Origin of the sequence: Amycolatopsis pretoriensis (assembly GCF_900107925.1) — a bacterium.
In the GTDB taxonomy this organism is placed as follows: domain Bacteria; phylum Actinomycetota; class Actinomycetes; order Mycobacteriales; family Pseudonocardiaceae; genus Amycolatopsis; species Amycolatopsis pretoriensis.
The window spans coordinates 1244023-1455388 of sequence record NZ_FNUJ01000001.1 but is presented as its reverse complement, the minus strand read 5'-3'; the positions used below and the strand labels follow the sequence as shown (position 1 = coordinate 1455388).

At 72.1% G+C, this 211366-nt stretch carries 213 protein-coding genes and 1 riboswitch; of the genes, 130 read left to right on the top strand and 83 right to left on the bottom strand.

What is annotated here, in order from left to right:
* Positions 1-595 precede the first annotated feature (595 nt).
* Both srmL and BLV96_RS50505 read left to right on the top strand, forming a co-directional pair.
* Positions 596-1366: a PheS-related mystery ligase SrmL gene (srmL, locus tag BLV96_RS49700; RefSeq protein ID WP_244180068.1), complete on the top strand. Its 771-nt coding sequence runs from the start codon at positions 596-598 to the stop codon at positions 1364-1366.
* Between the two features lie 7 nt (positions 1367-1373).
* Entirely contained in the window at positions 1374-1763 is a 390-nt protein-coding gene (locus tag BLV96_RS50505; RefSeq protein ID WP_244180067.1) for a hypothetical protein, read from the top strand.
* On the opposite strand, the gene BLV96_RS06860 is transcribed toward BLV96_RS50505, so the two are convergent.
* Positions 1695-2264 (bottom strand): TetR/AcrR family transcriptional regulator, encoded by a 570-nt coding sequence (locus BLV96_RS06860; RefSeq protein ID WP_086675379.1) that lies wholly within the window; start codon positions 2262-2264, stop codon positions 1695-1697. The genes BLV96_RS50505 and BLV96_RS06860 overlap by 69 nt on opposite strands.
* 48 nt (positions 2265-2312) lie before the next feature.
* Between BLV96_RS06860 and BLV96_RS06855 the strand changes: the two genes are divergently transcribed.
* The 6 genes from BLV96_RS06855 to BLV96_RS06830 all read left to right on the top strand — a co-directional run bounded on the left by BLV96_RS06855 (position 2313) and on the right by BLV96_RS06830 (position 7716).
* The gene (locus BLV96_RS06855) at positions 2313-3266 is read left to right on the top strand and encodes a zinc-dependent alcohol dehydrogenase family protein (RefSeq protein ID WP_086675380.1); all 954 of its coding nucleotides are present in this window, start codon (positions 2313-2315) and stop codon (positions 3264-3266) included.
* A 16-nt stretch (positions 3267-3282) separates the two neighbouring features.
* On the top strand, positions 3283-3993 hold the full coding sequence (locus BLV96_RS06850) for an MBL fold metallo-hydrolase (RefSeq protein WP_086675381.1): 711 nt from the start codon (positions 3283-3285) through the stop codon (positions 3991-3993).
* 124 nt (positions 3994-4117) lie between these two features.
* Positions 4118-4933 carry an ABC transporter permease gene (locus BLV96_RS06845; RefSeq protein WP_086675382.1) on the top strand — a complete coding sequence of 272 codons (816 nt, stop codon included), beginning with the start codon at positions 4118-4120 and terminating at the stop codon, positions 4931-4933.
* Entirely contained in the window at positions 4918-5619 is a 702-nt protein-coding gene (locus BLV96_RS06840) for an ABC transporter ATP-binding protein (protein ID WP_086675383.1), read from the top strand. Before BLV96_RS06845 ends, BLV96_RS06840 begins: the two co-directional genes overlap by 16 nt.
* A complete protein-coding gene (locus BLV96_RS06835; RefSeq protein WP_086675384.1) occupies positions 5606-6616 on the top strand; it encodes an ABC transporter substrate-binding protein in 1011 nt (336 codons plus the stop codon). The genes BLV96_RS06840 and BLV96_RS06835 overlap by 14 nt, the downstream gene beginning before the upstream one ends.
* Positions 6613-7716: an LLM class flavin-dependent oxidoreductase gene (locus BLV96_RS06830; protein WP_086675385.1), complete on the top strand. Its 1104-nt coding sequence runs from the start codon at positions 6613-6615 to the stop codon at positions 7714-7716. The genes BLV96_RS06835 and BLV96_RS06830 overlap by 4 nt, the downstream gene beginning before the upstream one ends.
* Here the strand turns inward: BLV96_RS06830 and BLV96_RS06825 are convergent.
* From BLV96_RS06825 to BLV96_RS06805, 5 genes are all read right to left on the bottom strand, one after another.
* Entirely contained in the window at positions 7713-8309 is a 597-nt protein-coding gene (locus BLV96_RS06825; protein ID WP_086675386.1) for a class F sortase, read from the bottom strand. The two genes, BLV96_RS06830 and BLV96_RS06825, sit on opposite strands and share 4 nt — an antisense overlap.
* Complete coding sequence (locus BLV96_RS06820; protein WP_086675387.1) at positions 8299-9144, bottom strand: DUF4397 domain-containing protein; 846 nt, start codon at positions 9142-9144, stop codon at positions 8299-8301. The genes BLV96_RS06825 and BLV96_RS06820 overlap by 11 nt, the downstream gene beginning before the upstream one ends.
* A 19-nt stretch (positions 9145-9163) precedes the next feature.
* Positions 9164-10972 (bottom strand): glycosyl transferase, encoded by a 1809-nt coding sequence (locus BLV96_RS06815; RefSeq protein ID WP_086675388.1) that lies wholly within the window; start codon positions 10970-10972, stop codon positions 9164-9166.
* A 95-nt stretch (positions 10973-11067) separates the two neighbouring features.
* Positions 11068-11853 carry an IclR family transcriptional regulator gene (locus BLV96_RS06810; protein WP_086675389.1) on the bottom strand — a complete coding sequence of 262 codons (786 nt, stop codon included), beginning with the start codon at positions 11851-11853 and terminating at the stop codon, positions 11068-11070.
* 58 nt (positions 11854-11911) lie between these two features.
* The gene (locus BLV96_RS06805) at positions 11912-12502 is read right to left on the bottom strand and encodes a TetR/AcrR family transcriptional regulator (RefSeq protein ID WP_086675390.1); all 591 of its coding nucleotides are present in this window, start codon (positions 12500-12502) and stop codon (positions 11912-11914) included.
* Between the two features lie 85 nt (positions 12503-12587).
* On the opposite strand from BLV96_RS06805, the gene BLV96_RS06800 reads away from it, so the two are divergent.
* The 4 genes from BLV96_RS06800 to BLV96_RS06785 all read left to right on the top strand — a co-directional run bounded on the left by BLV96_RS06800 (position 12588) and on the right by BLV96_RS06785 (position 17661).
* Positions 12588-13520: an oxygenase MpaB family protein gene (locus BLV96_RS06800; protein WP_086675391.1), complete on the top strand. Its 933-nt coding sequence runs from the start codon at positions 12588-12590 to the stop codon at positions 13518-13520.
* Between the two features lie 10 nt (positions 13521-13530).
* Complete coding sequence (locus BLV96_RS06795; protein ID WP_086675392.1) at positions 13531-14556, top strand: LLM class F420-dependent oxidoreductase; 1026 nt, start codon at positions 13531-13533, stop codon at positions 14554-14556.
* Positions 14557-14942: 386 nt separating this feature from the next.
* Positions 14943-16256 carry an MFS transporter gene (locus BLV96_RS06790; protein ID WP_086675393.1) on the top strand — a complete coding sequence of 438 codons (1314 nt, stop codon included), beginning with the start codon at positions 14943-14945 and terminating at the stop codon, positions 16254-16256.
* Positions 16243-17661 carry a pyridoxal phosphate-dependent decarboxylase family protein gene (locus BLV96_RS06785; protein ID WP_086675394.1) on the top strand — a complete coding sequence of 473 codons (1419 nt, stop codon included), beginning with the start codon at positions 16243-16245 and terminating at the stop codon, positions 17659-17661. The genes BLV96_RS06790 and BLV96_RS06785 overlap by 14 nt, the downstream gene beginning before the upstream one ends.
* Position 17662: 1 nt before the next feature.
* Here BLV96_RS06785 and BLV96_RS06780 read toward each other — a convergent pair whose 3' ends face one another.
* The 8 genes from BLV96_RS06780 to mrf form a co-directional block, all read right to left on the bottom strand.
* Complete coding sequence (locus BLV96_RS06780) at positions 17663-17935, bottom strand: DUF6295 family protein (protein ID WP_086675395.1); 273 nt, start codon at positions 17933-17935, stop codon at positions 17663-17665.
* 14 nt (positions 17936-17949) lie between these two features.
* Positions 17950-18690 (bottom strand): dienelactone hydrolase family protein, encoded by a 741-nt coding sequence (locus BLV96_RS06775; protein ID WP_086675396.1) that lies wholly within the window; start codon positions 18688-18690, stop codon positions 17950-17952.
* The gene (locus BLV96_RS06770) at positions 18687-20357 is read right to left on the bottom strand and encodes an MFS transporter (protein ID WP_091388835.1); all 1671 of its coding nucleotides are present in this window, start codon (positions 20355-20357) and stop codon (positions 18687-18689) included. Before BLV96_RS06770 ends, BLV96_RS06775 begins: the two co-directional genes overlap by 4 nt.
* Complete coding sequence (locus tag BLV96_RS06765) at positions 20354-20788, bottom strand: MarR family winged helix-turn-helix transcriptional regulator (RefSeq protein WP_167379540.1); 435 nt, start codon at positions 20786-20788, stop codon at positions 20354-20356. The genes BLV96_RS06770 and BLV96_RS06765 overlap by 4 nt, the downstream gene beginning before the upstream one ends.
* A 63-nt stretch (positions 20789-20851) precedes the next feature.
* The gene (locus BLV96_RS06760) at positions 20852-21901 is read right to left on the bottom strand and encodes a GTP-binding protein (protein ID WP_086678641.1); all 1050 of its coding nucleotides are present in this window, start codon (positions 21899-21901) and stop codon (positions 20852-20854) included.
* On the bottom strand, positions 21898-22047 hold the full coding sequence (gene rpmF / locus BLV96_RS06755; RefSeq protein ID WP_086678642.1) for a 50S ribosomal protein L32: 150 nt from the start codon (positions 22045-22047) through the stop codon (positions 21898-21900). The genes BLV96_RS06760 and rpmF overlap by 4 nt, the downstream gene beginning before the upstream one ends.
* Positions 22047-22301, bottom strand: coding sequence for a type B 50S ribosomal protein L31 (locus BLV96_RS06750; protein ID WP_086678643.1), 255 nt, complete (start codon positions 22299-22301; stop codon positions 22047-22049). The genes rpmF and BLV96_RS06750 overlap by 1 nt, the downstream gene beginning before the upstream one ends.
* A complete protein-coding gene (mrf, locus tag BLV96_RS06745; RefSeq protein ID WP_086678644.1) occupies positions 22298-23542 on the bottom strand; it encodes a ribosome hibernation factor-recruiting GTPase MRF in 1245 nt (414 codons plus the stop codon). Before mrf ends, BLV96_RS06750 begins: the two co-directional genes overlap by 4 nt.
* Before the next feature lie 78 nt (positions 23543-23620).
* Between mrf and rpmB the strand changes: the two genes are divergently transcribed.
* From rpmB to cobA, 5 genes are all read left to right on the top strand, one after another.
* Positions 23621-23857 (top strand): 50S ribosomal protein L28, encoded by a 237-nt coding sequence (gene rpmB / locus BLV96_RS06740; protein ID WP_086678645.1) that lies wholly within the window; start codon positions 23621-23623, stop codon positions 23855-23857.
* Entirely contained in the window at positions 23857-24024 is a 168-nt protein-coding gene (rpmG, locus tag BLV96_RS06735) for a 50S ribosomal protein L33 (protein WP_086678646.1), read from the top strand. Before rpmB ends, rpmG begins: the two co-directional genes overlap by 1 nt.
* Positions 24024-24329 (top strand): 30S ribosomal protein S14, encoded by a 306-nt coding sequence (gene rpsN, locus BLV96_RS06730; RefSeq protein ID WP_086678647.1) that lies wholly within the window; start codon positions 24024-24026, stop codon positions 24327-24329. The genes rpmG and rpsN overlap by 1 nt, the downstream gene beginning before the upstream one ends.
* The gene (gene rpsR / locus BLV96_RS06725) at positions 24326-24580 is read left to right on the top strand and encodes a 30S ribosomal protein S18 (protein ID WP_086678648.1); all 255 of its coding nucleotides are present in this window, start codon (positions 24326-24328) and stop codon (positions 24578-24580) included. Before rpsN ends, rpsR begins: the two co-directional genes overlap by 4 nt.
* A 140-nt stretch (positions 24581-24720) precedes the next feature.
* On the top strand, positions 24721-25947 hold the full coding sequence (cobA, locus tag BLV96_RS06720; RefSeq protein WP_086678649.1) for a uroporphyrinogen-III C-methyltransferase: 1227 nt from the start codon (positions 24721-24723) through the stop codon (positions 25945-25947).
* Between the two features lie 108 nt (positions 25948-26055).
* Here the strand turns inward: cobA and BLV96_RS06715 are convergent, their stop codons facing one another.
* On the bottom strand, positions 26056-26934 hold the full coding sequence (locus BLV96_RS06715; RefSeq protein ID WP_086678650.1) for an alpha/beta fold hydrolase: 879 nt from the start codon (positions 26932-26934) through the stop codon (positions 26056-26058).
* 135 nt (positions 26935-27069) lie between these two features.
* Between BLV96_RS06715 and BLV96_RS06710 the strand changes: the two genes are divergently transcribed.
* Both BLV96_RS06710 and BLV96_RS06705 read left to right on the top strand, forming a co-directional pair.
* The gene (locus tag BLV96_RS06710; RefSeq protein ID WP_086678651.1) at positions 27070-27912 is read left to right on the top strand and encodes a crotonase/enoyl-CoA hydratase family protein; all 843 of its coding nucleotides are present in this window, start codon (positions 27070-27072) and stop codon (positions 27910-27912) included.
* 34 nt (positions 27913-27946) lie between these two features.
* Positions 27947-29650, top strand: a complete 1704-nt coding sequence (locus BLV96_RS06705; RefSeq protein WP_086678652.1) for an AMP-binding protein — start codon at positions 27947-27949, stop codon at positions 29648-29650.
* 106 nt (positions 29651-29756) lie between these two features.
* On the opposite strand, the gene BLV96_RS06700 is transcribed toward BLV96_RS06705, so the two are convergent.
* Entirely contained in the window at positions 29757-30161 is a 405-nt protein-coding gene (locus BLV96_RS06700) for a hypothetical protein (RefSeq protein ID WP_086679385.1), read from the bottom strand.
* 34 nt (positions 30162-30195) lie between these two features.
* Positions 30196-30705, bottom strand: a complete 510-nt coding sequence (locus BLV96_RS06695; RefSeq protein WP_086679384.1) for a hypothetical protein — start codon at positions 30703-30705, stop codon at positions 30196-30198.
* Between the two features lie 315 nt (positions 30706-31020).
* On the opposite strand from BLV96_RS06695, the gene BLV96_RS06690 reads away from it, so the two are divergent.
* The 8 genes from BLV96_RS06690 to trxA all read left to right on the top strand — a co-directional run bounded on the left by BLV96_RS06690 (position 31021) and on the right by trxA (position 35213).
* On the top strand, positions 31021-31251 hold the full coding sequence (locus tag BLV96_RS06690) for a hypothetical protein (protein WP_086679387.1): 231 nt from the start codon (positions 31021-31023) through the stop codon (positions 31249-31251).
* A 13-nt stretch (positions 31252-31264) separates the two neighbouring features.
* Positions 31265-31921 (top strand): cardiolipin synthase ClsA, encoded by a 657-nt coding sequence (gene clsA / locus BLV96_RS06685; RefSeq protein ID WP_086679383.1) that lies wholly within the window; start codon positions 31265-31267, stop codon positions 31919-31921.
* Between the two features lie 99 nt (positions 31922-32020).
* Entirely contained in the window at positions 32021-32407 is a 387-nt protein-coding gene (gene gcvH / locus BLV96_RS06680; RefSeq protein WP_086679382.1) for a glycine cleavage system protein GcvH, read from the top strand.
* A 115-nt stretch (positions 32408-32522) separates the two neighbouring features.
* Positions 32523-32993: a glycogen accumulation regulator GarA gene (gene garA / locus BLV96_RS06675; RefSeq protein ID WP_086679381.1), complete on the top strand. Its 471-nt coding sequence runs from the start codon at positions 32523-32525 to the stop codon at positions 32991-32993.
* Positions 32990-33736 carry a transcriptional regulator FtsR gene (gene ftsR / locus BLV96_RS06670; protein ID WP_208608144.1) on the top strand — a complete coding sequence of 249 codons (747 nt, stop codon included), beginning with the start codon at positions 32990-32992 and terminating at the stop codon, positions 33734-33736. The genes garA and ftsR overlap by 4 nt, the downstream gene beginning before the upstream one ends.
* Positions 33737-33955: 219 nt before the next feature.
* The gene (locus BLV96_RS06665) at positions 33956-34429 is read left to right on the top strand and encodes a bifunctional nuclease family protein (protein WP_009078856.1); all 474 of its coding nucleotides are present in this window, start codon (positions 33956-33958) and stop codon (positions 34427-34429) included.
* 41 nt (positions 34430-34470) lie between these two features.
* A complete protein-coding gene (locus BLV96_RS06660) occupies positions 34471-34866 on the top strand; it encodes a MerR family transcriptional regulator (RefSeq protein ID WP_086679380.1) in 396 nt (131 codons plus the stop codon).
* Between the two features lie 11 nt (positions 34867-34877).
* Complete coding sequence (gene trxA / locus BLV96_RS06655) at positions 34878-35213, top strand: thioredoxin (RefSeq protein ID WP_086679379.1); 336 nt, start codon at positions 34878-34880, stop codon at positions 35211-35213.
* On the opposite strand, the gene BLV96_RS06650 is transcribed toward trxA, so the two are convergent.
* On the bottom strand, positions 35194-35826 hold the full coding sequence (locus BLV96_RS06650) for a TetR/AcrR family transcriptional regulator (protein WP_086679378.1): 633 nt from the start codon (positions 35824-35826) through the stop codon (positions 35194-35196). The two genes, trxA and BLV96_RS06650, sit on opposite strands and share 20 nt — an antisense overlap.
* A 279-nt stretch (positions 35827-36105) precedes the next feature.
* Between BLV96_RS06650 and BLV96_RS06645 the strand changes: the two genes are divergently transcribed.
* The 4 genes from BLV96_RS06645 (at position 36106) to BLV96_RS06630 (ending at position 43144) form a co-directional block, all read left to right on the top strand.
* Positions 36106-36684, top strand: coding sequence for a MerR family transcriptional regulator (locus BLV96_RS06645; protein ID WP_086679377.1), 579 nt, complete (start codon positions 36106-36108; stop codon positions 36682-36684).
* Positions 36685-36726: 42 nt separating this feature from the next.
* Positions 36727-36825: riboswitch (glycine riboswitch) on the top strand.
* Positions 36826-36994: 169 nt separating this feature from the next.
* A complete protein-coding gene (gene gcvP, locus BLV96_RS06640) occupies positions 36995-39871 on the top strand; it encodes an aminomethyl-transferring glycine dehydrogenase (RefSeq protein WP_091388832.1) in 2877 nt (958 codons plus the stop codon).
* 154 nt (positions 39872-40025) lie between these two features.
* Complete coding sequence (locus tag BLV96_RS06635; protein WP_167379538.1) at positions 40026-40973, top strand: NAD-dependent epimerase/dehydratase family protein; 948 nt, start codon at positions 40026-40028, stop codon at positions 40971-40973.
* On the top strand, positions 40970-43144 hold the full coding sequence (locus tag BLV96_RS06630) for a glycosyltransferase family 2 protein (protein ID WP_086673988.1): 2175 nt from the start codon (positions 40970-40972) through the stop codon (positions 43142-43144). The genes BLV96_RS06635 and BLV96_RS06630 overlap by 4 nt, the downstream gene beginning before the upstream one ends.
* On the opposite strand, the gene BLV96_RS06625 is transcribed toward BLV96_RS06630, so the two are convergent.
* Entirely contained in the window at positions 43074-43571 is a 498-nt protein-coding gene (locus tag BLV96_RS06625) for a GtrA family protein (RefSeq protein WP_086673986.1), read from the bottom strand. The two genes, BLV96_RS06630 and BLV96_RS06625, sit on opposite strands and share 71 nt — an antisense overlap.
* A 138-nt stretch (positions 43572-43709) precedes the next feature.
* Between BLV96_RS06625 and BLV96_RS06620 the strand changes: the two genes are divergently transcribed.
* The gene (locus BLV96_RS06620; RefSeq protein WP_086673984.1) at positions 43710-44864 is read left to right on the top strand and encodes an NAD-dependent epimerase/dehydratase family protein; all 1155 of its coding nucleotides are present in this window, start codon (positions 43710-43712) and stop codon (positions 44862-44864) included.
* Positions 44865-44916: 52 nt separating this feature from the next.
* Here the strand turns inward: BLV96_RS06620 and BLV96_RS06615 are convergent, their stop codons facing one another.
* Positions 44917-45279, bottom strand: coding sequence for a nuclear transport factor 2 family protein (locus BLV96_RS06615; RefSeq protein WP_086673982.1), 363 nt, complete (start codon positions 45277-45279; stop codon positions 44917-44919).
* Between the two features lie 140 nt (positions 45280-45419).
* Between BLV96_RS06615 and BLV96_RS06610 the strand changes: the two genes are divergently transcribed.
* Genes BLV96_RS06610 through BLV96_RS06600 form a run of 3 tightly spaced genes read left to right on the top strand, consistent with a single transcriptional unit; the run spans position 45420 to position 47397 of the window.
* Complete coding sequence (locus tag BLV96_RS06610; protein WP_143050919.1) at positions 45420-45734, top strand: hypothetical protein; 315 nt, start codon at positions 45420-45422, stop codon at positions 45732-45734.
* 36 nt (positions 45735-45770) lie between these two features.
* Positions 45771-46580, top strand: coding sequence for a helix-turn-helix domain-containing protein (locus BLV96_RS06605; RefSeq protein ID WP_208608143.1), 810 nt, complete (start codon positions 45771-45773; stop codon positions 46578-46580).
* A 43-nt stretch (positions 46581-46623) separates the two neighbouring features.
* Positions 46624-47397: an aldo/keto reductase gene (locus BLV96_RS06600; protein ID WP_086673976.1), complete on the top strand. Its 774-nt coding sequence runs from the start codon at positions 46624-46626 to the stop codon at positions 47395-47397.
* Here BLV96_RS06600 and BLV96_RS49695 read toward each other — a convergent pair.
* The 6 genes from BLV96_RS49695 to BLV96_RS06570 all read right to left on the bottom strand — a co-directional run bounded on the left by BLV96_RS49695 (position 47394) and on the right by BLV96_RS06570 (position 53856).
* Complete coding sequence (locus BLV96_RS49695; protein ID WP_167379537.1) at positions 47394-48986, bottom strand: hypothetical protein; 1593 nt, start codon at positions 48984-48986, stop codon at positions 47394-47396. The two genes, BLV96_RS06600 and BLV96_RS49695, sit on opposite strands and share 4 nt — an antisense overlap.
* Before the next feature lie 115 nt (positions 48987-49101).
* Positions 49102-49983: a 3-methyladenine DNA glycosylase gene (locus tag BLV96_RS06590; protein ID WP_086673974.1), complete on the bottom strand. Its 882-nt coding sequence runs from the start codon at positions 49981-49983 to the stop codon at positions 49102-49104.
* Complete coding sequence (locus tag BLV96_RS06585; RefSeq protein ID WP_086673971.1) at positions 49980-51023, bottom strand: hemolysin family protein; 1044 nt, start codon at positions 51021-51023, stop codon at positions 49980-49982. Before BLV96_RS06585 ends, BLV96_RS06590 begins: the two co-directional genes overlap by 4 nt.
* Positions 51020-52357, bottom strand: a complete 1338-nt coding sequence (locus BLV96_RS06580; protein ID WP_086673970.1) for a hemolysin family protein — start codon at positions 52355-52357, stop codon at positions 51020-51022. The genes BLV96_RS06585 and BLV96_RS06580 overlap by 4 nt, the downstream gene beginning before the upstream one ends.
* A 333-nt stretch (positions 52358-52690) precedes the next feature.
* Positions 52691-53251 carry a TIGR03086 family metal-binding protein gene (locus tag BLV96_RS06575; protein ID WP_086673990.1) on the bottom strand — a complete coding sequence of 187 codons (561 nt, stop codon included), beginning with the start codon at positions 53249-53251 and terminating at the stop codon, positions 52691-52693.
* Between the two features lie 23 nt (positions 53252-53274).
* Positions 53275-53856: a TetR/AcrR family transcriptional regulator gene (locus tag BLV96_RS06570; RefSeq protein WP_086673969.1), complete on the bottom strand. Its 582-nt coding sequence runs from the start codon at positions 53854-53856 to the stop codon at positions 53275-53277.
* A gap of 186 nt (positions 53857-54042) precedes the next feature.
* On the opposite strand from BLV96_RS06570, the gene BLV96_RS06565 reads away from it, so the two are divergent.
* The 5 genes from BLV96_RS06565 (at position 54043) to pip (ending at position 58222) form a co-directional block, all read left to right on the top strand.
* The gene (locus tag BLV96_RS06565) at positions 54043-54444 is read left to right on the top strand and encodes a hypothetical protein (protein ID WP_086673967.1); all 402 of its coding nucleotides are present in this window, start codon (positions 54043-54045) and stop codon (positions 54442-54444) included.
* Positions 54441-55070 carry a DUF3558 domain-containing protein gene (locus tag BLV96_RS06560; RefSeq protein WP_086673965.1) on the top strand — a complete coding sequence of 210 codons (630 nt, stop codon included), beginning with the start codon at positions 54441-54443 and terminating at the stop codon, positions 55068-55070. The genes BLV96_RS06565 and BLV96_RS06560 overlap by 4 nt, the downstream gene beginning before the upstream one ends.
* Positions 55071-55073: 3 nt before the next feature.
* The gene (locus BLV96_RS06555; protein ID WP_086673963.1) at positions 55074-56438 is read left to right on the top strand and encodes a WXG100 family type VII secretion target; all 1365 of its coding nucleotides are present in this window, start codon (positions 55074-55076) and stop codon (positions 56436-56438) included.
* Between the two features lie 35 nt (positions 56439-56473).
* Entirely contained in the window at positions 56474-57202 is a 729-nt protein-coding gene (locus tag BLV96_RS06550) for an ESX secretion-associated protein EspG (protein WP_086673961.1), read from the top strand.
* A 78-nt stretch (positions 57203-57280) separates the two neighbouring features.
* Positions 57281-58222 carry a prolyl aminopeptidase gene (pip, locus tag BLV96_RS06545; RefSeq protein WP_086673959.1) on the top strand — a complete coding sequence of 314 codons (942 nt, stop codon included), beginning with the start codon at positions 57281-57283 and terminating at the stop codon, positions 58220-58222.
* A gap of 48 nt (positions 58223-58270) precedes the next feature.
* Here pip and BLV96_RS06540 read toward each other — a convergent pair whose 3' ends face one another.
* Positions 58271-59470, bottom strand: a complete 1200-nt coding sequence (locus tag BLV96_RS06540; RefSeq protein WP_086673957.1) for a Glu/Leu/Phe/Val dehydrogenase dimerization domain-containing protein — start codon at positions 59468-59470, stop codon at positions 58271-58273.
* A 122-nt stretch (positions 59471-59592) separates the two neighbouring features.
* Between BLV96_RS06540 and BLV96_RS06535 the strand changes: the two genes are divergently transcribed.
* The 7 genes from BLV96_RS06535 to BLV96_RS06505 all read left to right on the top strand — a co-directional run bounded on the left by BLV96_RS06535 (position 59593) and on the right by BLV96_RS06505 (position 67248).
* Entirely contained in the window at positions 59593-60519 is a 927-nt protein-coding gene (locus BLV96_RS06535) for a LysR family transcriptional regulator (RefSeq protein WP_086673955.1), read from the top strand.
* Between the two features lie 120 nt (positions 60520-60639).
* The gene (locus tag BLV96_RS06530; protein WP_086673954.1) at positions 60640-61902 is read left to right on the top strand and encodes a glutamate-cysteine ligase family protein; all 1263 of its coding nucleotides are present in this window, start codon (positions 60640-60642) and stop codon (positions 61900-61902) included.
* Complete coding sequence (gene egtB, locus BLV96_RS06525) at positions 61899-63236, top strand: ergothioneine biosynthesis protein EgtB (RefSeq protein ID WP_086673952.1); 1338 nt, start codon at positions 61899-61901, stop codon at positions 63234-63236. Before BLV96_RS06530 ends, egtB begins: the two co-directional genes overlap by 4 nt.
* A 4-nt stretch (positions 63237-63240) precedes the next feature.
* Entirely contained in the window at positions 63241-64059 is an 819-nt protein-coding gene (gene egtC, locus BLV96_RS06520; RefSeq protein WP_086673949.1) for an ergothioneine biosynthesis protein EgtC, read from the top strand.
* Entirely contained in the window at positions 64056-65033 is a 978-nt protein-coding gene (gene egtD / locus BLV96_RS06515; protein ID WP_086673947.1) for an L-histidine N(alpha)-methyltransferase, read from the top strand. The genes egtC and egtD overlap by 4 nt, the downstream gene beginning before the upstream one ends.
* Before the next feature lie 46 nt (positions 65034-65079).
* Positions 65080-65502, top strand: coding sequence for a nitroreductase family deazaflavin-dependent oxidoreductase (locus BLV96_RS06510; RefSeq protein WP_086673945.1), 423 nt, complete (start codon positions 65080-65082; stop codon positions 65500-65502).
* Positions 65503-65643: 141 nt separating this feature from the next.
* Entirely contained in the window at positions 65644-67248 is a 1605-nt protein-coding gene (locus BLV96_RS06505; RefSeq protein WP_086673943.1) for an alpha/beta hydrolase, read from the top strand.
* Positions 67249-67293: 45 nt separating this feature from the next.
* Here BLV96_RS06505 and BLV96_RS06500 read toward each other — a convergent pair whose 3' ends face one another.
* Complete coding sequence (locus BLV96_RS06500; protein WP_244180066.1) at positions 67294-67431, bottom strand: TetR/AcrR family transcriptional regulator; 138 nt, start codon at positions 67429-67431, stop codon at positions 67294-67296.
* Between the two features lie 121 nt (positions 67432-67552).
* Here BLV96_RS06500 and BLV96_RS06495 point away from each other — a divergent pair, with 121 nt between their 5' ends.
* The 3 genes from BLV96_RS06495 to BLV96_RS51520 all read left to right on the top strand — a co-directional run bounded on the left by BLV96_RS06495 (position 67553) and on the right by BLV96_RS51520 (position 68444).
* The gene (locus tag BLV96_RS06495) at positions 67553-67762 is read left to right on the top strand and encodes an alpha/beta fold hydrolase (RefSeq protein WP_244180065.1); all 210 of its coding nucleotides are present in this window, start codon (positions 67553-67555) and stop codon (positions 67760-67762) included.
* 200 nt (positions 67763-67962) lie between these two features.
* Positions 67963-68343 (top strand): MgtC/SapB family protein, encoded by a 381-nt coding sequence (locus BLV96_RS06490; RefSeq protein ID WP_244180064.1) that lies wholly within the window; start codon positions 67963-67965, stop codon positions 68341-68343.
* Positions 68262-68444, top strand: coding sequence for a hypothetical protein (locus BLV96_RS51520; protein WP_425266166.1), 183 nt, complete (start codon positions 68262-68264; stop codon positions 68442-68444). Before BLV96_RS06490 ends, BLV96_RS51520 begins: the two co-directional genes overlap by 82 nt.
* On the opposite strand, the gene BLV96_RS06485 is transcribed toward BLV96_RS51520, so the two are convergent.
* Together BLV96_RS06485 and BLV96_RS06480 are read right to left on the bottom strand one after the other, a co-directional pair.
* Entirely contained in the window at positions 68441-69244 is an 804-nt protein-coding gene (locus tag BLV96_RS06485; protein WP_086673941.1) for an alpha/beta fold hydrolase, read from the bottom strand. The genes BLV96_RS51520 and BLV96_RS06485 overlap by 4 nt on opposite strands.
* Positions 69245-69315: 71 nt before the next feature.
* Entirely contained in the window at positions 69316-72129 is a 2814-nt protein-coding gene (locus BLV96_RS06480; RefSeq protein ID WP_086673939.1) for an aconitate hydratase, read from the bottom strand.
* 349 nt (positions 72130-72478) lie between these two features.
* Here BLV96_RS06480 and BLV96_RS06475 point away from each other — a divergent pair, with 349 nt between their 5' ends.
* Both BLV96_RS06475 and BLV96_RS06470 read left to right on the top strand, forming a co-directional pair.
* Positions 72479-73789 carry an NlpC/P60 family protein gene (locus tag BLV96_RS06475; protein WP_086673937.1) on the top strand — a complete coding sequence of 437 codons (1311 nt, stop codon included), beginning with the start codon at positions 72479-72481 and terminating at the stop codon, positions 73787-73789.
* A gap of 43 nt (positions 73790-73832) precedes the next feature.
* Positions 73833-74549: an SAM-dependent methyltransferase gene (locus BLV96_RS06470; RefSeq protein WP_086673935.1), complete on the top strand. Its 717-nt coding sequence runs from the start codon at positions 73833-73835 to the stop codon at positions 74547-74549.
* Here BLV96_RS06470 and BLV96_RS50260 read toward each other — a convergent pair.
* Complete coding sequence (locus BLV96_RS50260) at positions 74501-74728, bottom strand: hypothetical protein (protein WP_086673933.1); 228 nt, start codon at positions 74726-74728, stop codon at positions 74501-74503. The two genes, BLV96_RS06470 and BLV96_RS50260, sit on opposite strands and share 49 nt — an antisense overlap.
* Before the next feature lie 27 nt (positions 74729-74755).
* On the opposite strand from BLV96_RS50260, the gene mobA reads away from it, so the two are divergent.
* The 4 genes from mobA to BLV96_RS06445 all read left to right on the top strand — a co-directional run bounded on the left by mobA (position 74756) and on the right by BLV96_RS06445 (position 78461).
* The gene (mobA, locus tag BLV96_RS06460) at positions 74756-75301 is read left to right on the top strand and encodes a molybdenum cofactor guanylyltransferase (RefSeq protein ID WP_086673931.1); all 546 of its coding nucleotides are present in this window, start codon (positions 74756-74758) and stop codon (positions 75299-75301) included.
* 160 nt (positions 75302-75461) lie between these two features.
* Positions 75462-76532, top strand: coding sequence for an AAA family ATPase (locus BLV96_RS06455; protein WP_086673929.1), 1071 nt, complete (start codon positions 75462-75464; stop codon positions 76530-76532).
* 7 nt (positions 76533-76539) lie between these two features.
* Entirely contained in the window at positions 76540-77484 is a 945-nt protein-coding gene (locus BLV96_RS06450; protein ID WP_086673927.1) for a DUF58 domain-containing protein, read from the top strand.
* On the top strand, positions 77481-78461 hold the full coding sequence (locus BLV96_RS06445; RefSeq protein WP_086673925.1) for a VWA domain-containing protein: 981 nt from the start codon (positions 77481-77483) through the stop codon (positions 78459-78461). The genes BLV96_RS06450 and BLV96_RS06445 overlap by 4 nt, the downstream gene beginning before the upstream one ends.
* A gap of 322 nt (positions 78462-78783) precedes the next feature.
* On the opposite strand, the gene BLV96_RS06440 is transcribed toward BLV96_RS06445, so the two are convergent.
* From BLV96_RS06440 to BLV96_RS06410, 7 genes are read right to left on the bottom strand one after another with little or no spacing between them, the layout of a single operon-like run.
* On the bottom strand, positions 78784-79293 hold the full coding sequence (locus BLV96_RS06440) for a hypothetical protein (RefSeq protein WP_086673923.1): 510 nt from the start codon (positions 79291-79293) through the stop codon (positions 78784-78786).
* Positions 79294-79316: 23 nt separating this feature from the next.
* Positions 79317-79778, bottom strand: coding sequence for a tRNA (cytidine(34)-2'-O)-methyltransferase (locus tag BLV96_RS06435; protein WP_086673921.1), 462 nt, complete (start codon positions 79776-79778; stop codon positions 79317-79319).
* Between the two features lie 4 nt (positions 79779-79782).
* Complete coding sequence (locus BLV96_RS06430) at positions 79783-80205, bottom strand: acyl-CoA thioesterase (protein WP_086673919.1); 423 nt, start codon at positions 80203-80205, stop codon at positions 79783-79785.
* Positions 80206-80221: 16 nt separating this feature from the next.
* On the bottom strand, positions 80222-81166 hold the full coding sequence (locus tag BLV96_RS06425; RefSeq protein WP_086673917.1) for a TAXI family TRAP transporter solute-binding subunit: 945 nt from the start codon (positions 81164-81166) through the stop codon (positions 80222-80224).
* Complete coding sequence (locus BLV96_RS06420) at positions 81163-82551, bottom strand: sensor histidine kinase (RefSeq protein WP_086673915.1); 1389 nt, start codon at positions 82549-82551, stop codon at positions 81163-81165. Before BLV96_RS06420 ends, BLV96_RS06425 begins: the two co-directional genes overlap by 4 nt.
* Before the next feature lie 4 nt (positions 82552-82555).
* Positions 82556-83224 carry a response regulator transcription factor gene (locus BLV96_RS06415; protein WP_086673913.1) on the bottom strand — a complete coding sequence of 223 codons (669 nt, stop codon included), beginning with the start codon at positions 83222-83224 and terminating at the stop codon, positions 82556-82558.
* A gap of 7 nt (positions 83225-83231) precedes the next feature.
* Positions 83232-84542, bottom strand: a complete 1311-nt coding sequence (locus BLV96_RS06410) for an MFS transporter (RefSeq protein ID WP_086673911.1) — start codon at positions 84540-84542, stop codon at positions 83232-83234.
* A 184-nt stretch (positions 84543-84726) separates the two neighbouring features.
* On the opposite strand from BLV96_RS06410, the gene fabG reads away from it, so the two are divergent.
* Both fabG and fabI read left to right on the top strand, forming a co-directional pair.
* Entirely contained in the window at positions 84727-85431 is a 705-nt protein-coding gene (fabG, locus tag BLV96_RS06405) for a beta-ketoacyl-ACP reductase (RefSeq protein WP_086673910.1), read from the top strand.
* A gap of 35 nt (positions 85432-85466) precedes the next feature.
* Positions 85467-86234: an enoyl-ACP reductase FabI gene (gene fabI, locus BLV96_RS06400; protein ID WP_086673908.1), complete on the top strand. Its 768-nt coding sequence runs from the start codon at positions 85467-85469 to the stop codon at positions 86232-86234.
* A 3-nt stretch (positions 86235-86237) separates the two neighbouring features.
* Here fabI and BLV96_RS06395 read toward each other — a convergent pair whose 3' ends face one another.
* On the bottom strand, positions 86238-87398 hold the full coding sequence (locus tag BLV96_RS06395) for a Cmx/CmrA family chloramphenicol efflux MFS transporter (RefSeq protein ID WP_086673906.1): 1161 nt from the start codon (positions 87396-87398) through the stop codon (positions 86238-86240).
* A gap of 70 nt (positions 87399-87468) precedes the next feature.
* Positions 87469-88050, bottom strand: coding sequence for a TetR/AcrR family transcriptional regulator (locus BLV96_RS06390; RefSeq protein WP_086673904.1), 582 nt, complete (start codon positions 88048-88050; stop codon positions 87469-87471).
* 87 nt (positions 88051-88137) lie between these two features.
* On the opposite strand from BLV96_RS06390, the gene BLV96_RS06385 reads away from it, so the two are divergent.
* Entirely contained in the window at positions 88138-89181 is a 1044-nt protein-coding gene (locus BLV96_RS06385) for a ferrochelatase (RefSeq protein WP_086673902.1), read from the top strand.
* A 116-nt stretch (positions 89182-89297) separates the two neighbouring features.
* On the opposite strand, the gene BLV96_RS06380 is transcribed toward BLV96_RS06385, so the two are convergent.
* Together BLV96_RS06380 and BLV96_RS06375 are read right to left on the bottom strand one after the other, a co-directional pair.
* Positions 89298-90182, bottom strand: coding sequence for a transposase family protein (locus BLV96_RS06380; protein ID WP_091388829.1), 885 nt, complete (start codon positions 90180-90182; stop codon positions 89298-89300).
* A gap of 148 nt (positions 90183-90330) precedes the next feature.
* Complete coding sequence (locus BLV96_RS06375; RefSeq protein ID WP_086681095.1) at positions 90331-91128, bottom strand: hypothetical protein; 798 nt, start codon at positions 91126-91128, stop codon at positions 90331-90333.
* A 100-nt stretch (positions 91129-91228) separates the two neighbouring features.
* Between BLV96_RS06375 and BLV96_RS06370 the strand changes: the two genes are divergently transcribed.
* Entirely contained in the window at positions 91229-92626 is a 1398-nt protein-coding gene (locus tag BLV96_RS06370; protein WP_086681097.1) for an ATP-binding protein, read from the top strand.
* Positions 92623-94587: a vWA domain-containing protein gene (locus tag BLV96_RS06365; protein ID WP_086681099.1), complete on the top strand. Its 1965-nt coding sequence runs from the start codon at positions 92623-92625 to the stop codon at positions 94585-94587. Before BLV96_RS06370 ends, BLV96_RS06365 begins: the two co-directional genes overlap by 4 nt.
* Before the next feature lie 157 nt (positions 94588-94744).
* Here the strand turns inward: BLV96_RS06365 and BLV96_RS06360 are convergent, their stop codons facing one another.
* Entirely contained in the window at positions 94745-96079 is a 1335-nt protein-coding gene (locus tag BLV96_RS06360; RefSeq protein WP_086681101.1) for a hypothetical protein, read from the bottom strand.
* A gap of 130 nt (positions 96080-96209) precedes the next feature.
* Between BLV96_RS06360 and BLV96_RS06355 the strand changes: the two genes are divergently transcribed.
* Positions 96210-96968 (top strand): MerR family transcriptional regulator, encoded by a 759-nt coding sequence (locus BLV96_RS06355; RefSeq protein WP_086681103.1) that lies wholly within the window; start codon positions 96210-96212, stop codon positions 96966-96968.
* A gap of 71 nt (positions 96969-97039) precedes the next feature.
* Positions 97040-98278 carry a cysteine--1-D-myo-inosityl 2-amino-2-deoxy-alpha-D-glucopyranoside ligase gene (gene mshC, locus BLV96_RS06350; protein ID WP_086681105.1) on the top strand — a complete coding sequence of 413 codons (1239 nt, stop codon included), beginning with the start codon at positions 97040-97042 and terminating at the stop codon, positions 98276-98278.
* 56 nt (positions 98279-98334) lie between these two features.
* Here the strand turns inward: mshC and BLV96_RS06345 are convergent, their stop codons facing one another.
* Positions 98335-99966, bottom strand: coding sequence for an ABC-F family ATP-binding cassette domain-containing protein (locus BLV96_RS06345; protein WP_086681107.1), 1632 nt, complete (start codon positions 99964-99966; stop codon positions 98335-98337).
* Positions 99967-100124: 158 nt separating this feature from the next.
* Positions 100125-100601 carry a MarR family transcriptional regulator gene (locus BLV96_RS06340; protein ID WP_086681109.1) on the bottom strand — a complete coding sequence of 159 codons (477 nt, stop codon included), beginning with the start codon at positions 100599-100601 and terminating at the stop codon, positions 100125-100127.
* A 147-nt stretch (positions 100602-100748) separates the two neighbouring features.
* On the opposite strand from BLV96_RS06340, the gene BLV96_RS06335 reads away from it, so the two are divergent.
* Genes BLV96_RS06335 through BLV96_RS06325 form a run of 3 tightly spaced genes read left to right on the top strand, consistent with a single transcriptional unit; the run spans position 100749 to position 103404 of the window.
* On the top strand, positions 100749-101336 hold the full coding sequence (locus BLV96_RS06335) for an ArsR/SmtB family transcription factor (protein WP_086681111.1): 588 nt from the start codon (positions 100749-100751) through the stop codon (positions 101334-101336).
* Complete coding sequence (locus BLV96_RS06330; protein ID WP_086681113.1) at positions 101333-102607, top strand: MFS transporter; 1275 nt, start codon at positions 101333-101335, stop codon at positions 102605-102607. The genes BLV96_RS06335 and BLV96_RS06330 overlap by 4 nt, the downstream gene beginning before the upstream one ends.
* The gene (locus tag BLV96_RS06325; protein WP_086681115.1) at positions 102571-103404 is read left to right on the top strand and encodes a metallophosphoesterase family protein; all 834 of its coding nucleotides are present in this window, start codon (positions 102571-102573) and stop codon (positions 103402-103404) included. The genes BLV96_RS06330 and BLV96_RS06325 overlap by 37 nt, the downstream gene beginning before the upstream one ends.
* 11 nt (positions 103405-103415) lie before the next feature.
* Here the strand turns inward: BLV96_RS06325 and BLV96_RS06320 are convergent, their stop codons facing one another.
* Positions 103416-103961, bottom strand: a complete 546-nt coding sequence (locus BLV96_RS06320; protein WP_086681117.1) for a CGNR zinc finger domain-containing protein — start codon at positions 103959-103961, stop codon at positions 103416-103418.
* Positions 103962-103999: 38 nt separating this feature from the next.
* On the opposite strand from BLV96_RS06320, the gene BLV96_RS06315 reads away from it, so the two are divergent.
* Positions 104000-104902: a phosphotriesterase family protein gene (locus BLV96_RS06315; RefSeq protein WP_244180063.1), complete on the top strand. Its 903-nt coding sequence runs from the start codon at positions 104000-104002 to the stop codon at positions 104900-104902.
* 3 nt (positions 104903-104905) lie between these two features.
* Here BLV96_RS06315 and BLV96_RS06310 read toward each other — a convergent pair whose 3' ends face one another.
* Entirely contained in the window at positions 104906-105811 is a 906-nt protein-coding gene (locus tag BLV96_RS06310) for a PAC2 family protein (protein ID WP_086681120.1), read from the bottom strand.
* 38 nt (positions 105812-105849) lie between these two features.
* Between BLV96_RS06310 and metH the strand changes: the two genes are divergently transcribed.
* From metH to hisG, 6 genes are all read left to right on the top strand, one after another.
* A complete protein-coding gene (gene metH, locus BLV96_RS06305) occupies positions 105850-109404 on the top strand; it encodes a methionine synthase (RefSeq protein WP_086681122.1) in 3555 nt (1184 codons plus the stop codon).
* Between the two features lie 13 nt (positions 109405-109417).
* Positions 109418-110080, top strand: a complete 663-nt coding sequence (locus BLV96_RS06300) for an HAD family hydrolase (RefSeq protein ID WP_086681124.1) — start codon at positions 109418-109420, stop codon at positions 110078-110080.
* A 57-nt stretch (positions 110081-110137) separates the two neighbouring features.
* Positions 110138-111601 carry a DNA-3-methyladenine glycosylase 2 family protein gene (locus tag BLV96_RS06295; protein WP_086681184.1) on the top strand — a complete coding sequence of 488 codons (1464 nt, stop codon included), beginning with the start codon at positions 110138-110140 and terminating at the stop codon, positions 111599-111601.
* 8 nt (positions 111602-111609) lie between these two features.
* Entirely contained in the window at positions 111610-112116 is a 507-nt protein-coding gene (locus tag BLV96_RS06290) for a methylated-DNA--[protein]-cysteine S-methyltransferase (RefSeq protein WP_086681126.1), read from the top strand.
* Between the two features lie 66 nt (positions 112117-112182).
* The gene (locus BLV96_RS06285) at positions 112183-112446 is read left to right on the top strand and encodes a phosphoribosyl-ATP diphosphatase (RefSeq protein ID WP_086681128.1); all 264 of its coding nucleotides are present in this window, start codon (positions 112183-112185) and stop codon (positions 112444-112446) included.
* A gap of 33 nt (positions 112447-112479) precedes the next feature.
* The gene (hisG, locus tag BLV96_RS06280) at positions 112480-113325 is read left to right on the top strand and encodes an ATP phosphoribosyltransferase (protein WP_086681130.1); all 846 of its coding nucleotides are present in this window, start codon (positions 112480-112482) and stop codon (positions 113323-113325) included.
* Between the two features lie 40 nt (positions 113326-113365).
* Here the strand turns inward: hisG and BLV96_RS06275 are convergent, their stop codons facing one another.
* The 3 genes from BLV96_RS06275 to BLV96_RS06265 form a co-directional block, all read right to left on the bottom strand.
* A complete protein-coding gene (locus BLV96_RS06275) occupies positions 113366-114304 on the bottom strand; it encodes a ParA family protein (RefSeq protein WP_086681132.1) in 939 nt (312 codons plus the stop codon).
* A 64-nt stretch (positions 114305-114368) separates the two neighbouring features.
* A complete protein-coding gene (locus tag BLV96_RS06270) occupies positions 114369-115160 on the bottom strand; it encodes a thioesterase family protein (RefSeq protein WP_086681134.1) in 792 nt (263 codons plus the stop codon).
* Positions 115160-116062, bottom strand: a complete 903-nt coding sequence (locus BLV96_RS06265) for a RecB family exonuclease (RefSeq protein WP_086681136.1) — start codon at positions 116060-116062, stop codon at positions 115160-115162. Before BLV96_RS06265 ends, BLV96_RS06270 begins: the two co-directional genes overlap by 1 nt.
* Before the next feature lie 372 nt (positions 116063-116434).
* Between BLV96_RS06265 and BLV96_RS06260 the strand changes: the two genes are divergently transcribed.
* Complete coding sequence (locus tag BLV96_RS06260; protein WP_086681138.1) at positions 116435-117586, top strand: site-2 protease family protein; 1152 nt, start codon at positions 116435-116437, stop codon at positions 117584-117586.
* 62 nt (positions 117587-117648) lie between these two features.
* Entirely contained in the window at positions 117649-118479 is an 831-nt protein-coding gene (locus tag BLV96_RS06255; RefSeq protein WP_086681186.1) for a tRNA (adenine-N1)-methyltransferase, read from the top strand.
* Positions 118480-118552: 73 nt separating this feature from the next.
* On the opposite strand, the gene BLV96_RS06250 is transcribed toward BLV96_RS06255, so the two are convergent.
* The gene (locus BLV96_RS06250; protein WP_086681141.1) at positions 118553-118999 is read right to left on the bottom strand and encodes a hypothetical protein; all 447 of its coding nucleotides are present in this window, start codon (positions 118997-118999) and stop codon (positions 118553-118555) included.
* A gap of 13 nt (positions 119000-119012) precedes the next feature.
* Complete coding sequence (locus BLV96_RS06245) at positions 119013-119879, bottom strand: hypothetical protein (protein WP_086681145.1); 867 nt, start codon at positions 119877-119879, stop codon at positions 119013-119015.
* 364 nt (positions 119880-120243) lie between these two features.
* Here BLV96_RS06245 and arc point away from each other — a divergent pair, with 364 nt between their 5' ends.
* Positions 120244-122046: a proteasome ATPase gene (gene arc / locus BLV96_RS06240; protein WP_086681147.1), complete on the top strand. Its 1803-nt coding sequence runs from the start codon at positions 120244-120246 to the stop codon at positions 122044-122046.
* A gap of 51 nt (positions 122047-122097) precedes the next feature.
* Here arc and BLV96_RS06235 read toward each other — a convergent pair whose 3' ends face one another.
* Entirely contained in the window at positions 122098-123021 is a 924-nt protein-coding gene (locus BLV96_RS06235; protein WP_086681149.1) for a DMT family transporter, read from the bottom strand.
* A gap of 98 nt (positions 123022-123119) precedes the next feature.
* Between BLV96_RS06235 and BLV96_RS06230 the strand changes: the two genes are divergently transcribed.
* The gene (locus BLV96_RS06230) at positions 123120-123959 is read left to right on the top strand and encodes a DUF3626 domain-containing protein (protein WP_086681151.1); all 840 of its coding nucleotides are present in this window, start codon (positions 123120-123122) and stop codon (positions 123957-123959) included.
* Here the strand turns inward: BLV96_RS06230 and BLV96_RS06225 are convergent.
* Entirely contained in the window at positions 123942-124820 is an 879-nt protein-coding gene (locus BLV96_RS06225; protein ID WP_086681153.1) for a TIGR03620 family F420-dependent LLM class oxidoreductase, read from the bottom strand. The genes BLV96_RS06230 and BLV96_RS06225 overlap by 18 nt on opposite strands.
* Before the next feature lie 100 nt (positions 124821-124920).
* On the opposite strand from BLV96_RS06225, the gene BLV96_RS06220 reads away from it, so the two are divergent.
* The 3 genes from BLV96_RS06220 to BLV96_RS06210 all read left to right on the top strand — a co-directional run bounded on the left by BLV96_RS06220 (position 124921) and on the right by BLV96_RS06210 (position 126862).
* Positions 124921-125259 (top strand): hypothetical protein, encoded by a 339-nt coding sequence (locus tag BLV96_RS06220; RefSeq protein ID WP_086681155.1) that lies wholly within the window; start codon positions 124921-124923, stop codon positions 125257-125259.
* Positions 125256-126197, top strand: a complete 942-nt coding sequence (locus BLV96_RS06215; RefSeq protein ID WP_244180062.1) for an aldo/keto reductase — start codon at positions 125256-125258, stop codon at positions 126195-126197. Before BLV96_RS06220 ends, BLV96_RS06215 begins: the two co-directional genes overlap by 4 nt.
* A 68-nt stretch (positions 126198-126265) precedes the next feature.
* Positions 126266-126862: a hypothetical protein gene (locus BLV96_RS06210; RefSeq protein WP_086681160.1), complete on the top strand. Its 597-nt coding sequence runs from the start codon at positions 126266-126268 to the stop codon at positions 126860-126862.
* Here BLV96_RS06210 and BLV96_RS06205 read toward each other — a convergent pair.
* Entirely contained in the window at positions 126853-127371 is a 519-nt protein-coding gene (locus BLV96_RS06205) for an NUDIX domain-containing protein (RefSeq protein WP_086681161.1), read from the bottom strand. The two genes, BLV96_RS06210 and BLV96_RS06205, sit on opposite strands and share 10 nt — an antisense overlap.
* Positions 127372-127413: 42 nt before the next feature.
* On the opposite strand from BLV96_RS06205, the gene dop reads away from it, so the two are divergent.
* The 4 genes from dop (at position 127414) to prcA (ending at position 131016) form a co-directional block, all read left to right on the top strand.
* Positions 127414-128916 (top strand): depupylase/deamidase Dop, encoded by a 1503-nt coding sequence (dop, locus tag BLV96_RS06200; protein WP_086681163.1) that lies wholly within the window; start codon positions 127414-127416, stop codon positions 128914-128916.
* An 86-nt stretch (positions 128917-129002) separates the two neighbouring features.
* Positions 129003-129197: a ubiquitin-like protein Pup gene (locus tag BLV96_RS06195; RefSeq protein WP_013226725.1), complete on the top strand. Its 195-nt coding sequence runs from the start codon at positions 129003-129005 to the stop codon at positions 129195-129197.
* Positions 129198-129315: 118 nt separating this feature from the next.
* The gene (gene prcB / locus BLV96_RS06190; protein WP_086681164.1) at positions 129316-130170 is read left to right on the top strand and encodes a proteasome subunit beta; all 855 of its coding nucleotides are present in this window, start codon (positions 129316-129318) and stop codon (positions 130168-130170) included.
* A 54-nt stretch (positions 130171-130224) separates the two neighbouring features.
* Positions 130225-131016: a proteasome subunit alpha gene (prcA, locus tag BLV96_RS06185; RefSeq protein WP_086681166.1), complete on the top strand. Its 792-nt coding sequence runs from the start codon at positions 130225-130227 to the stop codon at positions 131014-131016.
* Between the two features lie 353 nt (positions 131017-131369).
* Here prcA and BLV96_RS06180 read toward each other — a convergent pair whose 3' ends face one another.
* Positions 131370-132572, bottom strand: coding sequence for an alpha/beta hydrolase (locus tag BLV96_RS06180; protein ID WP_086681168.1), 1203 nt, complete (start codon positions 132570-132572; stop codon positions 131370-131372).
* Positions 132573-132675: 103 nt separating this feature from the next.
* Positions 132676-134100: a bifunctional phosphatase PAP2/diacylglycerol kinase family protein gene (locus tag BLV96_RS06175; protein WP_425266169.1), complete on the bottom strand. Its 1425-nt coding sequence runs from the start codon at positions 134098-134100 to the stop codon at positions 132676-132678.
* 199 nt (positions 134101-134299) lie between these two features.
* Here BLV96_RS06175 and pafA point away from each other — a divergent pair, with 199 nt between their 5' ends.
* Together pafA and BLV96_RS06165 are read left to right on the top strand one after the other, a co-directional pair.
* The gene (gene pafA, locus BLV96_RS06170; protein WP_086681172.1) at positions 134300-135658 is read left to right on the top strand and encodes a Pup--protein ligase; all 1359 of its coding nucleotides are present in this window, start codon (positions 134300-134302) and stop codon (positions 135656-135658) included.
* A 121-nt stretch (positions 135659-135779) separates the two neighbouring features.
* Complete coding sequence (locus BLV96_RS06165; protein ID WP_086681174.1) at positions 135780-136802, top strand: WD40/YVTN/BNR-like repeat-containing protein; 1023 nt, start codon at positions 135780-135782, stop codon at positions 136800-136802.
* Here BLV96_RS06165 and BLV96_RS06160 read toward each other — a convergent pair.
* Positions 136799-137497 carry an SDR family oxidoreductase gene (locus BLV96_RS06160; protein WP_086681176.1) on the bottom strand — a complete coding sequence of 233 codons (699 nt, stop codon included), beginning with the start codon at positions 137495-137497 and terminating at the stop codon, positions 136799-136801. The genes BLV96_RS06165 and BLV96_RS06160 overlap by 4 nt on opposite strands.
* 9 nt (positions 137498-137506) lie before the next feature.
* Positions 137507-138415, bottom strand: coding sequence for an NADP-dependent oxidoreductase (locus BLV96_RS06155; RefSeq protein ID WP_086681178.1), 909 nt, complete (start codon positions 138413-138415; stop codon positions 137507-137509).
* 108 nt (positions 138416-138523) lie between these two features.
* Here BLV96_RS06155 and BLV96_RS06150 point away from each other — a divergent pair, with 108 nt between their 5' ends.
* From BLV96_RS06150 to BLV96_RS06120, 7 genes are all read left to right on the top strand, one after another.
* A complete protein-coding gene (locus BLV96_RS06150; protein WP_086681179.1) occupies positions 138524-138955 on the top strand; it encodes a winged helix-turn-helix transcriptional regulator in 432 nt (143 codons plus the stop codon).
* Positions 138956-138965: 10 nt separating this feature from the next.
* Positions 138966-139949: a helix-turn-helix transcriptional regulator gene (locus BLV96_RS06145; protein ID WP_086681181.1), complete on the top strand. Its 984-nt coding sequence runs from the start codon at positions 138966-138968 to the stop codon at positions 139947-139949.
* On the top strand, positions 139946-140926 hold the full coding sequence (locus tag BLV96_RS06140; RefSeq protein WP_086681182.1) for a helix-turn-helix transcriptional regulator: 981 nt from the start codon (positions 139946-139948) through the stop codon (positions 140924-140926). The genes BLV96_RS06145 and BLV96_RS06140 overlap by 4 nt, the downstream gene beginning before the upstream one ends.
* 10 nt (positions 140927-140936) lie before the next feature.
* Entirely contained in the window at positions 140937-141149 is a 213-nt protein-coding gene (locus tag BLV96_RS06135) for a bacteriophage holin (protein WP_091388872.1), read from the top strand.
* A 31-nt stretch (positions 141150-141180) separates the two neighbouring features.
* Complete coding sequence (gene tatA, locus BLV96_RS06130; protein WP_091388826.1) at positions 141181-141510, top strand: Sec-independent protein translocase subunit TatA; 330 nt, start codon at positions 141181-141183, stop codon at positions 141508-141510.
* An 84-nt stretch (positions 141511-141594) separates the two neighbouring features.
* Complete coding sequence (tatC, locus tag BLV96_RS06125) at positions 141595-142569, top strand: twin-arginine translocase subunit TatC (protein ID WP_086683446.1); 975 nt, start codon at positions 141595-141597, stop codon at positions 142567-142569.
* On the top strand, positions 142569-143450 hold the full coding sequence (locus BLV96_RS06120; protein ID WP_086683443.1) for a diacylglycerol/lipid kinase family protein: 882 nt from the start codon (positions 142569-142571) through the stop codon (positions 143448-143450). Before tatC ends, BLV96_RS06120 begins: the two co-directional genes overlap by 1 nt.
* Here BLV96_RS06120 and BLV96_RS06115 read toward each other — a convergent pair.
* Positions 143447-144022 carry a hypothetical protein gene (locus BLV96_RS06115; RefSeq protein WP_086683440.1) on the bottom strand — a complete coding sequence of 192 codons (576 nt, stop codon included), beginning with the start codon at positions 144020-144022 and terminating at the stop codon, positions 143447-143449. The two genes, BLV96_RS06120 and BLV96_RS06115, sit on opposite strands and share 4 nt — an antisense overlap.
* Positions 144023-144170: 148 nt before the next feature.
* On the opposite strand from BLV96_RS06115, the gene BLV96_RS06110 reads away from it, so the two are divergent.
* The 4 genes from BLV96_RS06110 to BLV96_RS06095 all read left to right on the top strand — a co-directional run bounded on the left by BLV96_RS06110 (position 144171) and on the right by BLV96_RS06095 (position 150447).
* A complete protein-coding gene (locus tag BLV96_RS06110; protein ID WP_425266165.1) occupies positions 144171-146969 on the top strand; it encodes a DEAD/DEAH box helicase in 2799 nt (932 codons plus the stop codon).
* A 160-nt stretch (positions 146970-147129) separates the two neighbouring features.
* Complete coding sequence (locus BLV96_RS06105) at positions 147130-147900, top strand: DUF4333 domain-containing protein (RefSeq protein ID WP_086683434.1); 771 nt, start codon at positions 147130-147132, stop codon at positions 147898-147900.
* 73 nt (positions 147901-147973) lie between these two features.
* Complete coding sequence (locus BLV96_RS06100; RefSeq protein WP_086683429.1) at positions 147974-149176, top strand: GNAT family N-acetyltransferase; 1203 nt, start codon at positions 147974-147976, stop codon at positions 149174-149176.
* A 53-nt stretch (positions 149177-149229) separates the two neighbouring features.
* Positions 149230-150447: a GNAT family N-acetyltransferase gene (locus BLV96_RS06095; protein WP_091388869.1), complete on the top strand. Its 1218-nt coding sequence runs from the start codon at positions 149230-149232 to the stop codon at positions 150445-150447.
* Here the strand turns inward: BLV96_RS06095 and BLV96_RS06090 are convergent.
* Complete coding sequence (locus BLV96_RS06090) at positions 150444-151391, bottom strand: 5'-3' exonuclease (protein WP_086682465.1); 948 nt, start codon at positions 151389-151391, stop codon at positions 150444-150446. The genes BLV96_RS06095 and BLV96_RS06090 overlap by 4 nt on opposite strands.
* A gap of 224 nt (positions 151392-151615) precedes the next feature.
* Between BLV96_RS06090 and BLV96_RS06085 the strand changes: the two genes are divergently transcribed.
* Genes BLV96_RS06085 through BLV96_RS06070 form a run of 4 tightly spaced genes read left to right on the top strand, consistent with a single transcriptional unit; the run spans position 151616 to position 153767 of the window.
* Entirely contained in the window at positions 151616-152758 is a 1143-nt protein-coding gene (locus tag BLV96_RS06085) for a M24 family metallopeptidase (RefSeq protein WP_086682459.1), read from the top strand.
* The gene (locus BLV96_RS06080) at positions 152755-153210 is read left to right on the top strand and encodes an Lrp/AsnC family transcriptional regulator (RefSeq protein ID WP_003092399.1); all 456 of its coding nucleotides are present in this window, start codon (positions 152755-152757) and stop codon (positions 153208-153210) included. The genes BLV96_RS06085 and BLV96_RS06080 overlap by 4 nt, the downstream gene beginning before the upstream one ends.
* A 46-nt stretch (positions 153211-153256) precedes the next feature.
* A complete protein-coding gene (locus BLV96_RS06075) occupies positions 153257-153481 on the top strand; it encodes a hypothetical protein (RefSeq protein WP_086682456.1) in 225 nt (74 codons plus the stop codon).
* On the top strand, positions 153468-153767 hold the full coding sequence (locus BLV96_RS06070; RefSeq protein WP_086682453.1) for a hypothetical protein: 300 nt from the start codon (positions 153468-153470) through the stop codon (positions 153765-153767). The genes BLV96_RS06075 and BLV96_RS06070 overlap by 14 nt, the downstream gene beginning before the upstream one ends.
* A gap of 92 nt (positions 153768-153859) precedes the next feature.
* Here the strand turns inward: BLV96_RS06070 and BLV96_RS06065 are convergent, their stop codons facing one another.
* A complete protein-coding gene (locus tag BLV96_RS06065) occupies positions 153860-154939 on the bottom strand; it encodes a GDSL-type esterase/lipase family protein (RefSeq protein ID WP_208608142.1) in 1080 nt (359 codons plus the stop codon).
* A gap of 223 nt (positions 154940-155162) precedes the next feature.
* Entirely contained in the window at positions 155163-156065 is a 903-nt protein-coding gene (locus BLV96_RS06060; protein WP_086682447.1) for a LysR family transcriptional regulator, read from the bottom strand.
* A 99-nt stretch (positions 156066-156164) separates the two neighbouring features.
* Between BLV96_RS06060 and BLV96_RS06055 the strand changes: the two genes are divergently transcribed.
* Entirely contained in the window at positions 156165-157004 is an 840-nt protein-coding gene (locus tag BLV96_RS06055) for an oxidoreductase (protein ID WP_086682444.1), read from the top strand.
* On the opposite strand, the gene BLV96_RS06050 is transcribed toward BLV96_RS06055, so the two are convergent.
* From BLV96_RS06050 to BLV96_RS06035, 4 genes are all read right to left on the bottom strand, one after another.
* Positions 157001-157336, bottom strand: a complete 336-nt coding sequence (locus BLV96_RS06050; protein ID WP_086682441.1) for a VOC family protein — start codon at positions 157334-157336, stop codon at positions 157001-157003. The two genes, BLV96_RS06055 and BLV96_RS06050, sit on opposite strands and share 4 nt — an antisense overlap.
* Before the next feature lie 85 nt (positions 157337-157421).
* Complete coding sequence (locus BLV96_RS06045) at positions 157422-158090, bottom strand: ABC transporter ATP-binding protein (protein WP_086682437.1); 669 nt, start codon at positions 158088-158090, stop codon at positions 157422-157424.
* Positions 158087-158779: an ABC transporter ATP-binding protein gene (locus tag BLV96_RS06040; RefSeq protein ID WP_086682434.1), complete on the bottom strand. Its 693-nt coding sequence runs from the start codon at positions 158777-158779 to the stop codon at positions 158087-158089. The genes BLV96_RS06045 and BLV96_RS06040 overlap by 4 nt, the downstream gene beginning before the upstream one ends.
* Positions 158772-161348, bottom strand: a complete 2577-nt coding sequence (locus BLV96_RS06035) for an FtsX-like permease family protein (RefSeq protein ID WP_244180060.1) — start codon at positions 161346-161348, stop codon at positions 158772-158774. The genes BLV96_RS06040 and BLV96_RS06035 overlap by 8 nt, the downstream gene beginning before the upstream one ends.
* Before the next feature lie 292 nt (positions 161349-161640).
* Between BLV96_RS06035 and BLV96_RS06030 the strand changes: the two genes are divergently transcribed.
* Together BLV96_RS06030 and BLV96_RS06025 are read left to right on the top strand one after the other, a co-directional pair.
* Positions 161641-163356: a glycosyl hydrolase family 18 protein gene (locus BLV96_RS06030; protein WP_091388823.1), complete on the top strand. Its 1716-nt coding sequence runs from the start codon at positions 161641-161643 to the stop codon at positions 163354-163356.
* A 102-nt stretch (positions 163357-163458) separates the two neighbouring features.
* Entirely contained in the window at positions 163459-163992 is a 534-nt protein-coding gene (locus tag BLV96_RS06025) for a carboxymuconolactone decarboxylase family protein (RefSeq protein ID WP_086682550.1), read from the top strand.
* Here the strand turns inward: BLV96_RS06025 and BLV96_RS06020 are convergent.
* The 5 genes from BLV96_RS06020 to BLV96_RS06000 form a co-directional block, all read right to left on the bottom strand.
* On the bottom strand, positions 163989-164927 hold the full coding sequence (locus BLV96_RS06020) for a quinone oxidoreductase family protein (protein ID WP_244180059.1): 939 nt from the start codon (positions 164925-164927) through the stop codon (positions 163989-163991). The genes BLV96_RS06025 and BLV96_RS06020 overlap by 4 nt on opposite strands.
* Before the next feature lie 4 nt (positions 164928-164931).
* The gene (locus tag BLV96_RS06015) at positions 164932-165792 is read right to left on the bottom strand and encodes a dioxygenase family protein (RefSeq protein ID WP_086682553.1); all 861 of its coding nucleotides are present in this window, start codon (positions 165790-165792) and stop codon (positions 164932-164934) included.
* Positions 165793-165803: 11 nt separating this feature from the next.
* Positions 165804-166595 (bottom strand): citryl-CoA lyase, encoded by a 792-nt coding sequence (locus BLV96_RS06010; RefSeq protein ID WP_086682556.1) that lies wholly within the window; start codon positions 166593-166595, stop codon positions 165804-165806.
* The gene (locus tag BLV96_RS06005; RefSeq protein WP_086682560.1) at positions 166592-167749 is read right to left on the bottom strand and encodes a CaiB/BaiF CoA transferase family protein; all 1158 of its coding nucleotides are present in this window, start codon (positions 167747-167749) and stop codon (positions 166592-166594) included. Before BLV96_RS06005 ends, BLV96_RS06010 begins: the two co-directional genes overlap by 4 nt.
* A gap of 68 nt (positions 167750-167817) precedes the next feature.
* Complete coding sequence (locus BLV96_RS06000) at positions 167818-168627, bottom strand: IclR family transcriptional regulator domain-containing protein (protein ID WP_086682563.1); 810 nt, start codon at positions 168625-168627, stop codon at positions 167818-167820.
* A 131-nt stretch (positions 168628-168758) separates the two neighbouring features.
* On the opposite strand from BLV96_RS06000, the gene BLV96_RS05995 reads away from it, so the two are divergent.
* Positions 168759-170174, top strand: coding sequence for an amidohydrolase family protein (locus tag BLV96_RS05995; protein WP_086682579.1), 1416 nt, complete (start codon positions 168759-168761; stop codon positions 170172-170174).
* Here BLV96_RS05995 and BLV96_RS49025 read toward each other — a convergent pair.
* Positions 170144-170569 carry a hypothetical protein gene (locus BLV96_RS49025; RefSeq protein ID WP_143050918.1) on the bottom strand — a complete coding sequence of 142 codons (426 nt, stop codon included), beginning with the start codon at positions 170567-170569 and terminating at the stop codon, positions 170144-170146. The two genes, BLV96_RS05995 and BLV96_RS49025, sit on opposite strands and share 31 nt — an antisense overlap.
* 39 nt (positions 170570-170608) lie before the next feature.
* Here BLV96_RS49025 and BLV96_RS05990 point away from each other — a divergent pair, with 39 nt between their 5' ends.
* The 5 genes from BLV96_RS05990 to BLV96_RS05970 all read left to right on the top strand — a co-directional run bounded on the left by BLV96_RS05990 (position 170609) and on the right by BLV96_RS05970 (position 175470).
* Positions 170609-171100, top strand: coding sequence for a hypothetical protein (locus tag BLV96_RS05990; RefSeq protein ID WP_086682616.1), 492 nt, complete (start codon positions 170609-170611; stop codon positions 171098-171100).
* Between the two features lie 63 nt (positions 171101-171163).
* Entirely contained in the window at positions 171164-171862 is a 699-nt protein-coding gene (locus tag BLV96_RS05985) for a hypothetical protein (protein ID WP_244180058.1), read from the top strand.
* A gap of 113 nt (positions 171863-171975) precedes the next feature.
* Complete coding sequence (locus BLV96_RS05980; RefSeq protein WP_086682582.1) at positions 171976-172632, top strand: Pvc16 family protein; 657 nt, start codon at positions 171976-171978, stop codon at positions 172630-172632.
* On the top strand, positions 172629-174605 hold the full coding sequence (locus BLV96_RS05975; RefSeq protein WP_086682585.1) for an ATP-binding protein: 1977 nt from the start codon (positions 172629-172631) through the stop codon (positions 174603-174605). Before BLV96_RS05980 ends, BLV96_RS05975 begins: the two co-directional genes overlap by 4 nt.
* A 103-nt stretch (positions 174606-174708) precedes the next feature.
* Positions 174709-175470, top strand: coding sequence for an eCIS core domain-containing protein (locus BLV96_RS05970; protein WP_086682588.1), 762 nt, complete (start codon positions 174709-174711; stop codon positions 175468-175470).
* Between the two features lie 26 nt (positions 175471-175496).
* On the opposite strand, the gene BLV96_RS05965 is transcribed toward BLV96_RS05970, so the two are convergent.
* A complete protein-coding gene (locus tag BLV96_RS05965; protein ID WP_086682591.1) occupies positions 175497-176006 on the bottom strand; it encodes a hypothetical protein in 510 nt (169 codons plus the stop codon).
* Complete coding sequence (locus tag BLV96_RS05960; protein ID WP_086682595.1) at positions 176006-179104, bottom strand: toxin C-terminal domain-containing protein; 3099 nt, start codon at positions 179102-179104, stop codon at positions 176006-176008. The genes BLV96_RS05965 and BLV96_RS05960 overlap by 1 nt, the downstream gene beginning before the upstream one ends.
* A gap of 190 nt (positions 179105-179294) precedes the next feature.
* Here BLV96_RS05960 and BLV96_RS05955 point away from each other — a divergent pair, with 190 nt between their 5' ends.
* The 14 genes from BLV96_RS05955 to BLV96_RS05885 all read left to right on the top strand — a co-directional run bounded on the left by BLV96_RS05955 (position 179295) and on the right by BLV96_RS05885 (position 197409).
* Positions 179295-180848 carry a phage tail sheath family protein gene (locus tag BLV96_RS05955; RefSeq protein WP_086682598.1) on the top strand — a complete coding sequence of 518 codons (1554 nt, stop codon included), beginning with the start codon at positions 179295-179297 and terminating at the stop codon, positions 180846-180848.
* 18 nt (positions 180849-180866) lie between these two features.
* Positions 180867-181310: a phage tail protein gene (locus tag BLV96_RS05950; protein WP_086682601.1), complete on the top strand. Its 444-nt coding sequence runs from the start codon at positions 180867-180869 to the stop codon at positions 181308-181310.
* A 4-nt stretch (positions 181311-181314) separates the two neighbouring features.
* The gene (locus BLV96_RS05945; protein ID WP_086682604.1) at positions 181315-181755 is read left to right on the top strand and encodes a hypothetical protein; all 441 of its coding nucleotides are present in this window, start codon (positions 181315-181317) and stop codon (positions 181753-181755) included.
* Positions 181752-181910 (top strand): DUF6760 family protein, encoded by a 159-nt coding sequence (locus BLV96_RS05940; protein WP_086682608.1) that lies wholly within the window; start codon positions 181752-181754, stop codon positions 181908-181910. The genes BLV96_RS05945 and BLV96_RS05940 overlap by 4 nt, the downstream gene beginning before the upstream one ends.
* Positions 181911-184722: 2812 nt before the next feature.
* Complete coding sequence (locus tag BLV96_RS05930) at positions 184723-185169, top strand: phage tail protein (protein WP_086680386.1); 447 nt, start codon at positions 184723-184725, stop codon at positions 185167-185169.
* A 5-nt stretch (positions 185170-185174) separates the two neighbouring features.
* Positions 185175-185936, top strand: a complete 762-nt coding sequence (locus BLV96_RS05925; protein WP_086680384.1) for a CIS tube protein — start codon at positions 185175-185177, stop codon at positions 185934-185936.
* Entirely contained in the window at positions 185929-187752 is a 1824-nt protein-coding gene (locus BLV96_RS05920; RefSeq protein ID WP_086680382.1) for a VgrG-related protein, read from the top strand. Before BLV96_RS05925 ends, BLV96_RS05920 begins: the two co-directional genes overlap by 8 nt.
* Before the next feature lie 12 nt (positions 187753-187764).
* Complete coding sequence (locus BLV96_RS05915) at positions 187765-188046, top strand: PAAR domain-containing protein (protein ID WP_086680380.1); 282 nt, start codon at positions 187765-187767, stop codon at positions 188044-188046.
* 1 nt (position 188047) lies between these two features.
* Positions 188048-188458: a GPW/gp25 family protein gene (locus BLV96_RS05910; RefSeq protein ID WP_086680378.1), complete on the top strand. Its 411-nt coding sequence runs from the start codon at positions 188048-188050 to the stop codon at positions 188456-188458.
* Entirely contained in the window at positions 188458-190419 is a 1962-nt protein-coding gene (locus BLV96_RS05905) for a putative baseplate assembly protein (protein ID WP_086680376.1), read from the top strand. The genes BLV96_RS05910 and BLV96_RS05905 overlap by 1 nt, the downstream gene beginning before the upstream one ends.
* The gene (locus tag BLV96_RS05900; RefSeq protein WP_086680374.1) at positions 190416-190955 is read left to right on the top strand and encodes a phage tail protein; all 540 of its coding nucleotides are present in this window, start codon (positions 190416-190418) and stop codon (positions 190953-190955) included. The genes BLV96_RS05905 and BLV96_RS05900 overlap by 4 nt, the downstream gene beginning before the upstream one ends.
* Positions 190956-190958: 3 nt before the next feature.
* Positions 190959-191936, top strand: a complete 978-nt coding sequence (locus BLV96_RS05895) for a zinc ribbon domain-containing protein (RefSeq protein WP_086680372.1) — start codon at positions 190959-190961, stop codon at positions 191934-191936.
* A 31-nt stretch (positions 191937-191967) separates the two neighbouring features.
* Positions 191968-195981, top strand: a complete 4014-nt coding sequence (locus BLV96_RS05890) for a DUF11 domain-containing protein (RefSeq protein ID WP_086680370.1) — start codon at positions 191968-191970, stop codon at positions 195979-195981.
* Positions 195982-196086: 105 nt separating this feature from the next.
* Positions 196087-197409: a COG1470 family protein gene (locus BLV96_RS05885; RefSeq protein WP_086670686.1), complete on the top strand. Its 1323-nt coding sequence runs from the start codon at positions 196087-196089 to the stop codon at positions 197407-197409.
* A gap of 6 nt (positions 197410-197415) precedes the next feature.
* On the opposite strand, the gene BLV96_RS05880 is transcribed toward BLV96_RS05885, so the two are convergent.
* From BLV96_RS05880 to BLV96_RS05860, 5 genes are all read right to left on the bottom strand, one after another.
* Positions 197416-198042 carry a response regulator transcription factor gene (locus tag BLV96_RS05880; RefSeq protein ID WP_086670684.1) on the bottom strand — a complete coding sequence of 209 codons (627 nt, stop codon included), beginning with the start codon at positions 198040-198042 and terminating at the stop codon, positions 197416-197418.
* A 100-nt stretch (positions 198043-198142) separates the two neighbouring features.
* Positions 198143-198793, bottom strand: a complete 651-nt coding sequence (locus BLV96_RS05875) for a response regulator (RefSeq protein WP_086670682.1) — start codon at positions 198791-198793, stop codon at positions 198143-198145.
* Positions 198794-198797: 4 nt separating this feature from the next.
* Positions 198798-199472 (bottom strand): sensor histidine kinase, encoded by a 675-nt coding sequence (locus BLV96_RS05870; protein WP_086670693.1) that lies wholly within the window; start codon positions 199470-199472, stop codon positions 198798-198800.
* 300 nt (positions 199473-199772) lie between these two features.
* Complete coding sequence (locus tag BLV96_RS05865; protein WP_244180057.1) at positions 199773-201431, bottom strand: ArnT family glycosyltransferase; 1659 nt, start codon at positions 201429-201431, stop codon at positions 199773-199775.
* Between the two features lie 81 nt (positions 201432-201512).
* Positions 201513-202901 carry a KamA family radical SAM protein gene (locus BLV96_RS05860; RefSeq protein ID WP_208608141.1) on the bottom strand — a complete coding sequence of 463 codons (1389 nt, stop codon included), beginning with the start codon at positions 202899-202901 and terminating at the stop codon, positions 201513-201515.
* Between the two features lie 131 nt (positions 202902-203032).
* On the opposite strand from BLV96_RS05860, the gene BLV96_RS05855 reads away from it, so the two are divergent.
* The 4 genes from BLV96_RS05855 to BLV96_RS05840 are packed head-to-tail and all read left to right on the top strand — an operon-like array spanning position 203033 to position 207889.
* Entirely contained in the window at positions 203033-204628 is a 1596-nt protein-coding gene (locus BLV96_RS05855; protein ID WP_086670678.1) for an amidohydrolase, read from the top strand.
* A gap of 10 nt (positions 204629-204638) precedes the next feature.
* Positions 204639-206249: an apolipoprotein N-acyltransferase gene (gene lnt, locus BLV96_RS05850; RefSeq protein WP_086670676.1), complete on the top strand. Its 1611-nt coding sequence runs from the start codon at positions 204639-204641 to the stop codon at positions 206247-206249.
* Positions 206250-206275: 26 nt separating this feature from the next.
* The gene (locus tag BLV96_RS05845; RefSeq protein WP_086670674.1) at positions 206276-207043 is read left to right on the top strand and encodes a polyprenol monophosphomannose synthase; all 768 of its coding nucleotides are present in this window, start codon (positions 206276-206278) and stop codon (positions 207041-207043) included.
* A 60-nt stretch (positions 207044-207103) separates the two neighbouring features.
* Positions 207104-207889 carry a PIG-L deacetylase family protein gene (locus tag BLV96_RS05840; RefSeq protein WP_086670690.1) on the top strand — a complete coding sequence of 262 codons (786 nt, stop codon included), beginning with the start codon at positions 207104-207106 and terminating at the stop codon, positions 207887-207889.
* Here BLV96_RS05840 and BLV96_RS05835 read toward each other — a convergent pair.
* Complete coding sequence (locus tag BLV96_RS05835; protein ID WP_086670672.1) at positions 207831-208571, bottom strand: DeoR/GlpR family DNA-binding transcription regulator; 741 nt, start codon at positions 208569-208571, stop codon at positions 207831-207833. The genes BLV96_RS05840 and BLV96_RS05835 overlap by 59 nt on opposite strands.
* A gap of 48 nt (positions 208572-208619) precedes the next feature.
* On the opposite strand from BLV96_RS05835, the gene BLV96_RS05830 reads away from it, so the two are divergent.
* On the top strand, positions 208620-209228 hold the full coding sequence (locus BLV96_RS05830; RefSeq protein ID WP_208608140.1) for an NUDIX domain-containing protein: 609 nt from the start codon (positions 208620-208622) through the stop codon (positions 209226-209228).
* Positions 209229-209285: 57 nt separating this feature from the next.
* A complete protein-coding gene (locus BLV96_RS05825; RefSeq protein ID WP_086670667.1) occupies positions 209286-209849 on the top strand; it encodes a dihydrofolate reductase family protein in 564 nt (187 codons plus the stop codon).
* On the opposite strand, the gene BLV96_RS05820 is transcribed toward BLV96_RS05825, so the two are convergent.
* Positions 209850-210788: an RNA polymerase subunit sigma-70 gene (locus BLV96_RS05820; protein ID WP_086670665.1), complete on the bottom strand. Its 939-nt coding sequence runs from the start codon at positions 210786-210788 to the stop codon at positions 209850-209852.
* A 162-nt stretch (positions 210789-210950) separates the two neighbouring features.
* A complete protein-coding gene (locus BLV96_RS05815) occupies positions 210951-211298 on the bottom strand; it encodes an RNA polymerase-binding protein RbpA (protein ID WP_003081521.1) in 348 nt (115 codons plus the stop codon).
* Positions 211299-211366 lie beyond the last annotated feature (68 nt).

Here is a 211366-nt window from a genome sequence, read left to right as displayed (position 1 = left end):
AGCCGAGCCGAGCCGGTCCGAGCCGAGCCGAGCCGGTCCGAGCCGGTCCGAGCCGGTCCGAGCCGAGCCGAGCCGAGCCGAGCCGAGCCGGTCCGAGCCGGTCCGAGCCGGTCCGAGCCGAGCCGGTCCGAGCCGGTCCGAGCCGAGCCGGTCCGAGCCGGTCCGAGCCGAGCCGGTCCGAGCCGGGTTCCGCCGACGCAGCCCACGCCGGCACGACACGGCCCGATCTGCCGGGCTCAGCCCAGTGCGGCTGGACCCAGCTCGGCCGCAGCCGAGCGGCGCTGGCTGCGGCCAGCGGCCCGTAGCCGTCCTCAAGCCGTCGGCGGGCGGGATGGTCGTGCCCGCCACCGGCACGGGCCGGCGCCGTGCGCCGGCGAGAAATTCGCGTGACTTGCGCCATTACCCTGGACTCGTGGCCATCGTTGCGGAGAACCGCCGATTTACCGGCCCCCTGGCCCTTCACGGGCGCCAGCGGGGTTCCGATGCCACGTCCGCCGTCGGCGGTGACTGAACAGCACCGTGGTGACCTCGCCGGGTGTCCGGGCCAGGGGGAGCGCTTTCGCTCACCTGTCCCGCCCGCCCAGGAGGTTCCGTCATGCCCACACCACTCACGCCCGCCCAGCTCACCCGCGACCTCGCCGTCCGAGACCTGACCGATCCCGCCGCCGGGCCGCACGCCATCCAGCTCGTCGTCGAGCGGGCCGTCTCCGCGGTTGCCCGCACCGGCACCGACGTCCGACGATGGCCCGGCGATCGGATCGTCACCATCGCCGACAACTACGACCACCTCGGCTACCACCCCGACGACATCACCCGCGACGCGCGCTACACCCGCTACGTCGACGCCCACCACGTCCTGCGCAGCCACTCCAGCGCCATGATCCCCGCGGCACTCCGCGCGCTCGAAGCCCGCCCCGCCGATGATGTCCTGCTCGTCTGCCCCGGCGTCGTCTACCGGCGCGACTCCATCGACCGTTTGCACAGCGGCACCCCGCACCAGCTCGACCTCTGGCGGATCACCCGCGGGACCACCGACAAGGCCGATCTCGAGCACCTCGTCGAAAACCTTGTCGGAACCCTCCTGCCGGGCCGCCCATGGCGCCTCGAACCGCGACGGCATCCGTACACAGTGGACGGTGGCCAGCTCGACGTCCACACCGGAACCGAGTGGGTCGAGGTCGCCGAGTGCGGGCTCGCCCACCCGGACGTCCTCGCGCGGGCCGGGCTCGGGGACGGCTGGTCCGGCCTCGCCCTCGGCATGGGCCTCGACCGGATGCTCATGCTGCTCAAGGGCATCCCCGACATCCGCCTGCTGCGCTCGGCCGATCCGGCCGTGGCCGCGCAGCTGGGCGATCTCGCGCCGTAACCGTCCGGTGTCCGCGCTGCCGCCCGTGCGCCGCGACCTCTCGATCGCCGTTGCCGCCGAGGACCGGGCCGAGGACCTCGGCGACCGCGTCCGCACCGCCCTCGGCGAGGACGCCGACCTCGTCGAGTCGGTCGAAATCCGGCACGAGACGCCGTGCGCGCAGCTCCCGCAGCAGGCCCTGGCCCGCCTGGGCGCGGAGAGACACCAGAAGAACCTCCTGGTCCGCTTGGTGCTCAGGCCCCTCGACCGGACGCTGTCCGACGCCGAAGCGAACGTCCTGCGAGACCGCGCGTACGCCGCTCTGCACCAGGGCACCGAACACCAGTGGTCAGGCTCGCAACCCCCGCAACGCAAGCGCGGCGAAGCGCCGGGAAGCCGCGACTCGGGCTTCCGGTGACGCGGCGCGGATCCCGCTGTTGGCCATCAGCACCAGGACCAGGTCGTCGAGGACGACGTCGGACCGCACCTGACCGGCTTCCTGAGCCCGGCGGATCAACGCGGCGATCGAGCGCAACGCGCGTTCGCGATCCGCCGCGAAGTCGATCGCGTGCGGGAACGCCGACGTGAACGCCGCGGTGAAACCGCGGTCGCGCGCGTGCAATTCGAAAAGATTCTCGACCATCGAGGCGAAGCCGTGCCACGGGTCGGGGTCGGCGAGCCCCTCGTCGACGATGGCGTAGCACGCCCGCATCTGGTCGGTGAACACTGCCGTGACCAGCAGTTCCTTGGTCGGGAACCGGCGGTACAGCGTCGCCGGCCCGACCCCGGCGCGGCGGGCGATCTCGCGCATCGGCACGTCCAGGCCGTCGGCCGCGAACACCTCGCGTGCCGCCTCGAGGATTCGTGCGCGGTTGTCGCGGGCGTCGGAACGCAGCTTCTGAGGCAAAAGATCGGCCACGCTCTCAGTTTAGCGAAGTGGACGCCGGCGTCCACTACCGTCGGGCGCATGAAAGCAATTGCGGTGCAAGCCTTCGGCGACCCGGAAGGCCTCGCGGTCATCGACCTCCCGGACCCGAAACCCGCCGAAGGGCAGGTCCTGATCGCCACCGAAGCGATCGGCGTGGGCGGGGTCGACGCGGTGATTCGCAGCGGCGCGCTCGCCGCGTACGGCTTCACAGCCGGCCACGTCCTCGGCGGCGAGATCGCGGGCACGGTGACGGCGGCCGGCGACGGCGTCGACCCGGCCTGGCTCGGCCGGCGGGTGTGGGCCTTCACCGGCACCGGCGGCGGGTACGCCGAGCAGGCGGTCGCCCCGGCGGAGACGCTCGTGCCGCTGCCGGAGACCCTGTCGCCCGTCGATGCGGTGACGCTCGGCAGCTCCGGTGTCGTGGCCCACTTCGGCCTCCGCCACGCCCGCTTCGCCCCGGGCGAGTCGGTGCTGATCCGCGGCGCGGCGGGTGGGATCGGGATCATGGCCGTCCAGCTCGCGGGCAAAGCCGGCGCGATCGCGGTCACGACGTCGTCGCCGGAGCGCGGGCAGCGGCTGCGCGAACTCGGCGCGACGCACGTGCTGAACCGCGCCGCCGACGGCCCGGACACCTACGACGTGATCATCGACGTCATCGCGGGCCCCGAGCTACCCGGGTTCTTCACCAAGCTGAAGCCGAACGGCCGCCTGGTGGCGGTCGGCGCCGTCGCCGGCGACCCACCGGCGGACTTCGGCAAGGAACTGTTCGCGGCGTTCCGCAAGTCGATGTCGTTCGCGACGTTCAGCGCCGACACGGTGCCCCAGGAAGACCGGCGAGCGGCGATCGCGGACATCTTCACCGCCGCGACCCGCGGTGAGCTGACGTCAGTGGTGCACGAGGTGCTGCCCCTGGAAGACGCGGTGGCCGCGCACCGGAAGCTGCAGGCCGGCGAGGTGTTCGGCAGGATCGTGCTGACCCCGCCGGAAAGCTGACCCGTAGGGTGGGGCCATGGCAGATCGGCTCTACTTCCGGCAGCTGCTCGCCGGGCGGGACTTCGCCGTCGGTGATCCCGTTGCGACGCAGATGGTGAACTTCGCCTACCTCATCGGCGACCGGGACACGCGGGACGCGGTGATCGTCGACCCCGCCTACGCCGTGCAGGATCTGCTCTCGGTTCTCGACGCCGATGGCATGCGGCTGACCGGTGTGCTCGCCACCCACCACCACCCCGACCACGTCGGCGGCGAGATGCTCGGCTTCGACCTGCCCGGGATCGCCGAGCTCCTCGCCCTGCAGCCCGTGCCGATCCACGTCAACGGCGCCGAGGCCGAGTGGGTCCGCCGCGTGACCGGGGTCGAGGACACCGACCTGCGCGCCCACGACCACGACGACGTCCTCGAAGTCGGGTCCGTGCCCATCCGGATGCTGCACACCCCCGGGCACACGCCCGGCAGCCAGTGCTTCCTCGTCGAGGACAAGCTCGTCTCCGGCGACACGCTCTTCCTCGAAGGCTGCGGCCGCACCGACTTCCCCGGTGGCGACGCCGAGGAGATCTACCGCAGCCTGCAGGCCCTCGCCGGGCTGCCCGGCGATCCCGTCGTCTACCCCGGCCACCAGTACTCGGCCGAGCCGTCGGCCGCGCTGTCGGACGTCAAGCGCACCAACTTCGTCTACCGGCCGCGGTCGCTCGACGAATGGAAGGTCATGTTCGGCGGCTGAGCAAGGGCGTTCCACGGGCTGAAACCCCGCGATTTCACGGACTGGGCACCGATTGACTTCGCCCGCCCGGGGCTCGATGGTCGGGACCACGCAATCCCGACCCCCCCGTCCCCGGGAGAAATCCGTGTCGATTTCCACCACGGGCGTGCTTCCGCGCGTCCGGAAACGCGCCGTCGGGCCGCCTCGCAAGAAGTGGCGGCCCGACCTGCGGCGCTGGATCAGCCCGGTGGTGCTCGTCGCCGCCTGGCAGATCGCCAGTGCCACCGGCGTCCTGCCGCCCGACAAGCTCAGTTCACCGTGGACGGTCGTGCAGGCCGGCGTCGAATCCGCGCGCAGCGGCGAACTCGGCGACGCCTTCGCCGTGTCGCTCGGGCGCGTCGGCGCCGGGTTCGCGATCGGCGCCGTCGCCGGGGTCGTGCTGGGCATCGTGGCCGGGCTGTCCCGCTGGGGCGAGGTGCTGGTCGACCCGCCCGTCCAGATGCTGCGCACGTTGCCGTTCCTCGGCCTGATCCCGCTGTTCATCCTGTGGTTCGGCATCGGCGAGGAAACCAAGATCGTGCTCGTCGCGCTCGGCGTGGCCTTCCCGCTCTACCTCAACGTCCACTCGGGAATCCGCGGCGCCGACCCGAACCTCGTCGAAGCGTCGCGCGCGCTCGGGTTCAGCCGCGCGGAACGCCTTGCGCACGTGGTCATCCCGGGCGCGCTGCCGCAGGCGCTGGTCGGGCTCCGGCAGTCGCTCGGCATCGCCTGGCTGGCGCTGATCGTCGGCGAGACGGTCAACGCCGACGCCGGCGTCGGCTACCTCATCAACAACGCGCGCGAGTTCCTGCGCACCGACGTCGTGGTCGTCGGGCTCGTCCTGTACGCCCTGCTCGGCCTGGTCACCGACGCGCTGGTCCGGCTGCTGGAACGGAAGGTGCTGCGGTGGCGAACCCGGTAGCCGAGGTCCGGAACCTCACGAAGAAGTTCGGCGAGCGGACCATCCTCAATAGACTCGATCTCACAGTCGAACGCGGTGAGTTCGTCGCGCTGCTGGGCCGCAGCGGCTCCGGCAAGTCGACGCTGCTGCGGGTGCTCGCGGGCCTCGACGACGACGTGACCGGCCAGGCGACCGTGGCCGGGACCGTCTCGGTCGCTTTCCAGCAGCCACGGTTGCTGCCGTGGCGGAAGGTCTGGCGCAACGTCGTCCTCGGCCTGCGCCAGGACGGCGTCTCGAAGTCCCGCAACCGCGCGCTGGCCGAGAAGGCCCTGGCCGAGGTCCAGCTGGCCGAGCACGCCGACGACTGGCCGCTGACGTTGTCCGGCGGCGAGGCTCAGCGGGTGTCGCTCGCTCGTGCCCTGGTTCGCGAACCCGGCCTGCTGCTGCTCGACGAGCCGTTCGGCGCCCTCGACGCGCTGACGCGGATCGCGATGCACGGCCTCGTCGTGGACCTGTGGCGCCGGCACCGGCCGGGCGTGCTGCTGGTGACCCACGACGTCGACGAGGCCCTGCGGCTCGCCGGCCGGGTCCTGGTGCTCGACGGCGGCCGGATCGTGGCCGAGCACCGGCCACGCGAAACCGACCACGACGACCTCCGCCGGCGCGTGCTGGCGGACTTGGGAGTGACCGAAGATGCGGTGGCGTAAGGGAATCGCGGTCGTCGCGGCGGCACTGACGCTGGCCGGCTGCGGCTCGGCGACCGGCGCCGACCAGGCGGCCGTGCCCGGGCCGGTGAGCGCGGCCGACCTGGCGAAGGTGACGTTGAAGGTCGGCGACCAGAAGGGCGGCGTGAAGTCGCTGCTCACCGCGGCCGGTCAGCTCGACGGCACGCCGTACAAGATCGAATGGTCGACGTTCACCTCCGGGCCGCCGCTGCTCGAAGCCGCGTCGGCCGGCGCGATCGACACCGGCCGGGTCGGCAACACCCCGCCGATCTTCGCGGCCGCGGCGAAGGCGAAGATCAAGGTCATCAGCGTCTCGCGCAGCAACGTCGAGCGGGAGGCCCTCCTCGTCCCGCCCGACTCGACGCTGCCGGACGTCGCCGCGCTGAAGGGCAAGACGATCGGCGTCGCCAAGGGCACGTCGGCTCACGGTCAGCTGCTGAACACGCTGCACAGGAACGGATTGTCCACAAAGGACGTAAAGCTGAGTTTCCTGCAGCCGTCGGAGGCCTACGCCGCGTTCACCCAGCACACGATCGACGCCTGGGCGATCTGGGATCCCTACACCGCGCAGGCCCAGCTCGAAGCGCACGCCCGTGTGCTGGCCGACGGCCGGGGCGCCTCGAACGGCCTGGGCTTCCTCACCGCGGGCACCGCCGCGCTGGCCGATCCCGGCAAGAACGCGGCGCTGCGCGACTTCGCGGTAAGGGTGGTCAAAGCGCAGAAATGGGCCGACACGCACCGCGCCGAATGGGCGGCGGCGTGGGCGAAGGAGACCGGGCTGAAGCTCGAAGTCGCGCAGAAGACCGTCGACGCCGGCCGCGACCTGCCGATCGCGCTGGACGACTCCGTGATCGCCTCCGAACAGCAGCTCGCGGACGCCTTCACCGAAGAGAAGACTCTGCCGGGCAAGGTGGACTTCGCCGCGTTCGCCGACCGGCGGTTCGCCCCCGAACTCGACCTGGCGAGGAGCAACGGATGAGCGTCACGCTGCACTGGTTCCTGCCCACCAGCGGCGACGGCCGCACGATCGTGGAACGCTTCCACGCCAACCGGTCCCAGGGCCCGTCCGCCCAGCGGCAACCCGACCTGGACTACCTGGCCCAGGTCGCGCGCGCCGCCGAACGGCAGGGTTTCGAAGGCGTCCTGACGCCGACCGGAACGTGGTGCGAGGACGCGTGGCTCACCACGGCCGCGCTGATCCGCGAGACGACCCGGCTGAAGTTCCTGGTCGCGTTCCGCCCCGGCGTCCTCTCCCCGACGCTGGCCGCGCAGATGGCCGGCACCTTCCAGCGGCTGTCGGAAGGGCGAGTACTGCTCAACATCGTCACCGGCGGGGACGCGGTCGAGCAGCGGCGCTTCGGCGACTGGCACGACCACGACGCCCGGTACGCACGCACCGACGAGTTCCTCACCATCGTGCGCGGCGTCTGGTCGGGGCAGCCGTTCACGTTCGAAGGCGAGCACCTGCGCGTCGAAGGCGCGACGACGCTGGCCGCGCCGGACCCCGTGCCGCCGATCTACTTCGGCGGGTCGTCGCCGGCCGCGCTGCCGGTCGCGGCGCGCCACGCCGACGTCTACCTGACCTGGGGTGAGCCGCCCGCGCAGGTGGCCGAGAAGATCGGCAAGGTCCGCGAGCTGGCCGGGGACCGGCCGATCCGGTTCGGCGTCCGGCTGCACACGATCTCGCGCGACACGTCGGCCGAAGCGTGGGCGGAGGCGCGGAAACTCCTGGACGCGCTGAGCCCGGAGCAGGTCGCGAAGGCCCAAGCCCAGCTGGCCGCGAGCGAGTCGGTCGGACAGCAGCGCATGGTCGCGCTGCACGGCGGCCGGACCGACGGTGGCGTGCGCGGGCTGGAGATCCACCCGAACCTGTGGGCGGGTGTCGGCCTGGTCCGCGGCGGCGCCGGTACCGCGCTCGTCGGCAGCCACGAAGAAGTCGCCGACCTGATCGAGGAGTACCACAGCGTCGGCGTGCGCGAGTTCGTGCTGTCGGGCTACCCGCACCTGGAGGAGGCGTACTGGTTCGGGGACGGTGTCCGGCCCGAGCTGGCCCGGCGCGGGCTGCTCAAGGAGTACTAGCCCCAACGGGTCGAGGCGTAGACGACGATGTTGTCCCGATAGGACCGTTTCGCCGCGTCGAAGCTGCCGCCGCAGGTGATCAGCCGCAGGGCGCTGCCCGGGGCCGGCCCGTAGACCGCGTCGGTCGGGAACGCGTTCTTCGGGTAGCGCTGGACGGTGTCCACGACGAACCGGCTCTCCTGGCCGTCGGAACGCGCGACGAACACCTCGTCGCCGTCGCGCAGGTCGCGCAGCCGGAAGAACGGCGCCGGGCCGGACCGGGAGTCGACGTGCGCGGCGATCACCGCCGGCCCGGGGTCTCCCGGCACCGGACCGGCGGCGTACCACCCGACGTCTTCGAAGCGCGCCGGTGCTTCGAGCTGGTGGTCGGCGCCCAGCCCGAGCGGGACGAGCGCGGGCGCGTCGACGCCGATCGCGGGGATCCGCAGCCGCACCGGGCGGACGTCGGCCGCGGCGGGCAGCGGCTTCGGGCCCGTCGCCGTCGAGGGCGAGGTGGACTGGACCGCCGGCGGCACCGCGGGTGCCGGTGGGGCCGGGGCACAGCCCGCCACGACCAGCGCGGCGACGAGCAGCGCGCCGAGGTCAGCGCGCACGGGCCGCCCGGCGTCCTGCGACGAGCGCGGCCACCAAGAGCCCGATCGCCGCGAAGGCCGGCCACAGCGGCGTTCCGGCCGAAGCCGTGCCCCCGCCGCCGGTCTCGACGCCCAGCTTCGGCGGCTCGGGCAGCGAAGCGCCGTCGGAGATCGGATTCGCCTTCAGCACGCCGTTGTTCTCGAGGACCAGGACGGTCGTCGAGCTCCCGGCCTTGACGTCGACCTCGGGAGTGGTCTTCGCCGTGCCGCTGCGCAGGCCCAGCGGCCAGCGCCCCTCCGGCACGTCGACGTAGGGCGAGGTGAAGCCGTAGGGCGCGTCCTTGGCGAGCAGGACGCCCGGTCCGTCGACGGAGACCGGCGCGATCGCCGCCGACCCTTCGACGATCCGGACCCGGCCCTTGCCCGCGGCGGGCGCGGTGAGGTCGTCGGTGACCAGGGTGCCCTTGAGCGTGTCGTCCGGGCCGTTCGCGAAGACCAGCAGCGAGTACGCGGACCGCTCGGCGACCTCGATCGTCGCCGACAGCGCCGGCGGGGTGCTCGACGCGGCGTCGGCGGGCCGCATCGACAGCGTGTACTTGCCGGGGTCGAGCGAGGAGTACGGCGTGACGGCGCCGTAGCCCGCCTTGCGGATGACGACCTTTTCGGCCTGGCCGAACGGCGCGAAGTAGATGTCCACCGGCGGGACCTTGGGGGAGAGGTGCCCGACCCGGATCCAGCCGACGCCCGGGCCGGGGCCGGTCGCCGCCTCGGCCGTGACCGGCGTCAGCGCGACGAGCAGGAGGGCTGCGGCGATCAGCCCGCCGGGTCTGAGCAGGAGCTGGGGAAGAGTGCGCATCGGAGGGCCTCTTTCGCGGTCAGGGGGAGGAGAACGGGACGAGCAGTCCCGGGGGTGCGAACAGCGGGTAGGTGACGAGCACGCCGCCGCCGGTCCGGACGACCGACGAGGGGCGGAACAGGTCGCGCTGGCCGGTGTAGAACGCGGCCGCGCCGTCTTCGCCGCCGGTGAGCAGCACCCGGCGGCGGGGTTGTCCGGCGGGGTCTTCGCCGGGGACCTCGGGGAACGCCGCGACCCGGACCGGCTGCAGCGCCGCGAGCGCGGCGATCGTCGCGATCAGCCGGGGGTCGACGCGGCCCGCGCGCAGCGGGCCGGCGGCGTCGGGGGTGAACGTGATCCGGGCCGACGCCTGCAGCGCCTCGCCGGCGTGGGCGCGCGCCGACGCCTCCGACGGCGCGGCCGGGTCGGTGGGCGGCAGCCCGAGGCGGGAAACGGTCACCTGGTGGTCGCCGGTGCCGAACACCGCGGTCGCGCCGGCGGTCTCGAACGCGGCGCCGATGTCCGGGTACCGGTGCCGGAGACCGGTCTCGCCGGCGGTGAAGACCGCCCACTCGGCGGGCGGGCAGGAGGCGGTGCACGCGGCGGGCGTGACGAGCATGCCGGTCGGCCAGCCCGCCTTCGCGAGCTCGGCCCAGGCGGCGTCGCCGACCAGCACGCGGGAGCCGGAAGCGTTGACCCGCAACCAGTCCCGCGCCTCGGCGAGCGGCCCGCTCCGGTCGGCCGCCGGCCGCAGGGCCGGGTAGCCGTACCCCCAGCCGACGGCGATCATCGCGACCAGCACGACCGCCGCCAGCGCGGTGCCGGTGCCGCGCCGCGCTTCCCACCGGTGGGCCGCGTCGCGCTGCCGGGTGACGGCCTGGACGACGCCGGCCAGCAGCAGCGGCGTCACCGGCAGCAGCAGGGCGAGCACGGCGGTGTCCGGGACCCCGGGGACGAGCAGCGTGGCGACGAGCAGCAGGCCGGACACCGCGAACGGGCGCAGCGACGTCACGGCCAGCGCGGCCACCAGGGCGACGGTCGAGAGCACCGCCCACGTCGGGTCGAGGGCGACCCAGTCGGCGACCGAGGGCCGGCCCGCGGCCGCGAGGTGCGGGCGCAGGAGCCCCGCCGCCGGGCCGAACGCGATGCCCAGCCCGAGGTTGAGCAGCACCGCCACGAGCGCCGCCCGCACGGGCGCGCGCCGCACCAGCAGCCAGCCGGCCGCGGGCAGGAAGACCAGCGCCAGCGGCGACGTGAGCACGGCCGCCAGCAGGCAGAGCGCCGCCAGGACGTCGTGCCGGATCCGGGCGCCGGGCCGGGTCAGCAGCACCAGCGCACCCAGCGCCCACAGCGCCGCCAGGTGCTCGACGACCACCAGCCGCTGCAGGCCGAGGGCCAGCGGGGACGCCGCGAGCAGCACCACCGCGGCCGCGGCCGCCCACCGCGTCAGGCCGAGCCGCCGGGCCAGGACCCACAGGAGCAAGGCACCGATCACCGCGACGACGAGCATCGCTTCCCGGACCGCCACGAGCGCCGTGGCCGAGCGCTCGAAGGCGTCGGTGAGCATCGTGTACGCCGAAAGCTGCCACCAGCCGAACGGGCTGACCCCCGCGCCGCCCGCGTCGGTGAACGCCGTGAAGTGCCCGAGCGCGTAGGCGTGGGCGACGTTCGCGGCTTCGGCGGGCAGGACCGGCGCCGGCGTGGCGAGGTAGAGCACCCGCAGGCCGCCGGCCAGCGCCAGCAGCGCGAGCACGATGTCGAGCGACAGCAACCGGTGCGCGGCGACCGGTTCGGAGAGCGTCGCGGGGGCGCGGCCCGAGACCGTCGTCCCCCGGCTGTGCTGGGCCATTGGACGGATCGTAGCCGCTCCCGATCACCCGTCCAGCTCGGGACGGTTACGTCAACCGGTCGGCCCAGTGCCTCCGAAAGCGTTGCCGCGCAAGATTATTTCCGACTGTCCGCAGTGGATCCGGAGAGTGTCCGGGTCAACGCGAGCGCGACCGTCCGGACGGCGGGGGCGACCCGTTCGGTCCGCATCCGGTTGGCCCAGCCGGAAATCGAGACCGCGGCCACCGCGTCGCCGTGCGCGTCGAGCAGCGGGCTCGCCGCGCACACGACACCGACACCGGATTCCTCGCGCTCCAACGCGATCCCGTCTTCGCGGACGCGCGTCAGCTGACGGCGCAGCAGCCCGGGCGCGGTGATCGTCTTCGGGCTCATCCTGGGTAATCCGGCGTCGATGACCTGGTTCACCACGGATTCCGGAGAAAACGCGAGGATCGCCTTGCCGACCCCCGTTGCGTGCGCGGGGAACCGGCCGCCGATGCGCGACGGCAGCGTCGGCGCGTCCGGGCCGCGCAGCACGTCGAGGTAGACGACTTCGGTGCCTTCGAGGATCGCGAGGTGGACGGTGTTGCGGGTCGCCTCGCGCAGGTCGGCGAGGTACGGCCGGGCCGCCTCGACGAGCCCCCGGCGGGGTGAGGCCAGTTGGCCGATTTCGAACAGCCGCAGTCCCAGCCGCACCGCACCCCCCTCGCGGGTGAGGAGGCCGGTGTCGGCGAGGTGACCTGCCAACCGGTGCACCGTCGTCTTCGCCAGCCCGGTCCGGCGGGCCAGTTCGGAGACGCCGAGCGTGTCGTCGCCCGGCCGGAAGGCTTCCAGGAGCGCGGCGAGCCGGGCCGCGACGAGTCCGTCGCCGCTCGCGCCGTCGTTCCGCCCAGCGGTACGCATGGGTTGAGTGTGCCCGATCCGCCGCGCGACTGTCACCAGGTCGGCAAGGAGGTGGACGTCAGTGGTCGTCGGCGCCGAGCACGAGTTTCACGCAGTGGGCGACGAGCCGTTCGCGCGAGACCTTCAGCGAGCCGTCGAGGTAGGCGATGAAGACGTTGCTCAGCGCGCCCACCAGCCCGACGGCGACCATCTGCCGCTCGGTCTCGTCGCCGTGGGACAGCTGCTCGCCGACGAGCGCGGCGAACACCGGCAGCAGGTGCAGGCCGCGGCGGGTCAGTGCGGGGTCGGTCAGCGGGGCGAGCAGCAGGATCCGGCCCTGGCGGGGGTCGTCGACGATCAGCTCGACGAACGCGCGCACGGCGTGCTCGGCGCGCAGCACCGGCGTCGGCGCGTCCCGGACGGCGGCCACGAGGGCTTGGCGGGCCTGCTCGCCGACGTGCTCGTAGACGGCGGCGACCAGCTCTTCCCGGTCGGTGAAGCTCTCGTAGAAGTAGCGCTCGGTGAGCTTCGCGTGCCGGCACACCGCGCGGACGCTCGTCCCGGCCGACCCCTCGGTGCCCAGCAGCTCCAGGCCCGCGGAGACGAGCTGCGCGCGCCGCTGCGCCTTCCGGTCGTCCAGGGTCGTGCCCGCCCACGTGCGGCCCGGCATGCTCACTCCTCGGTTGACTACGTGTGTTGTCAGATCCTAGCCTGACAACAGCCGTAGTCAGTTGGACTCGACGAGGAGACTGCCGATGGACGCCCCCGAACCGCTGGGCCCCGACTCGCTAACGTGGAAGTACTTCGGCGACTGGCGGGGGCTGCTCATCGCGCTGTGGGCCGGGTCGATGCAGAACATGCACCCGGGTCTCGGCGCCGGCGTCGAGCAGCACTCGCGGTTCTTCGAGGAGCGCTGGCAGCGGCTCTTCCGGTCGCTCTACCCGATCGGCGGGGTCGTCTACGACGGCCCGCGCGCCCACGCGACCGCCCTGCAGGTCCGCGGCTACCACGACCGCATCAAGGGCGTCGACGCGCTCGGGAGGCGCTACCACGCCCTCGACCCGGACACCTACTACTGGGCGCACTCGACGTTCTTCGTCAGCACGATCCTCATCGCCGACCACTTCATGGGCGGCATCGGCGAGGCGGAGAAGCGGCGGCTGTTCGACGAGCACGTCACGTGGTGGCGGATGTACGACATGACCATGCGGCCGGTGCCGGAGAGCTGGGAGGACTTCCGGCGCTACTGGAAGCACATGTGCGCCGAGGTCCTGGAGGACAACAAGGCCACGCGGGACGTCCTCGACCTGCGGGGGATCGCGAAACCGCCGTTCCTGCCCTGGCTGCCCGGCGTGCTCTGGCGGCCGGTGAGCGTGCTGGTCGCGAAGAACTTCCGCTGGCTGACCATCGGGCTGTACGACCGCGAGATCCGCGACCTGCTCGGGTTCCGCTGGTCCGAGCGGGACGCCCGCCGGCACCGCCGGGTGGGGAAGCTGATCAACGCCGTGTTCAAGCTCGTCCCGCACGACCGCCGCTACCACCCGCGGGCCCGCGCCGGCTGGCGCCGCGTGCGCGGCGAGGTGGCTCCGGACGCGCCGGTGGTCGAGACTCCACGCAGGAACCTGCCGCCGCTGTCCGAGCGGGGCAAGCCGGAGCACTACGCGCCGAACGTCCGTCGAAACACCTAGGAGGCATTTCGTGAAGCTGGGATTCCACGTCGGGTACTGGGGCAGCGGGCCGACGCCGGGGGCGCTGGAAGCCGTGGTGAAGGCCGAAGAGCTCGGGTTCGACTCGGTGTGGACGGCGGAGGCGTACGGCTCGGACGCGTTCACGACCCTGGCCTGGTACGGCGCGTCCACCAGGCGGATCCGCCTCGGCACGAACATCGTCCAGATGGCCGCGCGTACGCCGACCGCGACGGCGATGAGCGCGATGACGCTCGATCACCTCTCCGGCGGCCGGATGGTGCTCGGGCTCGGCGCGTCGGGCCCGCAGGTCGTCGAGGGCTGGTACGGGCAGCCGTACCCGAAGCCCTTGGCGCGGACGCGGGAGTACGTGGACATCGTCCGGCAGGTGATCGCCCGCGAGGCCCCGGTGACCCTGGACGGCCAGCACTTCCAGCTGCCGCTCAAGGGCGGGACCGGGCTCGGGAAGGCGTTGAAGCCGACCGTGCACCCGCTGCGCAAGGAGATCCCGATCCACCTGGCCGCCGAGGGGCCCAAGAACGTGGCTCTGTCCGCCGAGATCGGCGACGGCTGGCTGCCGCTGTTCTTCTCCCCGAAGTCCAACGCCTTCTACAAGTCGGCGCTGGAGGAGGGCTTCGCCCGGCCCGGGGCGCGGCACACATTCGAGACGTTCGAGGTGCCCTGCTCGATCCCGGTGATCGTGCACGACGACGTCGAGGAGGCGGCTTCGTGGATCAAGCCGTCGCTGGCGTTGTACATCGGCGGGATGGGCGCGAAGAGCGTGAACTTCCACCACGACGTCTTCGCCCGCCTCGGCTACGAGGACGTCGCCGACAAGGTCCAGGAGCTGTACCTGGCCGGCCGCAAGGACGAGGCGACCGCGGCGATCCCGACATCGCTGGTGGAGGACACGTCGCTGATCGGGCCGGCGGCGAAGATCCGCGACGAGCTGCAGGCGTGGGAGGAAACGGTGGTGACGCAGCTCCTGCTGCGCGGCGACGCGGCGACGTTGGAGAAGATCGCCGGCGCGCTCGGCTAGCGCGGTGGCCGTCCGCGGTGGCGGAGCTGTCGAGGAACCGCTGCGCCGGGCGGGGGTCTTCGTGGCCCACCTGACCCCCCCGCACGCGGCTGCGGGCGGTCGCCTGCTCGTCGAGCAAGGCCGAACTCGCACCGCGGCGGCGGGAACCCCGCCGACGTACCGCCGCTACCGGCACCGCGGTGCTGCGCCGGGCGGAGGCTTTCGTGGTCCCATCCGACCCCCCGCACGCGGCTGCGGGATCCCCGCCGGCGAAACCGTCCGCTAGCGCGGGCCCCTGTCGTGGCCTTGGTCACGACGATGGCACGATTCCCCTCGACCACTACCGGGTGCTCGCCGAGATCGAATACTCATGGCCTGCACCCGGTACGCCTGTCTCGAGGAGGACCATGGCGACGCTGTCCGGCCGGACGAGGTTCCGCTATTCGCTCGGCTCGTTCGTCACCGGGTCCTTCGGTACGGTGCCCGGCCTGGTCCTGGTCAAGTACCTGACCGACACCATGGCCGTGCCCGCCGGCTGGGCCGCCGCCATCGTGTTCGTGCCCAAGGCCTGGGACTTCTTCTTCAACCCCGTCGCCGGGCGGATGTCCGACGCCGACCTGCTCAAGACCGGCAGCCGGCGCCGCTTCCTGCTGATCGGCGGCGTCGGCGTCGCGATCCTGTTCGCGGCGATGTTCGCCCACCCCGGGCTCGGCGGGCCGCTGCCGGACGCGTTGTACGTGGCGGTCCTGTTCGCTGCCTGCGCGACGGCGTACGCGCTCTTCCAGGTGCCGTTCAACGCGCTGCCCGCCGAGCTGACCGAAGACGCGACCGAGCGCACGAAGCTCACCAGCGTCCGGATCGGCGTGCTGGCCGTGACGATCCTGATCTGCGGTGGTGGCGCCCCGGCGATCACCGCCGCGATCGAAGGTGTCGCCGGCTACCGGATCATGGCCGTCGTGATCGGGCTGATCGTGCTGGCCGCGACGCTGCTGGTGTACTTCGGGCTCAAGGACGCGCCGGTCGGCTCGCTGCGGCCGAACACCGTGAGCCTGAAGGAGCTCGTCAGCACGCTCGCCGGGTGGCGGCCGTTCCGCTGGCTGCTCGGCACGTACTTCATCCAGGCACTCGGCATCGGCACGGTGCTCGCCGCGATCCCGTTCTTCGCCCAGCGCATCCTCGGCGACGACGCCTACGGCACGATCCTGTTCGTCATCTTCGTGGGCCCGGCGCTGGTCACCATGCCGCTGTGGCCGCGCCTCGGCGACCACGTCGGCAAGCTGAACGGCTTCCGCCTGGCGACCGGGGCGTTCGCGATCGGCCTGCTCGGCCTGGTGTTCGCCCAGTCGATCCCGCTGGTCCTGTCGTTCGTCTTCGTGGCGCTCTGCGGGGTCGGGTACGCCGGGATCTCGGTGTTCCCGCTGGCCATCCTGCCCGACCTGATCACGGCCGAAGAGGAGCGCACAGGCGAGACCCGCGCGGGGATCGCGGCCGGCGTGTGGACCGCGGGAGAGACCCTCGGGCTGGCCTTCGGCGGCGGTCTCTGGGCGCTCACCCTCGCCTTCGGCGGGTACGTGTCGAGCACGGACGCCACGTCCGCCCAGCCGCACAGCGCGATCGTGGCGATCCTGATCGGGTCGTCGATCGTCCCCGGCGTGCTCATCGCGCTGGCGCTGCCGCTGCTGCGGCGCAAGGTCCTGGAGCCGCGCCATGAACCCGCCTGAGGACGTCCTGGCGGAGCTGCGGGAGCTGCGCGCGGGTGACCTCCCGACGCACGGCGGCCGCACCCTGGCCTACGTCTACGACAGCGGGCTGTCCGAAGTGGACACCCTCGGGGCGGCGGCGCACGCGCTGGCGTCGTCGGCCAACGGCCTCGACCCGACGGCGTTCCCGAGCCTGCTGCGCCTGGAGAACGACCTCGTCTCGGCGGCTTCTTCGTTGCTCGGCGACGTTCCCGGCGTCGTCGGCTCGGTGACCTCCGGGGGCACGGAATCGTGTCTGCTGGCGGTGCTCGCCGCCCGGGACGCGCACCCTTCGATCGAGTCGCCGTCGATCGTGCTGCCGACGACCGCGCACGCGGCGTTCCACAAGGCGGCGCACCTGTTCGGGGTGCGGCGGATCGACGTCCCGGTCGACCCGGTGACGTTCCGCGCCGACCCGGCGGCGATGGCCGCGGCGATCGACGACTCGACGATCCTGCTGGTGGCGAGCGCGCCGTCGTACGCGCACGGCGTGCTGGACCCGATCGAGCCGATCGCGGCCGCCGCCGCGGCCCGGGGCGTCCGGATGCACGTGGACGCGTGCATCGGCGGCTGGGTGCTGCCGTACTTCGCGAAGCTCGGCGCGGAGGTCCCGCCGTTCGACTTCCGCGTCCCCGGCGTCACGAGCATCTCGGTGGACCTGCACAAGTACGCCTACTGTCCCAAGGGGACGTCGGTGCTGCTGCACGCGTCGGCCGAACTGCGGCGGTCGCACTACTTCGCGAGTGCCGCCTGGCCCGGCTACACGATGCTCAACACGACGATCCAGAGCACGCGCTCGGGCGGTCCGTTGGCCGCGGCGTGGGCGGTGACCCGTCACCTCGGCTCGGAGGGTTATCTCTCGCTGGCGGCTTCCACCCGCGAAGCGGTGGCGCGCATCCGTTCGGGCATCGCCGATCTGCCGGGTCTCCGGATCCTCGGGGACCCGATCTCGACACTGCTCGCGTTCACCGCTTCCGACGACGGCTTTGACCTCTTCACGGTGGCGGACGAGATGAAGGTGCGTGGCTGGTACGTCCAGCCGCAGTTCGCCTTCGCGGGATCGCCGGTGAACCTGCACCTGACGGTGACAGCGGCGAACCACGGCAGTGAGAAGGAGTTCCTGACCGACCTCGCGGCTTCGGTGGACGCGGCCCGTGCGGCCGGCCCGGTGACGGTGGATCCGGCGGTCGCGGAGTTCGTGGCGGCGCTGGACCCGGCGACGCTGACGTCGGAGCAGTTCGCGGGTCTCCTGGCAGCGGCGGGTTTGGGCGGCGCTTCGGGCCTGCCGGACCGGATGGCTCCGATCAACGCGCTCCTCGCAACGGCACCGGCGCCGTTGCGGGAGCGGCTGTTGCTCGAGTTCCTGGGCGCGCTCTACACGCCCTGAATCACTGGTTGCGCGAAGCCAAGCCTTCGGGCGCCGACTTGACGGCCGCGTGGATCGCGTCCGCCAACGCCAACGCGTCCTCCTCCGTCAACTCCAGGGCGACGCGCGCCGAAGCGCCCAAGCCCGGGTTGCGGAAGTCGATGTTCACCGTGTGCGCGTACGGCGCGTGGACCGGGTGGTCGACGTACACGGTCCCTTCGTTCAACCGGAACCACCCGCGGGCGCCCTTGCCGCTGCCCTCGAGTTCGAACTTCTCCGTCAGGTAAGTGCACATGGGTGAGGGTCCTCTCAGGCGGAAAGCGTGCGGGAGTAGAAGTCGAGGATGCGTTCCCAGCCGTCCTTCGCGGCTTCCGGCCGGTAGCTCGGGCGGTCGACCGCGAAGAACGCGTGGCCCGCGCCCGCGTACGTGTGGAACTCGTGCTCCTTGCCGAGCTTCTCCAGCTCGGCCGCCAGCACGGCGACCTCGTCCGGGCCCGGGAACTGGTCGTCCGCGCCGAAGATGCCCAGCAGCGGGCACGACAGCTGCGACGCCAGGCCCAGCAGCGGCTTCATCTGCTTCATGGCCTCCGGCGGGTCGTTGACGACGAAGGCGCCGTAGCAGTCGACCGCCGCGTCGAGGTCCAGGGAACACGCGGACAGGAACGCGTGCCGCCCGCCCGAGCAGTGCCCGATGACGCCGACACGGCCGTTCGCGTTTTCCAGGGCGCGCAGGTAGTCCGCCGCGCCCGACACGTCGCCGACGAGGCGGTCGTCGGGGATGCCGCCGGACGCGCGGACCGTCGCCGCCGCGTCGTCGGGGTCCGCGCCCGGGGCTTCGCGCGTGTACAGGTTCGGGCAGAGCGCGTTGTAGCCCTCGACGGCGAAGCGGCGCACCATCTCCTTCGTCGCCGCGTCGTAGCCGGGCATGTGGTGGATCACCACGACCCCGCCGCGCGAGGTGTCGTCGGTCGGTTTGGCCAGGTACGCCTCGAGCTCGTCCCCGCCGTGGCCGGTGATGGTGACGGTCCCGGCGACGATCTCGTCGGTCATTGAGACTCCTTCGATCCTTCGGGGGTGTGGAAGTAGCGCTTGCCGCGCGAGGCGGACGCCACCGCGGCGACGACGGCCATCACGGCGGCCGCGGTGAACACGACCACCAGGCCGTGGTGGAACGGGCCGGAGACCAGCTGCGGGAAGAACTCCCCGCCGGTGAGCGTGTTCCGGTCGGCCGGGGACAGCCCGGCCAGGACGTCCGGGCCGAGCAGGTGCCCGACCGGGTTGCTGCCCAGGAACGCCGCGAACAGCGTGCTGACGGGCGGCAGCTGCGCGACGCCGTCGGCGACCGCCGCCGGGACGCCGTGGGCCTGCAGCCCGCCGGTCAGCGTCTGCGGGAGCGACGAAGCCAGCCCGGCGATCATCAGCGAGAAGAACACCCCGATCGACAGCGACGTCCCGGAGTTCTGGAACGTCGCCCGCATGCCGGAGGCGACCCCGCGCTGCTCGGTCGGCACGCTGCTCATGATGGCCGAGGTGTTGGGCGCGGAGAACATGCCCTGGCCGATCCCGCTGACGACGAGCAGCGCGGCGAACGCCGGGTACGGGAAGTCGACCGGCAGGGCTAGCAGGCCGAGGAACGCCGCCGCGACCAGCAGCAACCCGCCGGTGGAGAACAGCCGCGCCCCGAACCGGTCGGACAGGTAGCCCGACACCGGCCCGGCGACGAGGAACCCGACGGTCAGCGGCAGCATGTAGATGCCCGCCCACAGCGGGGTGCGCTCGTAGTCGTAGCCGTGCAGGGGCAGCCAGATCCCCTGCAGCCAGATGATGAGCATGAACTGCATGCCACCACGGGCGACCGACGTCAGCAACGCGGCGACGTTGCCCGCGGCGAACGCGCGGATCTTGAACAGCGAAAGCTGGAACATCGGCGCGGCGACGCGGGTCTCGATGACGCCGAACAACAGGAGCAGCAGCACGCCGGCGCCGATGCCACCGAGCACCCACGGGCTGCCCCAGCCGGTCGCGGCGCCGCCGTAGGGCTGGATGCCGTAGGTGATCGCGGCCAGCAGCAACGCGGTCCCGGCGGCGAAGGTGACGTTGCCGCCCCAGTCGACCTTCGCGCGCTTCGGCGTCCCGACCTCGCGGAGGCTGCGGATCGACCAGATCGTGCCGAGCAGCCCGAACGGGACGCTCACCCAGAACACCGCGCGCCAGTCGATCTCGGCGAGCAGCCCGCCGACGACCAGGCCGAGGAACTGCCCGGCCAGCGCGGTGATCTGGTTGACCCCGAGCGCCATCCCGCGTTGCTCGGCGGGGAAGGCGTCGGTCAGGATCGCCGCCGAGTTCGCCGTCAGCATCGACCCGCCGACGGCCTGCACGACCCGCCAGCCGATCAGCCACAGCGCGCCGCCGCCGGCGTGGAACGGGTCGAACGACAGCGCCACCGACGCGACGCTGAAGACGACGAACCCGAGGTTGTACATCTTGACCCGGCCGAACATGTCGCCGAGCCGCCCGAGCGTCACCACCAGCACGGCCTGCACGAGCAGGTAGCCGAGGATCATCCAGAGCAGGTAGCCGATGTTGCCCGGGGCGAGGGGGTCGAGGCCGATACCGCGGAAGATCGCCGGCAGCGAGATGATGACGATCGAGCCGTCGAGGGCGGACATCAGCACGCCGAGCGTGGTGTTCGACAGCGCGACCCACTTGTAGCTCACAGCTCGTCCGCCAGCCGCTCGATCAGCGGGATGGCCGCGATCAGCTCGCGCTGCTCGGCCGGGGTGAACTTCTCGGCGAGCGCGGCCGCCATCTTCCGCGTCGTGTGCGACCGGCGGTCGGTGAGCAGCTTGACGCCGGTTTCGGTGACCGACATCAGGACCTTGCGCCCGTCGGAGTCGTCCTTGCGGCGCTCGACGAGCCCGCGCTCGACCAGCCCGGCCAGGGTGACGCCCATGGCCTGCGGCTTGACGCGTTCGAGGTCGGCGAGACAGCCCGGCGTGGCCGGGCCCTCCCGGTCGAGCCGGGAGAGCACCGACCGTTCGGGCAGCGTCAGCTCCCCGACGACGTACCCCTGCCGCAACCGCCGGATCACCCGGCCCAGCGCGACGCGCAGGTCGGCGCTCGCCTGGAGGAGGTCCTCGTCCGTCACGATCGTCAACCTAGACTGATAAACCTGGGTTGATCAACTCGGACGTTTCGCCCGACCCGGCCGTCAGTGGACGTGCACGGCTTCCCACTCGGGGAACGGATCCGGCCCGGTCGCCTCGCCGAGGCAGTCGCGCAAGGCCGCGAGGAGCGCTTCTCCGGCCAGGTCCACGCCGATGAACACCAGTTCCTGCCGCGGTTCCGCGGCCACCCCGTGCGGCTCGAACCGCGCCACCGTGCCCGCTTGCGACCACAACCCGGTCACCCCGGGCCGGGACGCCAGCGCGAAGAACCCCTTGGACCGCAACACGGTCCCGAACTCACCCGAGTCCAGGCGCCGCGTCACGAAATCCCACAGCGCCGCCGGGTCGAACGGCCGCGCGGCGCGGAACACCACGCTGGAGATGCCGTACTCCTCGGTCTCCGGCACGTGGTCGCCGTTGAGCTCGGCCACCCAGCCCGGCGCCTCCTGGGCCCGCGAAACGTCGTACCGGCCGGTCCCGAAGACCCGCTCGAGGGGCACCTTCCCGAAGCTGCCGGTGACGACGTCCGCAGCGGGGTTGAGCCGCCGCAGCGTCGCCACCAGGCGGTCGGTGTCCGGGACGAGGTCCGTCTTGTTGAGCAGCAGGACGTCGGCGAACTCGACCTGGTCGACCAGCAGGTCGCTGACCGTCCGCTCGTCACCGGAGTACTGGTCGAGCCGGCGCTCCACGAGGGAGTCGCCGGCCGCCAGCTCGGAGGCGAAGTTCGCCGCGTCCACCACCGTCACCATCGTGTCCAGGTGGGCGACGGCGTCCAGGAAGGTGAACGTCGCCGCCACCGGCATCGGCTCGGAGATCCCGCTCGACTCGATCAGGACGTGGTCGAAACGGTCCTCCGAACACAGCGCGGCCACCTCGTCGAGGAGGTCTTCCCGCAGGGTGCAGCAGATGCACCCGTTGGTCAGCTCGACGAGGCGCTCCCGCGAGCGCACGAGGCCCGCGTCGATGTTGACCTCGCTCATGTCGTTGACGATCACCGCGACCCGCAGTCCCGCCCGGTTGGCGAGGATGTGGTTGAGCAGCGTCGTCTTGCCCGCGCCGAGGAAGCCGGACAGCACCGTGACCGGGACCGTCACGAGTGGAAGTGCCGCATCAGCCGGCGCGGGACCAGCTGGACTTCCCCGTCGACCTTGATCGGCACCAGGTCCACCGGGGCGGCCTTCCACTGCGACCGCCGGGATCGGGTGGTGCTGCGGGACTTCTTCCGCTTGGGGACGGCCATCAGCGCGTACCCCGCTTCCCGTAGCGGCGGTGGAACTTCTCGACCTGGCCGGCGCTGTCCATGATCCGCTGGGTGCCGGTCCAGAACGGGTGCGACCACGAGCTGATGTCGACCATCACAAGGGGGTAGGTCGCGCCGTCGGACCACTCGATCGTCTTGTCGGAGGTGATCGTGGAGCGCGTCAGGAACGCGTCGCCGGTGGCCGAGTCCTTGAACACGACGGGGTGGTAGTCGGGGTGGATTCCGGTCTTCATCGTTCTTCCTTTCGGTTCGCCGCGGAGTGCCGCGCCGGGTCGGGTTCGGTGTCCTCGCACGGTTCTTCGTGCCAGTCGCCGAACGGGTCGGGGTAGCGCGCCCACGCCTCGGGTCCTGCCGCGAGTTCCTCTTCGGTCAGTAGAGCGCCGCGCAGGGCCGCGTCGATCTCGTCCGGCGTTGTCTGGTCCGTCACGACGACGAGCTCCTGCGCCCGGTCGCCGTGCACCGGGTGCCAGCGCAGGGACGCGAGCGTGCGGCGCTCGGGGGAAACGTCCGTCCACTCCGGACCGTCCGGTGCGGCGAGCCACGGCCCGGCGTGGCCGATGCCCAGGCCGCCGCCGGCCGACTCGATCCAGAACGCGACGTCGGGCTGGCTGGCGACCCACGCACGCCCGCGGGTGCGGACAACGCCGTCGAGCAGGACGTCGAGGGCGTCGTGCAGGCGTTCGGGGTGGAACGGCCGCTGCGCGGTGAAGGTGACCAGCCCGATGCCGCAGTCGACGTGCACCGGCGGCTGACCGCGCAGCAGCGCGCCGTGCATGTCGGTCACTTCGCCACGGCGGGCGTCGGACGGGACGGCGTCGAGCACGCTGTGCCCGTCGATCCGGCTCAGCTCGACCCGTGGGACGGACGGCGCGACCCGGTCGAGGACCGCGGACGCCTTCGCCGCGGTCCAGGCGTCGGTCGCCGCGTCGGCCAGCACGAGGACGTCGGCGAACTCGACCTGCGAGAGCGCCACCTGCGCGACCGTGCGCTCGTCCTCGGGGCTGGCCTGCAGGTTCCGCTCGGCCAGGACGTCGTCGCCGGTCGCGTCGGCGAGGAAGGTCGCGCAGTCGACGACGGTGAGCACCGCGCGCAGGTCGACGTCGTCGCGCACGGGGTGGTCGTCGACCAGGACGTTCCGGATCGCCCAGCTCACCGGCTCCGGCTCCATGGCCTCGTCGAGCCGGACGACGATCCGGCGCACCTGCGGCAGCCGGGCCAGGTGCCGCAGCAGCGGCAGGAGGTCTTCGCGCAGGGTGCAGGACACGCAGCCGTGCGCCAGTTCGAGCACGGTCAGCTGGTCGCGCTGCTCGAGCCGCAGCCGGCGGCGGACGACGCCGGAGTGGATCTCGCGCAGGTCGTGGTGGACGACGGCGGTGCCGGGCCCGGCCATGCGCAGCAGCTCGGCGAGCGTGGCGTTCGGGCCCGGGGCGAGGCCGCTCACGAGGACGAGCGGGACGCGGGGGTCAGGGGTCACGAGGGCTCCAGGAATACGGGCGGGGTACGGTGCGTAGAGTAAATGAAAACGACAACCACTATCAACTCGGGAGGTCTCGTGTCCGCCGTGTGCCAGGTCACCGGCCGCAAGCCGGGCTTCGGCAAGCAGGTCTCGCACTCGCACCGCCGCACGTCCCGGCGCTGGGAGCCGAACCTGCAGAACCGCCGGTACTTCGTGCCGAGCGAGGGCCGCTGGGTGCGGCTGCGCGTCTCCGTCAAGGGCATGAAGACGATCGACAAGCGCGGCATCGAGGCCGTCGTGGCCGAACTGAAGGCAAGGGGAGTGAAGCTGTAATGGCGAAGAGCACCGACGTCCGCCCGATCATCAAGCTGCGGTCCACCGCGGGCACGGGCTTCACGTACGTCACGAAGAAGAACCGGCGGAACGACCCCGACCGGATGGTCCTGCGCAAGTACGACCCGGTCGCGCGCAAGCACGTCGAGTTCAAGGAAGAGCGCTGATGGCCAAGAAGTCGAAGATCGCCAAGAACGAGCAGCGCAAGGTGGTCGCCGCGCGGTACGTCGCCCGGCGTCGGTCGCTGAAGGCGGTCATCGCGTCGCCGTCGTCGTCCCCGGAGGAGAAGGGCGAGGCTGTCATCGCGCTGCAGAAGCTGCCGCGTGACGCGAGCCCGACGCGCATCCGCAACCGCGACGCCGCCGATGGCCGCCCGCGCGGCTACCTGCGGAAGTTCGGGTTGTCGCGGGTGAAGGTGCGGCAGGCCGCGCACCGGGGCGAGCTGCCCGGCGTCACGAAGTCGAGCTGGTGAGCCGGATGCCCAAGCCGAACCGGGACCGCCCGGCCAAGCGCAAGGTGAACCTGTTGCACGCCAACCGGATCACCCACGTCGACTGGAAGGACGCCGACCTGCTCCGAAAGTTCATTTCGGACCGGGGCAAGATCCGCGCCCGCCGCGTGACGGGGCTGACCCCGCAGCAGCAGAAGCAGGTCGCGACGGCGATCAAGAACGCGCGGGAGATGGCCCTGCTGCCGTACCCCGCGCCGGGCCGCACGAGCTGACGCGGTCACGCCACCCGGAACATCTCCGGGTGGCGTGACCCACGCTGGGCTGGCGCGGGGGTGAACCGTCAATAAACCTCCGCCTTCCTCCCCGCCACCACCCTCAAAGGAGGCGCTTCGCGCCGCTGTATCTTCCCAGCATGGACGACCCGCACTACCTCTCCGGCCTCCAGCTCACCGGCCGCCGCGTTGTGATGTTCGGCGGCGGCTCGGTGGCCCAGCGGCGGCTGCCCCGGCTGATCAGCGCGGGCGCGCGCATCGAACTGGTGTCGCCGCACACCACGCCGTCGGTGCAGGGGATGGTGGACGCGGGCGAGCTGGTCTGGCACGAGCGCGGCTACACCGCCGGGGACCTTCGCGACGCTTGGTACGCGCTGGCCTGCACGAACGACCCTTCCGTGAACGAAGCGATCTGCGCCGAGGCCGAGCGCGAGCGCGTGTTCTGCGTCCGCGCCGACGAGGGGGAGTCCGGTTCCGCGGTGACCCCGGCGTCCGGCCGGCACGGCGGCCTGCTGTTCGGCGTCCTGTCCGGCGGCGAGCCGCTGCGCTCAGCGGCGGTCCGCGACTCGATGCTCGACGGCCTGCACAACGGCACGATCGAAGACGGCCGCCAACCGCACCCCGAGGGCACCCTGCCCGGGGTGGCCCTGGTCGGCGGCGGCCCGGGCGACCCGGAGCTGATCACGGTCCGCGGCCGGCGGCTGCTCTCGCGCGCGGACGTCGTCGTGGTCGACCGGCTGGGGCCGCGCGAGCTGCTCGACGAGCTCGCGCCCGAGGTCGAGGTCGTGGACGCGGCGAAGATCCCCTACGGCCGCGCGGCCAGCCAGGACGTCATCAACCAGACGCTGATCGAGAAGGCCAAGGAAGGCAAGTTCGTGGTCCGCCTCAAGGGCGGCGACCCGTACGTGTTCGGCCGCGGCTTCGAAGAGGTGCTGGCGTGCGCCGAGGCGGGCGTCCCGGTGACGATGGTCCCGGGCATCACGAGCGCGTTCGCGGTCCCGGCGGTGGCGGACGTCCCGGTGACGCACCGCGGCGTCGCGCACGAGGTGGTGGTGGTTTCGGGCCACGTCGCCCCGGGTGACGACCGGTCGCTGGTGGACTGGGAGCTGCTGGCCCGCATGCGCGGCACGATCGTGCTGATGATGGGCGTGGAGCGGCTGCCGCAGTTCGCGAAGGCCCTCCTGGACGGCGGCCGCCCCTCGGACACCCCGGTGGCGATCATCGAGGACGGCACGATGCGGACCCAGCGGGCGCTGCGGTCCACATTGGACACGGTGGTCACCGACGCGGCGGCCTCGGGCGTCCGCCCCCCGGCGATCATCGTGATCGGCCCCGTGGCGGGGCTGGCCCCGGTTCAGGCCTCGTAGGCGGCGGCGAGCTCCTCCGGGTGCTTGCCGAAGCTGTTCGACGTGCGGCTCAGAGCCGGTGTTTCCGGAGGAGCCACGGTACCGGTCACCCACACCAGCGGCACGGGCTCAGTCCTCGTAGCAGCTCGCCGCGAAGTCCCGGATCGCGTCGGACAGCCGGGTCGGGTCGAGCCTCAGCTCCACCGGGCTGCGCGCCTGGACGAACTCCGCCTCCGGCATGTCCACGGCGAGGGTGTCCGCGTCGCCGAACGGGTGGATCGGGTCGCCCTGGTGGCCGATCACCAGTGCCCGCGTGGCGATCTTGCGCCGCACCGACTTCGGGGGCGCGATCCGGCCGAACAGCACCCCGTGCAGCAACGCGGCCATCGGCGCGGGACGCTGCGAGAGCGTGTCGGTCACGACGTCGACCCACTGGTTGCCGTGGGGCACCAGGGACGCCGCCAGCGCCACCGCCTGGACCGCCACCGGCAGGAACCGGGCCGCCATCAGCAGCGGCGCGAACGTGATGAGCCCCGCCACGATCGCGTTGTCCAGCACCGGCATCTCGACGATCAGCCCGCGCACCCGCGAAGGCGACGAAACCGCCACCTCCAGTGAGACGTTCGCACCCAGCGACGTCCCGCCGACGACCGCCGAGGAGACCTCGAGGTGGTCCAGCAGCGCCAGCGTCTGCTCCGCGAACGACGGCATCGAGTAGAGCCACGACTCGGTGGGCCGGTCGCTGTCGCCGTGGCCGAGCAGGTCGAGCGTGACCACCCGGAACCCGGCCCGGGCCAGCCGGCGCGCGAGGGGCGCGTGCATCCGGCGGGTCAGCATGATGCCGTGGGTCAGCACGACGACGCGGTCGCCGCTGCCGAACTCCGTGTACCAGAGCCGGTGCCCCTCGTGCTCGAACGAGCCGGTCAGCTCGATCGGCCGGGACGCGCGCCGCGCCGGGGCGGCGGGGGGATCGGGCTCGATCGCGGTCGCGCTGCTGGCCGGGCTCATGTCCCACCGTCCTCCCCGTGTCGTGGTGACCTCTGTTCAGGAAAGCATCCCGGGACCGGGTCGGCACAGTGACGCGCGGGTCAATTGACACGGTGCCAATGGCGGGTCGTCCCGGGCATGGGTCAAGATGACCCCATGACCGCTACTGCTGACAGTCTGCCCGATCTCGTCTCCCTGAAGGTCGACGTCGACGGCCCCGTGGCCGAAGTGACGCTGCTCGGCCCGTCGAAGGGCAACGCGATGGGCCCGGACTTCTGGCGCGAGCTGCCCCTGGTGTTCCGCGCGCTGGACGCCGACCCGCAGGTCAGGGCGGTCGTGCTGACCGGCAGTGGCAAGCACTTCTCCTACGGCCTCGACCTGCCCGCGATGATGGGCGACTGGGCGCCGATGCTCGGCGGCGAGAACCTGGCCGGCCCGCGCACGGCGTTCCTCGACCAGGTCCGGTCGCTGCAGGCGGCCGTCAGCTCGATCGCGGAATGCCGCAAACCGGTCGTAGCGGCCGTTTCGGGCTGGTGCATCGGCGGCGGCGTCGACGTCGTCGCGGCCGCCGACATCCGCCTGGCCAGCGCCGACGCCAAGTTCAGCGTCCGCGAGGTGCGCGTGGCGATCGTCGCGGACCTGGGCAGCCTCCAGCGGCTCGCCTCGATCGTCGGCGAGGGGCACCTGCGGGAGCTCGCCCTGACCGGCAAGGACATCGACGCCGCGCGCGCCGAGAAGATCGGGCTCGTCAACGACGTCCACCCCGACCAGGACGCACTGCTGAAGGCCGCGCGGGAACTCGCCGGGGAGATCGCTGCGAACCCGCCGCTCGTGGTGCAGGGTACGAAGCAGGTACTGGCGACGAACACCGAGCGCCAGGTCGCCGACGGCCTCCGGTACGTCGCGGCGTGGAACTCGGCGTTCCTGCCCAGCAAGGACCTCGGCGAAGCGGTCCAGGCGTTCCTGGAGCGCCGCGCGCCGGAGTTCAAGGGCGAGTAAGACCCCGTCGGCCTGTAAAGGAAGGAGTGGAAGCGTGACCGCTTCGGAGGTCCACCACGCGTTCCGCGTCGCGCGGGACTACCTGCAGACCCACCGCGAGGACTACGAGACGGCCTACCGGGACTTCGCCTGGCCGGCGCTCGACGAGTTCAACTGGGCGATCGACTGGTTCGACGTCGTCGCGCACGACCCGGACAACGCCGAGCGGTACGCGCTGTGGATCGTCGAAGAGGACGGCACCGAGAACCGCTGGACCTACCCGGAGATGTCCGGCCGGTCCAACCAGGTCGCGAACTGGCTGCGCTCGCTCGGCGTCCGCCGCGGCGACCGGCTGATCCTCATGCTGGGCAACCAGGGCGAGCTCTGGGAGACGATCCTCGCGGCGATCAAGCTCGGCGCCGTGATCATCCCGGCGTCGACGCTGCTCGGCCCGGCCGACCTGACCGACCGCGTGGAGCGCGGCGCGGCCAAGCACGTCGTGGTCCGCTCGGTGGACGCGCCGAAGTTCGACGGCGTCGAAGGCGACTACACGCGGATCGCCGTGGGGGAGCCGGTCGAAGGCTGGCAGCAGTACTCGGCGGCGTTCGCGGAGTCCCCGGAGTTCGCCCCGGACGCACCCACGAAGGCCGGCGACCCGCTGCTGCTGTACTTCACCTCCGGCACGACGGCGAAGCCGAAGCTGGTGCAGCACACGCACGTCTCCTACCCGGTCGGCCACCTGTCCACGATGTACTGGATCGGGCTGGAGCCCGGGGACGTGCACCTGAACATCTCCTCGCCCGGCTGGGCGAAGCACGCGTGGAGCAACTTCTTCGCGCCCTTCAACGCCGAGGCGACGGTCTTCCTCTACAACTACAACCGGTTCGACGCGGGCGCGCTGATGGCCCAGATGGACCGTTGCGGGGTCACGAGCTTCTGCGCGCCGCCGACGGTGTGGCGGATGCTCATCCAGGCCGACCTGACGGCGTTGAAGACCCCGCCGAAGAAGGTCGTCGGCGCGGGCGAGCCGCTGAACCCCGAGGTCATCGAGCAGGTCCAGAAGTCGTGGGGCGTCACCATCCGCGACGGCTTCGGCCAGACCGAGAGCAGCGTCCAGATCGCGAACACGCCGGGCCAGGACGTCGTGCCCGGCTCGATGGGCCGCCCGCTGCCCGGGTTCGTGGTGGCGCTGGTCGACCCGGTCAGCGGCGAGCGCGCGTCCGAAGGTGAGATCTGCCTCGACCTGCGGCACCGCCCGGTCGGCCTGATGACCGGGTACACCGGCGACGACGAGCGCACGTCGGCGGCCTTCGCGAACGGCTACTACCACACCGGTGACGTCGGTTCGATCGACGAGCGCGGCTACATCACCTACGTCGGGCGCACGGACGACGTGTTCAAGGCGTCGGACTACCGGATCTCGCCGTTCGAGCTGGAGAGCGTGCTGATCGAGCACGAGGCCGTGGCGGAGGCCGCGGTCGTCCCCGCGCCGGACCCGATCCGGCTCGCGGTGCCCAAGGCGTACGTCGTACTGGCCTCGGGCCACGAGCCGACCGCGGAGACGGCGAAGGCGATCCTCGCGTACTGCCGCGAGCACCTCGCGCCCTACAAGCGCATCCGGCGGCTCGAGTTCGCGGAGCTGCCGAAGACGATCTCGGGCAAGATCCGCCGCGTCGAGCTGCGAGGCCGCGAGAACGACCCGAAGCGCGCGGAGGGGACCGAGTACCGCGAAGAGGACTTCCCGGACCTCAAGGGCTGACCGCTCAAGCGCCCCAATGTGGCCTTCGGTGCGTCAGACGCACCGAAGGCCACATTGGGTGCGTCAGACGCAACCAAGGCCACATTGGGGCGCCCCGGGCGAGCGGTCAGGCGCGGGTGCCCTCGACCTGGCGGCCGTCCTCGGTCGAGCACGCCGTCACCGGGTCGCCGGCGCCGCTGCCGCACGTCCACTCGCCGAGGACGACCGGGCCCGGGCCGTCGGCGTCGTTCGCGTCGGCCGGCGTCAGCTTCGCGAAGTAGTCCGTCAGGAGCTGGGTCGCCGCGGCGCAGTCGACCTTGCCGTGCGCGACGACCGCCGTCTTCGCGCCGCCCGTGCCGGTGACGTCGCCGCACGGGACGCCGGGCGCCGTCGACCCGGCCGCCGCGGCCGCCGCGGGGACGGCGGCGGGATCGCCGGAGGACGGCGCGGCGGGCGCCGGGTCACCGCCGCCGCAGCCGGCCAGGACGGCGGTCGCGGCGACGAGCAGCAGGGGGTACGCGAGAGTCTTCATGGGCCCTTCAGGAGCGGGAACGGATCGGGAGGGGTCACTCGGAGGGCACGACGGCGGCGAACACCGTCTGCTCGCCCTTCGTGCAGGTGGTGCCGCCCTGCGCGGCCGGCGGCCCGGACGTGCACAGCCAGCCGTCGACGGTCTCGTTCACCGCGTCGTTCGAGCCGGCGCCCTGGTGCCCGGCGATCTTGCGGTGGAAGTCGCCGACGAGCTTCGTCGCCGCGACGCAGGTGACGCCGGCCGAGCCGCTGTCGAACACGTAGAGTGTCAGCCCGCTGGCGGCGGTCACCGTGCCGCAGGACCCGGGCACCGACGGCGGCGCGCCGGACGGCTTCGTCGCCGGCGCGGGCGCGGACGAACCGCCGGTCGCGGGCGGCGGCGGGGGAGCGGTGGTCGAGGACGCCGGCGCGGCCGACGTCGAAGGCGGTGCGGACGACGCCGGGCCTTGCGCGGCCTGCTCGGCCGAGCAGGCGGCGAGCGCGGGTACGGCGAGGCAGGCGGCGAGCAGCGGCCGCCACGTCCTCGTGGTGGTCGGGTGGGGCAACGCGATCGTTCCTCCCCGGTCGGCTGGGCCCGGTCATTCTGGCCCATCCGGGTGGGGGCGCCGTGGAGCGGCTCGCCCACAGGTGTGCCGCAGATTACTCCAGGCGGGTGGCGGCCGGTCACGGTGGGCGCACCTAAACCGTCCACAATGGACGATTAACATTCCGTTCACGCTCCGAAACCTCACGCTGCCATCAAGAATCGATCGGTCTAATTCCGGCCGCGCCGGTTAACACTCCGGCCCCGAGTGCCGAAGATCTTGGTGGAGGCCGAAGAGCTTCCCGTCCCCGACACCCGTCCCGAGCCCGTGAGAGCGATGAACGCCGAAGTTGCGACCAGCCCCGAACCCGGCACCGACGAGACCACCGGCCCGGCCGGCCCGCCGACCGTCCCCAGCAGCGTCGTGTGGTGCTGCGGCCGCCCGTACGTCCTGGAGGCGCGGCCCGGTCGCGCCCGCTGGATGGGCACCGACTACCGCGGCCGTCCCGAGGCGCTGAGCAGCGCCGAACTGCAGCGGCGCGGCTGGAGCCGGCGCCGCGCGTGCTGACTACGCTGGGCGGGTGAGCACAGCCGCACCCGAACCAGCCGCTCAGGCGAGCGCCGCCGAGCCGTCCCTGCTGAAGCAGGCCTTCAACGTCCCCAACATGCTGTCGCTGCTGCGGCTCGCCGGCGTCCCGGTGTTCCTGTGGCTGCTGCTGGGACCGGAAGAGGACGGCTGGGCGCTCGCGCTGCTGGTGTTCAGCGCGCTGACCGACTGGCTCGACGGCAAGCTGGCCCGCTGGCTCAACCAGATGTCCCGACTCGGCCAGCTGCTCGACCCGGCGGCCGACCGGCTCTACATCCTCGCGACGCTCATCGCGTTCCTGGTCCGCGGCATCATCCCGTGGTGGGTCGTGGTGCCGCTGGTGCTGCGCGAAGCGGTGCTGGGGGTGTGCGTGGTGGTCCTGCGCCGCCGCGGTTTCGCCCCGCCCGAGGTGACCTACATCGGCAAGGGCGCGACGTTCGTGCTGATGTACGCGTTCCCGTTCCTGCTGCTCGCCCAGGGTGGCTCGGACGTCGCGGCGGTGGCCCGGCCGATCGGCTACGCGTTCACGATCTGGGGCGCGGTCCTGTACGTCTGGTCCGGCGTGCTCTACGTCGTCCAGGCGCGCAACGCCCTGCGCGGTGACGCTTCGCCCGAGAGCGAGCCGGCGGCGCCCGGCGCCGCCGGCGACTGAGCGCGACTTTTTCCCGGCCCGTGCCGGGCGGCTGCGCCGTGTGGGTGTAAGACTTCGCGCAGCACGTTTCGCCAGTGAGGGCACGAAAGGGGACCGCTGGTGTCCGCTCCAGAAGAGCTTCGCTACACCGAGGAACACGAGTGGGTCGCCACCCGCGGCGAGGACACCCTCGTCCGCATCGGCATCACCGAGTACGCCCAGGACCAGCTCGGCGACGTCGTCTTCGTCGACCTGCCCGAGGTCGGCCGCCAGGTCAGCGCGGGCGACGTCTTCGGCGAGGTCGAGTCGACCAAGAGCGTCTCCGAGCTGTTCGCGCCGGTCGACGGGGAGGTCGTGGCGGTGAACGACGCCGTCGCCGACTCGCCCGAGCTGATCAACAGCGACCCCTACGGCGAGGGCTGGCTGATCGAGATCCGGCTCGACGACCCGGCGGGCCTGGAAGCCCTGCTCGAAGCCGAGGCGTACGACGCCCTGACCAAGGGCTGAAGCCCGCTCCGCCGGTTCGGGGAGCCGGGGCTCGGAGAATCGATCAGGCACGGTACGTTGGCAGCTACACGTTCTTGAGTACTAGGCATCACAGCATGTGTGGAGGAGAGCTCAGGTGAGCACGAACGACGGGCCCGGCGGCGTTCCCCCGGAGCAGTCTCCGGAGCGGACCTCTGTCTTCCGGGCCGACTTCCTGGCCGAAGCCGAAGGCCACGAGCCCGCCCCGGCCGCGGAGGCCCCGGTCCAGGGCGTCGACGCCCTGCCGCCGGGTTCCGCGCTGCTGGTCGTGAAGCGCGGTCCCAACGCGGGTTCGCGGTTCCTGCTCGACCGCGACACCACCAGCGCCGGGCGGCACCCGGACAGCGACATCTTCCTGGACGACGTCACGGTCTCCCGGCGGCACGCGGAGTTCCGGCGCGAGGGCGGCGAGTTCGTCGTCATCGACGTCGGCAGCCTCAACGGCACCTACGTCAACCGGGAGCCGGTCGACCAGGCCGTCCTCGCGGGTGGCGACGAGGTGCAGATCGGCAAGTTCCGCCTGGTCTTCCTGACCGGCCCGGGTCACGGGGGCCAGGGGGCGCAGTGACGGCGGCCGGGCGGCCACAGAACCACGGACTGAGCATCGGGGCGGTACTCGCGCAGCTGCGCGGGGACTTCCCCGATGTCACCATCTCCAAGATCCGGTTCCTGGAAGCGGAAGGCCTGGTCACGCCGGGCCGGACGCCTTCGGGCTACCGGCAGTTCGCCGCGGCGGACGTGGAGCGCCTGCGGTTCGTCCTGGCCGCCCAGCGGGACCACTACCTCCCGTTGAAGGTCATCAAGGAGCAGCTGGACGCGGTGGATTCGGGAGCCGAACCCACCGCGGCCCTGCCCCGCCCGCCGCGCCGGCTGGTGCCGATCGACGCCCCGGCGGAGAACGTCGGCCTGCCGGTGGCGGACGACTTCGCCGTGGGCAAGGAGCTGCGCCTGACCCAGGAGGAGCTCCTGGAGCAGGCCGGCATCGACGCCGCCGCGCTGGCCGAGCTGCAGCAGTACGGCCTGGTCCGGTCCGGTCCCGCGGGGTTCTTCGACCCGGACGCGGTGCTGGTCGCGCGGACGGTGAAGGCGATGACCGAATTCGGTATCGAGCCGAGACACCTGCGTGCCTTCCGGGCCGCGGCCGACCGCGAGGTCGGGTTGCTGGAGCAGATCGTGACACCGGTGTATCGGCACCGTGACCCGGAAGCGAAGTCGAGGGCGGACGAAGTGGTCCGGGAGGTCGCGGCACTGTCCGTGACGCTCCACACCCTCCTCGTGAAGGCGGGAATCCGCGGCGTCACGGGGTGTTGAACCGCAACGGGGCAGTGAGATCCTCTTTGCGGTCCCATGTCAATGACTGAATGTTCCGTGCTGCATGCCGTACCGTGAAGGCAAGGGTTTGCGGCAGGCGAACCGAGATAGTCTCGACAGCGAGCACAGCGCGGGGATGACGGGTAGCGTCGGCAGTGTGGCGGCGCCGAAATCGTTCCAGCACCTGCGCCCGCGTGCACGAGAGGGAGGCGAAGCCCGATGAGCGAGATGCGCGTCGTCGGTGTGCGGGTCGAGCTGCCCGCGAATCAGCCGATCTTGCTGCTGCGGGAGACCGAGGGTGAACGGTACCTGCCGATCTGGATCGGCTCGGTCGAAGCCACCGCCATCGCCTTGGAGCAACAGGGAGTCCGGCCCGCCCGTCCGCTGACCCACGACCTGCTCAAAGAGGTCATTGGGGCACTCGGCCGGGAGCTCGAGCAGGTCGTCATCACCGACCTCAAGGAAGGCACGTTCTTCGCGGAACTGGTCTTCGACGGCGACATCCGGGTGTCCGCCCGGCCGAGCGACTCGGTCGCGCTGGCCCTGCGGATCGGTGTCCCCATCCACGCCGTGGACGCGGTGCTGGAGGAGGCGGGCCTGATCATCCCGGACGAGCAGGAGGACGAGGTCGAGAAGTTCCGCGAGTTCCTCGACTCCGTGTCGCCCGAAGACTTCCGCGGAGCCGACACGTAAGAACTTGCCTTGACGCGGACGTCAACGTCTAGCGTCGGGGTATGCGGATCGGAGAGCTTGCGCAGCGCACGGGTGTCACCACCCGTGCGCTGCGGTTTTATGAGGCCCAGGGCCTGATCGCGGCCCGCCGTTCGGCGAACGGCTACCGCGACTACGACGAGGACGACCTGCAGCTGGTCCGGGAGATCCAGACCCTGCAGACGGTCGGCCTGACCCTCGACGAGACCCGCCCGTTCGTCGAGTGCCTCCGCAGCGGCCACGAGACCGGCGACTCCTGCGCGAACTCCCTCGAGGTCTACCGCCGCAAGCTCGAAGAAGCGGACGCGCTGCTGGCGCGCCTCGGCGGCATCCGCGAGGAACTGGCCGCGAAGCTCGCCGGCGCACTGGCCCGGCAGGCACCCGATCCCTGTGTCGTCCCCGACGCGCCGCGTCCGTGAAGGAGCCCATCATGTCCGAAGTCCGTGAAATCACCGATGCCACGTTCGCGGAGGTCGTCGGGAGCGACGTCCCCGTGCTGGTCGAGTTCTGGGCCACCTGGTGCGGCCCGTGCCGGATGGTCGGCCCGGTGCTGGAGCAGCTGGCCGCCGAGCGGGCCGGGAAGCTCGCCGTCCGCAAGGTCAACGCCGACGAGAACCCGGAGACCACCCGCTCCTACCAGGTCATGTCGCTGCCGACGATGATCCTCTTCCGCGGTGGCGAGCCGGTCGAGACGATCGTCGGCGCGTTCCCGAAGGCCCGCATCGAAGAGCGTCTCGACCGGGCGCTCACGGCGCCGTCGCTTTGACGAACGCGTCCGCCACCTCGCGTCCGTAGTTCTCCAGGGCGAGCGACGGGTCGGCCGCGTACGCCGCGGCCACCCCGTCGATCGCCTGCGCGATGGACATCGCCATCACCTCCGGCGTGAACCCGCCGAACGCCCCTTCGGCCTGCCCCTGCTTGAGCTGACGCGCGAGGCCGTGCACGCGCATGTCGTCGACCAGCACCTTCGTCATCACCCAGCCGTCTTCGTCGTCGGCGTTGGCCGACAGCTCGGTCAGCACGCGGACGCACTCGGGGTACGCGCGCAGGAAGGCGATCGACGTCTCGATGTGGGCCCGCAGGTAGCCGGCCCGGTCGGCCGGGTCGAGCCCGCCGCCGGTGCGCTCCTTCAGGAACTCGCCCTTCGTCTCGACCACCGTGCTCAGCACGGCCTGCATCAGGCCGGCCTTGTTCGTGAAGTGGTACGAGATCAGCCGGGTGCTGCTGAGCCCGGCCCGCTCCTTGATCTTGGCGAACGTCGTCTTGCGGTATCCCAGGTCGGCGAGGACGCCGATGGTCGCCCCGATGATCTGCGCGCGGCGGGCCGCCTCGGCGGCGCTGAGCCCCATCTCGGCCATGAGGTCGGTGTTTACTCGCATGAGTAAAAAGTTACTCGGCTGAGTAAAATCGCGCAAGAGGTTTGAACCACCGTCTCGGGGGTACGGCGAACGGTGCAAAGGCTCAGCCGACCGTTGAGGCTTGCCGCGCGTCGCGTTGACCGGCACTGTCCGGGCGCTTACCGTCGAAGGAGGTAAATCGCCACGGTGTGATTCACGGTCTGGGGCCGGACCGTGGCGGTTGATCTCCGGTGGGTCCCGCTCCTGGGACTCCGCCGGCTGTCATTCGCCGGCCGCCAGGTCGGGCGAGGGGAGGCTTGCGTGGTCGAGGCTGGTTCCGAGAAGCAGCCTGTTGAGGTCGCGAGTGGCGAGCAGGGTGAGCTGTTCCCCGACAACTCGCTGCCGGACGAGCTGGTGGGCTACCGCGGCCCGGCCGCGTGCCAGATCGCCGGGATCACCTACCGCCAGCTCGACTACTGGGCCCGGACGAAGCTGGTCGCACCCAGCATCCGCACCGCCCACGGCTCCGGCTCGCAGCGGCTGTACTCGTTCAAGGACATCCTGGTCCTCAAGGTCGTCAAGCGGCTGCTGGACACCGGGGTCTCGCTGCAGAACATCCGCGTCGCCGTCGACCACCTGCGCGTCCGCGGGGTCCGCGACCTCGCGCGCGTGACGCTGTTCTCCGACGGCACCACCGTCTACGAGTGCACCTCGCCGGAGGAGATCGTCGATCTGCTCCAGGGCGGCCAAGGCGTCTTCGGCATCGCGGTCAGCGGCGCCATGCAGGAAATCAGCGGCACGATCCACGAGTTCCCGGCCGAACGCGCCGACGGCGGCGTCGTCGAGACCCACCAGCCGGACGAGCTGACCCAGCGCCGCAACGCCCGCCGGACCGGGTGATCACCGCCGCGGGGACGCGAGTAAGGTTCTGCGTGCGGTCGACGAATCCGCGCGGGAGAGTCCGAGCCACACCTTGAGCTCGGCGCCGAAGGAGCAAGTCCTCCCCGGAACCTCTCAGGCACCCTGGACCGCGCGGACGAGACGCCTCTGGAAAGCGGGTCGTCAGGACACAACCTGATGGCCCCGCCGACGGTGCAAGCCCGGCTCAACCTCGGGCGAAACTCTCAGGCGCCCAGAAATGGGTACGGACAGAGTGGGGAGGCCGAGACATCGTTGTCTCGGTCCGGCTTCACGTCCCCAGGAGGCTGTTGTGGAACCGTCACTCGCCTCCCTGGAACAGGGACTTCCCTTCGCGGCTCGGCACATCGGCCCCGGCCCCGAAGAACTCCGGCGGATCCTCGACGTCGTCGGCGTCGCTTCTCTCGACGAGCTCTCCGAACGTGCCGTTCCCGAGTCGCTCCGTCTGTCCGCGCAGCCGCTCGAACTGCCTCCCGCCGCCACCGAAGCCCAGGCACTCGCCGAACTCCGCGCGCTCGCCGGCCGGAACCGGCCCATGGCGCAGATGATCGGGCTCGGCTACCACGACACCGTCACCCCGCCCGTCATCCGGCGCAACGTGCTCGAGAACCCGGCCTGGTACACCGCCTACACGCCCTACCAGCCGGAAATCTCCCAAGGCCGGCTCGAAGCGCTGCTCAACTTCCAGACCGTGGTCGCCGACCTGACCGGCCTGCCCGTCGCCAACGCCTCGATGCTCGACGAAGCCACCGCGGCCGCCGAAGCCATGACGCTGGTGCGCCGCGCGGGCAAGTCGTCGTCGAACCGGTTCGTCGTCGACGAGGACACCCTCCCGCAGACCCTCGCCGTGCTCCGCACCCGCGCCGAGCCGCTCGGCATCGACCTGGTCGTCGAAGACCTGTCCCAGGGGCTGACCGGGCTCGGGCTCGGTGGCGACTTCTTCGGCATCCTGCTGGCCTACCCGGGTGCCTCCGGCGCCGTGCGCGAGCTGGATCTGACCATCGCCGACGCCAAGAAGCACGGCGCCGCGGTGATCGTCGCCGCCGACCCGCTCGCCCTGACCCTGCTGCGGCCGCCCGGCGAGCTCGGCGCCGACGTCGCCGTCGGGTCGACGCAGCGGTTCGGCGTCCCGCTCGGCTTCGGCGGCCCGCACGCCGCCTACCTCGCCGTCCGGAAGGGCCTCGAACGGCAGCTGCCAGGCCGGCTGGTCGGCGTTTCGACCGACGCCGACGGCGCGCCCGCGTACCGGCTCGCCCTGCAGACGCGGGAACAGCACATCCGCCGAGAGAAGGCGACGTCGAACATCTGCACCGCCCAGGTGCTGCTGGCCGTCATGGCGTCGATGTACGCCGTGTACCACGGCCCCGAGGGGCTGCGCGGCATCGCGTTGCGCGCCCACCGGATGGCCACCGTGCTCGCCGCCGGCCTCTGCGAAGGCGGCGTCGACGTCGTGCACGGCGAGTTCTTCGACACGATCACCGCCGCGGTCCCGGGCCGGGCCGACGCGGTCGTCGCGGCGGCCCGCGACCTCGGCGTCAACCTCCGGCGCGTCGACGACGACCGCGTCGGCGTCGCCTGCGACGAGACGACGACCCGCGAGCGGCTTTCCCTCGTGTGGAAGGCGTTCGGCGTTTCGGTGTCCGATGTGGACGGCCTCGACGCAGACACCGCGGACGCGCTCCCGGCGCCGCTGCGGCGCACCAGCGACTTCCTGACGCACCCGGTGTTCCACGCGCACCGCTCGGAGACCGCGCTGCTGCGCTACCTGCGGCGGCTGGCCGACTCCGACGTCGCCCTCGACCGCAGCATGATCCCGCTCGGCTCGTGCACCATGAAGCTCAACGCCACCGCCGAGATGGAACCGATCACCTGGCCGGAGTTCGCCGGGCTGCACCCGTTCGCGCCCGCCGAGGACGCTGCCGGGCTCCTGGAGGTGGTCGCCGACCTGAGCGCGTGGCTCGCCCGGATCACCGGCTACGACACGGTTTCCCTGCAACCCAACGCGGGCAGCCAGGGCGAGTTCGCCGGGCTGCTGGCCATCCGCGCCTACCACCGTTCGCGCGGTGCGGGCGAGCGGGACGTCTGCCTGATCCCGGCCAGCGCGCACGGCACCAACGCGGCGAGCGCCGTCATGGCCGGCATGCGCGTGGTCGTCGTCCGCTGCGACGACGACGGCAACATCGACCTCGGCCACCTGCGGTCCACTGTGGACGAGCACCGCGCCGACCTGGCCGCGATCATGATCACCTACCCGTCGACGCACGGGGTCTACGAGGACACCGTCGGCGAGGTCTGCGCGCTGGTGCACGACGCCGGCGGCCAGGTGTACGTCGACGGCGCCAACCTCAACGCGCTCATCGGCGTGGCCCAGTACGGCCGCTTCGGCGCGGACGTCTCGCACCTGAACCTGCACAAGACGTTCTGCATCCCGCACGGCGGCGGCGGACCCGGCGTCGGGCCGATCGGCGTCCGGGCGCACCTGGCGCCGTTCCTGCCGAACCACCCGCTGCAGCCGGCGGCCGGTCCGGCGACCGGGGTCGGGCCGGTGAGCGCGGCGCCGTGGGGGAGCGCGTCGATCTTGCCGATCTCGTGGGCGTACGTCCGGATGATGGGCGCGGAGGGCCTGCGCCGGGCGACGCTCGTGGCGGTCGGATGCGCCAACTACGTCGCTCGCCGGCTCGGCGAACACTTCCCGGTGCTGTACGCGAGCCACGGCGGGCTCGTGGCCCACGAGTGCATCCTCGACCTGCGGCCGCTGACGAAGGCGACCGGCGTGACGGTCGACGACGTGGCCAAGCGCCTGGCGGACTACGGGTTGCACGCGCCGACGATGTCGTTCCCGGTGGCGGGCACGCTGATGGTGGAGCCCACCGAGAGCGAGGACCTGGCCGAGCTGGACCGCTTCTGCGACGCGATGATCGCGATCCGCGCGGAGATCGACCGGATCGCGGCGGGGGAGTGGGCGCTGGCGGAGTCGCCGCTGCGCCAGGCCCCGCACACGGCGCGCTGCATCGCGGGCGAGTGGGACCGGCCGTACAGCCGCGAGACCGCGGTGTTCCCGGCCGGCCCGGCGGCGACGAAGATCTGGCCCCCGGTCCGCCGCATCGACGGCGCGGCCGGCGACCGGAACCTGGTGTGCTCCTGCCCGCCCCCGGAAGCCTTCGCCTGACCGCTTGTCCGTGAATGGCACATTGCCGGACGGGAAGGCCCTCGATGTGCCATTCACGGACGGGAAGGGACACCGACCGGGCCGGGTGCGCGGCCATACGCACTTCTGCGTACGCGCACGGCGGCCGCACAGGAACGGGAGGTAGGTTGACGCCATGGCGAATGCGCACGGTCCGGATCGGACGTCCGTGGTCGTGACCGGCGGCAGCGGCTTCATCGGCCGGGCCGTCGTGCGCGCCCTCCGCGACCGGGGCGCCGGGGTCACCGTTGTCGACCGGGTCCCGTTCCCCGAAGGGCTCGACGGCGTCCGCGTCGTGACCGGCGACCTGCGCGAGGCCGCGGTCCGCGAGGAGGCCGTGACGCCGGAGACGGCCGGGATCGTGCACCTCGCTGCGCTGACGTCGGTGCTGAAGTCGGTCGAGCTGCCCGAAGACACCTTCTCCGACAACGTCCTGGTGACCCAGGAACTCCTCGAGCTCGCCCGCCGCCGCGGGGTGCCGGCGTTCCTGCTCGCCTCGACGAACGCGGTGATCGGCAACGTCGGCACCGCGACGATCACCCCGGACCTGCCGCTGCGCCCGCTGACGCCGTACGGCGCCACCAAGGCGGCGTGCGAAATGCTGCTCTCGGGCTACGCCGGCGCGTACGGCATGACGACGTGTGCGTTGCGGTTCACCAACGTCTACGGCCCGGGAATGTCCCACAAGGACAGTTTCGTGCCGCGCATGATGCGTGCCGCGCTGACCGGCACCGGCGTCAAGATCTACGGCGACGGCCGCCAGCGCCGCGACCTCGTGCACGTCGACGACGTCGTCCGCGCGATCCTGCTGGCTCTCGACAGCGGCCACTCCGGCCGGGCGATCGTCGGCGCCGGGCGCTCGGTGTCCGTGCTGGAGATGGTCGAAGCCGTGCGCGAGGTGACCGGCGCGGAGCTGCCCGTCGAGCACGTCGACGCGCCGGCGGGGGAGATGCCCGCGGTGGTCGTCGACGTCTCGGCCAGCGCCGAGACCATCGGCTACCGGCCGGAAGTCTCGCTCACCGACGGCCTGGCGACGGCGTGGAAGTACTTCTCCGGCCTCGAGCGTCCAAACGCGACACCGTGATCGCTTTCGTGAAGCGGCACTGGCTGCTGCTCCTGCTCCTCGTCCCGGCGATCGCCCTCCGGGTGCTGACCTGGCTCGCGTACAAACCCGCGCTGCTGTACATCGATTCGTTCCGCTACATCGACAACCTGCACGCGCTGCGCGCCGACCAGCTCGACCCCATCGGCTACGACCTCGTACTGCGGCCGTTGCTCGCGGTCGGCGGGCTGGCGTGGGTCGCGGCCGTCCAGCACGTCGGCGGGATCTTCGTCGCGATCGGCGTGTACGCGCTGGTGCTGCGCCTCGGCGGCCGCCCGTGGGTCGGCGCGCTCGCCGCCGTGCCGGTGCTGCTCGACGCCTACCAGCTGCAGATCGAGCAGAACATCATGTCCGAGGTCGTCTTCGAGGCGGTGCTGCTCGGGCTCCTGTGGCTGCTGCTGGGCTGGGGCACCCCGGGCTGGAAACGCGCCGGCGTCGCGGGCCTGCTGCTCGGCTTCGGCGTGCTGACGCGGCTCGTCGGGATCTCGCTCGCGTTGCCGCTGCTGGTGTTCCTCGTCGTCGCCGGGGGAGCGTGGCGGCACTGGGCGGGCTGGCGCCGGGCCGGTGCCGGGGTGCTCGGCCTGCTCGTCGTGCTCGTGCCCTACTCGGCGCGCGTGCACTCGGAGACCGGCAAGTGGGGGCTGACCGGGCCGTCCGGGAACATGCTCTACGGCCGCACCGCCGCCGTCGCCGACTGCGCGAACCTGTACCTTTCGCCCGAGCTGCAGGTCTTCTGCCCGGCGGAACCGCGCGAGACGCGGCTGGTGGACAACTACACCCACGCCGACCTCGACCCGAACTGGCCGGGCCCGCTGCCCCCGGGCGCGGACAAGGCCGCGCTGGCGCACGAGTTCGCGATCGACGTCCTGAAGGAACAGCCGGGCGACGTCGCGGACGCCATCCTCAAGGACTTCTCGAAGAGCTTCGCCTGGACGCGCGAGCAGGACCCGACCGACGTCCCGCTGGACCGGTGGCAGTTCCAGCTCACTTACCCGCAGTGGGCCGACCAGTCGCTCATCGACCTGGTCACGCAGCAGAACGACGGCGTCGACGCGAGTGTCGACCAGCCCCTGGCGAAGATCCTCCGCGACTACCAGCTCGGCGGCGGGTACGTCCCGGGCGCGGTGCTGGGGATCGGCGCGATCCTCGGGCTGCTGACGGTGTTCCGCCGCAAGAGGCCCCTGGACCGGGCCCGGGCGGGGGCGCTGCTGGCGGCGTCGAGCGCGCTGGTCCTGCTCTTCGCCTCGGCGGTGTTCCAGTTCTCGTGGCGCTACCAGATCCCGGCCCTCGTGCTGCTGCCCCTGGCCGGCGCACTCGGCTTCACCACCCTGACCTCGGCCAGCCGGAAACGGCTCGCCGCGTTCCCGGACGACGTCGACACCGGTGCCCTCGACGACTTCCGCGGCCGCCACCCGGAGCTGGAGCTGGCGCCGCTGACCGTCGTCATCGCCGCCTACAACGAAGCCGGCGGCATCGGCGAAGTCCTGGAGAAGATGCCGGACGAGTGCCTCGGCATGCGAGTCGACGTGCTCGTCGTCGTCGATGGCGGCACCGACGACACGGCGTCCATCGCCGAGGACCACGGAGCGTACGTCTGCGTCGCGCCCCGCAACCGCGGCCAGGGCGCCGCGCTGCGCCTGGGCTACCACCTCGCGGCCGAGTCGGGTGCCGAGTACGTCGTCACGACCGACGCCGACGGCCAGTACGACAACAGCGAGCTGGAAGCGCTGGTCCGGCCGGTCGTCGAGGGCACCGCGGACTTCGTCACCGGGTCCCGGCGGCTCGGGCACGAGGAGGCCGACAGCCGCGTCCGGTGGCTGGGCGTGCGCGTGTTCGCCGTGCTGGCGTCGGTGTTGACCGCCCGGCGGATCACCGACACGTCGTTCGGCTTCCGCGCGATGCGGGCGGACCTGGCCTGCTCGGTCCCGCTCAACGAGCCGCAGTACCAGTCGTCGGAGCTGATGCTGGGCGTGACCGCGCGCGGTGCCCGCGTCGTCGAGCTGCCGATGAGCATGCGGCTGCGCAAGGCGGGCAAGAGCAAGAAGGGCGGCAGCCTCGTCTACGGCGCGAACTACGCCCGGGTCATGACGGGGACGTGGTGGCGGGGGTACGTGCTGCGCCGCGGCCGAACACGAGCCGGTCGAGCAGCGTGAACTTGACGACGAACACCAGCGCGTAACTGGCCACGTACGCACCGTCGACGAGCACGACCCACCAGAAGTGCGGCAGGTTCAGCGGCGTCAGCAGCGACCCCGCCAGCGTCGTCAGGCCGATCGAGGCGAGGCCGCCGAGCCCGATGACGGCCAGGTAGGGGAGCAGTTCGCGGCGCACGCGCGGGCGCCCGGTCCGGCCCCACACCCAGCGCCGGGTGACCACGAAGTTCAGCACCGCGCCGGCCGCCCAGGCCAGCGTGCTCGCCAGGGCCGCGGCGCCGCCCGTCGCGAGGACCGCGAGCAGCACGACCTGGCTGAGGACCGTGGCGGCGACGGACGTCGCGGCGGCGCGGGCGAGGCGGGCCCAGCCGCGGCGGCGGGTCTTCTCCGTTGTGCGGGGCCGCACGCCGTTGGTTACGGTCGTCATGCCCCCATCCTCCCCGCGGGCCGGTCGCGCCGCCGTCCGACCCCCTCACGCATAGGAGATTCACAGCCTATTGCCAGGTCTTCATCAGCACTTGATCGATAGCGTCGGGGGGCGTAAACGAGCAGGAAAGGCGGCACAATGCGAGTGCTGGTTCTCGGCGGTGACGGATATCTGGGCTGGCCGACCGCGCTTCACTTATCGGACAAAGGCCACGAGGTAGCCGTTCTCGACAATTTCGCCCGCCGTGGGTACGACGCCGAACTGGGTGTCGAAAGCCTCGTCCCGATCGAATCCCTCGCCGGCCGGATCGCCGCGTGGGAAGAGGTCTCCGGGCGCACGATCACCAGCTACGAAGGCGACCTGCTGGACGCGGAGTTCCTGTTCGGGGCGGTGCGGGACTTCGGGCCCGACGCGGTGGTGCACTACGCCGAGCAGCGGTCGGCGCCGTACTCGATGATCGACCGCGAGCACGCGGTGTACACCCAGCACAACAACGTGATCGGCAACCTGAACCTGCTTTACGCGATCGCGGAGATCGATCCGGCGATCCACCTGGTCAAGCTGGGCACGATGGGCGAATACGGCACGCCGAACGTCGACATCGAAGAAGGCTGGCTGGACCTCGAACACAACGGGCGTTCCGACCGGGTGCTGTTCCCGAAGCGGCCCGGCTCGTTCTACCACCTGACCAAGGTGCACGATTCGCACAACATCGAGTTCACGTGCCGCGCGTGGGGGCTGCGCGCCACGGACCTCAACCAGGGCATCGTGTACGGCCAGCAGACGCCGCAGACCGCGGCCGACCCGCGGCTGGCGACCCGCTTCGACTACGACGCGGTGTTCGGGACGGTGCTGAACCGGTTCGTCATCCAGGCGGTGCTGGGGCAGCCGCTGACGGTGTACGGCCAGGGCACCCAGACGCGCGGCCTGATCGACATCCGCGACACCGTCGAGTGCATCCGGCTCGCCGTGGAGAACCCGGCCGAGGCGGGGGAGTTCCGCGTGTTCAACCAGATGACCGAGAGCATGTCGGTGGCCGCGATCGCCGACCTCGTCGCCGAGCGGTTCCCCGGGCCGGTGCAGATCGAGCAGCTGGAGAACCCGCGCACCGAGGCGCCGGAGCACTACTACAACGTGAAGCACACCGGGCTGGTCGGGCTGGGGCTGGAGCCGCACCTGCTGTCGGACACGCTGATCGAGTCGATGTTCGACATCGTCGGCGCCAACAAGCACCGGGTGAACCCGGAGAAGCTGCGCCCGACGGTGCGCTGGCGGGGCGCGCTGAAGGGCTAGCGGGTGCGGGTGCGTGCGGGCTCCCCTGCCCGGGAGCCCGCACGCCGCGTTTTCAGCCGGGCATCTTGTCCAGGAAGCCGTGCACCTTGGCGATCTTGCCGTCTTCGATCTCGACGACGTCGAACCCGATGGCGACCGGCTCGGCCGCCCCGGGCGTGCCGAGGTACCACTGGAACCGCGCGAGGCCGTGGTGCGCGTCGGGCTCGGCGGGGAGGGTGAAGCCGAGGCCCGCGAACTGCTGCTGGGCCCCCGCGATGAACTGGTCGATCCCGTCGTGCCCGGTGACCGCGCCGAGCGGGTCGGTGTAGCCGGCGGCGGCGGTAAAGACGTCGGCGATGAGGGCCCGCCGCTTGTCACCGTCGGTCTCGTTCCAGACGGCGATGTACTGCTCGACGAGGGTGCGGACGTCGGTCATGGGGTGCTCCTTCGGTTGGGGGACAACGGGTTTGGTCGTCCCTGCGCTGAGGACCACTCTGTCGGCCCGGCGGCGGCCCGTCGATTACGCGCGAGGTAATGCGGTGGCGTTGCCCGGCACAGGTCCGCGAGACTGGCCGCGTGGAAGAAGATCCGAACGACGCGTGGCACGCGAAACCAGGACCGGCGGATCCGGTCCTGGTCCGCGCCGTGCTCACGGCGGCCCGGAGCAAGGCGCCGGCGGAAGCCCTGGAAGAGGTGGCCACGGACGCGTACGAGGCCGGCGTCACGCCGCTTGGGATGATGCGAGCCTGCTACGCGGCCCAGGACACGATCGTCGCCGGCGCCCCGGAGGGCAGCGATGACCCGGCTTACGATGCCGTCCTCGATCTCATGGACCGCCTCACCGGCTTTTGCCCCCCGGGCGCGAAGCTGGAGCCATTACCCCCGAAGTAATGGCAGCCACCCCGTGATCGCCGTAGCGTCGCTCGCGTGACGACCACAGTGCAGGCGGCCGCGCGGCAGCGGCCCGTCGGGCAGCTCCTCCGTGAGTGGCGTGACCGGCGCCGGATCTCCCAGCTCGACCTCGCCATCTCCGCCGACATCTCCACCCGCCACCTCAGCTTCGTCGAAACCGGCCGCTCGCAGCCGAGCCGCGACATGGTGCTGCGGCTCGGCGAGCGCCTCGACGTGCCGCTGCGCGAGCGCAACCGGCTGCTGCTCGCCGCCGGGTTCGCGCCCGCCTACAGCGAAAACGCGCTGGGGGACCCGGACATGGACGCCGTCCGCCGGGCCGTGCGGCAGCTGCTCGCTGGCCACGAGCCCTACCCGGCCGCCGTCGTCGACCGGACCTGGGACCTCGTCGACGCCAACGCCGCCGTCGGTCTCTTCGTCGGCGGCATCCCGGCCGAGCTGACGACCAACGTCCTGCGCGCGACCCTGCACCCCGACGGCATGGCCCCGCACATCACGAACCTTGGCGAGTGGCGTGCCCACCTGCTCGGGCGGCTGCGCCGGCAGGTGGACCAGACCGCCGACCCCGGGCTCGCGGACCTGCTCGCCGAGCTGCGCGGCTACCCGTGCGACCAGCCCGTGCCCGAGGTGGAGGTCCCTGGACCGGGTGACATCTTCGTCCCGCTGAAGTTCCGCCACGAGGGCACCGACCTCACGTTCTTCAGCACGGTGGCCACGTTCGGCACACCCCTGGACGTCACGGTCGCGGAACTCGTGATCGAGGCGTTCTTCCCGGCCGACGCGGCGACGGCCGAGTACCTGCGCGAGCGGGCCGCCGCGGTGGAATGATGGGGGACACCCGCGCAGCATCCGACGTGAGGATCACCGGTAGATGGCCGTCCCGCCTTCGCTCGCCCTGTCCGACGGAGTCCGCATCCCCCAGCTGCTGTTCGGTGTCGCGGGGCTGACCGCGTCCGAAACCGGCCGCGCCGTCCGCATCGCCCTCGACATCGGCTACCGCGGCTTCGACACCGCGCCGGGCACCGAGGCGGCCGTGGGCGCCGCGCTCGCCGGCGTCCCCCGGGACGAGCTGTTCGTCAGCTTCCGCGTGCCCGCGCAGGGCTACGACACCGCGCGCCGCGCCGCTGACCAGGCGCTCGCCGACCTCGACGTCGAGCGGGCCGACCTGTGCCTGCTGGACGGCACGAAAGGCGCCTTCACCGACACCTGGCGCGCCTTGAGCCGGCTGCGTTCCGACGGCCGCGTCCGCGCGGTCGGCGTCGCCGGCTTCGGCGTCGCGGAGCTGCGCCGGCTGATCGACGCCACCGGCGCGGTCCCGGTGCTGAACCAGGTCGAGCTGCACCCGTGGCTGCAGCAGGTCCCGCTGCGCGAGTTCCACACCGAGCGCGGCATCGTGACGGCGGCGTCCAGCCCGGCCGCGAACGCCGGGCTGCTGGCCGACGAGACCGTCACCGCGCTCGCGGCGAAGTACGGCAAGACCCCGGCCCAGATCGTGCTGCGGTGGCACCTGCAGGCCGGCACGGTCGCCGTGGCGGCCTCGGCCACCACGACCCGCACCCGGGAGAACTTCGGAATCTTCGACTTCGAACTGGCCGACGACGACCTCGCCGTGGTGGCCGAGCTCGACAACGGCACGCGCGTCTAGGTGCCCTTGATCCCGGCGGCGATGAAGTCGGCCTGCTGGGCCGGCTGCTCGAGGTACTCGCGGAACGTCTGGGCCGCGCGCAGCACGGTGTCGTCGATGCCCTGCCCGGTGAGGCCGATGAACGGGTAGTCCGCGGAGCGGGCGCTCGCCACCGACTGGGCGGGGGAGCCGATCATCTCGGGCTTCTTCTGGGTCAGCTCGCTGACCCAGTACGACGACTCGGGCAGCCACGCCGCCGGCAGGCCGCCGATGGCGTCCAGGTTGGCCCGGCCGACCAGCGCGTCGAGGACCTGCGAAGACGGCTTGGCGTCGATCGTCACGTGCACGCACTGGCCGTGGACGACGGTCGCGGCCTGGTTCCACCGCTCGGCGGCGGCGGTCATCGGCTTCTGCACGCTCGGCGTGACGACGATCCGCATCTGCGACGTGCCGCCGGAGCAGCTGGCGGCCTGGGCTTCGGCGCGGTTGTTGAGCTCGCTGTCGGCCCAGTTCCAGCCGATCACGCCGAGCCCGATGAGGGCGGCGAGCACGGCGCAGGCGATCGGCCAGCCGGCGATCCGGCGCCGCGGGGCCTTCTTGCCGACGATCCGGTGCGAGCCGGTGGCTTCGCTCTTCGGGGCGATCCGGTGGGAACCGGTCGCCTCGCTCTTCCCGTCGGTCTTCGCGTCGGTGCGGTGCGGGCCGGTGGTTTCGCCGCGCCGGGGCGTGCGGCGGGTGGCGGTCTCACCGGCGTCGTCGCGCCGGCGCCGGCGCGGGGTGCTTTCCCCGCCGGCGGTGGCTTCGGGGCGCTCGAGGGTGCGGTGGGAGCCGGTGTTCTCGGCGCGGGCGGTGATCGGGTAGTTGCCGGAGGCTTCGCCGTGCCGGGTGATGACCTCGGTCCGCTCGGCGGCGGACTCGTCGCGTCGGACGGAACTTTCACCGCGACGGCGGGTGGCCGGAAAAGCGCCGGAGGCCTCGCCGCGGCGGGTGGTGGGCTGTGCGCCGGTGGCGTCGTCGCGCCCGGCGACGGGGTAGGAGCCGGAGACTTCGCCGCGACGGGCGGTGGGCTGTGCGCCGGTGGTTTCGCCGCGCCCGGCGACCGGGTAAGAGCCGGAGGCCTCACCACGACGAGCGGTGGGCTGCGCGCCGGTTGCTTCGCCGCGACGGGCGGCGGGCTGTGCGCCGGTGGTTTCCCCACGGCCGGCGACCGGGTAGGAGCCGGATGCCTCACCACGGCGAGCGGTCGGTTGTGCGCCGGTGGCTTCGCCACGCCCGGCGACCGGATACGACCCAGAAGCCTCACCACGACGAGCGGTGGGCTGCGAAGCGGTGGCGTCCCCGCGCCCCGCAACCGGGTACGAGCCGGAAGCCTCCCCGCCGCCGGAGACGAAGTAACCGGACGACTCACCGCGCGGGGTGTTGCGACCGGCGATTCCGAAAGCGGCCGAGATGGAGCTGCGCTTCGGGGTCTTCGCCGGTGCCGGGCCCTGGTTCGCGACCGGGTGGGCGCCGGTGGCGTCACCGCGGCGGGCTTCGCCGGGGTGCGACCTGCCCGCGGCACGGTCCTGAGGGTGCGGCACGGGCTCGTCGTCCCGGGTGTGTCGCCCCATCGTCGTCCTTTCGGGGTGAGCGCATGTCAAGCACGCGCTGCGATGCAATGAAACCGTTATCACCCTAACAGGTGAGTATCGGAGAGAGAATAATCTGACTCACAGTGGAGCGTGCTCAGGGTGCTGCTCTGACCAGGCGATGGCAGTGCGCTATCAGCCGAGCACGCAGGGGTGCCGCGCGCCGGGCGAACCCACCCTGCGCCCGGGCGTATTCGGCCCGGCCCTCGGCCGTTTCGATCCGCACCGGCGGATAACCGAGCCCGGCCAGGTCGTACGGGCTCGCCCGCATGTCCAGCGTCCGGATCTCCACGGCCAGCTCGAAGCAGTCCGCCACCAGCTCGGCGGGCACGAACGGATCGAGCTTGTAAGCCCATTTGAACAGGTCCATGTTCGCGTGCAGGCACCCCGGCTGCTCGAGTGCGACCTGCGTCTCCCGCGACGGCGTCAGCTCGTTGCGCGGCCGCGCGTCGGCGGTGAAGAAGCGGAACGCGTCGAAGTGCCCGCAGCGGACGTCCAGTGCCTCCACGACAGCGTCCGTGCCCGCCGACCCGAGCCGCAGTGGCACCTGGTTGTGCCGCACCGAGCCGGCCGGCTCGCGGTAGACCATGGCCCACTCGTGCAGGCCGAAGCAGCTCAGCCGCGGCGCGCGCGACGCCGTCGCGGTGAGCAGGGCGAGGACGAACTCGGCCGTCCGCGCCTTGCCTTCGGTGAAGGCCGCGGGATCGAGCAGGACGCCGTCGCCGGTCGAGACGTACCCCTTGCGGTCCAGGAACCGCCGCGCCGCGGGCCCGGCGAGCGCGACGCCGGGCCCGGGCTGCCACCGCTCCAGGTGCGAGGGCCGGTACGAGTAGTAGGTGAACAGGAAGTCCAGCACCGGGTGCTTCTCGCCGCGCGAGCGCCGCTCCTGGTGCGGACCGGTCCACCGCCGCGTCCGCTCGGCGTGCGCCGCCTCCCGGGCCAGCCAGTCCGGTTCGGCGAGCACTTCGACACTCGTCATGCGCCGACGTGGGTTCCGTCGCGCACCGTGCCCACGTACTCCTCGACGAGGTCCTCCAGCGCCACGACGCCGACGGCGTTGCCGCCCGTGTCGAGCGCCCGCGCCAGGTGGCTGCCCTCCTTGCGCATGGCCGAAAGCGCGACGTCGAGCCGGGCGTCGGCGCGCAGCTCGGTGAGCGGGCGCGTCTTCGCGTCGGGCACGATCGTCGCCGGGTCGTGCCCGGCCAGCTCCAGGACGTCCTTGACGTGGATGTAGCCGGTCAGCCGCCCGTCGTCGGTGCACACCGGGAACCGCGAGAAGCCGGTCGAGGAGACCGCCCGCTCGACGTCGCCGACGGTCGGCCCGCACGGCAGCGTGGTCAGCTCGGCCGTCGGCACCAGCACGTCGGCCACCGTCTTCTCCACCGAGGACAGCGTCTGGGCGAGCCGCCGGTGCTCGGACTGGTCCAGCAGGCCCTCCCGGCGCGACTCGCTCAGCAGCTCGGCCAGCTCGTCGGAGGTGTACGCCGTCTCCAGCTCGTCCTTCGGCTCGACCTTCACCGCGCGCAGCAGCGAGTTGGCGACGAAGTTCAGCAGCCAGATGAACGGGTTGGCGATCTTGACCCAGCCGACGTGCACCGGCACCAGCCACAGCGCGAGCCGCTCGGGCTCGGCGATGGCGAGGTTCTTCGGCACCATCTCGCCGATCAGGACGTGCAGCACGGTGATGAACGCCAGCGCGATGGCGAACGAGATCGGGTGCAGCAGCGCTTCGGGCAGACCGAGCAGGTCGAAGAACGCCGAGAGCCGGTGCGCGACCGCGGGCTCACCGAGGCGGCCGAGCAGCAGCGAGCAGATGGTGATGCCCAGCTGCGCGCCGGCGAGCATCAGCGAGACGTGCTTGCTCGCGTTGATGACGATCTTCGCGCGCGTCTTGCCCTGCTCCAGCAGCGCTTCGAGCCTGTCCCGCCGCGAAGAGATCAGCGTGAACTCCGCGCCGACGAAGAAGGCGTTCGTCAGCAGCAGGAGCACGACGAGGGCGATGTTCAGCCAGTCGCTCACGAGGCCACCTCCGCCGGCTCTTCGGCGCGGACCGGCGCGACTTCGACCTCGGCGATCCGGCGTTTGTCCATCGTGGTCACGGTGAGCCGCCAGCCGTCGACCTCGGCGGCGTCACCCTCGGCGGGGATCTTGCCCAGCCGCTCGAGGATCAGCCCGGCGATGGTTTCGTAGTCGCCGTCCGGCATCCGGAACCCGGTGACGTCGGTGACCTCGTCGGCGCGCAGCTGCCCGGAGACCAGCCAGCTGTCGGTGCCGACCTGCTGCGAGGCCGGGCCTTCGTGGTCGTCGTGCTCGTCGCGGACGTCGCCGATGATCTCCTCGACGACGTCCTCCAGGGTGACCAGCCCGGCGGTGCCGCCGTACTCGTCGACGACGATGGCGAGCTGGAAGCGGGAGTCGCGCAGGCGGTTGAGCAGGTCGTCGCCGGGCAGCGACTCGGGCACGGTCGGCACCGGCCGCATGACCGAGCCGATCGGCACGGCGGCCCGGTCGGCGGCGGGCACGGCGAAGGCCTGCTTGACGTGCACGGCGCCGCGGACGTCGTCGAGGTCCTCGGCGTGCACCGGGAACCGCGAGAACCCGGTGCGGCGCGAGAGGTCGATGAGGTCCTCGATGGTGTCGTCGATGGAGAGGGACTCCAGCTGCACGCGCGGGGTCATCAGCTCCTCCGCGGTGCGGTCGCCGAACCGCAGCGAGCGGTCGAGCAGCTCCGCCGTCGAGGTGTCGAGCGTGCCGCTTTCGGCGCTGGAGCGCACGATCGAGCCGAGCTCCTGCGGCGACCGCGCGGACCGCAGCTCTTCCTGGGGCTCGATGCCGAACTTGCGCACGAGGAAGTTCGCGCTGTTGTTCATGAGCGTGATGAGCCAGCGGAAGAGCGCGGAGAACCGCGAGTGGTACCCGGCGACGGCCCGCGCGGTCGGCAGCGGCCGGGCGATGGCGAGGTTCTTCGGCACCATTTCGCCGAGGATCATCGACAGCGAGGTGGCGATGACCAGGGCGAGCACGATCGACGCGCCGCCGGCGAAGCCTTCCGGCAGCCCGACGCCGGTGAGCAGCGGCCGGACGAGCTCGCCGATCAGCGGCTCGGCCAGGTAACCGGTGATCAGCGTGGTGAGGGTGATCGCGACCTGGGCGCCGGAGAGCTGGAAGGACAGCGTCCGGTGGGCTTTCTGCACGGTCAGGGCGCGCCGGTCGCCGACCTGCCGGACGTTGGCGTCGACGGTGCTGCGTTCGAGCGCGGTCAGCGAGAACTCGGCGGCGACCGCGAGCCCGGTGCCGACGGTCAGCAGCACGAAGAGCAGGACGCCGAGCACGGCGAAGAGGATTTGGGTCATTCCGCACCCGCCCGGTCGGCGGGGGATGAACCTATCGGACAGCCGGGTCGGTCACCCGGCTCGGTACTGTCACCAGGTGACTGCGCTGCGCGCACGAAACGGTCACTCCCAGGAGGAAATCGGTGTGGACTGCGACGATGCGGACAAGTTTAACGTGTCCGGGGCGAGAGTCGCGGGGATATCGGTGTGTCGGCGCGCTCACCTCGCCGGGTGATCCGGCGGGACGGCGGTCCCAGCGGGGTGCTGAGCGCCCGGTGGTGTGAGCGGGCGCGGCGCCTTGGCGGGGTTGTTCAGTGGGCTTTGCTACCGGCTCGGCTCCCCTCGGCGGGTGAGTCAGCCCGGCCGCCGGCCGAGCAGGGCCACGAGCCGCGCGGTCGGGCTCGCGCCGCGGCCGACCGGGACCGGGGGGTCGAAGATCCCCAGCCCCTGCCACTCGTCCACCCACGGGCGCACGATGTCGAGGAGGCGTTCGGCGAGCGGCTCGGTCACCGGGCAGGGGAGGCCGAGTGCCGTCGCCAGGTCCCACGCGTGGACCGCCGCGTCGATCGTCATCTGCCAGCCGTACTCGCGGGCCGGGAGCAGCCCCGTCGACACGTGCACCGCGCGTTCGAGCACGCCGTCGTCGAGGAAGGCTTCGCGCGCGGCCTCGGCGGCCGCGTCCCAGGCGGACACCGGGTCGTCGCCGAGGACATCGCCGTCGAAGCGGTCGCCGACGTCGTCCAAAGTGGCCCCGGCGAGCAGCGAAGGCGCCCACAGCTGCTCGGCGACGAGGTGGTTGACGAGGTCGCGGACCGTCCACTCGGTACACGGAGTCCCGCGGTCCCAGGCGTCGACGGCGTGCACCGCGTCGCCGAAGGCCCGCAACGCCTGGCCGTGCGCCTCGAGGAGATCCACGCGGGCCATTGGACCACGGTTGATCAGGTGGTGCCGGGCCGGTGCCGCCGCACCGTCTCCTCGACGAGGTCGAGCACCGGCCCCAGCCCGGCGGCGGGCAGTCCCATGGCCAGGTGCGAGACGAGTCCTTCCAGGACGAGTTCCAGGAACGCGGTGAGCACGTCGACGTCGACGTCGTCGCGCAGGATGCCGGCTTCGCGCTGGCGCAGCAGCCGCAGCCGGGTGGCGGTGGTGAGCTGCTCGGACCGTTCGGCCCAGCGGGCGCGGAACTCGGGGTCGGTGCGCAGCCGCCGGCTCACCTCGAGCCGCGTCCCGAGCCAGTCGGCGGGGTGGTCGCCCCCGGCGAGCAGGTCGCGCATGACCTGGACGAGGCCCTGTTCGGCGACGACGTCGGCCATCCGGATGGCGTCGTCCTCGGCGAGGGCGAGGAAGAGCGACTCCTTGTCGCGGAAGTGGTGGAAGATGGCCCCGCGCGAAAGCCCGGTGGCTTCCTCCAGGCGCCGGACTGTGGCACCTTCGTAGCCGTAGCGCGCGAAGCAGACGCGCGAGCCGTCGAGGATCTGGCGCCGGCGTGCGTCGAGGTGATCCTGGCTTACGCGTGGCATCCTGAAATCCTGGCACCGAGGACCGGGACTTCGCAATCCGTACGTACGTACTGTGACCCGGAGTGCCCGGGAACCGAACCGAAGCCCCCATCGTCGGAACGTTGCGGCGATTCGCTGACACGGCGTGAGACAGTTGGCTAATCTTTGCACCATCACGGTGGGTGAACTGAGGGGAAGGTGCGCGGCGTGATCATCGGCGAAGCCGGGCAGGCGGTCCAAGCGGTCTGGGGTGGCGACATCCTCGGCCAGAGCGGCCGGGTCTACGGCGGCGGTGGCGGCGGGGGCGGCAAGTTCCAGATGGACCCCGAGGAGCTCGCCTCGGTGATCGGTCTCTGGGAAGACGAGCTCCATAAGATCATCGACGACTCGCGCCGGATCGACATCATCATGGGAGCGATGGAAGCACCGGGCAAGGACGTCGTCAGCAACGGATACGTGTCGACGAGCATGGACTCGCTCATGGCACTTCAGGCCCAGAACGACTCGATGCGCCAGTACGTGCAGGAGTACATCAAGAAGCTGAAGGAAGCGCAGACGAAAACCGTGGCCACGGACCAGGGGATGGCCGACCCGTTCCGGACGGTGTGACGGTGCGCCTGCCGATTCGCGTGACGGTTGTCGCCGTCGCTTCCGTCTTGACACTGGCCGGATGCACCTCGGAAGAGCCGGGTACCGCGACACCGGTATCGAGCGCGCCGCAATCGTCCGGAGCGTCGTCCAACCCGGACGTCCCGAAGGTCGCCACCCCGCTGGATCCGTCGAAGTACCTTTCAGAACCCTGCACGATCGTCCCGGCTCCGGCCTTATCGGCGCTCAAGTTCACCGATCCGGGCACGGCTCAGCAGCGAGATGAAGGGCTCGGCGCGGCCGGCCCCAGTTGCGGCTGGCAGATCCGCGGTGAGGGCCAGAGCATGGTGGTCATCATCGCCACGGGCAACCGCGATCGGGGCGCCGGCGGCCTGGCCGGGCTCTACACGGCGCACGAAACCGGTCAATACCCGTTCCTCGAGCCCGCTCCCGAGGTGGCGGGCTACCCGGCGGTCTACGTCGACAAGCGCGACCGGCGGCCGAACGGCTTCTGCAGCCTGGACATGGGCGTCGCCGACGACCTGGTCATCGCCGTGCACTCCGGCGGCTACGAAGGCGCCGACGATTCCTGCGCCGCGGCGAGCCAGGTGGCGGCCGCGATCATCACCACACTCAAGGGGGCATGACGAGTGGACGGCAAGCAGATCTACGACAACTTCAGACAGGGCAACACGTCCGGCTTGCGCACCGCCGCCGACGAGGTCGCCAACCTCTCCAACGCCTACCTGGACCGCGCGCAGGGCATCAAGTCCCTGCAGGACCGGATGAAGCAGGCCTGGACCGGGGACGCGGCCGACGCCGCGAACGCCGGGGCCGGCCCGCTCGAGCAGGCCTTCGCCGAAACCGCCCAGCCGTTGGACGTCACCAAGGCGTCGGTCGATTCGCAGGCGACCGCGTTCGACCACTCCAGCAGCTCGGTCGTCGAGATCCCGCCGAAGCCGGAGAAGCCGAGCCCGTGGAGCGTGGGGCTCAAAGCCGCCATCCCGATCGCCGGGCCCTTCATGGCCAAGGACGACATCGACGACTACCAGGCCGGCATCGCGAAGTACAACGCGGCCAACGAAACCAACGTCCGTGTGATGGACCAGTACAGCAGCGTCACCGACAGCACCCGGAACGCGCTCCCCACCGACTACGGCATCCTCGAGTCCGACGGTGCCGCGATCGCCGTGGACAAGCCGAAACCGCCCGGGCAGATCGAGGGCACCGACAAGAACAAGTGGTACCCCGAGGGTGGTGGCCACGACCCCGGCGGGGACGACAGCACCTCGACCACCAGCGTCGACACCACGCACACCGGTGGCTCCGACAAGCCGGGGCAGACCGACGGCACCGGGCGCCCGACCGACACCACGGGCCGTCCCACCGACACCACCGGACGGCCGACCGCCACCACCGGCCGCCCCACCGACACGACCCGGCCCACGGACACCACCCGGCCGACCAACACGACCTGGCCGACGACGACGCAGCTGCCCACCGATCGGCCGACCACCGATCGGCCGACCACCGACCGGCCCGGCAAGACGCCGCCCGGGACCGGGGGGATCGACTTCTACCCCACCGGCACCGGTGGGGGCGGCGGCCAGAACTACTCGAACACCTTCGGCAACGACCCCAGCTCGAGCACCGGCGGACGCGGCCCGACCAGCGGGAACGCCGGGAGCCGGCTGCTGGACTCCAACGGCCGGCCGATCAGCGGGAGCGGCGGTACCGGCGCCGGCGGTGGCAGCGGTGCCGCGGGGGAGCGGGGCCTCGGCAGTGGCCGCGGTTCCGGCATGGGCAGCCTCGGCAACGCGGCCGCCGCGGAGGCCGCCGCCGCGCGGTCGGCCGCGGGACGCTCCGGGCAGATGGGCCCGATGGGTGCCGGCGGGCGCCGGGGCGAGGGCGAGGAAGATGATGAGCACCAGCGGCCGGACTTCCTGATCGAGGCGGACCCGGACGCGATCTTCGGCACCGACCAGCGGACCAGTCCGCCGGTCATCGGCGAGTAGAAGCGAACAGGCGGGTGGACGTGGCAACAGGCCGGGTGGACGTTCCGGTCGAGGCGCTGGCCGCATTGGCGGAGCGCGAGCAGGTCGGTCAGCTGCACATCACCCTCCGTCCGGAGCCGTTGTGGCTCTCGGACGAGGAGCGCGCCGAGGCGGACAAGCGGGTCGAAGCCGCGCTGGCCGAGGCCGGCCTGGTCGACTCGCGCGGCCGCGCCGCCGTCGACTTCCTCGACTGGCTGCCGCTGCTGGTCAGCCCGGCGCGGGAGTGCTACGGCTGGGTCGGGGTCGACGGCCAGACCTACGGCGTGCTCGCCGCGGCGAAGGGGCTTCAGGCGGTCCTGGCCGTCTCCGACGGGACGCACGTCGGCGTCCAGGAGATCGACCGGAACCGGCTCGCCGAGTCGCTCGTCGAGCAGCTGCCGCCGGTGGGAGCCGGCGGCGGCCACCCGCGCACCGTCCGGGTGGCGGACCTGACCGAGGCCGCTCGTCGTGGCCAGGAGGCGTACCCGCTCGCCCCGGCGGTCGCCGATGTCGTCAGCCTGGTGCAGCGGCCGGTGTCGGGCAGCGGTGAGCTCTACGTGGGCCGCCGCGACGACGTCGGCCGCCACACCTGCCTGCAGCAGCCGTTGCACTACGCGGACACGGACTGGGGCCGCTACCTCAGCTACACCTCGGGCGTGGGCGACGACGCCGTCATCCACATCGGCCCGGCGGGCCCGCGCGAACTGGCCGAGACGCTCACGGAGCTGGCCGGCGCCCTGGTCTGAGGCGAAAAGACCGAGCGTCGGCTTGGCCCACCGGCTAATGTGACAGCGCTGTTGTATTCCGGGTGGAAGGACGCGCTGATGCTGTACCCCGAGATCGAGCCCTACGAGCACGGCCTGCTCGACGTCGGCGACGGGCACGAGATCTACTGGGAGACCTGCGGCAACCCCGACGGGAAACCGGCGCTGGTCGTGCACGGCGGCCCCGGCACCGGCTGCTCGACGAACCTGCGACGCTACTTCGACCCGGCCCGCTACCGGGTCGTGCTCGTCGACCAGCGCGGGTGCGGCCGGAGCACCCCGCACGCCGGCGCGCCCGTCGCCGACCTGTCCGCCAACACCACCGACCACCTCGTCGCGGACTTCGAACTCCTCCGCACCCGGCTCGGCATCGAGAAGTGGCTGCTGTTCGGCGGATCCTGGGGATCGGTGCTCAGCCTGACCTACGCGCTGCGCCACCCCGAGCGGGTCAGCGAGATGGTCCTGATGGGCCTGGCGACCGACCGGTTCATCGAGATCGAAATGCTCATCCGCGGGCTCGGGGCGTACTTCCCGGAGGCCTTCGAGAAGTTCCGCCAGGGAGTGCCGGAAAGCGAGCGGGACGGCGACCTGTCCGCCGCCTACCACCGGCTGCTGATGGACCCCGATCCCGAGGTGCACCACCAGGCCGCGAACGACTGGTGCGCCTGGGAAGACGCCATGCTCCCGGGCGTGCCCGCGCACAAGTCCTTCGAGGACCCGGCCTACCGGCTCTGCTTCGCCCGGCTGGTCACGCACTACTTCAGCAACCGCGCTTTCGTGCCCGACGGCGAGATCCTGCGCAACCTCGGCAAGCTCGCCGGCATCCCCGCGGTGCTGGCGCAAGGCGTGCTCGACACGAGCAACATCGTCGGCACGCCGTGGCTGCTGCACCACGGCTGGCCGGGCAGCGAGCTGGTCATGCTCGACGACATCGGGCACTCCACGCAGGACGCTCCGATGCAGGACGTGCTCGTCGGCGCGACCGACCGGTTCGCGCGGTGAAGGAACCGCGCGGCGCCCCCACCCGAGGCGCCGCGCGGAACCCCCGGCTCACGGGATGAGCAGCCCCGGCTCACCCTCCGGCGCGAGCGCGGCCTCGGCCCGGCGGACCCGGTTCGCCTCGGCCAGCTTCAGCCCGGTGATGCGCAGCGGCAGCCGGTCCATGTTCCACTCGGCCAGCAGCAGCGCCACCTTCGACTGCATCTCGGTGCGCAGCCGCAGGAACGAGTCGGCCGGGTCCGCGCCGACCTCGCCCAGCAGCAGCCACCAAGCCCACGCCGCCGCGCCCGCGTTGGCGACGAAGTCCGGCACCACCGCGACGCCACGGGCCGACAACGCGGCCTCGGCTTCCGGCGTCGTCGCCGCGTTGGCCGCTTCGACGACCACCGAGGCCTTGACGAGGTTCTCGTTGTCCGTCCGCAGCGCGTAGGAGATCGCGGCCGGCACGAAGATGTCCGCGTCGATGCCGACGACCGTCTCCCGGGGCAGCGAACGCACGCCCTCGGGCAGCCGCGAGCGGTCGACCTCGCCGAAGCGGTCGCGCAGCTCCAGCAACGCCGGCACGTCGAGCCCCGTGGGGTCGTAGAGCGTGCCCGCGGCGTCGGCCACCGCGACCACCTTCATCCCGGCTTCGTGCAGGTACCAGGCCGCGCCGCCGCCCATGGTGCCGATGCCCTGGATCGCCACGGTCGTTTCGCGGACGTCCCAGTCCCACGCCGCCGCGACGCCGAGGCAGGACTGCGCCACGCCGTAGCCGCCGACGACGTCGCCGAGCAGCAGGCCGCCCGGCACCGGCGCGTTCAGACCGGCCTGGACGCGCCGCAGGGTGCGCGCGGGATCCGCCGAACGGCCGATCGCCGCGTGGTACGACTGCTCCAGCCCGAGCTCGGCGAACACCTCGTCGATCAGGTGCTGGGGCACGCCGAGGTCCTCGGCGGTCACCCAGTGCGCGTCCAGCCACGGCCGCAGGAACGCGCAGAACCGCTTCAGCACGCCGAACGCCCGCGGGTCCTTCGGGTCGAAGTCGATGCCGCCCTTCGCCCCGCCGACCGGCAGGTTGAAGGTCGCGGTCTTGTTGGCCATGCCCCGGGCGAGGTCCTCGACCTCGCTCATCGTGCAGCCGGCCCGCATCCGGGTGCCGCCGGTGGCGACGCCGGAGACCAGGCTGTGCACGACCAGGTAGCCGTGCGCGCCGGTAATGGGATCGGTCCACGTGAGCCGCATCAGCGGCTCGGCGTTGCGCGGGGTCATCAGGGCCACTCACCTCCAGGGAAGTCCGGGGCGGCTCGTCGGGGCCGCCTCCACGAGGGTGCGCCCGGCCCGGCGCCCGCGTCCATTTAACGAACCTGCACGATCTCGTTTAGGTTTGGTGTATGGAGCTTTCGCTGCACCGCTTGCGGATGCTGCGCGAGCTGCACCGCCGGGGCACGGTGACGGCAGCGGCCGCTTCGCTGCACTACACCGCTTCGGCGGTCTCGCAGCAGCTCGCGCAGCTGGAGCGCGACGTCGGCGCGAAGCTGTTCGAACGGCTCGGCCGCCGCGTCCAATTGACCGAACTGGGCAACCTCCTGACGGAGCACGCCGAGGAGATCCTCGGCTCCGTCGAACGGGCGACGCTCGCCCTCGAAGAAGCACAGGAGGCGCGCACGGTCCGGTTGACCGCCGGCGTCTGGGCGTCGGTGGCCTCCGGGCTGCTGCCGACGGCGCTGACCGCGCTCGCCGGCGAGCACCCCGGCATCGAGGTGCGCACGCGCGAGCTGGCGCCGGAGGACACCGCCGACGCGGTCCGCGACGGCACGCTCGACCTGTCGTTCGTCATCGACTACTCGGACGCGCCGACGTCGTGGGACGCCGGGCTGGAACGCGCCGTCGTGGCGGTGGAGCGGCTGCACGCGGCGGTGCCGCGGGGCGCGGTGCCGTCCGGTTCGGCCTCCCTCGACGAACTCGCCGAGCACCCGTGGATCCTGGCCAGCCCGAAGTCCCACTTCGGCCGGGCGATGCGCACGGCCTGCCAGCGGCACGGCTTCGCGCCGAAGATCAACCACGAGGTCGAAGAGCAGTCCACGGCGATGGCGATGGTGGGCGCCGGGCTCGGCGTCACGCTCGTCTCGGACCTGGGCCTGCGGCTGCTGCGGCCACCCGGCATCGACGTCGTCGCGCTCACCACGCCACTGCTGCGGACGGTGTCGATCGCCTACCGGCGCACCGCGTTCCGGCGGCCCGCGTTGCACCTGGTGATCGAGGCCGTGCGGGCTTCGGCGGCCTCGCTCGGCCTGGGCACGGAGTCCGCTTTGCCCTGATCCGGGACTTCTTACGGAGTGGTGAACCCGTCCTGCACCGCAAGATGCGGCCTGATTTTGTCGTACCCCGCGTGTAGCGTCCGAAGTCAAGAAGTTCCACCACACGGAACAGGAACGGACATGACAGCGGTGCACCGTTTTCCCGAGAAGTCGGGGAGTGCGTCGAACCGCACCGCGCGGGTCCTGGCGGACCGCGCGGCCGGTGAAGCGTACGTAGCATCGGTGTGTTTCAAGCACGGACCACCCCGCCTGACCGGCGTGGAGCTGGAATTCACCGTGCACCATGCCGACGACCCGGCCAGACCCCTCGATCCCGACGTCCTAGCCACGGCGCTGGGTCCGCACACCCCGCGGACGCTCCGCCCCGACAGCCCCGCTTCGCCGCTCCCGGCCGGTTCACCAGTGAGCCTCGAACCCGGGTGCCAGGTCGAAATCTCGGCTCTTCCCCAGGCCTCCCTGCGCGATCTCGACGCAGTCGTCACGGCCGACCTCCACCACCTGCGTGACCGCCTCGCCCGGCACGATCTCGTGCTGGGCGAAACGGGCATCGACGCCCACCGCGCGCCACGCCGGGTCCTGCACACCCCGCGCTACGCGGCGATGGAACGGCGGTTCGCGCCGATCGGTCCCGGTGGCCTCACGATGATGTGCAGCACCGCGGGCCTGCAGGTCTGCGTCGACGCGGGGGAGCCCGAGCACTACGCGGCCCGCTGGGCGGCGGCCCACGCGATGGGCCCGCCGCTGCTCGCCCTCTTCGCCAACTCCCGCGTCCACGCCGGACAGGACACGGGACACGCCTCCGCCCGCTGGCTCGCGGTGCACGACACGGAGGCGGTCCGCACGCGCACGTCCGGCGTCGCGGACGACGACCCCGCCGGGTGGTGGGCCGAGCGCCTGATGGACACCCCGCTGATGGTGCTGCCCCGCGGCGACCGGCCGTGGGACGCGCCGGAGGGGCTGACCTTCGCCGACTGGATCGACGGCAAGGGCGCGGCCGCCCTGCTGCCGAAGCCGACGGCGGCGGACCTCGACTACCACCTCACCACGATGTTCACCCCGGTCCGGCCCCAGGGCTACCTGGAGATCCGGTACCTCGACGCGCAACCGCCGGACGAGTGGCTGGCGCCGGTCGCGCTGGTCTCGGCGCTGCTCGCCCGGCCGTCCACTGTGGACAAGGTGCGGGCGGTCTGCGCCCCGGTCGCGGACCGGTGGACCGACGCGGCGCGGCGGGGACTGGCCGATGCGGACCTGGCGGCCGTCGCGGCGGCGCTGGCCGACCTCGGCTGCGCCGAGCTGGGCGTGACCGGGCTGGCGGCGGAGTCGATCACCGAGATCAGCGAGAGCGTGCAGGGGCGCGCGTACCGATCGAGGAGCGAAGCATGAGCACGGAAGCACTGGGTGACCTGAGCGCGCAGGACCTGCGTGCCCGGGCGGCCGAAGCACTGACCCGGGCGCGGGCGCGCAGCGTGGCGCTGACCGACGCCGTGGACGACGAAGACCTGGTCCGCCAGCACTCCAAGCTGATGTCGCCGCTGGTCTGGGACCTCGCGCACATCGGCGTCCAGGAGGAGCTCTGGCTGGTCCGCGACGTCGGCGGCCGCGAGCCGCTGCGCCCGGACATCGACGACATCTACGACGCGTTCCAGCACGCCCGCGCCGACCGGCCGGAACTGCCGCTGCTCGGCCCGGCCGAGGCGCGCGCGTACGTCAAGCAGGTCCGCGAAAAGGCGCTCGACGTGCTGGAACACGCGCCGATGGAGGGTCGGCGGCTGACCGAACAGGCCTTCGCGTTCGGCATGATCACCCAGCACGAGCAGCAGCACGACGAGACCATGCTGGCCACCCACCAGCTGCGCCGGGGCGACCCGGTGCTGCACGCGCCGGCGCCGCCGCCGGCCCGCTCGGGCACCCTGCCCGCCGAGGTGCTCGTCCCGGGTGGCGCGTTCACGATGGGCACGTCGGCCGAGCCGTGGGCGCTGGACAACGAGCGCCCGGCGCACGAGCTCGCCGTCGGCGCGTTCTGGATGGACACCGTCCCGGTGACGGGCGGGGCCTACGCGCGGTTCCTCGACAGCGGCGGCTACGACGACGAGCGCTGGTGGAGCCCGGCGGGCTGGGCCTACCGCACCGAACACGGCATCACCGCGCCGCGGTTCTGGAAGCGGGAGCAGGACGGCTGGTGGCGGACGGCGTTCGGCGTCTACGAGCGCGTGCCCGCCGACGAGCCGGTCGTGCACGTCTCCTACTTCGAAGCCGAGGCGTACGCGGCCTGGGCCGGGCGGCGGTTGCCGACCGAGGCGGAGTGGGAGAAGGCCGCGCGGTTCGACCCGGCGACCGGCCGGTCGCGGCGGTTCCCGTGGGGTGACGGGGAACCGTCGGCCGAGCACGCCAACCTCGGCCAGCGGCACCTGCGCCCCGCACCGGCGGGGGCGTATCCGGCGGGCGCGTCGCCGACCGGCGTGCACCAGCTGATCGGCGACGTCTGGGAGTGGACGAGCACCGACTTCCACGGCTACCCGGGCTTCGCGCCGTTCCCGTACCGGGAGTACTCGGAAGTCTTCTTCGGACCCGAGTACAAGGTGCTGCGCGGCGGCTCGTTCGGCACCGACTCGGCGGCGATCCGGGGCACGTTCCGCAACTGGGACTACCCGATCCGGCGGCAGATCTTCGCGGGCTTCCGGACGGCCCGCGACGCGGCACCCGGCGAGGTGGGCTAGGCGCATGTGCCGCCACCTCGCCTACCTCGGCGAGCCGGTTTCGCCCGCCGAGGCGGTTTTCCGCGCCCCGCACGCCCTGCTGGTGCAGTCCTACGCACCGGCGGACATGCGCGGCGGCGGTTCGGTCAACGCGGACGGGTTCGGGCTGGGGTGGTACCCCGGCCCGGGCTCGCCCCCGCTGCGCCACCGCCGGTCCACTCCACTGTGGACGGACGAGACGCTGCCGCCGCTGGCCGCGGCGGTGACCTCGGGTGCGTTCGTCGCCGCGGTGCGCAACGGCACCACCGGCCTGCCGGTGACCGAAGCGGCCGCGGCGCCGTTCACCGCCGGGCGCTGGCTGTTCAGCCACAACGGCGTCGTCCGCGGCTACCCGGACGCGCTGGCCGAACTGGCCAAGACCCTGCCGGTCACCGAGCTGCTGACGCTGGAGGCGCCGACGGACTCGGTGGTGCTCTGGGCGTTGCTGCGCGCCCGGCTCGCCACGGGCGAAGACCCGCTGGCGGCGGTGGCGGAGCTGACCCTCGCCGTCGAAGCGGCCGCGCCCGGTTCCCGGCTCAACTTCCTGCTCACCGACGGTTCGACCCTCATCGGCACCACTTGGACGCACGCGCTGTCCGTGCTGGAGACCCCGGCCGGCAGTGTTGTGCCGGGGCTTCGCCCCGGGCCGGGGGCTCCGCCACCCGGAACCCCCGGAAGCAACGTGTGGCTCGCGTCCGAACCCCTGGACGGCGACCCGCGCTGGCGGCCCGTCCCCGACCACCACGCCGTGCGCGCCACCGCGGCCGGCGTCGACCTGCTTCCCCTGACCCAGGAGCGTTCATGACCGAGATCGACCTCGACCACCACCGTTCCGGCGACGCCGTCACCGCGGAGCTGCGCGCGGACGTCGTCGCCGGGCTGACGGCCGAGCGGAAGTGGCTGCCGCCCAAGTGGTTCTACGACGCCGAGGGCAGCGAGCTGTTCGAGAAGATCACCCAGCTGCCGGAGTACTACCCGACCCGCAGCGAGCGCGAGGTGCTGGCCGCGCACGCGGGCGACGTCGCGCAGCTGACCGGCGCGCACACCCTCGTCGAGCTGGGGTCCGGGTCGAGCGAGAAGACCCGGCTGCTGCTCGACGCGCTCACCGGCCACGGCACGCTGGAGGCGTTCGTGCCGCTGGACGTGTCCGAGTCCGCGCTGGCCGAGGCCGCCGAAGCGATCTCGAAGGACTACCCGGGCCTGACCGTCCGCGGGGTCGTCGGCGACTTCACCCAGCACCTCGACCTGCTGCCCGGCGGCCAGCCGCGGGTGGTGGCGTTCCTCGGCGGCACAATTGGCAACTTCCTGCCCGCCGAGCGCGCGGCCTTCCTGCGCTCGGTGCGCGAAGTGCTCGACGAGGGGGAGTGGCTGCTGCTCGGCACCGACCTCGTCAAGGACCCGGGCATCCTCGAACGCGCCTACGACGACGCCGCCGGCGTCACCGGTGAGTTCGACAAGAACGTGCTGCGCGTGATCAACACCCGGCTCGGCGCGAACTTCGACGTCGACGAGTTCGAGCACGTCTCGCACTGGGACGCGGAGAACGAGTGGATCGAGATGCGCCTGCGGGCCCGGCGCGCGCTGACCGTCGACATCCCCGGTGCGGATCTCACGGTGGAGTTCGCCGAGGGCGAGCACATCCGGACGGAGATCTCGGCCAAGTTCCGGCCCGCCGGCGTCGAGGAGGAGCTGGCCGCGGCCGGGTTCGCGCTGGACCGCTGGTGGACCGACTCCCAGCAGCGGTTCGGGGTGAGCCTGGCAAGATCGGTGCGTGGCTAATCCTCTCCGGGCACTCGCCCGGGCCCTCGGCACCCGGCCGTGGCTGATGCGCACGGCCGGGGCCGTGGTGTGGGCGGACAAGAAACTGCACAAAGCGTTCGGCGGCCGGGTGAGCCTGGTGGCCCTCGCCGGCCTGCCGTCGCTGCGGCTCACGACGACGGGCCGCAAGAGCGGGCAGCTCCGCAGCACGAACCTCCTGTACTTCCCGCACGGCGCCGACCTGGTCCTGACGGCGTCGAACTGGGGCCGTCCGCACGACCCGGCGTGGGCGCTGAACCTGCGCGCGAACCCGAAGGCGCAGGTCGCGCTCAAGGGCCGGCCGGGCGAGGTGGTGGCGCGCGAGCTGCACGGCGAGGAGTACGACACGATGTGGCGGGAGCTGCTCGGGTTCTGGCCCGGGTACGCGATGGAGCAGCAGGAAGCCGGCCGCCGGTTACCGGTTTTCCTGCTCACCCCGGTTGCCGGGTAGGTTCCCACCATCCGTTCGGCCGGTGCCGGTATTCACCGCTTTGTGCCAGTCTCTCCCGGGTAACGCGCCGTGACGGCTCGACCGCGCGGCTCATGCGTCACCAAGGGAGGAGACGTCTTGCCGAGATCCACACAGGGCCGGGTGCGGTCGTTCGCACTGGTGGGGGCGCTCGTGGCCGGCGTGGGACTGGCCGGGACGGCCGGAACCGCGGCGGCGGCCGAAGACACCGTCGCCAAACCCGCCGTCGTCGGCGCCACCGCCGCCGTCAACTGGGGCACCTGCTCGAGCGACACCCTCGCCGGCGTGCCCGCGGACCAGGTCAAGTTCTACAGCTGCGCCCGCTACCGCGTGCCGATCGACCACGACAACGCGTCGCTGGGCACCATCGACATCGCGCTGCTCAAGCGCGCCGCCCGCACGCCCGACAAGCGCGTCGGCTCGCTGTTCCTCAACCCCGGCGGCCCCGGCGGCTCGGGCCTGCGGATGCCGATCAGCGGGCAGTACTACTTCCAGCCGCAGGTGCTCGACCGGTTCGACCTCGTCGGGTTCGACCCGCGCGGTGTCGGGCAGAGCAACCCGCTGCGCTGCTTCACCACCCAGGAGGACGCCGACGAGGTCTTCGGCGCCCAGATCCCGGTGCCGCTGTCGCGCGCCGAGATCTCCGGCACCCTCGCGAGCTACCGCGACTACGGCCGGTTCTGCAAGAACAACGCGGGTTCGCTGCTGAACCACATGTCCACCAAGGACGTCGTGCGCGACCTCGACACGCTGCGCGCGGCCGTCGGCGACCAGAAGCTGACCTTCGTCGGCTTCTCCTACGGGACGCTGATCGGCTCGACCTACACCTCGATGTTCCCGAAGCAGTCGCGCGCGATCGTCATCGACGGCAACGTCGACCCGGCGCTGCGCACCAGCGACGGCGTGCAGTACGACCGGGAACGCGCGCAGGGCTTCGAGATCTCGCTCGACGGCTTCCTCAAGCGGTGTGACCAGGTGGGCGCGAAGTGCGCGTTCAGCGACGGCACCCCGCGCGCGAAGTTCGACGAACTGCGCGAGTACCTCCGCAAGCAGCCGATCACCATCCCCGGCGGCGGCACGGTGGACATCAACAGCTTCACCGGCGGCGTTTCGAGCGTCCTGTACTCGCCCGGGGCGTTCCCCGGCCTGGCCGAGGACCTGCAGGCGCTGTACAACGTCCTCCACCCGGCGGGCGCGCAGGCGCAGACGCTGCAGGCCAAGCAGCTGAAGGTGCTCACCGGCGGCAAGCAGGGCCTGGCCGACCAGAACCCGGACAGCCCGTACACCAGCGACGACTCGTACTTCGCCGTCAACTGCTCCGACAAGCCGTTCAAGATCAAGCAGGAGCAGGTGCCGGACATCGCCGCGAAGTGGGAGCGCGAGTCGCGCACCTTCGGCCGCTACCAGGCGTTCGCCGACACGGCGGGCTGCCCGGTGTGGCCGGCGAAGAAGCCGGACGTCTACCGCGGCCCGTGGCGGGCCAAGACCGACGTCCCGGTCGTCGTGGTCAGCAACTTCTACGACCCCGCGACGCAGTACCGGTTCGGGCAGCGGATGGCGGCCGAGCTCGGCAACTCGCGGCTGCTGTCGGTCGACGCGTTCGGCCACTGCATCCTCGGTGACGCCCTCGGCGTCGACAAGGCCGTGGCCGACTACCTGACCGACCTCAAGGTGCCGGCGAACGGCCAGGTGTTCCAGCCGAACGTCCAGCCGTTCGAAACCTCCTAGCAGCAACGCAAACGGGCCGGGGTGGCGTTGTCGCCCCGGCCTGTTTCACGTGCCGCTGACGTCGGCGGCGCGCAGGACGGCCTCGACCGACGTGTCGTCGTAGCCGTGCTCGGTGAACAGGCCGGTCGCGACCGCGACGAGGTGCTCGCGGGTCGCCTGACCCCGGTCGATCTTCTTGTTCATGCGGGTCGGCTGCCTCCGATGGACCTGCGAACCTGGGAGGACCAGCGCGGACGCGGGTCGACGACGTCCGGCGACGTGAGCTACACCGACGTCGGCGAAGGACCGGTGACGCTGTTCGTCCATGGCGTCGGAACGAATAACGGAGTTCCGCTTCCCGACGCTGCTCGTGTGGGGGACCGGTGACCCGAACTTCGGCCTCGAGTGGGCCTACCGGTTCCGTGACGTCGTCCCCGGCGTCACCGACGTCGTCGAGGTGCCCGGCGCCAAGCTGTTCTTCCCCGACGAGCGCCCTGGAGACCTCGTCCCGCACCTGCGCCGGCACTGGGCGTAGCGATCATCACAGGCGCCGGAGTCCGGCCCCGGCGCTACAGTGGACGGGTTGATCAACCACGAGCACCGGAAGCGAGGTGAGCGGCACATGCCAGCGGACAGTCACGGGACGACCGGGCGTGCTCTCACCGGAGGTTTCCGGCGGGGCTGATCCGGTCTCCCCTGTCCGGCAGTGCGCGCACGCCGGAAAAGAGCGGGATCATGACCATCTTCGAAATGCTGCTGCGCGTCGGCGCCGGGGTCGGCCTGGGTGCCGTCATCGGGATCGAGCGCCAGTTCCGCGCCCGGATGGCCGGGCTGCGCACCAACGCCCTGGTCGCGGTCGGCGCGACGCTGTTCGTGCTGCTGTCCGCGCACGGCTTCGGCGGGCTGAGCTCCAGCGGCGACGCCGACCCGACGCGGGTCGCGGCGCAGATCGTCTCGGGCATCGGGTTCCTCGGTGCCGGCGTCATCCTGCGCGACGGCCTGAACGTCCGCGGCCTCAACACCGCGGCGACGCTGTGGTGCTCGGCCGCGGTCGGGGCGCTCGCCGGGGCCGGGCTGATCGCGAGGACCGCACGGTCGAGGTCCGCGCCGAGCTGATCGGCGACCAGCGCGACGACGCCCAGATGGAGTCGGCGGTGTCCCGGCTTTCGCTGGAGCCGTCGGTGTCGAGCGTCCGCTGGGAAGCCGTGCCGGCCTAACAGGTGTGGAGGAACTCCCGCAGCAGCGCGTCGAACCGGGCGGGCTGCTCGAGGTTCACCATGTGCGCCGCGCCGGGCACCCGTGCCCGGCGCGCGTGCGGCGCCTTCCGGTCGACCAGGTCGGCCACGGCGAAGATGTCCGTCGAATCAAGATCGCCGGTGACCAGCAGCGCGCGGTCCCGGATCTCCGCGACCCGCCGGATCGCGCCCAGTTCGACGCCGAGGTCCGGCGCGCCGTGGCCCTTCACGAAGTTCTCCACCACCATGGCCTGGCAGAACTGCCGGACCGCGGGGTCGACGTCGGCCGGCTGCCGGTGCGGGCCGTCGACCCACATCCGCAGCAGGCACTCCAGGACTTTCGCGCCGTCACCGGCGTTGGCCGCTTCGGTCTGTTCCGCCTGCAGCGCCACGATGTACGGGTCGCGGAACTCCATCCCGCTGATGCCCGGCGAGCTGAGGAACAGCCCGGCCGCGCGGCCGGGATGGGCGACGGCGAAGTCCAGGAACACCCGGCTGCCGAAGGAACAGCCGACCAGCACCGGGTGCTCGACGTCGAGCGCGTCGAGGAGCTTCCTGAGGTCCTCGTAGTGCGAGTACAGGCCCGGCGGCGCCGGCGGGTTCGACGAGTCGCCGCTGCCGCGGGCGTCGTACCGGATCACGCGGTGGTCGCGGGCGAACCGCGCGAACTGCTCGTCCCACATCGCCCGGTTCATCCCGCCCGCGTGCAGGAAGACCAGCGGCCGGCCGCGTCCGTGTTCTTCGTAGGACAGGAAGCCGTCGCCGAGCTCGATTTCCCCCATGGTTTCCACGGTAGCGAAAAGGAGGGCCTCCCCGTCGCGATGACGGGGAGGCCCTCCGAAAGCAGTAACCCTTACGCCTGCGTCATCTTCCGCAGCACGTACTGCAGGATGCCGCCGTTGCGGTAGTAGTCCGCCTCACCCGGGGTGTCGATGCGGACGTCCGCGTCGAACTCCACCTTCGTACCGTCGGCCTTGGTGGCCGTGACGTGCACGGTGCGGGGGGTGTCACCGTCGTTCAGCGCCGTGATGCCCGCGATGTCGAACGTCTCGGTGCCGTCCAGGCCGAGCGACGAGGCCGACTCGCCCGCCGGGAACTGCAGCGGGATGACGCCCATGCCGATCAGGTTCGAGCGGTGGATGCGCTCGAACGACTCGGTGATCACCGCGCGCACGCCCAGCAGCGAGGTGCCCTTGGCCGCCCAGTCGCGCGACGAGCCGGAGCCGTACTCCTTGCCGCCCAGCACGACCAGCGGGGTGCCCGCCGCCGCGTAGTTCTGGGCCGCGTCGTAGATGAACGCCTGCGGCGCGTCGTCCTGCGTGAAGTCGCGGGTGTAACCGCCCTGCACGTCGTCCAGGAGCTGGTTGCGCAGCCGGATGTTCGCGAACGTGCCGCGGATCATCACCTCGTGGTTGCCGCGGCGCGAGCCGTAGGAGTTGAAGTCCTTCTTCTCCACGCCGTGCTCGGTGAGGTACTGCGCGGCCGGGGTGCCCGGCTTGATCGCGCCGGCGGGGGAGATGTGGTCGGTGGTGACCGAGTCGCCCAGCTTCGCCAGCACGCGCGCGCCGGAGATGTCGGTGACTGCGGCCGGCTCCGGCGTCATGCCCTCGAAGTACGGGGGCTTGCGGACGTAGGTGGACTCGGCGTCCCACTCGAAGGTCTTGCCCTCCGGGGTGGGCAGCGACTTCCAGCGCTCGCCGCCGTCGAAGACGTCGGCGTAGTCCTTCGAGAACATCTCCTGCGTGATCGCGAAGTCGATGGTCTCCTGGATCTCCTGCGCGGTCGGCCAGATGTCCTTCAGGAAGACGTCGGTGCCCTGCGCGTCCTGGCCCAGCGGCTGGTTCGCGAAGTCGAAGTCCATCGTGCCGGCCAGCGCGTAGGCGATGACCAGCGGCGGCGACGCGAGGTAGTTCATCTTCACGTCGGGGTTGATCCGGCCTTCGAAGTTCCGGTTGCCCGAGAGCACCGAAACCGCGGTGAGGTCGTTCTCCTGGATCGCCGCGGAGATCTCGTCCGAGAGGGGGCCGGAGTTGCCGATGCACGTGGTGCAGCCGTAGCCGACCAGGTGGTAGCCCAGCTTCTCCAGGTACGGCCACAGGTTGGCCTTGGTGTAGTAGTCGGTGACGACCTGCGAGCCCGGCGCCATCGACGTCTTGACCCACGGCTTCACCGCGAGGCCCTTGTCCACGGCGTTGCGCGCGAGCAGCGCGGCGCCGAGCATGACCGACGGGTTCGACGTGTTGGTGCACGAGGTGATCGAGGCGATCACGACGGCGCCGTGGTCGAGGACGAACTCGCCGCGGTCGGAGGTGGACACCTTGACCGGCTTGCTCGGGCGGCCCGACGCGCCGTTCGCGGCGGATGAGGTGACCGGCGCGGCGTCGTCCTCGGCGAACGACAGCGAGGGGGCGTCGCTGGCCGGGAAGGACTCCTCGGAGGCCTCGTCCATCTTGGTGTGCGGCGTGGTGTCCTCGCCGTCCACGTAGTCGTGGATCGACTTGCGGAACGACGACTTCGCGTCCGACAGCTCGATGCGGTCCTGCGGGCGCTTCGGGCCGGCGATCGACGGGACGACCGTCGAGAGGTCCAGCTCGAGGTACTCGGAGTAGGACGCCTCGCGCGACGGGTCGTGCCAGAGGCCCTGCTCCTTGGCGTAGGCCTCGACCAGCGCGACCTGCTCCTCGGACCGGCCGGTCAGCTTCAGGTAGCGGACGGTCTCCTCGTCGATCGGGAAGATCGCCGCGGTGGAGCCGAACTCCGGGCTCATGTTGCCGATGGTGGCGCGGTTGGCCAGCGGCACCGCGGACACGCTCTCGCCGTAGAACTCGACGAACTTGCCGACCACGCCGTGGCGGCGCAGCATCTCGGTGATCGTGAGCACGACGTCGGTGGCGGTGACGCCGGCCGGGATCTCGCCGGTCAGCTTGAAGCCGACGACGCGCGGGATCAGCATCGACACCGGCTGGCCCAGCATGGCGGCCTCGGCCTCGATGCCGCCGACGCCCCAGCCCAGCACGCCCAGGCCGTTGACCATGGTGGTGTGCGAGTCGGTGCCGACGCACGAGTCGGGGTAGGCCTGCCCGTTGCGGGCCATCACCGTGCGCGCGAGGTGCTCGATGTTGACCTGGTGCACGATGCCGGTGCCCGGCGGGACGACCTTGAACTCGTCGAAGGCGCCCTGACCCCAGCGCAGGAACTGGTAGCGCTCGCGGTTGCGCTCGTACTCGATCTCGACGTTGCGCTCGAAGGCGTCGGGGCGGCCGAAGACGTCGATGATCACCGAGTGGTCGATGACCAGCTCGGCCGGGGCGAGCGGGTTGACCTTGTCGGGGTCGCCGCCGAGGTCGGTGACCGCCTCGCGCATGGTGGCCAGGTCGACCACGCACGGCACGCCGGTGAAGTCCTGCATGATCACGCGGGCGGGCGTGAACTGGATCTCGATCGACGGTTCGGCGTTCGGGTCCCACGAGCCGAGCGCGCGGATGTGGTCGGCGGTGATGTTCGCGCCGTCCTCGGTGCGCAGCAGGTTCTCGAGCAGGATCTTCAGGCTGTACGGCAGGCGCTCGGCGCCTTCGACCTTGTTCAGGCGGAACACCTCGTACGAGGCGTCGCCGACCTTCAGCGTGTCTTTGGCGCCGAAGCTGTCCTTGCTGGCAGGTGCGGTCACGTCTAACTCCAGTGGCGTGGACTTCCGCGCCGGTGCGGCGGTCGAGTCCTGAGGTCAGTTCGGTCGGGTTCGGTGGTGGCGAGTCTTGCGCACCCCCACCGTAGGACCGGATTCGGGATGCCACACCTCGCGATGCCTCAAACAGTACGCGTGTCCTGTTTAACGGACAAGCCGACACGCGGTGTGGGCTGCGCCATCCGCGACGAGGGTCCCTCAATGAGGGGAATTGGTGCCTACGGTGTGTAAGTTTCCGGTGATGCTTGTGATAGTGGTGTGACTGCAGTGACGCGCGATGTGCGCAGGTGAGCGGAGGTGGGCGGTCGTGGCGGGACGGCGTGGGGGTCCGGAGGTGCCGCGGGCCCGCCGTGGACTCACCGTGAGCGCGCTCACCTTGGTGATCTTGTTCGGTGCCGGCGGCACGGGTCTTGCGGCGCCCCCGCCGCCGCCCAACCCCAGCGACTCCGACCTGAGCAACAGCAAGGCCGACGCCAACGCGAAGGCGGGCGAGGTCGGCCGGCTGACCAACCAGCTGGCCCAGGCCGAGCAGAAGCTGTCGCAGCTGCAGGACGACGTCGAGCTCAAGCAGGAAGAGGCCAACAAGGCGCTGGTCGACCTGCAGTCCGCGCAGGACGCGGCGGCCCAGGCGGAGAACGACGCCAAGGCCGCCCGCACCGAGGCGGACGCCGCGGCCGCAGCGATCGAGAAAGCCCGCAACGACCTCAAGACGTTCGCCGCCGCGAGCTTCCAGCAGGGCAGCACGGTCGGCTCGCTCTCGGCGTACCTGAGCGCCGACAGCCCGAAGGACATGCTGGCCCGCGCCCAGCTGCTCGACGCCGTCGGCGGCGACCGGCTCAACGCCCTCGACCGGCTCCAGCAGGCGCAGACGGAGAAGTCGAACAAGGACGCCGCGGCGCGCAAGGCCGCCGAGATCGCCCAGCAGAAGCAGGACGCCGCCCGTGAGGCCAAGACCAGCGCGGACTCGGCGCAGGCCCGGGCGATCAGCGCGCAGGACAGCCAGGCCACGCAGAACACGCAGCTCGAGAAGAGCAAGTCCGACGTCGAGCAGCAGCTGTACACCGCCCAGGCCAAGGTCAGCGGCCTGCAGGGCCAGCGGCAGCGCTACCAGGACTGGCTCGCCGAGAAGCAGCGCGAGGACGACGAACGCGCCCGTCAGGCCGCGCTGGGTTCCTCCGGTGGCGGCGGCCGGCCGGCGAGCAAGCCGGCGTCGGGCCCGGCCGGCTCGTCGATCGAAGCGGTCATCGCGCGGGCGCTGTCGAAGATCGGCCTGCCGTACGCGTGGGGCGGCGGCAACGCGAGCGGCCCGACCCGCGGCATCCGCGACGGCGGTGTCGCCGACCGCTACGGCGACTACAACAAGATCGGCTTCGACTGCTCGGGCCTGATGATCTACGCCTTCGCCGGGGTCACGGGCCTGCCGCACTACAGCGGCTACCAGTACACGGCCGGCCGGCGCGTGCCGCTGTCGCAGATGCGCCGCGGCGACATGCTGTTCTGGGGTGGCGCGGGCGGCATCCACCACGTCGCGCTCTACCTCGGCGGCGGCCAGATGGTCGAGGCGCCGCAGTCCGGGCTGCGCGTCCGGATCGCGCCGGTCCGCTACGGCGGGATCATGCCGTACGCGACCCGCTTGATCGGCTGAAACTCGCTCGACGCCCGGTCGTCGGGCCGACAGGATCGGCCGCGTGGACGACGAACTGAACGCGCTGCGGCGCACCCGGATGCGCTGGAACACGCCCCTGTCCGAGCCCCATGCGGAGCTGCTGCTCGACCGGATGGCCCTCGACGAAGGACATCTCGTCGACCTCGGCTGCGGCTGGGGCGAGCTGCCGCTGCGGGCGGCGGCCCGGGCGCCCGGCCTGCGCGTGACCGGCGTCGACACCGACGTGACCGGGCTGGAGCGCGGCCGGGCGGCGGCTCGTGAACGGGGCCTGGCGGTGGACTTCACCGAAGCGGACGCCGCGACCTGGGCCGGTCCCGCCGACCGGGCCTTCTGCATCGGCTCCGCCCACATCTTCGGCTCGACGAAGGCCGCGTTGGCGCGGCTGACCCAGGTGGTGCTGCCGTCGGGCCGGCTGCTCTACGGCGACGGCTTCTGGGCGACACCCCCGGACGACGCGGCCCGCGAGATCTTCGGCCCGGACACGCTCACTTTGCCGGAGCTGCTCGACGCCGCGACCGCGGCCGGCTGGCGTGTCCGGCACCTCAGCACGGCTGACCAGCTCGAATGGGACGACTTCGAGTCGACTTCGCGGGCCGGCTGGGAGGAGTGGCTGGCGGCGCACCCGGACGACCCGCGGGCGGGCGAGATCGGGGCGTGGCTCGATCGGCGGCTTCGCGAGTACGTGGGCGTCTACCGAGGTGTGCTCGGCCTGGCGTACCTCGTGCTCACCCGCGCTTGAGCTTGCGCCAGCCGGCGGCGCGGTCCTGGTCCTTGAGGCTGCCGGGTGCGCTTGATCGTCTCGACGACTTCGGGGTCGGCGGCGTGGACCAGCTCGCGGACCTCGCGGCAGATCGCCCGTTGCCACTCCGGCAGAGCGTCGCTGTAGGCGTCGACGCGCGGTTCGGCGGTGTAGGGCACGCAGCCAGTATGGGTTAGATTTCCCGGATGCGGTATGCGGGGATCGTGGTGGCCGGCGGCTCGGCCCGCAGACTGTCCGGTGTGGACAAGCCGGCCCTGTCGGTGGGCGGCAAACCGCTGCTGGCCCGCGCGATCCACGCCCTCGACGGCGCCGAACGCGTGATCGTGGTCGGCCCCCGGCGGCCCGGCTTCGACGTCGTGTGGACCCGCGAACCCGTGCCCGGCACCGGGCCCGTCGCGGCCTTGGCCGCCGGTCTCGCATTCGTTCCGGACGACGTCGAAGCGGTCGCCGTGCTGGCCGCGGACCTCCCGGGGGTCCGCCGGTCCACAGTGGACCGCCTGGCCGCGGCGATCGGCGACGGCGACGGCGCGGTGCTGGTCGACGCCGCCGGGTCCCGGCAGTGGCTGCTGGGCGCGTGGCGGGTCGCGGCGCTGCGGGCGGCGTTGCCCGAGCAGGTGGAGAACGCGGCGCTGCGGCGGGTGCTCGGCGGGCTGAGCGTCACCGAGGTGCCGGCCGAACTGGGCGAAGCGGACGATATCGACACGCCCGAAGACCTCGAGCGGCACCGCTGAAGGGCAGCTTCACAGATGTCACACCGCTGACGGTGTTGGCTGCTCACGGGTGAACCCGCGCGTCCGCGTGCCGGATGCGACGGACGACCGGGGGACGCAGTACGGTCGCACCGCGTGATCACCGTCGCGGGGGCGGCGCACGAACTTTCGAGGAGGCAGAGTGACCGAGCCCGGCTACGCCGAGGGCGGGAACGGCCAGCAGGCGACACCGGCGCGGGACGCCCAGTTGCTGGAGCGGACCGTGTTCGAGGTCAAGCGGATCATCGTCGGCCAGGACCGCCTGGTCGAGCGGATGCTGGTCGGCCTCCTGGCCAAGGGCCACCTGCTGCTCGAAGGCGTGCCCGGCGTGGCGAAGACCCTCGCCGTCGAGACGTTCGCGCGGGTCGTCGGCGGGTCGTTCTCCCGCGTGCAGTTCACCCCCGACCTGGTGCCCGCCGACATCCTCGGCACCCGGATCTACCGCCAGGGCGCCGAGCGCTTCGACGTCGAGCTCGGCCCGGTCGTGGCCAACTTCGTGCTCGCCGACGAGATCAACCGCGCGCCGGCGAAGGTGCAGTCGGCGATGCTCGAGGTGATGGCCGAGCGGCACGTGTCGATCGGCGGGCAGACGTTCCCGATGCCCGACCCGTTCCTCGTGCTGGCCACCCAGAACCCGATCGAGAACGAGGGCGTCTACCCGCTGCCCGAGGCGCAGCGCGACCGCTTCCTGTTCAAGATCCTCGTCGAGTACCCCTCCGCCGAGGAGGAGCGCGAGATCATCTACCGGATGGGCGTCACCCCGCCCACCCCGCACGAGGTGCTCAGCCCGGGCGAGCTGGTCCGGCTGCAGGGTGTCGCGTCGCAGGTGTTCGTGCACCACGCGCTGGTCGACTACGTCGTGCGGCTCGTGCTGACCACCCGGACGCCGAACGAGCACGGCCTCGCCGACGTCGCCGGCTGGGTGTCCTACGGTGCTTCGCCGCGGGCGAGCCTCGGCATCATCGCCGCCGCCCGGGCGCTGGCGCTGGTCCGCGGCCGCGACTACGTGCTGCCGCAGGACGTCGTCGACGTCGTGCCGGACGTGCTGCGCCACCGGCTCGTGCTGTCCTACGACGCGCTCGCCGACGGCGTGCCCATCGACCACATCATCACGCGCGTGCTGCAGACCGTGCCGTTGCCGCAGGTCTCGGCCCGGCCGCAGGGCGGGGCCGGCCAGGGCGGCCCGGTCCCGGCGGGCGCGCCGGTCAGGTAATCCGGCGATGGCGAAGAACGAGAAGGGCGAACGCCCTTCGTGGGCGCCCCCGGTGCTGCGGGGCGACCGGATGGAAGCCGGGCTCCGGACCCTCGAGCTCGACGTCCGCCGCCGGCTCGACGGGCTGCTGCAGGGCAACCACCTCGGCCTCGTGCCGGGGCCGGGGTCCGAGCCCGGCGAGGCGCGGCCGTACCAGCCCGGCGACGACGTCCGCCGGATGGACTGGGCGGTCACCGCGCGCACCACGACCCCGCACATCCGCGAGACCGTCGCCGACCGCGAGCTGGAGACGTGGGTGGTCGCCGACCTGTCGGCGAGCCTCGACTTCGGCACGGCGCTGTGCGAGAAGCGCGACCTGGTGGTCTGCGCGGTCGCGGCGGTCGCGCACCTGACCGGGGGCGGCGGCAACCGGATCGGCGCGCTCGTGTCGACCGGCGCCGAGACGGCCCGCATCCCGGCGCGGGGCGGCCTCGCGCACGCCCGCGGCCTGGTGCGGAAGCTGGCCGAGACCCCGCGGGCGGCCGAAGGTACCCGCGGTGACTTCGCCCAGGCCTTGGAGGCGCTGCGCCGGCCGCCGCGCCGCCGTGGGCTGGCCGTGGTGATCTCCGACTTCCTGGGCGACACGTCCTGGGAGCGGCCGCTGCGGGCGCTGGGCGGGCGCCACGAACTGATCGCGATCGAAGTCCTCGACCCGCGCGACGTCGACCTGCCCGAGGTGGGGACCGTCGTGCTGGCCGACCCGGAGACAGGGAAGCAGCGCGAAGTGCATGCGTCGGCCTTGCTGCGCAAGGAGTTCGGGGCCGCGGCCCACGCCCACCGCCAGACGGTGGCGGCCGGCCTGCGGCGCGCGGGTGCGGCCCACCTGACGCTGCGCACGGACGCCGACTGGATCGCCGACATGGTGCGGTTCGTCGTCGCCCGCAAGCGCCGCTGGTCGGGGGGTGTGGCGTGAGCCTGACGGGTTTCACCGCTCCTTGGTGGTTCCTGCTGCTGATCGCCGTCGCGGCGGTCGCGATCGGGTACGTGCTGGCGCAGCGCGCGCGGCGGAAGCGGACCATGCGGTTCGCGAACCTGGCGTTGCTGGAGAAGGTCGCGCCGAAGAGCCAGGGCTGGGTCCGGCACCTGCCGGCGGTGCTGATCGTGCTGTCGCTGCTGATCCTCACCGTGGCGCTGGCCGGCCCGACCGCCGAGCAGAAGGTGCCGCGCAACCGGGCGACGGTGATGCTGGTGATCGACGTGTCGCTGTCGATGGAGGCGACCGACGTCGCCCCGACGCGGCTGAAGGCGGCCCAGGACGCGGCGACGCAGTTCGCGCGGAACATGACCCCGGGCATCAACCTGGGCCTGATCTCGTTCGCGGGCACGGCGACGGTGCTTGTCAACCCGACGACCGACCGCAACGGCGTGATCAAGGCGATCGAGAACCTCAAGCTGGCCCAGTCGACGGCGACCGGTGAAGGCATCTTCGCGGCCCTGCAGTCGGTGGAGAGCTTCTCCAGCGTCGTGGGCGGAGCGGACGGGCCACCGCCGGCCCGGATAGTGCTGATGTCCGACGGAAAGCAGACGGTGCCGGAGGACCTGTACGCGGCCCGCGGCGGCTACACGGCGGCGCAGGCGGCGAAGCAGGCCGGGGTGCCGATCTCGTCGATCTCGTTCGGCACGACCCACGGTTCGGTCGAGATCGACGGCAAGGCCCAGCCGGTGAGCGTGGACGACGAGTCGCTGCGCGAGATCGCACGGCTGTCGGGCGGCGACTTCTACAAGGCGGCGAGCGCCGAGGAGCTGAAGAAGGTGTACGGCGACCTCGGTGAGCAGATCGGTTACGAGCTGAAGGACGCCGACGCGAGCAAGCCGTGGGTGGTCGTCGGAACGCTGATCCTGATGCTCGGCGCGGCGGCCAGCCTGTTCTGGGGCCAGAGACTGCCGTGACTCAGGCTCGGCGGACGCCGTACAGGCTTCCGCCGAGCAGGGTCACCGGGCCACGCGCTCTCGTGTCGGCTCGTGTCCAGGCCATCGGCTTGCGCAGCGAAGGGGTCTCCGGCCGCGCCGAGCGGAGTGACGGACGGCGGTCCTCCTGCCCGATTCGCGACATCTCCTCCGGCCGCGCAGAGCGGCACCGGCGAGCAGCCATCGCGGCCTGATTTCCGCCGCGTGCGCCAGGTCGGCTGGAGCCCCACTTCGCGTTGGACTTGCCGGTCACCTGAGCTTCCGGCTGACGCCGCGCGAGGTTGATTTTGGCCGGGCCCCTCGCTCAGGCTCGGCGGACGCCGTACAGGCTTCCGCCGAGCAGGGTCACCCCGGAGAGCGTCCCGCTCACGAACGGCACCCACTCCGCGGCACTCCCCAGCAGTGCCAAGCCGACGACACCCAGCACCGTCAGCACCACCCCGACCACCAGGATCGAACGCGTCTTCCAAGCCGATGCCAGCGCGACGAAGTGAAGACCGACGATCGTGGCGATCCAAGCCACGTTCGCCTGCACCGGCGCGTCCAGCAGACGCAGCACGAAGAACCCCGCGATCAGCAGCACGACCTCGCCGATGACGATCACGCGGTAGCTCGGGCCGAACACCGGCCGGCCCTCCAGCGTGGGCCGGCCGCCGGCGCGGACGCCGAGGACCACCACCGCCGCCAGCGCGAGCACGGCCAGGGCGCGGAGCACCCAGCCGAGCGCGGCCGGAACCGGCGAGCCGGAGTTGACCAGGACGAACACGGTGCCGAACGCGGCGCCGATGAGCGCCCCCAGGAACTGCTGTCGCATCCGGCGAACCTACCGGACGGTGATCACGCGCCCGCGAAGCCGTTCTGCCGCCAAGCCTCGTAAACCGTGATCGCCGCGGTGTTCGCGAGGTTCAGCGACCGGCTCGTCGGCAGCATCGGCAGCCGCACGCGGTCGGTCACCTCCGGCGCCTCCTGCACCGGCTCCGGCAGGCCGACCGACTCCGGCCCGAACATCAGCACGTCTCCCGGCCCGTAAGCGACGTCCGTGTACAGCCGCGTCGCCGACGCGCTGAACGCGTACACCTTCGCCGGCAGCAACACTTCCCAAGCCGCGGCCAGCGACGCGTGGACGTGCACCCGGGCCAGGTCGTGGTAGTCGAGCCCGGCTCGGCGCAGCTGCTTGTCCTCCAACGTGAACCCGAGCGGCTCGACCAGGTGCAGCTCGCAGCCGGTGTTCGCGGCGAGCCGGATCGCGTTGCCCGTGTTCGGCGGGATTTCCGGCTGGTAGAAGACAACTCGGAACACGGGCTCAGTCCCCGAGCAGGGCCGCGTAGGCCTTGCGGACCGCCTCCGGCGGCGCCGCCGGACGCAGCGTCTCCGGGTCGATGAACACGTACCGGACGTTCGCCGCCGCGATCACCTCCGAACCGCGGTGGATCTCGAAGTCGAAGATCAGCGACGTCGTGCCGAGGTGGTTCAGGTACTGGGAAACGATCAGTTCGTCGTCGTACCGGGCCGGGGCGCGGAACTTCAGGTTCGCCTCCGCCACGACGACGTCCGTGCGGTTGGCCAGGAACTCCTCGTGCGAACCGAAGAGCGCCTTCTCCGCCTCGAAGGAGCACATGTCCACATAGGCCAGGTAGTGGGCGTTGAACACGATGCCCTGGCCGTCGCACTCGTGGTAGCGCACGCGCAGCGGCATCTCGACGATCGGTCGGCGGGGTTCGGTCACCGGCCCAATCTAGCGCTCAGCCGTGCAGCGCCTGGTACGCGGCCGCCGCGCCAGGCTGCAGCGGTACCGGCTGGGTGCCGATGAGCGTCCGGACGTCGAGGAACTGCGTTCCGACGGCCTCGGCGGGCACCAGGTCGGTCGCCCGCTCGACGAGCAGCCGGACGACGGCCGCGGCGACGTCGTCGGGCAGGGCGGGGGAGCAGACCAGCAGGTTCGCGACGCCGATCGTGCCCAGCGCGCCGACTCCGCGATAGGCGCCGTCGGGCACCTGGACCTGGTCGTACACCGGCCCGTACGCGGCACGCAGCGCCGGCACCACCGCGTCCAGGGGCAGCAGCGCGATCGGGGTCGTGCGGGTGAGGTCGGCGAGCTTCGGCGTCGGCACTCCGCCGGACCACAGCATGGCGTCGACCCGGCGGGCGGCCAGCGCGCGGACGGCGTCGTCGAAGAGAAGGTGCCGGGCGTCGACCGCGACGCCGGCCTTCGCGAAGAGGCGCTCGCCGAGCTGGGCCGCGCCGGAGCCGCCCGCGCCGAGCGACACCGGACGCCCGGCCAGGTCGGCGAGCCCGCGCACCGGCCCGTCCGCGCGTACGACGAGCTGCAGGTAGTTCTCGTAGACGCGGCCGAGCGCGAGCAGCGGCACCTCGCCGGTGAACGGCGACCCGCCGGTCAGCGCCGTCTGGGCGACGTCGGCCAGGACCAGGCCGAGGTCGGCCTGCCCGCGGCGGACGAGGTCGACGTTGGCGACGCTCGCTTCGGTCGGCAGGGCGGTCGCGTGCAGCTTCGGTTCGGCGCGGTTCAGCTCGGCGGCGAGCAGCTCGGCGAAGGCGAGGTAGAAGCCGCCGCGCTCGCCGGCCGCGATGGTGACCGTGCGCTCGGGACCGCTGTAGCCGGCCGTCGAGCAGCCGGCGAGGGCCAGGCCGAGGCCGCCGAGGAGGGCGGTGCGCCGGGTGAGGGTCATGACGCCGCCAGGGGAAGCGTGACGCGGACTTCGAGCCCGTGGGGGAGGGCCTGGCGCAGTTCGAGGACGCCGCCGCGGGTGCGCACCTGCTGGTGCGCGATGGCCAATCCCAGTCCGGTGCCGCGAGGCGCGCCTTCGCCGCCGGCGCGCCAGAACCGTTCGGTCGCCCGCGCCCGGTCCTCAGTGGACAGTCCGGGTCCGTCGTCGCGGACGAGGAGGGTCGCCGTGTCCGCACCGGCTTCCCAGTCCGTCGTGATCTTCGCGCCGCGCCCGGCGTAGTGGACCGCGTTGTCCAGCAGCACGTCGAGGATCTGCGCGAGTTCCCCCTCGGGGCAGCGCACGGTCACCGGCTCGTCGTGGCCCGGCGGCGGCACGATCGCCGAGCCGGCGTCTTCGGCGGACGGCCGCCAGGCGTCGACGCGTTCGGCGAGCACGGAGGCGAGGTCGCACGACTCGTCCGCGCCCCCGGCCGCGACCCGCGTCGCGGTGCTCTCGGCCAGCGCGAGGGCCAGCAACCCGTCGAGGAGCCGCTCCAGGCGTTCGACTTCGGCGACGGTCGCCCGGTACGTCGTGTCGTCGCCCTCGACGCGCCCGGCGAGTGAGTCGACGCGCAGCCGGAGCGCCGCCATGGGGTTGCGCAGCTGGTGGGACGCGTCGGCGACCAGCCGGTGCTGCTGCTCGGCCGCTTCGAGCACCGCCTCGGACATCCGGTTGACCTCGCCGGCCAGCACCCGCAGCTCGCGCGGTCCGGCGCGCTCCGGGACGTGCGCGCGGTGCCCGGCGGCGACGGCGAGGACGCCGGTCTCCAGCTCGTGCAGCGGCCGGACCATCCAGCGGGCCAGCACCACGGCCAGCAGCACGAACACGACCGCGACCAGCAGCGCGCCGGCGCCGATGGTGCCCCAGCGGGTGGCGACGTCCGCGGCCGCCGTCGTCACCGACGCGCGCAGCACGACGACGCCGGACACGCGGGTGCCGGTGCCGACCGGCCGCGCGAAGTACGCCGGTTCGGCCGACCACGGGCCGAGGTTGCCCACCTGCGGCGCGGGTTCGTTGCGCATGGTCGCCTCCACCAGCGCGTGCACCGCGGGGTCGGCCGCGGTCAGCCCGCCGGCCTGGACCAGCGGATCGCGGCGCGCGTCGACGATGACGACGCCTTCGCCGTACAGCTCGGCGTAGCGGGCCGCGTCGGCCACGAGCGCGGCCGGGTCCCGAGTGTCGACGGCCTGCTGGGCCAGCACGACGAACCGGTCGACGTCGGCGGTGCGGGAGATGACCAGCTGCTGCGTGCGCTGCTCGGCGGTGGACGCCAGCAGCGGCACGGCGAACGCGGCGACCACGGCGAGCGCGAGGGCGACGAGGACGACCAGCAGCCGCGTGCGCACGGCGTCAGTCCCGGCCGAGCCGGTAGCCGAAGCCGCGGATGGTGGTGAGCAGGCCCGGCCGGTCCAGCTTGGCGCGCAGCCCGGTCAGGTGGACGTCGAGCGAGCGCGAGACCGCGAGGTAGGCGTCGCCCCAGACCTCGTCCATCAGCTGCTGGCGGCTGACCGCGGTACCCGGGCGGGCGGCCAGCACGGCCAGGATCTCGAACTCCTTGGTGGTGAGCCCGACGTCGTGCCCGGCGACGAGTACCCGGCGGGCCCCGAGGTCGATCTCGACGTCCTCGAGGCGCACGACGTCACCGGCCGGGGTGGTCCGGGCGACCGCGCGGCGCACGACGGCGTCCATCCGGGCCAGCAGCTCGGCCAGCCGCACGGGCTTCGTCAGGTAGTCGTCCGCGCCGAGGCGCAGCCCGCGGACGACCGAGCGTTCGTCGCCACGCGCGGTCAGGACGATGACCGGCACCGGCGACACCGCGCGGATCTTGCGCAGCACGTCGAGGCCGTCGAGATCCGGGAGCCCGAGGTCGAGCAGGACCAGATCGGCGTCGCGGTGGCGGTGCAGGGCGTCGGCCCCGCGGCCGACGCTGGTGACGGGATGACCGCGCGCGTGCAGCGACTCGGCGAGCGCGCCGGCGACACCCGCGTCGTCTTCGACGAGGAGCACGCGCACGGTCATCCCCTTGTCAGCGCTCTTCCAGTTCGGAAGTCTTCGAAGTCTCCCGCATTGTGCCGTAGACGATCAGGGAAACCAGGACGCAGCCCGCGACGTACCAGAAGAACACCGACTCGTGCCCCGCGCTCTTCAGCGCCTGCGCGATCAGCTCCGCGGTCCCGCCGAAGATCGCGACAGTCAGCGCGTACGGCAGGCCGACGCCGATGGCGCGGATCTTCGTCGGGAACAGCTCGGCCTTCACGATCGCGTTGATCGACGTGTAGCCCGCCACCACGACGAGCCCGGCCAGGACGAGGAAGAACGCGCCGACCGGGTTCCGGGTCGAGCCCATGATCGTCATGATCGGCACGGTGAGCAGCGTGCCCGCGATGCCGAAGAACAGCAGCAGCGGGCGGCGGCCGATCCGGTCGGACAGCTTGCCCGCCAAGGGCTGCAGGATCGCCGCGAGCAGGATCGCCGAGAACAGGATGATCGTGACCGTGCGCCGCGGGATGTGGGCGGTGTTCTCGAGGAACTTCTGGCTGTAGGTGGCGAAGGTGTAGAAGGCCACCGTGCCGCCGAGGGTCAGGCCGACGACGAGCGCGATCTCCTTGGGGTACTTGGCCAGCGTGCGCAGCGTGCCGCGTTCGCCGGTCGTGGTTTCCGCCTCACGCTTGTAGCTCTCCGACTCGTCCATGCCGCGGCGCAGCCACATGACGCTGAGCGCGGCGACCGTGCCGACGCCGAACGCGATCCGCCAGCCCCACGACGTCAGCTGCTGTTCGGTGAGCAGGCCCTGCAGGATCAGCTGGAGACCCAGCGCGAGCAGCTGGCCGCCGTAGAGGGTGACGTACTGGAAGCTCGAGTAGAAGCCGCGCTTGCCGGGAGTGGCCACTTCGGACAGGTACGTGGCGGAGGTGGAGTACTCGCCGCCGACCGACAGCCCCTGGATCAGCCGGGCGACCAGCAGCAGGATCGGCGCCGCGAGCCCGATTGTGTGGTAGCTCGGCGTCACGGCGATGAGCAGGGAGCCGCCCGCCATCAGCGTGACCGAAAGCACCAGTGCGCTGCGCCGGCCGAAGCGGTCGGCGAACCGGCCGAGCATCCAGCCGCCGAGCGGGCGCATGAGGAACCCGACCGCGAAGACGGCGGCGGTGCCGAGGAAGGCCGCCGTCGTGTCGGTCGTCGGGAAGAACGACTTGGCGAAGTAGGTGGTGAACGCGGCGTAGGCGTACCAGTCGTACCACTCGACCAGGTTGCCGATGGAGCCGCGCAGCACGTTGCCGATCACGCGTTTTTCACTGACGGCGCCCTCGGCGGGCCCGCTGATCCGGGTTGTCATCGTCGACCTCCTGTGTTGCGACTCACGGTGACCAACCAGCGGGTAACCAGCAAGGTCGGGAGGCAGTTCCTAACACCCGCTTAGGGCGGTCGCGGGCACCGCCGGGCGCGGGTGCGCGGCGCCGCGGAGCTGCCGATAACCTCGTGCCCGGCATCAGCGCACGTCGACGAAGAGGGAGAACACTGTGGGACGGTCGGTTCTGGTCACCGGGGGCAACCGGGGCATCGGTCTGGCGATCGCCCGGGACCTGGCGGAGCAGGGTCACCAGGTCGCCGTCACGCACCGTGGCTCGGGTGCGCCGGAGGGCCTGTTCGGGGTCCAGGCGGACGTCACCGACACCGAGCAGGTCGACGCGGCGTTCAAGCTCGTCGAGGAGCACCAGGGCCCGGTCGAGGTGCTGGTGTCCAACGCCGGGCTCACCGACGACACGCTGCTGATGCGGATGAGCGACGAGCAGTTCGAGCGCGTCGTCAACGCGAACCTCACCGGCGCCTTCCGCGTCGCGAAGCGGGCCTCCCGCGGCATGCTGCGCGGCAAGTGGGGCCGCTTCGTCTTCATCTCCTCGGTGGTCGGCCTCTCCGGCTCGGCGGGCCAGGCCAACTACGCGGCGTCGAAGGCCGGCCTGGTCGGCTTCGCGCGTTCGCTGGCGCGCGAGCTCGGCTCCCGCAACATCACCTCGAACATCGTCGCGCCCGGCTTCGTGCACACCGACATGACCGACGAGCTGCCGGAGGACCGCAAGAAGGAGATCCTCGCGCAGATCCCGTCCGGCCGGTACGCCGAGCCGTCGGAGATCGCCGCCGCGGTGCGCTACCTGGCCTCCGAGGAAGCCGGCTACGTCAACGGCGCGGTGCTGCCGATCGACGGCGGCCTCGGCCTCGGCCACTGACCCTTTCGTATCCAGAACCAAGACTTGGAGGACCCGTGCCCGGACTGCTCGAAGGCAAGCGCCTGCTGATCACCGGCATCATCACCGACGCCTCGCTCGCCTTCCACGCGGCCAAGATCGCGCAGCAGGAGGGCGCGACCGTGGTGCTGACCGGCTTCGGCCGCATGTCGCTGGTCAAGACCATCGCGAAGCGGCTTCCGGAGCCCGCGCCGGTGATCGAGCTGGACGTCACCAACCAGGAGCACCTCGACTCGCTGGCCGACAACATCCGTGAGCACGTCGACGGCCTCGACGGGGTGCTGCACTCGATCGGCTTCGCCCCGCAGAGCTGCCTCGGCGCGCCGTTCCTGGACGCGCCGGCCGAGGACGTCAAGACGGCCGTCGAGGTTTCGTCGTACTCGTTCATGTCGCTGGCGAAGGCGTGCCTGCCGCTGCTGGGCCGCGGTTCGTCGATCGTGGGCATGGACTTCGACGCCCGCGTCGCGTGGCCGGTCTACAACTGGATGGGCGTCGCGAAGGCCGCGCTCGAGTCGGTCAACCGGTACCTGGCCAAGGAACTGGGCCCGCAGGGCATCCGCGTCAACCTGGTCAGCGCCGGCCCGATGAAGACGATGGCCGCGAAGTCGATCCCGGGCTTCTCGGACCTCGAGGACGGCTGGGGCGACCGCGCGCCGCTCGGCTGGGACAGCTCGGACCCGGACCCGACGGCGAAGAGCGTCTGCGCGCTGCTGTCGGACTGGCTGCCGGCCACGACCGGCTCGATGATCATGGTCGACGGCGGGGTCCACGCCCTCGGCATCTGACGCTCACACGGCTACGGGCTCGCGGTCGTCGTTCCGCTGGACGGCGACCGCGACCGTGAGCGCGGCCAGGGTCGCCGCGCCGAGCAGCATGCCGGTCCAGGCGACGCTCGGGAAGCCGAGCCCGGCGTCGATCGCGACCCCGCCCAGCCACGGGCCGATGGTGTTGCCGACGTTGAACGCCGAGGTCGTGCTGGCCCCGACGAGCGTGGGCGCGTCGCCGGCGGCCTGGAAGGCACGCAGGTTCAGCGCGGGGTTGGCGCCGAACCCGGCCACGCCGAAGGCGAGCACGGCCGCGACGGCGACGAGCGCGTCGGTGGTCAGGGCGAGCACGAGCAACGCGGTCAGCGCGAGGGCGAGGCAGCCGTAGAGCGTGGCGAACGGCCGCCGGTCGGCCAGCCGCCCGCCCACGCTGATCCCGATCAGGGCGCCGACGCCGAACAGCGCCAGGACGCCCGGGACCCATTCCGCGGGCAGGCCGTCGGTCTCGGTCAGCAGCGGCGCGAGGTAGCTGAACGCGGCGAAGATCATGGCCTGGCACAAGGCGATCACGCCGAGCGCGAGCCAGACCCGGCCCCGGCGGTACAGCCGCAGTTCGTGGCGGACGCCCGCCGCGCCGCCGGTCGTCTCCGGCACCAGCAGCGCCACGCCGATGATGGCGACCACGGTCACCGCCGCCACGGCCCAGAACGCCGTCCGCCAGCCCGCGTGCTGGCCGAGGAACGTGCCGGCGGGCACCCCGGCGATGTTCGCGACGGTCAGCCCGCCGACCAGCACCGCCATCGCCCGCCCGCGCCGGTCGACGGGCACGAGCGCGATCGTCGTCGCCAGGGCGACGGCCCAGAACCCGGCGCAGGCCAGCGCCGCGACCACCCGCGTCGCGAAGAGCAGGGCGTACCCGTCGGCGAGGGCGCCGACGACGTGCGTCACGGCGAACACGCCGAGCAGGACCAGCAGGGTCCGGCGGCGGGGGAGCCGGAGGGTGCCGATCGCCAGCAGCGGCGCCCCGACGACCATGCCGACGGCGAACGCCGAGATCAGCAGCCCGGCGTCGGGGATGCTGACGTGCAGGTCGGCGGCCATCCCGGGGAGCAGGCCGGTGATCATGAACTCGGACGTGCCCAGCGCGAACACGCTGAGCCCGAGGACGAAGACGGCCAGAGGCATGGGGGTTCCCTCCCGGTTGTGTATCGGTCAGTCCAAAATCAGGGTGTGCGTCGTTCCGGTGGTGCGGCGCTCAGCGCGTGAGGGCCTTCAAGGCGAGGTCGGCGACGGCGTGCATGCTCTCGCGGCTCGTGCCCCGGCGGGCCATCACGCGCAGGCCAGAGGTGGTGCCGAGCAGGAACTCCGCCACGTCCGCGGGGTCGAGGCCGTCCTGGAGGCTGCCGTCGAGCAGGCCTTCCCGGGCGCACTCGGCGAACATGGTCAGGTTCCGTTCGGTGTCGTTCCGCAGGGCGGCGCCCACTTCGTCGTCGGGCACGCCGAGTTCGGCGAGGGTGTTGACCACGAGGCAGCCGCGCCGGCGTTGCTCGAGGTCGTCCTCGATGGCGTGGTCGAGGACCGCGGCGAACCGTTCGGCCGCCGTGCCCGGGCCGTCGAGGACGGCCTGCCGCTTGCCGAGCTGGGTGCTGGTGTAGTGCGTGAGCGAGCGCTGGAAGAGGGCTCGCTTGCTGGTGAACGTGTTGTAGACGCTGCTGCGCCCGAGTCCGGTGGCCTCGCACAGGTCCTGCGTCGACGTCGCTTCGTAGCCGTGCTCCCAGAAGGCGTACATCGCCTTCTCGACGGCGGCGGTTTCGTCGAACTCGCGTGGTCTGGCCATGAGTGTCACCGTACCAGAGTTTTGGACTGATCGATTCACAACGGGCCCGCGTCAGCGTGCGGGCCGCCACATCGGCAAGATGGCGGGGTGGGATACGACGCGTTGCTGTGGCTTTCGTTCGGCGGTCCGGAAGGGCCTGACGACGTCATGCCGTTCCTCGAAAACGTCACCAGGGGCCGGGGTGTCCCGCGGGAGCGCCTGCTCGAAGTCGCGGAGCACTACCAGCACTTCGGCGGGGTCTCGCCGATCAACCGGCTGAACCGCGACGCGATGGCGGCGGTCGAGAAGCAGCTCGCGGCGGCCGGCGTCGACCTGCCGGTGCACTTCGGCAACCGCAACTGGCACCCGATGGTCGAGGACACCCTGGCGTCGCTGACGTCGTCGGGTGCTTCACGGGTCCTGGTGTTCCCCACGAGCGCGTACGGCGGCTACTCGGCGTGCCGACAGTACGACGAGGACATCGAGCGCGCCCGCGCGGCGGTCGGTTCCGGGGCACCCGAACTGGTGAAGATCCGGCAGTTCTTCGACCACCCGCTGTTCGTGTCGGCGGCGGCGGACGGCGTCCGCGCGGCCCACGCGTCCCTGGGGGACGAGCCGGGGATCCGCACGGTGTTCACGGCACATTCGGTCCCGTCGAGCGCGGACCGGGCCTCGGGCCCCCCGTCCGAGGGCGGCCACCGCTACTCCCGCCAGATCGCCGAGGCGGCGCGTCTGGTGGCTGCTTCGGCGGGGATCGCCGAGTACGACGTCGTGTGGCAGTCGCGGTCGGGGCCGCCGCAGGTGCCGTGGCTGGAGCCGGACATCGTCGACCACATCGACGCGCTGCACGCATCGGGGGTCCCCGGTGTGGTGGTCTCGCCGATCGGGTTCGTGTCGGACCACCTCGAGGTGATCTGGGACCTGGACAACGAGGCAGCCGAGCGCGCGGCTTCGCACGGGATGAAGTTCGCAAGGGCGGCGACGGCGGGATCGGACCCGCGGTTCGCGGAGCTGGTGGTGGAGCTGGTGCGCGAGCACACGCACGGGGTGAAGCCGCGGAAGTTGTCGCCGTTCCCAGCGGCCGGGTGCACGGTGAACGGCGCACCCTGCGCGGTGGGCTGCTGCGAGCCGGCGAAACGCCCGGCTCGCTGACGCTGACGAGCGCCCCAATGTGGCCTTCGGTGCGTCAGACGCAACCAAGGCCACATTGGGGTTGTTTCATCGTGATTGGTGCTGCTCAGGCGGGGTTGACCGGGCCTGGTAATGGGTCAGGCGTGGACGTGCCGGACGCTCTGCTCGTGCTGGGTGAGCACGAGCAGAGCCCGCAGCAGTGTGGTGGCGTGTCGGGTCGCCAGGCGCAGCTTGTCGAGAATGCGCCACGCTTTGAGTGCGGCGAAACCGCCTTCCACCGCGGATCGCATCGCCGCAAACGCGGCGTTCGCCTGCTTCTGGGCCTTGGTCAGCGGGCGTCGGGCCTCGGCCTTGTAAGGAGTGAGCACGATCTGCTCACAGGCTCCGCCGCAGCCCCGGCAGTCGCGGGTGGTGCGGACGTCTTTATGCCAGCCGTGGAACCCCTTGTCCCCGGCCGGGGTCAGACCGTGAGCGTGCAGGCGTTCGCGGAGCCGGAGCCGGAGCCGGCGTGCGGCGGTGATGTCGGCGGTCCGGCCAGGCAGCACCGCCGAGACCCACAGCAGCCGCCCGTTCTCGTCGGTCAGGGCCAGTGTGACCAGGCCGTGGTGTTTGTGCTTGCCGCTGTAGTTGGCCCGGTTGGTGCGGCCGGTGCGGCGGCGGGTCCGGATCACCGTGCCGTCCACCAGCACCACCGCTGCGGCCCGATCGGCCAGGCGGTGCAGGATCCGCTCCAGCCGGGCCGCACGGGCGGCGAGCAGGGTGATGACCTCCAGCATCCAGCGACGCACGGTCGCGGCCGACACGCCCATGCCGGCGCCGAGGTGGGCCAGCCGCGGGTCGTGGCGCAGCACCGCCAAGACGACCAGCGCCTGCCCGCCGGGGGTGGCTTTGCGCCAGCGTGACCGCAGCCGGCGCCGGTGAGCGCGGATCAGTTCGGCGACCATCTGCAGGGTCTGCCGCGACAGCGGGAGGGTGACCTGGTAGGAAATGGGGCCGAAGCCCTCGGCGGGTTGTTGACTCACATCTCGATTTTGCCGGGGGCTTCACCTATGTCCGGGTTACCACGCTGGTCCCGGCGACACTCGTTGCCCTGAAACCTGTTCGACCGGGCCACGCCACCGTGACCAGCCACAACCACGATGAAACAACCCCATTGGGGCGCTTGGGACCTCAGCCCTCGCGGGCCGTGGACTCCGCGAACACCCGCACCGCCTCGTTGACCGCCGCGCAACGAGCCGTCCGCACCGCGTCCGACAACGGCCGCAACGCCTGGGCCCGCAGCGTCGACGCCGATGCTGAAATCGCCCCTCCCGGGTCGTCCGAGGACGCGATCGCCAAGATCGCCGCGATCTCCTCCGCCCGCTGCAGCACCCGCAACGCCCGCCCGGGCGTCCCCGCCGGCCAATCCACGTCCGGCCGTGACCGCAAGTGCGCCGACAGCTCCGCGCGCACCCCCGGCCGATCCGAAGCCACGTCCAGCGCCTGCAACGCCCCCGCGCTGTTGCGGATCGCGTCCGTCAGCCCGTGCTCGGCTTCGCCCAGTCCGACGTACTCGGGAGCCGACGGCGAAGACAGCGAGTAGACCGTCCACCGGACCAGCCCCTCGGCGATCGGCTCCGGCACCAGCCCGGAGCCGAGGTCCGGCAGTACGACCGCGTCGCCCGCGCGCAGTGCCGCCTCCGTGAACGGGCCGCCGCCACCGAGCCCGCGGACGTCACCCGGGACGGGGAGGACCAGCCGCATGCTTTTCGCTCCCTGCGAACGCAGCGCCATCAGCAACTGGACCGGGGTGGCCGCCCGGTTGAACGCCAGCGGCAGCGCGAAAGCCTCCGCCGCGGCGGCGTCGGCCGCCACGACGTCGTGGGCCTCACCCCACGCGAGCAGGGCGTCGAGGACATCGTCGGACGCGGCGGCTCCGTTGAGCCACGCGGAGGACCAGACGGCGAAAGTCGCACTGGGACGGCACACGACGCCCTATTTTACCGGCCCCGCGAACAAAGCAGCAGCGCGCCCACGCTGGAGTCGCTCCACATCGACGCACCGGCGATCCGGCAGTAGCGTCGAACGGGTGAACGCTGTTCCAGACGCACTTCCCCGGACGGCCGGGGCCCTGCGCGCGGCCGGGTACGAGCCGCGCCCGATCGCGCAAGAGATCCACGACAACCTGCTGACCGCCCTCAAGACCGGCGAAGACGCCTGGCCCGGCATCGTCGGCTTCTCCCGCACCGTGCTGCCGCAGCTCGAACGCGCGCTGCTGGCCGGCCACGACGTCGTCCTGCTCGGTGAACGCGGCCAGGGCAAGACCCGCCTGCTGCGCACCCTCGCCGGCCTGCTCGACGAGTGGACGCCCGTCATCGAAGGCTCCGAGCTGGGCGAACACCCGCTCCAGCCGATCACACCCGCGTCGCTGCGCCGCGCCGCCGAACTCGGCGACGACCTGCCCGTGGCCTGGCGCCACCGCTCCGAGCGCTACACCGAGAAGCTCGCCACCCCCGACACCTCCGTCGGCGACCTGATCGGCGACGTCGACCCGGTGAAGGTCGCCGAAGGCCGCAGCCTCGGCGACCCCGAGACCATCCACTTCGGCCTCGTCCCGCGCGCCCACCGCGGCATCGTCGCCATCAACGAGCTGCCCGACCTCGCCGAGCGCATCCAGGTCGCGCTGCTGAACGTCATGGAGGAACGCGACATCCAGGTCCGCGGCTACACGCTGCGGCTGCCCCTGGACGTCCTGCTCGTCGCGACCGCGAACCCCGAGGACTACACCAACCGCGGCCGGATCATCACCCCGCTGAAGGACCGTTTCGGCGCGGAAATCCGGACGCACTACCCCTTGGACGTCGAGGCCGAGATCGCCGTCGTCAAGCAGGAGGCCAACCTGGTCGCCGAGGTCGGGGAGCCGCTGCTGGAGGTCCTCGCCCGGTTCGTCCGGAACCTCCGCGAGTCCACCGTCATCGACCAGCGCTCCGGCGTGTCGGCCCGGTTCGCCGTCGCCGCGGCGGAGACCGTGGCGGCCGCGGCCCTGCGGCGCGCGGCGCTGACCGGTGAGGAGCCCGCCGTGGCGCGGCCGGTCGACCTCGACGCCGTCCCGTCCGTGCTGCGGGGCAAGATCGAGTTCGAGCCCGGCGAAGAGGGCCGCGAGATCGAGCACCTCGTGCACCTGATGCGCCGGGCGATCGCCGAGACCGCGCGCGGCCGCTTCGCCGGGCTGGACCTGCGCCCGCTGGCCGACGCCGTCGAGGAAGGCCACCTGGTCGCCACCGGCGAGCGCGTCCCCGCCAAGGACGTCCTCGCGGCCCTGCCGGAGCTCCCGGTGCTGCACGAGGTCGCCCAGCGCGCCGGCGTGGCCGCCGACGAGCCCGCCGGCCGGATCGCGGCCGCCGTCGAACTCGCCCTCGAATCGCTGTTCCTGGCCCGGCGGCTGGCCAAGGACTCCGACGACGCGACGACCGTCTACGGCCGATGACCGCGGTCCCGCTTCCCGACGGCTACTCCTACGGCCCGTGGCACGACGGGCCGGACCCCCTCGCGCCCCCGGCCGACCTGCGCGACGCGCTCGACGAGATCGGCCGCGAGGTCATGGGCGGGTCGTCGCCGCGGTCCGCGCTGGAGGAACTGCTCCGGCGCGGCACCGAGCGCACGTCGGGTCTGGACGAGCTGACCCGGCGTCTGTGGCAGCGCCGGTCGCAGATCCAGCGCCGCAACAACCTGAACGGCACCCTGCAGGAGGTCCAGCGCCTGCTGCAGGAGGCCCTCGACGCCGAACGCCGGGAGCTGTTCCCGGACCCGGACGACGAAGCCCGCTTCCGCGAGGCCCAGCTCGACGCGCTGCCGTCCGGGACGGCCGCGGCCGTCAACGAGCTGGCGAACTACGACTGGCGGTCCGAGCAGGGCCGGGAGAACTACCAGCAGATCCGCGACCTGCTCGGCCAGGAGCTGATGGAGTCGCGGTTCCAGGGCATGAAGCAGGCGCTGCAGAACGCCGGGCCCGAGGACGTCGAGCGGATCAACGAGATGCTCTCCGACCTCAACGACCTGCTCGCCGCGCACGCCCAAGGCGCCGAAGACATCCAGGAGCGCTTCGAGGACTTCATGTCCAAGCACGGCGAATTCTTCCCGGAGAACCCGCGCAACGTCGAAGAGCTGATCGACGCGCTCGCCGAACGGTCCGCCGCGGCGCAGCGGATGCTCAACTCGATGTCGGCCGAGCAGCGCGCGGAACTCGCCGAGCTGACCCAGCAGGCGTTCGGCGACCCGCGGCTGGCGCAGCAGCTGTCCCAATTGGACAGTCAGCTGCGGGCCGCGCGGCCGGGCGAGGACTGGACCGGCGCGGAGCGCTTCCGCGGCAAGAACCCGCTCGGCATGGGCGAAGGCGCGCAGGCGATGGCGGATCTCGCCGAGCTGGACGCGCTGGCCGAGCAGCTGAGCCAGTCCTACCCGGGCGCGAGCCTGGAGGACATCGACCTGGAGGCCCTGGAAAGGCAGCTCGGCAAGGACGCCGGCGTCGACGCCCGGCGACTGTCCGAACTGGAGCGCGAGCTGCGTCGCCAAGGCCTGTTCGAACGGGCCGCCGACGGGACGCTCCGGTTGTCGCCCAAGGCGTTGCGGCGTCTCGGCGAGACGGCGCTGGCCGACATCGTGAACGCGCTGCGCGGCAAGACCGGCGACCGCGAGACCGAGTCGGCGGGCGCGGCGGGCGAACCCACCGGCGCGTCGCGGCCGTGGCGGTTCGGGGACATGCAGCCCTGGGACGTGCCGCGGACGATCCGCAACGCCGTGCTGCGGTCGGTGTCGGTGGGGGAGCGGTCGGTCCGGCTCGACGTCGAGGACGTCGAAGTGGTCGAGACCGAGCACCGGTCCCGCGCGGCGGTCGCGCTGCTGGTCGACACGTCGTGGTCGATGGTCCAGGAAGGCCGCTGGCTGCCGATGAAGCGCACCGCGCTCGCGCTGCACCAGCTGATCAGCACGCGCTTCCGCAACGACGCGCTGCAGCTGATCTCGTTCGGCCGCTACGCCCAGTCGGTGGAGCTGCCGGAGCTGATCGGGCTGGAGGGCGCGTGGGAGCAGGGCACCAACGCCCACCACGGGCTGCTGCTGGCCGGGCAGCACCTGCGGAGGCATCCGGACGCGCAGCCGGTGGTGCTGATGGTCACCGACGGCGAGCCGACCGCGCACCTGGAACCGGACGGCGAAGCGGTTTTCGACTACCCGCCCCAGCCGCGGACCCTCCACAAGACACTGTCCGAAGTGGACCGGCTCGCCAAGCTGGGGGCGTCGGTGACGGTGTTCCGCCTGGGCGACGACCCCCGCTTGACGGCGTTCGTCGACGTGATCGCGCGCAGGTCGGGCGGCCGGGTGGTGGCCCCGGACCTGGACGGCCTGGGCGCGGCGGTGGTGGGCGATTACTTGCGCACCCGGCGGCGCTGAGCTGGTGTAGGTGGGCCAGGCGGCAAGTGTGGTGGTGCCGGGGAGTGGCTGCGGTGCGTGGGCCGGCTGCTCGGGCGTCGCGGTGGTGGGCGGCTACTTGCGTGCCCGGCGGCGCGGGCGGATGTGTCGGGGGATCGGGCGCCGCCGTGGTCGGCGGCTATCTGCGCACCCGGCGGCGCTGGGCCGGCGCCGGCGGGTGGGCCGCCCGGTCCAACGACTCGGCGGCCAGCGCCGTGTCCTCGTGCCCCGCCGGCAGGTACGCCTCGTGGTCGGCGAGGACCTCCCGGCCGAGCCCGCGGGCCTGCGCGAATGCGCTTTCCGCCACCAACAGCTCGACCGACCGGCGCCGCAGCCGCAGGATCGGGCCGAGCCGCGGCCCCGCCGAGACCGACGGCAGCGCCCGGAAGTGCCGCCACAGCGCGGCCGCGTGGTCGGCCAGGTCCGCCGTCTCCTCGCCGTCCAGCACGGCGAACGCCCGGTCCAGCACCTCGGCCAAACGGTCCTCCGCGTGCAGCCGCCCCAGCACCGCGCGCCGGGTCAGGCGGTGCATCGTCACTACTTCGCCGCTGACGTCGAACTCCGCGAGCGACGCGCCCTCGAGCCCGGACAGTGCCGCGTCCACCGCCACCGGGTCCGGGCCGGCCCGGTGCACGAGAGCCCGCCGCACACCCCGCGGCGCCAGCACGGCCAAGAGCTCGGCGACGACCAACGCCCGGCCGTCGCGCGCGCCCGCCGTGCGCAGGGCCGCGAGCGTCGTGTCCTCGACCCACGGCGAATGGTCCTCGCCCGGTTCGCGCTCCAGCAGCGGCGTGCCCGGCAGCCGGTCGAGGTACTCGGTGGAACCCGAAACCCGGATCACGCCGGCGGCCTGCGCGAGGGCCAGCGGCAGGTAGCCGAGTTCCCGGGCGACGGCGGCCGCGTCGGCGTCCCGGCCCGATCGCGTTTGGACGAACGCCGCCGCCGTGGCCGGGTCGAAGCCGGTCACCGCCACCGTGGCGCCGAGGATCTCGAAGTCCGGCACCGTCGTGGTCACCAGGACCCGCGCCCGGGCGGGCAGCCACCGCGTGAGCGCGTCCGGGTCGGTCGGGCCGTCGAAGACGACGATGGCGCCGTCGCGTCCGTCGAGCCACGCGAGACCCGCCTCGGGGCCGGCCAAACCCTGCTGCCGTGCCAGTTCCGCGTACGCGCGAGCGGTGTTCGCCGGGTCGGCCGCCGCCACCCAGAGCACCGGCGAGCGGGCTTCGCGGACGAACGCGGCGGCGGCGTGGGTCTTGCCTGCCCCGCCGCGGCCCAGCAGCACACAGGACCGGCCGGCGCGGAACGTCTCGTCGATCTTCGCCAGAAGGTCGTCGCGGCGCACGGCCGCGAGGGGTTCGCGCGGCACCGGGCCGACCACCGGCCGGGGCCGGTTCCGGCGCAGCCACAGCAGGGCGACCGCCGTGACCAGCGCGATCACCGCGACCGCACCGCCCAAGACGATCATGGTGCCCATCCGGCCAGGCTAACCGCGCTGGGCACGCGACGGCGGTTGCGGAAGGGTGACGCTTGACCCTCACGTCGCGTGAGGCACCACCGTGGTCTCCGCAAGGGCCGAACCGGCCGGAGAGGAAGAGGGGAAACCGATGGGGCATCCCGTGGGCAAGGTGGCCGCACTGGCCGGGATCACCGTCCGGACGCTGCACCACTACGACGAGATCGGCCTGCTCAGCCCGAGCGGCCGGACGCTCGCCGGGTACCGCAGCTACGACGACGACGATCTCGACCGGCTGCAGCGCATCCTGTTCTACCGGGAGCTCGGGTTCCCCCTCGAGACGATCGCGACCCTCGTCGACGACCCGGGCATCGACGCCGACGCGCACCTGAAGAAGCAGCGCGAACTGCTGGTGGCGCGGATGGGCGAGCTCGGGCGGATGGTCGCGGCCGTCGATCGCGTGATGGAGGCGAGAGCCATGGGCAGCGCGTTGACGCCCGAGGAGAAGTTCGAAGTGTTCGGCGAGTTCCGCGAGCCGGACGGCTACGCGGAGGAAGCCGCCCGCCGGTGGGGCCACACCCCCGAGTGGCAGGGGGCGACCCCACCGTCCAAGGAGGACCTGGCCGCCGGCGAAGCGGCTCGCGAGGACTGGGTGCGCCGGCTGAACGCCGTGCTCGACGAGGGCGGCGCACCGGACGGCCCCGAGGCGACGGACCTCGCCGAGGAGCACCGCGCGATGCTCGCCCGCGTGCTGGGCGAGTGCTCGTACGAGACGCAGCTGCGCATCGGCGAGCTGTACGTGACGGAGCCCGTCCAGCTCGGGTTCCTGGTCCGCGAGGACGAACAGCGCCCCGGCGTCGGGGAGTTCGTCCGCGACGCCATCGTGGCGAACGTCGCACGCCGGCGATAACCGCTGCTCCACGTGGGGGAGGAGTCCCACCGGGCGGGAGGGTGCCGGAGCGAACGCTTACAGTCGAGGGTATGCAGACTTGGTCATCGGTCGACGTGCCCCGCATCCCCGGCACCCCCCGCCCGCTGCGGCTCCACGACACGGCCACCGGGCAGATCCGCCCGACCGCGCCCGGCGCCACGGCCCGGATGTACGTCTGCGGCATCACGCCCTACGACGCGACGCATCTGGGCCACGCCGCGACGTACCTGGCCTTCGACCTGGTGAACCGCGTGTGGCGGGACAACGGGCACGACGTCCACTACGTGCAGAACGTCACCGACATCGACGAGCCGCTGCTCGAGCGCGCCGAGCGCGACCAGGACGACTGGGTCGTGCTCGGCATGCGCGAGACGGCGCTGTTCCGCGAGGACATGACCGCCCTGCGCGTGCTTCCGCCGAAGCAGTTCGTCGGCGCCGTGGAGAGCATCCCGGAGATCGTCGAGGTCATCGCGAAGCTCCTGGCGAACGGCGCCGCCTACCGCGCCGACGACCCAGAGTTCCCGGACGTCTACTTCGACCACTCGGCGACCGGCAAGTTCGGCTACGAGTCGAACTACGACGAGCCCACCATGCGGAAGTTCTTCGCCGAACGCGGCGGCGACCCCGACCGCGCCGGCAAGCGCCACCCGCTGGACGCGCTGCTGTGGCGAGTGGCCCGCGACGGCGAGCCGTCGTGGGAGTCCGAGCTCGGCCCGGGCCGGCCGGGCTGGCACATCGAGTGCAGCGCGATCGCGGTCAACCGCCTCGGGCTCGGGTTCGACCTCCAGGGCGGTGGTTCGGACCTGATCTTCCCGCACCACGAGTACAGCGCGGCGCACGCGGAAGCCGTCGCCAAGGACGGGCCGTTCGCCCGCCACTACGTGCACGCCGGGATGATCGGCCTCGACGGCGAGAAGATGTCGAAGTCGCGCGGGAACCTGGTGTTCGTCTCGCGGCTGCGGGCCGACCAGGTCGACCCGGGCGCGATCCGGCTCGCGCTGTTCGCCGGTCACTACCGGGAAGACCGCCCGTGGACCGCCTCGCTTCTCGCCGACGCCGAAACGCGGCTGGCACGCTGGCGCGAGGCCGTCGCCCTGCCGGCCGGCCCGTCCGCCGAGGACACGATCACCCGGCTCCGCGACCACCTGTCCGACGACCTGGACACGCCGAAAGCCCTGGCGGCGATCGACGCGTGGGCGAACGAGGCCCTGCGCCGCGACGGCACGGACGCGACCGCGCCCGGCCTGATCCGCATCGCCGTCGACGCCCTCCTCGGCATCACCCTCTGACGACCAAGGGCGGAGCTTTCACGTGAAAGCTCCGCCCTTGACTGGTGTATAACGGCCTACACGGCCGCGGGGTGGCCGTCGGCCAGTTCCAGGTGGTCACCCCGCCAGTCGCGGCGCAGCCACCGGTCGTGGGACGCGATGACGACCGCGCCCGGCGCCGTCTCCAGGGCCGCGAACAGTTCTTCCGCCAGGGTCAGCGAAATGTGGTTCGTCGGCTCGTCCAGCAGGAGCACGTCCGGCGGTTCGGCGAGCAGGATCGCCAGCGCCAACCGGCGCCGCTGACCGACCGAGAGCGCTCCGACGGGCTGCCTGAGATCCCGGGACGCCAGCAGGCCCAGGTGACTCAGCGGGGGAGCGTCCTCGCCGAGCGTGTCCCGGTACACCCGGGCGGCGGTCCGCTCCGGTGAAGCGAACACGACGTCCTGCTCCAGCAACCCGACGCGGACGCCGTGTCCGAAGTGGACCGTCCCGGCGGCCGGGGTCAGGTGTCCCGAGAGGACGGACAGCAGCGTCGACTTCCCGGCCCCGTTCCCGCCGGTGACGAGCAGCCGCGCCGAACCGTCGACGTCGAGGCGGGGCAACCGGAGCCGCCCGGGGACGTCCAGGTCCCGCACCGAGATCGCCGGTCCGTCGCCCGGCGCGTGCCCGGTGAGCTCGGCCCGGAACCGCAGGGGCGCCGGGGGTTTGCGCACCTGGTCGCGTTCCAGGTTTTCCAGCCGCTGTTCGGCGTCGCGCACCCGCCGCGAGATCGTCTTCTGGACGCGGGCGCCCTTGAAGTGGTGGATGAACTTGTCGTTGTCGCGCGGGCCGCGGCCGTAGGCGACGTTGCGCGCGGTGACTGCGACGGTTTCCCGCAGCTCCTTCAGTTCCTCCTGTTCTTCGGCGAACCGCTGCTCCCACCGCGCCCGCTCGGCCTTCTTGTGGCCCAGGTAGTCGGTGTAGCTGCCGCCGTAGCGGACCGCGCCGCCGGCCTGGCGGTCGGCCGCGGCCGGGTCGAGGTCGACGATGTCGGTGCAGACGGCGTCGAGGAACACCCGGTCGTGCGACGACAGCACGACGATCCCGGTCAGCTCCGTGAGGTGGCGTTCCAGGAACGCCATCGCGGCGTCGTCGAGGTGGTTGGTCGGCTCGTCGAGCAGCAGGGTTTCCGGCTGCCGGATCAGCAGCGCGGCGAGGCCGAGCCGGGACCGTTGCCCGCCCGACAGCGTGCCGAGCCGGCGGTCCGGTTCGACGCCGCCGAGGCCGAGCCCGTCGCAGACGAGCTTCGCGCGGCGGTCGGCGTCCCAGAGATCGTGGGCCTGGGCCCACTCCAGGACCCGGCCGTACTCGTCCAGCACCGACGAATCGTCGGGCCGGTCGGTCATCGCCGTGGTCAGCTCGTCGAGCCGGGCCGCGGCGACGCGGATCTCGGCCAGCGCGTCGTCGAGGACGTCGCTGAAGGTCGCGTCCATGGCGAACGGCAGCTCCTGCAGCAGGAACCCGACGTCCGGGCCGCGCAGCACCTCGCCGGAGCGGGATTCTTCGAGCCCGGCGAGCAGCCGCAGCAGCGTCGACTTGCCGGTGCCGTTCTCGCCGACCAGGCCGAGCCGCTGCCCGGCCGACGCGGTCAGCGAGACGCCGTCGAGGACGACGCGGGTGCCGTAGCCGAAGACGACGTCCTTGGCCTGCAAGGGGAAAAGGGTGGACATTGCGCATCACCGGGCCCGGATGAGAAGAAGCGGAAATCCCGCCGGGCGTCGTGGCACGCGGGAGCGTCAGGCTCGACCGGGTGTCGCCTCGGAAGCGGGATGGGCGCGGTTCAGTTCTTCATAGTGGAGCTAGGTTAACGCAACATCAGTAGAGTTAGTCAACTGGTTATGGCCTGGGTCACATCCGGCAGGTCCCCCGCGGCCCGCTCGGCCGCCGCGGTGCCGTCGGTGAGGAAGCCGACGAGCGCCGACAGCTGACGCCGGTCCAGGCGCGCGAGCCGCTCGCCGACGAACCGGGCCATGGGTGCGTACAGCTCGGCGAGCTCGGCCATCCGGTCGGGCAGCGGCCGGACGACGAGCCGGCGCCGGTCCGCCGGATCCGGGGCGCGCTCGGCGAGCCGGTGCTGCTCCATCCGGTCGAGCAGCCGCGTGAAGGCGCCGGTGGACATCCCCAGCAGCCGCGCCAGCTCGGTCGGGGAGTCGCTGACGCCGCCGTGGAGCAGGTGCAGGCAGTGCAGCTCGGTGGGGGTGACGGCCATCCGCTCGGCGACCGCGGCGTGGAAGAGCGCGGTCGAGCCCACGAACCGGGGGAGGGCGAGGGCGGCGGCGGTGGCGAGTTCGCGCTGGTCGGGCAACGTCCATCCAAGGTCGGGTGATCGGGCAGTCACTGCCTTGCGCAGTCACTGCCCCGCGAACGATAGCGGAGCCGCTTGACAAAGCCGCAGGCGGGACCAAGTATGAAAGAGCACTTTCGAAATAACTCTTTCAGATAGGGATGGCCGATGGCCGAGCTGCCGCCGCGCAAGCGGATCGAGGACGTCGAGCTGCTGCGCGCCCTGTCGCACCCGCTGCGCTCGGCCCTGCTGAACCACCTCACCGCCGTCGGCCCGCGCACCGCGAGCGAGTGCGCGGAGGCGGTCGGCTCGACCGCGTCCAACTGCAGCTGGCACCTGCGGCAGCTCGCCCAGTACGGCCTGGTCGAGCGGGCGGACGCCGAAGACGGCCGGGAACGGCCGTGGCGCGCCCGGCAGGTCGGGCTGGAGATGGGGGAGCTGGCCGACGACCCCGCGCACCGCGCGGCCCAGCTGGGCATGGTGGGCGCGACCCTGGGGCACGAGCAGGAGCTGACCCAGCGGTACCTGGACTCGCTCGACGACCTCGACCCCGAGTGGCGCGGGGCGGCCGGGCTGATCACCTACGCGCTGCGCGTCACGCCGGAGGAGCTGACCCGGCTGACCGACGCGATCGACGCCCTGGTCCGGCCCTACGTCGGCGCCATCCGGACCGACGCGCCGGCCGACGCCCGGTCGGTGCACGTCGGCCTGCGGGCGTTCCCGCGCATCGACCACTCGGGGAAGGCGGAGGAATGAAGCAGCTGCTGGGGGTCCCCGCGTTCGCGCGGCTGTGGGTGGCCGCGTTCTTCGGCGAGACGGCCGAGTGGATGCTGCAGGTGGCGTTGCCGGTGTACGTGTTCCAGCGCACCGGCTCCGCGGCGACGACGGCGTTGAGCATCGTGCTCGGCCTGCTGCCCGCGGTGCTGCTGAGCCCGGTCGCCGGCGTCGTGGCCGACCGGTGGAACCGCCGGGCGGTGCTGTTCGGCGTCTGCTGCGGACTGGCTGTGGTCGCGGTGCCGCTGCTCGCGTCGCCGAGCGTGACCGTCGTGTACGCGGTGATGGCGGCGCAGGCGGCGTTGGCCTCGGTGTTCGAGCCGGCGCGCAACGCGCTGGTGCCGGAATTGGTCGGCGTCGAGGAGGTCACCGGCGCGAACGGCCTGATGAGCGTGAACGGCAGCGTCGCGCGGCTGGCGGGCGGCTGGGCGGGTGGCGCGCTGCTCGGGTCCGGCGGACTCTCGCACGTCATGACCGGCTACCTGGCGGTGTTGGCGGTGGCGGCGGCGTTGCTGGCCAAGCCGTTCCGCCGGGTGAGCGCGCCCGCGCCGGCCGCCGCGCCCGAACCGGTGGTGCGGGCCTGGCTGGACGGCCTGCGCGAGCTCACGCGCAACCACCGCCTGCGGCGCACGGGGCTCGCGCTGGTGGTCACGTCGCTGGCGCAGGGGATGTTCCTGGTGCTGTTCGTCGTGTACGTCCTCGACGTGCTGGGCGGCAGCGAAGCCGACGCGGGCCTGCTGCGGGGCGTGCAGGCGATCGGGGGACTGGCCGCCGGGTTCGCGCTGGCCACGGTGGCCCGGCGGGTGGCGCCGGCGGCGCTGCTCGGCTGGGGCGCGCTCGCGCTGGGCCTGCTGTCGGCCGTCATCTGGAACCTGGCCGCCGTCACGACGGCGCTAGGGGTGTACGTCGGGCTGTTCGTCGTGGTCGGCGCGCCGGGGGTGGCCGTCGGGGCGGGCGTGCTCTCGGAGATCCAGAGCGCGGTCGCGCCCGAGCGGGCCGGACGGGTCCTGAGCACGGCGTTCGCGGCGATCGCGCTGGGCACGACCGCCGGGGCGCTGCTGGCCGGGGCGCTGGTCGCGACGACCGGGCTGGCGGTGCTGCTGAACGTCCAGGCGGGGGTCTACGTGCTGGCGGCGATCATCGTGCTGGCGCGGAAACCACCCGTAATCCGCAGGTTTCGCGAAGAACCCGCCACCGCGGTGGTTACGGTGGAGGGGTGCCGCACCTCTTCGCGACCAGCGACCTCCACGTGACCCACGAGGGCAACGGCCCGATCCTCGACTCGGTCGTCCCGGAGACGCCCGAAGACTGGCTGCTCGTGGCCGGGGACGTCGCCGAGCGGGCCGAAGCCACCATCGGGACCTTGAAGACCCTGAGCGAGCGGTTCGCGAAGGTCGTCTGGGTGCCGGGCAACCACGAACTGTGGACGACGAACGGCGACCCGTGCCAGCTGCGCGGACAGGCCCGCTACGAGTACCTCGTCGAGGAGTGCCGCAAGCTCGGCGTCCTGACGCCGGAGGACGACTACCCGGTCTGGCGCCACGGCGCGCGGCCGCTGACCATCGCGCCGCTGTTCCTGCTCTACGACTACAGCTGGCGGACTCCGGAGGCCGAGGGCAAGTCCCTGGAGGAAGCCCTCACCCAGGCCCGGGCCGCCGGCGTGGTCTGCACCGACGAGTACTTCCTGCACCCGGACCCGTACCCGAGCCGCCAGGCCTGGTGCGAGGACCGGCTCAAGATCAGCACCGAGCGCCTCGACGCGATCCCGGCCGCCCACGGCACCATCCTGATGTCGCACTGGCCGCTGCACCGCCACCCGACGGCCCCGCTGTACTGGCCGGAGTTCGCGCTGTGGTGCGGCACGACGAAGACCGAGGACTGGCACGTGCGCTACCGCGCGGAGATCGCGGTGTACGGCCACCTGCACATCCCGCGCACGACGGAGGCGGACGGGGTGCGCTTCGAGGAGGTTTCGCTGGGCTACCCGCGTGAGTGGCGGAAACGGGCGCGCGGCGCGGTGGCGATGCGGCGGATCCTGTGGCCGTCGTGAGTCCGCGGCCGTCATGACTCCCCGCGTCGCCGTTCCCTGAGTGCGCGCACCCGGCCTCGGCTGGCGCACGCCGGCGACGGACACCAGCGCCGCCGGCCGCCCGGGTCGGCGAACACGCCGCGGCAGTCCTGCTCCGGGCACGCGCGCAGGTCGTGCCGCAGCGGTCCGGTGAGCCAGTCCGCGGCCTGGTGCGCCAGCCGGGCGAAGGCGGCCGCGGCGGTCGGCGGGGCGCTCCGGTGCAGCCGGTCGAGGGCCGCGAGGTGCACCGGCTCCGGAGCGAGCACCTCCGCCAGGGCTCGAACCTGCTCCGCCGACGGCGCGAGGTCGTCGACTGCGCCCAGCGCCAGGGGCCGCAGCGCCTCGCGGAGTTCGCGGGCCCGGTCGAGGTCGGCGTCCGTGACCGGGGCGAGCGGGGTCAGTTCGGAGAGCGCGAGCCACTCCCGCAGCCGGTCCGCGCTCGGCAGGCGCTCGATCGGCTGAGTGCCGAAGTGGCGGCCGCGGGTGGCCAGCAGGTTCAGCCAGGGTGCGCCCATGTCGAGGCGGAAGTCTTCGGACACCTCGCCATCGTAACGGCTCAGGCGTTACAATCGCCGTCGTGACTGGGGAACCCAAGGTCCGCACGGTGCTGGGCGACATCGATCCGGCCGGACTCGGTGCGACGAACGCGCACGACCACCTCTTCTTCGCCTCGAGACTGTTGCCCGGACAGGAACTCGACGACCCGGAAGCCGCCATGGAGCAACTGCTCCACTTCAAGGCGGCGGGCGGCGCGGCCCTCGTCCAGTGGACGCCGCACGGGCTCGGCCGCCGGATGCCAGACCTCGCCCGGCTCTCGCGGGAGACGGGCGTGCACCTCGTCGGTGCCACCGGCCTGCACCGCGCCGAGCACTACGCGCCCGCCGCGCTGAGCCAGTTCGTCGACGGACTGGTCGCTGTCTTCGTCGAAGACCTGACCGGGGGTACCACCCCGCGCGCCGGGCTGATCAAGGTGGCCGGCGCGTTCCACACGATCGACGCCCACGCCCGGCTGACGATGACCGCCGCCGCGGTCGCCCACCAGGAGACCGGCGCGCCGATCGCCGTGCACCTCGAACTCGGCACCGCGGCCCTGGAGACGGTCGAACTGCTGTGCGGCACGCTGAACGTTTCACCGGAAAAGGTGATTCTCGGGCACCTCAACCGGAACCCGGACCCGCGGCTGCAGCGGGAGATCGCCGGGACCGGCGTCTTCCTCGGGTTCGACGGCCCGTCGCGGGCCAACCACGCCACCGACTCGCGGCTGTTCGACGGCCTCGAAGCACTCGTCGAAGCCGGGCACGGCGGCCGGATCCTGCTGGGCGGCGACACGACGACCGCGGCGGCCCGGCACCAGCCGGGAGCGTCGTACCTGCTCACGACGCTGGCGCCGCGGCTGGCGAAACTGCTCGGCGGCGACGTCGTCACGGCCGTGCTGGTGGCGAACCCCGCGCGGGCGTTCGCCACCAACTGGCTGAACTAGCGCTCAGCGCAGGCCGAAGCCTTCCTGTCCGCCGCCTCGGCCGCGGCGGCGCAGGTAGCGCTCGAACTCGGCGGCGATCTTGTCCCCGCTGACGTCCTGCTCGGCGACCTCGATCTGCGCGTCGCCGCGCTCCTCGAGGCTGCGGACGTACTCGCTGATCTCCTCGTCCTCGTCGGCCATCTCGCTGACCGTGCGCTGCCACTCCTCGGACTGCTCCGGCAGCGCGCCCAGCGGGATTTCGACGTCGAGGATGTCCTCCAGCTTGTGCAGCAGCGCCAGCGTCGCCTTCGGGGACGGCGGGTGCGACACGTAGTGCGGCACCGCGGCCCAGATCGACACGGCCGGGATGCCCGCCTGCACGCAGTAGTCCTGCAGGATCCCGACGATGCCGCTCGGGCCCTGGTAGTTGTTCAGGTCGAGCCCGTAGAGCGACGCGGTGTCCTTGTCGTAGGCCGTCCCGGTGACCGGGACCGGCCGCGTGTGCGCGGTGTCGGCGAGCAGCGCGCCCAGCGTCACCACGGTCGCGACGTCGAGCTGCTTGATGTGCTCCAGCAGCTCGGCGCAGAAGGCGCGCCAGCGCATGTTCGGCTCGGGACCCTGCACGAGGACCACGTCGCGGTCGAACCCGTCGGGGCGGCACACCGACAGCGTTGTCGTCGGCCAGTCCACCCGTCGAGTGACGCCGTCCACCATCCGGACGGTCGGGCGGCTGACCTGGAAGTCGTAGTAGTCGTCGGGCTCCAGTTCGGCCAGGGGCGTGGCGTCCCAGTTCAGCTGCAGGTGCTCCACCGCGCGGCTGGCCGCGTCGCCGGCGTCGTTCCAGCCTTCGAAGGCGACGACCATCAGCGGACGGGTGGGTTCGGGGCGGTCGCCGGGCGGCCGCGGGGTCTCGTCGACGGGCTCACTCACCGGACCAGCCTACGACCACCGGCCTTACCCTGTTCAGCATGTCCGACCGCCTGTCGTCGCCCTTCCTCGAAGCCCTGCGCTCGCGCGTTCTGGTGGCCGACGGCGCCATGGGCACCGCGCTGCAGGCCCACGACCTCAGCCTGGCCGACTTCGCCGGCCTCGAAGGCTGCAACGAGATCCTCAACGTCACCCGGCCGGACGTGGTCCGCTCGGTGCACCGGGGCTACCTCGAGGCAGGCGCCGACGCCGTCGAAACGAACACTTTCGGGGCCAATTTCGCCAACTTCGCCGAATACGACATCACCGAGCGGATCTTCGAGCTCGCCGAAGCCGGCGCGCGGCTGGCCCGCGAGACCGCCGACGAGTTCGCGACGCCGGACCGCCCGCGGTTCGTCCTCGGCTCGGCCGGCCCGGGCACCAAGCTGCCGACGCTCGGTCACGCGCCGTTCACCACGCTGCGTGACGCCTACTGCGAAGAGGTCCGCGGCCTGCTGGCCGGCGGCGTCGACGCGGTGATCGTCGAGACCACCCAGGACATCCTCCAGACGAAGGCGTCGATCATCGGCGCGAAGCGGGCGATGGCCGCCGAGGGCCGCCAGGTGCCGATCCTCGCTTCGATCACCGTCGAAACGACCGGCACGATGCTGCTCGGCACCGAGGTCGGCGCGGCGCTGGCCGCCCTGGAGCCGCTCGGCATCGACGTCATCGGCCTCAACTGCGCCACCGGCCCGGCCGAGATGAGCGAGCACCTGCGGCAACTGGCCAAGCACGCCCGCGTCCCGCTGTCGGTGATGCCGAACGCCGGCCTGCCGGAGCTCGGCCCGAACGGCGCGGTCTACCCGCTCGGCCCGGAAGCCCTCGTCGAGGCGCTCACCGGGTTCGTCCGCGAGTTCGGCGTCGGCCTGGTCGGCGGCTGCTGCGGCACGACCGACGAGCACATCCGGCAGCTCGCCGCCGCCGTCGCCGACACCGCGCCGGTGCCCCGCCGGCCCCGGCCCGAGCCCGGCGTGGCCTCGCTGTACCAGGCGGTGCCGTTCAAGCAGGACGCCAGCGTGCTGATGATCGGCGAGCGGACCAACGCCAACGGCTCGAAGGCGTTCCGCACCGCGATGCTGGAAGGCCGCTGGGACGACTGCGTCGAGATCGCCCGCGAACAGACCCGCGACGGCGCCCACCTCCTGGACCTCTGCGTCGACTACGTCGGCCGCGACGGCACCGCCGACATGGCCGAGCTGGCCGGGCGCCTGGCCACCGCGTCGACACTGCCGATCATGCTCGACTCCACCGAGGTCCCGGTGCTGCGCGCGGGCCTGCAGCGCCTCGGCGGCCGCTGCGCGGTCAACTCCGTCAACTACGAGGACGGCGACGGCCCGGAATCCCGCTTCACCCAGGTCATGGACCTGGTCAGCGAGTACGGCGCCGCGGTCGTCGCCCTGACCATCGACGAGGAAGGCCAAGCTCGCACCGCCACGAAGAAGGCCGACATCGCCACCCGGCTCATCGAGGACATCACCGGCAAGTGGGGGTTGCACACCGCCGACGTCATCATCGACGCCCTCACCTTCACCATCGCCACCGGCCAGGAGGAATCCCGCCGCGACGGCATCGAAACCATCGAGGCCATCCGCGAGATCAAGCGCCGTCACCCCGACGTCCAGACCACGCTCGGCCTGTCCAACATCTCCTTCGGCCTCAACCCGGCCGCACGGCAGGTGCTCAACTCCGTGTTCCTGCACGAGTGCGTCCAAGCCGGACTGGACACCGCGATCGTGCACGCGTCGAAGATCCTGCCGATGGCGCGCATCCCCGACGACCAGCGCGCGGTGGCCCTGGACCTCGTTTACGACCGCCGCCGCGAAGGCTACGACCCGCTGCAGGAGCTGATGGCCCTGTTCGAGGGCGTCAGCGCCGCCTCCTCCAAGGCCTCGCGGGCCGAAGAGCTGGCCGCGCTGCCGCTGTTCGAACGCCTCGAACGCCGGATCGTCGACGGCGAGCGCAACGGGCTCACCGGCGACCTCGACGCGGCCCTGGAGCAGCGGCCCGCGTTGCAGATCATCAACGACACGCTGCTGTCGGGCATGAAGACCGTCGGCGAGCTGTTCGGCTCCGGACAGATGCAGCTGCCGTTCGTCCTGCAGTCCGCCGAGGTGATGAAGGCCGCCGTCGCCCACCTCGAACCGCACATGGAGAAGGACGACGACTCCGGCAAGGGCCGGATCGTGCTCGCCACCGTCCGCGGCGACGTGCACGACATCGGCAAGAACCTCGTCGACATCATCCTGTCCAACAACGGCTACGAGGTCGTCAACCTCGGCATCAAGCAGCCGATCACGACGATCCTGGACGCGGCCGAGGAGCACGGCGCCGACGCGATCGGGATGTCCGGGCTGCTGGTCAAGTCGACGGTGATCATGAAGGAGAACCTCCAGGAGATGAACTCCCGGGGCGTCTCCGCGCGCTGGCCGGTGCTGCTCGGCGGCGCGGCGCTGACCCGGTCCTACGTCGAGAACGACCTCACCGAGCTGTACTTCGGCGACGTCCGCTACGCGCGGGACGCCTTCGAGGGCCTGCGGCTGATGGACGCGATCATGGCCGCCAAGCGCGGCGAGTCGCCGCTGGTCGACGCCGACGCGGAGCAGAAGCGCCTGGAGCGCAAGGAACGCCGCGAACGCTCGCTGCGGATCGCCGAGGCGCGGAAAGCCCGCAAGGCCGAGGAAGAAGCCCTCGAAGGGCCGCCGGCCGCGCGCTCGGACGTCGCCACCGACGTCCCGCTGCCGGCCCCGCCGTTCTGGGGTTCGCGCGTGGTCAAGGGCGTCGCCCTCGCCGACTACGCCGCCATGCTCGACGAGCGCGCGACCTTCATGGGGCAGTGGGGTCTCAAGGGCGCCCGCGGCGGCGCCGGCCCGACGTACGACGAGCTCGTCGAGTCCGAAGGCCGGCCGCGGCTGCGGTACTGGCTCGACCGGCTGACCGCCGACGGCGTCCTGACGCACGCGGCCGTCGTCTACGGCTACTTCCCGTGCGTCGCCGAGGGCGACGACCTGGTCGTGCTCACCGAGCCGGAGCCGGACGCGCCGGAGCGGCTGCGGTTCACCTTCCCGCGCCAGCGCCGCGACCGGCGGCTCTGCCTGGCCGACTTCTACCGCCCGCGCGAGTCCGGCGAGGTGGACGTCGTGCCGTTCACGGTCGTGACCATGGGCCAGCCGATCGCCGACTACGCGAACGAGCTGTTCGCCGCCGACGCCTACCGCGACTACCTCGAGGTGCACGGCCTCGGCGTCCAGCTCACCGAGGCACTCGCCGAGTACTGGCACTGCCGCATCCGCGGCGAGCTGACCTTCCCCGGCGGTGTGGCGGTCGCCTCAGAGGACCCCGACGACGTCGAGGAGTTCTTCAAGCTCGGCTACCGTGGAGCACGGTTCTCACTGGGCTACGGCGCCTGTCCCGATCTCGAGGACCGGGCGAAGATCGTCGCTCTCCTCGAGCCGGGCCGCATCGGCGTGAAGCTGTCCGAGGAGTACCAGCTGCACCCCGAGCAGTCGACCGACGCGATCGTCTGCCACCACCCCGAAGCGAAGTACTTCAACACCTGAGGGAGAATCCACTGTGGACGGACTGGGCGCCGTGTTGTGGGACATGGACGGCACGCTCGTCGATTCCGAGAAGCTGTGGGACATCGCCCTCTACGAGACGGCGGAATGGCTCGGCGGCAGGCTTTCCGAAGAGCAGCGGATGACCCTCGTCGGGTCCAACATGGACGACACCTCGGCGTACCTCCTGGAAGTCGTCGGCCGTCCGGTCACCCCCGAAGCGGTCGCTTCGACCGGCGAGGAGATCCGCCGCCGCACCGCCGGCCTGTTCGACGACGAGCTGCCGTGGCGCCCCGGTGCCCGCGAAGCCCTGACGGCGGTGCGCGCGGCGGGCGTGCGCTCGGCCCTCGTCACCTCGACCGAGCGGGACCTGACCGAGCTGGCGCTGAACACGATCGGGCGGGAGTTCTTCGACGTCACGGTGTGCGGCGACGAGGTCGAAGGCCTCAACAAGCCGCACCCGCGCCCGTACCTCAAGGGAGCGGAGCTGCTCGGCGTCGACCCGGCGCGGTGCGTCGCGGTCGAGGACTCGCCGCCCGGCACGGCGTCGGCCGTCGCGGCGGGCTGCACGGTCCTGGTCATCCCGAACGACGTCCCGGTCGAGCCGGGGGAGCGGCGCGTGTTCCGCGACTCGCTCGTCGGCGTCGACGTGGCGGCGCTGGCGGCCCTGCTGGGCTGAACGCCCATGTCGCATTTCCGCTAGCCGTCGTCGTCGCGCTCGGCGATGCTGGACGGCGTGCACGAAGATTTCGAGCGGTGCGTGCGGGCCGTGCAAGCGAAGGACGCCCGCTTCGACGGGTGGTTCTACACCGCCGTCCTGACGACGAAGATCTACTGCCGGCCCAGCTGCCCGGTGGTGCCGCCGAAGCCGAAGAACATGAGCTTCTACCCGAGCGCGGCGGCCGCGCAGCAGGCCGGGTTCCGCGCCTGCAAGCGCTGCCGCCCGGACGCCAGCCCCGGCTCGCCGCTGTGGAACGAGCGCGCCGACCTGGTCGCGCGCGCCATGCGGCTGATCGCCGACGGCGTCGTCGACACCGACGGCGTCCAAGGCCTCGCCGACCGGCTCGGCTACAGCGTCCGGCAGGTCCAGCGCCAGGTGTTCGCCGAGGTCGGCGCCGGTCCTCTGGCGCTGGCCCGGGCCCAGCGCGCGCAGACCGCGCGGACGCTGATCGAGACGACCACCCTGCCGATGGCCGAGCTGGCGCTGGCCGCCGGGTTCGGCAGCATCCGGGCGTTCAACGACACCGTCCGCGAGGTGTTCGCCCTCTCGCCGACCGAACTGCGGCAGCGGGCGAAGGGCAAGCCGTCGGCAACCGCGGGCGCGATCCCGCTGCGGCTGCCCTACCGCAAGCCGCTCTGCCCGGACAACCTGTTCGGCCACCTCGTCGCCACCGGCGTGCCGGGTGTCGAGGAGTGGCGCGACGGCGCCTACCGCCGGACCCTGCGGCTGCCGCACGGCCACGGCGTCGCCGCGCTGCGGCCGGAAGACGGGTACATCGCCTGCCGGCTGACGCTGACCGACCTGCGGGACCTGCCCACGGCGACCAGCCGCTGCCGCCGCTTGCTCGACCTCGACGCCGACCCGGTCGCCGTCGACGACCAGCTCGCCGGCGACCCGCTGCTCGCGCCGCTGGTGGCGGCCGCGCCGGGGCGCCGGGTGCCGCGCACGGTCGACGGCGCCGAGTTCGCCGTGCGGGCCGTGCTGGGCCAGCAGGTTTCGACCGCGGCGGCCCGCACCCACGCGGCCCGGCTCGTTGTGGCCCACGGTGAACCGATCGACGACCCGGAGGGCGGGCTGACGCACCTGTTTCCGTCGCCGGACGCGCTCGCTTCGCTGGACCCGGAGACCCTGGCGATGCCGCGCTCTCGCCGTCGGACGCTGCTCGCGCTGGTCGAAGCGCTGACGGACGGCCTCGACCTCGGCGCGGGCAGCGACTGGGCCGGGACGCGCGCGGCGCTGACCGCGTTGCCCGGCTTCGGCCCGTGGACGGTCGAGAGCATCGCGATGCGGGCCCTCGGCGACCCCGACGCGTTCCTGCCCACCGACCTCGGCATCAAGTACGCGGCGGAGACGCTCGGCCTCGGCGGCCAGGCCGCCGTCGTCGCCCGGTCCGTGGCGTGGCGCCCGTGGCGCGCCTACGCCACCCAGCACCTGTGGGCCACCGGTGACCACGCGATCAACCGGATGCCCGCCGCCTAGGAGGTCCCGTGCGTTCCCACACGGTCGTCGACAGTCCCTGCGGCCCGTTGACGCTGGTCGCCGAGGGCGACGCGCTCTGCGGGCTGTACATGCACGAACAGCGCCACCGCCCGGCCGAGGCGACGTTCGGCTCGCCCGGCGCCGTCGAGGTCTTCGCGCTCGCCGAAACCCAGCTGAAGGAGTACTTCGCCGGGCAGCGCCGGGAGTTCGACCTCCCGCTGGCCTTCCGGGGCACGCCGTTCCAGCGGTCGGTCTGGGCGGCGCTGCTCGACATCCCGTACGGCGAAACCGCGTCCTACGGCGAACTCGCGCAGCTGCTCGGCAAGCCGGCGGCCGCGCGGGCCGTGGGCCTGGCCAACGGCAAGAACCCGGTTTCGATCATCGTGCCGTGCCACCGGGTGCTCGGTTCGGCGGGTTCGCTGACCGGGTACGGCGGCGGCCTGGAGCGGAAGCGGTACCTCCTCGACTTCGAACGCCGTCCCAGTCCTCGGGAGTTCATGTCCACTTCGGTGTGAGATCGGCGGCATCCGCGGCGGGGCGGAGCGGCACCGCGGGGCCCGGGGTGGAAGGATCTGCAGACCGTGAAGACCTTCGATGAGCTGTTCGCGGAGCTTGCCGAGCGCGCGCGTACCCGTCCCGACGGGTCCGGCACCGTCGTCGCCCTCGACGCCGGGGTGCACGCCCAGGGCAAGAAAGTGCTCGAGGAAGCCGGCGAGGTGTGGATCGCGGCCGAGCACGAGTCCGACGACCGTCTCGCCGAGGAGATCTCCCAGCTGCTGTACCGGGTGCAGGTGCTGATGCTCGGCCGCGGCCTGTCGACCGAGGACGTCTACCGCTACCTGTGACGGGTCGCTCGAAGATACGAGGAGAGAAGCGAAATGCTGCGTGTTGCCGTGCCGAACAAGGGAGCCCTCGCCGCCGCGGCGACGGAGATGCTCGGCGAGGCGGGCTACCGGAAGCGGCATGAGCAGCGCGACCTGACCGTGCTCGACCACGTCAACGAGGTCGAGTTCTTCTTCCTGCGTCCCAAGGACATCGCGATCTACGTCGGCTCCGGCGACCTCGACCTCGGCATCACCGGCCGGGACCTGGCGCTCGACTCCGGCGCGCCGGTGGAGGAGATCCAGGCGCTCGGCTTCGGCGGTTCGACGTTCCGCTACGCCGCCCCGGCCGGCCGCGAGTGGAAGCCGGCCGACCTGCACGGCAAGCGGCTGGCGACGTCGTACCCGCGGCTGGTCCGCGACGACCTCGCTCGCCACGGCGTCGAGGCCGAGGTGATCCGCCTCGACGGCGCGGTCGAGATCTCGATCCAGCTGGGTGTGGCGGACGCGATCGCGGACGTCGTCGAGTCCGGCCGCTCGCTGAGGCAGAACAACCTGGTCGCGTTCGGCGACCCGATCTGCGTGTCGGAAGCGGTGCTGCTGCAGCGTCGCGGCACGCCGGAAAGCAAGGCGAAGTCGCAGCTGGCCGCGCGCCTGCGCGGGGTCGTGTTCGCGCAGCAGTACCTGATGCTGGACTACGACTGCCCGCGGACGCTGGTGGAGAAGGCGATCGCCATCACGCCGGGTCTCGAGTCGCCGACGGTGGCGCCGCTCGCCGACGACGACTGGGTCGCCGTGCGCGCGATGGTGTCGCGCAAGAAGGTCAACCTCATCATGGACGAGCTGGCCGAGGTCGGCGCCAAGGCGATCCTGGCGTCGGACATCCGCTCCTGCCGCTTGTGACCCCGTGAGTGTTCAGGGCGGTTCCGACCGCCCTGAACACTCACGACCGGGGACGGTTCGGCTTCTTCGGCAGCAGGTCGTAGAGACCCTTGCGGGCGCCGTTGTCGTTGACGTTGCGGGCCACCGCGACCTCCGAGATGAAGTCCTCGAAGACGAACTCCTCGTCCGCCGGGACCACCGCGGGGGCCTGGTTCTGCTCCAGGTAGCTGTCCAGCGTGCCCGCGATCTCGCGGAAAGACAGCGCTTGCAGCGTCTCCGGCGCGTACGTCGTCACCGGGACCCCGTGCGCCGCCGCCTCGTTCATCACCACACCCAGCGGCAGGTGCGACAGCATCGGGATGCCGAACTCGTACATCTCCTGCAGCGCCGCGGCCGCGTAGTGCGAGATCGGGCGCCGGTAGAGGCTCGGCACCAGGCCGAACCACGACAGCGGCTGCCGCCCGACGGTCTGCTCCACGTACCGCACCTGGTCGGCCAGCAGCCGCAGCGCGCGGATGCTCGTCTTGTCCGGCTGCACCGGCACCAGGATGCCGTGCGAGGCCGCCAGCGCGTTGTTCGTCAGCACGTCCAGCGCCGGCGGGCAGTCGATGACGCAGTGGTCGTAGTTGGCGAACTGGATGACCCGGGCCAGCTGCCAGCCGGGAACGCGGAACGAGTCGAGCCGCCGGATCAGGTCGAACATCCCCGGCGACGTCGGCACGACGTCGAGCGCGCCGCCCTTGCCGAGGTTGCTGCGCGGGTGCGGGACGACGAGCTCCTCGATCGGGCCCTTCCACGTCTTGGCCAGCGCTTTCGCCAAGGTCGGCGTGTCTCCGCGGACCTCGGACAGGCCGAGCATCTCGGTCGTCGCGTGGCCCTGCGGGTCGAGGTCGACGAGCAGCACGCGCCGGCCCCGCTCGGCCAGGGCGGCCGCGGTGCCGACGCTCAGTGAGGTCTTGCCGACCCCGCCTTTCTGGTTGACCACCGAGGTGATCTGCATGCCGGAGCGCTCCTCAAGTCGGTCGTTCCGCGAAGGTTATTGGATGCGGGCCCGTTGTGGGTGGCTATCCGCCCCCGGCCTGTCGCGGTCGCACCATGAGCGCCTGCGCGCCGGTGGCCACCGGGCCGCCCGAGTCGTGCAGGATGCTGGTCGCGGTGCCGATGCCGTGCTTGCCGACCAGCGTGACCGCGTCGAGGCCGATCCACTCGCCTTCGGGCACCCGCCGCAGGTGGACGGTCAGCTCGGAGTTGATGAACCACCACCGGCGCGGGTCGAGGAAGTTCGACACGCCGTTGCCGGAGTCGGCGACGGTGAACAGCCGCTGCAGCCCGCTCGGCTCCTCGCCGTCGACCAGCGGGACGCGCTGGCGGGCCCAGACGGCCGCCGGCCCGGGCACGTCCATGCCGCCGCGCACCGCGCGCCACTCGACGGCGTCGAGGTAACCGGCCTGCCAGCCCTCCGGCCACGGCGACTCCGTCACGGTGTCCGGTGCCGGCATCAGCGGCCCGGCGTCGGTGGCGGCTTCGGTCGTGTCGGACGTCGCGATGCGCCACGCCGAAGCCCGGGCCACGACGCGGTCCGTGCTCGCCAGCTCGGCCTGCAGCAGCTCCACCGACCGGCCCGGCCGCTCGACCCGGGCCCGCACGGCGAGGTCGGCGACCGGTGCCGGGCCGAGGATTTCGACGGTCACCCGCGCGAGTTCCGCCGGGTGGGCCTGTTCGACATTTTCGAGTGCGCGCACCAGCAACGCCGAGGGCGGGCCGAAGTGCTGCGAGTCCGAGGACCACGGCCCGGCCGTGTGCGCGGTCGCGGAGTAGCGGCCTTCGCCGAGGGGGACGTAGAACGCGTCGGCCATCAGTCGGCCCGGTCCAGCGGCGTCTCGTCGCCCGCGTCGGGCTCCGGCCAGCCGGGGTAGTCGGGCGGCGTGCCGCCGTACTCGGGGCAGTGCGCCTGGTGGTCGCACCAGTTGCACAGCTTGCTCTTGTTCGCGCGGAAGTCGCCGGTCTTGCCGGCCTTGAGGATGGCCTGCCAGATGGCTTCGAGGGTGCGCTCGAAGCGCAGCAGTTCGGCTTCGTCGGGTGTGTAGGCCAGCGATTGGCCGTCGGTGAGGTACATGAGTTTCAGCTGGCGCGGCACGATCCCGCGCAGCCGCCACAGCACGACGGCGTAGAACTTCATCTGGAACATCGCCTTCGCCTCGCCGATTTCGCGCGGCGCGGCGCCGGTCTTGTAGTCGACGACCCGGATTTCCCCGGTCGGCGCGACGTCGAGGCGGTCGATGTAGCCGCGCAGCAGCACGCCGGAGCCGAGCTCGATTTCGACGTGCAGCTCGCAGGCCTCGGGTTCGAGCCGCCGCGGGTCTTCCAGGTCGAAGTAGGCGTCGAGGAGTTTTTCGGCCGACCGCAGCCAGTCCGCGTGGTCGTCGGGCTTTTCGCCGTCGAACAGTTCGGTCCACTCCGGACGGTCCGCGGAGAGGTCCGTCCACGCCGGGCCGAGCAGTTCCTTCGCCTGGGCCGGGACGCGCTCGGCGGCCGGCAGCGCGAACAGCCGCTCCAGCACCGAGTGCACGAGCGTGCCGCGCAGCTGGGCCTTGGTCGGGACCTCCGGCAGCCGGTCGACCGCGCGGAACCGGTAGAGCAGCGGGCACTGCTTGAAGTCGCTGGCCCTCGACGGCGACAGCGCGGGCCGCCGCCGCACCTCGGTGGCGACGGCGGTGGCTGCTGGGGGATCCGTGGTGACGGTGTCGGCGTCGGGCATGGGCAGAGCGTAACGCCGGGGTACGACAGTTCCGGCGACCGCAACGCCCGGCACCCGCTCCCGCCGCCCGGCCGCGGTCCTGAATGACTCATTCAGGACGTCGGCGGTCCTGAACGACTCATTCAAAACCGCCGGCGGCGACCGCGCCGGCAGCGGCGGCGCATGGCGGGAGTGCTGCCGGCGGTCGCAACGCCCGGCCCGGGTCCCACCGCCCAAGCGCCCCAATGTGGCCTTCGGTGCGTCAGACGCACCGAAGGCCACATTGGGTGCGTCAGACGCAACCAAGGCCACATTGGGGCGCTCCTCGCCGTGGGCGACACCACCCGGACCGGATCACCCGCTCCCCACACCGGGGGCTCTAGGCTCTCCCGCATGGCCGCGACCAGTGAACAGGGCACCGGGGGCACCCGGCAGGCCGTCCTCGCGGACGGCGGGCTCCAGCTGTTCCGGGTCGCCGGCGTGCCCGTGCTGCTGGCGCCGTCCTGGTGGATCGGGTCGCTGATCGTCGTCGTGCTCTACGCGCCGCTGGTCGGGCGGCTGCTGCCGGACGCCTCTTCCCTGACCTCGTGGCTGCTGGCCGGCGCGTTCGCGCTGCTGCTGGGCCTGTCGGTGCTGGCGCACGAGCTCGGGCACTGCGTGGCCGCGCTGCGGTTGGGGATCCCGGTGCGGCGGGTGCGCCTGTTCCTGCTCGGCGGGCTGTCCGAAGTGGCCCGGACGCCAAAGCGGCCGGTGCACGAGGGCCTGGTCGCTGCGGCGGGCCCGGCGGTGTCGCTGCTGCTGGGCGGGTTCTGCGGCCTGCTGATGTTCGCCGTCCCGCCGGAGGGCGCGGTCTGGATGCTGGTGGCCGAATGCGCGGTGGCGAACCTCGCCGTCGGCGTCTTCAACCTCCTGCCCGGCCTGCCCCTCGACGGCGGGCGGCTGGTCCGCGCCGGCGTCTGGGCGGCCACCGGGATCCGCGCGAAAGGCACACGCGCCGCGGTCGCCGGCGGTGCGGTCGTGGCCGCGGGCCTGCTCGTGTGGGCCCTGTGGGGACTGGCGACCGGCAGCCCGGACCGGTGGCTGCGCCTGGGCGTCTGCGTCGTCACGGCGTGGTTCGTCATCCTCGGCGCGCGTTCGGAGCTGCGGGCCGAATCGCGTCGCACCTGGCCGGAAGGTCTGGACCTCACCGAGCTGGTGCGGCCGGTGCTGCAGCTGCCCGCCGAAAGCCCGGTGTCGGACGCGCTCGCGGCGTCGGCGGGCCGGGGCGTGGTGCTCGTCCGCGCGGACGGCGTCGCGGCCGGGCTGCTCGACACCGGCGCGGCGGAGCGCCTCGCGGCCACTTCGCCGCACGCTCCCGCCGAGCTCGCGGCGGAGCCGATCCGCGCCGAAACCGTCCTGCTGGCCTCGGAACCGGGGGAGGACGTCGTCGAGCGCGTCCGCGAGACCCCGGCGTGGCAGTTCCTCGTCGTCGACGACGAGGGGCGCCCGGCGGGCGTGCTGCGCCGGGACGACCTGCGTGCCGCGCTGAACCGCCGTACCCGCTGAGGGCGCGCCCCGGACGGCCTGCGAAGATCTGTCGTCGGCCATTCGGGGTACAGGAGGAAGTGTTGTCGGTCAGCGGACCGTTTCGCGCGGGTGATCGGGTGCAGTTGACCGACTCGAAGGGGCGGCACTACACCTTGACGCTGGCCGACGGCGGGGAGTACCACACCCACCGCGGCGCGCTCGCCCACGACGACCTCATCGGCCGGCCCGAGGGCTCGGTGGTGACGTCGGCGGGCGGGTCGACGTACCTCGCCCTGCGCCCGCTGCTGCCGGACTACGTCCTCTCGATGCCGCGCGGCGCGCAGGTGATCTACCCGAAGGACGCCGCGCAGATCGTGATGTGGGGCGACATCTTCCCGGGCGCCCGCGTGCTCGAGGCCGGCGCGGGTTCGGGCGCGCTGACGTGTTCGCTGCTGCGCGCGGTGGGCTCCGAAGGGCACGTGAGCTCGTACGAGATCCGTGACGACCACGCGGTGCACGCCGAGCACAACGTCGTGAAGTTCTTCGGCGAGAAGCCGGCGAACTGGTCGCTGACGGTGGCGGACCTGGCGACCCACGAGGGCGAGGTCGACCGGGTCGTGCTGGACATGCTGGCCCCGTGGGACCAGCTGCCGAACGTGGCGGCGCACCTGGTGCCGGGCGGGGTGCTGACGGTGTACGTGGCGACGGTGACGCAGCTGTCCCGCGTGACGGAGTCGCTGCGCGAGCAGCAGTGCTGGACCGAGCCCGAATCGTGGGAAACGCTGATGCGGCCGTGGCACGTGGTGGGGCTGGCGGTGCGCCCGGACCACCGGATGGTCGCGCACACGGCGTTCCTGCTCACCGCCCGCCGGCTCGCCGACGGGACGGTTTCGCCACGCGTGTCCCGGCGGCCCGCGAAGGGCAAGGGCTAGCGAGACCTCACCGGCGCAACGCTGAGCGGCACCATCCTGCGGGACGCGGATCTGCCCGGCGCCGACCGGCCCCTCAGCCCGGCACGCACCACCGCCCGTTCTCCTTGTGCAGCGGGAAGGGCGTGTCCTTGGTCCCACCCGCGGCTTCGACGTGCACCTTCGCCGTCGCGGACTCGCCGCGGACCTCCGGTGGCTCCTTCAACGTCACCTTCACCGGGCCCGCCGCGTCCCACATCCGCTGCAGCCGGCCCAGGGCGTCCGCGGTCTGCGGGCGGCACGTCAGCTTGCCGAACGCCGCCGAGTCGTGGGCCGTGATCGCGTCGACGATCGCCCGGGCCAGCACGTTCACCGCCGCGGTGTCCACCGCGCTCGGGGCCGCCGAAGCCGTGGTCCGGGGCGCCGGGGGCGTGCTCGGCGGCGCGGGCGGGGAGCCGGACGGCGCCACCAGCAGCAGTCCGAGCACCACGCCCGCCCCGGCCACGCCGAGCAGCACCAGCCCGGCGGCGAGCGCGCGGTTCACCGAAGGCGCGGGCTCACGAGCCGTCCGCCTTGACGTTGGACAGGCACCACAAGCCGGATTCCTTCTGGGCCGACATCGTGCCGACCTTGGTCTTGCTGCCGTCCGTGGCCGAGTAGCGCACGGTGGACTTGTCCCCGGTGTCCTGCGGCGAGCCGGTCAGCTTGACCGTGACCTTCGGGATGTCGCCCGTGGTGCCCTCGAAGACGCTCCGGCAGATGGTGTCGCCCAGCGCCTTCTCGTCGCCCGCGTTGTAGGCGTCGATCGTCGTGTCGAACAGCTCCTGGGAGCTGCCCTTGCCGGCCGGTGCGGGGCCGCTCGCGGGCTTGGTGCTCTTCGTCGACGGGCTGGTCGGCGAGGTCGTCTTCGGCTTCGAGGCCGACGTCTTCGGCGCGGACGTCGGAGCCGCGGAGCTGCTGCTGGCCGGCGGGGCAGCGGTGTTGTTGTCGTCGCCGTTGGCGAGGACGAACCACGTCACGCCGCCACCGACGAGGATCACCGCGGCGGCCGCGATGCCGACGATGAGGCCGGTCTTCTTCTTGGGCGGCGGTGCGTCACCGAAGCCGCCGCCCCCGTACGGGTCGTAACCGCCGTAGCCCGGCTGCTGCTGCGTCGGCTGGCCCCACTGGTCCTGCTGGGGCTGCTGCCCGTACTGCGGGTAGCCCTGCTGGGGCTGAGGGCCCGTCTGGGGCGGGTAACCGCCCTGCTGCGGCTGCCCGTACGGATCGGGCTGGCCGAACTGCTGGGTGCCGCCGTAGCCCGGCTGGGGCTGCGGTCCGCTCTGGGGGTAGCCGCCGGGCTGCTGGCCGTACGGCCCGGGCTGCTGCCCGTAACCTCCGGGCTGCTGGCCGTAGCCGCCCGGTTGCTGCGGCGGGTAGGTCATGGGTGGTGCCCCCTCGCGTTCCTTCGACGGTGACCCGGCCTTCGAGGCGGCCGACGTCGGCCCGATGCTAGCCATCGGGGCGCCCCGCCGCGCGGTTAGGGCGGAACTGGCCGGAATTGCCCGGCTCGGGCAGGGTTGGCGCCCTGGAGGGCCGGGTACTCCCGACGTGCTTGGTTCGTCCCGGCCCGGACGGGCCCGCGACGCGCCGGGGCCACGGCACCGAAATGGCCTCTTGCGCTGCGGGAATGTCCGTGCTGGACCAGGCGAGGAAACCGCGACGCGCCGATCTTGTGATCCGGAAAGGCCTTTTCTTGTCGGTGATCGCCGGTACCGTGGAATGAAAAGCACTCCGAGGAGGTGCCCGATGCATCATGACCTTCCCGGAGGTCGGCGCGAGGAGGCCGACCCTTCAGCAACATCCGGAGCTGGGACGACGGCGGACGAGCAGGCTCGGCAGATCCGTTTTCTCGAGGAGGAAGTGGCGCTGCTGCGCCGCAAACTGACCGACTCGCCACGGCAGAACCGAGTTCTCGAACAGCGGCTCGCCGAGGCCTCGGAAAGGGTGAGCCAGCTCACCGAACGCAACACCAAACTGGTCGAAACCCTGCGTGAGGCACGAGGACAGCTCCTCGCGCTGCGTGAGGAGGTCGACCGGCTGGCCCAGCCGCCGTCCGGCTACGGCGTCTTCGTCGAGGCGTACGAGGACAACACGGTGGACGTCTACACGGCGGGCCGCAAGATGCGGGTGTCGGTGTCGCCCGCGGTCGAGCTCTCTTCGTTGCGACGCGGCCAGGCGCTGCGGCTCAACGAAGCGCTCACGGTGGTCGAGGCCGGCGGCTTCGAACGCACCGGCGAGGTGTGCGCGTTGCGTGAGGTGCTCGCTGCCGACGTCGAGGGCGGCAGCCTTCGCGCGCTGGTGGTCGGGCACGCGGACGAGGAGCGGGTGGTCCTGCTCTCCGACCTGCTGGCCGAGCAGCCGCTCAAGCCGGGCGACTCGCTGCTGGTCGACTCCAAGGCCGGCTACGCGTACGAGCGCGTGCCGAAGGCGGAGGTCGAGGACCTGGTGCTGGAGGAGGTGCCCGACGTCCGCTACGAGGACATCGGTGGCCTCACCCGGCAGATCGAGCAGATCCGCGACGCGGTGGAACTGCCGTTCCTGCACGCCGACCTGTACCAGGAGTACCAGCTGCGCCCGCCCAAGGGCGTCCTGCTCTACGGCCCGCCGGGCTGCGGCAAGACGCTCATCGCCAAGGCGGTCGCGAACTCGCTGGCCAAGAAGGTGGCCGCGGCCCGGGGCGAGAACGAGGACGGGAAGTCCTACTTCCTGAACATCAAGGGTCCCGAGCTGCTCAACAAGTTCGTCGGGGAGACCGAGCGGCACATCCGCCTGATCTTCCAGCGGGCGCGGGAAAAGGCCTCCGAAGGCACCCCGGTGATCGTGTTCTTCGACGAGATGGACTCGATCTTCCGGACCCGTGGGTCGGGCGTTTCGTCCGACGTCGAAACCACGATCGTGCCGCAGCTGCTGTCGGAGATCGACGGTGTCGAAGGCCTGGAGAACGTCATCGTCATCGGCGCCTCCAACCGCGAGGACATGATCGACCCGGCGATCCTGCGGCCGGGCCGGCTCGACGTCAAGATCAAGATCGAGCGTCCGGACGCCGAAGGCGCGAAGGACATCTTCTCCAAGTACCTGGCCGAAGGCCTGCCGATCCACGCGGACGACCTCGCCGAGTTCGGCGGCGACGCCAAGGCGACGTTCGACGCGATGATCCAGCACACGGTCGAGCGGATGTACGAGGAGAGCGACGAGAACCGGTTCCTCGAGGTGACCTACGCCAACGGGGACAAGGAAGTCCTGTACTTCCGCGACTTCAACTCGGGCGCGATGATCCAGAACATCGTGGACCGGGCGAAGAAGTCGGCGATCAAGTCGGTGCTGGAGACCAAGCAGCCCGGTCTTCGCGTGCAGCACCTGCTCGACGCGATCGTCGACGAGTTCGCGGAGAACGAGGACCTCCCGAACACCACCAACCCGGACGACTGGGCCCGGATCTCCGGCAAGAAGGGCGAGCGGATCGTCTACATCCGCACGCTCGTCACCGGCAAGAACCAGGACTCGGGGCGGGCGATAGACACCGCCACGAACACCGGTCAGTACCTGTAGGTCCGAGTACCCGATGGGGCGGCCGCTTCGGCGACCGCCCCATCGGCGTGTCTAGCGGGCCGCCAACTCGGGCTCGGGCTGGCGCCGCCGCAGGCGTCCGTGCGCCGCGAGGATGCCCACCACGATCAGGACCGCGCCCGCCGGCTGGTTCCAGCTCACCGGCTCACCCAGCACCAGTACGCCGAGCAGCACTCCGACCACCGGTGTGAGGTAGGTCACGGCCGAGGCGTTGGCCGCGCCCCAGGCCGCGATGATCCGGACGTTCCAGACATAGGCGATCCCCGTCCCGAAGACGCCGAGCGCCACCATGCTCGCCACCACCGCGAGGTCCAGGTGCACCGGTGCGGTCGCGATCGCGGGCGCCGGCAGGCCGAGCAGGATCGTCGCCGAGCCGGTCTGACCGAACGCGACGACGACCGGGTCGACACCACGCGGAGAGACGAACCGGCGCATGTAGACGAAGCAGGCGCCGTAACACGTGGTAGCGCCCAGGCAGGCGAGCTGTGCCGTCAGCTGGTGCGAGACGTCGACGCCGTGCCACACCCCGACGATCGTGAGCACGCCGAGGAAACCGAGCGACAGGCCGAGCACCCGCGGCGGCGTGAACCGCTCTTCGGGCAGCGCCGCGGCGGCGAGGAGCATCGTGACGAGCGGCGTCGTCGCGTTGAAGATGCTGGCCAGACCGGACGAAATGTACTGCTCCGCCCACGAGAACAGCAGGAACGGCACCACGCACAGCAGCACCGAAACGACCGCGAGGTGACCCCACAGCACGGGATCGCGGGGGAGCGGCCGCCGGCGCACCACCAGCACGGCGGCCAGCGCGAGCGCTCCCAGCGCGACCCGCGCGAGCGCGATCTGCGCGGGGGAGAGCCCGGCCAGGCCCATCTTGATGAACAGGAAACTGGCACCCCACACGACGGCCAGCAGCGCGAACCGCACCGTGACCCCGAAACCCGCCGCTCCGAACCGCATGAGCGCAGTCAAGCCGGGACGCCCGGGGGCGGGCCAGCGGTTTTCGGACCTCGCCATCCGTATAACGACCTATACCCGCCGCGGATAGACTTCCGCTCATGGCAGCAGGGGGACGGGCGTGGGAGCGAGCGGTGGCGCACGTCGCGAGCCGCGTGGCCGGGCCGCCGCTGCCCGAAGGCCTGGACGTCACCGTCCACTTCCACCCGGACCGCCGGGTGGGCGAGGCGCCGTTGCTGCGCCACCTCGTCGTGGACGGCGTGTACCGCTCGCAGTTCGAGACGGGCACGAGCAACGGCGGCCTCACCGCGCACGCCGGGGGAGACCGCTGGCGGTGGGAGCACCGCATGTTCGGCGGCGCCTACGACGAGCTGCCGCCCTCGGCCCGGCCCAAGTACGGTTCGCTCAACTACCGTCGCCGGCCGGCGGGCGGTTCCGTCCGGTTCGGCTCATCGCACCTGGTGCTGAAGCGCGAAGTGCTGGCGCGGACGACGTTCTGCTACCCCGACAGCTTCGGCGAGCCGGAGGACTTCGGCACCGCCGCGCACCTGCCGTTGCTGCGGCTCGCCGAAGCGGACGTCCAGGACGAGCTCGACGACCACATCGAGGCCCACGTCCACGGCCCGCTCCGGCTGGCGGCCGATGTCGAGGCCCTCGTCCTGGACCCGGCGTTCCGCGGCACCGACGTCGAGGCGGCCGCCGCCGACCTGCCGTTTCCCACGCGGTGGCACCACGGGTTCCGCCTGCCGGTCGAGGTGCTGGCCGAGCACGCGGACTACCGCGGCGAGGACGTCGTGCGGGCCGGCAAGGAGATCGCCGAGGACGGCCGGCTCGACGCCCGCGTCATCGGCGACGCCGTCCGCGCCGGCCGGCACGATCCCCAGGTGCTCAAGCGCGTCTGGCACTGCACCGCGCGGTTCGGGCTACGCGGCGACCGGTAGCAGCGCCTCGGCCAGCCGGCGCCAGTGCGGCATCGCCGACTCGCCCGGCGCGATGCCGATGACCTGGATGCCGACGTGGTCGGCGCCCGCGTCGAGGTGCGCGCCCAGCTTCGCGGTGACTGTCTCGAGGTCGCCCCAGAACACCAGGTCGTCGACGATCCGGTCGGCCGCGCCGTCGATCTCCTCCTGGGTGTAGCCGAGCCGCCGGAACTTCGCGATGTTGTACGGCTGCGTGAGGTACGGGTGCAGGTGCCCGCGGGCGATCTCGCGTGCCTTCGCCGCGTCGGTCTCGAACAGCACCGCGTGCTCGACGCCGAGGAACGGCCCGTCGCCGAGGATTTCCCGCGCCTGAGCCGTGTGTCCGGGCGTGACGTGGTAGGTGTGCGCGCCCGCCGCGTGGTCGCGCGCCAGCTCCAGCATCTTGGGGCCGTACGCGGCCAGCAGCCGCCGCACGGGGGCTCGCGGCGCGGGGTTGCCGTTCGTGACGGCGTCCATCGCCTCGAGGTACTCGCGCACCGCGGCCAGGGGCTGCGGGCCGGGGGACCCGCCGAAGCCGAGGCCGAGCAGGTGGCGGTCCGGGTAGGCGTCCGCGAGCAGCAGCGCCCCGCCCTGCGTCCGGCGCGGCTCGCGCGACCCGATCTGCGCGATGCCGTTGACGACGGTCAGGGTGTCGGTGGCCGCCAGCAGGAAGCCGGCGTGGGTGAGCGCCTCGCGGCCGTCGGTCTCCGGGATCCACAGCGCCGGCCAGCCCAGTTCTTCCAGTTCCCGCGCGGATTCCCGGATCCGGCTCGCCGGCCGGGTCTCGAAGTCGAACGTCCAGATCCCGTAGCGGCCGAGCCGCACGCCCTCGATGGTGGCCATGGATCGAAGTATCGCAGAATCCCGATCTGAGTCACCCCGGCCGGGGTGAAGGCGTGTCGTCGCGGTCAGGGTTGCGTATAACGACCTATACTCACCGCCCGTGAGCGAAGAAACGCACCGGCCCCGCGCGCCGATCACCGAAGCCGACGTCCTGGCCTGGCTGGAGACGACGGCGGCCGCCGTCCAGGCGGGGGAGGTTGGTGCCCAGGAGCTCATCGACATCCTCGGCGAGCTCCGCCGCGCCTCGGCGGCCTGCGCCGACGCCTCCGACTGGGCGCTGCTCGCCGCGCGCGAAGGCGGTGCGAGCCTGCGCCAGATCGCGCCGGTCTTCGGCAAGGGGTACGTCCGGGCCCCGGCCGCACGCCTGGAGAAGCTGCACCGCCAGGCGCAGAACGCCGACCAGTGGCTGGCCATCCTCCGGCACAAGCAGACGGCGTGAAGGCCCCCGTGGACCGCATCGCGCTGGGGCTGGCGGCGCTGGGCCGCCCCGCCTACATCAACCTCGGCCGCGACGGCGCCCTGCCGCCGGTGCGGGACGTCGATTCCATGCGGGCGGCGACTTTCGCCGTGCTCGACGACGCCTACGCCGCGGGTGTCCGGCACGTCGACGTCGCCCGGTCGTACGGGCGCTCGGAGGAGTTCCTGGCCGGCTGGCTCGCCGAACGCGGGCACGCCGACGTCGAGGTGTCCAGCAAGTGGGGCTACGCCTACGTCGGGGACTGGCGGCTCGACGCCGACGTGCACGAGGTGAAGGAGCACTCGGCGACGCGGTTCGCGACCCAGTGGGCGGAAACCCTGTCCCTGCTGGGGAACCGGGTCGTGCTCTACCAGGTCCATTCGCTCACTGTGGACAGTCCTTTGTTCACCGACGAGCCGTTGGTCGAGGCGCTGGCGGAGCTTTCCGCGAACGGCGTCGCGGTCGGGTTCTCGACGTCGGGACCGGCGCAGGCGGACGCGATCGAGCGGGCGTTCGAGCTGGAAGTGGCCGGGCAGCCGGTGTTTTCGGCGGTGCAGTCGACGTGGAACGTCCTGGAGCGGTCGGCCGGGCGGGCCCTGGCCGCGGCGCACGCGGCCGGGAAACGCGTGCTGGTGAAGGAAACCCTGGCCAACGGCCGGCTCGCGGTGGAGGCGCCGAAGGCCGTCCTCGACATCGCGTCCGCGCACGGGACCGGCCCGGACGCCGTCGCGGTCGCCGCGGTGCTGGCCCAGGAGTGGGTGGACACCGCCGTCATCGGGCCCGCGAGCCCGGTTCAGCTGGAAGCGAACCTGCGCGCCACGGCGGTGGAGCTGGGCGCGGCCGACCGGGACGCGCTGGCCGGGCTCGCCGAGGACTCGGGCGCGTACTGGCGACACCGGTCCTCCTTGGCGTGGGACTGAGCGGCTGCATTACCCTTCGCAGGCACCAGCGGACGACAGGGAGGCCGGAGCAAGTGCGTCATCGGCAGGTGATCGCCCTGGCCGCGGTCGCGTTGGCGGGCCTGACGGCCTGCGACGGGCCCGACCCGAACAACCTCGAGACGTACTACGACGATCCGGTCCCGGCGTCCTCGGCGCCGGTCACCACGGAAGCGCCGGTGAGCCCCGCGAAGGCGGCCCCGGTGACGCCGGTCGTCCCCGATCCCGGCCTGCTCGCGCAACGCGCGCTGCTGTCCGATGCGGACGTCGCGGAGGAGGGCGTGCAGCCGGGCTCGGGCGAGGCGGCGGGATGCCTGGCGGACGGGCCGGCGGCGGGCAGCCGGACCGCGACCTGGCGCTACCCCAGCGGGTCGGAGCTGAGCCACCGCGTCGTGGCGTTCCCGGACTCCTCGGCCGCCCGGGCCGTCGCGGAAAACGAGTGCGCGGGCAAGGCGGTGAGCGTCCCCGCCCAGCCCGGGGTCGAGCTGCAGCAGGCCTGGAGCGACGGCAAGACCTGCACGGTGGTGCTGGCCAAGGGAAGTCTCGTGTCCGAGCTGACGGTCTCGGCGAGCACCGGGACGCGGGCCGTGGACGCGGCGAAGCGCCTTCTACCCGCGATGACGGCGAAGCTGATGGCTCAGCCGTAGCGGCGGAACCACTCCTGGACGCCCTCGCGGCCGTCGGGGATGAAGGGCAGCTCGGGTGCCGGGTCGTCGACCCAGGCGCGGAGGTCTTCCAGGGGGATCCAGCGGCCTTCGACGATCTCTTCGGCCTGGTGGCGGATCGGGCCGTCCCAGCGGACCTCGAACGCGAAGTTGTGGCAGCGGTTGCGGCCGTCGTCGTAGACCTTGGTGAACAGCGGCACGGGTTCCACCCCGTGGACGCCGAGCTCTTCGGCCAGTTCGCGGCGGGCGCACCCGGCCGGTGACTCGCCCGCGGCGACCACGCCGCCGGCCCAGCAGTCCCAGGTCGAGGGGAACACGTCCTTCACCGCGGTGCGCAGGTGCACGTAGACGGCGCGGCCGTCACCCGAACGGACGAGCACGACGCCGGCGGCGTGCCACAGCGCCTCCGCGCGGACCCGCGAGCGGGTGGTCGTGCCGACGACGGAGCCGGCCTGGTCATAGAGCGCAACGAGTTCGTCACTGCCTGGCATGGGTGCATCGTTCCACTAGGGCGACCCCGTAGGGTGGTGGACATGCGGCGGATCATGGGAACCGAAGTCGAGTACGGCATCTCCGTGCCGGGCGACGCGACGGCGAACCCGGTACTCACCTCGACCCAGGTCGTGCTGGCCTACGCGGCCGCGGCCGACATCCCGCGGGCCCGGCGGGCGCGGTGGGACTACGAGGTGGAGTCGCCGCTGCGCGACGCGCGCGGGTTCGACCTGACCGGCCCCGGCGGCCCGGGCCACGACCCGGACGTCGAGGACCTCGGCGCGGCGAACGTCATCCTGACGAACGGCGCACGGCTGTACGTCGACCACGCGCACCCGGAGTACTCCGCGCCCGAGGTGACGAACGCGCGCGACGCCGTCATCTGGGACAAGGCGGGGGAGCGGGTGATGGAGGAGGCCGCGCTCAAGGCGGCGTCCGTGCCCGGCCAGCCGCAGCTGCAGCTGTACAAGAACAACGTCGACGGCAAGGGCGCGAGCTACGGCACGCACGAGAACTACCTGATGGCGCGCTCGACGCCGTTCACCGCGGTGATCGCGGGGCTGACGCCGTTCTTCGTGTCGCGGCAGGTCGTCACCGGCTCGGGCCGGCTCGGGATCGGCCAGCAGAGTGAAGAAGCCGGGTTCCAGCTCTCCCAGCGTGCGGACTACATCGAGGTCGAGGTCGGCCTGGAGACGACGCTCAAGCGCGGGATCATCAACACCCGCGACGAGCCGCACGCGGACGCGGACAAGTACCGGCGGCTGCACGTCATCATCGGCGACGCGAACATGTCGGAGTACTCGACGTACCTGAAGGTCGGGGCGACGGCGCTGGTGCTGGACCTGATCGAGTCGGGCATCCGGTTCGACGACCTGAAGCTCGACGAGCCGGTCAAGGCGGTGCACCAGATCAGCCACGACCCGACGCTGAAGGCGCAGGTCGCGCTGGCGAACGGGAAGAAGTACACCGGGCTGGACCTGCAGTTCGCCTACCACGAGATCGCGTCGCAGAACCTGGAGCGCATCGAGGCGGACGAGGCGTCGAAGGAGGTTCTGCGGGTCTGGGGCGAGATCCTGGACGCGCTGGCCCGCGACCCGCAGGAGTGCGCGGACCGGCTGGACTGGCCGGCCAAGCTGCGGCTGCTGGAGGGCTACCGGCAGCGGGACCAGCTGGCCTGGGGCGCGCCGCGGCTGCGTCTGGTCGACCTGCAGTACTCGGACGTGCGGCTGGCGAAGGGCCTGTACAACCGGCTCGTCACCCGCGGGTCGATGAAGCGGCTGGTCACCGAGGAAGAGGTGCTGGCCGCGGTGACCACGCCGCCGTCGGACACGCGGGCCTACTTCCGCGGCCGGGCGCTGGAGAAGTACGCGACGTCGATCGCGGCGGCGTCGTGGGATTCGGTCATCTTCGACGTCGGCAAGGAGTCGCTGGTGCGGATCCCGACCCTGGAGCCGTTGCGGGGGACGAAGGCGCACGTCGGCAAGCTGCTCGACGAGTCGGCGACGGCGGAGGACCTGGTGGAGGCGCTCACCGGTTCGGACTAGGCGTGACGCACCAGCGATCGCGGCGTTGCCCCGAATGTCGGGGCCGCTGGGTAGGCTAGGAAACATCAGCCAGACCGGGAGGCGAGATGGCCCAGGAAAAGATCGAAAAGCACGGCGGTGGTGACTCCGACGAGGAGTTCGACGACACCGGCGCGGCGGGTCAGGAGCGGCGCGAAAAGCTCGGCGAGGACGTGGACACGATCCTGGACGAGATCGACGACGTGCTCGAGGAGAACGCCGAGGACTTCGTCCGGGCCTACGTGCAGAAGGGCGGCGAGTAAGCCGCTCGGGCGCCGCGCCCTTGCCGACCGTTCAGCCGGCGGCCGGGGTCTCGCGTGGCGGGTCGCCGCGCGGGGCTCTGGTCCTCCTGGCTCGCACAGATGGGATTTTTGAGCACGTATGGACAACACCAGGGGCATCTCGGGTCCCGCGCTGCCGGGCGCGTACTTTTCCTCGGCGACGTCGTCGTTTTCGGACTTCCTGCGCGAGCAGGCGCCTGAGCTGCTCCCCCAGCGGAAGGTGACGCCGGGCGTGGCGGAGCTGGGCGTGCCGCACGGGACCACCATCGTCGCCTGCACCTTCGCCGGCGGCGTGCTGATCGCGGGTGACCGGCGGGCGACGTCGGGGAACCTGATCGCGAGCCGGGACATCGAGAAGGTGCACGTCACCGACGAGTACTCGGCGGTGGGCATCGCGGGCACGGCGGGGCTGGCCGTGGAGATGGTGCGGCTGTACGCCGTGGAGCTCGCGCACTACGAGAAGATCGAGGGCGTTTCGCTGTCGCTGGACGGCAAGACGAACAAGCTGGCCGGGATGGTCAAGGGCAACCTCGAGATGGCGATGGCCGGGCTGGCGGCCATCCCGCTGTTCGTCGGCTACGACCTGGAGGCCGAGGACGCCAAGCACGCCGGGCGGATCGTCTCGTACGACGCCGCGGGCGGGCGCTACGAGGAGAACGGCGGCTACGCGGGCATCGGCTCGGGTTCGCTGTTCGCGAAGTCGGCGCTGAAGAAGCTGCACGACCCGGACGCCGACGCCGAGGGCGCGATCCGCGTCGCGGTGGAGGCGCTGTACGACGCGGCCGACGACGACACCGCCTCGGGCGGGCCGGACCTGGTGCGGCGGATCTTCCCGAGCGTCGTGACGATCACCGCCGAGCGGGGCGCCGTGCAGCTGTCGGAGTCCGAGACCGCGGCGGTCGCGGAAGCCGTGGTGGCGGGGCGGATCGAGCGCCAGCAGCGCCGGCTCTCCTGACGCGGGCGGAGAACCAGTGAACGTGGAACCACCGGAAGACCTGGAGCGCACACCGTGACGATGCCGTTGTATGCCTCTCCCGAGCAGCTGATGCGGGAGCGTTCCGAGCTGGCGCGCAAGGGCATCGCGCGCGGCCGGAGCGTCGTGGTGCTGAAGTACGCGGGCGGCGTGCTGTTCGTGGCGGAGAACCCTTCGGCCACGCTGCACAAGGTGTCCGAGATCTACGACCGCATCGGGTTCGCCGCGGTCGGGCGCTACAGCGAGTTCGAGAACCTGCGCGTGGCGGGCATCCGCCACGCGGACCTCAAGGGCTACCAGTACGACCGCCGTGACGTGAGCGCGCGGGCGCTGGCGAACGCGTACGCGGCGACGCTGGGCAGCATCTTCACCGAGCAGCTGAAGCCGTTCGAGGTGGAGGTCTGCGTCGCGGAGGTCGGCGCGAGCTCGGCGGAGGACCAGCTGTACCGGCTGACCTACGACGGTTCAATCTTCGACGAGCCGCAGTACGTGGTGATGGGCGGCCAGAACGAGAAGATCGCGGCGAAGCTGAAGGAGACGTTCGAGGACGGCCTGGACCTGCAGGCGGCCCTGGGCGTGGCGGTGGCGGCGTTGCGGACGCCGAGCCAGCCGGCCACGACCACGTCGGGTTCTTCGGCGTCGTCGTCTTCGTCGTCTTCTTCGAACGGGAACGGCGAGGCGGACCCGATCAAGCTGGAGGTGGCGGTCCTGGACCGCGACCGCCCGCGCCGGGCGTTCCGCCGCCTGACGGGCACGGCGCTGGACGCGCTGCTGCCGGTGCCGGACCCGGTGGGCGAGGAGCCGGAGAGCAAGCCGGAAGGCGAGTAAGCCTGATCGAAAACGGGGCGTGGCCGGCGGCCGCGCCCCGTTTTCGCGCGCCGGACGATGACAACGGGCAGCCTGGGCCAACCCAGACAAGGAAGCCGGGTGGTCATCCCGTCGCCTGAGGCCGCAAAAATCACTTTGAGCCAGGCCCGCAACCACCCGCACGAGGCGAGGCAGCAACGCAACCTTGCGGGCCTGGCTCAAAGTGATAAGCCTCAATCAGGCGACGGGATGACCACCCAGCGACCCACCCGAGAACGCGACAAGCCTACGAAGGCCGAGGCCATCCCAGAGCCCAGAGCCTGCCCGTCCGGCGAGGACGTCTTTGGAAAGGACGGCCGAAGCCCACCCAGGCCTCAGGACGTGGCCGGCGAAGCGCGGAAGTTCTGATCCGCGAACGCCAGCAGGTACGGCAACGTCGCCCGGGCCGTGTGCCACGTGTGGTTGAACCCGCGCTCCGCGTGGACCACCGCCTCCTGCCCCCGCGCGTGCAGCGCCTCCGCGATCCGGCGCGCTGTCGTCACGTCGGTCGGGGCGCCCGTGCCCACCGCCAGCATCACCGAGATCGGCGCCGGGAAGTTCATCGTCGGCAGGTACCGGCGTGGCGTGTTCGCCGCGATCGCCGCCCGGTTGCCGTCCAGGACGCCCACCGAGTCGTTCAGGTCGTCGTAGGGGAGGGCGATCAGCAGGGTGGCGAACTCGTCCACGTGGTGCAGGCCGATGTTCAGTGCGCCGAAGCCGCCGCCGGACATGCCGCCCAGCGCCCGGTGGCTCCGGTCGGCCACCGTCCGGTAGCGCTGGTCGATCGCCGGGACCACCGTGTGCGCCAGGTACGTCTCCAGCTGCGGGCCGCCCGGGACGTCGAGGCACTCCCAGTCCGTGCTGGGCACCCCGGCCGTCAGGTCGACGCTCACCACGATCATCGGCTCGATCACGTTCGCCTTTTGCAGGGCCAGCAGCGTGCCCGGCGCGTCGCCCGAGGTCAGCCAGTCGCGCGGGCCGCCGAACGGGTAGCCGTGGATCAGGTAGACGACCGGGTAGCGGCGGGCCGCGTCCGCGTTGTACCCCGGTGGCAGGACGACGTAGTTCGCGCCGGACGGGACGCCGTGCGCGGGGTCGGGGAGGTTCACCACATCGATCCGCTGGCCGGCGGCCGCGGTGCCGGCGCCCGGGTGCGACACCACCGAGTCCGACTCCGACGGCGCCTCCTTGCCGTCGTCGAGCAGGCGCCCGGCCAGGTTGACCACACCGGGCCCCTTCTGGAGCAGGCGCGCGAGGTCGTCGGAAGTACGCACGTACCCGACGTAGCTGTTCAGGGCAGTTACTCCCGCGAGCAGCAGCAGGACGCCGAACGCGGTGAAGCCCCAGCGACGGGTACGACGCCGGTGCCACAGCGCGAAGACGGCGGCGAGGACCGCGACGGCGGCCGAGGCGAACGCGAGCCAGATCAGCGGCGACTCGAACGGCCCCAGGTCGCGGGCGCGCGCGGTGATGTCGCCGGGCAGCACCGGGTCGACGGCGGCCCGGTGGATGCCGCTCGCCAGGCCGTGCCCGTCCATCGAATCCCCGCTCGTCCCCTGGCCGCGGGCAGGATCGCCCGCATCTCGATCAAGACGCTAGCCAGGGGACGCTGTGGGTTCGTTGAGAAAAGGTAAAGAGTCCTTAAAGGCGGTAGATGGTCAACGCGCTGGGCCGCGACCGGAAGCGGAACCGGTTGCCCAGCGGCCCGACCTCGCCGTCGGTGGCGACGCGCCGGTGGCCGTCCAGCAGCTCGACGTCCAGCTCGGCCACGTCCAGCTCCTGGTAGACGTGGCTCGCCGCGAGCGTGCGGGTGACCATCGCCAGCAGGAACCGGGCCCGCGAGTACGGCAGGTCCGCGCGCAGGTACCGGACGTCGAGCAGGCCGGTGTCGAGCGCGGGCCGGCGGCTGGGTGCGAAGCCCTTCGGCGCGTACGTGCCGTTGCCGACGAACAGCAGCCAGACCTGGGTGCGCTTGCCGTTGAGCCGCACGGTCAGCGGCCGGGCGTGGCGCAGCGTGCGGGTCAGCGCGATCGCCGCCGAGGGCCACTTGGGGTGCTTCTCCTGCAGTTTCTCGCGCAGCCGGACCATCTCCGGGTAACCACCCAGGCTCGCGGTGTTGACGAACCAGCGGTGCGCGCCGCCGTCGCCGTCGTCGATCTCGACCTCGCCCAGGTCGATGCCGACGGCGTTGCCGACCTCGGTCGCCGCGTCCGCGTCGGGCATCGAGCGGACGCCGACGTCGCGGGCGAAGTGGTTGAGCGTGCCCGCCGGGATCAGCGCGAGCGGCAGGTCGCGTTCGGCGGCGACCGCGGCGACCGCGGCGACAGTGCCGTCCCCGCCCGCGACGCCGAGTGCGCGAACGGTCCCACGGGCGTCGATCTCCCCCTCGAGCTGGGCGATCAGGTCCTGGTCGGGGTCCGGGTGGAGGATCTCGGCCTTGGGCCAGGCTCGCCGGGCGTCCTCGGTGGGGTCCTGGCCGTCGATCCCGGACTTCGGGTTGACCAGCACGAGCATGTCGTCGCCGTCGACCATCTCCGGCGCGTCCGCGTCGTGGGCCGTGCGGGCGGGGACGTCGTCGTGCAGCGGCCACCAGTGCCGCGTCGCCAGGCCGACGCCGACCCCGATGCCCAGGCCGACCCCCACGTCGGAAGGCCAGTGGACGCCGGTGTGGACGCGGGAGTAGGCCACGGCCAGAGCGAGCGGCGCCACGGCGAGGCCCGCCCGCGGCGACTCCATCGCCACGGCCGTCGCGAAGGCCGCCGCGGAGGCCGAGTGGCCGGACGGGAACGACGACGACGTCGGGCGTTTCCGCAGGCGGCGGCGCACGGGCGTCTCTTCCTCGGCCGGGCGGCGGCGCGGGAAGAGCGGCTTGCCGATCAGGTTCGCCGCCGCGCTGGCCCCGGCGATCGCGACGACGCCGCGCAGCGCCGCTCGCCGCGTCGGCCCCTTCTGCACGGCGAGCAGCGCCGCGACACCCCACCAGAGCCGCGACTTGTTCGCCGATCTGGACAGCGCCATGAGCGCGTCGTCGGCTTTCGTGGCCGGGAGGGCGGCCGTGCGCCGCATCAGGGCGCGGTCGGTGCGCCCGACCCGCCGGAAGGCCTGGATCAGCTGGTGTGTCAAGGAGTCGCCTTCCCCAAGTCGTCAAGAGCAGTGCTCCAATCGTGCCTGAATCGGGGAGATTTCACCGTCTGTGGCATACCGGGGGCGTGTCGACGCCCGAACGGCGCACCGTCGAAGGGGGTGCAGCGCCTACTCTGGTGGGATGCAGCGGCGGATCTTTGGCATCGAGACCGAGTTCGGGGTCACGTGCACCTTCCACGGACAGCGCAGGCTCTCGCCCGACGAGGTGGCGCGCTACCTCTTCCGGCGGGTCGTGTCCTGGGGACGCTCATCGAACGTCTTCCTGTCGAACGGCTCCCGGCTCTACCTGGACGTGGGCTCGCACCCCGAGTACGCGACGGCCGAGTGCGACGACCTCGTCCAGCTGGTCACGCACGACAAAGCCGGGGAGCGGATCCTCGAGGACCTGCTGGTCGACGCCGAACGGCGGCTCGCCGACGAGGGCATCGGCGGCGACATCTTCCTGTTCAAGAACAACACCGACTCCGCGGGCAACTCCTACGGCTGCCACGAGAACTACCTGGTGACCCGCGCGGGCGAGTTCTCCCGGATCGCGGACGTGCTCCTGCCGTTCCTGGTGACCCGCCAGCTCATCTGCGGCGCCGGCAAGGTGCTGCAGACCCCGCGCGGCGCGGTCTACTGCCTCTCCCAGCGTGCGGAGCACATCTGGGAGGGCGTCTCCAGCGCGACCACGCGCTCGCGGCCCATCATCAACACCCGTGACGAGCCCCACGCCGACGCCGAGCGCTACCGGCGCCTGCACGTCATCGTGGGCGACTCGAACATGGCCGAGCCGACGACCATGCTCAAGGTCGGCTCGGCGAACCTGGTCCTCGAGATGATCGAGGCGGGTGTCCAGTTCCGCGACTTCACCCTGGACAACCCGATCCGGGCGATCCGTGAGATCAGCCACGACCTCACCGGCCGTCGCCAGGTGCGCCTCGCCGGCGGGCGTGAGGCCTCGGCGCTGGACATCCAGCGCGAGTACCACGCCCGCGCCGTCCAGCACATCAAGGACAACGGCTCGACCGCGGCGAACGAGCGCGTCGTCGAGCTGTGGGGCCGGGCGCTGGACGCGGTCGAGCAGCAGGACTTCGGCAAGATCGACACCGAGATCGACTGGGCGATCAAGCACCGGCTGGTCGAGCGCTACCGGCACAAGCACGACCTGGACCTGTCCAGCCCGCGCATCGCGCAGCTCGACCTGGCCTACCACGACATCCGCCGGGGCCGGGGCATCTTCGACCTGCTCCAGCGCAAGGGCCTGGTCCGCCGGGTCACCGACGACGGCGAGATCGAGGCCGCCAAGGACACCCCGCCCCAGACGACCCGCGCGAAGCTGCGCGGCGACTTCATCGCCGCCGCCCAGGCCGCGGGCCGCGACTTCACGGTCGACTGGGTGCACCTGAAGCTGAACGACCAGGCCCAGCGCACGGTCCTGTGCAAGGACCCGTTCCGCTCGGTCGACGAGCGCGTGGAGCGCCTGATCAGCTCGCTCTGACCCCAAGTCCGTGAATGGCACATCGAGGGACACTAAGTCCCTCGATGTGCCATTCACGGACTTCCGAGGGCTGGGGGTGACGCGACGAAAGTCGGTTGCCGGGTGGGGCAGGATCTCCCGCATGCGTGTCGTGCTGCTCGTGTGCGCCCTGCTGGTCTCGCTCGCGGCTCCAGCGTCGGCGGGTGAGCACCGGCCCGCGTGGGACCTGAAGCCGACCGGCGTCACCGCCCAGTTCCGCGGCCTGTCCGCGGTCAGCGCGCGCGTGGCGTGGGTCAGCGGCACCCAGGGCACCGTCCTGCGCACCACCGACGGCGGCGCCACCTGGAAGTCCGTCGGGCCGCCGGGCACCGAGACCCTCCAGCTCCGCGACGTCGAGGCCTTCGACGCCGACCACGCCGTCGTGCTGTCGATCGGGCCCGGGACCGACTCCCGCGTCTACCGGACCGACGACGGCGGCACGCACTGGCGGCAGACGTTCCAGAACACCGACGCGGCGGCGTTCTACGACTGCCTGGCCTTCTTCGACCCGTGGCGCGGCCTGGCGATGAGCGACCCGGTCGACGGCAGGTTCCGCGTCCAGGCCACCTTCGACGGCGGCCGCAGCTGGCGCCAGGTCCCCGACAGCGGCTTCCCGCCCGCGCTGCCCGGCGAGGCCGGGTTCGCCGCCAGCGGCCAGTGCCTCACGACGTCGGGGCCGTTCGACGCCTGGCTCGCGACCGGCGGCGGCGCGACCGCCCGCGTCCTGCACTCCGGCGACGGCGGCCGCCACTGGAGCGTCTCCGACACGCCGTTGCCGAGCAGCCCGTCGGCCGGCGTGTTCGCCCTCGCCTTCCGGAACCCGCGCCACGGCGTCGCCATCGGCGGCGACTTCGCGAACCCGACGGCACCCGGCCCGGCCGTCGCGCTGACCGGCGACGCCGGCCGGACCTGGCGCACCCCGGCCCAGTACCCGGCGGGCTACCGCTCCGGGCTGGCCTGGCGCGGCGGGACGCTCCTCGCCGTCGGCCCGGGCGGCAGCGACTACAGCCCGGACGGCGGCCGGCACTGGACGTCGTTCGACACCGGCAGCTTCGACAGCGTCGACTGCGCCGGGGCGAGCTGCTGGGCCAGCGGCGCCGGCGGCCGCGTTGCCCGGCTCCGCTAGAGGACCTGGCCGGTCGGGCGGACCATGATCTCGTTGACGTCCACCGAGGGGGGCTGCGACAGCGCGTAGAGCACCGCGCGAGCGATGTCGTCCGCGTGCAGGCGGGGCTTCTGGCGCTGCTCGTCGGTGAGGATGTCGGTGTCGGTGATGCCGGGGTTGATCAGCGTGACGCGGACCCCGGTGCCGACGGCCTCCTCGCGGATCGCGCCGGCCATCCCGGTGACCGCCCACTTCGTCACCGAGTACAGGCTGGCGTTGCGGATGTAGCGGCCGGCGACCGAGCCGGTGATCAGCAGGTGCCCGCCCGAGTCCCGCAGCGCGGGCAGCGCGGCGCGGGCGGTGTAGGCCGCGCCGAGGATGTTGGTGCGGACCATCGCCTCCCACTGGGTGGGATCGGGGTCGTCGTCGCCGAAGAACGAGGTCCCGACGCCGATGCCGGCGTTGGCGAAGGCCGCGTCGAGGCGTCCGAACCGCTGGACGGCCTGGTCGACGGCGCCGGAGATGCCCGGCCAGTCCCCGACGTCGGCGCCGAGCGCGAGGGCGTTGTCTTCGCCCAGTTCGGCGGCGAGGGAGGCGACGGACTCGGCCTTGCGGGCGACGAGAGCGACCTTGAACCCGGAGGCGGCGGCGAGCCGCGCGGTGGCGGCGCCGAGCCCACGCGACGCACCGGTGATGAGAAGTACGCGATCATCCATGCGTCCAGGCTAGGGAGTCAGGACGAGCCTGCCGCGCAGCCCGCCCGCGGCCAGCCGTTCGTGGGCTTCGGCCGCCCGCGCCAGCGGCAGGACGTCGGCGACGCGGGGGAGCAGGATGCCGGCCGCCTCGGCCAGCCGTTCGCCGTCGGCGCGGATCCAGACGTTCCGCACGCGGATCCCGCGCAGGGGGATCGGCGCGGCTCCGGCGGCGAAGGCGACGAACTCACCGCCGCCGCGGACGGCGTCGAGCGCGTCGAGGCCGAGGAGCGCGGTGTCGAGGGCGGCGTCCACCCCACCCGGGACGAGCGCGCGGACCCGGTCGCCGAGAGCGGGGCCGCGAGGGAGGAATTCGTCCGCGCCGAAGCCGCGGACGAGGGCTTCGTCGCCCTCCGACGCGACGGCGACCACTTGGAGTTTCCGGTGGTGGGCGAGGGTGACGGCGTACCCGCCGACCGCGCCCGCCGCGCCGGTGACCAGGACGGTCCCGTCGGTTTCGACGAGGTCGAGCGCCTGGACGGCGGTGAGCGCGTTGAGCGGGAGCGTCGCGGCTTCGACAGGGGAGAGACCAGCGGGCGTGAGGGCGACGGCGGAGGAATCGAGGACGAGGTGGTCGGCGTAGGCACCGAGCGGGAGGGCGATGCGGTCGCGCAGCCCGATGACCTGGTCACCGGCTCGGAAGGACGTGTCTCCGGCATCGTCGACCACCCCGGCCACGTCCCACCCCAGCCCGAGCACCTCGCGCGGCGGGATCACCCCCGCCGCCGTCAACACGCCCGCCCGGGTCGCCAGGTCCACCGGGTTCACCGCGGCCGCCGCCACCCGGATCCGCACCTGGCCCGGACCGGGCTCCGGCACCGGTACCTCCACCGTTTCCAGCACCTCGGGACCCCCGAACCGCCGGACCACGATCGCCCGCATCGAACACTCCTCACCGACCGGAAACCTTCCCCGGCGAACGTATGGGGAGCTACTCTCCATCGGGAAGTACGCACTCGCAGGTTCCCCACGTACCAGGAGGTTCGCCCGGTGCCCACGCGCATGGCGGAACAGCGTCGCCAGGCCGAAAAGGCCGCCTACGACGCCTATCTGGCCGCCTGCCCCACGCGGAAGCTGCTCGACGAGATCGCCGGCAAGTGGGTCAGCCTGATCCTCGTCGCGCTCGGTGACGGGCCGCGGCGCTACAGCGACCTTTCGCGGCGCATCGCCGGGGTCAGCCAGAAGATGCTCACCCAGACCCTGCGGGTGCTCGAACGCGACGGGCTCGTCCGCCGCGAGGTGACCCCGTCGGTGCCCGTCCGCGTCGACTATTCCCTTACGCCGCTGGGAGAAAGCCTCCGTGCGCTGATGGCCGGGTTCAAGGACTGGGCCGAGGCGAACTTCGACGCCGTCAGCGGTGCCCGCGCCGATTACGACGCGCGCACCCCGGACCTCACGATCGGGCCGGGCGGCGCGGGCTAGGCTCTACCGGGTGTCCACCGCACGCGCCGAACGGCTGGTCAATCTGGTACTGGCCCTCCTGTCCACCCGGCAGTACCTCACCGCCGAGCGGATCCGCGGCATCGTGCCCGGGTACGGCGACGCGGCCAGCGACGACGCCTACTTCCGGATGTTCGAACGGGACAAGACCGAGCTGCGCGAGCTCGGCATCCCCTTGGAAACCGGCCGCAACTCCGCCTTCGACGCCATCGAGGGCTACCGCATCGCCCGCCGCGACTACGAACTCGGCGAGATCGACCTCGCCCCCGACGAAGCCGCCGCCGTCGCGCTCGCGTCACGGCTGTGGGACTCCCCGGAGCTGACCGGGCAGGCCCAGGGGGCGCTGGTGAAGCTGCGCGCCGCCGGCCTGGAGGTCGACGACCAGGCCCCCACCGTCGTCGAGCCGCGCGTGCGCGCCGAACCGGCGTTCGGGCCGCTGCTGGCCGCGGTGCAGAACGGCCAGGCCGTCCGCTTCGAGTACCGCCGCAGCGGCTCGCCCGAACGCATCATGCGCACCCTCGAACCCTGGGGCGTGGTGTCGTGGCGGGCCCGCTGGTACGTCGTCGGGCACGACCGCGACCGCGGCGCCACCCGCTGCTTCCGCCTCTCGCGCGTCACCGGCCAGGTCCGGACCGTCGGCAAGCCCGGCGAGGTGCAGCGCCCCGAGGGCGTCAACCTGCTCAAGCTCGTCTCGGTGACGGGGGAGTCCGAGCCGGCCCCGGTCACCACCGCGCGGCTGTGGGTCGCCGACGGCCGCGCCGCCGGGGTCCGCCGGCGCGGCACCGTCATCGGCCGGAGCGTGCTCGACGGCGAAGAGGGCGATCTCGTCGAGATCGGGCTGTACTTCCCCGAGTCGGCCGCCGACTGGATCACCTCGCAGGGCCCGGACGTCGTCGTGCTCGAACCCGACGTGCTCGCCAAGACCGTCCAGGACCGGCTCGAAGCCGTCGTGGCCCGGCAGGGGAGCGGCCGGTGAGCGGGTCCACCGACCGGATGCCGAGGCTGCTCGCGCTCGTCCCGTACCTGCTGGCGCGCCCCGGCGTCCGCGTCGACGACGCGGCGCACGACTTCGACGTCACGCCGAAGCAGCTGCGCAAGGACCTCGAGCTGCTGTGGATGTGCGGGCTGCCCGGGTACGGGCCCGGCGACCTGATCGACCTGTCCTTCGAGGGCGACACGATCGTCGTCACCCACGACGCCGGGATGAACCGCCCGCTGCGGCTCACCGGCGGTGAGGCGACCGCGCTGCTGGTCGCGCTGCGGGCGCTGGCCGAGACGCCGGGGGTGCTCGACGGCGACGCCGTCCGCCGCTCCATCGCCAAGATCGAGTCCGCCGCCGGGCAGGCCCAGCCGGCCGGCGTGGTCGTCGGCGGCGGAGTGCGCGAGGGCAAGAAGACCGCGCGGACCCGCGAGGAAGTCGCCCGGGCGCTGCAGGACCGGCGGGCGGTACGGATCCGCTACTACACCGCGTCCAAGGACCAGATCACCGAGCGCACGGTCGACCCGATGCGGCTGCTGATCGTCCAGGCGGTCGGCTACCTCGAGGCCTGGTGCCGCCGCGCCGAGGGCGTCCGGCTGTTCCGCCTCGACCGGATCGACGACCTGGCGATCCTCGACGAGCCCTCGCGCCCGCCCGCCCACGCGCACCCGACCGACATTTCCGAAGGCGTCTTCCGCGAGCGTCCCGACCAACGGGAGGCGGTGCTCGTCCTCGACCCGGACGCACGCTGGGTAGCCGAGTACTACCCGTGCGAGGAGCTCGACGAGCTCGACGGCGGGCGGCTGCGGATCCGGATGCGCTACGCCGACCAGTCCTGGATGGTGCGCCTCGTGCTGGGCCTGGGCGGAGAAGCGCTGGTGGAGAGCCCGGCCGACCTCGCGTCGGACGTCGGACGCCGCGCGGCCGACGCCGTGGCCCGAGCCCGTCACCTTCCGTCAACCTGCGACCACTAGGGTGATCGACGTGCCGTACCTGCCCACCGTCGTGCTCGTCGCGCTCGGCCTGCTGCTGCTCGTCGCCCTGCTGGTGCGGACCGTCAAGGTCTTGCGTGGTTTCCGGCGGACCGCAAGCATGGTGGCTACGAACACCCAGGACCGGGCCGGTTTGCTCCGCGCGCGGTCGGCCGCGCTGCGCGTCGCCTTCGCGGAGCGCCGCCGGAAACCGGAAAACCAGTAACATCCCTACCAGACGCAGATAGGAGGCCATCTTGTTCGCCAACGGATTGCAAGGATGGCATTTGATCATCTTGGTGCTGCTCGTCGTGCTGCTGTTCGGGGCCAAGCGGCTTCCCGATGCGGCCCGGTCGATCGGCAAGTCCATGAAGATCTTCAAGGCCGAGACCAAGGACCTCGCGGGCGACAAGAGCACCTCGCACGAGGACGCCGAGCCGGTCGAGACGAAGCAGATCCCGGCCACGCCCGCCCCCGCGGCCCCCGCCGCCGGCGCGACCGACCAGCAGGTCGCGGACCTGCAGCGGCAGCTCGACGAGCTGAAGAAGCAGCAGGCGGCCGACCAGCCGCAGAAGAACGCCAGCTGACGGCTGGGCCACACCCGGTCCCTGGTCCACGGAGCGCGCCGGTCCGGCGCGCTCCGCCGGACTCCGACGAGAACGGAACACCCCGTGGCGGAACCCGCCTCCGGAAACGGCACCAGCCGCCGGTCGAAGCGGCGCAAGCGCAGCCGTCGCATGAACCCCGACGGCACGATGACGCTCATCGAGCACATCTACGAGTTCCGCCGCCGGCTGGCTTTCGCGCTGCTCGCCGTCGTGATCGGCGGGATCATCGGGTTCCTCTGGTTCGGCACCAAGGTCGGCCCGATCCCGTCGCTCGGCGACCTCGTCAAGGACCCATACTGCGCCATCCCGCCGAACCGGCGGCTCGACAGCGCCGACGGGTGCCGGCTCCTCCAGACGGTGCCGTTCGAAGCCTTCATGACGCAGCTGAAGGTCGGCATCGCGGCCGGTGCGGTGCTGCTCTCCCCGGTCTGGCTCTACCAGATCTGGGCGTTCATCGCCCCGGGCCTCTACAGCAAGGAACGCAAGTACGCGCTGACGTTCGTCGGCTTCGCGACGGTGCTGTTCGCCGGCGGCGCCGTGCTCGCCTACATCCTCTTCCCGCACGCCCTGCAGCTGCTCATGGGCTTCGGGCAGGACGCCTTCGTCACCGCGCTCACGGCGGACAAGTACATCTCGTTCCTGCTCTCCCTGCTGATCATCTTCGGGATCAGCTTCGAGCTCCCGCTGCTGGTGGTCATGCTCAACCGCGTCGGCGTGGTCAAGTACCGGCAGCTGAAGAAGTGGCGCCGCGGCATCGTGTTCGCGCTGTTCGTTTTCGCCGCCTTCGTCACCCCGGGTTCGGACCCGTTCTCGATGCTCGGCCTGGCCGGCGCGCTGACGGTGCTGTTCGAGCTGTCCATCCAGCTCGCGCGCATCCACGACCGCAAGAAGGACCGGGAGCGCACGGACGAGGGCTGGGACCAGCTCGACGACGACGAAGCGGCGCCCTTCGACTACACGCCGAGCACGATCGACGACGAACCGTCCGCCCCGACCGCGTCCGGCGGCCGGGCCTCCGGCACCGACGACATCACGTAGTGGGCCTGCACGCCGCGCTCGCCGTGCACCCGGCCTCGGGGCACGGCGCGGCCGCCCGGATCGCCGACACCGTCGCCGACCGGCTGCGCACCGCGGTCGACCGCCTCGACGTGCTGGTCGCCAACACCGTCGAAGAGTCCCGCGAGCTGATGCGGACCTCGCACGACGCCGGCCTCGACGTCCTGATCGTCCTGGGCGGCGACGGCGCCGCGCACCAGGGCGTCCAGTTCTGCGCGAACCACGACGTCGCGCTCGGCCTGGTCCCGGCGGGCACCGGCAACGACTTCGCCCGCGCCCTCGGCGTCCCCGGCGAGCCGCTGCCCGCGGTCGACGCGCTGGTGGCGGCCCTGAAGTCGGGTGCCCGGCGGCGCATCGACCTCGGCCGCCTCGGCGACACCTGGTTCGCGACGGTCCTGTGCGCGGGCTTCGACGCGAGTGTCAACGAACGCGCCAACCGGATGCGCTGGCCGTCCGGACCGCGCCGCTACGACGTCGCGATCCTCGCCGAGCTGGCCGCGTTCCGCTCCCGCCCGATCGTGGTCGACACCGGCACCGAACGCCTGGAGCTCGACGCGACGCTCGTGGCGGTCGGCAACACCCGCTTCTACGGCGGCGGCGTCCCGATCTGCCCGACGGCCGACCCGGAGGACGGCGTCTTCGACGTGACGGTGGTCGGGGACGTGACCCGCCGCGGCCTGATCCGCATGTTGCCGGGCCTGCGCACGGGCAAGCACCTCACGCACCCGGCGGTCCGGACGCTGCGTGCCCGGTCGGTCTCGCTGACGGGCAACAGCTGGCCGGCCTACGCCGACGGCGAGCCGCAGGGGAGCGTCCCGGTGACGGTCAGCTGCGTCCCGGGCGCGCTGACCGTGCTGGCCTAACGCTCGTAACCGCCGGCGCGGGCCACCAGCTGCCGGAAGTGCGCCGGCGTCAGCAGCCGCCCGGCGTCCGCGAAGTACACCCCGCCGCAGCGGTGGCAGAACCAGCCCTGCTCCCACACCTGCCGCGCCGCCGGCACCCCGCGCCGCTGGCGCCGGTGGGCCCGCACCCGGCGGACGTACAGCCAGATCACCACCCCCGCGGCGATGTACACGCACAACGCCGGCAGCGAGATCACCGCGATGCCCAGTGCCCGCGTCGCCGGCCCGCCCGGCGGCGGATCGTCCACCGACGAGAGCGGCAAGGCCAGGAAGCAGCTCCCGACCAGCACCAACGCGAGCACCGCCGCCACCAGGCCGCCGCCCCGGCGCGGGGGAGGGAAGGGGTCCAGCGACCGCGCGACCGCCGACACCGAAACCCCGCTGACCTGGCTGCTCGTGTAGACCACGCCATCCCCGGCCGGGATCGGCACCACCGGCCCCTGACCACGGAAGAACGCGTGCCCGCCGTCGTACACCGCGGGCACCCGCTGCACCTGGTCCAGCTGTCCGCAGCCCGGACACGGTTCGGTCATGCAGCCTCCGACGCCGCCACACCCCCACCGGTTCCCGGTGTATAACGACCTATACCGCGGCCGTTCGGTCGATCACCGCGTGGCGGTGATCGACCGAAAAAGAAGCGAAGAGCCCCGACGGTCACGCGGCGTGCGGACTGTCGGGGGGATGTGGAACCCTGACGAGGTGGCCAGTAGCCCTTCTCCCTCCCCGGCCGAGGCCTATGCGGCCTCCTCGCGCCGGGGGAAGTACCCCCAGCTGACGCGTTTCGCCGCGGAGGCGTCCTTCGAGTTCGACGAGTTCCAGATCCGCGGGTGCGAGGCCCTCGAGGGCGGTCACGGCGTGCTCGTCTGCGCGCCGACCGGGGCGGGGAAGACCGTCGTCGGCGAGTTCGCCGTGCACCTGGCGCTCGCCGAGGGACGCAAGTGCTTCTACACCACGCCGATCAAGGCGTTGTCGAACCAGAAGTACGCCGATCTCGTCGCTCGCTACGGCGCCGACGCCGTCGGCCTGCTCACCGGGGACACCTCGATCAACGGCAACGCCCAGGTGGTCGTGATGACCACCGAGGTGCTGCGGAACATGCTCTACGCGGGCTCCTCGACCATCACCGACCTCGGCTACGTCGTCATGGACGAGGTCCACTACCTCGCCGACCGGTTCCGCGGGGCGGTCTGGGAAGAGGTGATCCTGCACCTGCCCGAGCACGTCCGCGTGGTCGGGCTGTCGGCCACGGTCAGCAACGCCGAGGAGTTCGGCGAGTGGCTGGTCGAGGTCCGGGGCGACACGACGGTCGTCGTCGACGAGCACCGGCCGGTGCCGCTGTGGCAGCACATGCTGGTCGGGAACCGGCTGCTCGACCTGTTCGCCGGCGAGGACATCCACCTGCCCGGCGCCGAGCTGCGGATCAACCCGACCCTGCTGCGCCGCACCGAGGAGATCGGCCGCCAGTACGCGCCCGCCGGGTTCCGGGGCGGGCCGCGCGGGCGCCGGGGCCCGCAGTCGCGGATGCCGCGGTTCCGGCCGCCGTCGCGCGTGGACGTCGTCGAGCAGCTGGACCGGGCCGGGTTGCTGCCGGCGATCGTGTTCATCTTTTCCCGGGCCGGGTGCGACGCCGCGGTGGGTCAGTGCGTGCGATCGGGGCTGCGGCTCAACGGGCCGGGCGAGGTCGAGGAGATCCGCCGGGTGATCGACGAGCGCACGGCGGACCTGCCCGAGGGCGACCTCGGCGTGCTCGGTTACTGGGAGTGGCGCGAAGCCCTGGAGCGCGGGATCGCCGGGCACCACGCCGGGCTGCTGCCGGCGTTCAAGGAGACCGTCGAGGAGCTGTTCGTCCGGGGCCTGGTGAAGGTCGTGTTCGCGACCGAGACGCTCGCGCTCGGGATCAACATGCCGGCCCGCACGGTCGTGCTGGAGCGGCTGGTCAAGTACAACGGCGAGGCGCACGTCGACCTGACGCCGGGGGAGTACACCCAGCTGACCGGCCGGGCCGGGCGGCGGGGGATCGACGTCGAGGGGCACGCCGTCGTGGCGTGGCAGCCGGGCGTGGACCCGAAGCAGGTGGCCGGGCTGGCCTCGACGCGGACCTACCCGCTGCGGTCGTCGTTCCGGCCCGGTTACAACATGGCCGTGAACCTGGTCGCCCAGGTCGGTGCGGCGGAGGCCCGTGAGCTGCTGGAACAGTCGTTCGCGCAGTTCCAGGCGGACCGGTCGGTGGTCGGCACGGCCCGGCGGATCGAGCGGAACAAGGAAGCCCTGAAGGGCTACACGAACGCGGTGAGCGGCGACTTCGACGAGATGCTCGAGTACGTGGAGCTGCGCGCGAAGATCTCGACGCGGGAGAAGGCGTTGTCGCGGCAGAACACCGCGGTGCGCCGGGCGGGGACGGCGGAGTCGCTGGAGAAGCTGCGCAAGGGGGACGTCATCGCCGTGCCCGCGGGCCGGCGGGCGGGGCTGGCGGTGGTCGTCGACCCGGGGCTGGACCCGATCCGCGAGCCGCGGCCGGTGGTGGTGACCGAGGACCGGTGGTCGGGGCCGTTGTCGGTGGCCGACTTCCCGGCGCCGGTGGAGGCGCTGGGGCGGATCAAGCTGCCCAAGCACATCGAGCTGCGGTCGCCGAAGACGCGCCGGGACATCGCCTCGACGCTGCGCAACGCCGGGATTTCGTTGCCGGGCCGGCAGAAGCGGCGGTCGGGGGCGAACGAGGACGGGGAGCTGGCGGCGTTGCGGCGGGCGCTGCGGGCGCACCCGTGCCACGGGCTGGCCGAGCGCGAGGCGAACCTGCGGTGGGTCGAGCGGTACCAGCGCCTGTCGGCGGAGACCCAGCAGCTGGAACGGAAGGTCGCCGCGACGACGCACTCGCTGGCGCGGTCGTTCGACCGGATCCTGGCGTTGCTGGGGGAGCGGGAGTACCTGGGGCCCGAGTCGGCCGGTGACGGCGAGGACCGCGTCACCGAGCACGGGCGCCGGCTGACCCGGCTCTACAGCGAGTCCGATCTGCTGGCCGCGGAGTGCATCCGCCACGGGGTGTGGCAGGGCCTCGGGCCGGCCGAGCTGGCCGCGGTCGTGTCGACGCTGGTGTTCGAAGCCCGGCGCGACACCGCCGGGGAGCCGCGGCTGCCGGGTGGCGCGGTGCCGGAGGCGTGGCAGGAGACGGTGAAGCTGTGGGTGGACCTCACCGAGGACGAGCGGCGCCACCGGCTCGACCGCACCCGCGAGCCCGACGCCGGGTTCGCCTGGCCGGTCTACCGCTGGGCGCGCGGCGAGTCGCTGGAGAAGGTGCTGACGGCGGCCGAGGCCAACGGGCAGGAGCTGTCGGCGGGCGACTTCGTGCGCTGGTCGCGTCAGGTGATCGACCTGCTCGACCAGATCCGGGACGTGCTCGGCAAGGCCGACCCGGTGGGCGCGGCGGCGGCCGGCGCGGTGAAGGCGCTGCGGCGGGGTGTCGTGGCCGCGGGTGCCGCGTGAACTCCGTGTTAGGCCTGCTCCAAGCGGGGCGGCGCATCGAGCGTGGGCACGTGTGCTCGGCTCCGACCTGTGGTTGGATCGCCAGCAACACCGTGCGTACGCGGCTTTACGGCGGTTTCGGGGTGGACAGTGAGATGAGCGAAGCAGGCGGAGGCAGACGATGAGCACGCCGTATGGCGGCAACGACCCACAGCAGCCCCAGTACGGGCAGCAGCCGGGCGGCGCGTACCCGCCGAGCGGCCCGCAGGAGCAGCCACAGTGGGGGCAGCAGCAGCCGCCTTCGTACGACCCGAACCAGCAGCAGTGGGGCCAGCCGCAGCAGCCCCAGCAACCGCAGCAGTGGGGCCAGCAGCCCGGGGGGTACACGCCGCCGCAGCAGCCGCAGTGGGGCCAGCAGCCGCCGCCCTACGGCCAGCAGCCGGGCGGGGGTTATCCGCAGAGCGGCCCGCAGCAGCAGCCGGGCTACGGCCAGCAGCCCGGCGGGGCGTACCCGCAGAGCGGTCCCCAGCAGCAGCCGGGGTACGGGCAGCAGCCGCAGGGCCAGTACGACTACGGCCAGCAGCAGCAGTTCCCCGGCCAGGGCGCGCCGGAGGGCGAGCAGCCGGCGAAGTCGAAGAAGGGCCTGCTGATCGGCGTCATCGTGCTGGTCGTGGTCGTCGCGGTGGTCGGCGTCCTCGGCTTCGTGGCGCCCGGCTTCTTCAAGACGCAGGTCTTCAACAACACGCAGATGCAGACCGACGTGCAGAAGCTGCTCACCGAGACGTACAAGATCGACGGGGTCACCGGCGTGACCTGCCCGGCCGAGCAGAAGGTCGAGGACGGCGCGAAGTTCGAGTGCACCGCGACCATCGCGGGCAAGCCGACGCAGATCCCGATCACGGTCAAGGGTGACGGCGGGAACTACGAGGTGTCCCCGCCCGCCACGAAGTAGCTTCGCCACGCCGATCCGGTCGCCGCGGAATTGCGGTGGCCGGATCGCGTCGTTTCCGGAGATGATCCGGGGTATGAGCGACTTCGAGATCCGGACGCTGGACCCCGGCGAGCACCGCGCGGCGAGCAACCTCTTCCGCGGAAGCCTGCACGTGCCGCCGAGCGACGACGCGGACTGGGAGCGCGCGTCCCGCGCGTTCCAGCCCGGCGGGACGATCGGCGCGTTCGACCCGGACCTGATCGGCACGGCCCGCTCGTTCGACGCCGAGCTGACGGTGCCCGGGGGCGCGCGGCGGCCGATGGCGGGGGTCACCGGGGTCGCGGTGCGGGCGGACCGGACCCGCCGCGGAGTGCTCCGGGCGCTGATGGCCGCGCAGCTGGAGGACTTCGCCGGGCGTGGGGTCGTGTTCGCGAGCCTGCTCGCGTCCGAGGCGCCGATCTACGGCCGGTTCGGCTACGGCCTTGCCACCCGGTACCGCAGCTACACCGTCGACCGGCACCGCGCGCGGCTGCACCCCGGTGCGCCGGCGACCGGCGAGGTCCAGCTGCTGGAGCTGGACGACGCGCTGGAGGTGCTGCCGGGGGTGTACGAGAGCCTGGCGCGGCGTCCCGGGGCGATGTCCCGGCCGGAGGTGCTGTGGCGGCTGTACGAGGGGCAGGCGCGCCGCAACCCGCAGCCGGTCAAGGCGGTCGTGCACCACGGGCCGGACGGGCCCGACGGCTTCGCCACCTACTTCGTCGACGGTCTGCAGGCGCACCCGTGGACGAAGAGCCTGCGCCTGGTGGACCTGTTCCCGGGCACGCCGGCCGCGTTCGCCGGGCTGTGGCGGTTCCTGCTGGGCGTCGACCTCGTCGACACGGTCGTCGCCGAGGCACGGCCGCTGGACGAGCCGATCGAGCTGATCCTCGCCGACCACCGCCGGAGCACGGTCGACCGGATCGGCGACGAGCACTGGGTCCGCCTGGTCGACGTCCCGGCGGCGCTGGCCGCGCGGCAGTACGGGGGCGCCGAGCCGGTCGTCGTCGAGGTGACCGACCCGCTGCTGCCCGCCAACAACGGGGCCTACCGGATCACCCCGGACGGTGCCGAACGCACCGATGAGCCCGCCGCGCTGCGCCTCGACGTCACCGCGCTCGCGATGGTGTACCTCGGGACGTGGCGGGTGTCGGCGCTGGCGGAGGCGGGCCGGATCGAGGTCCGGGACCCGGCCGCCCCGGCGGCCGCCGACGTGCTGTTCGGGACGCGGGTGGCGGCCTGGAGCGGCACGCACTTCTGACGCTCCCGGAAATGGAGATGCCGCGGGCGGGGCCGGGCGGCAGGATCGGCGGCATGACCGACTTCGACGTCCGCCCCGTGGCCGAGGACGAGCGCCGCGCCACGTTCGACCTGCTGGGCCGCTCCCTGCACACCAACCGCGTCAGCGACGAGTTCTGGTCCCGGTACGGGGGATCCTGGCCCGCGGCGCACAAGTTCGGGGCGTTCGACGGGGCGGCCCCGATCGGGATCGCCAGTTCGCTGGAGACCCGGATCGCGGTGCCGGGCGGCGAGGTCCTGGCGCTCGGGGCGGTCGACGGCGTCGGCGTCCGGGCCGACCGCACCCGGCGCGGGGTGCTCACCGCGATGATGGCCGCGCAGCTGGCGGACTTCGCCGCGCGCGGGATCCCCCTGGCCGCCCTGCACGCGAGCGAGCCGACCATCTACGGCCGGTTCGGCTACGGGTCGGCCGCGCTCGCCAAGACCGTGTGGCTGCCGCGGCCGGCGGCCCGGCTCCACGAGCGCGTGGCGGTGCGCGGGGACGTCCGGATGCTGACGCCGGACGAGGCCGTCCGGGAGATTCCCGCGCTGTACGAACGGATCGGGCTGCACCGGGCCGGGATGATCGGGCGTCCGGCGCACTGGTGGCCGGTCGCGCACGACCGCCTCGCCGGCCCGCACGGCAGCCACGTCGTGGCCGTCCACAGTGGACCGGACGGCGACGACGGGTACGTCGTGTACGACACGCTGGACCGCCGCACGCTGGATTCGCCGGACGAGGGGGCCGTGCTGAAGGTCCGGGAGCTGAACGCGGTGGACCCGGCGGCGCACGCCGCGCTCTGGCGGTTCCTGCTGTCGATCGACCTCGTCTCCGGGATCCGCGCCCGCTACCGCCCGGTCGACGAGCCGCTGGCCCCGATGCTGGCCGACCACCGGCACGTCCGCACGGCCGACGTCGAGGATGACCTGTGGCTGCGGCCGGTCGACGTCACCGCCGCGCTCGCGGCCCGCACCTACCGCGCGGCGGACCCGGTGGTGCTCGCGGTCCGCGACCGGATGCTGCCGGCCAACACCGGCTGCTACGAGGTCGGCCCGGACGGCGCCCACCGCACGGACGCCGCCGCGGACCTGGTCCTCGACGTCGACACCCTCGGCATGCTCTACCTCGGGCAGTGGACCGCGACGGCGCTGGCGCACGCGGGCCGCGTCGAGGTCGTGCACCCTTCCGCGGTCGCGCGGGCCGACGAGCTGTTCACCACGATCGCCGCACCGTGGTGCGGCACGTACTTCTAGGCGCCGGGCAGGGCCTTGAGGAGGCGTTCGACCGAGTTGCCGAGGTTCCACCGCTCGGCCAGCTCGGCGACGCGGTCCGGGTCGGCGGGGGAGGCGGGCACGGTGTCGGGGCGGGACTGCTCGACCGGCGCGTCGACGGCGACCCGGACCACGGTCGGCGCGACGGCCAGGTAGTCGGCGGCGTCGGACAGCCGCAGCCGCGTCTTGAGGGGGACGCGGCTGTCACTGGCGGCCGAGGCCTTCAGGAGCGCGTCGAGCGAGCCGAACTGCGTGATGAGCTTCGCGGCGGTCTTCTCGCCGATGCCGGCGACGCCGGGCAGCCCGTCGGAGGGGTCGCCGCGCATCACGGACATGTCCGCGTAGGCGGGCCCGGCGGTCTCGCGCGGGAGGCTGTAGCGCTCGGCGATCTCGGCCGGCCCGAGCACCTCGGCCTTCGCCCAGCCCTTGCCGACGTAGATGACCGACGCGGGTGTCGGCTCGGTGCGGACGAGCTGGAAGAGGTCGCGGTCGCCGGTGATCACCTCGACCGCGTCTTTCTTCTCCTTGGTGGCCAGCGCGCCGATGACGTCGTCGGCTTCGTAGCCGGCGGCCTCGGCGGTGGCGAACCCGAAGGCCTCGAGGAGGTCGAGGATGATCGGGACCTGCGGGGTGAGCGTGTCGGGGACCTCTTCGACGTCGGGGCTGCCGCCGCCGGTCTCCTCGGCCACCCGGTGCGCCTTGTAGCTGGGCAGCAGGTCGGTGCGGAACTGCGGCCGCCAGTCGGCGTCGAGGCAGCAGACGAGCCGCGAGGGGCGCCGGTCGGTGAGGATCCGCGCGATGGTGTCGGCGAACCCGCGCACGGCGTTGACCTGCGTCCCGTCGGCGGCGCGCATCGAGTCGGGCAGGGCGAAGAAGGAGCGGAAGTAGAGGCTCGCGGAGTCGAGCAGGGCAAGTGGTCCGGTCACCCGCACAGCCTGCCACGCCGAGCGGGGCGACAGGGTGCGCGACGCTCGGTGGCGGGGGAGGGGAGCGGTGACCGGAAGTCCGTGAATGGCACATCGAGGGACTTCACGTCCGGCAATGTGCCATTCACGGCTGAACGCCGGTGAGGGGAGGTGCGTCACCCGGCCCGGCATGTCGTGGCCCCACGCCGCCCGGCCGCCGCGGGCGCCCCACTAGGCTCGCCCTCATGTCGCGCCGTTCCCTCCACACGCCCGCCCCCGACGCCGCCGCCCTCCGGGCTCGTCTCGACCGCGCCCGCGCCGCCGCGGCCGCCGCGGACACCGATGCCCTGCTGATCGCGCCCGGGTCCGATCTGCGGTACCTCATCGGCCAGGCCGGCGGGTCGTTCGAGCGGCTCACCACCCTCGTCGTCCCGGCCGACGGCGCGCCCGCGCTCGTCGTGCCGAAGCTGGAGGCGCTCGGCTACGCCGACGTCCCCACCGACGAGCTCGGCGTCGAACTGCTCACCTGGGTCGACGGCGACGACCCCTACAAGCTCGTCGCGGACCGGCTCGGCAAGCCCGGGCGGGTCGCCGTCAGCGACTTCACCCCGGCTTTGCACGTCCTCGCCCTGCGCTCGGCGCTCGGGACCGCCGAGCAGACCCTGGCCGGCCCGGTCGTGCGCGAGCTGCGGATGCGCAAGGACGCCGCCGAGATCGCGTCGCTGCGGGACGCCGGCGCGGCGATCGACCGCGTGCACGCCCGCGTCCACGAGTGGCTGCGGCCCGGCCGCACCGAGGCCGAGGTCGGCGCCGACATCGCCGCGGCCATCGTCGAGGAGGGCCACGACCGGGCCGACTTCGTGATCGTCGGGTCCGGCCCGAACGGCGCCAGCCCGCACCACGACGTCTCCGGCCGCGTCATCGAGCGGGGTGACGTCGTGGTCGTCGACATCGGCGGCCCGCTGCCGGCCGGCTACAACTCCGACTCCACCCGCACCTACGCCGTCGGCACCCCGCGTGACGCCGACGTTGACGAGACCTACGCGGTGCTGCAGCGCGCCCAGGCCGCCGCGGTGGCCGCGGTCAAGCCGGGCGTCACGGCCGAGGCCGTCGACGCGGCCGCGCGCGACGTCATCGCCGAGGCCGGGTTCGGCGAGTACTTCATCCACCGCACCGGCCACGGCATCGGCCTGGACGTGCACGAGGAGCCGTACATCATCGCCGGCAACGCGCTGCCGCTGGAGCCGGGCATGGCCTTCAGCGTCGAGCCGGGCATCTACCAGCCGGGCCGGTGGGGCGCCCGGATCGAGGACATCGTCATCGTCACCGAAGACGGCGTCGAGTCCGTCAACAACCAGCCGCACGAGCTCGTCGTGCTGGACGCATGACGCCCGGCGGCCTGGAGCCGCTGGACCAGTCGATCGTCCAGGAGCTCGCGGCCGACGGGCGGCGCAGCTTCACCGACCTCGCCGAGCGCGTCGGGCTGTCGGTGTCGGCGGTGCACCAGCGGGTGCGCCGCCTCGAGCAGCGCGGGGTCATCCTCGGCTACACCGCGCGGCTCGACGGCGAGCAGATCGGCCTGCCGCTGACGGCGCTGATCTCGCTGACGCCCAACGACCCGGCCGCGCCGGACGACTACCCGCAGCGGATCCAGCACATCAAGGAGATCGAGTCCTGCTACTCGGTGGCCGGCGACGAGTCCTACATCCTGCTGGTGCGCGTCCAGTCGCCGCTCGCGCTGGAGGACCTGCTGCGCCGGATCCGCGAGGCCGCGAAGGTGTCGACGCGGACGACGGTGGTGCTCTCTACGCCGTTCGAGGGACGTTCGCCGACGTTCTGACGCCGGCGCTCCGCCCGGCCGCCGGGGCGCTGGTACGGTAAAAGGTATGGCAACACGTAAGGTCACCCTTTCGCTGGACAGCGGCGCGCTGGAATTCGCCGAACGAGCCGCGAAAGCCCACGGAATCTCGGTCTCGTCCTGGCTGTCGAAGGCGGCCAGGCGCGAGGCGGTTCGCACGGGTTACACCCCGCAGAAGCCGGAACCGGCCGTCGCGGAATCGGACGAGGCCGAGCTGACCGCGGCCGAGAAGGATCTGCGTGCGCAGGGGTGAAGTCTGGACGTACCACCCCCCGACCGAACCGGCCCGGCAGCGCACCGTCGTGCTGCTGTCCTCGGACGGGGTGAACGAGTCCGAGCGCCCCTGGCTGCTCGGCACGGAACTCCTCGAACGCGACCCGATGGACATCCTCGGCGTGGCGATCGACGCCCGGTACTGGGTGTCGACGCTCAACCTCACCCGGCTCTACCGGCCGTGGTTCGACGAGCGCCTGGCCGAGATCGACCAGGACGTCCAGGAACGCATCGACATCGCGTTGCGAGCCGCCCTCGATCTTTAGGTGTATAACGCCCTATACCGACCGGCAATTTTGGAAAAACTGCACTGGTAGGTAGCACCGCACGTCCAAAAAAGCCTCGACGAGACAGGGCCTCAGCGGGCCACGACCTCCGGGGCCGGGTGGAGCTTGCCGTCGGCGCCCGCCAGGCAGGAGGCGTTGCCTTCGCGCGCGGCGATGAACTCGGTGACGCAGTTCGCGATCGCCGTGTGGCCGGCCGCGTTGGGGTGGAACGACTCCTGCAGCGCGTGCCCCGCTCGTTCCGCTTGGCCGAGGTCCGCCAGCTGGAGCGTCAAGCGCGTGAACCACTCCGTGGCCGGGTTCGCGCCGCCGCTGCACGCCTCGTGCTTGACGCCGGCCTTGGCCAGGTCGAGGAACCGGGCGCCGGTCTGCTGGGCGGCCGCCTTGAGGCCCGCCGACAGGACGCCGATGCCGGTCTGGGAGATCCAGCGCAGGTCTTCGACCCGGAACGGGCAGCCGTTGAGGCTGCGCAGGTCTTCGGGGAGGTCGGGGCCGATCGGGGCGGCGTAGGACTGCAGGATCAGCTGGTAGTCGGCGGGCACGTACCCGGCGGCGGCCAGCACCTTCTTGACGTCGGAGACGGCGGTGGCGACCTTCGGGACCATGGCGTCCACTTTGGACTGCCAGCTCTGCTTGAGCGCGGTGCTGCACGCCGGGCCGCCGGGGTTGAACCACGCTTTGAAGCATTCGGTGACCTGGTTGGAAAACTTGGGTTCGTCGTTGGCGCCGACCGCGATGACGACGGCGGCGACGCGGTGGTCCTTGACGAGTGCGGCCAGTTGCCGGGCCTGCGACGGTTCGGTCCACTGCTTGACGTCGCCGAGGGCGACCTGTTCGGCGGGGGCGCCGGAGCAGCCGAGGTTGACGTGGGCGGTGATGCCGGGGACGGCGATCTTGTCGACGAAGGCGTTGGGTGAGCGGTGGCACCAGTTGCCGCCCTGGCCGTTGGTGGCGGGGGTGTATTGGCCGGCGCCTTCGCCGGAGACGGTGCTGTCGCCCATCGCGACGACGGTGAGGGGGCCGGTGCCGGGTGGGCCTTGGCGGGGCTGGGGGCGGCCGGGTTGGCTTTCGGAGCCGAAGAAGACGAAGAAGCCGGCCAGCAGGGCCACGCAGGCGAGGACCAGGGCCCCCCAGTACCACTTGAGACGTCGCATCGTCGTCGATTCTACGGATGGGGTGGCGAGGCCGGGGGTGCGTTGCCGATCACGCCGTGCGGGCGGCGGTTCGGTGGGGGACGAGCTCGACCGGGAGTTCGCGGCCGCCGAAGATCATCGGTGAGGGGTAGCCGACCTGGACGCCGTCGCGGTGAGTCGTGGCTGCGGCGCCGGGGAGTACGAAATGGGCTTGTCGAACAACTTCGGGTGTCAGCGGGACGGTTCAGCCGGCTTCGGTCAAGTCGGTGGTGGCGGCCAGTTCGACGGCGAGTTCGGTGATCACCGGGATCGCGGGGTTGTCGTGGCCGGGTAGCCAGGCGAGTTCGGTGCGGGCGAGGTCGCCGGTGAGGGGGACGAACGCGACTCCGGTGCGGCGCAGGCTGTGCGAGGAGCGGGTGAGCCGGGTGACGCCGACGCCGGCGGCGACGAGGCCGAGCAGGCCCTGCACGGTGGTGGCGCGCTGGACGACACGGGGGGTGTAGCCGGCGGCGGCGAAGTCGGTGTCGTAGCCGCGGTGCCAGGGTTCCCAGCTGCCGCGTGGGGTGAGGACCCAGGGTTCGTCGGCGAGGTCGGCCAGTTTCAGCGAGGTGCGGTCAGCGAGCGGGTGGTCGGCGGGGAGGACGGCGCAGACCTCTTCGGTGAGCAGGGTGCGGGTGGCGAGGTCGTCGACGAGGGGTGGGCGGGTGAAGGCGAGGTCGAACCGGCCTTCGCGCAGGCCGTCGACGAGTTCGGCGATCGGGGCTTCGGCGGTCGTGACGGTGAGGCCGGGGTAGCGCTCGCGGACCGCGCGCAGGATCGGGGGCAGCAGGTAGTTGGCGGTGGTGGTGAGGAACGCGAGCCGAGCGGTGCCGATTTCGCCGCGCAGGGCGCGGCCGAGGGTGGCGACGGCTTCGTCGGCGCGGGCGAGGACGGCGCGGGCCTCGGGGAGGAAGAGCTCGCCGACGGCGGTGAGGCGGGTGCCGCGGGGGTCGCGGTCGAAGAGGCGGGTGCCGAGGGCGCGTTCGAGGACGGTGATCTGCTGGGAGAGGGATTGCTGGGCGATGTGGAGGCCGGCCGCGGCGCGGGTGAAGCTGGTTTCGTCGGCGACGGCGACGAAGTAGCGCAGCTGCCGGAGCTCGGGGGTCACAGGCTCTGACTGTAGCCGCGGCAGGGGATCGGTGTTGGCGGTGCGGTGGTGATCGTCCCCAGGATGGTGGGGACGGAATCCACTGGGAGGAACGCGAAGATGACGAACACCGACGGTCGCGTGTGGCTGATCACCGGGTGCTCGGCCGGGTTCGGCCGGGAGATCGCGCTGGCCGCGCTGGCGGCGGGTGACCGGGTGCTGGCGACGGCGCGCCGGCCGGAGACGCTGGACGGGGTGCGGGAGCGGGGTGGGGACCGGGTCCGGACCGCGGCGCTGGACGTGACCGATGCCGGGCAGGTCGACGCGGCGGTGAAGACGGCGCTCGAGGAGTTCGGCCGGATCGACGTCGTGGTGAACAACGCGGGCAACGGTTCGGTCGGTGCGGTCGAGGAGCTGACGATGGAGGAGCTGCGGGCGTTGATGGAGGTGATGTTCTTCGGCGCGGTCGCGGTGACGAAGGCGGTGCTGCCGCACCTGCGGGCGCAGGGCAGCGGGACGGTCGTGCAGATCAGTTCGATGGGTGGTCAGCTGGCCCCGCCGGGGTATGGCGCTTATTGCGCGACGAAGTACGCGCTGGAGGGCATTTCGGAGGCGCTGGCGGTGGAGGTGGCGCCGTTCGGGGTGCGGGTGCTGATCGTGGAGCCGGGGGCGTTCCGGACGGAGTTCGGGGGTGGGCGGATGCACCGTTCGCGGTCGATCGACGCCTATGCGGTGTCGACGTCGGGTACGCGGGACGCGGTCGATTCGATGGACGGCACGCAGCCCGGTGACCCGGCGAAGGCGGCCGCGGCGATCGTCCGCGCGGTCGGCGATGCGGACGCGCCGCTGCACCTGGCGCTGGGCGCGGACGCCGTGGAGGCGATCCGCGGCCAGCACCGGGCGCTCGCGGCGGACCTGGCCGCCTGGGAAGAGGTCAGCCGGGCCACCGCTCTGGGTTAGTCCTGCAGGAGGCCGAGGACGTTGCCGTCGGCGTCGGTGAAGGTGGCCACGAGGCGGCCGTTGCCGACGTTCTTCGGCTCTTCGTTCACCTTCGCGCCGGCCGCGGTGACCTCGGCGAGCTTGCCGTGGATGTCGGCGACCTCCCAGTAGGCGACCGGGGCGGTCGTGCCGCTGTTCGGGACCAGGCCGATGTGCTGGCCCCCGGCGTCGTACCCGACGTAGTAGGGCGAGTCGGCCTGCGGCTCGATGCCGAGCAGCACGGTGTAGACGGCCTTGGCGGCGGCCAGGTCGGTGACGGGGTGCAGAACGGTCTTGATCCCCTGGGTGCTCATCGTCGGTGCTCCTGAAGTCGTTGGTGCGGTACGGGATCCACGCTATTCGCGGCCCGTTGACCAGCGCTTCTCGATTCCTGATCGGTTAGTCCAGCAGGGCGGTGAGGACGCCGTCGAGGAGGCGGACGCGGCGGTCGGCGATGCGGTGGACCTCGTCGTCGTGGGTGGCGACGATGACCGCGGCTCCTTCTTCGGCGCAGCGGCGCAGCAGCCGCAGCACCCTTGGCGTGCTGCCCGCGTCGAGGTGGGCGGTGGGTTCGTCGGTGAGCAGGACGCGGGGGCGGCCGGCGACCGCGCGGGCCAGGGCCACCCGCTGCTGCTGGCCGAACGACACTTCGAGGGGGTAACGGTCGCCGAGGTCGCCGATGCCCAGTTCGTCGAGCAGTTCGGTGACGCGGTCCTGGATGACCGCGGCGGACGGGCGGGGGACGTCGGAGCGCAGCCGCAGCGGCAGGGCGACGTTTTCGGCGATGGTGAGCTCGTTGGCCAGGCCGAGGGCCTGGGGCAGGACGGCGCAGGTGTGCCAGGGCGGGGCGCCGCTGATGGGAACGCCGTCGAGCAGGACGCAGCCGGAGTCGGGGGAGTCGAACCCGCAGAGCAGGGCCAGCAGGGCGCTCTTGCCGGAACCGGAGCGGCCGGAGACGGTGACGAGCTCGCCGGCGCCGACGCGCAGTTCGAGGCCGCGCAGGACTTCGATGTCGCCGCTGGGGTGGGCGAAGCTGCGGCGCAGGCCGACGGCTTCCACGAGGCTCACGGCAATGGCTCCCGTTCTTCGACGCGTTCGAGCGTGCCCTTGTGCAGGCGGGCGACGCGGGCGCCGAGGTCGATGAGGCGGTCGTCGTGGGAGGCGACCAGGACCGCGAAGTCCTGGTCCACCAGGTATTGGAGGGTGTCGAGCACGAGGTCGGCCGAGGCCTCGTCCAGCTGCGAGGTGGGTTCGTCGGCGAGGATGACCGTCGAGCGCGCGGCGAGCACGCAGCCGAAGGCGAGCCGTTGCTGCTGGCCGCCCGAGAGGGCGGAGATCTTCCAGTCGCCGGTGCCGTGCAGGCCGAGCTGGCCGAGGATGTCGGCCGGGCTGCATTCGGTGCCGGCGGCCTCGGCGGCGGCGCGCAGGTTGTCGGCGACGCTGAGGTAGCCGAGCAGGTTGTCGGCGGGGTTCTGGAACACGAGGCCGAGGTGGTGGCGGCGCAGGGCGCGGCGTTCGCGGTGCCGGAGGCGGTGGACGTCGGCGCCTTGGAAGGTGAGGGTGCCGCGGGCGGGTTGTTCGAAGAGGCCGAGCACGCGCAGCAGGGTGGATTTGCCGGAGCCGGAGGGGCCGGCGAAGACGGTCATGCCGCGGGCGGGGACGTCGAAGCTGACGTCGTCGACGCCGGTGACGACGCCGGCCGGGGTCGGGTAGTCGACGCCGATGCCGCGCAGGGTGAAGATCGGTTTGTCAGGCACGGATCAGCTCCGCGGTCCGGGCGGTGCGCACCGAGCGCATCGCGATCCAGCCGGCGAGGCCCACGACGAGGACGCCGACGAGCAGCACGGTGAGGACGAAGGGCAGCGGGTCGGGCAGTTCCGAGCGGGGGGCGAGGAACGTGGCGGGGTCGAAGCGCGGGACGGAGAGCCCAGCGACGGAAACCCCGCAGACCACGCCGACGACGATCGCGAGGCCGCTGAGCGCGCCGAGTTCCATGAGGTGGCTCGCGAGCAGGGTGCGTGGGCGCATGCCCATCCGCAGGACGAGGGCCCCGGCGAGGGCGTTCTGGCGGCGGCGGACTTCGACGGCGACGAGCAGGGCGAGGATGGCCACGACCCCGAGGACGGCGCCGAGCAGGGCGACGAAGGAGAAGGTCCAGGACACGACGAAGAACGGCAGGCCGTCGAGGGCGGTTTCGCGGCTGATCCGGTTGGGGATGAAGACGCCGGCGGCGCGCAGGGCGGCGGTGGCGTCGGCCATCGAGGCGGTGGTGAGGACGCTCCACTTGGGGACGCGGTCGAGCTGGCCGTGGTCGAGGGCGGTGCGGGAGACGACGTAGCCGGGGGAGGTGCCGATCATGGGGAAGACCGGCAGGTCGGCGACGGGGACGGCGTCGGGCAGGCCGCCGGGGAGTTCGGCGGTCTGCTTGGCGGTGTGGCCGATGCGGATCACGGGGGTGCCGCGCGGGTCGGGTTGCGCGATCTTGGTCAGGAGTCCGGCGAGGTCGTCGGTGGGGACGTCGCCGGTGGCGGCGCCGCGGGTGAACGTGGCGGGGTCGACGACGAGGACGACGCTGCCGGTGCCGGTGAGTTCGCCGACCACGGTGCTGGTGCCGGCGAGCGGGGCGGGCATCTTGACGGTGCCCATGCCGATCGGGCTGTCGGTGTCGAGGCGGGCGTTGCTGCCGACGAAGATCGCGGATTTGGTGTCGAGGGCGTCCTCTTGGCCGTTGGCGATGCCCAGGCCGGTGGCGAGCGTGCCGATGGCGAGGGTGCCGATGACGAGCACGCCGGTGACCGGGGCGCGGGCGCCGGCGAGGCGGCGGATGGCCAGCTGCAGGGCCGGGCGGGACCAGAACCGGGCGCGGTGGGAGGCGTGCAGGGCCAGCCAGGCCAGGCGGGCGGTCAGCAGCCCGACGGTCAGCACGACGAACACCGGGTAGGTGAGGGCGAGCGGGTCGACCTGGGGTAATGGATTTCCGAGTCGTGAGCCGGTGCTGTAGTGGGCGAGGCGGGTCCAGCCGAGCCAGGCCATGCCCGCGGTGGCGAGCTCCCACGGGAAGTAGCCCAGCAGGCGCATCCGGTTGCCGGCGCGGCGGACGCGGCCCAGTTCGAACTCGCGGTGCGTCCGCACGGCGACGACGAGGGCCAGGAGTGCGAGGGACACCGCGAGCACCCCGGCGGCGACGAGGCCGGCGCGCAGTTCGGCTTGGGGGTCGGGGGTGCCGGGTGGGCCGTAGACGCCGAGCAGCAGCCGGGCGGCGAGGCCGCCGAGTGCGCCGCCGGCGAGGATCGGCAGGCCGAGTTCGGCGACGGCGAGGCCGCCGAGGGCGCCGGGTCCGCTGCCGCGGGCGGAGAGCAGCCGTAGCTGGGCGTGCCGGCGCTGGTACCACTGGAGGGCGACGGTGCCGATGCCGGCGCAGCCGACCAGGACGCTGATCAGGGCGAGCGGCAGGATGGACACGAACACGTTGTCTTCGGCCTGGCGGGCGATCTGCACGGAGCGTTCGAAGGTCGGGACGTCGGCGGCGACGAGGGTGCCGAGGCCCTGGGCGGTGAGGTCGGCGCGGACGTCGGCGACGAGGTCGTGGGAGCGCTGCAGGAGGTCTTCGGCCGCGCTGAGGGTGGCCGGGGGCGGTTCGTAGAAGGAGATGTGGAAGTACTGCATCTTCGGCAGGCCGATCGCGGCGATGGCGGTGTCGAAGGTCTTTTGGTCGGTGGCGAAGACGATCGAGTCGATGGGGTCGTTGGCGAGCCGGTCGACGACAGCGCCGGACTGCTGGGAGCACCACCACCGCGGCGGCGGGTCGAGCAGGTCGCGGTAGATGCCGGTGACCGGCGGCAGTGCGGTGCCCTGGATGCTGGGTTTCGTGCCGACGCCGATGTGTTCGGCGTCGGCGACGACGTTGCCCAGCCACAGCCCGGGGGCGCGGGTGCCCTGTTGCAGGGTGAGGTTGTCGAGGCCGGTCTGGTCGCGGTAGGCGAGGCGGACCTTGTAGTGGGGGTCGCCGTTGAACTGCGTGCCGGGGAGCACGTTGGTGTACTGGCCGACGACGGGGGTGCCGAAGCCGTGCGCGGGGGCGTGGCGCTGGACGGCGCTGGTGAGGGCGGGGATGTCCTGGACGGGGATGTTGCCCTTGCCAAAGACCGGGCCGTAGCTGTCGGGGCAGGTGATCCCGGTCTGGTAGGCGATGGTCGCGCCGCCGGCGGCGGAGGCCTGCAGGACCGCGGCGGTGCCGAGGAAGCAGGCGAGCAGTGCGGTCACCGCGGCCACGATCAGGGTGAGCGGGCTGGAGAGGGCGGCCTTCGGGGCGGCCCGCCACGGCATGGTCACTCTGTGCTGTCCAATCTTCCCCCATTTCACCCGCATGGACGCGCACGCTACCGGCAGATCGCAGGAGTTGGCACGTTTTTGTATCCGATCGTTGCTCACTGGCGGTCATCGGCCGCGGAATGCGCAGCGAGCAACCGCTACGGCCATCCGGCCGGTTTAGTGGTCTAGACCTTGACGTCGATATTGGTCTGATCCAATCCTGAAGACGTTCTCGCCGTGTTACGCCGCGGCACGGCTCCGCCCCGGCTTTGGAGCGCAGATGCGTCGACGCAGACCTTTCTCCCGAATGTCCGTTTTCCTTGCCTTGTCAGCGATATCGGCCGGCTCGCTGGTCGCCGCCGCCGGCACCGCCCAGGCCGCCACCCCGCTGCCCGCGCACGTCTTCGCGCCCTACTTCGAAGCCTGGACGGGCGAAAGCCCCGCCGCGCTGGCGCAGCAGTCCGGGGCCAAGCACCTGACGATGGCGTTCATCCAGGCCGCCACCAAGGGTTCCTGCACCGTCTACTGGAACGGCGACACCGGGATGCCCATCTCCACCGGCGTCTTCGGCTCCGACATCGCCACGATCCGCTCCCGCGGCGGCGACGTCATCCCCTCCTTCGGCGGCTACACCGCCGACAACACCGGCACCGAAATAGCCGACAGCTGCAGCAACGTCGACTCGATCGCCGCCGCCTACGAGTCGGTGATCACCACCTACGACGTCCCGCGCCTCGACATGGACATCGAGGACAACTCGCTCACCAACTCCGCCGGGATCGACCGCCGCAACAAGGCCATCAAGAAGGTCCAGGACTGGGCCGCGGCGTCCGGGCGGTCGCTGCAGATCTCCTACACCCTGCCCACCACCACCCGCGGGCTGGCCGACAGCGGCCTGGCCGTGCTGCGCAACGCCGTCTCCAACGGCACCCGCGTCGACGTGGTCAACATGATGACCTTCGACTACTACGACAACGCCGCCCACGAGATGGCCACCGACACCCAGACCGCCGCCAACGGCCTGGTGAGCCAGCTCGGCGCGCTGTACCCGGGCAAGACCCAGGCGCAGCTGTGGGGCATGGTCGGGATCACCGAGATGATCGGCGTCGACGACTTCGGCCCGGCCGAGACGTTCACCACCGCCGACGCGGCGACCGTCTACAACTGGGCGGTCTCCAAGGGCATCAACGAACTGTCGTTCTGGGCCCTGCAGCGCGACAACGGCAGCTGCCCCGGCGGCGCGGCCGCGGACAACTGCTCCGGCATCGCCCAGGACACGTGGTTCTTCAGCCACGCGTTCGAGCCGTTCACCGGCGGCACCACCGTGCCGGGCAACGACTTCTCCCTCACCGCGAACCCGGCCTCGGCTTCGGTCGACCCGGGCGGCTCGGCCACCGCGACGGTCGGCACCGCGGTCACCTCCGGCTCGGCCCAGCAGGTGACGCTGTCGGTCACCGGCGCACCCGCCGCCGTCACGGCGTCGGTCAGCCCGGGCTCGGTGACCGCGGGCGGCAGCGCGACGCTGTCGGTGAGCACCACCTCGGCGGCGGTCCCCGGGGTCTACCCGCTGACCGTCACCGGCACTTCGCCCTCGGCGAGCCACAGCGCGACCTTCACCCTCACCGTCAAGGGCACCCCGCCCGCGGGCGGGGTCGTCAACGGCGGCTTCGAGAGCGGCGCGCTGAGCCCGTGGAGCGCGGCCGGTGACGCGATCGTCGCGACCCCGGCCCACTCCGGGACCCACGCGCTGCAGGTGGTGCCCACGGCGTCGGCGACCGGGGAGGCGGCGCAGAACGTGACGCTGGCCCCGAACCACGCCTACACGCTCAAGGCGTGGGTGCAGGGCAGCTACGCCTACGTCGGCGTCCGGGGCGGCGCGAACGCGTCGACGTGGACCTCGAGCAGCGGCTGGACCCAGCTGTCGGTGCCGTTCACGACCGGCGCGTCCGGCGCGGTGACGGTGTACGTCCACGGCTGGTACGGCCAAAGTGCCCTCTACGCCGACGATTTCACCATCGGCTGATCCTTTCGGCGGCGGCCCGGTTGCGCACCGCGGAGGTTGGCCGGGCCGCCCCTGGCCGCAAGACTCACGGGGACGATCTTTCGCCCCGCGAGGAGGACCCCGATGCCGCACATCCCGCTCGACCCGCAGCTGCCCGGGATCACCGCGCTCTTCGCCTACCGGCCGGAGACCGCGGCGCCGCTCGGGCAGCTGGCCCAGGTCCTGCTGCGCGGCCCCAGCACCCTGACCGTCGGCGAGCGCGAGCTGATCGCGACCGTCGTGTCCAACGGCAACGAGTGCCGCTTCTGCACCGGCAGCCACGCCGCGGCGGCGGCCGAGACGATCGACGGCGGCCGGGCCGTCGTCGACGCCGCGTGCGGCAGGGTCGACGACGCCCCCGTGCCGGCGAAGCTGAAGGCACTGCTGCGGATCGCGCTCGCCGTGCGCGAAACGGGCCGCGCGGTCACCGAAGAACTGGTGGCGGCCGCCCGCGCCGAAGGGGCGACCGACACCGAACTGCACGACACCGTCCTGATCGCGGCGTCGTTCTGCCTGTTCAACCGGTACGTCGACGGCCTGGCCACGGTCGCGCCGGACGACCAGGCGGTCTACGACCAGATCGGCAAGCAGCTCGCCGCGGGCGGCTACGCCCGCTAGGGCACCAGCACGATCCGCCCCGGACGGGTCCACGCGGCACCGGCGTCGGCGAGCGGGACGCGCTCGTGGTCGACGGTCAGCTCGCCGGCGATCGCGTGCTTCACCACCGTCAGCAGCGCTTCGCGGCGCCGGTCGGTGTCGAGCTCGTTGTTCGTGTAGCCGTGGATGTGCAGCGACCGGCTGCGCAACACCGCCGAGGACACCGGGAACTCGTCACCGGCCGCGCCGCCGAGGTTCACCAGCCGCCCACCCGGGCGCAGGGTGCGCAGCGCGGCCGCGGCCGGGAGCCCGCCCACCGGATCGATGACCAGGTCGACCGGGACGTCGCCGAGCCGCTCGGCCGGTGAACCGGTCAGCCGCACGACACTGTCCGCCCCGAGCCGCCGGGCCCGCTCCAGCGCGGTGTCCGAGCGCGCGCACGCGATGACGTGCCCGGCCCCGGCCACGCGCGCCAGCTGCACGGCCGACTGGCCGACGACCCCGCCGGCGCCGAGCACCAGCACGGTCTCGCCGGGCACGAGGTTTCCCTTCCCCGTCAAGCACATCCACGCCGCGACCGCCGACAGCCCGAGTGCCGCGACCAGCGCGTGGTCGGCCCCGGCCGGCAGGACCACCAGGTCGGCGGGCGCGATGACGGCGTGCTCGGCCATGCTGCCGTCCCCGGGCCGCATGCCCGCGGTCGTGGCGAACCACACCGGCGTCCCGGCCGGCTCGGTCGGCGTCGGCCGCGTGAGCACGCCGACCCCTTGCACGCCCGGCACGTACGGCAGGTCCGGCAGCCCGAAGTAGGACGTGCCGGACGCGCACAGCAGGTCCAGCGGGCTGACCGGCGCCGCGGTGACGCTCACCGCGACCTGGCCCGGCCCGGGGTCGGGTGCCGTCCGGTCGGTCACCACCGGGGGCGCGCCCGCCGCCCGGATCTCCGCCGCGCGCACGGCGTCAGACGGGCTGCAGGACGAAGTCGTACCGGGCTTCCAGCCACGACCCGGCCGCCTCGCCGCCGTCCGGGGTCGGACCCGGGTCCCGGGCTTCGAACGTCACGACCAGCTCCTGCTTGGTGCCGAAGACGACGTCGCTGTCGAGGTACTCGGCGCCCTCCTGGAACAGGTGCGTGATCAGCGGTTCGTAGCCGGCGGCGTTGATCAGGAAGTGCACGTGGGCGGGCCGGAAGTGGCTGATGTCGGTGCCGCCGATCAGTTCCCCGACCGGGCCGTCCATCGGGATCGAGTAGCCCTTCGGCGCGATCGTGCGCAGGCAGTAGGTCCCGTCGGGGCGGGTGGCGTACTTGGCGCGCAGCCGGGCCTCGTCGATGCCGGGGATCTGAGACTCGTAGGCGCCTTCTTCGTCGGCCTGCCAGACGTCGAGGATCGCGCCGGCGACGGGGGAGCCGTCGAGGCCGCGGACGGTGCCGGTGACGTAGAGCGGCGTGCCGGGCAGGCCGTCGGACATGTCGCCGCCGAACTCCTTCTCCGGGGAGCCGTCGATGTGGAACGGGCCGAGCACGGTGGCCGGGGTGGCCTTGGCGTCGAAGGCGTGGTTCATCTGCACCACCAGCATGCTCAGGCCGAGCACGTCGGAGGCGAGGATGAACTCTTCGCGCTTGTCGTCGCTGATCTGCCCGGTCTCGGTCAGCCACCGCATCGCGGCCATCCACTCCGGTTCGGTCAGCCGGACTTCGCGGGCGAAGGCGTGCAGGTGCCTGACGAGGGCGGCCATGACCTGCGCGGTGCGCGGGTCATGCGCGCTCGACCAGCGCCGCGCGGCGAGCTCGGTGATGTTGTCCTCGGTGACGAGCTGCATCGGCGTTCCTCTCAGCGTTGCGGGTCCGGTGGGACCGGCCGGTTGTTCAGGTCGACCGACAGGAAGACGTCGTTGGCGACCGGGTGGCGCAGCTCTTCGGCCAGCTGCCCGACGAGCCCGGCGGTCCGGGCCAGCAGCGCGAACCCGCGCAGCAGTTCCAGCGGCAGCCCGAGGTCGGCCAGTGCGGCGCCGCAGACGCCGGCGCCGTTGAGCGGCAACGTCTTCCCGAGCACCCGCGGGTGGACGCGGCCGATGGCGGCGAACAGCTCCAGGTGCGGGCCGCGCAGGCCTTCCTCGTCGGCGATCTCGAACAGCCGGCGGGTGCGGGGGTCGCCGTCCTTGTGGACGTGGTGGCCGAGCCCGGGGACGAACTTCTTCGCCGCTTTGGTCTTCTCGACGGTGTCCAGGGCGAGCGCGTCCCAGCCGGCTTCGTCGGTGGGGGTTTCGGCGGTGGCGAGGACGTCGTGCAGGAAGCGGCCGCAGTCCTCGGTGACGCCGAGGAAGCGCGACCCGCCGCCGAGCAGCCCGGCCGCGAGCGCGCCCTGCACCGAGTCCGGGGCGGACAGGTACGTGAGGCGGGTGACGATCGCCGTCGGCGTGAAGCCGTGGTCGGCCAACGCGGCCAGCACCGCTTCGAAGACCCGGGTTTCCCCTGTGGACGGACGTCGCTGCGTCGCCAGCCAGAACGCCAGCTCGCCGAAACCGACGGTGCCCATGACGTCTTCGGCGAGGTCCTGGCCGAGCAGCGTGATCTTGTCCTTGGTGGACGATCCCAGTGCGGTTTCGTAGACGCGGTCGGTCATCGCGGGGTCTCCGTGAGCCAGGTGCGCAGTTCGGCGCCGTGTTCGTCGAGCTCCGGCGGCGGCAGCCGGTAGGCGGCCGGGGTCGCGGAGAAGCGGATCGGGTGGCGGGTCGTCGGGACGGCGCGGTCGCCTTCGCCGACGTCGACGATCGGGTCGAGGCCGAAGCGTTCGGCCATCGCGAACCCGCCGTCGATGGTGTTGATCGGTCCACACGGGACGCCGACCTCGGTCAGCGCGTCGAACCACTCCACCGCGGTGCGTTCCTTGAGCCGTTCGACGAGGATCGGCCGCAGCTCCTCGCGGTTCTTCGTGCGGTCGGCGTTGCGGGCGAACCGCGGGTCGGCCGGGACATCGGGCAGGCCGAGGACTTCGCACAGGCGCCGGAACTGCCCGTCGTTGGCCGCGGCGACGATCAGGTCGGCGTCGGCGGTCGGCAGCGGTTCGTAGGGGAAGACGCTCGGGTGGGCGTTGCCCATCCGGTAGGGCACCACCCCGCCGGCGGCGTAGGCCGAGCTGTGGTTGACCAGCCCGGTCAGCGCCGAGGACAGCAGGTTCACCTCGACGTGCTGGCCCTCGCCGGTCGCGTCGCGGTGGCGCAGCGCGGCGAGGATGCCGATCACCGCGTGGTTGCCCGCCATCACGTCGAACACCGAGATCCCGGCCCGGTACGGCGGGCCGTCCGGGTCGCCGGTCAGGCTCATCAGCCCCGAGATCGCCTGCACCATCAGGTCGTAGCCGGGCACGTGCCGGCCGTCGCCGGAGCCGAAGCCGCTGATGGAGGCGTAGACGACACCGGGGTTCGTGGCTCGGACGTCGTCGAAGGCGAGACCGTACTTGGCCAGACCGCCGGGCTTGAAGTTCTCGATCAGCACGTCCGCCCGCGCCGCCAGCTCGCGGGCGACGGCAGCGTCGGCTTCCTCGCGCAGGTCGAGGGCGATCGAGCGCTTCCCGCGGTTCACCCCGAGGTAGTAGGTCGAGACGTCGCCGCGCACCGGCGGCATCCACGTGCGCGTCTCGTCGCCCTGCGGGCCCTCGACCTTGACGACCTCGGCGCCCAGGTCCGCCAGCAGCATCGTGGCGTAGGGGCCGGCGAGCACCCGGGAGAAGTCCGCGACCAGCAGCCCGGTCAGCGGGCCGGCCGCACTGGTGTTCACCCGGTTCCCTCGCTTCCTGTCCGTCGGACGGACGTCTGTCCGCAGTTTGCCTCCGCCGCTCTCCGCGGTCAAGACACCGCGGGCACGGTGACGTGCGGGACGTCGTCGAGCCGCGCGAAGTCGGCGCTGATCTCCCCGGCGGTCTGCAGCAGCAGCGGCAGGTGGTGCTCCAGCAGGCGCTCCACCGGCGTCTCGGCGGCGTGGCAGTTGACGTTGACCCCGGCGATCACCCGCCCGGACCCGTCGCGCAGGGGCGCGGCGACCGACCGGATGCCCAGCGCGAGCTGCTCGTCGGTCAGGGCCCACCCGCGGGCGCGGACCTCGCGCAGCTCGGCGTCGCGCTCGGCGCGGCCGGGCCGCCAGCGCGGGACGAGCCCGGAGCGCGTCGGCTGGGCCAGTACCGTCTCCAGTTCTTCCGGGGCCAGCGCGGCCAGCTGGACCTTGCCCAGCGACGTCGGCAGCGCGGGGAAGCGGGTGCCGATCTGCACGGCCAGCGCGACGATCTTCGGCACCGCGACCCGGGCGACGTAGACGATGTCCGAGCCGTCGAGCTGGGCGATCGAGCACGACTCGTTCGTGCGCTCGACCAGGCGTTCCAGGTGCGGGCGGGCGACGTCCCACAGACCCATCGACCGCACGTAGGCGACGCCGAGGTCGAGCACGCGCGGGGTCAGCGCGTAGCCGCGCCCGCCGACGCGGACGTACCCGAGCTCCTCCAGGGTGAGCAGGATCCGCCGCGCGGTCGGGCGGGCCAGGCCGGCGGCGGTCGCCACCTCGGCCAGCGTCATCTCCGCCCGGTGCGGGCCGAACGCCGTGATCACCTCGAGCCCGCGCGCCAGCGCTTCGATGAAGTCGGGACCCGTTCCCTCGCGTGGCATGCACGACCTCCCTCTCGCAGTCCTGCCCGCAGCGTAGCGGCGGGGATTGACACCGGCCCGGCACTGGACGAAGGTGGCGTCACCCCTTCAGTGTCCGTAGAGCGGACGAGTGTACGCAACCGGAGGCAGCCATGTCTGGATCGATCGTCCTGCGGGGTGGCACGGTGCTGACCCTCGACGACGCCCCCCGGGTCCTGCCCGGCGCCGACGTCCTGGTCACCGACGACCGGATCGCCGCGATCGGCCCGGCACTCGACGTCCCGGAGGGCACGACCGAGATCGACGCGACCGGCGGGATCGTGCTGCCGGGGATGATCGACACCCACCGCCACCTGTGGCAGACGGCCATGCGCGGCTACGGCGCCGACTGGACGCTGACCCAGTACTTCGTCTGGTACTACCTCGAATGGGGCAAGGTGTTCCGCCCCGAGGACATCTACGCGGGCAACCTGCTCGGCGCGTGGGAAGCGCTCGAAGCCGGCGTCACGACCACCGTCGACTGGTCCCACGGCCTGCAGACCACCCAGCACGCCGATGCGGCGGCCGACGCGCTCGAAGCCGTTCCCGGCCGGTTCGTGCTGGCCTACGGCAACATCCAGGACGCCCCGGCGAACTGGACGGGCACGCCGGAGTTCCGCGACTTCGTCTCCCGCCGCACCGGCGGCGACCTCGGCTTCCAGCTCGCGTTCGACGTCACCGGCGACCCGGCGTTCCCGGAAAAGCCGGCGTTCGAGGTGGCCCGCGAGCTGGGCGTGCCGGTCACGACGCACGCCGGGGTCTGGGGCGCGACCGGCGACGACGGCATCCGCCTCATGCACGACCACGGGTTCATGACCCCGGAGACGATCTACGTCCACAGCGCGTCGCTCTCGGCCGACTCCTACCACCGGATCGCCGCGACCGGTGGGTCGGCGTCGGTGTCGACCGAAAGCGAGCAGAGCGCGGGCCAGGGCTACCCGTCCACGTGGGCGCTGCGGCAGTACGGCATCCCGGTGTCGCTGTCGATGGACACCTCGGTCTGGTGGAGCGGCGACCTGTTCACGGCGATGCGCACGACGCTGGGCGCAGACCGCTCCCGCGAACACCTCGAGGCGCACGCGAAAGGCGAAACGGTCACGCACGCGGCGCTGCGCGCGGAGCAGGTGGTGGAGTGGGCCACCCGCGGCGGCGCGGCCGCGCTGGGACGCACGGACATCGGCAGCCTCGAGGTGGGCAAGAAGGCCGACGTGGTGCTGCTGAAGAACGACCACTCACCGGTGTCGTTCCCGCTGCTGAACCCGTACGGCCACGTGGCGTTCCAGGCCCAGCGCGGCGACGTCCACACGGTCCTGGTGAACGGCCGCGTGGTCAAGCGCGACGGGCGGCTGGTCGACGTGGACCTCCCCGCGCTCCGCCGGCGCGTCGAAGGGACGGTGGAGTACCTGCGCGGGCAGCTGGGGGAGGAGGCGTGGGCGAAGGGGATGAACCCGGACGTCCCGGAGACGAAGATCCTGGACAACCCGTACACGTACACCGACTACCAGAGCGACGCCACCCACGGCGGCTGAGTCAGTCTTCGCCGAGCTGGAGCAGGACGGCGAAGTGCGTGGGGGTGGTGGCGGCGACCACCCCGTCGAACGTGCAGCGGGTCACCGGCGAGCTCCCGCGCGCGATCTCCGTCCATGACGTCGTAGGTGTAGACAATGCTGCGCGACGTCAGCGCCGCCAGACGTCGCTCGGCCAGCTCGCGCGGGACGGACCGGAGAGCCGAGCCGACCTGCGCCACATCGACCGCGGGTTCGCGGGGGTCGATGTGGACTTCCCACTGCTGCTCACCGGTGGCGGCGAGGGCGTGGACGTGCTCGGCCAACGCGGTGCCGTCTCGTTCGCCGGAGACGGCGAAGACTTCGTTCTGGTTGCTCAGCCCGGCGACGAGCACGGCGAACTGTTCGGTGATCCCCACCCCGTCTATCCTGCCGCCCCGGCGGGGTACCGTGCGGAGGTGGTCCAGGTTTTCATCCAGCCCGCCTACGGCACCGCCGACTCGCGCCGCTACGGGGCCGAGTCGCTGGAAAACACCGTGGACTTCCGGGCGCACGCCGACCTGCTCGACCCCGCGGACCTCGCCCGCCTGCAGGCGCTGCACCCCGATGGCCAGGCCCGGTTCTGGGGCGCCAAGGACAAGTACGACCGCCGGATGGACACCGTCACCACCGGCGACGTCGTGCTGTTCACCGGCCGCAAGCACGTCCAGGCCACCGCCGAAGTCGGGCACGGCTTCCGCAACCCCGCCTTCGCGCGCCGGCTGTGGAACCCGGATCCGGGGAAGTGCTTGTTCAGCAACGTCTACAGCCTCCGGCACTACGAGCGCGTCGGGATGCCGTACGAGGAGATCTGGGCGTTGCCCGGGTTCAACCCCGGCGACCACTTCATGGGCCTGCGGTTCCTGGACGAGCCGAAGTCCGCCGCGGTGCTGGGTCTGCTGCGAACGTGACAAACGCCGGTCAGTTCCCGGCCATCGGGCCCGGGCGGCGGAGATCGCCTCGATGATGGCCCCGTGGGGCGATGGATCACCAAGGACGGCAAGCGGATCTACATCCGCGGCAAGGGGACGGGCACCGTGGTCGCCGCGGCGGTCGGGCTGGCCGTCGCCGGCGGCGGGGCCGGCGCGTTCGGTGGCGCGGCCGGCGGGGGTGGGGCGGCGGAAGCGTTGCCGGGCAACGCCGCCGGCGACGTCGTCGACTCCCTGCCCGGGCGTTCGCTGAAGACCCGCCGGGCGGAGGCGCGCGAGTCGGCCAAGCGCGGCAAGGCGGACGAGGCCTGGAGCCGGCTGAAGCTCAAGGAGCTCAAACGCGTCGCCCGGCACGAGGGCGACTGCCTCGCCGCCGCGACCGACCGGGTCCGCGACTTCCTGGTCACGACGCCGTGCACGTCGCTCGACCGGATGCTGCTCGCGGTCGGCGACGGCCACGGCAACGCCGCGGTCATCTCCGTGGTGCGGGTCGGCTTCCGGTCGGCGAAGCAGGCTGCCGCGTTCGAGAAGGTCGAAGCCATCCAAGGCAGCGGAGACGTGCGGCCCCTGGAGATCGCGGCCGTCCTCGGCGTCGCCGGCGTGCGGATGACCGGGCTGCACTACGAGCCCCGGCCCGACGGCCACGCCATGGTCGTCGCCGAAGCCGACACCGCGACCGGGCACGTCGGCGGCGACACCCTCGACGCGCTCGCCGACGTCGCCGCCTACCTGCCCGTCCGGTGAGCTCCTGCCCGTACGGGCAGCCCGCCGTACCCGAAGGTCTGCCGCTGCGCGGCTGGGCGGCCGGCCCCCCATCGCCCATCGTGGGAAGACCGCCAGTCCGAGGAGGTCCGCCGGTGATCCACGAGGTCGACGAGGCGCTGCGGCGGCTGGTGAAGGACGAGGCGCTGCGCGGCAGCGAGGTCGACGTCGCCTTCGAAGCACCCACCAAGGACTGGGCGGCCCGGCGCAACGCCCCCACCGTCAACATCTACCTCTACGACGTGCGCGAGGACATGCGCCGCCGCTCGCGCGGGCTGCTCAGCGAGTACGACCAGCGCGGCCAGATCGCCGCGCGGCACCTGCCGCCCAAGCACGTCAAGCTGTCCTACCTGGTCACCGCGTGGACCCAACGGCCGGAGGACGAACACCGCGTGCTCTCGGACCTGCTGCTCGGCCTGCTGCGCCACGAAGCCGTCCCGGCCGAGGTGCTCTCCGGCTCGCTGGCCGAGATGGGGCTGCCGGTGCCGATGACCGTCGCGCTGCCGCCGCCGGAGGACCGCGCGTTCGCCGACGTCTGGACCGCGCTCGGCGGCGAGCTCAAGCCGTCGCTGGACGTCGTCGTCTCGGCACCGATCCACAGTGGACGCGTCTACCCGGCCGGCCCGCCGGCGAAGGAAGGCCTCAAGCTCGACACCGGCGACGACCGCGTCGGCCACCACGTGTCCGGCGCCGGCGCGGTCGAGGGGCAGCGCCGCGTCGCGATGGCGCGGGACCACCGGAAGTCCCGGTGAGCCAGGGATACCTGTTCGAGCGGGTGGCCCGGCTCGAACAGCGCATCCGCGACGCGGTCGACAGCCGGCGCGCGGCCGACCCGAACCCCGACGACCCCTTCCGCGGCCTGTACCTCTCGCACGAGGCGATCGACGCGCTGCTGGACAGCCACCGCGAGCCGTTCACGCCGTTCGCCGACTCCGTGCCGGACGGCCGGCTGCGCCCGCTCGCCGACCGCGCGGGCCTCACCGGCGTCGACGTCGAACTGCTGCTGGTCGCCCTGGCGCCCGATCTGGACAGCCGGTTCGAACAGTTCTACGGCTACCTCAACGACGACGTGACCCGGCGCCGCGCGACCGCCGGGCTGGCGCTGCGCCTGTGCGGGATCCCCGAGGCCTCGGCCGCCGGGCGCGCGCGGCTCGACGCCGACTCCCCGCTGCTCACCTGCGGCCTGCTCACCGTGGGCGACGACGACCGGCCGTTCCTCTCGCGCACGCTGCGCGTCCCGGACCGGGTGGTGAACCACCTGCTCGGCGACGACCGGCTCGCCCCCGAGCTGGCCGGCTGCGCGCGCCTGGGCACCGAGCTCGTCGAAGTCCCGGGCCGCGACCGGCTCGCCCGCGCGATCCGCGACCGGGTCGGGCTGGTCTACCTCAAGGAACACCCCGGTGGCGGCGCGGAGGAGCTCGGTGTCGGCGCGCTGGCCGCGGCCGGCTTCCCTGCGCTGGTGGTGGACGCGCCGCGCTGGCAGGCCGAGCTCGAGCTGACCGGATCGCTGCGGCGGGAGGCGTTGCTGCGCGGCGCCGGGATCGTGCTGGGCCCGGTGGAGGACCCGCGGCTGGAAGACCTGGCGCACCCGGCGGTCCCGCTGGTGGTGCACGGCACCGGGGCGTGGGACCCGCGGTGGAGCGCGACCGCGCCGTTGCAGCTCGACGCGATGCCGCTGCCCGCGGCCCGGCGCGCGGAACTCTGGCGCAGCCGCCTCGAGGGCCGGCTCGCCCCGGACGTCGACCCGGGGGAAGCCACCGCGCACTTCGTCCTGGGGCCGGGGCAGATCGCGCGTGCCGCGAAAGCCGCGTCGGTGACGGCTTTGGCCGACGGCGGGCTGGTGCGGACGGCGCACCTGCGCGCGGGCGCGCGGAGCCAGAACGCCGCCGGCCTGCAGCGGCTCGCGCGGCGGATCGAACCGGCGGTCGGCTGGCCGGACCTGGTGCTGCCGGCGGGGGTGCTCTCGCTGTTGGACGAGCTGGCCGCCCGGGCCCGCTACCGCGACCAGGTGCTCGACGAGTGGCGGATGCGCCCGGGCGGCGGGCGCGGCCGGGGCGTGACGGGGCTGTTCGCGGGTGACTCGGGGACCGGCAAGACGATGTCGGCGGAGGTCGTGGCCGCGTCGCTCGGGCTGGACCTGTACACGGTGAACCTGGCGACCGTGGTGGACAAGTACGTCGGTGAGACGGAGAAGAACCTGGAGCGGATCTTCACCGAGGCGTCCGGGGTCAACGCCGTGCTGCTGTTCGACGAGGCGGACGCGATCTTCGGCAAGCGCTCGGAGGTCCGCGACGCCCACGACCGGTACGCCAACATCGAAAGCGCCTACCTGCTGCAGCGGATGGAGACGTTCGACGGCATCGCGGTGCTGGCGACGAACCTGCGCGCCAACCTCGACGAGGCGTTCACCCGGCGGCTCGACGTGATCGTGGACTTCCCGCTGCCCGACGTCGAGCTGCGCCACCGGCTGTGGGACCGCTGCCTCGGCACCCGCCTGCCGCGCGCGGCGGACCTGGACCTGGGGTTCCTGGCGGGGGCGTTCGAGCTGGCGGGCGGGCACATCCGGTCGGCGGCGGTGACGGGGGCGTACCTGGCGGCCGAGGCGGGCCGTCCGGTGGCGATGAGCGACCTGGTCGGCGCGGTGGCCCGGGAGTACCGCAAGCTGGGCCGGCTGTGCCTGGACCGGGAGTTCGGGCCGTACCTGGCGTTGGTGACCGACGGGTGAGCTGCCCGTTCGGGCAGCTTTCCCTGCCCGAGTGGCCGCGCACGCCAATCTGGTGCCGCGGTCGTCGTCACGGCAAGCTGAACGGGCGGCGGAGGGAGCGGACATGCGCGGGCACAGCCACGAACACGAGGTCGAACCGAGCGTCCGGCCACGGGGTGACCGGGACGCCCAGGACCCGGACATCCTCGGCCGCGCCGCCGCGGCCGGCCGCCCGGACGTGCTGGGCGCGTCAGGCATCCTGGACCTGCAGCGCGCGGTGGGCAACACGAGCGTGGGTTCACTGGTGGAGGAGGAGCGCTCCCCGGTCCACGACGTCGTCTCCTCGGGCGGTTCACCGTTGGACACCTCGACGCGCGAGGACATGGAAACCCGCTTCGGCCAGGACTTCTCCGACGTCCGGGTCCACACCGACGGCGCGGCGCACGAGTCGGCGAAATCGGTGAACGCACAGGCGTACACGGTGGGCTCGAACATCGTGTTCCAGCGCGACAAGTACGACCCTTCGTCGGCGGGCGGGCAGCACATGCTGGCGCATGAGCTGACTCATGTGGTGCAGCAGCGGAGTGGGCCGGTGGAGGGGACCGACGCCGGGGGCGGGGTGAAGGTGTCGGATCCTTCGGACCGCTTCGAGCGCGAGGCGGTGGCGAACGCGGATCGGTTGATGGCCGCGCCGGCGCCGGCTTCCATCTCCGCTGCCGGTCCCGCGGTCCAGCGGTGCGAGGACGGCTCTGCGCACGACGAGTCGGTGCAGCGGATGACCGTCCAGCGCGAGGAAGAGGCTCCTGCCGCCGAAGAAGGCGAAGAGGAGAAGATGGCGCAGACGTTCGTGCAGCGTGAGGAAGAAACCGAAGAAGAGGCCTCCTGATCCGTCAAGCTGCGAGTGGATGGCGATTACGCATACGGCGACGTGAAGTCCTCGACGAATAGCCCGCGTGATCGCGCGAGTTTCCTGGAGCGCTCGCACGGCACATCGCTGCCGGCGTACATGTAGAAGTCGCGTCCGAAGTGGATGAAGAACGAATGTGTCTGGATTTTGAACCAGGCCAGTTCGCGGAGTGCGATCCGGACCAGATCGCCGATCTCGGTCACCGAAACCACGGAGTCCTGCTTCGGCAGCTTTCGCGAGATCTTCGGTAGTCCCAACTTGGCGAGTTCATCCTGGCTGTCATCGAAGCTTTCAAGCTCGGATATGTGGAGCTGGTATGCGTTGCTTTCGACGGCCAGGGATGTGGCGACGTCCGCATATGCCGTCTCGACTCGCAGATATTCTTCGACCGTCAACTCGTCTTCGAAGCTTTCTCCTATGTCCCAGACGCTCGACCAAGTTGTTCCGGTGAAGCTCCCCGTTTCAGACCTCTGTGCGGGGTTGTACTTGGTGATCCGCCACTCGTAATCCGGCATCAGTCGCCGATCTTCTTCAGGCTTGCGTCGTAGGTTCCCATTCGAGTCCTCTTCGAGCCGAGGTTTGCCACACTGGTCGCCATTTTCCACACGCCTCCGATGTGAGAGTCGACGTCAGGGGTAATATACCGGTTGCTGCCCTGGCGGTAGACGGGGGCGCCGTGCGACTTGTAGTTGGTCGTCTGGAAGCCGAGCGCTTTAGCCATGCCGTCCCATTTCTCCCAGCGTCCCTCCTCTTCCGTCGATTTCGGCTTGGGGTCGATGTCGTCTTTGTTGAAGTTCTGGCCATAGCTCGAGATCGCGACGATGACTGCTTCACACGAACGGCTGAACTCCGGATCATCGACGCCCTTCTTCCGGTACAAATCCTGGCTTCGCCGGGCCTTGTCGAGGATGTCCTGGAGTGCCGCGAGTTCTGCGGTCGGCTTGGGGTCATCGTCCTTGATGGCGTTCTGGCGAGCGAGCACCTTGGCGACAAGCCCGCCTTCGCTGCTCGCGAGGGTGACTGCGGCGCCGGGCTTGAACGTGACCGTATGACTGTGGCCACGCATCGAAAGCGTCTTGACCACCGGCGCGGTGGCCGGGTGCGCGTCGTCCGTCTTCTTCTTGCCGCCCTTGAGCTTCGACCAGATCTTCTTCCCGGCCTTGACGACCGTCCCCACCACGGAGTCGACGACCTTGCCCACCGGGGCCTGGACCTTCTCCAGCACCGACTTGATCTTCTCCGAAATCCCGCCCAGCCCCAGCAAACTGGCCAAGAACCCCAACACCATCGGCAACGCCCGACCGAGCGTCCGCTCGATCAACCCCGCCACGGCACCCGCGCCGCCCCGGGCGATCGACTCCACCGAGTCCAGGACCGAATCGACGAACTCCTTGATCTGCGAGGCCTTCTCCACGAAGAACATCACGATGTCGTAGATCGCCTTGCAGGCCTTGATGAACGCCGCCGCCGGGTTCAGCAGGGAGATGATCCAGGTGATGCCCGCCTTGACGATCTTCTCGATCACGAATTCCTTGATCTGGCCGAGCACCATCTCCTTGAGGTCACCGAGCTTTTCGACGACCCACCGCCACAGCCCCGGGACGCCCTCGGTGATCAGGATCTTGACCACGCCCAGGGTCTGCTCCAGCTTGGCCAGCACCGGCTCCGGGATGAACCGCAGGATCCGTGCCCGGACGCTCGCCCACGTCAGGCCCAGGATCGACAGGACCATCTTCAAGATGCCCTTCGCGTCCAGCGCTTCCGGGATCTCGATGCCCGCGCTCGCCAGATTGCCCAGCAGCCACCCCTTCAGGCCCTCTTTCAGGTGCTGGACGATGTTGGCGCCGAAGTTCACCACTCCGGTCTTCACCGCGTTGACCAGGTTGCCGAGGAACTCGATCGGCTTCTTGATGATCAGCTCGACCGCGTTCGCCGCCCGGGACAGGACGCCGAGCAGCATGTTCTTCAACGCCAGGATCGTCTCGATCGCGCCGCCGACGGCCTCCTTCGCCTTGCTCCACAGGCCCTTGTTCTCCGCCTGCAGCGTCTTGATCTCCTCGTCGACCGCGGTGCGGGCCTCGGAGTACTTCTGGGCCAGGTCCTCGACCAGCGACTGCTGCTTCTCGTCGACCGACTTCTCCAGGTCGTCGAACTGGCCGCCGAACTCCTTGGCCGCCTCGCCCGCGATCTTGCGCAACGCCGGCGACTGCGACTCGACCTTCTGCTTCACGCGAGCACGGCCGTCGGAAATCAGCTGCTTCGCCTCGCCCAGCTGCTGGCCGACGAAGTCCGCGATCTCGCTGATGACGCCCTGCATCTTCACCTCGTAGACCTTCTTGGCCTCGAGGAAGAGGTTGTTCGCCTCCGCCGGCAGGTCGGCGAACAGGTCGTACGCCCAGCGCGCCGCGCCGCTGATGCCGTCGTAGCGCTCGTCCTTGTAGCGCTTCATGCGGGCCTGGTGGTCGGCGGTGAACGCGGCCTTGGCCTGCGCCTCGCCCGCCTCGAACTTCTTGGCCACCTGGTCGTCGAGCGCGCCCAGCACGCCCTCGACCTTCGTCTTGGTCTCGTCGAAGATCGCCTTGATCTCGCCGGTGATCCGCGCCCGGTCCTGCTCGTCCTTCGCCTTCGTGGCCGACTTCGCCGCCTGTCCCCGCTGCCCGGACGTCGACCGCGCCCCCGTCATGCCGGCCATCGCGGCCTGCCCCGACGCCTGCGCCGCGCCGGTGACAGCGGCCAGCTGCCCGGCTTCGGACTCGCGGACCGCCGCCGGGGCCGAGGCCGTGTGCTGCTCGCCCTCCTGCTTCGCCGCCAGCGCGCCGGTGAACTCCGGCTCGTTGGACTGCGCCAGCTGCTGCTCGGTGACGCCCGCCGCGGCCATCGCCCCGTGCGTCTCGCACTGGTCGGCGCGCAGGTCGGTCTGCTCGGCCGGGGCCTTGTCCGGCGTGGCCTTGCGCGGGTCCGGCGGCGCCAGCGCGGGCGGGGCCGGGGCCGGCGGCAGCGGGGTGACCGGCTTCTCCACCGCCCGGCTGGGGTCCGGCGCCTCCTTCGTCCGATCGGTGACGTCCTTGGCCGAGGCGTCCTTGCCACTGGTGACCTTGCCCAGCACCTCGGTCTTGACCTGGTCGGCCTTGCCGGAGGCGGCGAACTTGTCGGCTTCGTCGAGGTTCTTCGGGGCCTGCTTGGCGATGGCGGCGTTCACCGCGGCGATGAACCCCGCCTTGTCGAACCCCGCCGGTTTCGCCGCCGCCATCTTGTCCGCCTGGGCGGCCTTGGCCTGCGCGTCCTTGTCGTCGGCGGGCGCCACGGCGGCGTCCTGCGCCTTCTTGACCTCCGCGCCGGCGGGCGGGTGTGCCTTCGCCGTGCCGGCCCGCGCGCCGACGTCCTTGGTCAGCGACCGGAACTTCGGGTCGGACGCGGGCGTGACACCGGCGGGCGCGACCGGGGGAGCGGGACAGCCCTGCCGCTGCAGCGCGACCAGTCCCGACACCGCGGCGTTGCCCGCGGAGGCCTGCAGGCGCAGCAACGCCGGCGGCGACGTCCGGCGCGCGGGCCCGGCCGTTCGCGCGGGCTGCGCGGACGGTTCCCGTGGCGCCTGGTCCCGCCGCGTTGCCATGGATCCACTCTCGACTTGCGGCGGCGGGTTGCCAACGGCCGGACGGGCGGCCCCGCGTGCCCGAACGGGCAGCTGCCTTTAAGGGCAGAGATCGGTTCCCGCCGGCCTATCCGTGCGGTCGTACCGCGGCCGGCGCGCGGGCAGCACGATCGGCGATGTCAAGACTTGTGCGTCGACAAGGGAGGCCCGCATGCCCACCTATCTCACGCCGGGGGTGTACGTCGAGGAGATCGAGGCGGGCGCACGGCCGATCGAGGGCGTGGGCACCGCCGTCGCCGCCTTCGTCGGCTTCGCGGCGGACGGCCCCTTCAACACCCCGACGCTGGTGTCCAACTGGGGCCAGTTCACCCAGACCTTCGGTGACTTCGTCGAAGGCTGCTACCTGGCCCAGTCCGTCTACGGCTACTTCCTCAACGGCGGCACCAACTGCTACATCGTCCGCGTCGGCGGATCGCGGGCCCAGGACAACGGCTCCACGCCCAAGCAGCTCACCGCGCGCCAGGCCGTGCTCGGCGGCTACCGCTTCGTCGCGAAGGAGCTGCCGGAGGGCAAGCAGGCCGGCGAGATCACCGTCGAGGTGGCCGAGCCGACCGGCGACAACCCCGCCGAAGACCGGTTCACCGTGCTCGTCAAGCAGGACGGCAAGATCGTCGAGACCCACAACGTGACGACCAAGCGCACCAAGGAGAACGTCGTCACGGCGCTGCGGGAGAAGTCCAGCTTCGTCACCGTCGAAGAGGCCTCGACCGGCGGCGCGGTCACCAAGCCCGAGAAGGGCACCGCGACGCTCACCGAACCGCCCAAGGAACCGCAGGAGCCGCCGGTGCCGCGTCGGGTCGGGGCCGGCGACTACGTCGGCGACGTCGCCGACCGCACCGGGTTCGGCGGCCTCGAGGCGATCGACGAGATCACCATGGTCGCCGCGCCGGACCTGATGGCCGCCTACCAGCGCGAGCTGCTGGACCTCGACACGGTCAAGGCCGTGCAGCTGGCGATGATCGCCCACTGCGAGCTGATGGGCGACCGGATGGCGATCATCGACCCGCCGCCCGGCCTCAACCCCCAGGAGATCCGTGGCTGGCGGATGGACGCGGCCGGCTACGACTCGAAGTACGCCGCGCTGTACTACCCCTGGGTCCAGGTCCTCGACCCCGCGACCGGGACGAACACGTTCATCCCGCCGAGCGGGCACATGGCCGGCGTGTGGGCCCGCACCGACGCCACCCGCGGTGTCCACAAAGCACCGGCCAACGAGGTCGTCCGCGGCGCCCTGGCCCTGCAGACGCACCTGACCAAGGCCGAGCAGGAACTGCTCAACCCGATCGGCGTCAACTGCGTGCGGTCGTTCTCCGGCAAGGGCATCCGGGTCTGGGGCGCGCGGACGCTCTCGAGCGACCCGGCGTGGCGCTACCTCAACGTCCGGCGGCTGTTCAACTACCTCGAGGAGTCGATCCTCGGCGGCACGCAGTGGGTCGTGTTCGAGCCGAACGACGACGCGCTGTGGGCGCGGATCCGGCGCACGATCAGCGCGTTCCTGGTCATGGAGTGGCGCAAGGGCGCGTTGTTCGGGCTCACCCCCGACGAGGCCTTCTTCGTCAAGTGCGACCGCGAAACCAACCCGGCCGAGGGGATCGACCTCGGCCAGGTGATCTGCGAAGTGGGGATCGCCCCGGTGAAACCGGCGGAGTTCGTGATCTTCCGGCTGGCCCAGATGTCCGGTGGCACCAGCCTGGTCAACGAGTAGTGAAGGGACTCCACAGACATGGCACTTCCCGATCTCGACAAGGCGGTAGGCCACTCCTTCGGGCTTGAGATCGACGGCGTCCAGATCAAGCAGATCTCCGAGGTCTCCGGCCTCAAGATGGAGCAGGACGTCATCGAGCTCAAGCAGAACACCGTGGACGGCAAGTACGTCATCAAGAAGCTGCCCGGCCGCCCCAAGGCGGGCGAGGTAACGCTGACCCGCGGCCTGACCGAGGACAACAGCTTCGAGAAGTGGGTCAAGGACGCCCACTTCGGCAAGATGACCACGGCCCGCAAGGGCGGCGCGATCATCGTCTACGACTACGAGGGCACCGCGCTCAAGCGCTACAAGCTCACCAACGCGTGGCCGAAGAGCCTGGAGATCGGCTCGCTGAAGGCCGGTGACACGAGCGTGCTCACCGAAAAGCTCGTCATCACCTACGAGCAGATGGAAGTCGAGTGAGCCGATGCGCAGGGTGATGGCGTCGGCGCCGGAAGCTCCCGTTGCTTCGGACGAACCGCGCACCGAGCGGCCGAAGCTGCGCACGGAGTTCGCGTTCGAGCTCCCGCGCGGGTACGTCGACGACGAGGGCAAGGTGCACCACTCCGGGGTGATGCGCCTGGCCACCGCCCGGGACGAGCTCGTCCCGCTGCGCGACGACCGGGTGCGGGAGAACTCGGCGTTCCTCACGGTGGTGCTGCTGGCCCGGGTCGTCACCCGGATCGGCGACATCACCGACGTGCACGCCGGGGTCATCGAGAACCTGTTCGCCTCGGACCTGGCGTTCCTGCAGGACATGTACCGCCGGATCAACAGCGAAGGCCACACCAGGGCGGGCGTCGCCTGCCCCGAGTGCGGCCACAGCTTCGTCGTCGACGTCGCCGGTGGCCGCCTGGGGGAATCGTGACGTACGCGGCCGGCCGGCTGCACGAGGAAGTCGCGTACGTCGCCTACCACCTGCACTGGTCGCTCGACGACATCCTCGACCTCGAACACCCCGACCGGTTGACCTACGTCGCCGAGATCGCCCGGATCAACACCCGGATGAGCCAGGGACGGTGACGCTGCGATGTGGTGGAACAGGAAGGAGACGACTCCTGCTTCGGTTCCCGCTTCGGTTCCTGCTCCGGTGCCGGTGACCCGCGCGGAATGGCGCGGGGTGCCGCCGATCCAGCGCGTGCTGGAGGAGTACCCGCTGGTGAACCCGGTGCAGCGGTTCAGCGGGTCGCTGACGTCCTGGCAGAGCCCGGCCTACCTCGAGCCGCTCGGGCACCGGGTCGGCGCCGACGAGCCATCGGGTGTCATCGGCGACCTCGCCGAGCCCCGGACGCTGGAGACGCCCGTGCCCGCCATGCCGGTGGTGCAGCGGGCGTCTCGCAAGCGAAGCGGGCTGTCGCGGCTGTGGGAGACCTCGGTGCAGCGGGAGGTCTCGCCGGAGGAGGCTTCCGAACCGGTTTTCGCCCCGGAGCCGCCGATGCCGTCGGTGGTGCTGCCGGTGGTGACGTCGCCGCGGGAGGTCGTTCGGCCGCTGACTTCGGCCCGGGACGTTCCTGCGGTGCGGACTGTCCAGGCGATCACGGAACCGTCTGCGCCGTCTCCTGTGTCCCCTGTGGACGTTCCGGAGGTCTCGGCGCCGGCGTTGCCGGTGGTCGAGCAGGTGACACCACGTCGGCTCGGGCTCGGTGCGCCGATCGTGCGGCCCGAGGTGACGGTGTCACGAGCGCCGGATGCGCCACCGGTCAACACGTTCCGTCCCCTTGAGCCGCCCGGCCCCCCGGGCGGCTCGACGAGTGTTTCTCCGCCACCGGGAGCCCCGTTGCCGGTGGCTCAGGAGCCGGATGCGCCGGCGCGCCTGGTCAGCCGAGCGGTGCACGAGTCGCCGCTTCCAGGCTCGGCCAACCGAGAACCGGAGGAGCCTTCGGCGCGGACGGTCGAAACGCCCGCGCTCCCGGTGAAGCCACTGGCGACCGAGACCGCGGCGGTCTCGGTCAGCCGAGCGGTGGAGGACCACCCGAGTCCCGCCGGCCCAGCGCCGACCGTCCAGCCAACGGAGCTCCCCGCGCTTCCGGTCAGCCGAGCGGCGCAGGACCTCCCGACGCCGAGCGAGCCCCCGGCCGACCGGCCGAGCGAGCCTCCCGCACTCACGGTCAGCCGAGCGCCGGACATCCCCACCCCGACCGACCGGTCGACCGACCGGTCGGCGGAGCCTTTCGCGCTCGCGGCCGGGCAAGAGCGGCACGTTCCCACTCTGACCAGTCAGCCGAGCGAGCTTCCCGAGCTGGCGCAGCACGCCCCTACTCTGACTGGCCAGGCTCCCGAGCTCACGGTCAGCCGAGCACCCGACATCCCCGCTCCGACCAGCTGGCCGAGTGAGCCGCCTGCGCTCGCGGTCAGCCGAGCACAAGACCTTCCCACCCCGACCACCCAGCCTCAGCTTCCCGCGCTCGCGGTCAGCCGAGCACACGACCTCCCGACCCCGACCACCCAGCTGAATGAGCCTCCCGCTCTCGCGACCGTCCGAGCGCACCAGGTCCCCGCTCCGACCGGCCGGCCGAGCGAGCTCCCCACCCTCCCGGTCAGCCGGGCGCACGAAGTTCCCGTTCAGACCGGCCGACTGAGTGGGCTCCCCACCCTCCCAGTCGGCCGAGCGGAGCAAAGCCTCCCGGCCGGCCAGCCGAGCGAGCCGCCCACCCTCTTGGTAAGCCGAGCGACGCAGGACCTTCCCACTCCGAGTGGGCCTTCGGCCCTCCCGGTCGGCCGAGCAGAGCAAGCGCACTCTGCTGGCCAGCCGGGCGAGCAGCCCGCTCTGCTGGTAAGCCGAGCGGCGCAAAGCCTCCAGGTTGGCCGCCCGAGCGAGCCGCCCATCGTCTGGGTAAGCCAGGCGGGGCAGGACCTTCCGACTTCGAGCGAACCCCCTGCCCTCCCGGTCGGCCGAGCGGAGCAAACCCACCCGGCTAACCAGCCGGGCGAGCCGCCCACCCTGCTGGTTAGCCGAGCGGCGCAGGACCTTCCGACTTCGAGCGCGCCCTCGGCTTTCCCGGGTGGCCGAGCAACGCAAAACCTCCCGGCCGGCCACCCGAACGAGCTCCCAGCCCTCCCCGTCAGTCGAGCGGCGCAGCGTTCGCCGATTCCAGGTGGGCTTCCTACCCTCCCGGTCAGCCGGGCCGAGCAAGACCTCCCACTCCCGGCCGACCGGCCGAGCAGTCCCCCCACCCTGTTGGTCAGCCGAGCGGCGCAGGACCCCCCGATTCCCGGCGACCTGCCTACCCTCCCGGTCAGCCGGGCGGTGCAAGACCTCCCGCTCCCGGTCAGCCGGGCGGTGCAAGACCTCCCGCTCCCGGCCAACCGGCCGAACAATTCCCCCACCCTGTTGGCAAGCCGAGCGGCGCAGGACCACCCGAGCGAGCTCCCCGCTCTCCTGATCAGCCGAGCGGTGCACGACACCCCGCTCCCGGTCGGTAGACCAAGCGAACCTTTCGCACTCCCCACCACCCAGGCGGTGCAAGAACTCCCGGTCAGCCGAGCGGTGCAGGACCGTCCGAGCCGCACCCTCGGAGCCCCAACCCCCAAAGGCCCGCCACAACCGGTCACCCCCAGCGAGCCGTTGCCGCTCGCAAGAACCGTCGACGAACCACCCCAACCCGCCCCGAGCCCCCCACCCGCGCCCCCCAGCGTGACCCCGGCCGTCCAGCGCGACCCGGATCCGGCACCACCGGCGCCCGCACCCCAACCAGCCCCCGCCGCGCCGCCCGAAACCGACGAACTCGTCAAAAAACTCCTCGACCCCCTCCTGCGCCGCCTCAAGACCGAACTCCGCCTCGACCGTGAGCGCCGGGGTGCGCTCACCGATCGCCCGCACTAAAAGGAGATGCCGATGCCGGACACCGAAGAGGCCGTTGCCGTCTGCTACGTCGTCAAGCTGGACGACAAGAACCTCGGCAACCTCGGCGCGTTCTCCAGCTGTGACGGCCTCGGCTGCGAGTTCGTGATGGAACAGCGGGAAGAGGGCGGCAACAACGGCATGGTCTGGCAGCTGCCGACCCGGATCAAGTACTCGAACATCAAGCTCTCGCGCCCGGTCACCGAGGCCAGCGCGCAGATCACCAAGTGGTTCGCGAGCCTCGCGAGCGGGATCGAACGCAAGACCGCCACCATCGAGGCCCGCACCCTCGAAGGCAAGGTGATCGCCAGCTGGGCCCTCGAAGGCGTCGTCCCGGTGCGGTGGAGCGGGCCGCAGCTCTCGCCCGACTCGCCCAAGGTCGCCACCGAAACCCTCGAACTGGCCCACCACGGCTTCCTCAGCCCGGCGAAGAAGGGCTGACGCCGATGGCCTCGCCCGTCACCTTCACCTCGGCCGGCTCCCCGTCCAAGGCGGCCTACAGCTCAGGCGCGCCCAGCAACCTGCAGCGCGCGGTGCTCAAGGTCCACAAGCCGCCGCAGTCGGGGGGTACCGGGCAGCCGCCCGGCGACTGGATGTTCGACATCGAATTCCAGTTCAACCCCAAGGAACTCTCGCTGAGCAAGAACGCCAAATGGGGCCGCGACGCCCAGCCCAACGCCAAGAAGAGCGCGCCGCCGCAGTTCAAGGGGTCCGATCCGGCCAAGCTCGCGCTGGAGATGTTCCTCGACGCCACCGACAAGATGGACGACGCCGTCGTCAAGAGGGTCGAGCAGCTGTTCACCTGCTGCGTGGCCACCGAGGACAGTCGCCAGCACAAGAAGCCGTCGCCGCCGTGGGTGATCTTCAAGTGGGGTGGCATGACCGGCTTCCCCGCCTACGTCGCCTCCGTCACCGCGAAGTACACGCTGTTCACGCCGTCGGGGACGCCGGTGCGCGCGGTCTGCACGATCAACCTGGAAGAGATCTCCGGCGAGCTGGGCGGCCAGAACCCGACGTCCGGCGCGCTCGCGGCGCGGGACACGCACGTGCTCGTCGCCGGGGACTCCCTGCCCTCGGTGGCGTTCCGCGCCTACGGCGACGCCGGGCGGTGGCGCGCCATCGCCGACGCCAACGACATCGACGACCCGATGCGGCTGCGGCCCGGCACCCGGCTCCTGGTGCCCGCGCTGGAGGAGCTCGATGGCTAACGAGACCTTCACGAACACCCTCGTGGTCGAGGTCGAGGGCACCGCGCTGCCCGACGACGTCAAGGTGATGCTCAGCTACGCCTACGTCGACGACAGCCGGAACCTGCCGGACACCTTCGTGCTGCGGTTCCGCGACCCCGGGACCGTCGTGCTCGACAAGGGGAAGTTCAAGGTCGGGGCCAAGATCAAGCTCAAGGTCCAGACGTCCGACCCGGAGGCCCCGCAGGACCTGCTCTCGGGCGAGGTCACCGCGGTCGCGATCGACCTGGACGGCCACGGCACCTTCACCGAGGTCCGCGGGTACGACCACGCGCACCGGCTGTTCCGCGGCCGCCGGGTCGCGGCGTATCCGAACATGACGATCGCCGACGTCGTGCGCAAGGTCGCCCAGCGCGCGAACATCCCGGCCGGCAAGATCGACAACGTCCGGGGCTTCGGCGGCCGGCCGAACACCCAGCTGTCCCAGGACAACGTCAGCGACTGGGAGTTCCTGTCCCGCCTGGCCGACGCGGTCGGCGCGCAGATCGCCGTCCGGGACGGGAAGCTGAACTTCGAACTCCCGGAGAAGCCGGCCGGGGCGCCCCCGACCAGCACCAAGGCCACCGCCGACCCGCTCGTCCTCGAAGCCCACGGGACGCTGCTCAGCCTGCGCGCCAGCGTCACCGCCGCCGAGCAGGTCCCCGAAGTGCGGGTCACCGGCTGGGACTACGAGAACAAGCAGCCGATCACCGCCAGCGCGACCCCGAAGAACGCGGGCACCGAAGTCCCGGGGGTGGACCCGGTGGCGCTGGCGGGCACGTTCGCCGGCCCGCCCTTCCTCGACGCCGCGTCGCCCCGGCGCAGCCAGGGGGAGGCGGACGCGACCGCGAAGGCGCTCGCCGACCGGTTCGGCAGTGCCTGCACCGAACTCGACGGCGTCGCCAAGGGCAACCCGAAGCTGCGCGCCGGCACCGCCGTCACGCTCACCGGCGTCGGCCGGCCGTTTTCGGGCAAGTACACGCTGACCAGCACGCGCCACCTGTTCAACGACGAGGTCGGCTACACCACCGAGTTCGCCGTCTCCGGCCGCCAGGAACGCTCGCTCTACGGCCTGGTCGCGGGCGGGGCGAAGACCTCGACGTGGCCGGGAGTCGTGCCCGCGCAGGTGACCGACCTCAAGGACCCGGCGAAACTCGGCCGGGTCAAGCTCACGTTCCCGTGGCTGGACAAGGACTTCTCCAGCACCTGGGCCCGCACGGTCCAGCCGGGCGCCGGCAAGGACCGCGGCGCGCTGGTGCTGCCCGAAGTCGGCGACGAGGTCCTGGTCGGCTTCGAACACGGCGACTTCGAAGCGCCCTACGTGCTCGGCGGCCTCTACAACACCAAGGACACGGCGCCGTCGAAGTTCACCAAGCCCGTCGTCGACGGCAACAGCGGGGAAGTGGCGCTGCGCGGGTTCGTCTCGCGGAAGGGCCACAAGCTCGAGTTCGCCGAGGACGACGGGATCGTCCTGTCCTCCGGCGACGCGAAGTTCGTGGTCAAGATCGACCAGAAGAACCAGGTCATCGAAGTGACCAGCGGCAAGAGCGTCACCGTCAAGGCCCAGAACGGTGTGAGCATCGACGCCGGCACCGGGCCGCTGGAGCTCAAGGGCCAGAAGGTGACGGTGAAGGCCCAGACCGACGCCAGCGTCGAGGCGGGAGCGCAGCTGAAGCTGAACGGCACGGCGGGCGCGAAGCTCGAGGGCGCCACCGTTTCGGTCGCCGGCCAGGGCCAGACGGAGCTGACCGCGAGCGGGATCGTCACCGTGCGCGGCAGCGTGGTCAAGATCAACTGACGGGGGAGCGACATGCCACCAGCCGCGAGGGTCGGCGACCCGACCGGGCACCCGGGCGTCATCGCCGGGCCGGGAGTGCCGACCGTGCTGATCGGCGGCATGCCCGCCGCGAACGTCGGCACGCTGCACACGTGCTCGTTCCCGCCGCCCGCGGTGCACCCGCCGACGCCGATCGCGCCGCCGGGCTGCCCGACGGTGCTGATCGGCGGCATGCCGGCGGCCCGGATGGGCGACCTGGCCACCTGTGGCGCGCCGATCGTCACGGGCTGCCCGACCGTCCTGATCGGAGGCTGACATGGACTTCCTGGGCCGCGGGCTGGCGTTCCCGCTGCACACCGACGCGACCGGCTCGGTCGCGCTGGTCGGCGGCGAGCGCGAGGTCGTCGAGAGCATCCGGCTGATCCTGGCGACCTCGCCGGGGGAACGCCCGATGCGCCCGGAGTTCGGCTGCGCCGTGCACGACCTCGTGTTCGCGCCCGCCGACGCGGCGACCGCCGGGCAGATCGCCTACGAGGTGCGGATCGCGCTGGAGCGCTGGGAGCCGCGGATCACCCTCGACGACGTCGTCGTCAGCTTCGACCAGGCCGACCGGGGCACCCTGCTGATCGACATCCGCTACCGCCTGCGCGGCACGAACGACCCGCGCAACCTCGTCTTCCCCTTCTACGTCATCCCGCCGCACGACTCCCCAGTGGACGGTGCGTGATGTCGCTGCCGCTGCCCAACCTCGACGACCGCCGGTTCCAGGACCTGGTCGACGAAGCCAAGTACCTGGTCCAGCGCAACTGTCCGGAATGGACCGACCACAACGTCTCCGACCCGGGCGTCACGCTGATCGAGACGTTCGCGCAGATGGTCGACCAGCTGCTCTACCGGCTCAACCGGGTACCGGACCGGCACTACCTGCGGTTCCTCGAGCTGATCGGGGTCCGGCTGTTCCCGCCGGCCGCGGCGCGCGCCGACGTGACGTTCTGGCTCTCGGCCGCCCGGGACGTCCCGGTGGTCGTCGCGGCCGGCAAGCAGGTCGCGAGCGTGCGCACCGAAGTCGAGGACCCCGTGGTGTTCACCGTCGAGCGGACGCTGACGATCGTGCCGTGCTCGTTCGCGCACCTGGCGACCAGCACGGCCGACACCGGCCTGCCGCCGGTCGACCGCACCGACGAGCTGCTCGTCGGCGGCGGTCCGGCGGCCTTCACCGAAACCCCCGCCGTCGGTGACGCGGTCTGCTTCGGGCTGTCGGACGCCGTGCCCGGGTGCGCGGTGCTGCTGCGGCTGAACTGCGAGGTCGAGGGTCAGGGCGTCGACCCGCGGGACCCGCCGTGGCTGTGGGAGGCCTGGGACGGGACCGGCTGGGTGGTATGCGAGGTCGACCGCGACAGCACCGGTGCGTTCAACCGCGCCGGCGACATCGTGGTGCACGTCCCGCCCGGGCACACCATGTCGGTGCTCGCGCGGCAGCGGGCGGGCTGGCTGCGGTGCCGCCTGGTCGAGGCGAAGGAGAACCAGCCGTTCTACCAGCGCTCGCCGCGGCTGCACGCGGTCGAGGCCTCGACCATCGGCGGCACGGCCGGTGCCGTGCACGCCGAGATCATCCGCAACGAGATCGTCGGGACCTCCGACGGCACGCCGGGCCAGCGGTTCCCGCTCGGCCGGCCGCCGGTGGTCGCCGGGGACGGCGAGCTGGTCGTGGAGGTCTCGGGCCCGGACGGCTGGCAGCAGTGGACCGAGGTCCGCTCGTTCGCCGCCTCCGGGCCGGACGACCGGCACGTCGTGCTCGACCGGGTCGGCGGCGAGGTCGTGTTCGGCCCCGCGGTGCGCCAGCCCGAGGGCGGCCTGCGCCACTACGGCGCGTTCCCGGCCAAGTCCGCCGCGATCCGCGTCCCCGAATACCGCTGCGGTGGCGGGCGGCGCGGCAACGTCGCCCGCGAGGTCCTCGAGGTGCAACGGGATCCGGTCCCGTTCGTGAGCAGCGTGGTGAACCGCCGTCCCGCGATCGGCGGGGTGGACGGCGAATCGGTGCAGGACGCGCAGGTCCGCGGCCCGCTGCTGCTGCGCACCCGCGACCGCGCGGTCACCGCCGAGGACTACGAGCAGCTCGCCCGCGAAGCGGCGCCGGAAGCCGCGCGCGTGCGGTGCATCCCGGCGCACGGCCCCGACGGCCGCGAGACCGGCGCGATCCGGGTCCTCGTCGTGCCGGCGGTGCCCGACACCGGCGAGCTCGCCTTCGCCACCCTGATGCTCGACGCCGGCATGCGCGCCCGGATCGAGCGCCACCTCGACGAACGGCGCTGCGTGGGCGCGCTGGTGTCCGTGGAACCGCCGTTCTACCAGGGCGTCACGGTGGTCGCGCGGCTGCGGGCCCGGCGCCGGACGACGGCGGGCGCGCTCGGCGCCCGGGCGACCCAGGCCCTCTACGGCTACTTCAACCCGCTCAGCGGCGGCCCGGACGGCGACGGCTGGCCGTTCGGGCGGCCGGTGCAGTCCGGTGAGGTGTTCGCGGTGCTGCAGCGGCTGCCCGGCGTCGAACTCGTGGAGGATGTGCGCCTGTTCGCCGCGAACCCGATCACGCGCGAGCGCGGCGACCAGGTCGACCGGCTCGACCTGCCGCCCCAGGCACTCGCGTTCTCCTTCGGGCACCAGGTGCGGGTGCGGGAGGCCGGCGCATGAGGACGGGGATCCCGGGGCTGCCCAGTGCGCACCCGATCGGCGAGCAGCTGCCCGCGGTCTACGCCGAGGACCGGTTCGTGCAGGGCTTCACCGGCGCGCTCGACGAGGTCCTCGCCCCGATCCTGTCCACATTGGACAACTTCGCCGGCTACCTGGACCCCGGGGTGGCACCCGAGGACTTCGTCGGCTGGCTGGCGCACTGGGTCGCGCTGCGCGTCGACGAGAGCTGGAGCCCGGCGCAGCTGCGGCAGCTGGTGACGCGCTCGGTCGAGCTGCACCGGTGGCGCGGCACCCGGCGTGGCCTGGCCGAGCACGTCGGGCTGCTGACCGGCGGCGCGGTCGAGGTGACCGACAGCGGCGGCGTCGTCGGCTCGCCGCGGCCCGGTGCGCCGCTGCCCGACCCGGGACCGGCGTGGGTGCAGGTGCTGGTGCGGGTGCCCGACCCGGACCGGGTGGACCGGCGGCGGCTGACGGCGGCGGTCGTGGAGGCGGTGCCCGCCCACGTGCGGGTCGCGGTGGAAGTGGTGAAGGGGTAGCGGATGGTCATCTACGCGGAGTGCGGGCACCAGGGGCCCGCCGACGTCGAGTTCTGCGGCGAATGCGGCCGCTACCTCAAGTGGGACGACGACGGCCCGGTCGCGGTGCGGGCGCAGCCGGTGGTGCAGCAGCAGGTCGTGCAGCCCGCCGAGCCGGTCGCCCCGGTCCGGCAGCCGGTGCACCAGACCGTCGAGGACCAGGTGCTCAACCCCGGGGACCTGATCTGCGGCCGGTGCGGCAAGGGCAACGCGCCCACCCGCAACTTCTGCAGCCGGTGCGGTGCGTCGCTGGCCGAGTCCGCGGTCGTCGAGACGTCCTGGTGGCGGCGGCTGTTCGGCCGCAAACCGAAGGAGCACAAGGCGGGCGAGCGGCCGGGCAAGGACGGCGTCCGCCGCCGGACCGGCCGGGCCGGGGCCGCGCGCCGGACCGTGGGCAAGGTGATCCGCCGGGCCGTCGCGGTGGCGCTGATCTTCTCGGCGCTGATCTACGCGCTGTACCAGCCGTTCCGCAGCGCGATCAACACCGCAGCGACCGGGCTGTGGAGCCAGGTGACCGGCGTCTTCGAGGCCAAGCTGAACCCGATCCACCCGGTCAAGGTGACCGCGACCGCGCAGACGAACGGGCACGCGGCACCGCTGGTCACCGACAACGCCAAGAACACGTTCTGGGCCGCTCCGGCCGACCGGGAACAGGTGCTGGTGTTCACCTTCGACCACCCGGCCGACCTGCGGAAGGCGATCGTGTACTCCGGTGACGCGGCGAACTTCCCGTCCGCGCACCGGCCGCAGAAGCTGCACCTGGTGTTCTCCACCGGCAAGACCTACGACATGGTCCTGGCCGACACGCCGGACTCCCAGGAAGTCCCGATCGAGAACAGCGCCGGCGCCACGAGCGTCGAGCTGCACGTGACCGGGCTGTACCGCTCGCTCAACGGCACGGACGTGGCGATCTCCGAGATCGAGCTGTTCGAGGCCGGCTGAGTCACCGAAAGTCTTTTGGGGAGGACCGACCATGCGCGCGAACCGAGCGGTGGCGGGGATCGCGGTCGTCGCGGTGCTCGGCGGCTGGGCGATCAGCGGAGCGCTCTCGCCGACCGCGGCGCAGGCACCCGCACCGGCGGCGCCCTACCGCGTCGGGTACGTCAGCGACGCCACCACCGGCTTGTTCCAGGCGAACGGGGAAGGCGCGGAAGCCGCGCTGCCCCACGGGGCCGGGAGCGTCGACTCCGACGCCTCGGCCGGTCCCGGGGGCATCGTGTGGGTGAGCCACCGCGCCGCGTCCGCCGGGGCCGCGGAACGGGACGGCGAGCTCTACTACCTCGCCGACGGCGCGCGCCTCCCGGTCCGGCTGACCAACGACGAAACCGTCGACACCCACCCCGCGCTCTCGCCCGACGGCCGCACGGTCGCGTTCGCCTCCGACCGCACCGGTAGCCGGAACCTCTTCGTCATCGGCGTGGACGGCCGCGGCCTGCGCCAGGTGACGTCCGGCCCGGCCGCCGACGACTCGCCGAGCTGGTCACCCGACGGCACGAGGCTCGCGTTCAGCAGCACGCGCGACGACCCGGCCGGGGACATCTACACCGTCCCGGCCGCCGGTGGCGCGCCGACGCGCCTGACCGCGGACCCCGCCGCCGACACCCAGCCCGCCTGGGGGCCGGCGCGGATCGCGTTCACCACCACCCGCTTCGACCCCGCCGGCGACGTCGTGCTGATGGCCGACACCGGCGGCGCGGTCACCCGCGCGGTGCCCGACCCCGGCGACTCGACCGAGCCGGCGTGGTCGCCCGACGGTGCCCGGCTGGCGTTCACCACCCACACGCCGGACCCGCGCGGCGACGTCAAGCAGATCTCCGGCGGCCGCGTCTCGGTCATCTCGGCGCTGCCCGGCACCGGCGAGTCCGAACCGGCGTTCCGCGCGAACGGGCAGCCGGTGTTCACCGAGCTGCGCACGGGCGCCAGCAGCGACATCTGGAGCGCCGACGCGACCGGCGGCGACCGCCGGGACCTCACCCAGCGCCCGGACGCCGACGAGTACGACCCCGCGTTCTCCGCCGACGGCACGCTCCTGGCCTACACCCAGGCCGGCACCGGCGAGGCCCGGGAGACCGCGATCGTGGTGGCGAACGCCGACGGCAGCGCCCCCCGCGAGCTGACCGCCCCGACGGAGGACATCAAGCGCGAACAGCACCCGGCGTGGTCCCCGGACGCGACGATGATCGCGTTCACCGCCACGGTGTTCGTGAACGACAGCCGCCACGAGGTCGTCCGGATCGCCCGCGTCGCGGACGGCCGGATCCTGGGCGAGATCCCGATGCCGCCCTACCTGGACGGCGACGACTCGCAACCGGTGTGGTCGGCCGACGGAACGAAGATCACCCTGACCCGCGCGGCAACGCGGGCGGCGCCGCCCGAACCGTCCAGAGTGGACCCGGCGGTGGTGGACATCCCGGTGGGCCAGGGTTCTTCGGAGCCGATCCGCAAGACCGTCCAGACCGACCGCGTTCCGGCGAACCCGGATGTCGTGCTGCTCATGGACCAGACGGACTCCATGGGCGAAGTGCTCGCCCAGATGCAGGGCAAGCTCGGCGAAGTCATGGGTACGGTCTCCGCGCGGCAGCCGGAGGCCCGGTTCGCCGCGGTGGCGTTCGGCGATCGCGACGACCCGGCCGACGAGAACAACCCGAACGGCCGGCTGTTCCAGGTCCAGCAGGGCCTCACGAAAGACCAGGCCGCGGTGACGGCCGCGTTCACGAGGATCAAGCGCGGCGGCGGAATCGACCCGCCGGAAGACTGGATCTTCGCCCTCCACCGGATCGCCACCGGAGCCATCGACTTCCAGGACTCCCGCAGCAAGATCATCGTGCTGGTCGGCGACGCGCCCAGCCATGACCCGAGCGGCGACAAGGACCACTCGAAGGGCGTGCACCTCGCCGACGCGATCAAGGAACTGCAGGCAAAGGGCATCCGGGTCGTGGCCGTGCCGGCGGCAAACTCCGGCGGTGGCCTGGACAGCCAGGATCACCAGGCGACGCAGGTGGTCAACGCCACCGACGGCGTGCTCACTCCGAGCACCGAAGCGGCCGACATCAGCGCCGCGGTCGTCAAGGGAATCGGCGATCTGCCGGTCAAGGTGCTGCCGGTGCCGTTCTGCGACCCGGGCCTGACCCTCACCTTCGATCCCGCCGGCGCCCGGCAGGTCCCCGGCGGAACGCCCGCGAACTTCGTGGAAAACGCGATCGTCGCCCCGACCGCGCCGCTCGGTGCGCGCCTGCACTGCCGGGTGGAGTTCCGGATCGACGGCGAGGACTTCGCGCGCCCGGGCTACACCGAAGACGTCACCGTGCGGGTCAAGGACCCCCGGCTGCCGCTGATCACCGTGCACGACAAGACGGTGCCCGGGACGGCCCCGACCGTCGTCGAATACCCCGCGAGCGCGATCGACGTCGACCGGGAAACCGCGATCACCCCGTTCTGCTCCCCGTCTTCCGGCAGCCTGTTCCCCGTCGGGGCCACCACCGTCACGTGCACCGCGACCGGGCAGAACGGCACCGCCACCGAGACCGCCGTCATGGCCGTCGACCCGGGCGGCGAGCGCCAGGAGCTGTGGCAGGCCGACCTCGCCCCGGCACCCGACAGCGTCGTCACCGGGACCCAGCGGGACCTCTCGCCGTCGTTCGGCGAGCCGTGCGGCACCGGTCGGCAGGGCTCGGCCGACGTGTCGCCGGACGGCGCGACGATCGTGTTCCAGAACGACGGCCGGCTGATTTGCGCCGCGCCCGCCGGCGGCGGACCCGCGCGGATCCTGGTGCGGAACGCCGACTTCGTCGACGATCCCGCGTGGTCGCCCGACGGCACCCTCGTCGCGTTCGACAGCGCGCCCAGCGAAACGCCCTCGAGCATCCGGATCGTGCCGTCGGCCGGGGGCGCGTCCGCGCTCCTGATCGACGGCCCCGGCGGGGCTTGGCAGCCGGCGTTCCAGCGGATCGCCGACGTCGGCGTGACCGCGACCGCCACCCCGCCCGCGATCGCGTTCGGCGGCCTGACGACGTTCGAGTTCGTGGTCACCAACCACGGGGCCGCGGCCACGTCCGGTACCGGGCTGTTCGTCCGGCTGACCGCCGGGTTGCGCCCGCAGACGCCCCTGACCACCGCCGGCACCTGCACCCCGGACCTCGTCTGCGCCTTCGGTCCGCTCGCACCGGGGGCGAGCGTGCGGGTCCGGTTCAGCGCCGCCGGCGTCGTGGCCGGGACGCAGGCGGCGACCGGCACCGTCACCACGACCGGCGGGGACGCCGACGCGCGGGACAACTCCGCCACCGCGGTCGTCACCGTCGCCGAGAAGCCGGCGCCCCCGGTGACGCCGGGATCGCTGTCGCTGGGGATGGCGGTGTCGGCGGTGCCGCTGTTCGTCGGCGGCAACGACGTCGTGCTGACCTTCCTGGTGCACAACGGTTCCGGCGCGCCGATGCCCGACGTCCGCCTGGCGGTCCAGCTGCCGCCGCGGCTGCCCGCGACCTCGGTGTCGCCGGGGTGCGCGCCGAGCGGCGCCGGCTGCGCGCTCGGGACGCTCGCGCCCGGGCAGACGGTCGAGGTCCGGATCGCGCTGGCGGCCAAGGCGGCCGTGGACGCGCCGGTGTCGGCGACGATCGCCACGAGCGGACTGGACACCACCGCCGCCGACAACGCGGCGAACGCGCGCGTGGTGATCCGGCAGCCGGTGGTGACGGTGGACCCGGGGATCGGCCCGCTGGGCTTCGTGCCGCGCGTGACCGGCACGGACTTCCCGCCGGGCGCGACGGTCCGGCTGGCGTGGTCGGCCGGCGTCTCGGCGACGCCGGGCCTGGCGACGGTGGGCGCGGACGGGAAGTTCCAGGCGCAGTTCCTGATCTTCCACCACGACCTCATCGGGCCGCGCACGGTGTCGGTGGCGTCGGTGATCGGGCCGAAGTTCCAGGCGGTGCAGTCGAATCCGATCCTGGTCGTCCTGCGCACGGAACAGCCGCCGTTCATCACCCGCGGCTGAGCCGCGGAGACGTCGGAACGCTGCCCGTACGGGCAACCACCGGCGCACGGCCGCACACCCGTCCGCCGGTGCCGCGGCGGGGAGCGGGCGCGGAGACTTCCGTGCATGGGAGCAACGGCGACGCTGTCGGAAGCCGGCCTGGTCGCGGAACCGGGCGAGGAGACGACCTGCTCGGTGACCATCCGCAACGCCGGGCAGGTCGTCGACCAGTTCGCGGTCGACGTCGTCGGCGACGCGAGTGGCTGGGCCACCGCGGAACCGGCGACGGTGAACCTGCTGCCGGGGGAGACGGGCACCGTCACGGTGCGCTTCGCCCCGCCGCGGTCCTCCGACGTCCCCGCCGGGACGATCCCCTTCGGGGTCCGGGTGTTCTCGAGCGAGGACCCCGCCGGCTCGGTCGTCGAGGAGGGCACGGTCCAGCTCGGCGCCTTCACCGAGGTGACCGCCGAGATCGTGCCGGCCAAGGTGGAGGCCGGGTCCAAGGCCGACTTCGAGGTCGCCGTCGACAACCGGGGCAACCGGCCGGTGGCGGTGGAGCTGAGCCCGCTCGACCCCGAAGACGAGCTGGAGTTCCGGCTCGAACGCGAGCGGACCGACCTGGCCCCGGGCACGGCCGCGTTCGTCCGGATGCGGGCGAGGCCGCGGAAACGGTTCCTGCGCGGGCAACCGGTCCGGCACCGCTTCCACGTGTTCGTCACCGCCGACGGCGGCGAGCCGATCAAGACCGAGGGCACGATGGTGCAGCGGCAGCTGCTGCCCAAGTGGCTGCTGCCCGCCCTCGCCGCGCTGCTGGTGCTGCTGCTGGCCCTGGTGACGCTGTGGTTCACCGTGCTGCGGCCCGCGGTGAAGTCCGCCGCCCGGGAGGCCGCCCAGGAGCAGAACCAGGAGATCGTGAAGGCCGCGCAGGACGCCGGCGCCGGGGCCGATCAGGCGAAGAAGAACGCCGACCAGGCCAAGCAGAACTCCGAGCAGGCGATGAAGGCCGTCGGCCTGACCCCGCCGGGGGAGACCACCGGCGGTGGTACCGCCAACGACGGCACCAACCCGAGCCGGCCGAACGCCGCCGCCGCCGGGACGCCGACGGACTTCCGGGTGGCCGCGGACGCGAACATCGACGCGAATGTCAACCGGTTCGCCGAGTTCCCCTACACGATGCCCGACCCGAAGAAGACGCTGGTGATCACCGACCTGATCCTGCAGAACCCGCGCGGGGACACCGGAACCCTGCGGCTGCTGCGGGATTCCGGTGGCACCAAGAGCGTCCTGCTGGAGGTCGGCCTGTCCAACTTCCGCGACCTCGACCACCACTGGCTGCAGGCGTGGCGGTTCCAGCCGGGGGAGAAGATCGTCCTCGCGGTCAGCTGCCAGAACCCGGGCGACCGCGGCCGGTGCACACCGTCGGTGTCCTTCTCCGGCCGGGTCGAGTAGGCCGTGTCAGATCAGCCCTTCGCGCAGGGCGAACGCCACCGCGTGGGCGCGGTTGCGCAGCTGGAAGCGGTTGGTGATGTCGTGCAGGATCGACTTCACCGTCCGCTCGGAGTAGCTCAGCTGGTCGGCGATCTCCTTGGTCTCGAACCCGTCGGCGACCAGCCGCAGCACCCGGGTCTCGCGCTGGGACATCCCGGCGAGGTCCCACCCGTTCGGGTGCAGCACGTCCCGTTGCAGCCGGGACACCCGGGACAGCAGGCGGCCGAGCAGGTCGGGCGGCAGCGCGCCTTCCCCGAGGGCCGCGGTCTTGACGAGCCGGACGAGCGTGTCGGGGGTGGCGTCGGCCCGGCGGATGATCGCCGACACGCCGTTGCCGACGACGTCGAGCAGCTCCGAGTCCTCCACTTCCCCGGCGACCAGGACGACACCGGCGTGGTTGGCGCACTGGAGGCTGCGCAGCAGCTGCCGGGCCTCCTCGTTCAGGCGTTCCACGATGACCAGCACCACGGCCGGCTCGCCGCCGTCCTCGTCGGCGAAGCGGATTTCGGGGCGTGAACGCAGCGCGGCCGTGACGCCCGCGCGGGTGATGGTGTCGGTGGCGTGCAGCAGCACCGGAACCTGGTCGGTGATCATCGGTGAGGCCCTCCCTCGAACGAACGTCGCTCCCCCTCAGGATCTCGGGTGCGGGGGTTCGCCGAACAGGGAGGAGGAGTCCCGACCTGTCCCGCTTTCCTTACTCCGATCGGGCAATGCCGGCTTCCCGGGCCTTGGCGATGGCCTGGGCGCGGTCGGTGACCCGGAGCTTGCGGAAGATGTGGGAGACGTGGTTGCGCACGGTTTTCTGGCTCAGCACCAGCTCTTCGGCGATGGAGGCGTTGCCCATGCCGCGGGCGATGAGCAGCATGATCTCCTTTTCGCGTGCGGTGAGCCGGGGGAACGATTCGTCGCGCCGGGTCGCGGTCCCCAGCAGGGACAGCACCCGGGTGGCGATCGCCGGGCTGAAGATGGCTTCGCCGTCGCCGATCACCCGGACGGCGCGGATGATCTGCTCGTTGCGCGCGCCTTTGAGCAGGTAGCCGCGGGCGCCCGCGCGCATGGCGGCGAACACGGCGGCTTCGTTTTCGAACATGGTCAGCATGAGCACTCCGGTGTGCGGCGCGGCGGCCACGATCCGCCGCGTCGCCTCGACACCGTCGAGGTCGGGGAGGTTGAGGTCCATCAGGACGACGTCGGGTTCCAGCTGGTGCGCGAGGGCGACGGCGTGCAGGCCGTCGGCGGCTTCGCCGGCGACTTCGACGCCGTCGGTGCCCTCCAGCAGGGCGCGCAGCGCGGCGCGGAAGACGGGGTGGTCGTCGACGACGAGGACGCGCAGGGTCCCGAACACCGCCTCACGCCCTGGCGAGCGGGAGCCAGGCGGCGATCCGCGTGCCGCCCGAGGGAACCGGCTCGACCCGGCAGCCGCCGCCGAGGTCGCCGGCGCGTTCGCGCATCGACCGCAGCCCGGTCCCGCCGACCGCGGGCAGGGCCTCGCCGTCGGTGCCGACGCCGTCGTCGACGATCTCCACGTGCAGGTCGCCGTCGCGGGGCCAGAGGTGGACGGTGCACTGGCGGGCGCCGGAGTGGCGGGCGACGTTCACGAGGGCCTCGCGGATGATCCGGTAGGCGGTGACTTCGACTTCGGCCGACAGCGCGGGCAGGTCGGCGTGCACGTCGACGTCGACGCGCAGCGGGCCGTGTTCGGCGGGCACCCGATCGGTGAGCGCTTCGGCGTACCGCCGCACGGCGAGGACGAGCCCGGCCTCGTCGAGCGCGGGCGGCCGGGCGTCGGCGACGATGCGGCGCAGATCGGTGACCGCGCGGCAGAGCTCGTCTTCGAGCCGCGCCAGCAGGTCCCCGGCGCCGGCGCGGTCGCGAGCGATCAGATCACGGGCGGCCCGCAACCCGAGCACGGCGACGGCGAGCGTCGGTCCGAGGCCGTCGTGCAGGTCGGTGAGCACCCGTTTGAGCCGGTCTTCATACCCGGCCGGAGCAACGAAATCGGCGACGACGAACGTCCGGCGCATCTTCACCCCCGTCCGGCGGAACGGACCCGGCCCTCCGGGCGCAAGACGGAAGGCCGGTTCGTGCGGGTGGTCCAACCGGCGTTGCGCTGTTTCGCGTAGCAGGGTGGTTACCCGTTGTACTAGTCGTCGCATCCGGTTCCGGCGTTTCACTCCAAACCCCCGGGTAAGGTCACGGAATGGTTCCGATACAGGGGTGCGAGTAACGGGAGCGGCCGAGTGGCGCAGAAACCCGGGAACGTGGAAATCAATTCATGAACTGCGCCGGGAATCGGTCGGAATTCGACAACGACCGGATTCGGGCTAGGGCCGGCGGTAGATCGTGATGGAGTGCCCGACGTCGTCGATCGGCGTGCTGCCGGCGATCAGCGCCGCGAGGCGGTCGTCGGCCTTGGCGACGGCGGAGTCCGACACGGCGAGCAGTCCGTGCACCCGGTCCGGGGACACGGCGAGCGGGTCGGCCGCGTCGATTCCATAGAAAGACGGCACGCCGCTGCCCTTGTAGACAAGCCAGATCTGCTCGCCCGGGTAACGCATACTCAGGCGGTCGGCCAAGCGGCCCAGGTCCTGGCCCCAGTCGACGTTCGAGTCGTGCAGGACCAGATGGGTCCGCGCCGGCCCGCCGAACGCTTCGTTGGCGTACGGCAGGTAGTACGGGAACGTCCGCAGGGAACTGACCGCGGTGAAGGCGACCAGGACCACCACGGCGGGGCGGGCCCATCGACGGCCGACGGTGACCGTGCCGGCGGCGGCGACCGCCAGGAACACCGGGACGAAGATCGCGTACCGGACGCCGAGGTCGCGGTCGCCGGTCATGGCCGCGGCCAGCAGCGCAGCCGTGGGGGCGAGGACGTAGAGCGCCGCCGGGCGCGATCGCGGGAGGGCCAGCAGTGCCACGGCACCGGCGAGCCCGAGCGCGAGCATGCCCAGCGGCGTCTTCACCAGCAGCGCGGCCGGCAGGTAGTACCACCGCGAACCGAAGTAGTGCTCGCCGAAGAGGAAACCGCTCCACACCTGGTCTTCGAAGCCGAACTGGACGTGCATCCCGTCCCGGTACGGCTGGGGGAAGGGCAGCCAGTCGACGAGCCCCCGCAAGCCTTCGACGCCGGGCAGGTCGGCCGGTGTCGTCCAGCGCAGCCCCGGATCCACGGCGAGGTAGGAAGCCCACACGACGGCGACGGCGATCAGCGCGACGGCGGCGGGACCGGCGAGCCACGAGTACTTCCCCGGGCCGGGATGCCGGGCGCGGCGGGCCGACAGCACGGCCAGGAGCAGCAGCACGGGTACCGCGGCGAGGGCACTCATCTTGGTGGCCAGGGCCGCGCCGAGAGCCAGCCCCGCCAACGGGAGGTAGCAGGCGGGGCGGTCCCGGGCCCGCCACAGCAGCCAGACCGACGTCAGCAGGAAGCCGACCACCGGCACGTCGAGGGTGGCCAACGACCCGTGCGCGATGACGTCGGGGGAGAACGCGTACAGGGCGAGCGCCACCAGCCCGCCGGCGGAGCCGGTCAGCTCACGCGCGAACGCGAAGACGACCAGGCCGAACAGAAGCGTGAGCAGGATGATCGGCAGCCGGGCTGCCAGCAGGAGCCGGCCGGGGTCGTTGCCCGACTCGTACAGCACGTGGCGGCCGAGCTGCGTCTGGTCGCCGGTGAAGCCGGGGTCGAGGTGGACGTCGGCGAAGGCGAGTCCGCCGGCGATGAGCAGCTTGCCCAGCGGTGGGTGCTCGGGGTTGTAGCGCAGGCTGTGCTGCTGCAGGTAGACGACCGCGGTGCCGACGTAGACGGGTTCGTCGATGGTCGGGGTCTGCTCCACGGCCGTCGTGATCATCGCGACCGCCATCTCGGCGAGCAACGCGACGGCGACGAGCGCGATCCACCACCGCCGCCCGCGCCTCGGCGGAAGCGGCTTTCGCAGGGCCGCTTCCGCCGGGCTCGAGAGCCCGCTCGTGGCGTGTGTCAAGCCTCCGGCATCCTTTCGTGGCGAACAGATCCACGGTGATCAGGGGACGCCTCGGCGGTGCTTCGGTTGCCGGCAGCCGGATCAGCCGTCCTGGTTGGCCCACCAGTTCTGTCCGGCCTCGGGCAACGTCGAGATCGGGTCGTAGTACGGGTACCGGCGCTGCAGCGCCTCCGGGTCCTCCAGCTCGATCCCGGTCCGGTAGTTCTTGGTCCAGTACGAGATCCCCAGCTCCCGGTCGTACTCGGCCAGCTGGTGCACCCACCGCTTCCCCACATAGGGCACGTCGCACACGATCCGCGGCGTCGCGTACCCCGGCAGGTACCCCATGATCGAGTGCTGCAGCTCTTGGGCCTCGTGCACCGAAACCCGCCAGTGCTCCGCGTTCGGGATCATGTCGCACATGTAGAAGTAGTACGGCAGGATGTTCGCTTCGCCCTGCAGCGCGAAGCACAGGTCCAGCAGCGCCGCCGGCGTCGCGTTCACCCCGCGCATCAGCACGCCCTGGTTGCGCACGTCCCGGACACCCACGTTCAACGCCGTCTGGGCCGCCTCCGCCACCAGCGGGGTCACCGACTGGGCGTGGTTTACGTGGGTGTGGATCGCCAGGTTCACGCCACGGCGCTGGGCGGTCACCGCGACGCGCTCCAGGCCCTCGACGACCTTCGGCTGGAGCCAGTGCTGCGGCAGCGCCGCCAGCGCCTTCGTCGCCAGGCGGATGTCGCGGACCGTGTCGATGTCCATCAGGCGCATCAGGAACGACTCCAGCTGCGGCCACGGCACGTTCGCCACGTCGCCGCCGGAGACCACCACGTCGCGGACGCCCGGGGTCTTCTTCAGGTACGCGATCATCGCGTCCTGGCGGTCGACCGGCTTGAGCGAGAGCTTGTGCTTCTCGACCGTCTCGGTGGAGTTGCCGACCAGGTCCATCCGGGTGCAGTGGCCGCAGTACTGGGGGCAGGTCGAGATCATCTCGGCCAGCACCTTGGTCGGGTAGCGGTGGGTCAGGCCTTCCACGACCCACATCTCGGCCTCGTGCAGCGAGTCGCGTTCGGAGTGGGGGTGGCTCGGCCAGGTGGCGTCGCGGTCGCTCTTCACCGGGAGCATGTAGCGGCGGATCGGGTCGGCGTAGAACGCCTCGGTGACCTTCGCCGGGTCGGTGCCCGCCGTGGGCGCCATGGTGTTGAGCATCTGCGGCGGCAACAGCATCGACATCGTCGCCAGCTCGCGCTGGTCGGCGAGCAGGTCGTCGTAGAAGCGCTCCTCCAGCAGGTCACCCATCAGGGCGCGCAGCTGCTTGACGTTGCGGACGCAGTGCACCCGCTGCCACTGCGCGTCGCGCCATTCGGCGTCGGTCACGTCGTGCCAGCCGGGGAAGCGGCGCCAGTCGGGCTCCACCAGCTCGGCGCGGGCGTACTCGTAGGGCTGGTCGAAGGCGGCGGCAGGCGTCACAGGTTCCTGGATCGCAGTCACTTGTACTCCTAGTCGTCGGAAACGCGTTAAAATATCCTGCCACAACGCTCTCATGACGTAAATCTTCCTGCATGCTGGGGTGGCTTCCCCCAGGTGGAGGAAGCCCCGACCGGCGGGGCAGACTCAGGGGTGTGACGGACGAACACACGACGCTCCTGCTCGGCGGGCGCGTCTACACCCCCGCCGGCCCGGACTCCACGGCCATGGCGGTCACCGGCGGCACCGTGGTCTGGGTCGGCCAGGACGCCCCGGCCCGCGCCCTGCACCCCGGCGCCGAGATCGTCGACCTCGACGGCGCCTTCGTCGCCCCCGCCTTCGTCGACGCGCACGTCCACGCCACCGCCACCGGCCTGCACCTGACCGGCCTCGACCTCACCGGCGTGCACAGCGGCGCCGAGCTGCTGGCCCGCGTGCGCGACGCCGTCGTCCCCGGGCAGGTCCTGCTCGCCCACGGCTGGGACGAGAGCGCCTGGACCGACCCGCGGCTGCCCAGCCGCGCCGAGCTCGACGACGCCGCCGGCGCCGCGCCGGTCTACCTCAGCCGCGTCGACGTCCACTCCGCCCTGGTCTCCACCGCCCTGGTCGAGCTGGCGCCGGCCGCCCGCGACGCCGACGGCTGGTCGCCCGACGGCCCGCTGACCCGCGCCGCCCACCACGCCGTCCGCGCGGCCGTGCGCGCCGCCATCACGCCCGACCAGCGTGACCGCGCCCAGCGGGCCTTCCTGGCCGAGGCCGCGCGGCAGGGCGTCGTCAGCGTCCACGAATGCGCCGGCCCCGACATCTCCGGCCGCGACGACCTCGCCGCCCTGCTCGCCCTCGCCGGCCCCGGCACCCCCGAAGTGCTCGGCTACTGGGGCGAGCTCGGCGCGGTCGGCACCGCGAAGCAGCTCGGCGCCCGCGGCCTGGCCGGCGACCTGTTCGTCGACGGCGCCCTCGGCTCCCACACCGCCGCCCTGACCCGGCCCTACGCCGACCACGCGAGCGAGGGGACGCTCTACCTCGACGCCCACCGCATCGGCGAGCACCTGGCCGCCTGCACCGAAGCCGGGCTGCAGGCCGGCTTCCACGTCATCGGCGACGCCGCCGTCGCCGAGGTCGTCGAAGGCTTCCGGCTCGCCGAGAAGGAGGTCGGGCAGCGCGCGCTCGCCGCCCGTCACCACCGCCTCGAGCACGTCGAGATGGTCACCGCCGAGCAGGCCAAGCAGCTGGCCGGCTGGGGCGCCGTCGCCTCGGTACAGCCCCTGTTCGACGCGCTCTGGGGCGGCGAGGACGGCATGTACGCCGAGCGCCTCGGCACGGCACGCGCGGCCGGGCTCAACCCCTTCGCCACGCTCGCCGCCGAAGGCGTCCTGCTCGCCTTCGGCTCCGACGCTCCCGTCACGCCGCTGGACCCGTGGGCGAGCGTCCGCGCCGCGGCCTACCACCGGACCCCGGGTGCCGGGCTGTCCCCGCGTGCGGCGTTCACCGCCCACACTCGCGCCGGGCACCGCGCGGCCGGCGTCAACGACGGCGTCACCGGCAGCCTCGTGCCGGGCGCACCCGCGCACTACGCGATCTGGGACGCGACCGACCTCGTCGTCGCGACCCCGGACAGCCGTGTGCAGCGCTGGTCCACCGACCCGCGCGCCGGCGTGCCGCCCCTGCCGCGCCTGGAACCGGACGCCGTCCTGCCGCGCTGCCTGCGCACGGTCCGCGCGGGTGCCGTCCTCCACGACGCGATCTCCTAGAGTTGGCGCCGTGGCAGTGACTGTGGCCGACCCCGAACCGGGCGCCCCGCACCAACCTTCGCGAACCCGGCGCTTCCCGCGCGCCTGGCTGCTGCGGCTGGCCGCGGCGCTGGTGTCCGGCTTCGCCTATTACCTGAGCTTCGCGCCGCGCCCGCTGTGGTGGCTCGCCCCGCTGGCGTTCGCCGGATTCGCGCTCGTGCTGCGCGGCCGCACGTTCCGCGGCGCGTTCGGCTACGGCTTCGCGTTCGGGTTCGTGTTCTTCCTGCCGCTGCTGACGTGGCTGCTGGACTTCCTCGGCCCCGACTTCGGGCCGTGGCCGTGGCTGGGCCTGTCGTTCGCACTGGCGCTCTACTACGGCCTCGCGGGCGGCCTCATCACGTGGGTCTCGCGCCTGCCCGCCGCGCCGCTGTGGGCCGCGCTGGTCTTCATCGCGCTGGAGACCCCGCGCGCGTGGTTCCCCTTCGGCGGCTTCCCGTGGGGCCGGGTCGCGTTCAGCCAGCCCGAAGGCGCGTTCCTGCCGCTGGCCTCCATCGGCGGCGCGCCCCTGGTCGGTCTCGCCGTCGTCCTCAGCGGCTTCTGCCTCGCCGCGCTCGCCGTCCGCCTGTGGGAGACGCGCAAGCCGACCCGCCCGGCCGTGTTCGCCGCCCTCGGCACGCTGCTGCCCGTGGTGGCCGGCCTGGCGCTGTGGCCCACGGTCGGCACCGACGCCCAGGACGGCGAACGGACCATCGCGACAGTGCAGGGCAATGCCCCGGACATCGGGCTCGCGCTGCAAGGCGAGCGGGTGCTGCTGCGCCGCAACACCATCGCCGAAAGCCAACGGCTGCTCGACGCCGTCAACGCCGGGAAGGTCCCGAAACCGGACCTGCTGCTGTGGCCCGAAAGCGCGACGACCGTCACCGGGCCCGACCCGCAGGTCGACCAGCTCGTCGCGAGCTTCGGCGTGCCCGCGCTGATCGGCGCGCTCTACCAGCTCCCGGACGGCCACCTGCAGAACTCCGTCATCGCCTGGGACCCGGGCGCCGGGCCCGGGCAGCGCTACGCGAAGCAGCAGCTGGTGCCCTTCGGCGAGTACGTGCCGGCCCGCAAGGTCGCCGAGCTCGTCACGCCGTTCCTCGACCAGGAAACGGTCGACATGGTCCCGGGCGACGGCGCCAACCAGGCGATGGCCGTCGCGGGCACGAAGGTCGGCGTGTTCGTCTGCTACGAGGCGGCGTTCGACTACCCGGCCCGCGACGCGGTCCGCGACGGCGCCGAGGTGCTCGTGGTGCCGACCAACAACGCCTGGTACGGCGAGAGCGAGATGAGCGTCCAGCAGCTGGCCATGTCGCGGCTGCGGGCGGTCGAACACGGCCGCGCGGTCGTGGTGTCCGCCGTCTCAGGAGTGAGCGCGATCGTCGCCCCCGACGGGACGGTTAGCAGCTCAACGGGCCTTTTCACCGCTGATTCCCTGGTCGGGCGCGTCCCGCTGCGGACGCAGACTACGCTGTCGGATCGACTCGGTGCGTGGACGGAGTACGGGCTGCTGGCACTGGCGATCGCCGGGGTGGCCGGCGGGCTCGTGCTCCGTTTTCGCACCCGGCGCACCAGCGCCGGCACGGCAGGGGAAGCGGCGGACTGACCGCCGCGGATATCGGAGGAGCACGGATGTCGCAGGCGCCGCGGGGGGCCCGGGAAATCGAGCCGGTGCTGGTGGTGATCCCGACGTACAACGAGCGGGAGAACCTCGGCCCGATCCTGGATCGCCTGCACAAGGTACTCCCGGACGTGCACGTGCTCGTGGTGGACGACGGGAGCCCGGACGGCACCGGCGAGCTGGCCGACGAGCGCGCGGCCGCCAACGACCACGTCCACGTGCTGCACCGCACGGAGAAGGCGGGCCTCGGCGCCGCCTACATCGCCGGGTTCCGCTGGGGCCTGGCGCGGGAGTACAACACGATCGTCGAGATGGACGCCGACGGCTCGCACGCGCCGGAGGACCTGCCGCGGCTGCTGGACGCCGTCGGCGACGCCGACCTGGCGATCGGGTCGCGGTACGTGCCGGGCGGCGCGGTGGTGAACTGGCCGGTCAAGCGCCAGGTCCTGTCCCGGGGCGCGAACGTGTACTCGCAGATCGCGCTGGGCATGCGCACCCGCGACATCACCGCCGGGTTCCGCGCCTACCGCCGTCCGGTGCTGGAGAAGCTGGCGCTGGACGAGGTCAACTCGCACGGCTACTGCTTCCAGATCGACCTGACGATCCGCACGGCCGACGCCGGGTTCGAGATCGTCGAGGTGCCGATCACCTTCACCGAGCGCGAGATCGGCGAGTCGAAGATGGACGGCTCGATCATCGGCGAGGCGTTCGTGCGGGTGGCGACCTGGGGTGCCGAGCGGCGCTGGCAGCAGCTGCGCCGCCTGCTCAAGCGGCGCTGAGCCGCGCGCGAGCAGACCGGTTCACGCAGCTTTCTCCTGTGCTCGGCCATCATGGGGCCGATGACGACCATCGTGGCCTTCCACGCGCACGCCGACGACCCCGTGCTGCTCAGCGGCGGCACCCTGGCCCGCGCGGCGGCCGACGGGCACCGGGTGGTGGTCGTCGTGGCCACCGACGGCATGGCCGCGGAGCACCCGACCCCGCGGTGGGCGGAGCTGGAGGCGAGCGCGGCCATCCTCGGCGTCCGGCGCGTCGTGCACCTCGGGTACGCCGACAGCGGGCACGGCCCGGAGCTGTACGCGGATCCGCCCGGCCGGCAGCGCTTCGCCCGCGCCGACACCGAGGAGGCCGCGCACCGGCTCGCCGCGATCCTGCACGAGGAGCGTGCCGACCTGCTGCTCGGTTACGACGCCAACGGCGGCTACGGGCACCGCGACCACGTCAAGGTGCACGACGTCGCCCGGCGGGCGGCCCGGCTGACCGGGACGCGGCTGCTGGAGGCCACGCTGCCGCGTGACTTCGCGTCGCGGTTCGTCCGGGTCCTGCGGGCGCTGCGGATCCCGTTCGACTACGACACCGAAGCGCTCGAGCGCGCCTACAGCCCGGCCTCGGCCGTCACCCACCGGTTCGACGTGCGGCGCTTCGCCGGGCGCAAGCAGGCCGCGCTGGCGGCGCACGTGTCCGACGTCCGCGGCACCGGGCGGCTCGCGGCGGTGCTGCGGCTGCTGGTGTGGCTGCCGGCGCCGCTGTTCGCGGTGGTGGCGGGCCGGGAGTGGTACGTCGAGGTCACGCCCGTACGATCGGCACCCGCTCTGCAAGTTCCTGCACGTTCTCGGCGTCGGTGATCACGCCGGCGACCCCGGCGAACGGCAGGACGCTGAAGCGGGAGGCCGCGCCGATCTTCTCGGCGCTGGCCAGGACGAACGTGTCGGCCGCGCGGCGGGCGAGGGTGCGTTTCATCGCGGCTTCGTCGGCGTCGCCGGTGGTGAGCCCGGCGTCGGGGTGGACGCCGGTGACGCCGAGCAGGAAGACGTCGGCGCTGATCGCCTGGGCGGCCTCGGCCGCGGCGGCGCCGCAGGTGACCGCGGAGTGCCGGAACAGGCGGCCGCCGAGCAGGAAGACGTCGACGCCCGCGTGGTCGAGCAGGGCGACCGCGACGGTCGGGCTGTGCGTGACGACGGTGGCTTCGAGGTCCCTGGGCAGGGCTTTCGCGACGGCGAGGGTCGTCGTGCCGCCGTCGAGGATGACGGTCGAGCCGGGCCGGACCAGGCCGGCGGCCACCTGGGCGACGCGGTCCTTGCCGTCGACGGCGATGGCCGTGCGGCTCGCGTAGTCGGCGACGGCGGGGGAGACGGGCAGCGCTCCGCCGTAGACGCGCTGGCAGAGCCCGGCGGCGGCGAGGTCGCGCAGGTCCCGGCGGATGCTGTCCTCGGAGACGCCCAGCTCGGCCGCGACGTCCTTCGCCAGCACCTTGCCGTCGGCCGCGAGCCGGGCGAGCAGCAGGTCACGACGTTCCCCGACCAACATGCACGATCCTCCTTGTTTCTGCCGAGTCGTGCACATTATGGTCGCGGCATGACCTCTTCGACAAGCCTGTCCCGCAATCCGCGCGTCCGGGTGCGGAACGTGGAGCTGCTGTCCTCGGCCTGGTACGTCCTGCGCCGCACGACGTTCGACTACCAGCACCGCGACGGCCGCTGGACCACCGAGCAGCGCGAAACCTACGACCGCGGCAACGGCGCCACCGTGCTGCTCTACGACACGGCAGGCGGCACGGTCCTGCTGACGCGCCAGTTCCGCTACCCGGTCTACGTCAACGACCACCCGGACGGCATGTTCCTGGAAACCACGGCGGGCCTGCTGGACACCGACGACCCGGAGACGGCGATCCGCCGCGAGGCGCAGGAGGAGACGGGCGTCCGCATCGGCGCGCTGGAGCACGTGTTCGACGTCTACACGAGCCCGGGCTCGGTGACCGAACGCCTGCACTGCTACGCGGCGCCCTACGACCCGGCCGACCGCGGCGAAGGCGGCGGCATCGCGGACGAGGGGGAGGACATCGAAGTGCTCGAGCTGCGCTTCGAGGACGCCCTGAAGATGATCGAGACCGGCGAGATCGCCGACGCGAAGACCATCATGCTGCTCCAGTGGGCCGCCCTGCGAGGCCCGTTCCGCACCGATTAGGTTTCCGCGCCCCACCCGTCTGTACCGGCGGGAATCGACCCACAGGAGGCTGACACGATGCGGAAACTGATCTTCGGCATGAACCTGACCCTGGACGGCTACACCGCCGCGGCCGGCGACGACATCGGCTGGAGCGGCGCGCCGAGCGACGAGCTGTTCCAGTGGTGGCTCGACTACGAGCTCGGCATCGGCACGTCGCTGTACGGGCGCAAGCTGTGGGAGGCGATGAGCTCCTACTGGCCGACCGGCGACCGGCGACCCGACGCCACGCCGGCGCAGGTCGAGTTCGCGCGCAACTGGCGGGACACGCCGAAGGTCGTGTTCTCCTCCACGCTCGAGAAGGTCGACTGGAACACCCGCCTGGTCACCGGCGACGCGCTCGCCGAGATCACCCGGCTCAAGGCCGGGGACGGCGGCCCGATGAGCATCGGCGGCCCGACGCTCGCCGGAGCCGCCATGCGGGCCGGGCTGATCGACGAGTACGTGGTGGTCACCCACCCAGTCCTGGTGGGCGGCGGCACGCCCTTCTTCACGGCGCCGGCGGGCCGGGTGAACCTGAACCTGATGGAGACGCGGACGTTCCCCGGCGGCGTGGTGCTGACCCGCTACGAGACGCGGTGATCACAGCGTCGGCGGCAGGCCCGGCCAGGGTGTGCCGCCGACGTCGAACCCGGTGAGCTCGGCGATCTTCCCGTCGACGACGTGCAGGGCCGCGATGGCGAACGGCCGGTGCGCCGGATCGCCGGGGGAGCGCAGGTACAGCGCGGCGGCGGGCATGCGGTTGACCGTCGTGGGGATACCGCGCCAGTCGTCGTGGCCGCGCTCGAAGAGCCCGCCGGAGACCCAGCCGTCCACCGCGTCCTTCGCCGTCCTGAGCACGGTGCCGGGGTCGGGCAGCATCGCGAAGCGCAGATCGTCGCGCAGCAGGGCGGCCAGCCCGTCGAGGTCGTTGCGCTCGTGGGCGTCGATGTAGGCCTTCACCACGCCGCGCTCGTCACCCGACAGCTCGTGGGTGGCGGGGTGCCGCCAGTCGAGGCGGCGGCCGGGCAGCTGCTCGCGCACGGTCACCCGGGCCCGCTGCAGTGCGCTGGTCACCGAGGCGACGGTCAGCTCGAGGGCCCCGGCGGCGGCCGACGCCGGCCAGCCCAGGACGTCACGCAGGACGAACACCGCCCGCTGCCGCGGCGGCAGGTGCTGGACGGCGACGATGAACGCCAGCTCGATCGTCTCCCGCGCCACCGCCGAGTCCTGCGGGTCCTCGGGGAGCATCGGGTCGGGGTAGGGCCGCAGGTGCGGCAGCTCGAGGTCCGTGCCCGGCAGCTCGGGCCTGCGCTTGTCCAGGAAGTCGAGGCAGGCGTTCGTCGCGATCCGGTACAGCCAGGTCCGCAGGGCCGCGTGGCCCTGGAACGACTCCCGTTTGTGCCACGCCCGCAGGAACGTCTCCTGCGTGAGGTCCTGGGCGTCCTCGAAGTTCGCGAGCATCCGGTAGCAGTGCACCTGCAGCTCACGCCGGTGCGGCTCGACGAGAAGCGCGAACCGGGCCGCGTCGGTCATGGTCATCGATCCTTCCACCGGTGCCAGGGGTCGGCAGTACTGACGGCGTGGCGGCGGATTTCTGATCGGCAGAGCTCCCCGGGCATGCGAAAGGCCCCCGCGGGGGGAGGTCGCGGGGGCCTTTCCGTTGTGGTGGGAGCGGTGGCTACGGGCCGACGCTCTCGGGCGTTACGCGGACCGGGAGGTCCGCCGGCCCTTCAGCTCGGCGAGACGTTCGTTCAACAGGTCCTCGAGCTCAGGGATCGTCCGCCGCTCGAGGAGCATGTCCCAGTGCGTGCGCGGCGGCTTGACCTTCTTCTGCTCGGGCTGTCCGCCGTCCACGATCTCGGACTCACTGCCGTGCAGCCGGCATTCCCACACCGTCGGGATCTCGGCGTCGTCGGAGAACGGCACCTCGAACTCGTGGTTCTTCGGGCAGGCGTAGCGCACGGTGCGTCGTGGGGCGAGGTCGTGGTTGCGGTCGGTCTCGTAGCTGACCGCTCCCAGCCGGCTTCCACGAAGAACACGGTCGGCCATGATGGGGGTCCTTTCAGTCAGCTCCGGGTGGAGCCAGGGTGATGCTCACCCTATGCAACGACTTGGGG

What these genes read in the sequence shown, in the direction of transcription:
- BLV96_RS06085 (WP_086682459.1), top strand. Translation starts at nt 151,616, where the DNA reads ATGTCGCGCCGTTCCCTCCACACGCCCGCCCCCGACGCCGCCGCCCTC.
- BLV96_RS06495 (WP_244180065.1), top strand. Translation starts at nt 67,553, where the DNA reads ATGGCGTCGGAACGAATAACGGAGTTCCGCTTCCCGACGCTGCTCGTG.
- rpsN (WP_086678647.1), top strand. Translation starts at nt 24,024, where the DNA reads ATGGCCAAGAAGTCGAAGATCGCCAAGAACGAGCAGCGCAAGGTGGTC.
- BLV96_RS06635 (WP_167379538.1), top strand. Translation starts at nt 40,026, where the DNA reads ATGGCGAATGCGCACGGTCCGGATCGGACGTCCGTGGTCGTGACCGGC.
- BLV96_RS05905 (WP_086680376.1), top strand. Translation starts at nt 188,458, where the DNA reads ATGTCGCTGCCGCTGCCCAACCTCGACGACCGCCGGTTCCAGGACCTG.
- BLV96_RS05970 (WP_086682588.1), top strand. Translation starts at nt 174,709, where the DNA reads ATGCGCGGGCACAGCCACGAACACGAGGTCGAACCGAGCGTCCGGCCA.
- dop (WP_086681163.1), top strand. Translation starts at nt 127,414, where the DNA reads ATGCGGCGGATCATGGGAACCGAAGTCGAGTACGGCATCTCCGTGCCG.
- BLV96_RS06830 (WP_086675385.1), top strand. Translation starts at nt 6,613, where the DNA reads ATGAGCGTCACGCTGCACTGGTTCCTGCCCACCAGCGGCGACGGCCGC.
- BLV96_RS06850 (WP_086675381.1), top strand. Translation starts at nt 3,283, where the DNA reads ATGGCAGATCGGCTCTACTTCCGGCAGCTGCTCGCCGGGCGGGACTTC.
- BLV96_RS06015 (WP_086682553.1), bottom strand. Translation starts at nt 165,792, where the DNA reads ATGCAGCTCGTCACCGAGGACAACATCACCGAGCTCGCCGCGCGGCGC.
- BLV96_RS06625 (WP_086673986.1), bottom strand. Translation starts at nt 43,571, where the DNA reads ATGACGACCGTAACCAACGGCGTGCGGCCCCGCACAACGGAGAAGACC.
- BLV96_RS49695 (WP_167379537.1), bottom strand. Translation starts at nt 48,986, where the DNA reads ATGGGGCGACACACCCGGGACGACGAGCCCGTGCCGCACCCTCAGGAC.
- BLV96_RS06660 (WP_086679380.1), top strand. Translation starts at nt 34,471, where the DNA reads ATGCGGATCGGAGAGCTTGCGCAGCGCACGGGTGTCACCACCCGTGCG.
- BLV96_RS05950 (WP_086682601.1), top strand. Translation starts at nt 180,867, where the DNA reads ATGGCACTTCCCGATCTCGACAAGGCGGTAGGCCACTCCTTCGGGCTT.
- BLV96_RS06395 (WP_086673906.1), bottom strand. Translation starts at nt 87,398, where the DNA reads ATGCCTCTGGCCGTCTTCGTCCTCGGGCTCAGCGTGTTCGCGCTGGGC.
- BLV96_RS06225 (WP_086681153.1), bottom strand. Translation starts at nt 124,820, where the DNA reads ATGGCCACCATCGAGGGCGTGCGGCTCGGCCGCTACGGGATCTGGACG.
- BLV96_RS05820 (WP_086670665.1), bottom strand. Translation starts at nt 210,788, where the DNA reads ATGACCATGACCGACGCGGCCCGGTTCGCGCTTCTCGTCGAGCCGCAC.
- BLV96_RS06855 (WP_086675380.1), top strand. Translation starts at nt 2,313, where the DNA reads ATGAAAGCAATTGCGGTGCAAGCCTTCGGCGACCCGGAAGGCCTCGCG.
- BLV96_RS06055 (WP_086682444.1), top strand. Translation starts at nt 156,165, where the DNA reads ATGACGAACACCGACGGTCGCGTGTGGCTGATCACCGGGTGCTCGGCC.
- BLV96_RS06620 (WP_086673984.1), top strand. Translation starts at nt 43,710, where the DNA reads ATGCGAGTGCTGGTTCTCGGCGGTGACGGATATCTGGGCTGGCCGACC.
- BLV96_RS05835 (WP_086670672.1), bottom strand. Translation starts at nt 208,571, where the DNA reads ATGTTGGTCGGGGAACGTCGTGACCTGCTGCTCGCCCGGCTCGCGGCC.
- BLV96_RS05870 (WP_086670693.1), bottom strand. Translation starts at nt 199,472, where the DNA reads ATGCGCCGGACGTTCGTCGTCGCCGATTTCGTTGCTCCGGCCGGGTAT.
- BLV96_RS06265 (WP_086681136.1), bottom strand. Translation starts at nt 116,062, where the DNA reads ATGCCCGACGCCGACACCGTCACCACGGATCCCCCAGCAGCCACCGCC.
- BLV96_RS06080 (WP_003092399.1), top strand. Translation starts at nt 152,755, where the DNA reads ATGACGCCCGGCGGCCTGGAGCCGCTGGACCAGTCGATCGTCCAGGAG.
- BLV96_RS06785 (WP_086675394.1), top strand. Translation starts at nt 16,243, where the DNA reads ATGAACCCGCCTGAGGACGTCCTGGCGGAGCTGCGGGAGCTGCGCGCG.
- BLV96_RS06700 (WP_086679385.1), bottom strand. Translation starts at nt 30,161, where the DNA reads ATGAAGACTCTCGCGTACCCCCTGCTGCTCGTCGCCGCGACCGCCGTC.
- BLV96_RS06820 (WP_086675387.1), bottom strand. Translation starts at nt 9,144, where the DNA reads ATGCGCACTCTTCCCCAGCTCCTGCTCAGACCCGGCGGGCTGATCGCC.
- BLV96_RS06180 (WP_086681168.1), bottom strand. Translation starts at nt 132,572, where the DNA reads ATGGACGGGCACGGCCTGGCGAGCGGCATCCACCGGGCCGCCGTCGAC.
- BLV96_RS06410 (WP_086673911.1), bottom strand. Translation starts at nt 84,542, where the DNA reads ATGACAACCCGGATCAGCGGGCCCGCCGAGGGCGCCGTCAGTGAAAAA.
- BLV96_RS06365 (WP_086681099.1), top strand. Translation starts at nt 92,623, where the DNA reads ATGACCGCGGTCCCGCTTCCCGACGGCTACTCCTACGGCCCGTGGCAC.
- BLV96_RS06690 (WP_086679387.1), top strand. Translation starts at nt 31,021, where the DNA reads ATGAACGCCGAAGTTGCGACCAGCCCCGAACCCGGCACCGACGAGACC.
- BLV96_RS05830 (WP_208608140.1), top strand. Translation starts at nt 208,620, where the DNA reads ATGACCTCTTCGACAAGCCTGTCCCGCAATCCGCGCGTCCGGGTGCGG.
- BLV96_RS05955 (WP_086682598.1), top strand. Translation starts at nt 179,295, where the DNA reads ATGCCCACCTATCTCACGCCGGGGGTGTACGTCGAGGAGATCGAGGCG.
- BLV96_RS05915 (WP_086680380.1), top strand. Translation starts at nt 187,765, where the DNA reads ATGCCACCAGCCGCGAGGGTCGGCGACCCGACCGGGCACCCGGGCGTC.
- BLV96_RS05920 (WP_086680382.1), top strand. Translation starts at nt 185,929, where the DNA reads ATGGCTAACGAGACCTTCACGAACACCCTCGTGGTCGAGGTCGAGGGC.
- BLV96_RS06335 (WP_086681111.1), top strand. Translation starts at nt 100,749, where the DNA reads ATGGCCGAGCTGCCGCCGCGCAAGCGGATCGAGGACGTCGAGCTGCTG.
- BLV96_RS06115 (WP_086683440.1), bottom strand. Translation starts at nt 144,022, where the DNA reads ATGACCGAACCGTGTCCGGGCTGCGGACAGCTGGACCAGGTGCAGCGG.
- BLV96_RS06600 (WP_086673976.1), top strand. Translation starts at nt 46,624, where the DNA reads ATGGCCGTCCCGCCTTCGCTCGCCCTGTCCGACGGAGTCCGCATCCCC.
- BLV96_RS06665 (WP_009078856.1), top strand. Translation starts at nt 33,956, where the DNA reads ATGAGCGAGATGCGCGTCGTCGGTGTGCGGGTCGAGCTGCCCGCGAAT.
- BLV96_RS06715 (WP_086678650.1), bottom strand. Translation starts at nt 26,934, where the DNA reads ATGAGCCCGGCCAGCAGCGCGACCGCGATCGAGCCCGATCCCCCCGCC.
- BLV96_RS06000 (WP_086682563.1), bottom strand. Translation starts at nt 168,627, where the DNA reads ATGCCACGCGAGGGAACGGGTCCCGACTTCATCGAAGCGCTGGCGCGC.
- mobA (WP_086673931.1), top strand. Translation starts at nt 74,756, where the DNA reads ATGCGGTATGCGGGGATCGTGGTGGCCGGCGGCTCGGCCCGCAGACTG.
- BLV96_RS05840 (WP_086670690.1), top strand. Translation starts at nt 207,104, where the DNA reads ATGACGACCATCGTGGCCTTCCACGCGCACGCCGACGACCCCGTGCTG.
- rpmF (WP_086678642.1), bottom strand. Translation starts at nt 22,047, where the DNA reads ATGGCCGTCCCCAAGCGGAAGAAGTCCCGCAGCACCACCCGATCCCGG.
- BLV96_RS06050 (WP_086682441.1), bottom strand. Translation starts at nt 157,336, where the DNA reads ATGAGCACCCAGGGGATCAAGACCGTTCTGCACCCCGTCACCGACCTG.
- BLV96_RS05995 (WP_086682579.1), top strand. Translation starts at nt 168,759, where the DNA reads ATGTCTGGATCGATCGTCCTGCGGGGTGGCACGGTGCTGACCCTCGAC.
- BLV96_RS06615 (WP_086673982.1), bottom strand. Translation starts at nt 45,279, where the DNA reads ATGACCGACGTCCGCACCCTCGTCGAGCAGTACATCGCCGTCTGGAAC.
- metH (WP_086681122.1), top strand. Translation starts at nt 105,850, where the DNA reads ATGTCCGACCGCCTGTCGTCGCCCTTCCTCGAAGCCCTGCGCTCGCGC.
- BLV96_RS06030 (WP_091388823.1), top strand. Translation starts at nt 161,641, where the DNA reads ATGTCCGTTTTCCTTGCCTTGTCAGCGATATCGGCCGGCTCGCTGGTC.
- mshC (WP_086681105.1), top strand. Translation starts at nt 97,040, where the DNA reads ATGCAGACTTGGTCATCGGTCGACGTGCCCCGCATCCCCGGCACCCCC.
- BLV96_RS05895 (WP_086680372.1), top strand. Translation starts at nt 190,959, where the DNA reads ATGGTCATCTACGCGGAGTGCGGGCACCAGGGGCCCGCCGACGTCGAG.
- BLV96_RS06710 (WP_086678651.1), top strand. Translation starts at nt 27,070, where the DNA reads ATGACCGCTACTGCTGACAGTCTGCCCGATCTCGTCTCCCTGAAGGTC.
- BLV96_RS06360 (WP_086681101.1), bottom strand. Translation starts at nt 96,079, where the DNA reads ATGGGCACCATGATCGTCTTGGGCGGTGCGGTCGCGGTGATCGCGCTG.
- BLV96_RS06570 (WP_086673969.1), bottom strand. Translation starts at nt 53,856, where the DNA reads ATGCCACGCGTAAGCCAGGATCACCTCGACGCACGCCGGCGCCAGATC.
- BLV96_RS05845 (WP_086670674.1), top strand. Translation starts at nt 206,276, where the DNA reads ATGTCGCAGGCGCCGCGGGGGGCCCGGGAAATCGAGCCGGTGCTGGTG.
- BLV96_RS06535 (WP_086673955.1), top strand. Translation starts at nt 59,593, where the DNA reads ATGGAGCTTTCGCTGCACCGCTTGCGGATGCTGCGCGAGCTGCACCGC.
- BLV96_RS05815 (WP_003081521.1), bottom strand. Translation starts at nt 211,298, where the DNA reads ATGGCCGACCGTGTTCTTCGTGGAAGCCGGCTGGGAGCGGTCAGCTAC.
- BLV96_RS06165 (WP_086681174.1), top strand. Translation starts at nt 135,780, where the DNA reads ATGCGTGTCGTGCTGCTCGTGTGCGCCCTGCTGGTCTCGCTCGCGGCT.
- BLV96_RS06270 (WP_086681134.1), bottom strand. Translation starts at nt 115,160, where the DNA reads ATGGCCGACGCGTTCTACGTCCCCCTCGGCGAAGGCCGCTACTCCGCG.
- BLV96_RS06025 (WP_086682550.1), top strand. Translation starts at nt 163,459, where the DNA reads ATGCCGCACATCCCGCTCGACCCGCAGCTGCCCGGGATCACCGCGCTC.
- BLV96_RS06805 (WP_086675390.1), bottom strand. Translation starts at nt 12,502, where the DNA reads ATGCCGGGCCGCACGTGGGCGGGCACGACCCTGGACGACCGGAAGGCG.
- BLV96_RS06540 (WP_086673957.1), bottom strand. Translation starts at nt 59,470, where the DNA reads ATGACCCCGCGCAACGCCGAGCCGCTGATGCGGCTCACGTGGACCGAT.
- BLV96_RS06075 (WP_086682456.1), top strand. Translation starts at nt 153,257, where the DNA reads ATGGCAACACGTAAGGTCACCCTTTCGCTGGACAGCGGCGCGCTGGAA.
- BLV96_RS06260 (WP_086681138.1), top strand. Translation starts at nt 116,435, where the DNA reads ATGGCCGCGACCAGTGAACAGGGCACCGGGGGCACCCGGCAGGCCGTC.
- BLV96_RS06330 (WP_086681113.1), top strand. Translation starts at nt 101,333, where the DNA reads ATGAAGCAGCTGCTGGGGGTCCCCGCGTTCGCGCGGCTGTGGGTGGCC.
- BLV96_RS06440 (WP_086673923.1), bottom strand. Translation starts at nt 79,293, where the DNA reads ATGCGACAGCAGTTCCTGGGGGCGCTCATCGGCGCCGCGTTCGGCACC.
- trxA (WP_086679379.1), top strand. Translation starts at nt 34,878, where the DNA reads ATGTCCGAAGTCCGTGAAATCACCGATGCCACGTTCGCGGAGGTCGTC.
- BLV96_RS05825 (WP_086670667.1), top strand. Translation starts at nt 209,286, where the DNA reads ATGCGGAAACTGATCTTCGGCATGAACCTGACCCTGGACGGCTACACC.
- BLV96_RS06775 (WP_086675396.1), bottom strand. Translation starts at nt 18,690, where the DNA reads ATGACCGACGAGATCGTCGCCGGGACCGTCACCATCACCGGCCACGGC.
- pip (WP_086673959.1), top strand. Translation starts at nt 57,281, where the DNA reads ATGCTGTACCCCGAGATCGAGCCCTACGAGCACGGCCTGCTCGACGTC.
- BLV96_RS06160 (WP_086681176.1), bottom strand. Translation starts at nt 137,497, where the DNA reads ATGGATGATCGCGTACTTCTCATCACCGGTGCGTCGCGTGGGCTCGGC.
- BLV96_RS06650 (WP_086679378.1), bottom strand. Translation starts at nt 35,826, where the DNA reads ATGCGAGTAAACACCGACCTCATGGCCGAGATGGGGCTCAGCGCCGCC.
- BLV96_RS06500 (WP_244180066.1), bottom strand. Translation starts at nt 67,431, where the DNA reads ATGAACAAGAAGATCGACCGGGGTCAGGCGACCCGCGAGCACCTCGTC.
- BLV96_RS06065 (WP_208608142.1), bottom strand. Translation starts at nt 154,939, where the DNA reads ATGCGACGTCTCAAGTGGTACTGGGGGGCCCTGGTCCTCGCCTGCGTG.
- BLV96_RS06485 (WP_086673941.1), bottom strand. Translation starts at nt 69,244, where the DNA reads ATGGGGGAAATCGAGCTCGGCGACGGCTTCCTGTCCTACGAAGAACAC.
- egtB (WP_086673952.1), top strand. Translation starts at nt 61,899, where the DNA reads ATGAGCACGGAAGCACTGGGTGACCTGAGCGCGCAGGACCTGCGTGCC.
- BLV96_RS06035 (WP_244180060.1), bottom strand. Translation starts at nt 161,348, where the DNA reads ATGCCGTGGCGGGCCGCCCCGAAGGCCGCCCTCTCCAGCCCGCTCACC.
- BLV96_RS06510 (WP_086673945.1), top strand. Translation starts at nt 65,080, where the DNA reads ATGCGCACGGCCGGGGCCGTGGTGTGGGCGGACAAGAAACTGCACAAA.
- BLV96_RS05945 (WP_086682604.1), top strand. Translation starts at nt 181,315, where the DNA reads ATGCGCAGGGTGATGGCGTCGGCGCCGGAAGCTCCCGTTGCTTCGGAC.
- BLV96_RS06175 (WP_425266169.1), bottom strand. Translation starts at nt 134,100, where the DNA reads ATGCGGCGCACGGCCGCCCTCCCGGCCACGAAAGCCGACGACGCGCTC.
- BLV96_RS06195 (WP_013226725.1), top strand. Translation starts at nt 129,003, where the DNA reads ATGGCCCAGGAAAAGATCGAAAAGCACGGCGGTGGTGACTCCGACGAG.
- BLV96_RS06390 (WP_086673904.1), bottom strand. Translation starts at nt 88,050, where the DNA reads ATGGCCAGACCACGCGAGTTCGACGAAACCGCCGCCGTCGAGAAGGCG.
- egtC (WP_086673949.1), top strand. Translation starts at nt 63,241, where the DNA reads ATGTGCCGCCACCTCGCCTACCTCGGCGAGCCGGTTTCGCCCGCCGAG.
- BLV96_RS06110 (WP_425266165.1), top strand. Translation starts at nt 144,171, where the DNA reads ATGTGGAACCCTGACGAGGTGGCCAGTAGCCCTTCTCCCTCCCCGGCC.
- BLV96_RS06750 (WP_086678643.1), bottom strand. Translation starts at nt 22,301, where the DNA reads ATGAAGACCGGAATCCACCCCGACTACCACCCCGTCGTGTTCAAGGAC.
- BLV96_RS06580 (WP_086673970.1), bottom strand. Translation starts at nt 52,357, where the DNA reads ATGACCCAAATCCTCTTCGCCGTGCTCGGCGTCCTGCTCTTCGTGCTG.
- BLV96_RS06425 (WP_086673917.1), bottom strand. Translation starts at nt 81,166, where the DNA reads ATGACCCTCACCCGGCGCACCGCCCTCCTCGGCGGCCTCGGCCTGGCC.
- rpmG (WP_086678646.1), top strand. Translation starts at nt 23,857, where the DNA reads ATGGCGAAGAGCACCGACGTCCGCCCGATCATCAAGCTGCGGTCCACC.
- BLV96_RS06810 (WP_086675389.1), bottom strand. Translation starts at nt 11,853, where the DNA reads ATGCGTACCGCTGGGCGGAACGACGGCGCGAGCGGCGACGGACTCGTC.
- BLV96_RS05885 (WP_086670686.1), top strand. Translation starts at nt 196,087, where the DNA reads ATGGGAGCAACGGCGACGCTGTCGGAAGCCGGCCTGGTCGCGGAACCG.
- BLV96_RS06235 (WP_086681149.1), bottom strand. Translation starts at nt 123,021, where the DNA reads ATGCGGTTCGGAGCGGCGGGTTTCGGGGTCACGGTGCGGTTCGCGCTG.
- BLV96_RS06205 (WP_086681161.1), bottom strand. Translation starts at nt 127,371, where the DNA reads ATGCCAGGCAGTGACGAACTCGTTGCGCTCTATGACCAGGCCGGCTCC.
- BLV96_RS06450 (WP_086673927.1), top strand. Translation starts at nt 76,540, where the DNA reads ATGGCGAAGAACGAGAAGGGCGAACGCCCTTCGTGGGCGCCCCCGGTG.
- srmL (WP_244180068.1), top strand. Translation starts at nt 596, where the DNA reads ATGCCCACACCACTCACGCCCGCCCAGCTCACCCGCGACCTCGCCGTC.
- BLV96_RS06245 (WP_086681145.1), bottom strand. Translation starts at nt 119,879, where the DNA reads ATGACCTACCCGCCGCAGCAACCGGGCGGCTACGGCCAGCAGCCCGGA.
- BLV96_RS05900 (WP_086680374.1), top strand. Translation starts at nt 190,416, where the DNA reads ATGAGGACGGGGATCCCGGGGCTGCCCAGTGCGCACCCGATCGGCGAG.
- prcB (WP_086681164.1), top strand. Translation starts at nt 129,316, where the DNA reads ATGGACAACACCAGGGGCATCTCGGGTCCCGCGCTGCCGGGCGCGTAC.
- BLV96_RS06590 (WP_086673974.1), bottom strand. Translation starts at nt 49,983, where the DNA reads ATGACGAGTGTCGAAGTGCTCGCCGAACCGGACTGGCTGGCCCGGGAG.
- BLV96_RS06105 (WP_086683434.1), top strand. Translation starts at nt 147,130, where the DNA reads ATGAGCACGCCGTATGGCGGCAACGACCCACAGCAGCCCCAGTACGGG.
- BLV96_RS06790 (WP_086675393.1), top strand. Translation starts at nt 14,943, where the DNA reads ATGGCGACGCTGTCCGGCCGGACGAGGTTCCGCTATTCGCTCGGCTCG.
- pafA (WP_086681172.1), top strand. Translation starts at nt 134,300, where the DNA reads ATGCAGCGGCGGATCTTTGGCATCGAGACCGAGTTCGGGGTCACGTGC.
- BLV96_RS06275 (WP_086681132.1), bottom strand. Translation starts at nt 114,304, where the DNA reads ATGCAGATCACCTCGGTGGTCAACCAGAAAGGCGGGGTCGGCAAGACC.
- BLV96_RS06010 (WP_086682556.1), bottom strand. Translation starts at nt 166,595, where the DNA reads ATGACCGACCGCGTCTACGAAACCGCACTGGGATCGTCCACCAAGGAC.
- BLV96_RS05910 (WP_086680378.1), top strand. Translation starts at nt 188,048, where the DNA reads ATGGACTTCCTGGGCCGCGGGCTGGCGTTCCCGCTGCACACCGACGCG.
- BLV96_RS05880 (WP_086670684.1), bottom strand. Translation starts at nt 198,042, where the DNA reads ATGATCACCGACCAGGTTCCGGTGCTGCTGCACGCCACCGACACCATC.
- BLV96_RS06345 (WP_086681107.1), bottom strand. Translation starts at nt 99,966, where the DNA reads ATGTCCACCCTTTTCCCCTTGCAGGCCAAGGACGTCGTCTTCGGCTAC.
- BLV96_RS05890 (WP_086680370.1), top strand. Translation starts at nt 191,968, where the DNA reads ATGCGCGCGAACCGAGCGGTGGCGGGGATCGCGGTCGTCGCGGTGCTC.
- BLV96_RS06815 (WP_086675388.1), bottom strand. Translation starts at nt 10,972, where the DNA reads ATGGCCCAGCACAGCCGGGGGACGACGGTCTCGGGCCGCGCCCCCGCG.
- BLV96_RS06530 (WP_086673954.1), top strand. Translation starts at nt 60,640, where the DNA reads ATGACAGCGGTGCACCGTTTTCCCGAGAAGTCGGGGAGTGCGTCGAAC.
- BLV96_RS05960 (WP_086682595.1), bottom strand. Translation starts at nt 179,104, where the DNA reads ATGGCAACGCGGCGGGACCAGGCGCCACGGGAACCGTCCGCGCAGCCC.
- BLV96_RS06490 (WP_244180064.1), top strand. Translation starts at nt 67,963, where the DNA reads ATGACCATCTTCGAAATGCTGCTGCGCGTCGGCGCCGGGGTCGGCCTG.
- hisG (WP_086681130.1), top strand. Translation starts at nt 112,480, where the DNA reads ATGCTGCGTGTTGCCGTGCCGAACAAGGGAGCCCTCGCCGCCGCGGCG.
- BLV96_RS06155 (WP_086681178.1), bottom strand. Translation starts at nt 138,415, where the DNA reads ATGCGGGCGATCGTGGTCCGGCGGTTCGGGGGTCCCGAGGTGCTGGAA.
- BLV96_RS06800 (WP_086675391.1), top strand. Translation starts at nt 12,588, where the DNA reads ATGGACGCCCCCGAACCGCTGGGCCCCGACTCGCTAACGTGGAAGTAC.
- BLV96_RS06415 (WP_086673913.1), bottom strand. Translation starts at nt 83,224, where the DNA reads ATGACCGTGCGCGTGCTCCTCGTCGAAGACGACGCGGGTGTCGCCGGC.
- BLV96_RS06230 (WP_086681151.1), top strand. Translation starts at nt 123,120, where the DNA reads ATGGCAGCAGGGGGACGGGCGTGGGAGCGAGCGGTGGCGCACGTCGCG.
- BLV96_RS06100 (WP_086683429.1), top strand. Translation starts at nt 147,974, where the DNA reads ATGAGCGACTTCGAGATCCGGACGCTGGACCCCGGCGAGCACCGCGCG.
- BLV96_RS06835 (WP_086675384.1), top strand. Translation starts at nt 5,606, where the DNA reads ATGCGGTGGCGTAAGGGAATCGCGGTCGTCGCGGCGGCACTGACGCTG.
- BLV96_RS05965 (WP_086682591.1), bottom strand. Translation starts at nt 176,006, where the DNA reads ATGCCGGATTACGAGTGGCGGATCACCAAGTACAACCCCGCACAGAGG.
- egtD (WP_086673947.1), top strand. Translation starts at nt 64,056, where the DNA reads ATGACCGAGATCGACCTCGACCACCACCGTTCCGGCGACGCCGTCACC.
- BLV96_RS06095 (WP_091388869.1), top strand. Translation starts at nt 149,230, where the DNA reads ATGACCGACTTCGACGTCCGCCCCGTGGCCGAGGACGAGCGCCGCGCC.
- BLV96_RS06355 (WP_086681103.1), top strand. Translation starts at nt 96,210, where the DNA reads ATGGGGCATCCCGTGGGCAAGGTGGCCGCACTGGCCGGGATCACCGTC.
- cobA (WP_086678649.1), top strand. Translation starts at nt 24,721, where the DNA reads ATGGACGACCCGCACTACCTCTCCGGCCTCCAGCTCACCGGCCGCCGC.
- BLV96_RS05925 (WP_086680384.1), top strand. Translation starts at nt 185,175, where the DNA reads ATGGCCTCGCCCGTCACCTTCACCTCGGCCGGCTCCCCGTCCAAGGCG.
- BLV96_RS06780 (WP_086675395.1), bottom strand. Translation starts at nt 17,935, where the DNA reads ATGTGCACTTACCTGACGGAGAAGTTCGAACTCGAGGGCAGCGGCAAG.
- arc (WP_086681147.1), top strand. Translation starts at nt 120,244, where the DNA reads ATGCATCATGACCTTCCCGGAGGTCGGCGCGAGGAGGCCGACCCTTCA.
- BLV96_RS05930 (WP_086680386.1), top strand. Translation starts at nt 184,723, where the DNA reads ATGCCGGACACCGAAGAGGCCGTTGCCGTCTGCTACGTCGTCAAGCTG.